Origin of the sequence: Parafannyhessea sp. LCP19S3_B1 (assembly GCF_052121955.1) — a bacterium.
Classification (GTDB): domain Bacteria; phylum Actinomycetota; class Coriobacteriia; order Coriobacteriales; family Atopobiaceae; genus Parafannyhessea.
In genome coordinates, this window is the sequence record NZ_JBQKDH010000002.1 from 1 (window position 1) to 187,195 (window position 187,195).

At 64.3% G+C, this 187,195-nt stretch carries 153 protein-coding genes, 6 tRNA genes and 1 riboswitch; of the genes, 122 read left to right on the top strand and 37 right to left on the bottom strand.

Annotated features, from left to right (window positions below):
• A partial coding sequence (locus ACTQWE_RS00915; protein WP_441921194.1) for an RluA family pseudouridine synthase occupies window positions 1-781 on the top strand: 781 nt, incomplete at its 5' end.
• A gap of 87 nt (window positions 782-868) precedes the next feature.
• Window positions 869-2,491 (top strand): 4Fe-4S dicluster domain-containing protein, encoded by a 1,623-nt coding sequence (locus tag ACTQWE_RS00920; RefSeq protein WP_170103253.1) that lies wholly within the window; start codon window positions 869-871, stop codon window positions 2,489-2,491.
• A gap of 153 nt (window positions 2,492-2,644) precedes the next feature.
• On the opposite strand, the gene ACTQWE_RS00925 is transcribed toward ACTQWE_RS00920, so the two are convergent.
• Window positions 2,645-2,953: a CDP-alcohol phosphatidyltransferase gene (locus ACTQWE_RS00925; protein ID WP_170103254.1), complete on the bottom strand. Its 309-nt coding sequence runs from the start codon at window positions 2,951-2,953 to the stop codon at window positions 2,645-2,647.
• 189 nt (window positions 2,954-3,142) lie between these two features.
• Window positions 3,143-3,793, bottom strand: coding sequence for an HAD family hydrolase (locus tag ACTQWE_RS00930; protein WP_441856125.1), 651 nt, complete (start codon window positions 3,791-3,793; stop codon window positions 3,143-3,145).
• A gap of 479 nt (window positions 3,794-4,272) precedes the next feature.
• Between ACTQWE_RS00930 and aspS the strand changes: the two genes are divergently transcribed.
• Window positions 4,273-6,039, top strand: a complete 1,767-nt coding sequence (aspS, locus tag ACTQWE_RS00935) for an aspartate--tRNA ligase (RefSeq protein WP_170103256.1) — start codon at window positions 4,273-4,275, stop codon at window positions 6,037-6,039.
• Window positions 6,040-6,156: 117 nt separating this feature from the next.
• Here aspS and ACTQWE_RS00940 read toward each other — a convergent pair whose 3' ends face one another.
• Complete coding sequence (locus ACTQWE_RS00940; RefSeq protein WP_441856123.1) at window positions 6,157-7,908, bottom strand: ABC transporter ATP-binding protein; 1,752 nt, start codon at window positions 7,906-7,908, stop codon at window positions 6,157-6,159.
• Between the two features lie 231 nt (window positions 7,909-8,139).
• Between ACTQWE_RS00940 and ACTQWE_RS00945 the strand changes: the two genes are divergently transcribed.
• Window positions 8,140-8,976 (top strand): helix-turn-helix transcriptional regulator, encoded by an 837-nt coding sequence (locus ACTQWE_RS00945; protein ID WP_206109721.1) that lies wholly within the window; start codon window positions 8,140-8,142, stop codon window positions 8,974-8,976.
• A gap of 505 nt (window positions 8,977-9,481) precedes the next feature.
• Here the strand turns inward: ACTQWE_RS00945 and ACTQWE_RS00950 are convergent.
• The 3 genes from ACTQWE_RS00950 to ACTQWE_RS00960 form a co-directional block, all read right to left on the bottom strand.
• Window positions 9,482-10,360: a CPBP family intramembrane glutamic endopeptidase gene (locus ACTQWE_RS00950; RefSeq protein ID WP_170103259.1), complete on the bottom strand. Its 879-nt coding sequence runs from the start codon at window positions 10,358-10,360 to the stop codon at window positions 9,482-9,484.
• Window positions 10,361-10,477: 117 nt separating this feature from the next.
• The gene (locus ACTQWE_RS00955; RefSeq protein WP_170103260.1) at window positions 10,478-10,984 is read right to left on the bottom strand and encodes a MarR family winged helix-turn-helix transcriptional regulator; all 507 of its coding nucleotides are present in this window, start codon (window positions 10,982-10,984) and stop codon (window positions 10,478-10,480) included.
• Between the two features lies 1 nt (window position 10,985).
• Window positions 10,986-11,786 (bottom strand): SDR family NAD(P)-dependent oxidoreductase, encoded by an 801-nt coding sequence (locus ACTQWE_RS00960; RefSeq protein ID WP_441856121.1) that lies wholly within the window; start codon window positions 11,784-11,786, stop codon window positions 10,986-10,988.
• Window positions 11,787-12,058: 272 nt separating this feature from the next.
• Between ACTQWE_RS00960 and ACTQWE_RS00965 the strand changes: the two genes are divergently transcribed.
• Complete coding sequence (locus ACTQWE_RS00965) at window positions 12,059-13,408, top strand: aminopeptidase C (protein ID WP_441921195.1); 1,350 nt, start codon at window positions 12,059-12,061, stop codon at window positions 13,406-13,408.
• Window positions 13,409-13,668: 260 nt separating this feature from the next.
• Here ACTQWE_RS00965 and ACTQWE_RS00970 read toward each other — a convergent pair whose 3' ends face one another.
• The 3 genes from ACTQWE_RS00970 to ACTQWE_RS00980 form a co-directional block, all read right to left on the bottom strand.
• Window positions 13,669-14,451 carry a DUF4230 domain-containing protein gene (locus ACTQWE_RS00970; RefSeq protein ID WP_170103263.1) on the bottom strand — a complete coding sequence of 261 codons (783 nt, stop codon included), beginning with the start codon at window positions 14,449-14,451 and terminating at the stop codon, window positions 13,669-13,671.
• A 160-nt stretch (window positions 14,452-14,611) separates the two neighbouring features.
• Window positions 14,612-15,457 carry a hypothetical protein gene (locus ACTQWE_RS00975; RefSeq protein WP_170104355.1) on the bottom strand — a complete coding sequence of 282 codons (846 nt, stop codon included), beginning with the start codon at window positions 15,455-15,457 and terminating at the stop codon, window positions 14,612-14,614.
• A 42-nt stretch (window positions 15,458-15,499) separates the two neighbouring features.
• Window positions 15,500-16,036: a MerR family transcriptional regulator gene (locus ACTQWE_RS00980; RefSeq protein ID WP_170104356.1), complete on the bottom strand. Its 537-nt coding sequence runs from the start codon at window positions 16,034-16,036 to the stop codon at window positions 15,500-15,502.
• 328 nt (window positions 16,037-16,364) lie between these two features.
• Here ACTQWE_RS00980 and ACTQWE_RS00985 point away from each other — a divergent pair, with 328 nt between their 5' ends.
• A complete protein-coding gene (locus ACTQWE_RS00985; RefSeq protein WP_441921196.1) occupies window positions 16,365-17,630 on the top strand; it encodes a CapA family protein in 1,266 nt (421 codons plus the stop codon).
• A gap of 62 nt (window positions 17,631-17,692) precedes the next feature.
• Here ACTQWE_RS00985 and ACTQWE_RS00990 read toward each other — a convergent pair whose 3' ends face one another.
• From ACTQWE_RS00990 to ACTQWE_RS01010, 5 genes are all read right to left on the bottom strand, one after another.
• Window positions 17,693-18,922 carry a chloride channel protein gene (locus ACTQWE_RS00990; RefSeq protein ID WP_304212437.1) on the bottom strand — a complete coding sequence of 410 codons (1,230 nt, stop codon included), beginning with the start codon at window positions 18,920-18,922 and terminating at the stop codon, window positions 17,693-17,695.
• 85 nt (window positions 18,923-19,007) lie between these two features.
• Window positions 19,008-19,082: riboswitch (Fluoride riboswitch) on the bottom strand.
• A gap of 39 nt (window positions 19,083-19,121) precedes the next feature.
• Window positions 19,122-20,903: a hypothetical protein gene (locus ACTQWE_RS00995; protein WP_441921197.1), complete on the bottom strand. Its 1,782-nt coding sequence runs from the start codon at window positions 20,901-20,903 to the stop codon at window positions 19,122-19,124.
• Entirely contained in the window at window positions 20,893-21,780 is an 888-nt protein-coding gene (locus ACTQWE_RS01000; protein WP_170104360.1) for an ATP-binding cassette domain-containing protein, read from the bottom strand. The genes ACTQWE_RS00995 and ACTQWE_RS01000 overlap by 11 nt, the downstream gene beginning before the upstream one ends.
• Window positions 21,777-22,136 carry a GntR family transcriptional regulator gene (locus tag ACTQWE_RS01005; protein ID WP_170104446.1) on the bottom strand — a complete coding sequence of 120 codons (360 nt, stop codon included), beginning with the start codon at window positions 22,134-22,136 and terminating at the stop codon, window positions 21,777-21,779. The genes ACTQWE_RS01000 and ACTQWE_RS01005 overlap by 4 nt, the downstream gene beginning before the upstream one ends.
• A gap of 166 nt (window positions 22,137-22,302) precedes the next feature.
• The gene (locus tag ACTQWE_RS01010; protein WP_441856114.1) at window positions 22,303-23,760 is read right to left on the bottom strand and encodes a lipopolysaccharide biosynthesis protein; all 1,458 of its coding nucleotides are present in this window, start codon (window positions 23,758-23,760) and stop codon (window positions 22,303-22,305) included.
• Window positions 23,761-24,273: 513 nt separating this feature from the next.
• Here ACTQWE_RS01010 and ACTQWE_RS01015 point away from each other — a divergent pair.
• The 14 genes from ACTQWE_RS01015 (at window position 24,274) to ACTQWE_RS01080 (ending at window position 41,285) form a co-directional block, all read left to right on the top strand.
• Window positions 24,274-26,997 carry a phosphoenolpyruvate carboxylase gene (locus tag ACTQWE_RS01015; RefSeq protein WP_441856143.1) on the top strand — a complete coding sequence of 908 codons (2,724 nt, stop codon included), beginning with the start codon at window positions 24,274-24,276 and terminating at the stop codon, window positions 26,995-26,997.
• A 177-nt stretch (window positions 26,998-27,174) separates the two neighbouring features.
• Window positions 27,175-27,771: a TetR/AcrR family transcriptional regulator gene (locus tag ACTQWE_RS01020; RefSeq protein WP_170104361.1), complete on the top strand. Its 597-nt coding sequence runs from the start codon at window positions 27,175-27,177 to the stop codon at window positions 27,769-27,771.
• Window positions 27,772-28,899: 1,128 nt separating this feature from the next.
• Window positions 28,900-30,186, top strand: coding sequence for a thiolase family protein (locus tag ACTQWE_RS01025; RefSeq protein ID WP_441856113.1), 1,287 nt, complete (start codon window positions 28,900-28,902; stop codon window positions 30,184-30,186).
• Window positions 30,187-30,220: 34 nt separating this feature from the next.
• A complete protein-coding gene (locus ACTQWE_RS01030) occupies window positions 30,221-30,688 on the top strand; it encodes a Zn-ribbon domain-containing OB-fold protein (protein ID WP_441856111.1) in 468 nt (155 codons plus the stop codon).
• 53 nt (window positions 30,689-30,741) lie between these two features.
• A complete protein-coding gene (locus ACTQWE_RS01035) occupies window positions 30,742-30,981 on the top strand; it encodes an acyl carrier protein (RefSeq protein ID WP_170104364.1) in 240 nt (79 codons plus the stop codon).
• Between the two features lie 174 nt (window positions 30,982-31,155).
• Window positions 31,156-32,163, top strand: coding sequence for a phosphate acyltransferase (locus tag ACTQWE_RS01040; RefSeq protein ID WP_441856109.1), 1,008 nt, complete (start codon window positions 31,156-31,158; stop codon window positions 32,161-32,163).
• Between the two features lie 2 nt (window positions 32,164-32,165).
• Window positions 32,166-33,284, top strand: coding sequence for a butyrate kinase (gene buk, locus ACTQWE_RS01045; RefSeq protein ID WP_441856107.1), 1,119 nt, complete (start codon window positions 32,166-32,168; stop codon window positions 33,282-33,284).
• A gap of 79 nt (window positions 33,285-33,363) precedes the next feature.
• On the top strand, window positions 33,364-34,569 hold the full coding sequence (locus ACTQWE_RS01050; RefSeq protein WP_441856105.1) for an MFS transporter: 1,206 nt from the start codon (window positions 33,364-33,366) through the stop codon (window positions 34,567-34,569).
• 125 nt (window positions 34,570-34,694) lie between these two features.
• Window positions 34,695-36,059, top strand: a complete 1,365-nt coding sequence (locus ACTQWE_RS01055) for a PucR family transcriptional regulator (protein WP_441856103.1) — start codon at window positions 34,695-34,697, stop codon at window positions 36,057-36,059.
• Window positions 36,060-36,246: 187 nt separating this feature from the next.
• The gene (locus ACTQWE_RS01060; protein ID WP_441856102.1) at window positions 36,247-37,221 is read left to right on the top strand and encodes a flavodoxin family protein; all 975 of its coding nucleotides are present in this window, start codon (window positions 36,247-36,249) and stop codon (window positions 37,219-37,221) included.
• A gap of 181 nt (window positions 37,222-37,402) precedes the next feature.
• Entirely contained in the window at window positions 37,403-37,651 is a 249-nt protein-coding gene (locus ACTQWE_RS01065) for an acyl carrier protein (protein WP_170104370.1), read from the top strand.
• A gap of 11 nt (window positions 37,652-37,662) precedes the next feature.
• Window positions 37,663-39,582 carry a CocE/NonD family hydrolase gene (locus ACTQWE_RS01070; protein WP_441856099.1) on the top strand — a complete coding sequence of 640 codons (1,920 nt, stop codon included), beginning with the start codon at window positions 37,663-37,665 and terminating at the stop codon, window positions 39,580-39,582.
• Between the two features lie 166 nt (window positions 39,583-39,748).
• Complete coding sequence (locus ACTQWE_RS01075) at window positions 39,749-40,258, top strand: hypothetical protein (RefSeq protein ID WP_170104372.1); 510 nt, start codon at window positions 39,749-39,751, stop codon at window positions 40,256-40,258.
• A 154-nt stretch (window positions 40,259-40,412) separates the two neighbouring features.
• Window positions 40,413-41,285: an MBL fold metallo-hydrolase gene (locus ACTQWE_RS01080; protein ID WP_441856097.1), complete on the top strand. Its 873-nt coding sequence runs from the start codon at window positions 40,413-40,415 to the stop codon at window positions 41,283-41,285.
• 555 nt (window positions 41,286-41,840) lie between these two features.
• Here ACTQWE_RS01080 and ACTQWE_RS01085 read toward each other — a convergent pair.
• Genes ACTQWE_RS01085 through ACTQWE_RS01095 form a run of 3 tightly spaced genes read right to left on the bottom strand, consistent with a single transcriptional unit; the run spans window position 41,841 to window position 45,256 of the window.
• Entirely contained in the window at window positions 41,841-43,109 is a 1,269-nt protein-coding gene (locus ACTQWE_RS01085) for an MFS transporter (RefSeq protein ID WP_441856095.1), read from the bottom strand.
• The gene (gene buk, locus ACTQWE_RS01090; protein WP_441856093.1) at window positions 43,110-44,234 is read right to left on the bottom strand and encodes a butyrate kinase; all 1,125 of its coding nucleotides are present in this window, start codon (window positions 44,232-44,234) and stop codon (window positions 43,110-43,112) included.
• A gap of 20 nt (window positions 44,235-44,254) precedes the next feature.
• The gene (locus tag ACTQWE_RS01095) at window positions 44,255-45,256 is read right to left on the bottom strand and encodes a phosphate acyltransferase (RefSeq protein WP_441856091.1); all 1,002 of its coding nucleotides are present in this window, start codon (window positions 45,254-45,256) and stop codon (window positions 44,255-44,257) included.
• A 166-nt stretch (window positions 45,257-45,422) separates the two neighbouring features.
• Between ACTQWE_RS01095 and ACTQWE_RS01100 the strand changes: the two genes are divergently transcribed.
• The 8 genes from ACTQWE_RS01100 (at window position 45,423) to feoB (ending at window position 58,210) form a co-directional block, all read left to right on the top strand.
• Window positions 45,423-46,994, top strand: a complete 1,572-nt coding sequence (locus tag ACTQWE_RS01100; protein ID WP_441856089.1) for a PucR family transcriptional regulator — start codon at window positions 45,423-45,425, stop codon at window positions 46,992-46,994.
• Between the two features lie 148 nt (window positions 46,995-47,142).
• Window positions 47,143-48,117: a flavodoxin family protein gene (locus tag ACTQWE_RS01105; RefSeq protein WP_441856087.1), complete on the top strand. Its 975-nt coding sequence runs from the start codon at window positions 47,143-47,145 to the stop codon at window positions 48,115-48,117.
• Between the two features lie 225 nt (window positions 48,118-48,342).
• Window positions 48,343-49,866, top strand: coding sequence for an FAD-dependent oxidoreductase (locus tag ACTQWE_RS01110; protein WP_170104379.1), 1,524 nt, complete (start codon window positions 48,343-48,345; stop codon window positions 49,864-49,866).
• 102 nt (window positions 49,867-49,968) lie between these two features.
• Window positions 49,969-52,092, top strand: coding sequence for an FAD-dependent oxidoreductase (locus ACTQWE_RS01115; protein WP_441856085.1), 2,124 nt, complete (start codon window positions 49,969-49,971; stop codon window positions 52,090-52,092).
• A gap of 11 nt (window positions 52,093-52,103) precedes the next feature.
• The gene (locus ACTQWE_RS01120) at window positions 52,104-53,174 is read left to right on the top strand and encodes an NADH-ubiquinone oxidoreductase-F iron-sulfur binding region domain-containing protein (RefSeq protein ID WP_441856083.1); all 1,071 of its coding nucleotides are present in this window, start codon (window positions 52,104-52,106) and stop codon (window positions 53,172-53,174) included.
• A 1,623-nt stretch (window positions 53,175-54,797) separates the two neighbouring features.
• Window positions 54,798-55,073, top strand: a complete 276-nt coding sequence (locus ACTQWE_RS01125; RefSeq protein ID WP_441856081.1) for a FeoA family protein — start codon at window positions 54,798-54,800, stop codon at window positions 55,071-55,073.
• A 123-nt stretch (window positions 55,074-55,196) separates the two neighbouring features.
• A complete protein-coding gene (locus ACTQWE_RS01130; protein WP_170104384.1) occupies window positions 55,197-55,433 on the top strand; it encodes a FeoA family protein in 237 nt (78 codons plus the stop codon).
• A gap of 116 nt (window positions 55,434-55,549) precedes the next feature.
• The gene (gene feoB, locus ACTQWE_RS01135; RefSeq protein ID WP_441856079.1) at window positions 55,550-58,210 is read left to right on the top strand and encodes a ferrous iron transporter B; all 2,661 of its coding nucleotides are present in this window, start codon (window positions 55,550-55,552) and stop codon (window positions 58,208-58,210) included.
• A gap of 250 nt (window positions 58,211-58,460) precedes the next feature.
• Here feoB and ACTQWE_RS01140 read toward each other — a convergent pair whose 3' ends face one another.
• Window positions 58,461-58,856 carry a Fur family transcriptional regulator gene (locus ACTQWE_RS01140; RefSeq protein WP_441856077.1) on the bottom strand — a complete coding sequence of 132 codons (396 nt, stop codon included), beginning with the start codon at window positions 58,854-58,856 and terminating at the stop codon, window positions 58,461-58,463.
• 278 nt (window positions 58,857-59,134) lie between these two features.
• On the opposite strand from ACTQWE_RS01140, the gene ACTQWE_RS01145 reads away from it, so the two are divergent.
• Entirely contained in the window at window positions 59,135-59,860 is a 726-nt protein-coding gene (locus ACTQWE_RS01145; protein WP_441856141.1) for a ZIP family metal transporter, read from the top strand.
• A 110-nt stretch (window positions 59,861-59,970) separates the two neighbouring features.
• Here the strand turns inward: ACTQWE_RS01145 and gpmA are convergent, their stop codons facing one another.
• The 3 genes from gpmA to ACTQWE_RS01160 all read right to left on the bottom strand — a co-directional run bounded on the left by gpmA (window position 59,971) and on the right by ACTQWE_RS01160 (window position 62,784).
• Complete coding sequence (gene gpmA, locus ACTQWE_RS01150; protein WP_170104387.1) at window positions 59,971-60,732, bottom strand: 2,3-diphosphoglycerate-dependent phosphoglycerate mutase; 762 nt, start codon at window positions 60,730-60,732, stop codon at window positions 59,971-59,973.
• A gap of 152 nt (window positions 60,733-60,884) precedes the next feature.
• Window positions 60,885-62,105 (bottom strand): cation diffusion facilitator family transporter, encoded by a 1,221-nt coding sequence (locus ACTQWE_RS01155; protein ID WP_441856075.1) that lies wholly within the window; start codon window positions 62,103-62,105, stop codon window positions 60,885-60,887.
• Window positions 62,106-62,241: 136 nt separating this feature from the next.
• Window positions 62,242-62,784, bottom strand: a complete 543-nt coding sequence (locus tag ACTQWE_RS01160; protein ID WP_441856073.1) for a glutathione peroxidase — start codon at window positions 62,782-62,784, stop codon at window positions 62,242-62,244.
• Between the two features lie 311 nt (window positions 62,785-63,095).
• Here ACTQWE_RS01160 and ACTQWE_RS01165 point away from each other — a divergent pair, with 311 nt between their 5' ends.
• The 10 genes from ACTQWE_RS01165 (at window position 63,096) to ACTQWE_RS01210 (ending at window position 77,039) form a co-directional block, all read left to right on the top strand.
• On the top strand, window positions 63,096-63,302 hold the full coding sequence (locus tag ACTQWE_RS01165) for a FeoB-associated Cys-rich membrane protein (RefSeq protein WP_441856072.1): 207 nt from the start codon (window positions 63,096-63,098) through the stop codon (window positions 63,300-63,302).
• A gap of 276 nt (window positions 63,303-63,578) precedes the next feature.
• The gene (locus tag ACTQWE_RS01170) at window positions 63,579-64,916 is read left to right on the top strand and encodes a glutamine synthetase family protein (RefSeq protein WP_441856070.1); all 1,338 of its coding nucleotides are present in this window, start codon (window positions 63,579-63,581) and stop codon (window positions 64,914-64,916) included.
• A 346-nt stretch (window positions 64,917-65,262) separates the two neighbouring features.
• Window positions 65,263-67,479, top strand: coding sequence for an ABC transporter permease subunit (locus tag ACTQWE_RS01175; RefSeq protein ID WP_441856068.1), 2,217 nt, complete (start codon window positions 65,263-65,265; stop codon window positions 67,477-67,479).
• A gap of 3 nt (window positions 67,480-67,482) precedes the next feature.
• Window positions 67,483-68,346: an amino acid ABC transporter ATP-binding protein gene (locus tag ACTQWE_RS01180; protein ID WP_441856067.1), complete on the top strand. Its 864-nt coding sequence runs from the start codon at window positions 67,483-67,485 to the stop codon at window positions 68,344-68,346.
• 181 nt (window positions 68,347-68,527) lie between these two features.
• A complete protein-coding gene (locus ACTQWE_RS01185; RefSeq protein WP_441856065.1) occupies window positions 68,528-69,202 on the top strand; it encodes a winged helix-turn-helix transcriptional regulator in 675 nt (224 codons plus the stop codon).
• Between the two features lie 205 nt (window positions 69,203-69,407).
• Complete coding sequence (locus ACTQWE_RS01190; protein ID WP_441856063.1) at window positions 69,408-70,868, top strand: S1C family serine protease; 1,461 nt, start codon at window positions 69,408-69,410, stop codon at window positions 70,866-70,868.
• Between the two features lie 195 nt (window positions 70,869-71,063).
• Complete coding sequence (locus ACTQWE_RS01195) at window positions 71,064-71,573, top strand: NUDIX domain-containing protein (RefSeq protein WP_441856061.1); 510 nt, start codon at window positions 71,064-71,066, stop codon at window positions 71,571-71,573.
• A 100-nt stretch (window positions 71,574-71,673) separates the two neighbouring features.
• Window positions 71,674-73,896 carry an NAD-dependent DNA ligase LigA gene (ligA, locus tag ACTQWE_RS01200; RefSeq protein ID WP_441856059.1) on the top strand — a complete coding sequence of 741 codons (2,223 nt, stop codon included), beginning with the start codon at window positions 71,674-71,676 and terminating at the stop codon, window positions 73,894-73,896.
• A 1,323-nt stretch (window positions 73,897-75,219) separates the two neighbouring features.
• Window positions 75,220-75,432: a hypothetical protein gene (locus ACTQWE_RS01205; protein ID WP_441856057.1), complete on the top strand. Its 213-nt coding sequence runs from the start codon at window positions 75,220-75,222 to the stop codon at window positions 75,430-75,432.
• Between the two features lie 155 nt (window positions 75,433-75,587).
• Window positions 75,588-77,039, top strand: coding sequence for a cation:proton antiporter (locus ACTQWE_RS01210; protein WP_441856055.1), 1,452 nt, complete (start codon window positions 75,588-75,590; stop codon window positions 77,037-77,039).
• A gap of 71 nt (window positions 77,040-77,110) precedes the next feature.
• Here ACTQWE_RS01210 and ACTQWE_RS01215 read toward each other — a convergent pair whose 3' ends face one another.
• The gene (locus ACTQWE_RS01215; protein ID WP_441856053.1) at window positions 77,111-78,040 is read right to left on the bottom strand and encodes a zinc dependent phospholipase C family protein; all 930 of its coding nucleotides are present in this window, start codon (window positions 78,038-78,040) and stop codon (window positions 77,111-77,113) included.
• 159 nt (window positions 78,041-78,199) lie between these two features.
• Between ACTQWE_RS01215 and ACTQWE_RS01220 the strand changes: the two genes are divergently transcribed.
• The 4 genes from ACTQWE_RS01220 to ACTQWE_RS01235 all read left to right on the top strand — a co-directional run bounded on the left by ACTQWE_RS01220 (window position 78,200) and on the right by ACTQWE_RS01235 (window position 82,614).
• Window positions 78,200-78,775, top strand: a complete 576-nt coding sequence (locus ACTQWE_RS01220; protein ID WP_170104399.1) for a manganese efflux pump MntP — start codon at window positions 78,200-78,202, stop codon at window positions 78,773-78,775.
• Between the two features lie 136 nt (window positions 78,776-78,911).
• Window positions 78,912-81,623, top strand: coding sequence for a DNA polymerase I (polA, locus tag ACTQWE_RS01225; RefSeq protein ID WP_441921198.1), 2,712 nt, complete (start codon window positions 78,912-78,914; stop codon window positions 81,621-81,623).
• A gap of 65 nt (window positions 81,624-81,688) precedes the next feature.
• Window positions 81,689-82,162, top strand: coding sequence for a ribonuclease HI (gene rnhA / locus ACTQWE_RS01230; protein ID WP_170104452.1), 474 nt, complete (start codon window positions 81,689-81,691; stop codon window positions 82,160-82,162).
• An 80-nt stretch (window positions 82,163-82,242) separates the two neighbouring features.
• Window positions 82,243-82,614, top strand: coding sequence for a heavy-metal-associated domain-containing protein (locus ACTQWE_RS01235; protein WP_441856049.1), 372 nt, complete (start codon window positions 82,243-82,245; stop codon window positions 82,612-82,614).
• A 55-nt stretch (window positions 82,615-82,669) separates the two neighbouring features.
• Here ACTQWE_RS01235 and ACTQWE_RS01240 read toward each other — a convergent pair whose 3' ends face one another.
• Genes ACTQWE_RS01240 through ACTQWE_RS01250 form a run of 3 tightly spaced genes read right to left on the bottom strand, consistent with a single transcriptional unit; the run spans window position 82,670 to window position 85,674 of the window.
• On the bottom strand, window positions 82,670-83,545 hold the full coding sequence (locus ACTQWE_RS01240) for a hypothetical protein (protein ID WP_441921199.1): 876 nt from the start codon (window positions 83,543-83,545) through the stop codon (window positions 82,670-82,672).
• A gap of 34 nt (window positions 83,546-83,579) precedes the next feature.
• Window positions 83,580-84,881: an L-cysteine desulfidase family protein gene (locus tag ACTQWE_RS01245; RefSeq protein ID WP_441856046.1), complete on the bottom strand. Its 1,302-nt coding sequence runs from the start codon at window positions 84,879-84,881 to the stop codon at window positions 83,580-83,582.
• Between the two features lie 49 nt (window positions 84,882-84,930).
• A complete protein-coding gene (locus ACTQWE_RS01250) occupies window positions 84,931-85,674 on the bottom strand; it encodes an HAD family hydrolase (protein ID WP_373577573.1) in 744 nt (247 codons plus the stop codon).
• Between the two features lie 271 nt (window positions 85,675-85,945).
• On the opposite strand from ACTQWE_RS01250, the gene rpsA reads away from it, so the two are divergent.
• From rpsA to uvrB, 5 genes are all read left to right on the top strand, one after another.
• Window positions 85,946-87,112, top strand: a complete 1,167-nt coding sequence (gene rpsA, locus ACTQWE_RS01255) for a 30S ribosomal protein S1 (protein ID WP_090846760.1) — start codon at window positions 85,946-85,948, stop codon at window positions 87,110-87,112.
• A gap of 172 nt (window positions 87,113-87,284) precedes the next feature.
• Window positions 87,285-87,689, top strand: a complete 405-nt coding sequence (locus ACTQWE_RS01260; protein WP_170104405.1) for a hypothetical protein — start codon at window positions 87,285-87,287, stop codon at window positions 87,687-87,689.
• A gap of 196 nt (window positions 87,690-87,885) precedes the next feature.
• On the top strand, window positions 87,886-88,530 hold the full coding sequence (gene coaE, locus ACTQWE_RS01265) for a dephospho-CoA kinase (RefSeq protein ID WP_441856044.1): 645 nt from the start codon (window positions 87,886-87,888) through the stop codon (window positions 88,528-88,530).
• Complete coding sequence (locus ACTQWE_RS01270) at window positions 88,523-89,113, top strand: lytic transglycosylase domain-containing protein (protein WP_441856042.1); 591 nt, start codon at window positions 88,523-88,525, stop codon at window positions 89,111-89,113. Before coaE ends, ACTQWE_RS01270 begins: the two co-directional genes overlap by 8 nt.
• Window positions 89,114-89,342: 229 nt before the next feature.
• A complete protein-coding gene (uvrB, locus tag ACTQWE_RS01275) occupies window positions 89,343-91,520 on the top strand; it encodes an excinuclease ABC subunit UvrB (RefSeq protein ID WP_441856139.1) in 2,178 nt (725 codons plus the stop codon).
• Here uvrB and ACTQWE_RS01280 read toward each other — a convergent pair.
• Window positions 91,517-92,071, bottom strand: a complete 555-nt coding sequence (locus ACTQWE_RS01280; RefSeq protein ID WP_441856040.1) for a hypothetical protein — start codon at window positions 92,069-92,071, stop codon at window positions 91,517-91,519. The genes uvrB and ACTQWE_RS01280 overlap by 4 nt on opposite strands.
• Before the next feature lie 218 nt (window positions 92,072-92,289).
• Between ACTQWE_RS01280 and ACTQWE_RS01285 the strand changes: the two genes are divergently transcribed.
• The 4 genes from ACTQWE_RS01285 (at window position 92,290) to ACTQWE_RS01300 (ending at window position 96,626) form a co-directional block, all read left to right on the top strand.
• Window positions 92,290-93,018, top strand: coding sequence for a GntR family transcriptional regulator (locus ACTQWE_RS01285; RefSeq protein ID WP_441856039.1), 729 nt, complete (start codon window positions 92,290-92,292; stop codon window positions 93,016-93,018).
• Between the two features lie 159 nt (window positions 93,019-93,177).
• Window positions 93,178-94,635, top strand: coding sequence for a YfcC family protein (locus tag ACTQWE_RS01290; RefSeq protein WP_441856038.1), 1,458 nt, complete (start codon window positions 93,178-93,180; stop codon window positions 94,633-94,635).
• Between the two features lie 127 nt (window positions 94,636-94,762).
• A complete protein-coding gene (locus ACTQWE_RS01295; protein ID WP_441856036.1) occupies window positions 94,763-95,731 on the top strand; it encodes an SIS domain-containing protein in 969 nt (322 codons plus the stop codon).
• A gap of 25 nt (window positions 95,732-95,756) precedes the next feature.
• A complete protein-coding gene (locus ACTQWE_RS01300) occupies window positions 95,757-96,626 on the top strand; it encodes a PfkB family carbohydrate kinase (RefSeq protein WP_441856034.1) in 870 nt (289 codons plus the stop codon).
• Between the two features lie 123 nt (window positions 96,627-96,749).
• Here the strand turns inward: ACTQWE_RS01300 and ACTQWE_RS01305 are convergent, their stop codons facing one another.
• On the bottom strand, window positions 96,750-99,809 hold the full coding sequence (locus ACTQWE_RS01305) for an FAD-dependent oxidoreductase (RefSeq protein ID WP_441856032.1): 3,060 nt from the start codon (window positions 99,807-99,809) through the stop codon (window positions 96,750-96,752).
• 479 nt (window positions 99,810-100,288) lie between these two features.
• Here ACTQWE_RS01305 and ACTQWE_RS01310 point away from each other — a divergent pair, with 479 nt between their 5' ends.
• The 3 genes from ACTQWE_RS01310 to ACTQWE_RS01320 all read left to right on the top strand — a co-directional run bounded on the left by ACTQWE_RS01310 (window position 100,289) and on the right by ACTQWE_RS01320 (window position 104,579).
• A complete protein-coding gene (locus tag ACTQWE_RS01310; RefSeq protein WP_441856030.1) occupies window positions 100,289-101,959 on the top strand; it encodes an isopeptide-forming domain-containing fimbrial protein in 1,671 nt (556 codons plus the stop codon).
• Window positions 101,960-101,992: 33 nt separating this feature from the next.
• Window positions 101,993-103,606, top strand: coding sequence for a SpaA isopeptide-forming pilin-related protein (locus ACTQWE_RS01315; protein WP_441856028.1), 1,614 nt, complete (start codon window positions 101,993-101,995; stop codon window positions 103,604-103,606).
• A 64-nt stretch (window positions 103,607-103,670) separates the two neighbouring features.
• Entirely contained in the window at window positions 103,671-104,579 is a 909-nt protein-coding gene (locus ACTQWE_RS01320; protein WP_441921200.1) for a class C sortase, read from the top strand.
• Here the strand turns inward: ACTQWE_RS01320 and ACTQWE_RS01325 are convergent.
• The 3 genes from ACTQWE_RS01325 to ACTQWE_RS01335 all read right to left on the bottom strand — a co-directional run bounded on the left by ACTQWE_RS01325 (window position 104,466) and on the right by ACTQWE_RS01335 (window position 108,336).
• On the bottom strand, window positions 104,466-106,133 hold the full coding sequence (locus ACTQWE_RS01325) for an NAD(P)/FAD-dependent oxidoreductase (protein ID WP_441856026.1): 1,668 nt from the start codon (window positions 106,131-106,133) through the stop codon (window positions 104,466-104,468). The genes ACTQWE_RS01320 and ACTQWE_RS01325 overlap by 114 nt on opposite strands.
• Window positions 106,134-106,197: 64 nt before the next feature.
• Window positions 106,198-107,490, bottom strand: coding sequence for an aminoacetone oxidase family FAD-binding enzyme (locus ACTQWE_RS01330; RefSeq protein ID WP_441856024.1), 1,293 nt, complete (start codon window positions 107,488-107,490; stop codon window positions 106,198-106,200).
• A 3-nt stretch (window positions 107,491-107,493) separates the two neighbouring features.
• A complete protein-coding gene (locus tag ACTQWE_RS01335; protein WP_441856022.1) occupies window positions 107,494-108,336 on the bottom strand; it encodes an Mrp/NBP35 family ATP-binding protein in 843 nt (280 codons plus the stop codon).
• 250 nt (window positions 108,337-108,586) lie between these two features.
• Here ACTQWE_RS01335 and ACTQWE_RS01340 point away from each other — a divergent pair, with 250 nt between their 5' ends.
• Window positions 108,587-109,108 carry a hypothetical protein gene (locus tag ACTQWE_RS01340; RefSeq protein ID WP_090862646.1) on the top strand — a complete coding sequence of 174 codons (522 nt, stop codon included), beginning with the start codon at window positions 108,587-108,589 and terminating at the stop codon, window positions 109,106-109,108.
• A gap of 15 nt (window positions 109,109-109,123) precedes the next feature.
• On the opposite strand, the gene ACTQWE_RS01345 is transcribed toward ACTQWE_RS01340, so the two are convergent.
• Complete coding sequence (locus ACTQWE_RS01345; protein WP_197674331.1) at window positions 109,124-109,381, bottom strand: hypothetical protein; 258 nt, start codon at window positions 109,379-109,381, stop codon at window positions 109,124-109,126.
• Window positions 109,382-109,415: 34 nt separating this feature from the next.
• Window positions 109,416-109,658 carry a hypothetical protein gene (locus ACTQWE_RS01350; RefSeq protein WP_441921201.1) on the bottom strand — a complete coding sequence of 81 codons (243 nt, stop codon included), beginning with the start codon at window positions 109,656-109,658 and terminating at the stop codon, window positions 109,416-109,418.
• A 108-nt stretch (window positions 109,659-109,766) separates the two neighbouring features.
• On the opposite strand from ACTQWE_RS01350, the gene uvrA reads away from it, so the two are divergent.
• From uvrA to ACTQWE_RS01540, 38 genes are all read left to right on the top strand, one after another.
• Window positions 109,767-112,685, top strand: a complete 2,919-nt coding sequence (gene uvrA, locus ACTQWE_RS01355; protein ID WP_441921203.1) for an excinuclease ABC subunit UvrA — start codon at window positions 109,767-109,769, stop codon at window positions 112,683-112,685.
• A gap of 52 nt (window positions 112,686-112,737) precedes the next feature.
• Window positions 112,738-113,244, top strand: a complete 507-nt coding sequence (gene ybaK / locus ACTQWE_RS01360) for a Cys-tRNA(Pro) deacylase (protein ID WP_441856011.1) — start codon at window positions 112,738-112,740, stop codon at window positions 113,242-113,244.
• Window positions 113,245-113,435: 191 nt separating this feature from the next.
• The gene (hisG, locus tag ACTQWE_RS01365; protein WP_441856010.1) at window positions 113,436-115,106 is read left to right on the top strand and encodes an ATP phosphoribosyltransferase; all 1,671 of its coding nucleotides are present in this window, start codon (window positions 113,436-113,438) and stop codon (window positions 115,104-115,106) included.
• 10 nt (window positions 115,107-115,116) lie between these two features.
• Window positions 115,117-116,514 carry a histidinol dehydrogenase gene (hisD, locus tag ACTQWE_RS01370; protein WP_441856008.1) on the top strand — a complete coding sequence of 466 codons (1,398 nt, stop codon included), beginning with the start codon at window positions 115,117-115,119 and terminating at the stop codon, window positions 116,512-116,514.
• Window positions 116,515-116,555: 41 nt separating this feature from the next.
• Window positions 116,556-117,653: a histidinol-phosphate transaminase gene (hisC, locus tag ACTQWE_RS01375; protein ID WP_441856006.1), complete on the top strand. Its 1,098-nt coding sequence runs from the start codon at window positions 116,556-116,558 to the stop codon at window positions 117,651-117,653.
• 1 nt (window position 117,654) lies between these two features.
• Window positions 117,655-118,242 carry an imidazoleglycerol-phosphate dehydratase HisB gene (hisB, locus tag ACTQWE_RS01380; RefSeq protein ID WP_373577544.1) on the top strand — a complete coding sequence of 196 codons (588 nt, stop codon included), beginning with the start codon at window positions 117,655-117,657 and terminating at the stop codon, window positions 118,240-118,242.
• A complete protein-coding gene (gene hisH, locus ACTQWE_RS01385) occupies window positions 118,242-118,901 on the top strand; it encodes an imidazole glycerol phosphate synthase subunit HisH (protein WP_441856005.1) in 660 nt (219 codons plus the stop codon). Before hisB ends, hisH begins: the two co-directional genes overlap by 1 nt.
• A gap of 3 nt (window positions 118,902-118,904) precedes the next feature.
• Window positions 118,905-119,648, top strand: a complete 744-nt coding sequence (locus ACTQWE_RS01390; RefSeq protein WP_441856003.1) for a HisA/HisF-related TIM barrel protein — start codon at window positions 118,905-118,907, stop codon at window positions 119,646-119,648.
• Window positions 119,649-119,662: 14 nt separating this feature from the next.
• Window positions 119,663-120,433 carry an imidazole glycerol phosphate synthase subunit HisF gene (gene hisF / locus ACTQWE_RS01395; RefSeq protein ID WP_441856002.1) on the top strand — a complete coding sequence of 257 codons (771 nt, stop codon included), beginning with the start codon at window positions 119,663-119,665 and terminating at the stop codon, window positions 120,431-120,433.
• Between the two features lie 127 nt (window positions 120,434-120,560).
• On the top strand, window positions 120,561-121,562 hold the full coding sequence (locus tag ACTQWE_RS01400) for a lipid II:glycine glycyltransferase FemX (protein WP_441856000.1): 1,002 nt from the start codon (window positions 120,561-120,563) through the stop codon (window positions 121,560-121,562).
• A gap of 9 nt (window positions 121,563-121,571) precedes the next feature.
• A complete protein-coding gene (gene hisI, locus ACTQWE_RS01405; protein ID WP_441855998.1) occupies window positions 121,572-121,985 on the top strand; it encodes a phosphoribosyl-AMP cyclohydrolase in 414 nt (137 codons plus the stop codon).
• 7 nt (window positions 121,986-121,992) lie between these two features.
• Window positions 121,993-123,786 carry a murein biosynthesis integral membrane protein MurJ gene (gene murJ, locus ACTQWE_RS01410; RefSeq protein WP_441855997.1) on the top strand — a complete coding sequence of 598 codons (1,794 nt, stop codon included), beginning with the start codon at window positions 121,993-121,995 and terminating at the stop codon, window positions 123,784-123,786.
• Between the two features lie 12 nt (window positions 123,787-123,798).
• Window positions 123,799-125,043 (top strand): carboxylate--amine ligase, encoded by a 1,245-nt coding sequence (locus ACTQWE_RS01415; RefSeq protein WP_441855995.1) that lies wholly within the window; start codon window positions 123,799-123,801, stop codon window positions 125,041-125,043.
• 39 nt (window positions 125,044-125,082) lie between these two features.
• Window positions 125,083-127,134: an excinuclease ABC subunit UvrC gene (gene uvrC / locus ACTQWE_RS01420; protein WP_441856135.1), complete on the top strand. Its 2,052-nt coding sequence runs from the start codon at window positions 125,083-125,085 to the stop codon at window positions 127,132-127,134.
• A 141-nt stretch (window positions 127,135-127,275) separates the two neighbouring features.
• Window positions 127,276-128,190, top strand: coding sequence for an RNase adapter RapZ (gene rapZ / locus ACTQWE_RS01425; RefSeq protein ID WP_441921211.1), 915 nt, complete (start codon window positions 127,276-127,278; stop codon window positions 128,188-128,190).
• Window positions 128,191-128,215: 25 nt separating this feature from the next.
• Window positions 128,216-129,160: a DNA-binding protein WhiA gene (gene whiA / locus ACTQWE_RS01430; protein ID WP_170104435.1), complete on the top strand. Its 945-nt coding sequence runs from the start codon at window positions 128,216-128,218 to the stop codon at window positions 129,158-129,160.
• Window positions 129,161-129,400: 240 nt separating this feature from the next.
• Window positions 129,401-130,426: a type I glyceraldehyde-3-phosphate dehydrogenase gene (gene gap / locus ACTQWE_RS01435; RefSeq protein ID WP_090862606.1), complete on the top strand. Its 1,026-nt coding sequence runs from the start codon at window positions 129,401-129,403 to the stop codon at window positions 130,424-130,426.
• Between the two features lie 108 nt (window positions 130,427-130,534).
• Window positions 130,535-131,734 carry a phosphoglycerate kinase gene (locus tag ACTQWE_RS01440; protein ID WP_170104436.1) on the top strand — a complete coding sequence of 400 codons (1,200 nt, stop codon included), beginning with the start codon at window positions 130,535-130,537 and terminating at the stop codon, window positions 131,732-131,734.
• Complete coding sequence (gene tpiA / locus ACTQWE_RS01445) at window positions 131,727-132,491, top strand: triose-phosphate isomerase (RefSeq protein ID WP_441855994.1); 765 nt, start codon at window positions 131,727-131,729, stop codon at window positions 132,489-132,491. The genes ACTQWE_RS01440 and tpiA overlap by 8 nt, the downstream gene beginning before the upstream one ends.
• Window positions 132,492-132,633: 142 nt before the next feature.
• Window positions 132,634-132,885, top strand: coding sequence for a preprotein translocase subunit SecG (gene secG / locus ACTQWE_RS01450; RefSeq protein WP_441855992.1), 252 nt, complete (start codon window positions 132,634-132,636; stop codon window positions 132,883-132,885).
• Window positions 132,886-133,373: 488 nt separating this feature from the next.
• The gene (locus ACTQWE_RS01455; protein WP_441855991.1) at window positions 133,374-135,002 is read left to right on the top strand and encodes a peptide ABC transporter substrate-binding protein; all 1,629 of its coding nucleotides are present in this window, start codon (window positions 133,374-133,376) and stop codon (window positions 135,000-135,002) included.
• A 246-nt stretch (window positions 135,003-135,248) separates the two neighbouring features.
• Window positions 135,249-136,286, top strand: a complete 1,038-nt coding sequence (locus ACTQWE_RS01460; protein ID WP_170104440.1) for an ABC transporter permease — start codon at window positions 135,249-135,251, stop codon at window positions 136,284-136,286.
• A 45-nt stretch (window positions 136,287-136,331) separates the two neighbouring features.
• A complete protein-coding gene (locus ACTQWE_RS01465) occupies window positions 136,332-137,237 on the top strand; it encodes an ABC transporter permease (protein WP_328804359.1) in 906 nt (301 codons plus the stop codon).
• A gap of 3 nt (window positions 137,238-137,240) precedes the next feature.
• The gene (locus tag ACTQWE_RS01470; RefSeq protein WP_441855989.1) at window positions 137,241-138,347 is read left to right on the top strand and encodes an ABC transporter ATP-binding protein; all 1,107 of its coding nucleotides are present in this window, start codon (window positions 137,241-137,243) and stop codon (window positions 138,345-138,347) included.
• Entirely contained in the window at window positions 138,347-139,387 is a 1,041-nt protein-coding gene (locus ACTQWE_RS01475) for an ABC transporter ATP-binding protein (RefSeq protein WP_441855987.1), read from the top strand. The genes ACTQWE_RS01470 and ACTQWE_RS01475 overlap by 1 nt, the downstream gene beginning before the upstream one ends.
• Before the next feature lie 127 nt (window positions 139,388-139,514).
• Window positions 139,515-139,605: transfer RNA gene (locus ACTQWE_RS01480), tRNA-Leu, on the top strand.
• A gap of 156 nt (window positions 139,606-139,761) precedes the next feature.
• On the top strand, window positions 139,762-140,184 hold the full coding sequence (locus tag ACTQWE_RS01485; protein ID WP_441855985.1) for a hypothetical protein: 423 nt from the start codon (window positions 139,762-139,764) through the stop codon (window positions 140,182-140,184).
• A 137-nt stretch (window positions 140,185-140,321) separates the two neighbouring features.
• A complete protein-coding gene (locus ACTQWE_RS01490; protein WP_441855983.1) occupies window positions 140,322-142,547 on the top strand; it encodes a SpoIIE family protein phosphatase in 2,226 nt (741 codons plus the stop codon).
• A gap of 38 nt (window positions 142,548-142,585) precedes the next feature.
• The gene (locus ACTQWE_RS01495) at window positions 142,586-143,305 is read left to right on the top strand and encodes an anti-sigma factor antagonist (RefSeq protein WP_441855981.1); all 720 of its coding nucleotides are present in this window, start codon (window positions 142,586-142,588) and stop codon (window positions 143,303-143,305) included.
• Between the two features lie 156 nt (window positions 143,306-143,461).
• A tRNA-Gly gene (locus tag ACTQWE_RS01500) sits at window positions 143,462-143,537 on the top strand.
• Between the two features lie 40 nt (window positions 143,538-143,577).
• Window positions 143,578-143,651, top strand: a tRNA-Cys gene (locus tag ACTQWE_RS01505).
• A gap of 211 nt (window positions 143,652-143,862) precedes the next feature.
• Window positions 143,863-143,938 (top strand) — tRNA-Gly (locus tag ACTQWE_RS01510).
• A 44-nt stretch (window positions 143,939-143,982) separates the two neighbouring features.
• Window positions 143,983-144,056, top strand: a tRNA-Cys gene (locus ACTQWE_RS01515).
• Between the two features lie 136 nt (window positions 144,057-144,192).
• Window positions 144,193-145,350, top strand: coding sequence for a cysteine desulfurase family protein (locus ACTQWE_RS01520; RefSeq protein ID WP_441856131.1), 1,158 nt, complete (start codon window positions 144,193-144,195; stop codon window positions 145,348-145,350).
• 79 nt (window positions 145,351-145,429) lie between these two features.
• On the top strand, window positions 145,430-146,650 hold the full coding sequence (mnmA, locus tag ACTQWE_RS01525; RefSeq protein WP_441856130.1) for a tRNA 2-thiouridine(34) synthase MnmA: 1,221 nt from the start codon (window positions 145,430-145,432) through the stop codon (window positions 146,648-146,650).
• A gap of 143 nt (window positions 146,651-146,793) precedes the next feature.
• A tRNA-Val gene (locus ACTQWE_RS01530) sits at window positions 146,794-146,868 on the top strand.
• Between the two features lie 298 nt (window positions 146,869-147,166).
• A complete protein-coding gene (locus tag ACTQWE_RS01535; protein WP_441856985.1) occupies window positions 147,167-148,084 on the top strand; it encodes an HD domain-containing protein in 918 nt (305 codons plus the stop codon).
• Between the two features lie 84 nt (window positions 148,085-148,168).
• Window positions 148,169-148,447 (top strand): hypothetical protein, encoded by a 279-nt coding sequence (locus ACTQWE_RS01540; RefSeq protein WP_441856984.1) that lies wholly within the window; start codon window positions 148,169-148,171, stop codon window positions 148,445-148,447.
• A gap of 106 nt (window positions 148,448-148,553) precedes the next feature.
• On the opposite strand, the gene ACTQWE_RS01545 is transcribed toward ACTQWE_RS01540, so the two are convergent.
• Together ACTQWE_RS01545 and ACTQWE_RS01550 are read right to left on the bottom strand one after the other, a co-directional pair.
• On the bottom strand, window positions 148,554-149,759 hold the full coding sequence (locus ACTQWE_RS01545; RefSeq protein WP_441856983.1) for an iron-containing alcohol dehydrogenase: 1,206 nt from the start codon (window positions 149,757-149,759) through the stop codon (window positions 148,554-148,556).
• Window positions 149,760-149,871: 112 nt separating this feature from the next.
• A complete protein-coding gene (locus ACTQWE_RS01550) occupies window positions 149,872-150,330 on the bottom strand; it encodes a MerR family transcriptional regulator (protein WP_441856982.1) in 459 nt (152 codons plus the stop codon).
• A gap of 154 nt (window positions 150,331-150,484) precedes the next feature.
• On the opposite strand from ACTQWE_RS01550, the gene ACTQWE_RS01555 reads away from it, so the two are divergent.
• The 4 genes from ACTQWE_RS01555 (at window position 150,485) to ACTQWE_RS01570 (ending at window position 153,934) form a co-directional block, all read left to right on the top strand.
• Window positions 150,485-151,426, top strand: coding sequence for an aldo/keto reductase (locus tag ACTQWE_RS01555; protein ID WP_441856981.1), 942 nt, complete (start codon window positions 150,485-150,487; stop codon window positions 151,424-151,426).
• 9 nt (window positions 151,427-151,435) lie between these two features.
• Window positions 151,436-151,984, top strand: coding sequence for a flavin reductase family protein (locus tag ACTQWE_RS01560; RefSeq protein ID WP_441856980.1), 549 nt, complete (start codon window positions 151,436-151,438; stop codon window positions 151,982-151,984).
• Between the two features lie 235 nt (window positions 151,985-152,219).
• On the top strand, window positions 152,220-152,699 hold the full coding sequence (locus ACTQWE_RS01565) for a flavodoxin (protein WP_441856979.1): 480 nt from the start codon (window positions 152,220-152,222) through the stop codon (window positions 152,697-152,699).
• Between the two features lie 68 nt (window positions 152,700-152,767).
• Window positions 152,768-153,934 (top strand): iron-containing alcohol dehydrogenase, encoded by a 1,167-nt coding sequence (locus tag ACTQWE_RS01570; RefSeq protein WP_441856978.1) that lies wholly within the window; start codon window positions 152,768-152,770, stop codon window positions 153,932-153,934.
• Window positions 153,935-154,042: 108 nt separating this feature from the next.
• On the opposite strand, the gene ACTQWE_RS01575 is transcribed toward ACTQWE_RS01570, so the two are convergent.
• Together ACTQWE_RS01575 and ACTQWE_RS01580 are read right to left on the bottom strand one after the other, a co-directional pair.
• Window positions 154,043-154,627 carry a DUF5714 domain-containing protein gene (locus ACTQWE_RS01575; RefSeq protein WP_441856977.1) on the bottom strand — a complete coding sequence of 195 codons (585 nt, stop codon included), beginning with the start codon at window positions 154,625-154,627 and terminating at the stop codon, window positions 154,043-154,045.
• Window positions 154,628-154,715: 88 nt separating this feature from the next.
• Entirely contained in the window at window positions 154,716-156,026 is a 1,311-nt protein-coding gene (locus tag ACTQWE_RS01580) for an ATP-binding protein (protein WP_441856976.1), read from the bottom strand.
• A gap of 540 nt (window positions 156,027-156,566) precedes the next feature.
• On the opposite strand from ACTQWE_RS01580, the gene ACTQWE_RS01585 reads away from it, so the two are divergent.
• The 23 genes from ACTQWE_RS01585 to ACTQWE_RS01695 all read left to right on the top strand — a co-directional run bounded on the left by ACTQWE_RS01585 (window position 156,567) and on the right by ACTQWE_RS01695 (window position 180,518).
• Window positions 156,567-156,962, top strand: a complete 396-nt coding sequence (locus ACTQWE_RS01585; protein ID WP_441856975.1) for a hypothetical protein — start codon at window positions 156,567-156,569, stop codon at window positions 156,960-156,962.
• A 255-nt stretch (window positions 156,963-157,217) separates the two neighbouring features.
• A complete protein-coding gene (locus tag ACTQWE_RS01590; protein ID WP_441856974.1) occupies window positions 157,218-159,230 on the top strand; it encodes a glycosyltransferase in 2,013 nt (670 codons plus the stop codon).
• A gap of 205 nt (window positions 159,231-159,435) precedes the next feature.
• The gene (locus ACTQWE_RS01595; protein WP_441856973.1) at window positions 159,436-160,176 is read left to right on the top strand and encodes a hypothetical protein; all 741 of its coding nucleotides are present in this window, start codon (window positions 159,436-159,438) and stop codon (window positions 160,174-160,176) included.
• 10 nt (window positions 160,177-160,186) lie between these two features.
• Entirely contained in the window at window positions 160,187-160,750 is a 564-nt protein-coding gene (locus tag ACTQWE_RS01600) for a TetR/AcrR family transcriptional regulator (RefSeq protein WP_441856972.1), read from the top strand.
• 165 nt (window positions 160,751-160,915) lie between these two features.
• On the top strand, window positions 160,916-161,266 hold the full coding sequence (locus ACTQWE_RS01605; RefSeq protein WP_441856971.1) for a PadR family transcriptional regulator: 351 nt from the start codon (window positions 160,916-160,918) through the stop codon (window positions 161,264-161,266).
• Window positions 161,266-162,372, top strand: a complete 1,107-nt coding sequence (locus ACTQWE_RS01610) for a DUF4097 family beta strand repeat-containing protein (protein ID WP_441856970.1) — start codon at window positions 161,266-161,268, stop codon at window positions 162,370-162,372. Before ACTQWE_RS01605 ends, ACTQWE_RS01610 begins: the two co-directional genes overlap by 1 nt.
• A gap of 266 nt (window positions 162,373-162,638) precedes the next feature.
• Window positions 162,639-163,922, top strand: coding sequence for an LCP family protein (locus tag ACTQWE_RS01615; protein ID WP_441856969.1), 1,284 nt, complete (start codon window positions 162,639-162,641; stop codon window positions 163,920-163,922).
• Between the two features lie 75 nt (window positions 163,923-163,997).
• Complete coding sequence (locus tag ACTQWE_RS01620) at window positions 163,998-164,660, top strand: YveK family protein (RefSeq protein WP_441856968.1); 663 nt, start codon at window positions 163,998-164,000, stop codon at window positions 164,658-164,660.
• Between the two features lie 3 nt (window positions 164,661-164,663).
• Complete coding sequence (locus ACTQWE_RS01625) at window positions 164,664-165,620, top strand: CpsD/CapB family tyrosine-protein kinase (RefSeq protein WP_441856967.1); 957 nt, start codon at window positions 164,664-164,666, stop codon at window positions 165,618-165,620.
• Between the two features lie 52 nt (window positions 165,621-165,672).
• A complete protein-coding gene (locus ACTQWE_RS01630) occupies window positions 165,673-166,326 on the top strand; it encodes a CpsB/CapC family capsule biosynthesis tyrosine phosphatase (RefSeq protein WP_441856966.1) in 654 nt (217 codons plus the stop codon).
• Between the two features lie 230 nt (window positions 166,327-166,556).
• Window positions 166,557-167,435: a sugar transferase gene (locus ACTQWE_RS01635; RefSeq protein ID WP_441856965.1), complete on the top strand. Its 879-nt coding sequence runs from the start codon at window positions 166,557-166,559 to the stop codon at window positions 167,433-167,435.
• 293 nt (window positions 167,436-167,728) lie between these two features.
• Window positions 167,729-169,393, top strand: coding sequence for a phospho-sugar mutase (locus ACTQWE_RS01640; RefSeq protein WP_441856964.1), 1,665 nt, complete (start codon window positions 167,729-167,731; stop codon window positions 169,391-169,393).
• A gap of 2 nt (window positions 169,394-169,395) precedes the next feature.
• On the top strand, window positions 169,396-170,748 hold the full coding sequence (locus tag ACTQWE_RS01645; protein ID WP_441856963.1) for a sugar phosphate nucleotidyltransferase: 1,353 nt from the start codon (window positions 169,396-169,398) through the stop codon (window positions 170,746-170,748).
• Between the two features lie 2 nt (window positions 170,749-170,750).
• Entirely contained in the window at window positions 170,751-171,521 is a 771-nt protein-coding gene (locus tag ACTQWE_RS01650) for a WecB/TagA/CpsF family glycosyltransferase (RefSeq protein ID WP_441856962.1), read from the top strand.
• Window positions 171,518-172,579, top strand: a complete 1,062-nt coding sequence (locus ACTQWE_RS01655) for a glycosyltransferase family 4 protein (RefSeq protein WP_441856961.1) — start codon at window positions 171,518-171,520, stop codon at window positions 172,577-172,579. Before ACTQWE_RS01650 ends, ACTQWE_RS01655 begins: the two co-directional genes overlap by 4 nt.
• Window positions 172,573-173,103: an acyltransferase gene (locus ACTQWE_RS01660; RefSeq protein ID WP_441856960.1), complete on the top strand. Its 531-nt coding sequence runs from the start codon at window positions 172,573-172,575 to the stop codon at window positions 173,101-173,103. The genes ACTQWE_RS01655 and ACTQWE_RS01660 overlap by 7 nt, the downstream gene beginning before the upstream one ends.
• A gap of 26 nt (window positions 173,104-173,129) precedes the next feature.
• Complete coding sequence (locus ACTQWE_RS01665) at window positions 173,130-174,134, top strand: capsular polysaccharide synthesis protein (RefSeq protein ID WP_441856959.1); 1,005 nt, start codon at window positions 173,130-173,132, stop codon at window positions 174,132-174,134.
• Entirely contained in the window at window positions 174,131-175,177 is a 1,047-nt protein-coding gene (locus ACTQWE_RS01670; RefSeq protein ID WP_441856958.1) for a glycosyltransferase, read from the top strand. The genes ACTQWE_RS01665 and ACTQWE_RS01670 overlap by 4 nt, the downstream gene beginning before the upstream one ends.
• Before the next feature lie 53 nt (window positions 175,178-175,230).
• Window positions 175,231-176,523, top strand: coding sequence for a hypothetical protein (locus tag ACTQWE_RS01675; RefSeq protein ID WP_441856957.1), 1,293 nt, complete (start codon window positions 175,231-175,233; stop codon window positions 176,521-176,523).
• Between the two features lie 132 nt (window positions 176,524-176,655).
• On the top strand, window positions 176,656-177,276 hold the full coding sequence (locus ACTQWE_RS01680; protein ID WP_441856956.1) for an acyltransferase: 621 nt from the start codon (window positions 176,656-176,658) through the stop codon (window positions 177,274-177,276).
• Entirely contained in the window at window positions 177,255-178,718 is a 1,464-nt protein-coding gene (locus ACTQWE_RS01685; RefSeq protein WP_441856955.1) for a lipopolysaccharide biosynthesis protein, read from the top strand. The genes ACTQWE_RS01680 and ACTQWE_RS01685 overlap by 22 nt, the downstream gene beginning before the upstream one ends.
• Window positions 178,719-178,879: 161 nt before the next feature.
• Complete coding sequence (locus tag ACTQWE_RS01690) at window positions 178,880-179,425, top strand: hypothetical protein (protein WP_441921205.1); 546 nt, start codon at window positions 178,880-178,882, stop codon at window positions 179,423-179,425.
• Between the two features lie 139 nt (window positions 179,426-179,564).
• A complete protein-coding gene (locus tag ACTQWE_RS01695) occupies window positions 179,565-180,518 on the top strand; it encodes a glycosyltransferase family 2 protein (RefSeq protein WP_441856953.1) in 954 nt (317 codons plus the stop codon).
• 44 nt (window positions 180,519-180,562) lie between these two features.
• Here the strand turns inward: ACTQWE_RS01695 and ACTQWE_RS01700 are convergent, their stop codons facing one another.
• On the bottom strand, window positions 180,563-181,369 hold the full coding sequence (locus tag ACTQWE_RS01700; protein ID WP_441921207.1) for a LicD family protein: 807 nt from the start codon (window positions 181,367-181,369) through the stop codon (window positions 180,563-180,565).
• A 435-nt stretch (window positions 181,370-181,804) separates the two neighbouring features.
• On the opposite strand from ACTQWE_RS01700, the gene ACTQWE_RS01705 reads away from it, so the two are divergent.
• A partial coding sequence (locus tag ACTQWE_RS01705; RefSeq protein ID WP_441921209.1) for a phosphodiester glycosidase family protein occupies window positions 181,805-187,195 on the top strand: 5,391 nt, incomplete at its 3' end.

Genomic DNA, 187,195 nt, shown 5'->3' on the forward strand with positions numbered 1-187,195 from the left:
GGACACGCTTGCGCCGGGCGACGTGGTGACGCTTGCGTTGGTGCCGGCGCCGGCGGACGCGCGGCATGCGCGTGCCGGCCGCGCCGCGGGCGGGCGCGGGGGAAGGGGGCCTCGCGTCCTGTATCGCGACCCGTTCCTGATGGCGGTGGACAAGCCGGCCGGCATCCTGGTGCACGCCGACGGCACGGGCGCGCGCACGCTGACGGACGACGTGGCCGCGCTGCTGGCGCGCGAGGGGGTTCCCGCCGTGCCGCAGGCCGTGCAGAGGCTGGACGTGGACACCACCGGCGTCGTGCTCTTCTCGCTGGCGCCGGAGTTCCAGCCGGCGCTCGACGCGCTGGTGGCGTCGCACGACATGCGCAAGCGCTACCTCGCCGTGGTGGAGGGGTCGTTCCCCGCGGGGGTGCGCCGGCTGGACGCCCCGCTCGGGCGCGACAGGCACGACGCGCGGCGCATGCGCGTGAGCCCGCGCGGCAAGCCGGCGCTCACGCTCGTGACGGTGCTCGCGCGCCGCGGCGGGAGGTCGCTTCTGCTGCTTGAGCTGGGCACTGGGCGGCGCCACCAGATCCGCGTGCACCTTGCGCACGCGGGACATCCCATCGTGGGAGACGCGCTGTACGGCCGCGCGGCGGGCCCGGCCGGCGGCCTCATGCTCCACGCGGTGTGCGAGGAGCTTGCGCACCCCGCGACCGGCGAGGCGCTGCGCCTTGAGGCGGGGTGGCCCGCCCGCTTTGGGAAGTTCTTCTCGTCTTTGGACTATGACGCGGGGGCGCGTTGCTAGATAATGGGTGCGTGGGCCGCGGTGGCCCTCGCGCGGGGCGCGGCGTGCGGCCCGCGGCGGCTTAGGGCACGGACGAGAGGGGACACCATGGCAGATACCATGCGAGGCGTGTACACGAACCTGACCGAGATCAGGCGGAGCGTGTTTCGCGAGGTCGCAAAGATCTGCTACAAGCTCGACGCGCAGGGTGAGTCAACGGACGAGCTCGACAAGGAGTTCGACGAGCTTCCGTACAAGATCCTGCCGGGCGACGTCGCGACGTACAGGGAGAGCGTCTTCTTGGAGCGCGCCATCATCAGCGAGCGCATCAGGCTCGCGATGGGGCTTCCGCTCTCTAGCATGGACAAGCCGGAGCGCGTGAGCGAGGGGTTCGAGAAGGCAGCCAACAGCGACGAGGTGTTCTACGAGCCGCCGCTCATCAACGTGATCAAGTTTGCGTGCAACGCGTGCAAGGACAACGTGTACGAGGTGACGAACGCGTGCCAGGGCTGCCTGGCGCACCCGTGCCGCGAGATCTGCCCGAAGAAGGCCATCAGCTTCAGGGACAAGAAGGCCTACATAGACCAGGACGCGTGCGTGAAGTGCGGCATGTGCTACAAGACGTGCCCGTACCACGCGATCCACCACCACGTGCGCCCGTGCGCGGACGCGTGCGGCATGCACGCGATCGGCTCTGACGAGCACGGTCGCGCGGACATCAACTACGACAAGTGCGTGAGCTGCGGCCAGTGCCTCATCAACTGCCCGTTTGGCGCCATCGCGGACAAGAGCCAGATCGCGCAGGTCATCTGGTCCATCGCGCGCGGCGAGGAGGTCATCGCCGCCGTGGCGCCCGCGTTCGTGGGCCAGTTTGGCGGCAAGGGCAACGTGGGCAAGCTGCGCGAGGCGTTCAAGCTGCTGGGGTTCTCTGGCGTGGAGGAGGTCGCCCTGGGCGCGGACCTCTGCACCTGCCAGGAGGCGGACGACTTCCTGGACGAGGTGCCGGACAAGCTGCCGTTCATGGGAACCTCGTGCTGCCCGGCGTGGTCGGTCATGGCGAAGCGCGAGTTCCCGGAGCACGCGGACTGCATCAGCATGGCGCTTACGCCCATGACGCTGACGGCGCGCATGATCCGCATGCAGCACCCCAACGCGAAGATCGTGTTCGTGGGGCCGTGCTCCGCGAAGAAGCTCGAGGCCATGCGCAAGAGCGTGAGGAGCGAGGTTGACTTCGTGCTCACGTTCGAGGAGATGGCGGGCATGATGGACGCAAAGGGCATCGACTACCTGGCCCTCGAGGACGACAACAAGAGCGACTTCGACGTTGCGTCGACCGATGGCCGCAACTTCGCCGTGGCGGGTGGCGTCGCGACGGCCGTGGTGAACGCCATCCACCGCCGCTACCCGGACCGCGAGGTGAACGTGGTGAACGCGGAGGGCCTGGACGACTGCCGCAAGATGATGAAGGACGCCGTCAAGGGCAAGTACCCCGGCTACCTGATCGAGGGCATGGCCTGCCCGGGCGGCTGCGTGGCCGGTGCCGGCACGCTCGTGGCCATCAACAGGTCCGCGGCGGCGGTGAAGCGCTACGCAAAGCGCTCGCCGCACGTGAACGCGACGGAGAACTCGTACCGCATGCTCATCCCCGTACTGGAGAAGGGCTTCACGAAGCAGGACGAGGACCTCGAGGTGAGCGAGTCCATGGAGGCCACGAAGGGCACGGCGGAGTAGGAGCTCCTACATGCGGGCGGGCCGGACGCGCCGATGCGCCCGGCCCGCATGCGCGTGGCACAAGGACGGGGCGAGAAGAGCATGCTCTTCTCGCCCCGCGGCTTTGCCGTGTTCGAGTCTGTGCCTGGTGCGCCGCTCTGGCGCGCGCCGCCACTACGGCTGCTTCACGCCTGGCGTGGACGCGTAGAACGTTGCGGAGGGGAAGACGTCCTTGATGGTGTGCCCGTTCACGAACGGGAGCGCCAGGAACTCGTCCACCGTGGGGACGAGGTCGCTGCAGTCGACGAAGTGGTTCTTGGAGTTGCGGATGCTGGTGTCCTGGGCGCGCCAGGCCTCGTAGTTGACGTCCGTGAGATAGTAGACGTCATTGCCGACCTTCATGTACACGGAGTGGTTCTTGTGCAGGTAGTCGGCAAGCTCGTCGTAATTTATCTCGAGTGCCTCGGCTGCTTTCTTACCCATATCGCGTCCTTTCTCTAAAAGGAACTGACCTTTGGATGCAAGCATCTTACCGCGACGCCCCCGCCGTTTGGCCGCGCGTCACAAACCGTTAGGCAAGCGTTGCCCATCCCTACGCAGGCGTAAGGATGGGCAACGTGGTGAAAACTTGGAATGGCGAGGGGGTATAAGGGGACAAACCGTGGCGGGGCGCTAGCCAAGCAGCGTGTCGGCAAGCTCCTCCGTGGAGTCCACGATGACCTTGGCGCCGGCGGCCTTGAGCGCGGCGGCGCTGCGGTAGCCCCAGGACACGCAGACGCACGCGGTCTTCGCGTTTGCCGCGGTCTCGACGTCCACCTCGGAGTCACCCACGTACACGCACTCGTCCGGCGTCACGCCTAGCGCGGACATGACCTCGTTCACCGTGTCGGGTGCGGGCTTGCGCCTGACGCCGTCGCGCTCTCCCGCGACCGCGTTGAACATGCCGGGGAAGAACTCCGCCACGAGCTTCTGCACGGCGGCGTCCGGCTTGTTCGAGACTACGGCGCGGTACATGCCCGCCGCGGAAACCGCGTGCAGCATCTGCGTCACGCCCTCGTACGGCGCGGTCTTCTGGCAGAAGTTGCGGGAGTAGTGCGCCTTGAACGTTGCGAGCACCTGCTCGCCCACGTCCTCGGGGGTGCCCGTGGGGAGCGAGCGGTGCACGAGCTGCCGCACGCCGTTGCCCACGTTCGCGGTGGTCTCCGCTATGGTGACCTCCGGGAAGCCGTTGGTGCGGAGGGCGTAGTTTACGGAGGCGTGAAGATCCTCGATGGTGTTGAGGAGGGTCCCGTCCAGGTCGAAGATGGCTGCCTTATAGGTCATGGTTGCCTCGATTCTGAGCGGTCGGGGCGCCGGGGCGGCGCATTGGGGTGGCTGATGCATGGGTGCTCGGTAAGCGCCCAAGGTTTCCGACCGTCGCGGAAACGTTACCAGAGGAATCTGTCGGATGTATGATGGATCGCCCATAAGACAAAACGCTTACAGCATTAAGAAAACTTCTGCATAACGAGGAAACCGCTCTGAAACAGGCGTCTGTGCAGAGGCCCCGTCCTTCTCGCCCGGCGGCTCGCCGCGCCATGGGCGAGAAGGACGTACCGTCGCGGCTTGCGCGTCGTCCCGGCTTGGGGTCAGGTGCGTGTCGGATTCGTTTCGATGCGGGGGAGCTTTGCGTAGATGCAGCCGCGCCGCGCCGAACGCTGCTATCATGTACCCTCGCGCATGCCGGCGCCGTCTACGCCGGCTTGCCGTCATCTGCAAGTCCGTCCGGCACGGCACGGGGCGGAAGAGACGAGAGGAACAAGATGCCATTTAGCATGCACACCCACACCTGCGGAGAGCTGCGAAAGAGCGACATCGGCGCCGAGGTCACCCTGACCGGCTGGGTCTGGCACCGTCGTGACCACGGCGGGCTCATCTTCGTGGACCTGCGCGACCGCGAGGGATCGACCCAGCTTGAGTTCGACCCCGAGGTCTGCGACGAGAAGGCGTTCCACACCGCCGAGACCATCCGCTCCGAGTGGCCCATCAAGGTGACCGGAACCGTGCGCCCGCGCCCGGAGGGCGAGGCGAACGAGAAGCTCGCGACCGGCGAGATAGAGGTCTACGTCACGGACATCGAGGTGCTGAACACCTCGAAGACCCCCGCGTTCCAGATCGAGGACCACGTGGACACCGCCGAAGACGTCCGCCTGCGCTACCGCTACCTCGACCTGCGCCGCCCGAAGATGGCCTCCAACCTCAGGCTGCGCTCCGACTTCACCTTCGCGCTTCGCGAGGCGTTCCACAACCGCGAGTTCCTTGAGGTCGAGACCCCGTCGCTCTTCAAGAGCACGCCGGAGGGCGCCCGCGACTTCCTGGTTCCCAGCCGCATGCAGCCCGGCCACTTCTATGCGCTGCCGCAGTCCCCGCAGCTTCTGAAGGAGCTCCTGATGGTGGGCGGCGTGGAGCGCTACTACCAGGTGGCGAAGTGCTTCCGCGACGAGGACCTGCGCAAGGACCGCCAGCCCGAGTTCACGCAGGTGGACGTCGAGATGAGCTTCGTGACCCAGGACGACGTGATGGGCGCGCTGGAGCAGACCCTCGCGGACGCGTTTGGCCGCATGGGCGTGAAGATGGAGCTGCCGCTGCGCCGCATCGAGTACTGGGACGCCATGGACACCTATGGCATCGACAAGCCCGACACCCGCTTCGGCATGACCCTGCACGACGTTACGTCCATCTTCGGCGACTCCAAGTTCAAGCTCTTCTCGGGCGCCGCGAACACGGAGGGGCAGTACGTCAAGGCCATCAACGCGAAGGGCGCCGGCAAGTGGCCCCGCGCGCAGATCGACAAGCTCGCGAAGGTCGCGGCGGAGTTCGGCGCGAAGGGCCTCGCCTACATCGCCTTCCGCGAGGACGGTTCCGTCACGAGCCCGATCGTCAAGTTCTTCTCGGACGACGAGATGGCCAACCTGCGTGCCGAGATGGACGTGGAGCCCGGCGACCTCGTGATGTTTGCCGTGGGCGCCCGTCTTGAGGCCGACACCATCCTCGGCGGCATGCGCAACCACATGGCCGACGCGCTCGACGTGCCGCGCGAGGGCCACGACTTCCTGTGGGTCGTCAACTTCCCGCTGTTCCACTGGGACGAGGACCGCAAGTGCCTCGACTCCGAGCACCAGCCGTTCACCCAGCCCAACGAGGACGAGCTCGACCTGCTCGACAGCGACCCGCTGGCCATGGGCTCCCACACCTACGACTTCGTGATGGACGGCTACGAGGCCGGCGGTGGCGGCATGCGCATCCACAACGCCGAGCTGCAGGAGAAGATCCTGGAGAAGCTGGGCTTCACCCCGGAGCGCGCGCAGGCGCAGTTTGGCTTCCTGATGGAGGCGCTCAAGTTTGGCGCGCCCCCCATGGGCGGCTTTGCGCTTGGCCTCGACCGCGTGTGCATGCTCCTGGCCGGTGCGGACAACATCCGCGAGGTCATGGCGTTCCCCAAGACGGCAAGCGGCTCCGACCTCATGAGCGCCGCGCCGTCGGAGGTCTCCGGCAAGCAGCTGAAGGAGGTCTCGCTCAGGCTACTGTAGCCCGTACGCCACGTTCGGTCGCCACGGCAGATTCCGCGACGACAGGCTAAAACCATGCGAGAAGAGCCCGGCAGACGGCGTTGGTACCGTCTGCCGGGCTCGTGTCGTTGGCTGTCGCTACGCGCTCACGGTGTAGAGTGCATGGAAGTATCCGCCGGGAATGGATACGAGCTCGTCAAACGTTCCCTGTTCGCAAACGCGACCGTCGCGCAGCACCACGATGCCGTCAAACAGGCGCAACAGGCCTGCGTCCAGGCGGTGCGTCACCATGATGCGCGTGGTTCCGGCGAGCGCCGCCACCGAGCGCGTGATCTGGTCTGCGGTCCGCTGGTCCAAGGCCGAGGTGGCCTCGTCGAGGAGAAGGACCCCCGACCCGTGCAGCAGGCTCCGCGCGATGCACACGCGCTGTCGCTCACCGCCAGAAAGATTGGATCCTCCCTCTCCGCAGGGGTAGTCCATGCCGTGCGTAGCAACGAACTCGCCAAGGCCGGCGCGACGGACGGCAGAGTCCAGTTTGGCGTCGTCGACGTCGGCGAACATGGTGACGTTCTCGCGGAGCGTCGCGTCAAAGAGGAACGTGTCCTGCCGCACCAGCGAGACCGTGGCGTACAGCGACTCTAGGCTTGCGTCGTGCAGCTCGCACCCGTCGAGGTCGATTTGGCCACCGTATTGAGGATGCGCTCCCATAAGCAGCGAGAGGAGCGTGGACTTGCCGCTGCCGGAGGCGCCCACCACGGCGTAGCACCCACCTGCGGCGAACTCCGCATTCAAGCCCGAAAGCACGGGGCGGTCCTTCTCGTATCCAAAGCTCACGTTTGAGAGCGCGATGCCCCGCTCGAGCTTTGCCGGCAGTGCGACGCCGCCCGTCCTCTCGCGGTTCTCGCTGAGCATTCCGGCGAGCTTTTCCACCAGTCCCCTTGACGCCCGGCGTGCGGCAAAAATGGACGGCAGGTCTTGTATGGGTTGGGCAACGCTGTTCATGAGCTGCGTGGCCATGAGGATGCCGCCAACCGTCATCCTGCTGCCCGGGAGGGCGAGCGCCAGCCACGCACCAAAGAACATGACGGAAAGTTGAGAGACGCCCTGTGCCGTCACGGCAAGCGCGCGAATGCCCAGCTCCGTGCGTCGGCGGAGGCGCTTGTCGGCTTCAAGCGCGGCGTTTGCCGCCTCGAAGCGACTGTATGCCGCATACTCTGCGCGGAAGCTCTTTATGAGGGGAAAGCCGCGGACAAGGTCGTGCGCCGTGCTCATGAAGTGCCCCGTCGCGTCGGAGACCATGCGCTGTCGCTGGGCGAGTCTTCTACCGGAAGCAAGGCCAATCACAAGCGGTACCAGCGCAGATGTGATAGCCACGACGCCAAGGGGCACGCTTTGCGCCAGAAGCATGGCGACGGAGCCCACCAGTGACACAACCTCGGTGACCATCGTGAAGATCTTCTCGAGGTAAGTCACCTCAATGGTGTTCACGTCGTTTGTGAGCACGGATTCGTACCGGCTCGATCCACCGCCGTCAAAGGAGCCGATGTCCTTTCGTAGCAGTCGGTCGAAGACGGCACGCCGGTAGTCGCTCGTCGCGCGACGAAGAAACGCCGGCAGCGTCACGCGCAGTGCCAACTCGATCGCGAGCTCCGCTGCCAGCAGCAATGAGACCACCTTCCCCGTCCGGACGAGAAGGACGAGGGACCTTGCGGCAACGGCATCGAACGCCTGCTTGAGGACATATGCAAAGGCGAGCGTGAGAACGGCCTGCGCGAGGTGCAAAGCCGCGTTTGTTGAGAAAAGCAGCCATTTCCCTCGAAACATGCTTGCCCACAGCCCCCGTGCGAGGTCCTTCTCGCCCTGTGATGCGGTCGTGCCCTGCGCTTCCATATGTGCCCTCCGATTTTGGCTCCTGAGAATATGTCGTACGCTGCCTGCAGATGTCATTCGACAGATGTTCATGCAACCCATCGATATCCAAGCTAAAACTTGTCGAATGCCGGAACGTTGCTATGTCCTGACATCCAAAAGCACGACGCCACATACCAGAGAAATTGGCGTACCATGTGGCTGCCAGTGATTATCGGTATCGCCACGTGGCGCGCCATCATGGGAGGGCTCGTGAACGAAGAGAGGCTTAAGCGTGCACTCGACGTCCTGGTTGCCGAGCCGTCGAAGCGCCCAGGGGCGGGGTCGGGTACGATCCTTGTGGCGTATCGGATGCGAGATAGGCCAACGCTTCCCAGCTTGACGCCGTGTCACGTTCTCATGACGGCCTACGATGCCGAGCATCCGATGCGCCTGCTTATCGGCCACAGTCCCAAGCCAGACGACATTATGGTCTACGCCTTCCTGGGCAGACGACGGTTGGACCGCGTGCTCATGGCAATGGCACCATCCTCGTCGAGCTTCTTCCATGTGCTGGCAGACAACCTGTGCCAAGACCAGCCGGATACGGGGGAGGTTACCGAGGCAGGCCAGGTCGATCCGGAAATGCTGCAGGACATTTTCTCGCTCATGGTGGTTGCCTATGCGGAGCGCAGGGGCGAGTGGGAGCTTGTCATAGACGGCTTGGCCTCGTCTTTTATTGCGCTGGCAAGTCCTGCGATTCACGACGGGCCGGGCAGGCGAGGTCCCGACGAGCTTGTGGCATTGCTTCTTACGGAGATAGCCGCGCACCCCGAGAGCGTGACGCTCCACGGACTTGCCGAGCGATTCTCGTACAATCCCACCTACCTCTCGGGATTGCTGCACGAGCAGTGTGGGCAGACCTTCTCCCAGCTCGTTCGCGAGCAGCGCATGCTTCGTGCCCGCCAGCTTCTCAGGGATACGGAGCTTTCCGTGGCGACAATTGCCTCCATGGTGGGGTATGCGGGTACCAGCAACTTCCATAGGCTGTTCCGAGAGCGATTTGGCGAGTCACCCGCACAGGTGCGGGCCAGGCGTGAGGGACTCTGATGTGGCGTTTCGCGGGGAAGGATTCGTGACGGGTCCGACGTGCGGGGAGGAACGGTCGAGTTTGCAAGTCGACCAACGAGTGCATTCCGATGTTTGTCTCTTCAAGGGAAGATGGGTGCTTACGATACATGGTGAATCGTGCTGTCGTGGCAGCAGATAGCGTGTGCGAAAAGCTCGAATTTGTCGAAGGGGCAAGAGGTTCACTCCAAGGCAACAGTGGGCTATGGAACCATAATCGGCAAGTAACCTAAACCATAATCAGTAAGTGGATAAGACCACAATCGATAAGTGAAACTGACCACAATCGATAAGTGAAACTGACCACAATCGGTAAGTGATGGGGCGGAGCCGGGGAATCGTAAATCTGACCGCTACTTCCAGCATCAACAACAATCTGCTTCCACGGGATGTTCCAGGGAAGGTTGATTAAGTCGTCCCCTGTGGGCTGGTACAAGGGCGAGGGCTCAGAACGTATGGGACGGCCTGCGGGCGGAAGACAGGACTTCTAGCGCGCCCGTCCAGTTTCGGCTTGTGCGACCCGACGCCTGTCCTTAGACCTTCTTGCGGCGATTGCAAAGGCCAACGTCAGCGCAACGTTGAGAACCAATACGACAACGCTTCCCTCGATCTTGCAGGAGCCGCCGGAGAGAAGTGTATTTGCGGATGGCGTCATGTTGAAGAGGCTGGGGTAGTCGTCTGCCAGGCTCACTCCGCCAAGAATCACGCCGCCGACTATATTCCATATCGCGTGTGCCATGATCGGCGCCAGCAGCGTTCCCTCCGCCTCGTACAGAGCGGTGGTGAAGAGGCACATGGAGACGACGTTCGCCACCGGCAGCAATCCCGCCTCGAACGCCCCGCCGTGCATCAGCGTGAACAACGCGGTCGAGACAACGACTGCAACAGGCAAGTTGCAATTGGTCTTCAGCAGCTGATAGATGTACCCGCGCGCAAGAAGCTCCTGCATTACGACGTTGACGAAGGCGGAAAGCATCCAGAGCCATGGCATCTGGATCATGTTTGCTCCGACAATCGTCAGCTGATGGGTCGCGAGAAGAACTGCCGCCGCTAGGCCAATCCAGACGGACCCGACGATGAGTCCAACCAGGACTCCCTTACCGGCATGCTCCCTTATCGGAACGGCGACCTTTCGCTTCTCGATGAGGACGAACACCACCGTGAGCAGAACCATTGACAGCATGGGGGTCAGCTCGGCAAAAAAGCGCCAGACTGCAGGGTTCTTTGTCGGAATGGTTATCGCCGTGGTTAGAGCCCACCCCATGAAGAACGCCGCGACTTTAAGGAAGGTGATTGTGTACCTCTTCAATTCGGTGGGACGGTGGGAGGAGAGTGTCTTGTTGTCCAAACGATCGGACTCTGCCATGATCCAGACGTACCTTTCGCCAATACGAATAGTCGGAACAAGAGACGCCAAGGGGCGAGTCTTGCTCCGACATTATATGGCTCCGTCTGACAGTTGGGCATTGCCCGACGTGGTGGCCTACGCCTTCTCCAGCAGGCGTGCGACTGTGAGCATGGCCTGGTCAAGCTCCGTGCGCTCCGCAGCGCTTAGGTGCGAGAAGAGCTCGCGTGCCCGCTTTGACCCTTCCTCAATGTGTCGGCCCACGTAGGCGCGGCCCGCGTCGCTGAGGGCGATGACGTGACTGCGCGCATCGGCGTTATCCGCGCCCTGGCGTACGTAGCCCATCTGCTGCAGTCGGCCGACCATCTTCGACACGTGCTGCTTCGAGGTGCGGAGCTCTTCCGCCGCCTCGCGCTGACGCAGAGGCCCGTGCTGGTACAGCAGCTCCAGCAGCTCCACCTGCGCCTGGCCAAGCTCCCCGCGGTACGTGTCGCGGTACGGCGCCACCACCTTGCGCTCGAACACGACGCGCATGCGGTAGGCGGGGGCCAGGGTCGAGTTGCCCGCGCTCTTCTCGCCCGAGGGCTTTGCCCCCGTTGTGGCGGCCGCGGCCGTGCCCGCGGCTTCCTGCGTAAGATCCGTCACGCTACCAGGTCCTGGAGCCGGCGGAGCGGAACTGCGCCACGGTGGGCGCGTGCGAGTTGAGGCCGCCGTCCACGTTGATGACCTGGCCCGTGACGTAGGCGCTCTCGTCGGAGGCGAAGTACGTGCAGGCATGTGCGATGTCCGCGGGGCTGCCGTAGCGGTTGACCTCGATGTTGCTCAGGAAGACGTCCTTCAGCTGCTGCGGAACGTGTGCCTCGTTCTGCGGCGTCACGATGAGGCCCGGGCGCACGCAGTTGCAGCGGATGTCCTGCTTGCCGTACTGCAGCGCGACGGACGACGTGAGCATGTCCACGCCGGCCTTGCTGCACGCATACGCGGTCGACCCCAGGTCGCCAGATATCGACGCCATGGAGCCGATGTTCACGATCGAGCCGCCGCCGGCCTCGATCATGTATGGAAGCACTGCCTTTATCGCATAGAACGTACCACGCACGCCAGAGGCGAACATCGCGTCCCAGTCCTCGAGCGAAATCTCGTCCACGCGACCGTCCTTCAGCCCCACGCCCGCGGCATTGTTGACCAGGATGTCGATGCGGCCGTGGTCGCGCGCCGTGTCCGCAAAGAGCGCGTCCACCGTGGAGAGGTCCGTCAGGTCCATGCGGTGGAAGCTCGCGCTGCCGCCTTCGGCCACGATCTGCTCCACCACCTCCTGGCCGCGCGCCTCGCGCCTGCCGCACACCACGACGTGCGCGCCCTCCGCCGCGAACTCCCGCGCGATGCCGATTCCGATGCCGCTGGTAGAGCCCGTGACCACCGCGACCTTGCCCTTGAGCCTGTCCATGCTGCCTCCTTCTGTAAAGGTGTTCCGGCGGCGGCGTGGTGCCGCACGCCGTCCGCTGCTGATGGCAAGATACCCACGCCCTAAAGTAATATACGTATGACTAAACCAGGCAAGAAAAGCTACATAACGTGGGCTCCAGCCCTGTCCCGAGCTTGCGATTTCCCGTGTTGCATGCGCCCGAGTGGCTGTCCGCGCCACAAGGCGGCTGCGCTCGCGTGCTATGCTTCGAGTCGTCACATCCTGAACGAACGACCAAGAATCCGGGAGGAAACATGGACGAGATGAGCGGCATCACCCCCGAGGACCTCGCCGCGTCGCGCGAGGGCTTCGCGTCCGAGCGCGTGAACGAGGTTGCGAAGAACGCCGTGACCGCAAGTGGCATCCGCGCCGCCGCGCGACGCCCCGAGGGCGTCGCCGCAAACGCGCTGGGCTTCGACCTCGAGGTCACGCAGGGCGACCGCTGCGACCAGGAGCGCTCCGGCCGCTGCTGGATGTTCGCGAGCCTCAACACCATGCGCTACCGCGTGATCAAGAAGTACAACCTCAAGACCTTCGAGCTCTCTCAGGCTTACCCGCTGTTCTGGGACAAGCTCGAGAAGAGCAACTGGTTCCTGCAGAACATCCTCGACACCCTGGACGAGCCCCTCGACGGCCGCCTCGTGTCCTTCCTGCTTGCGGACCCCATCGGCGACGGCGGCCAGTGGGACATGTTCCGCAGCCTCGTGAAGAAGTACGGCGTGGTGCCGAAGGAGGCCATGCCCGAGACCGCCTGCTCCAGGAACACCCGCGAGCTCGACCGCTACCTCACGCGCTACCTGCGCGGAGCAGCCAAGCGCCTGCGCCAGAGCCACGAGGCCGGCGTGGGTACGGACGACCTGCTTGCCATGAAGAAACAGATGATGGAAGAGGTCTATCGCCTACTGGCAGTGTGCCTGGGCGAGCCGCCCGCGTCCTTCTCCGTGCGCCTTCGTGACAAGGACCAGAAGCTCGCGCTTTCCGGCACGTTCACGCCGCAGGAGTTCTTCAAGACCGCCGTGGACATGGACGTCGACGCGTACGTCTCGCTCATCAGCGCGCCCACGGCGGACAAGCCCTTTGGCCACACGTACACGGTCAGCCGCCTGGGCAACGTGTGGGAGGACCACGGCGTGCGCTACCTCAACCTGCCGCCCGCGGAGCTCAAGCGCGTGGCCATCGCGCAGCTTAAGGACGACCTGCCCGTGTGGTTTGGCTGCGACGTCGCGCAAAGCTATCTGCAAGACGAGGGCATCATGGACACGGCGGCGCTCGACGTGGACGCGCTCTTCGGATTTCCCGTGGAGGGCTGCATGGACAAGGCCGAGCGCCTGGACTACGGCGAGAGCCTCATGACCCACGCCATGGTGCTGGAGGGCGTCCGCCTGGACGAGAAGGGCGAGCCCACGCTCTGGAAGGTGGAGAACTCCTGGGGCAAGGACCATGGTCGCGACGGCTTCGACACGCTGTCCGACGCATGGTTTGACGAGTACGTCTACCAGGTGGTCGTCGACAAGAAGTACCTGACGGAGGAGGAGCGTCACACCTACGATACCGAGGAGCCCACGGTGCTCGCCCCGTGGGACCCGATGGGCTCTCTCGCGTAGGCATGCCGTTGCGTTGCTGTTGGCGCCTGTAACAGGCGCGATAGAAGATGATCGCCAGCCCCAGAAAGCTCTGAGGCTGGCGATCTTGTTGTAATGGCTGGCAGCGTGCCTGCCACGTCAGTTGCCTGCGCTGGCAGCGTTTAGTGAAGCCAAGCCGCGGTGCAGCTGGTTACGTAGGTAATAACAGTAAGTGCGGCGATGATTATTCCTGCGACGGCAGCAATCAATCCAATTAACTTGCTCATGTTTCTCACATCTTTCTATGATCTCCAGTTGATCTTTACCTTGACCTTTGATCCAAAAGTGCCTCTCAGCATCGTCTGAATATTCTGCTGAGCAAACACTTTTGCCTGGTCGATCAGTCCGCCTTTCACGGCGTTTTTGTCGCTTTCCTCTTTGCACGTCTTCTCGAGTTCGACCACGCTCTTTGGGTCTATGGGATTGAATATGTTGTTCTCCTCGTCATAAATATCGGTTTTATCCATGTCAGGCGTGTTCGAGATGATCTTGGGGGCATCGAGCTCCACGACGACGCTCTGCGGCTTACCGCTCTTGTCGACGTCCTTTCGGACGATCGTGGCGGTCTTCAGGTCGACGCCTGCCTGTATGGTGCCAACGTAGCGCAGGTAGTACCTGTTCCTGGTAAAGGGGAGGTTGAACTTATCGAGAAGGTCGCGGTTAGAGGTCTCGACCTTCTGGTAGAGATCGTACTGCTGACTTGCGCATACGAGCGTGTTCTGGGCACGGATCTGCTCGAAGACCGCGTCGACGGTAAAGACTCTCTCGTTCCTCGCTTCGCGGCTGCTTTCCTGCGACTTGCTCGTATTTATCGCTGCGCCGATTCTGTAGCCCACGTTGGCGCCCAAAACAACCAGCACGATGGCAACAACGAGAAAGAGAACCTTGTTGCTGCGTATCGTATTAACGATGTTACGAAACCTCATACGCTTCGCCTTGAGGGTCGAGCGGGCTTCGGAATGCTGTTCAACGTAGTGCTCCCCGGGACTTTCATCAACGGGGAGGTCCTCGGTGTCCTGTTCCATTTCTCTTCCTTCCAAGTGGTATGCGTGACCCGTCGCCATGTTTTCTCACCCTAGTTGAGAGGTCGGGGGGGGGGGGTCAAGGACTTTTCAGTTAGTGCGTGCGGAGCCGGTCTATGGTGCAAGCCGGCTCCGCACGCGGATAGCGGGGTTGCGTCAGTCGCTACTTAGAGATCTTCTCGACGGAAAGCGTGATGGAGCTGATCGACTGGTTGATCGCCAGGTTCGAGTACTCCGTGCCGTCTTCGTCCTTCTCGTGCTCGAACGTGAGCTCGGTGTTGGGCTCCACGCTCTGGGCAGTCACCCTGTACTGGCTGAGGGATTTGCTGTCGGACACGTCCACGTAAGAGCCATCGCTCGCGTTGACGTCTAGCTGAACGTAGCTTCCGCCCACGTAGCCGTCGACAAACTTTCCGGTCAGCGACACGTATCCGCAATCGGCGAGGTTTCGACCCACGTAGTCTCGGATGTATGCCGTGGTGTTGTTGGGCGACGCCTTGATCTTGGTCATGTCGGTCGAATTACCGCTCTTGCCAACCTCGTCCACGGCAAGCACGATCTCGTCGATGCTGTTCCATGTGGTCAGGTTGTCATACTCCGTGCCGTCTTCGTCTTTGTCGAAGGTGGACTTGATCTTGGTGTTTGGCGCGACGTTTTGGTTCGACACCCTATACTTTCTCAGCAGCTTGGACTCGGAGTCGCTGGAGTCTATGTGGGTGCCATCCGGGGTCACGAAGACGATTACGGGGTGAACGCCGTTTCCGTACTCATCGTGCCTTCTGCCGTCCATCGCCATGTAGCCAACGTTGGCGGCGTTCATGCCCACGTAGTTCTTAACGTAGTGGGTGTACTTGTCCGGCGACTTCTTTATCTGCACGGTCTTCGTCTGCTGTGCCGGCGCGCTCGCCGTGGCCTTGCCCTGGCTTCCGGCTGGCGCATTGCCGCAGGCGCACAGCGCCACGAGGACGGCTCCGGTCGCAACCGCCGCCGTCAGTTTCGTCCTAAGCATTCGCTTTCCTTTCGCTCGTCTTCCCGCGTCGAAACGGACCTGCTACAGAAGTCCGCGTATGCCCTCGTAGCTGCCGGGTCCGTACATCAGCTCCACCAGCAGCTCCATCTCGGGGAGGTCCAGCGCGGAGTCCGTCCCGGCGTCCTCCGCAAACGTCAGCTCGAACGCGACGATGTGCCTGAACAGCCGCTCCAGTGCGCGGCGGTCCTTCGCGTGGCCAAGCGCGAGCGCCTTGTGGTACCTGCTCACGCTCTTCTCGATCTCCTCGCGCAGGAGCTCGACCTGCTCGTCCAGAATCGCGTCGACGTCCGAGTGCACCCTCTCGAACTCCCTCTTCACCTGGGGGAGGGTCTTGCCGCGCTCCCTCAGCAGGGACACCGCGTACAGCACCTTCAGGTCCTGCGCCGAGTACACGCGGTATCCCCACTTCGTCTCCTTTGGCGACAGAAGCCCAATGCCGCCTTCGCCCTGGTAGCAGACGCGCTGAATGTCCCTGCGGCTCAGCCCCGTCAGCCTCTCGACCTCAGAGATCTTCCAGCCGGCCTGACCCAGCTTCTTGCGTTGGCGCCTTGACTTCATGCTGCTTTCCCCCTGAGACCAATAAATCTGTTCAAGGGTTGAACAGCAATGCCCATTTGAATCGAATCTGCCCTTGGGGCCCTGTGCGTGGCTCATGCCAGCCTCCTCGCTCTTAGAAGCGACCGAACGCGCTTCTCCTATGAGGGGGCGTGTTTTTTTCGCGAGGTGGCGGACCGCATGGCGCCGCGGCAGACAGGGCAAAGGTGTCGGCTCAAATCCTCAGGTGACATGCGGTTTGCGCCGCCGCCCGAAAGACAGCTGAAAGAGAGCTCCGCTGCGCCGCCCTTCGCCTACCATGTGGAAAAGACTTCTGACACAGGGGGCGCGCATGCGAGAAACGCAGGCCACGTGCACGAGGGCGGGCCATGGGCCCAGGCGCTGCCCAAGCGTGCTGCTGCAGGCGGCCTGCGCCATCGTGCTTGTGGCGGCGCTTGGCGTCGCGTCGATGGCGCTGCACGCGCCGGGTGCGCCGGGCAAGGCCGCCGTCGCGTCCGCGGCGGAGCTTGCGCCGCTGGGCACGGTGAGCGACCGGCCGTACGTGGCCGAGCCCGGCGTGGACGTGGACCTGGTGATGGTGGGGGACGTCCTCATGCACGAGGGCGTGTACCAAAGCGGCGCCACGGCGGATGGCGGCTACGACTTCGACCACGTGTTTGTGCACGTCAAGGGTGATCTTGACGGTGCAGACCTCAAGATCTTGAACCAAGAGACGCCCCTCGGCGGGGACGTCGCGCCCTTCTCGGGCTATCCGCAGTTCAACGGGCCGCAGCAGATGGGCGACGCGGAGGCGAAGGCCGGCTTCAACGTGGTGCTGAAGGCGTCGAACCACGCGATGGACGTGGGGTATCCCGCCATTGGGAGCGAGCTTAGCTTCTGGCACCGGCGCCATCCCGGCGTCGCCGTCGTGGGCATGCGCGACCCGGACGCGCCCGCGACGGACGTGCCAAACGGCGTGTACATATACGAGAAGGACGGCTTCCGCGTGGCGGTGCTCAACTTCACGTTCAGCCTCAACGGGCTTGCGGACCCTAAAGGTGCCGTCTCGATGCTTATGGAGGAGCACGTGCGGGACGCCATGGCGTACGCCCGCGCGCACGCGGACATGCTGGTGGTGTGCCCGCACTGGGGCGCGGAGTACGTGAGCGAACCCACCGCGTCGCAGCGGCAGTGGGCCCAGCTCCTTGCGGACGGCGGGGCGGACGTGATTGTGGGCGGGCACCCGCACGTGATAGGCCCGGTGGAGACGTTCCAAACCGCCCGCGGCGGCACGGGCGTGTGCTTCTGGTCCGTGGGGAACTTCGTGTCCACGCAGCGCGACGACCCCACGATGGTGGGCGGCATGGCCAAGGTCACGCTGCACAAGGACCCGGACGGCGGCTGTCGCGTGGTGCGCTACGCGTTCGAGCCCGTCGTCACGCACAAGGGCCACGGGCACGACATGACCACGTATATGCTCCGCGACTACACGCCTGCCCTCGCGGCGACGTCGGGCAGCCCCGGCTGCACGCCACAGTGGGCTCAGGGCTACGTCGCCTGCGTGCTGGGACAGGGCTACGACCCGCTCACGAGCCGCCTTGCCGCAGAGCTTGGCTAGGCGCGCCCCCGCCGGGGCGCAGGGGCGTCACCACGTGCGTCCCGCCGGTTTGGACAAGGAGGCTACCTGCTGCGGTAGCCAACCTCCTGCAGCGCATAGATCGACTTGTCCATGTTGAACAGGTACGCCACGGCGCACACCACAAAGAAGTGCGGCAGGTAGGCAAAGCCAAACACCTCCGCGCCTATGAACGTGGGCGCAAGCAGCGTGTTCGTGGCAGAGCCAAACACGGCGGCGTATCCCAGCGCCGCCACCAGCGGCACGGGAAGGCCCGTGAGGCCGCCCAGCACCACGCCGAGGCTCGCCCCGATGGAGAAGAGCGGCGTGACCTCGCCCCCCTGGAACCCCGCGGACAGCGTGAGCACCGTGAGCGCGAACTTGAGCGCCCAGTCCCACGGCCGGATGCCGGCGGCACCGTCCACGAAGCTCGCGGAGATGAGGTTGGTGCCAAGCCCGGAGTAGCGACCCTGCCACAGCAGCAGGAACACGACGGAGAGCGCCGCGCCCATGATGGCGATGCGCTTGACGGGATGCTCGATGCGCGCGGCGGCGATCTTCTTGCCCCACTTCAGGCACCAGGCAAACAGGCCTCCCACCACGCCAAAGCACACACCCAGCACGGCGAGAAGGGCGAGCGTCCTTGGATCCAAGGTCGTGCTCACGGCCAGGGGTACCTCGAACTTCTCGAGCCCAAGGGCGCCCGACGTGGCGCTTGCCGCGATGGACGCCGTGAGCGCGGGGAAGAGTGCCTGCAGCTCCAGCCTGCCGGCCACCAGCACCTCGAGAGCAAACAGCGTCGCGGCGAGCGGCGTGCGGAACAGCCCCGCGAAGCCGGCGGCCATGCCCACCAGAAGGAAGGTGTTGCCGGGGTGCCTGAACGGCAGCTTGGAGCCGATCCAGTGCGAGAGCGTCGCACCGATCTGCACGGCGACGCCCTCTCGGCCGGCGCTGCCGCCAAACAGGTGCGTGATCCACGTGCCGCCCATGATGAGCGGGATGAGGCGCAGCGGTATCACGTTCTCGCGCCCGAGGCCCACGTCGAACACCAGGCTCATGCCACGGCCGGTGTTCTTGCCAAAGCGCAGGTAGGACCAGGCAATAAGCGCGCCCGCCGCCGCAAGGAACGGTATGAACCAGAACGGGTGCGCGTCGCGGATAGCTCCAATCGCTATGAGCACGCGGCCGAACACGGCGTCTATGGCGCCCACCGCAATACCGATGGGGATACCCACGGCACCCAGCACGATAACGCCCCCATAGCTTTGCCAAACCCTGCGAAGTCTCTCTTCCATGCACGTTCGCTTTCCGTCGCGGCCGTCCGGCCCGGGCTCGGGCGGCCTTGTCCTCGCGGCAAAAGAAAAGACCTCTGCCGCCGTAACAGTGGCAGAGGTCATCATCCCGAAGGCGGTTTGGGGCTTCTGCCCCACGGAGAACCTCATTCCGCGCGGAACATGGTAGAGCAAAAGGCGCTGGCGTGCGAGTGAGACGCGGCTATTCACGTAAAGCGGGCATCGTGGTTGCATAGCGCTCGCGTAGCCATGCCAAGGTCGACGGGGTAGTTTTCTCACTAAGGACCATGGTGATCGTCAGGTCTCCCTTGGAAGGAGAGGCGTAGCTCATAGAGAGGCTCAGGGCGGACTCATTCGGAACCGAGGTAATGCGAGCGGCACCGTTCTTGTTGATATCGGCGTCGAGCTTTTCCTGAAGGCTGGAGTAATCGGCTGACGAGACCCTGTACGACGTATCGGTGCTGTTGGAGGAGTCTTGGCAGTCCACGGACACCCATACCTCTTCCTTACCGGCGAGCATGCTGGAGACGGTTTGCCTCAGGTTGGCATCGAGGGCGCCCTTGGCTTTGAAGCGGCGCACCGCGATTGCTGCGTCGGTGTCCAGAATGGTTCCGTCTTCGGTGCAGGGCAACGAGTAGCTGCGGATGACACTCGATCCATCCTTCATCTGGTATGCGATATCGAAGGAACTGTAGGCCTTCCACGTTGCGCCGTATGAGGATGTACGGGCCTCATTGAGCTTTGCGTGCAGGTTGCGAAGGGACTTGATGGCGCTCTTGCTGGTGATTGGCATGGAGAGTTCGGACATGGTCGCGCTCTTTATCTCGCTGGCGGGAGGGATGTACGAGGCATTGCTCGTGCCTGCCCAACCCAGCGCGACGCTGGCGACGAGCGCGATGGATGCCGTTGCGGCAAGGACGGGGATGTGTCCGCGTACCGAGCGCACGCTCCTTTTCGCCACCGCCGTGACCGTTGCGTAGGAGAGTGCGGTGAACGCCGTCGTTACCAGACAGATTAGGGGTGCCGGGACGCCCGAGAGCTGCCATTTGGCCGCCCCTATCACCATGAAGAAGAGTACGCATGCGAGGCCTGCCCCCATCGCAAGGCTGAGCAGTGCGACTACCAGCTCCTGTGCCGCCAAGTACACGAAGCCGTCTCCGGCGCGCTCGAGGTCGCGCCGTCCGAACAGCCACGCCGCAACGCCCATGCAGAGCGTGCTCGCAAGGGCGTACATACCAAGGGCGTGCCAAAGCTGCGACATCCATGGAACCTGGCTTTCAGCCGCGCCCGTGATGTGCAGGGAGAGCTGGTGCAGGCGCGCAAGTGGGCTCAGCCAGGTTGCGTTTGCGTGCACGCCCTGGAGAAAGAGCCCGAAGGTAGGGTCGACCAAGAAGTAGAGCGCATGTCCCAGCTGGCGCACGGCCTCGGCATAGATTCCTACCATCATGAAGCAGAGGAACGCAGTCCCCGCGCGTCCGGCGGCTTGCGTGCACAGCACCGAAAGACCGCTGAACGTGACGACGAGAAGAAGCTGCACCCCCAGCCAAGGGACCATCGGGGCGACATTCGGGCCGAATCCAAGAATCGCGCAGGAAACGAGCCATGCCACCAACAGGCCGACAAGGGGAGCCGAGACCGAAGAGAGCAGCAGCGCGAGGAACTGGGTCCTCCTGCGTACGGGTAGCGCCCCGTAGAGATCTGTTGCCTGGCGGTCGAACGTCCACGAGAAGGCCGTCGCGACGCTGTAGAACGAGAGGAGCGCCGTTAGGGGAACGAGTGGGTGTATGGTGGCGCTGAGCGCGGTCTCGAGGTTGGCCATCGAGTCAGGCTTCGTTTCGGACAGCGCCAAGGGAACGAGAAGTACAAGGTAGACGAGCAGACTCCCGAGCATGACGTGTGGCATCCTCAGGCACGTGTCCGCGAAGAGCCCAAGGCCGCATGATGCGTGCGTGCGGCGGATGGTACCCGTGTCCTTAAGCCTCATGATCATCGCCTCCAAGCTCGCAGACGAACCTTTCCTCAAGAGATAGCGGCACGATATCGAGGTACGTTGGGTGGACGGCGTCTAGCTCTTCTCGCACCCCGCCCGCATTGCCGCGCACCAGGAGGGTGAGCAGCCTTCCCTCGGGTCTCGCGTGGACGACCTCGAGTCCTGTGGGCAGTTCGGCACCCTCCGGCAGCATGACCTGAACCTTCACGATATCTGATGCGGGCTCGTTGAGATCAGCCTCGTCCCGCACGACGCCCCTGTCCAGAATCGCAAGGTGGTCGCACACGCCTTCCAGCTCGCGCAGGTTGTGGGTGGCCGCGACGACGGTGAGCCCTCGCGATGAGACCTGGTCCAGCACGACGCTCCACATCCGTTTGCGGGCGATGGGGTCTACGAGGTCCATGGCCTCGTCCAGCAGGAGCAGGTCGGCGGTGCAGGAGAGGGCGAGCAGGAGCGCGGCCTTCGCACGGGCACCGCGACTGAGCTTCCTGAGCGGACGGGTGCGGTCGACCTCGAAGAGCGGTGCGAGCTCCAGGTAGCGGTCCACGTCGAAGATCGGCAGCACGGAGCGGTAGAACCGTGCCATGCCGTCCGCGCTTTCCGGCTTGAGGAAGTAGGGGTTTCCGGACGCGAGGGCGATGCGGCCCTTGACCGCGGGGTCGTCAAGCGGGGGCCTGCCAAAGACGAGGGCCTCTCCCGAGGTTGGGCGTACGACACCGCGCACGATGGACAAAAGCGTCGTCTTTCCAGAGGCATTTGGCCCCACGAGGCCGTACACGGAGCCTGCGGGCACGGTGAGGCTCGCGCCGTCCAACGCTCTGACGTCGCCAAATGCCTTGCGGAGCTCGTGCACCTCGATTGCGTTCGTCATGTCGTGCCTCCCTCAAGTCTCTGGCGGAGCTGCTCGGGCGTGACGCCCAGAGCCTGCAGCTCCTGGACGAGCGAGTCGAACCGCCCGAGGAGCTCCGCCTGGTGCGCCCGAGCGGCGTCCGACGCGTCCGCCACGAAGCTACCCTTGCCCCGAACGGAGTAGACGCAGCCCTCTTGCTCCAGCTCGCGATACGCCCGCTGCACGGTGTTGGGGTTCACCGCAAGCCTTGTTGACAGCTCGCGGACCGAGGGCAGCTGGTCGCCAGGGCGTAGCACGCCCCCCAGGATCTGCCGCCTGAAGCCATCGTGAACCTGCTGGTAGATGGGGCGAGAGTCTTGGTAGTTGACCTGGATCACGTCGTCTCCGATCCGACGTCGTGGCATATGCCAAAGGTAGCCGTGCGTCTCTGCGTCTTAAGTGTACTAGTGAAACTAATACAGTTAAGACAGTATGCGCTTCTCGCCCGCGAACGGGGCCAAGTGGGCGGTGGGAGGCGGGATGGGGGCGCCGCGCCCGGCGCTCCTAGAACTCCTTGGGGTTCAGGCGCACGCGCACGTACTGGAAGACCATGAGGCCCAGCAGCACGATCATGACCACCAGGTACGCCCACACGGCGCCATAGAAGCCCATCGTGCGCACGAGCACGATGGAGAGGACCGTGACCACGGCGAGTGCGATGCCGTAGGCGCTGGTGGCCTTCTCCTGCTGGCGAAGGACCGTCACGATCTGGTACAGGAAGTCGATGGCGGCGGTCATGCCGCCGGCCACGATCATCATGTACTGCGCCGTGCGGTACGGCTCGAAGTCGAGCCCATAGAGGAAGCTGGTTATGGGGATGCCGATCCACGCGGCGAAGCCCAGGTAGACCACGGTAACAAGCGCGGTGAGCGCCAGCACCGCCACGATGATGAGGTCGAAGCGCCTGCGGCGGCTGGGATCCGACCAGATGTTTGCCAGGCGCACGAGCTGCGGCTTGTACACCAGACCGATCACCATGAGGATGCTCTGCGCGGGGAAGTAGATCGCGTTGAAGTACAGCTGGCTCTGGTAGGCGAGCGTGCCCTCCATCACGAACTTGGGGATGGACTCCACCAGCGTGAAGATGAACTGGGCGAGAAACGCCGGGAAGCACTCCTGGAAGATCTCCTTCACCTCCTGCAGCTCCCAGCCGCGAGACTTTGGCGTCTCGAACAGGGCGAGCGGTATGGTGACGACGACGAGCGACGCCAGCGCGACCACGGCGAGCGCGATGGACGCCACGGGGATGGAGCGCGTCACAAACAGCACCACGGCAAAGACCACCACGCCGGCGACGCAGCGCACCGCCTGCGACACGCCCGCAAGGTACAGCTTGTCCATCTGCTGCAGCCTGCCCTCGTACACGTCCGCGAACGCGTCTATCACCCTGAAGGCAAACGTTCCCCAGCAGATGGTGAGCATTTCTCCCGCATAGCCCCTGACCAGGCAGAACAGCCATCCGGCAAGGATCATGAGCACGCATGCGATCACGCGGTGGATCTGGTAGGCCAGAAACGACTCGGTCTCGTCGATGTCGGACACCTGGTAGGTGCGCACGCCGTAGTTGCCGATGAAGATGAGCAGGTTCGCGATCACGAACGCCATGGAGAACATGCCGGCCTGCTCCGCGCCGGCCAGGCGCGACGCCACGATGGTGAGGATGGGGAAGAGCGCGCCCCAGACGCCCATGCCGATGGAGTTCATGACGTAGTCGAGCCGCGAGTCGTGTGCCGCGTAGCGCGCGGTCTGGCTCGAGAGCGAGCCCGAGTACACGGCGCCGATGAGACGGTCCCACCAGTGGTCGACCACGCGGCGAAGGAACCCTGGCTCCTGCGAGCCTGCCTTCGCCTGAGAGGGGGCGGCCGCGCGCGCACGTGCGTCGCGGAGGCGGGTGGAGACGCCGTCCGGCTGGTCGGCCGGCTGCGGGGCGGGGCGTCTGAGGTTGCGGATGGGGTTGGTCATGGGTGGCACCTTCGTGTGGTGGTGGGCTGCTGTTGGCGGCGGGCATCGGCCTGGGGCGTGCGATCTTCTTGCCCGTGCGCCCGCGCCTGTCCGCGTGACACAAGCATAGCGGTTGCGGGGCGCGGCCGCGCGTCATGCGATAGTGGCTGAACTAGCGAGAAGGGCCGCCCATGTTGTCCAGAATTCGGCCAGAGGCGCGGTCTCTGCCTTGGGTGTCGCGTATTTCTCGCCCGATAGGTGAATATTGAGTTTCGCGCGCGTGCCAAAGTGGTGGCGCGGGCCTCGCCGCGGTAATGTGTACTTGCAATATTCCTGCGAGCTAATGCGTTGGCGACTATCGTCGGACGGCAGAGGAGGAACGCAGTGTCAGAAGTCACGGGTGCAGGCGGCCAGGCGGCCGGCTGCGCGGGGGAGAAGGGCGCCGACCTCAAGAGCGCGGCCGAGGACTTTGCCCTGAAGAACCCCAAGACGATCGAGGAGCTTCTTAACTTCAAGCGCGAGGATCGCCCCACCATCTACCCGACGGCGGAGGAGGCGGCCGAGCTCGCGCAGGCGGCCACGATGCTCACCGGCGTGGACGTTCCCGATTCCATCAGGGCGAACATGACGCTGTTCCTGCGTCTGGTGCGCAAGGTGCTGAAGGAGTACGACCCGAGCCTGCGCGACGAGTTCGACCACATCCTGCACGACTCGCTGATCGCGACGCGCAGCGAGACCGAGGGCGACGACGGCCAGGAGGGCAAGGACGCGTTCGACGACTGCGTGAGCACCATCGACGAGATGTCCCTCGAGGACGAGACCCTGATCGTGCGCGCGCTGACCGCCTACTTCCACCTTGCGAACATCTGCGAGGAGAACTACCGCGTGCACGCGCTGCGCGCCCGCGAGGCCAGCGTGGACACGCAGTCCCGCGAGGATCCCGTGAACGAGATCACCGTTGCCTACGACAGGCTGGTTGACGAGTGCGGCCGCGCGAAGGCCCACGCGCTGCTGGAGCGCCTGGAGTTCCATCCCGTGTTCACCGCCCACCCCACCGAGGCGCGCCGCAAGGCGACCGAGGGCAAGATTCGCCGCATCGCGGACCTGCTGGAGCAGCGCCCGTTCCTGGGGCCGACCGAGCGCGCGGAGAACGAGCGCCGCATGCTGCAGGAGATCGAGGCCCTGCTGCGCACCAGCCCCATCGCCATCAAGAAGCCGACGCCGGTCCAGGAGGCCGACACGGTCATCTCGATCTTCGACAACACGCTGTTTGACACCGTGCCCGACGTGTACCGCCGCTTCGACGACTGGGAGCTGGGGGAAAAGGCCGGCACCGTGCCGCCCGTGTGCCCCGCGTTCTTCCACCCCGGCAGCTGGATCGGATCGGACCGCGACGGCAACCCCAACGTCACCGCGAAGGTGAGCCGCGAGGTGTCCGAGAAGTACCGCGTCCACGTGCTGGAGGCGCTGCGTGACCGCACCGCATGGGTGGGCCGCAACCTCACGCTCGACGCGCGCACCACGAAGCCGTCGAAGGAGCTCATGAACCTCTGGAGCCACCAAGTGGAGATGAGCGAGGCGCTGTCTGCCTCCGCGCTGCGCGTGTCCGCGTCCGAGCTGCACCGCGCCGCCATGATCGTGATCTCCAACCGCCTGGACGCGACGATCCAGCGCACGGCCGACATCATGTACCAGACGGCGGAGGACTACATCCGCGACCTCAAGACCGTCCAGGCGTCCCTCGCGAAGGCCGGCGCCGTCCGCACGGCGTACGGCCCGGTCCAGAAGGTCATCTGGCAGGCCGAGACCTTTGGCTTCCACCTGGTCGAGATGGAGTTCCGTCAGCACTCGCTCGTGCACAGCCGCGCGCTCGAGGACATTCGCGAGCACGGCCGCTGGGGCGAGCGCGGCGAGCTGGCGCCCATGACCAAGGAGGTGCTTGACACCTTCCGCGCCATCGGCTCGATCCAGCGCCGCAACGGCGTGAAGGCCGCGCGCCGCTACATCATCAGCTTCACGAAGAGCGCCCAGAACGTGGCCGACGTGTACGAGCTCGCCCGCCTTGCCTTCGCGCACCAGGAGGACGTTCCCGTGCTCGACGTCATCCCCCTGTTCGAGCAGGTGGAGGACCTCGAGAACGCCGTCGACACCCTGAACCAGATGCTTGAGCTCCCCGACGTCCAGCGCCGCCTGTCCCAGACCGGCCGCAAGATGGAGGTCATGCTGGGCTACTCCGACTCCTCTAAGGACGAGGGCCCGACCACCGCGACGTTCGTGCTGCACAAGGCGCAGGCGGCCATCGCGAAGTGGGCAAACGAGAACGACATCGACCTCACGCTGATGCACGGCCGTGGCGGCGCCGTCGGCCGCGGCGGCGGCCCGGCCAACCGTGCGGTCCTGGCGCAGCCCAAGGGCTCCGTGAACTGCCGCTTCAAGCTCACCGAGCAGGGCGAGGTCATCTTCGCGCGCTACGGCAACCAGACGCTGGCCCGTCGCCACATCGAGGAGGTCGCCGGCGCAACGCTGCTGCAGAGCGCGCCCTCGACCGAGCTCACCAACACGGAGTCGACCAAGGAGTACGAGGACGTCTCGGAGGCGCTGAGCGAGGCGAGCCGCGACCGCTACCTCGACCTGCTGAACACGGACGGCTTCGCGGAGTGGTTCAGCACCGTCACGCCGCTCACCGAGGTCGGCCTCATGCCCATCGGCAGCCGTCCCGCGAAGCGTGGCCTGGGCGCGAAGTCCCTGGACGACCTGCGCACCATCCCGTGGATCTTCTCGTGGTCGCAGGCGCGCATCAACCTGGCCGCCTGGTACGGCCTGGGCACGGCGTGCGAGAAGTTCAACAACCTGGAGCGACTGCAGAGCGCCTACCGCGAATGGCCGCTCTTCTCGACGTTCATCGACAACATCGAGATGTCGCTGTCGAAGACGGACGAGCGCATCGGCAAGCTGTACCTGTCGCTGGGAGACCGCGACGACCTGAGTCAGAAGGTCCTGGACGAGATGCGCCTGACGCGCAAGTGGGTGCTCGCGATCGTCGGCGACGACTGGCCGCTGCAGCACCGTCGCGTGCTTGGCCCCGTCATCCGAATGCGCCTGCCGTACGTGAACGCGCTGTCCATCGCGCAGGTCATGTCGCTTGCGCGCATGAGGCTGCGTGGCCAGGTGCTCACCGCGGACGAGAAGGAGCGCCTGATCTACCTCATCCTCTGCACCGTGTCCGGAGTCTCCGCCGGCCTGCAGAACACGGGGTGATGCTCGTGCGCGCACGGTGGCGCACGTTGGCCTGACATGCACGAGGCCCGTCGCGGAATCGACCGCGGCGGGCCTTTGCTTTGGGCGCGCCCGCGGGGTCTAGCGCCTCGTTGGGTGGGATCTTGCGGACGCTCGTCCGATATTGCAATATCCTAGGGTGGAGCGAGAGGGGTGAGCATGCCAGACGACATCGACGAAAAGATTGAGGCGGCGGTCTTCAAGCTGATGGAGACGACCGACATTCCCGACATCCGGGTGGCAGACGTCATTAGGCTGGCCAAGGTCTCGCGGTCTACGTTCTACCGGCACTTTGACTCCGTGGACGACGTCGTGAAGCGCTTCGAGAGCGAGCTTCTGCAGAACATGCGGCGCATAAACAACATGGCGCTCAAGGCACGGTTTGGTATTTCCGAGCTTGACCCCACGATCTCGATGGTGAGTCGCATGGAGCTGCTGCGGGGAAACCGCGACAAGGTCGTGGCGCTGAACGGTCCGCATGGCGACCCCTCGTTCGTGCACAAGGCGACCATTTTCATGCATGACTACTTTCGTGACAGGATAGCCTCGATTGGAGGGGACCCCGTTACGCGAGACCTGTATCTGTCCTTTGTGATTGCGGGTCACAACAACCTCATCCAGTACTGGCTCGAGGTGCATCCCGAGATCGAGCCGCAGAAGATCGCGGCCGTACTGAACAGGCTCTACTATGCCCCGTTCTTCCTTTCCGAGGAGAGCGTACGCCAGACCCCGAAAGCGCCGCAGGGCTGGGACTAGGCCAGCTTTGGCTGGCGGGCTCGAGCTCCATCTGACTTGCGATCAAGTCCACGTTTGGGCCCGGGGCCGCGTGTGCAACTGTGGCTGATGACACCCGTTGACATGCCTGGAGCCTGTGTCTAGAACGTGTGAGGGTGCGCTGCACGTACCTTGGGCGACCTTGCGAACATATGCAAACTGGGGTCGGGTGTGTATCCGCGTCTGGGGCGCTGCCGCACACACCCGGCCTGACCTTGCAAGATGGCGCAAACTCACGGCCGGTGTGTACCTACGGAAGAGGCCGCACCGCACACACCAGGGGCGACCTTGCAAAATCGTGCAAACTCGTGGCGGTTGTGTTGCGCCAGAGGGCGTCCTGTGGCGAAAATCGCGAGGTGTGTACCGGGAGCATAAATTAATTAATATTATCGCTTAGCGTCTAGCTGCGATTATGTTTGATTGAATCAATAGGGCATGTCTCACACCCGGGGGTTTCTCTCATTTTGCGCAACACACCTGAGACTTCTTGACACTGGGGCCTGGTTCTCGCAACACACCGTGGGTGAGTTTACGGTGCTCTGCAAACTGGGCCCGCATGTGTGCGGCGCCCCGTACGCACCTTGGGCGACCTTGCGAAATCGTGCAAGGTGGGCTTGGGTGTGTACCCGCGAGTGGAGTGGCGCCGTACACACCGGGGGCGACTTTGCACAATCTCGCAAACATCTCTCGGGTGAGTGCCCGTGGGGCAAGATGGCTTCGCGCGCGCCTGCCTTGAGCTTGCAAGACCGTTGTCCCGTGGCTCCCTCGGTCCGCTGCGGCGGCTCGTCCCGTGGCGTCCGTTCGTGCGAGGCCGCATGGTCAAGGCAAGGTCGGTCGCATGCGAGGCCGGTGGGACTCTCTGTGGCCACTTCGTTTTGCAACATACCGCTCGCCTTGAATATCCTACCGCTCAGAAATGCTTCTTTTTATATCGACTGCCTGGAAAGCCGCATTGTGTTGAATCGTCTACCTGCAGAGAGAAACAAATTTCTACAGTTTTGTCTCGCAAACTGAAACGCATGTTGCGCCGTTGTTCTTAAGCTCCCGAGGGGCCGTCCATACGATACGTGCTGTCAGGTGAAGGACAGCAAGCGCAAAGGACGTGAGCTAATGGTCAAGCTGGGCAAGCAGGCACGCAGCGTCTCCATCGTTGGTGTGGGCTGCACACCGTTCAAGAACTTCGAGGACCACCCAGAGACGAAGGGCATGAGCGAGGGCGACGCCTTCGGCTACGCCGCGCTCGAGGCCATCAAGGACGCGGGCCTTCAGCCGCGCGACATCCAGTACTTCTACCATGGCGCGGCCAACCCGTTCATGATCGGCGACTCCCTCACGCCCAACATGCAGGTTGCAGATTGGTTCGGCGTCCGCGGCATCGGCTCCGTCCACCACTCCGAGGCGTGCTGCACCGGCTACGTCGCCCTGCAGGAGGCCGTCCAGGCCGTCGCATGCGGAACGTACGACATCGTGCTCTCCGGTGCGGTCGACCTCGCGGCATCGCTTCCCGTCGTGGGCGCTCCCGGCTGCTACCGCCGCGACTTCCCGCTGGAGGAGATGCTTCCCTCCATCCCCATGGTGTACGACCGCGCCTACGGCCGTCCCCTGGATTCCGCCTTCGGCATCAGCTTCGACAACTGGATCAACAAGTACCGCTGGGAGTACGACCTCACGGCCGAGCAGATCGACGCGGCGCTCAACGGCATGTCCAAGAGCCTCCGCAGGAACGCCGTGCTCAACCCGCTCGCGTTCTACGAGTCCGACTTCGACGACGCTGCGAAGGCGAACGGCATGAAGACCGCGGACGAGTTCCTCTCCTCCATGTTCAACCCCAAGGTCACCCAGTACCTGCGCGTGACCGGCTTCGAGACCAAGTGCGACGGCGCCGCCGCGCTCGTCGTCATGCCCACCGACATGGCCGTCGCCCGCGGGCTTGACCACAAGATCATCGACGTCCTTGGCACCGGTGCCGCCGCGTACGAGGGCGCGACCCCGGACAACGAGTACAACGGCACGAAGGACGGCGCCAAGCAGGTGTACGAGTGCACCGGCGTGAAGCCCGACGAGCTCGACCTGCTGTTCGTGAACGACTTCTTCCTGGCTGGCGACATCGTCAGTGCCGAGGAGGTCGGCTACATCCCGCGCGGCGAGGCCTGGCAGTACGCAATCGACGGCCGCTGCGGCTTCGACGGCGACAAGCCCATCAACACCCACGGCGGACGCTGCAACTTTGGCCACGCCCACGGCGCGTCGGGCGTCGCGGACATCTACGAGGCCGTCAAGCAGATGCGCGGCGAGGCGGGCGCGACGCAGATGCCCAAGGTCCCGAGGACCACGTTCCTCCGCGGCTTCGGCGGTGGCCAGAACATCCGCTGCCAGATCCTGCGCACGCACGAGTAACGTCACGAAGACTTCCACGAGGAGGAACCAGACAATGCTTCTTGAAGACATGGAGCCGATCGTTAAGAAGTTCTACGACGGCGTCGCCCAGGGCAAGTACTACGGCCGCAAGTGCGTGGAGTGCGGCGCGATCGAGTTCCCGCCCCACCTGGGATGCAACACTTGCGGCTGCGCCGACACCGAGTGGGTCGAGCTCAGCGGCAAGGGCACCCTCGAGTCCTTCACCATTCCGGGCATCCAGAACGACAAGCCCTACCTCAAGGCCGTCGAGCCCTACGGCTACGGCAAGGTGAAGCTGGACGAGGGTCCGGAGTACACGTTCGTGATCTTCTGCGGCAAGAAGAAGGTCGTGAAGGGGCTGCAGGAGCGCCTGTACAAGAACCACGAGCAGATTCGCGTTCACGCCAAGCCCATCGAGCGCGTGACGCCGCTCAAGCCAGGCTCTGACGAGACCGTTACGTGGAGCGAGCTCTGCTTCGAGCTCGACGAGGTCGAGGCATAGCGCCCGGTCATAAAACAAGCAACTAGACAAGAGTTTGACGGAAAGGAACCACGATGGACAACAAGGAGCTCTTCGACAAGCTTGCGGGGTTCGCAAAGACCGCCTACCAGTACAACGGCGACATCACCGCCGACACCACCTTCGACGAGCTGGGCAAGGAGTCCATGAAGATGATCGCCCTCACCTCCCTCATCGAGGACGAGCTCGACGTCGAGGTCACGATCCACGAGGTCATGAAGATGAAGACCTTCGGCGAGCTCGTCGACCGCGTCGCGGAGGAGTACGAGGAGTAGCCGGCCGAGAAGGACGGCCGTCCGCGGCCCATGCGCGCGCGGACGGCGGGTCCGCCTTGGCCCGCGCACGGGGAATGACCCCGCCCGCACGGACAGACAACGAGAGATCAGACCCAGGGACGGGGCGACCCGCGCGGTCGCCCCGTCCCTTACCGAAGTGAGGGGAGAAAAGGCATGGGCCTTATGGATGACGTGCGCCGCAAGGCGGCGCAGAACCCCCAGCGGGTTGCGTTCTACGAGGGCGAGAACCCAAAGATCCTGGAGGTGGCAGCAGAGCTCACGAAGGGTGGCCTCGCACGGTGCGCCATCGTCGGCGACGCGGAGGCCGTTCGCGCAAAGGCGAAGGAGGTGGGCGTCGACCTCGCCGGGGTCGAGCTCGTGGACATCGCCGACGAGGAAGGCAACGAGTCCTTCTCGAAGCGCTTCGAGGTCATTCCCAACTGCCCGTACAAGTCCAAGGGGGTCCGCCGCCACGCAGCACGCGCCATGGACCGCGCGTTCATGATGCAGCGCATCGGGGACGTGGACGTGAGCTTCGGCGGCATCGACTGCTCCACGGGCGACGTCATCCTCGCCGGCCAGAAGATCATCGGCCTGGCGGACGGCGTCACCACGGTGAGCTCCGCCGGCATCTTCGACATCCCCGGCTGGCAGGGGAGCGAGGGCAACCTGCTGGGGTTCGCGGACTCCGCCGTGTGCGTGAACCCGGACTCGCAGAAGCTCGCGCAGATCGCCGTCACCTCCGCGCGCACCGTTGCCGCGCTCACGGGCTGGGAGCCGCGCGTCGCGATGCTGAGCTACTCCACCGACGGCTCCGGCGAGGGCGAGATGGTCGATAAGGTGCGCGACGCCGTCAAGGCTGCCCACGAGCTTGCGCCCGAGCTCAAGATCGACGGCGAGTTCCAGCTCGACGCGGCCATCCGTCCGGACGTCGCCGCAAAGAAGGTGCACCGTCCCTCCGAGGTCGCGGGCCGCGCGAACGTTATCGTCTGGCCGGACATCAACGTGGGCAACATCGGGGTCAAGCTCGTGCAGAACTTCGGTCACGCGAACGCATACGGCCCGTTCCTCCAGGGCTTCAAGAAGATCGTGTGCGACTGCTCGCGCTCTTCTCCCGTTCCTGAGCTTGTCGGGAACGTCGTGATGAGCTGCGTCCGCGCGCAGGCGCTGAAGGAGGACTAGGCATGGCAGACAACGAGAAGAGGGACTACCGGATCCTCGTGATCAACCCCGGGTCCACCTCGACGAAGGTGGGCGTGTTCGAGGGCGAGCGCCCCCTCATGGAGAGGACCGTGGACCACGACGCCGCGACGCTCGCCGGCTTCGAGGGCGTGAGCGACCAGCTGCCGTACCGCCGCGAGACCATCATGGCGGCGCTCGGCGAGGCGGGCATCGACCCCGCGACGATGGACGCGTTCGTCGGCCGCGGCGGCGGGCTCATGCCCGTCGAGGGCGGCACGTACGAGGTGAACGACGTCCTGCTGGACCACGCCCGCCGCGGCGCGAACGGCGTGCAGCATCCCGCGCAGCTCGGCCCGCAGCTCGCTGCGGCCCTGGCGCATGAGTGCGGAAAGCCCGCGTTCGTGGTGAACCCGCCCGACACCGACGAGCTCTGCGACCTCGCCCGCGTCACGGGCGTGAGGGGCGTCTACCGCCACGTGCACCTGCACGCGCTGAACCTGAAGGAGACGGCCATCCGCCACGCGGCGTCGATGGGGCGTCGCTACGAGGACCTCGACCTCGTGGTCTGCCACGTGGGCGGCGGCATCTCCGTGAGCGCGCACCACCTGGGCCGCATGGTCGACGGCTTCGACATCGTCGGCGGCGAGGGCATGATGGCCCCCACCCGCTGCGGGGCCCTTCCCGTGGCGGAGGTGCTCGACTACCTCGAGGCCGGCCACACCACGGCGGAGGTCCGCCGCCTGTGCATGAAGACGGGCGGCTTCGTGGACCTGCTGGGGACCTCCGACGCGCGCGAGGTCACGGCCCGCGCGAAGGCGGGGGACGCCGCGGCCGCGCGCGCGTGGGACGCGATGCTCTACCAGCTCACCAAGTGCATCTGCGCCATGGCGGGCGTCCTCGGCGGCCACGTGGACGGCATCCTGCTCGGCGGCGGCATGGCCCACAGCGCCGAGCTCGTGGACCACGTGAGGGAGACGTGCGGCTGGGTCGCGCCCGTCACGGCCTACCCCGGCGAGTTCGAGCTCGAGGCCATGGCCGCGGGCGCCCGCCGCGTGCTGTCCGGCCAGGAGCAGGCCAAGGTCTACACGGGCGTCCCCGTGTTCCAGGGCTTCGACGACTAGGTAATCGCTGCCAGCGGTATCAGGACGAGGGCGGGGTCGCACGCCTCTCGTCCGTGCGATGCGAAGAAAGGTGTGAATCATGAACAAGACTCAGGTCAAGTACATCGTAGGCATATACTCCGCCGCGATGTGCATCATGGGGATGCTCGTTCCCGTGCCCATCCTGTCCTCTATCGCGAGGAGCTTTCCAGATGCCAACATCGCGGCGGTCCAGATGTGTATCGGCATCATTCCGCTGTGCATGGCGCTCTCGGCCATGTTCGTGTCGTCCGTGCTCGCGACGCGCGTGCAGAAGCGCCACACCGCGCTCGCGTGCCACGTGCTGATTATGGTCGCGGGTCTCTCCGTCGTGGCGTTCCATGCGGAGCTGTGGCAGGTGCTTGTGGCCTCCGTGTTCATCGGAATCGGCATCGGCGGCATCCAGAACGGGACGGATGCCCTGATCGCCGACTACTTCGAGGGCCAGCAGCGCGGCAGCATCATGGGCGTGTACTCCACGTTCGTCGCGCTGGGCGGCATCCTCTGGACCACGCTCTCTGGCATCCTTGGCGCGCACGAGTGGTACATGGCCTACGCCGCCTATGCCGCTGAGCTGCCGTTCATCATCATCGAGGCGATTTGCCTCCCCATGGGTCACCTTGAGCCAAAGCGCAAGAGCAACGTCTTCAAGAACATGCCCAAGGAGGTCGCGCTCATCACGCTGATCAGCTTCGTCTTCGTGCTGTGCTTCCAGCTCTTCTCGACCAACGTGTCACTGATCGTGTCCGAGCGCGGCTTTGGCGGAACGGGCGAGAGCGCCATGGCGTCCACCATCATGACCGTGGCGGGCATCTTCGCGGGGCTTCTGGTGGGGCCGCTGTTCAAGCGCTTCAAGAACCGCGCGATGCCGCTTGCCTGGTGCGTGACGATCGTCGGTCTCGCGCTCACGCTCGTGGCTCCGTCGCTTGGCGTACTGTGCGCCGCAGGCTTCGTCACCTCGCTCGGCAAGGAGACGTACGTGCCGCTGCAGGGCAACTTCGCGGCTGGCAACAGCGCGAACGAGGGACGTGCGTTCAACCTCGCCATCGGCATGGCCGGGACCAACTTCGGCATGGCGTTGTCACCCTTGTTCTTCGAGGCGGCCACGGCACCGTTCGGTGCGCAGATAGGCCAGAAGTTCGTCCTGGGCATCGTAATCATCGTGGCGCTGGTGGTGTTCGGCATGATTCACTACGCCAAGCTGACGCCCGCCCAGGAGGCGGAGGAGGCCGCTCGGGCTGTCGCACGCGAAGACGCCACAAGGTAGCAGGCGAACCGATGCGGCGCGACGCGCCTGTCGCAGCTGGTATGTTGTTGTAGTACACGCCCGGCGGGAGGGTGCGGGGAGCCCCGCCCCTCTCGCCGGCGCACGTTTGCGAACGGAGGCCACGGATGAACGAGCGCATGCCGGCGCACGAGGACGCGGGCGAGAAGAGCGAGGCCCTTCGGCTGGAGGATGAGTGGTGGCAGGAGGATGCCGGCAAGCTCATAGTCAGGGCGCTCTTCTCGGACATGGGGCTCCAGCACATCGTGGACGTGGCCGCGCGGGTGCTGGGAAACCCCGTCGCCGTGATCGACGCGAACTATCGCTACGTGGCGCGCAAGATGGACGTGGCGCCGGACGACGACTCGGAGTTCGCCCGCGTGATGCGGGACGAGCTGCGCAGCGGCTTCGTGAGCGAGGAGGGCATCGCCTACATCCACGAGCGCGGGCTGGACGAGCGCCTTGCGCAGCGCGTGTGCCCGTGCGTGCACTTCAACGACCGGCTTCAGGCGAACACCCTGGTGGGCGCGGCCATGGTGCACGGCATCTGCATAGCCCACGTGATGCTGGTGGAGCGCGGCCGCGCCATCACGCCCGAGGACGAGGGGTGCTTCGACCTGCTGGTGGGGATCGTGGCGCAGGAGCTGCAGAAGAACCCCGTGTACCTGAGCACGCGCGGGCAGATGGGGTCGTACTTCCTGGCGTCGCTCCTGGAGAACGACCATCCGGACGCCACCTCGCTGGAGCGTCGCGCCGCCGCCATCAACTTCAGGCCGTCCGCGCGCATGCGCGTGGTGGTCTCCGTGCCCAGGAACCCCTTCGCGCAGGTGGGGAACATGCAGAACGTCGCGGGCCAGCTGCAGCCGCTCCTGGCGCACGGCCTGTACACCCTGCACAAGAACCAGCTTGTGATGCTGGTCTGCAAGGGTGAGGGGAAGGACGTGACGGACTTCGAGCTTGGGCGCATGCGCGACGTGGCCGAGCTGAACGACCTCCTGCTTGGCATCTCGAACCGGTTCGACTCGCTCACGGGCGTGCACAGCAGCTACGAGCAGGCGCACGACGCCATACGCTACGGGCAGACGGTGTCGAACGCGCTCGAGGTGGGGCGCATCATGCGCTACGACTACCTGAGCTACGTGAAGCTGCTGGAGCGCACGAACCAGACGGACGACCTGCTGGACATCTGCCCGCCCACGCTGGTGGCGCTCATGGAGCACGACCGCACCCACGACTCGGACCTCATGAACACGCTGTTTGGCTACCTGCAGAACGGCCAGTCCACCGCGCGGGCCTCCGAGCAGCTGAGCCTGCACAAGAACACGCTGCTGTACCGCCTGGGCACCATCCGCAAGATCCTGGGCTGCGACCTGTCCAGCGGGGAGGACGTGTTCCAGCTGCAGGTGGGGTTTCGCGTCCTGATGTACCTGGGGCTGTTCTGCCCGCGCTTTCGCCATACCCGCGAGCAGCTGCGCGAGCACCCGCGCGCGTAGGAGCGCCGCGCCGCCCGTGGCCGTTGTGCGCGCCGCACGCCGTGGGGGATTGGCATTGTGCGCGCACACAAAGCCCCGCCGTGCCTGCGGCCCAGGCTTGTGTGCGCGCAGATGGCGCCGCGTCGGCCAGAGCCCGATGATTTTCTCGACGAAAGGCGCAAGGGGCGCCTGTTGAGAGGAGCGAGCTATGGCAGAAGAGACCGCACGCAAGCACAAGGTCATGGGCATCTGCGCGGGCATGCACAACGGCAACGGCGAGATAGCGCTGAAGGCGGCGCTCGCCCGCCTGCAGGAGAAGGGCGCGGACGTCGAGCTGGTGAACCTCTTCGACTACAACATCCTGCCGTGCACGGGCTGCGAGGGCTGCACCATGCAGATGGGCGCCATCGCGCAGGACCCCACGAAGGAGTACAAGGGCTGCGTCCTGAAGGACAAGGACGACGTGGACAGGCTCGTGGCCGAGATGCACACCTGCAACGGCGTAATCATCGCGGTGCCGAGCTACGACCTGCAGCCCAGCTCGCTGTACACCCGCTTTGCGCAGCGCTTCCTGGCGTACGAGCTCAGCTTCCTGCTGTCCATCGGCGTGGTGAAGGAGAACCCGCACACGGTGGCGGGCCTCATCGCGGTGGGCGGCTCGAAGCACGACTGGCAGACCCTCACGCTCGAGAGCCTGCAGGCCACGATGTTCACCATGTCGCTCACGGTCGTGGACCGCTACATGATAACGCGCTCCGCGCGCCCCGGCTCCGTCCTCACGTTCCCGGATCAGATGGAGCGCGTGGTCAAGATGGCCGACAACGTGTGGCAGGCCATGGAGACGCCGGTGGAGGAGCGCACGTGGCTGGGCGATGCGGACGACGGCGTGTGCCCGAACTGCCACTCCAGCCTGGTGTACCCCGGCGACCCGCACTGGGACGGCGTCGAGTTCCCGTGGGAGTGCGCGGTGTGCGGCGCCGGCGGCGACCTGGTAACCGACGAGAACGGCAAGCCCCGCCTGAAGATCGCCGAGAACGGCCTCATCCGCGACCGCAACGACGACAAGGCGCGCGCCGAGCACCTGAACGAGATCATCAAGACCCGCATCGAGTTCATGCAGAAGCGCGACTCCATCCAGGACGAGTACAAGCGCTACTGCAAGATGGAGTTCCCCACGGTGTAGCCCGGGCGACGCGGCGCGTGGCACGGCGTGCCGAGAAGGGCGGCGGTCCTTCTCGGCACTTGCACTGGTGCACAAACGGGCCCGCGCCCGCGGCTCCAGTTTTGAACCCGATGCCATGGCGGGTGCGGCTCGCATTGGCGAGACTCGTTCATGACGGAACAAACGTTGAAAGGGGTTCGTCATGGACGAGGATCGTCAGGAAGTGTGGGACGCGCTCACCACGCGCGCAAGCCAGCTGTTTGGCAAGGACGCCTCCGAGTTTACGGAGGACACGAAGTTCGTGGACCTGGGAATCAAGAGCGTCCAGGTGTCTCAGCTGACCACCTACCTCGAGGACGAGCTTGACATCGAGGTGCCGTTTATGAAGTTCCGCCGTTGCGAGACGTTTGGCGCCGCGACGGATTTCGTGTGCGAGCTGCTGGACGAGTAGGGGGTGCGAGGATGTTCCTGGAGCCCAAGATTCCGGCCGAGTGGGTGCCGGTAAAGGACAAGAAGCTGCACGACCTGATTCAGATGAGCGGCGAGTGCGCGAGCTTTGACGAGGACGCGTGCCCCATCTACTGGGACCCGGACACGCAGGGCTACATCTTCCTGCACCGCGAGAGCTTTGGCGAGGACGAGGTGATGGCCGCGTACCGCGTGGCGAGGCAGCCGAACGACAACCAGGCCGAGGTTGACCTGAGCGCGTCCGACGACCCGATGGCCCGCATGGGCCAGGGCTTCTGCCCGCCGTTCAACCCGCACACCTACGAGGCGGCCGACGGCGTGATCTGCATGCAGGACCAGGAGGTCGTCCTGCGCGACGGCACGAAGATCTACTGCGACATCTATCGCCCGAAGGACGTGGAGAAGGTCCCGACCATCGTGTCGTGGTCCTGGTTTGGCAAGCGCCCGGGCGACGGCATGAGCGAGTGGCAGATCATGGGCGTGCCGCCGATGACGGTTTCCAAGTGCGCGAAGTTCGAGAGCCCGGACCCGCTGTACTGGTGCTACCAGGGCTACGCCGTCGCCAACGTGGACGTGCGCGGCGCGGGCCACTCCGAGGGCTCCGTGCACATGTTCACGCACCAGGACCGCGAGGACGGCTACGACTTCGTGGAGTGGGTCGCGGCGCAGCCGTGGTCCAACGGCAAGGTGGGCATGAGCGGCAACTCCGGCGTCGCCATGCACCAGTGGGGCATCGCCGCCGAGCAGCCGCCCCACCTGGCGTGCATCGCCCCGTGGGAGTGCACGACGGACCTGTACCGCGAGAGCTTCTTCGAGGGCGGCGTGCCCGCGCTTTCGTTCAACAAGTTCATCGCGGCGCAGGTGACGGGCCCGAACGGCGTGGACGACCAGGTCGCCATGGCTAAGATGTACCCGGACATGAACGCGTACTGGAACGACAAGCGCGCGGACTTCCGCAAGGTGAAGGTGCCCGTGTACCAGACGGGCGGATGGTCCCACTTCCACCTGCCGGGATCGATCAACGCGTGGCGCCGCTGCCGCAGCCACCAGAAGTGGCTGCGCATCCACCGCGACTTCGAGTGGCCTGACACGTACAACCCGTACAACCTGGACGAGCTGCGCCGCTACTACGACCGCTACCTGAAGGGCATCCACAACGGCTGGGAGATGATGCCGCGCGTGCGCCTGGACGTGATGGACGGCTACGACGTCGACTACCAGGAGAAGCGCCCCGAGAAGGCATGGCCCATCAAGCGCACCGTGTACAAGAAGCTGTACCTGGACGCCTCGAGGGAGAAGGACTGCGTGGAGCTTGCGCACCCGGCGAAGTGCTTCGAGCTTAGCGAGGAGGCGCCCGAAAACGAGGCTAAGGCGTCGTACGACCCCGCGACCGAGGAGCTGGACTTCGACCTCACGCTGCCAGAGGACGTCGAGGTGACGGGCTACATGAGCCTGCACCTGTTCGTGAGCTGCGACGGCTACGACGACATGGACCTCTTCGTGAACGTCCAGAAGGCGACCGAGGACGGCACGTGGGTGCCGTGGCTCACGCTCGACGAGCCGCACCCCGGCGCATGGGGCAAGTGCCGCGTTTCTCGCGCGACCGTGGACGCGGGCCTCACGAAGAAGCACACGCCCGTCTACACCATGACGGACACGCACAAGCTGGAGGACGGAGAGGTGCGCGCCGTGGACATCGCCATCGTCCCGACGTCGCGCGTGTACCACAAGGGCGAGAGGTTCCGCGTGCAGGTATCTGGCCGCTACATCCGCGACGGCTGGTTCGAGCCGCTGTCGTGGGACACGGACAACCGCGGCACCCACAACGTCCACACGGGTGGCGAGCACGCCTCCTGGATCGAGATTCCGGTTGTTCCCCCTCGCTACCAGGCGGGGAGCTACATCCACCGATAGCACGTGGCGGGCACATGCCCGCCGGCCCCCAGGGGCCGCGAGGTGCGCGAAGGCTCGCTTGCGCACCTCGCACAACGCGGCTTTGGGCCGCAGAGCAGGCAATATGCTCAGGCCTTGCGTCTGTGCAGGTAAGCGGGAAGCTTAGCATCTAGAGAGAGGAAACATCATGCCCATGAAGACATCCACGAGGTTCGCCAAGGCCGCGATCCTGAACCTCTTTACCGCACTCGTGCAGTGCGTCATGTGCGAGTGGCTGGCGCTGTACGTGTTCCACACGGCGGAGCTGCCTGCTGGTCAGTCTTGGGTCTGGCCGCTGTTCTTCATCAACTTCGTGTTCGCCTGGTGCGTCGCGACGATCATCGGCATGGTTCCCTCCCTCCCGGAGAAGAGCGTGAAGTGGGCCATGAAGCACGCGAAGCCGTCCGACGGCGTGAAGTTTGGCGCGCTTGTTAACGTGCCCATCAACACCGTGTACGCAGTCGTCCTGTGCTACTTGGTGGGGACGCTGGACGCGTGCGTGCTTGGCGGGGCCCCTCTCATCGCGTCCGTGTTTGGCTTCCTGCAGAACATCATCCCGGTGTGGGTGGTGTGCTACATCGTGACGTTCATCCTGCAGGGGCCGATCGAGAACCTCGCGAGGAAGCTGACGAACGACCCGGCGCCCCAGATGGCGTAGGGACCACGGGGACGGCCGCGAGTGTTGCTGGCTGCAGCCTGTTGAAGAGGTGCGCGCCGCGCCGCATGGCGGGCGCGCGGGACGGGGCGACCACGCGTGATGGCGTGGCCGCCCCTTGCATGAACGGCGCACATGGGCGCCGACGGGGAGGGACATGGAAGCAAGGATCGAATCGGCCCAGGTGAGGCCGCATATCTGGAGGCTTGCCGACATCGCGGGAAACCGCTGCTACCTGGTGGTGGGAGACGAGCGCGCGGCACTGGTGGACACGATGGAGGGCGTGGGCGACCTGCGCGCCGAGGTCGAGCGCATCACGAGCCTGCCCGTGACCGTGCTGCTGACGCACCATCACCACGACCACGTGGGCGGCGCGTGCTCGTTCGAGTCGGTCGGCATCAGCGCCGTCGACGACGGCTTCTGGGAGCGCGAGGAAGACGCCGAGGCAAGGATCCGCGAGCAACTGAGGGAGGGCTTTGGGCTTCCCGAGGGCACGTTCTTCTCGACCGTGGAGGGCAGGAGGCCGACGACGTGGCACGTCGACGAGGGCTACGAGCTTGACCTGGGCGGAGAGACGGTGCGCGCGGTTGCGCTTCCGGGCCACACGCGCGGGTCGATGGGCTACGTGGTGTCGGGGGAGCGCGTGCTGCTTTCCGGGGACGCCGTCACGCCGTGCATGACGCTGTTCTACGACGACTCGACGACGGTGGACGAGTGGGTGGCGACGCTGGACAAGATGGCCGCGCTGCCCGTGGACGCCATCATGACCGGTCACTACGACCACGAGTTCGTGCCGGGTGACCTGGCCGGGTGGCGCGAGATGGCGCTGTGGTCCAAGGGCGACCGCGGCATGCGCTGGCAGAACATTAGCCTTCCCGAGCTGCGCGGATGCCTGCACGTGATGAGCGACGACGGGGTCGACCCGGACTCGCCGGAGTTCAGGGCCCTGATCGAGAAGTCGAAGCCGCGCGTGAGGTCTGGCCGCGGCAGGCGCAGGCGCGGGCGGGACGCCGGTCCGGCGGAGGGCTGAGCGCAGGGGTGAGGCCCCGAGGTGGACGCGCGTGCCTGAGGCGGCAGGCGCGCCGCGCGGTCGGCGGGTACGCATGCGTGCCCAGATTGCACGATCTTGAAAGGTCGCGGCGGGTGTGTACCCGCCGCCGTACGCACCAGGGGCGAGTTTGCAGGACTTGGCAAACTCGCCCCTGGTGTGTTGCGATAGGTGGAACCCGCTGCCACGAAGCCGCGGGTGTGTTGCGCGATTTGCAAGAAACCCCCGGGTGTGTGACGTCTCCTTTTGGTTTCATTCCAAATGACCGCAGGTAGATGGGTTGTGGCATAAATCTGAAAACCAAATACGCGGTACGCACCTGGCGGTTCCTGACACGCGGCCCCTCCTGGCGCAACACACCCGACCCGAGCTTGCGCGACTTCGCAAGCTCGCCTTGGGTGTGTGACCCAACCCACGACGGCTCCGTGCCGATCCGTCCGCAAGGACCCGTGCGGGGCCCGTACAAGAGGAAGGCGGCGAGCCCGTTTGGGGCACGCCGCCTTCTGCAATGCATATGTGGCCGGGAGCGCCCTTACGCTATCTCTGCGCCTTGTGCGCGATGGCAAACAGCGCGGACGCCAGGCAGATCGCCATGCAGACGATGCCAAGCACGAACATGAGGGGGAACCCGCCCGCGGAGTCGATCACCAGGCTCCAGAACACCGCGGCGACGGCGCTCATCAGCGAGCCCGCCATCGACACGCGCGAGTAGATGGCGGGGTAGTCCGCCGACCCAAACGCGTAGCGCACCAGAAGCGGGGTCTGCACCACGGTCTGGGCGTACACGATGCCAAACAGGAACGCGCCCAAGAGCAGCAGCGCGAGCGAGGACGGCAACAGCCACATCACGAGCACGCCCGCGACGCCGCAGCCCATGCCCACGAACACGCCGGCGCGCAGCGATCGGTCGTTCACGATGCCCAGAAGGACCTTGCCGATCGCCTGCCCGGCCATCGCGGCAGACGCGACGACGCCGGACGCGGCCGCGATCTGGGGAAGGCTGGACGAGAAGGACTGGGCATAGCTGGGCAGGAACTGGTAGATGGTCTGGTTCAGGGTGATGATGCCGCAGAACACCACGAGCGCCCAGAACGCAGGCATGTGCATGGCCTTCGCGGCGCTCACGCCGTCGGTCGCGGCCGCGGGCTCGGACCCGTCGGCGGCTTCGCCCGCGCCCAGGGGAAGGAGCCCCTTGTCCTCGGGCTTCGAGCGCACCACGAACAGCGTGAACGGTAGCGTTCCCACCAGGGTGATGACGCCGAAGACGGTGTACGCCAGGCGCCAGCCCTCGCTTCCGGACTGGATGAGGGCGGTGCCCACGGGGTTGAAGATGACGCCGCCGATGCCGGTGAACGCCATGCAGAGCCCCATGAAGAATCCGACGCGCTTTGCGCACCACGCGTTTATGAGCGTGGGGACGGCAAGGTAGATGAGCGGTGCCACGCCTACGCCCATGACGGCGCCGCACAGGTAGAACTGCCACAGGGCGCCGCAGCGGCCCATGAGCACAAGGCCCGCGCCCGTCAGCGCGACGCTCGCGGAAAGGACGACCCTCAGGTCGGACCTGCCCATGACCTTGCCGGCGACAGGCAGCGTGAGCATCATCGCGATGTTCAGTATCGAGAAGTACAGGGTGAACTGGGCGCGAGCCACTCCCAGGTACTCGCTCACCGGGGTGAAGAAGATGCCCGCGCAGCTGAGCGCGAGCGCGCACGGCAGGCACGTGATCATGATGCACGAGAGCACGATGAGGTAGGCGTAGTGGAAGCCCCCGGTCCCCCTCCGCTCGCTTGTGGTAGCCGCCATCTACTCCTCCACATCCTTCGGCGCGCCGGAGAGCTTGAACCCGTCCCACGACGGCTCGCCGGTGTAGGTCATGACGGACTCGGTTCCGTCGAGCGCGCGGACGGCGCCTGCGGCGGCTCCCTCCATCTCGAAGTCGCCGGCGTACACGGCTACCGGCGCGATCCACTGCACGCGACGGCGCACGGCGTTCACGAAGATCGGGTCGTGCGAGACGCCGCCCGTGAGCACGATGCCGTCGACCGCGCCCTCGAGCGCGGCCGCGAAGCCGCCGATGGCCTTCGCGGTCTGGTAGGCCATCGCGTCGTACACGACGGTCGCCCATGGGTCGCCGTCCGCAATCATCTGGTCGATCGCGCGGGCGTCGTCCGTGCCCAGAAGCCCCTTCAGGCCACCGGTCTTGCCAATGCGCGCCATGGCCTCCGCCTTGGACTGCGCGCCGTCCGCCACGAGCGCCACGACGGGCTTCAGCGGAACGTCGCCGGATCGGTTCGGTGCGAACGGGCCGGAGCCCTCCAGCACGTCGTTCGTGTCGACCATCCAGCCGTGGCGGTGCGCCGCGACGGAAAGCCCGCCGCCCACGTGGGCCACGATCACGTTCACCTCGTCGTACGCCTTGCCGATGCTCTGGGCAAAGCGGATGGCGCACTCCTTCTGGTTCAGGCAGTGCACGTGGCTCTTGCGATACACGCCGGGGTACCCCGTGATGCGCGCGACGTCGTCCAGCTCGTCGGTGTCCGGCTGGTTCACGGCAAACGCCGGCTTGCCCGTGTCCTGCGCAAACCTGTACAGGATGGGCGCTCCAAGGATGGCGGGGTGGTTCATGCCGCAGTTCAGCACGTGGTCGCACACGGTCTGGTCGATCGCGAAGATGCCGCCGCGCGTGGGGCCCATGCCGCCGCAGTAGCCGCTGAACGCGTCCATGTCGCTGGGCGAGAAGTGCGCCTTGCCAAGCTCGTCGAGCACGGTCCGTACGCGGTAGTCAAGCTGGTCGACGGCCCGGTCGAAGCGGGCGAGCTCCTCCGCCGGATGCGTTACGTTCGCCCTCATGAGGCACTTCTCGCCCTCGAAGACCGCCACCTTCGTGGAGGTCGATCCGGGGGAGAGCGTAAGGATGCGATATGCCATGGTGATTTCTCCTCTCTTCGCTACTCTGCCGCCGCGAGCACGAGCATCGCGATGTCGCCGACCATCTCCTCGACGGACGCGCCGCGCGAGCTGTCCGCCACGGGACGGCGGAAGCCGCTGAGCGTGTGACCGTAGCCCTTGCCTCCCGCAAAGAGCTGGATGGTCTTGATCATGGTGTTCGCGCAGTTGAGGTCGGGCAGCACCAGCACGTTGGCGCGGCCGGCCACGTCGCTTGCGCGGTGGACCTTCTTCGCGGCCACGGCCGGCACGATGGCGGCGTCCAGCTGGAACTCGCCGTCCATGCTCAGGTCCGCGCGGCGTTCGCGCGCGATGTCGACGGCCTTGCGCACGCGCTCGATCGAGGGGCTCTCGCCGGAGCCGTCCGTGGAGTACGAAACGAACGCGGCCCGCGGCTCCCAGCCCATGATCGACCTCACGTTGTCGCACGCGGCGATCGCGATGGAGGCGAGCTCCTCCTCCGTGGGCTCCGGGTTCAGCCCGCAGTCCGTGAGCGCGATGACGTCGCCCTCCGGGCCCTCGAAGCCGGGCACCTGCGCCAGCGCGAGGATGGACGGCACGTCCACGCCCTCGGCGAGGCCGATCATCATCTGCGCGGCCATCAGCACGTCGCCCGTGGTGTTGACGTGGCCGCAGAACGTGCAGTCAACGTCGCCCAGGTCCTCCAGGACCATGGCGTAGTACAGCGGCTTCTTCACCTTGCGGCGCGCGCCCTTCGCAGAGACGAGCCTCTCGCGGCCCGCGTGCATGTAGCGCTCGGCGAGCGCGTCCGCCGCCTCCTCGTCGGAGGTGTCCACGAGCTCCATGCCCGCGATGTCGACGCCGGCCTCCGCAGCCGCGGCGCGCACCTCGTCTGCCGGTCCAACGAGCACGGGGTGCGCGATGCCCTCGTCCAGCACGGTGCGGGCGGCGCGCAGCGTGTCCGCGTCCGTCGCCTCGGGCAGCGCCACGCGGCGCGGCGCCCCCTTCGCCTTTGCGATGAGCTCGTCAATGAGTCGTGCCATGCGAATCTCCTCTCACTCGCAGGGGCGCGATGCGTGGGCGCCCCGTGAAATCCGTAGCAAAGCGTATGTTCGGCTCGCAACAAAACCCATGGCAGCAGCCCCAAAATGTGCGGAGCGCGCGCGTGTTAGACTTGTGCACGCGTACAACGGGAGAAGGACGGGACGCATGAAGCTGAGAACGGTGCTGAGCGAGCTGCCCATACGGGGCTTTGACGTTGCCGACGACGTCCAGCTGGGATGGGACATGGTCGTTTCCCCCGAGTGGGGCGTCGGCGAGCGCGCGGAGGGCGTAATCCGCCTGGGGTCCCGAGCCGACCTGGCCCAGGAGGGTGCCCCGGGCCAGGGAGAGGGCCTTCTCCTTGTGTACGCCCAGGGCGGCGAGGAAGACGCCATGGGCGCGGACGCGCGGGCGCCGCGGGAGCCCGGCGTCGTGTACTGCTGGGGCGACCTCGCGCCCAGCGAGTTCCAGGACGCGTTCCTGGGCCTCGTGCGCCGCAGCGGCGAGCTGGGCGCGCGGCGGAACCAGCTGTTCGACTGCTTCCTGGAGTCCTACGACATGCGGCAGTTTGCCCAGCGGGCGGCCGCGGTGCTCGAGAACCCGGTCATCATCTCGAACACAGAGCACAAGATCCTGGCGACGGCCGGCGCGCTGCCCACCTCGGACGACGTGCGCTCCTCTCTGGAGGCTGGCTACATCACGCCCGAGGTGGAGCGCCGCATGCGCGAGGACGGCGTCATCAGCTCGGTGCGCAACGCGCGCCACTCCGTCCTGTCGGAGCGCGCGGGCGAGAAGGACCGCGCCGTGACCTCGATAATCTACCATCACCGGCTCGAGATGGGCCGCTTCGACGTGTTCGAGGTCACGCACGCCATGACGGGCCTCGACCTGGAGCTCGTCGACTTCGCGAGCGACCTGGCGGGCATCATGATCGACAGGCTCGGCGCGGCGGGCGGGCGCCTTGGCAAGGGCTCGTCCATCCTGAAGGACGTGCTCGAGGGCACGTTCGTGAGCGAGGACGCGCTGCGCGCGCACCTGGACCTCCTGGGCCTTGCCGCGGACGACACCTACGTGCTGCTGTGCGTGCGCGGCCCCGCGGACGCGAACGAGGAGTACTACGCCCGCGCAGGCGCCATCGTTCAGAGGGGCATGCCGGGCGTCGTGTGGTGCGTCTCCGGCGACGCCCTCGTGCTGCTGGTGGCGGTGGGCTCCGCCGGCGAGGTGGGCTTCGACGCGTACGAGCGCTGCGAGCGGCGGCTTTCGCGCGACCGCGGCCTCACGCAGATGCTTGCCAACAACGACATGCGCGCGTTCACGAGCGAGCCGTTTGACGACCTGCTGGACATGAGGCGCGCGCTGCGCGAGTGCCGCGAGCTGTCCGCGGCCGTGCATGCGCGCGGCAGCGCCAGGATCGTGTACCTGTGGCGGCACCGCTTCGAGGTCATCGCGCACAACGCGGAGCTTGCGGGCGTCCACGACATGCTGCTTGACAAGCGCGTCGTGGCGATGGAAGCCTACGACCGCGCCCACGGCACCTCGTACCTGCAGACGGCCGTGGCGTCCGTCCGCTTCCCGGGAAGCCCCGCAGACGCCGCGGAGGCCCTGTCGGTCCATCGCAACACGTATTTCTACCGCGTGAACAAGATCGACGAACTTTTCCACCTCGACCTGAAGGACGGGGACGACCGCCTTGCCGTGAGCTTCGCCTCCGCCGTCATGGAGGGGCTCTCCGGCATGTAGCGGCGCCTTTTGCGCTCTGGTACGTAGCACCAAAGCTCGGTGGTTGCGTCTTTCATCTTTGGTGCTATAGCACAACGCCTGTCAACCTACGCTATCCGCATAGGGTAGGGGCCGCCGGACGCGGCCCCATGTCGTGGGAAGGACCGGCATGGCTAAGGTACTTGGAATCTCGTTTGGCACCAAGAACGGCAACAACGACTCCATCTGCAAGGAGGCGCTCATGGGCGCGGTGGAGGAGGGCTGCGAGGTGGAGTTCATCCGCGCGCAGGACCTCGACATCCGCCACTGCACCGGCTGCATCGCGTGCGTGAAGTCGCTCATGGGCGGCCGCGGCAACCGCTGCATACACAAGGACGACTTCGACTGGCTGTTCTTCAAGATGGCCGAGGCCGATGCCATCGTCATGTGCGACCCCATCTTCGAGACGGGCGCGTCCGGCCTGTTCCACACGATCATGGACCGCTTCGGGCCGCGTATGGACACGGGCAACAACGTGCTCTCCACCAGGATCGCCAAGGGCCTTGCCGCCGAGGGCAAGCCGTCCAAGGAGCCGGACCCGCGCGTGATCTGCCCGGGCAAGCCCGTGAGCTACATCGCGATCGGCGGCTCCGACTGGGGCACGCACGCCCAGTCCGACCACGCGATCCAGTCCATGACGCCCACGTGGAAGGTCATCGACAACGAGTGGGTGCCCTGGAGCAAGCGTGCCCTGATGGACGACGCCGTTGTGTCCCGCGCCCACCAGATCGGCGTTAACCTCGCCCGCGCCGCGAAGGATCCCGAGCACGCCGAGTACCAGGGTGAGAAGGGCGTGTGCCCCCACTGCAACGCCAACGACTTCTATCTGGTTCCCGGCACCGACAAGGCCATCTGCTCCGTGTGCGGCCTCGAGGGTCATGTGCACGTGAACGAAGGCAAGGTCGAGGTGGAGTACCGCGACGAGGAGTGCTACGACGAGCGCGGCCTGTTCCGCGCGCACGACACCGCCGAGGGCAAGCAGATCCACGGCGAGGACATCGCGCGCATGGAGGGCGAGCTCGCAAAGCTGCAGCGTGGCGACGAGTACAAGCAGCGCGTCGCGCGCTACAAGGAGTTCATCCAGCCGACGATGCCCGAGCGCTAGGGGACGAGCGTCTCGCGCGCAAGGCGGACTCGACGGGCGAGAAGGACACGTCCTTCTCGCCCGCGGGCGCGTTCTGACTCCACGCCTGCACAGTGCGGGACGCCGCGGCGGGCCAAAAGTTGTTCGTTTGCACATATGCGAGGCGTTGCCTCGCGAACAGAATGAGATAAGAATCTGACCGCGCCCGAGCGCGGGAAAGCAGGGTTTCGTCCGAGGAGGAGTCCCATGGCACAAGAGCTCGAGACAGACGTCGTCGTAGTGGCCGCAGGCCTTTCCGGTCTGGCGGCATCCATCGCCGCAGCGGAGGGAGGCGCGCGCGTCATCACGCTGGAGAAGGCGTCCAACACCGGCGGCGCGGCCAACATGGGCATGGGTCCCTGCGCGGCGGGCTCGCCCGTCCAGCGCGCCTCGATGATCGAGGTCACGCCCGGCGAGCTGTTCCGCCGCCACATGTTCTACACCCACTACCAGGTCGACCCGCGCCTCGTCCGCGCGTACTACTTCAAGAGCGGCGACACCATCAAGTGGCTGCAGGACATGGGCGTCGTGTTCAACTCCGTGCGCCCGGCGTTCCGCGCCCGCGAGCGCACCCGCGCCTACGCCGACGGCGAGTACACCTGGCACGTGGTGCAGCCGGAGGACGGCTCCGAGCCGGGTCCGCGCGCCGCGACCACGATGATCAAGCGCATGACCGAGCGCGCGAACGACCTGGGCGTCGAGTTCATGTTCGAGTGCCCCGGCAAGAAGCTCCTGGTGAACGATGAGGGCGCCGTGTGCGGCGTCGTCGCTACGAACAAGGACGGCGAGGAGGTCACCATCTCGTGCCAGGAGGTCATCGTGGCCACCGGCGGCTTCGGCAACAACGCGAAGATGATCCACGACAAGATCGGCCTGGACTGGGGCAAAAACCTGTACTCCTTCGCGGTGCCCGGCATGGACGGCGACGGCTACAACATGTGCCACGAGGTCGGTGCCGGCCACACGCCCGTCACCATGGAGATGATGTACCAGCTGCCGGACAACATGAACCACTTCTACGTGGAGGGCGCGTTCCGCCAGCCGTGCTACTGGTGCGACAAGACCGGCGAGCGCTTCATGCCCGAGGACGACATCTTCAACACCACCTTCGTCGGCAACGCCATCAACCACCTGCCCGGCAAGGTCGCGTTCTCGATCTTCGACTCCAAGATGCTGCGCCACTGGAAGAAGGACGGACCCGACATCGTGAGCCACGTCCACCCGCACGACCTGTACCAGGGCTTCGACGAGCAGTGGCAGCGCGACCTCGACACGTACATGGACGGCGCCGGCAACCACGTCATCGCTCAGGCCGACACCCTGGAGGAGCTGGCCGAGAAGATCGGCATCGACCCCGAGGGCCTCGTCCAGAACGTCGAGCAGTACAACGAGATGTGCGCCGAGGGCTACGACGAGCTCTTCGAGAAGGAGCGCGAGTTCATGATGCCGCTCGAGGAGGGGCCGTTCTACGTGTGCCGCCAGTACGTGGGCGCGTACGGAACCCTGGGCGGAGTGCTCATCAACCACAACATGGAGGTCATGACCGACGACTACAAGGTCATCGACGGCCTGTACTGCGTGGGCACGGACGCCTGCACCATCTACGGCGACTCCTACAACTACTCCATCCCCGGCAACACCATGGGCTTCTGCCTGAACTCCGGCCGCATCGCCGGCGAGAACGCCGCCGAGCGCGTCGCGGAGTCCGCGGGTGACGAGGACTGGGACTAGTGCCTAAGCGCTAGAACACTGACTGCCGCGGGGCCCTTCATGCGAGGGTCCCGCGGTCGTATGGATGATGGGCGCGCGTGCGCCCAGGCGAGAGGAACACACGTGAAGCTAACGATTGACGGTACGGAGGTCGAGGCCCGCGAGGGGATGTCGGTGCTTGATGCCGCGCTCGATGCGGGCGTCTTCATCCCGCACATCTGCAAGCACCCCGACCTCGAGGCCGTGGGCGGCTGCAGGCTCTGCTCCATCGTGGTTGACGGCGAGGGCCCCGCGGTCCCTGCGTGCAAGACCCCGGTGCGCGAGGGCATGGTGGTCGACTCCCACGCGAAGGCGGCGGAGGACGTGCGCCGCACGGCCATGGAGCTCATCCTGGCGACGCACCCGTCCGACTGCACGGGCTGCCCGAAGTACGGCGTGTGCGAGCTGCAGAGCATGTACCAGTACCTGGGCGTGTCCCCGGCGCGCTGGCGCTGCCGCGCCCGCACCGTCGCGACGGACGACTCCAACCCGCTCATCACGCACATGTTCACGCGCTGCATCCGCTGCGGCCGCTGCGTGCGCGCGTGCCGCGAGCTGCGCGGCGTGGGCGTCCTGGACTACCAGCGCACGCCGGAGGGCATCCGCATCGGCATCGACGGCGGCGTCTCGCTCGAGGAGGCCGGCTGCCGCTTCTGCGGCGCGTGCGTCGAGGTGTGCCCCACGGGCTCGATCGTCGACACGCTGGGACTGGCGAAGGAGGGCCGCTCGCGCGAGGACAACGTGGTGCCCTGCAGGTCCGGCTGCCCGGCGCACATCGACATCCCGCGCTACCTGCGCCACGTCAAGAACGGAGAGTGGGAGAAAGCCACGGCCGTCGTCCGCGAGCGCGTGCCGTTCCCAGAGACGCTCGGCTCCATCTGCACCCATAACTGCCAGGGCGAGTGCAAGCGCAACCAACTGGAGGGGCCGCTGTCTATCTGCCGCCTGAAGCGCGCGGCAGCCGTGCGCGACACCGGCGAGTGGCGCCAGCGCACGCGCCACGACGCCCCGACCGGCAAGAGGGTAGCCATCCTGGGCGCCGGTCCCGCGGGCCTCACCGCTGCCTACTACCTGGCCGAGAAGGGCCACCACGTCGTCGTGTTCGAGGCGGAGCAGAAGGCCGGCGGCCAGCTGCGCTACGGCATCCCCGCGTACCGACTTCCCGACGAGGCGCTTGACCGCGAGATCCAGACGATCCTGGACGTGACGCAGGGCGACGACGCGGAGCCTCGCGTCGAGATCCGCTGTGGCGAGCGCGTGCGCGACCCGAAGGCGCTCAAGTCCGAGTTCGACGCTGTCCTGGTGTCCGTGGGCACGTTCGACGGCACCGTCCTTCCCACCCCGGGCCACGACCTCGAGGGCGTCATCCGCAACACCGACTTCCTGAAGGCGGCCCGCAAGGGCGAGCCGATGGACGTGCGCGGCCGCGTCGTCGTGCTTGGCGGCGGCAACGTCGCCTACGACTGCGCCCGCACGGCCGTCCGCCTGGGCGCCACGAGCGTCGACGTGTGCTGCCTCGAGGCCGAGGCGGTCATGACCTCCACGCCGGAGGAGCGCGAGGAGGCCGCTGAGGAGGGCGTCACGCTGCACGACGCCTACGCGTTCACCTCCATCGACGAGAGCGCGGACAGGCCCGGCCACGTGGGTGCCATGACCGTGCACAAGATCGCGAAGTTCTACTTCGACGAGCAGCACCGCCCGGTGACGGAGCTCGTCGAGGGCGGCGAGCTCACGATTCCGGCGGACTACGTGATCTTCGCCGTGGGCCAGAAGCCCGAGGACACGCGCGACATGGGCCTGGAGCTCACGCACGGCCCGTACGTGGTGGCGGACGCCGAGCACCGCACGAGCGAGGACGGCGTGTTCGCGGCCGGCGACGCCGTGACGGGCACGAAGTCCGTCATTGGCGCGATCGAGGGCGGACGCGAGTCTGCCGAGGCGATCGACCGCTTCCTGGGCGGCGACGGCGACATCTCCGAGGTTCTTCTCGACGCGGACGCGCCGGTCCAGCGCATCGGCAAGGTGTACGCGGGCTTCTACGACGGACCGACGGAGCCCAAGATGGAGCCCGCGCAGGAGCGCAAGGCGGACTTCCGCCCGTACGAGTGCCCGTTCTCGGAGTCCGAGGCCGAGCACGAGGCGTCGCGCTGCCTGCAGTGCGACCTCAGGCTGACCCTGACGCGCCCGCGCCTGTGGAACGAGTACTAGGAGGGACCCCCATGGCATTGACTATCAACTTCATGCCCGCGTACGCGCAGGCACCCGCGGCGCTCGCGGCCTTGAGGGCCGACGTGGACGCGGCCGTCGCGAAGGCGGCGGCCGAGGGGGCCCGCGTGGTCCTTCCGGCGGGCGAGCCCGAGCTCTGTGACGCGTTCGAGGCGGCGGGCGTCGCCGTTGCGCGCGCCGACGCGTCGTTTGGCTATGTGTACGGCAACGACACCGCCGCCGCCCGCCTGTTTGCGGGCGAGAAGCCCATCCCCTCGGCCGTGACCGGCTCGGCCGCGGACGCGCTGGTGGGCGGCGAGGCGTGGCTTCGCGGCAAGGACGCGCCGAAGCTCGTGTACGTGAACGGCGCGACCGAGCCGGTGGAGCTGCCGGCGAAGGTGAGCGTGGCCGAGCTGGCCAAGGCAGCCGGCGTCGAGGACGCCAAGGCCGTGTACCTGGGATTTCCGCAGGGTGACATGGTCGCGGCCTCTAGCGAGGGGGACGTCCTTCTCGCCAGCGACGTGGTGCGCGTGTTTGGCGCGGACTGCTGCATGGCCGACGAGCTGCTGAGGATCTGCCGCGAGTACCGCCACGAGACGTGCGGGCGCTGCGTGTTTGGCCACGAGGGCTCGTACCAGATGGCCACGATCCTGGAGGACGTCTGCCACAAGCGCGGCAAGTCCGGCGACCTGGAGCTTCTGCAGGACCTTGCCCCGATGATGGAGGAGCAGTCGCTGTGCGAGGTTGGTCGCGTGCTGGCGAAGACGGTGCGCGAGACCTGCGCGCTGTTTGGTGAGGAGATCTCTGCCCACTATGCGCGCAAGGTGTGCCCGGCCGGCGCGTGCGACGCGTACAAGACGTTCCACATCCTGGTGTCCAAGTGCACCGGCTGCGGCGACTGCCTGGACGCGTGCGAGGACGGCGCCATCATGGGCAAGGCGAACTTTGTGCACGTGATCGACCAGCGCAAGTGCACGCAGTGCGGCCGCTGCCTGGACGCGTGCGGCGAGGGCGCCGTCGTGAAGGCCGGCGCGAAGAAGCCGAAGACGCCGCCGCGGCCCATTCCCGTGCGCAGGAAGAAGTAGGCGTGCTTCCGTGTGTGCGTTGCGATCGCGGTAGGCGCCGCGATTGCGGGCGATAGCGATTCGGGTTGAAGACGGGCGAGGGGAGCGGTTCCTCTTGCCCGTCTTTTTTGTGCGGGTACGGACGGCGTGGGTACGGGTGGCGCGGTGGTGTTGTGGCGTGAGCGGTGCCCACCTTGGGCTGCGGGACACGTTAGGAAGGCAGCGGAGAGCTGGACTGTGTGGGCTGGCGGCACACGTCGGCCACGGTTCGCACGATCCTGCAAGGTCGTGGCGGGTGTGTGCAGGGGCGCCGGCGCCTCGGGTACGCGCCCGGCCCCAGTTCGCGGGATTCTGCAATGTCGTGGCGGGTGCGTACCCGCCGCCGCACACACCCGGCCCCAGTTTGCGCGACCCCGCAATCTCGACCCCGGTGCGTTGCGCAAAGAGGGGCCCCGTGCCACGAAGTCGCGGGTGTGCTTCGCGTAATGCGAGAATCCCCCGGGTGTGCTACGCCCGCGCTTGGTTCGATAGCACATGACCGCAGGTAGGCTGCCCGAGCCATGGCTCTCTTAACCATCGCGGGGTCACACACCGCGGGGTTCCCGCCACGGCGGCCCCAGGGGCGCGACGCACCCGGCCCGAGCTCGCACGACTCCGCAATGTCGGCCCGGGTGCGTGCAGGCGCGACCGAGGCCTGGGTACGCACCCGCGCCGAGTTTGCATGGGGGGTCCGTAAACTCGGCCCTCACGAGTACGGGCAAGCGGCGCGCCGGTACACATCGACCACGAGCTTGCAAGGGGTCCGCAAACTCGGGTCTCACGAGTACGGGGAAGCTGCGTGCCGGTACACGTCGGCCGCGAGCTTGCACGGTTGCACGAAACTCGGGGCAGACGAGTACCGGGAGGCGCCTTGGCGGTACACGCCGGCCCCCAGTTTGCAGGGGTCTCGCAAACTGGGGGCAGAAGTGTACCGGGCATGCCTCCCGCCGGTACACGTGGGGCAGAAACGCACGGGGTCCCGCAAACTCGCGGCCGACGTGTGCCATAAATGTTCAAACCATGGCAGGAACTCGCCGATGTGTACCGGAAAATGCAAACTCGGGCCAGACGTGTACCATGAGGAATTAGTCTAATCCCACATAACATGAGGTAGATGAGCTGCGCGATCAAAGTCTTGACGAGCGACCCGGTACACGTCTAACGGTTCCTGACATGGCTCGACTTTCGATGGTACTCGCCTGACCCGAGTTTGCGGGTTCTCGTCAAAAGCGCGCCCATGTGTACCCGCCCCGTACACGTCTGACGCGAGCTTGCGGGGTCCCTGCAAACTGGGCTTCGAAGTGTACCCGGCCCGGTACACGTCTGACGCGAGCTTGCACGGACCCGTGAAACTCGGCCGCGACGTGTACGGGCGTGTCGACTCGGGGCTCACGTGTACCGACGACCGGGGTGTGACGGCAGTCGCAATCGGATGTCGCATGAGTGGGGTGCCGTCTTTCCAGGGCATTGGCCGGTGGGTTGGGCTGGTGGTCCAATTCGCAAAAAGCTAGCAAATTGGGTTTACAAAGTTAACCTGTGTATACTATTCTTCACTAGGTAAGTTCGCTACGGTTAACAATTGGAGATGGAGCTATGGAGGGCGTCATGGGGTACCGACGCGCGGCCGGCGCGAGCTCTGCCGCGTCGAAGTTGAGGTCTGGCTCCCAGCTGCCGCTCGCGATGGTGGGCGAGGGGCAGACGGTGACGGTCGCGCGCGTGCGTGGCGCGCAGGACCTGCGTCAGCACATGTCCGAGATGGGCTTCGTGCAGGGGGCAGAGGTAAAGGTGGTCTCGCGTGTCAACGGCGACGTGGTCGTGAGCGTCAAGGGCGCGACGCTCGCGCTGAACCGCGACATGGCGATGAGGGTCGTGACCTGCTAGGGAAGACCGCGGGAGGCAGCCTGTCAAAGGTGGCGCGCCACCATGACAACGCGACGTCACGTGCACAGACCGAGGGCGCCGGGGCGCGGCGCAACTTGGCAAAACGATACGAAGGAGAAGAGCATGGCAACTTTGAGGGACGTGAAGGTGGGGCAGGAGTGCACCGTCGAGAAGCTCACTGGCGCGGGCGCGGTCAAGCGCCGCATCATGGACATGGGAGTGACGAAGAACACTCGGGTCCTGGTGCACAAGGTGGCGCCGCTGGGAGACCCCATCGAGGTCACGGTCCGCGGGTACGAGCTGACGCTTCGCAAGGACGAGGCGCAGTGCATCGAGGTCGCGGACATCGTCACGGCATAGCTCCATCGCATTTTTTTGCGCAAGAAGTTAAGTAAGGCTAACAATAGCGACGGAGCGGCAAGAAGGCCACACAGGCGGTCACGGCGCGTCCGCGCGAACGACAGCAGGGAAGGCACATGGCAGAAACGACGTACATTGCGCTCGCAGGAAACCCAAACTGCGGCAAGACGACGCTCTTCAATGAGCTGACCGGGTCAAACGGCTACGTGGGCAACTGGCCCGGCGTCACGGTCGAGAAGAAGCAGGCCCCGTGGAAGAAGGACCGGGACGTTGAGCTCGTGGACCTCCCGGGCATCTACTCGCTCTCCCCGTACTCGCCGGAGGAGGTCGTGTCCCGCGACTTTCTCGTGAACGACAGGCCGGACGCCGTGGTCGACCTCATCGACGTCACGAATCTCGAGCGCAACCTCTACCTCACCACGCAGGTGCTGGAGGCCGGTCGCCCCGTGGTCGTCGGCCTCAACATGTGTGACCTGCTGAAGGAGCGCGGCGACGTCATCGACGCGAAGAAGCTCTCCTCCATGCTCGGCGCGCCCGTCGTCGAGGTCTCGGCGCTGCGCAACAGGAACCTTGACAAGCTCATGCAGCAGGCCGTGGACGCGGCCAGGGACGGGGTCGCGACCAAGGGCGTCAGGTGCTTCTCGCCCGAGGTGGAGTCCGCCCTGCAGAAGGTGCAGGCCATCGTGGGTGACACCGCGCCCGCAGACCTTGCCCGCTGGTACGCGATCAAGGTGTTCGAGCGCGACGCGGACGCGATCGAGCCGCTGGGCCTCTCGACGGAGCAGCTCGACGCGGCGGAGGAGGTCATCGCGGCGGTCGAGAAGAGCCGCGACGACGACGCCGAGTCCATCGTCACGGGCGAGCGCTACGACTGGATTGCGACCGTGATGGACGCGTGCGTGAAGAAGGCCCCGAAGCGGTTGACCGCCTCGCAGAAGATCGATCGCGTCGTGACGAACCGCGTGCTTGGCCTTCCCATCTTCGCGGCCGTCATGATTGCCGTGTACTGGGTGGCGCTCGTGGCGGTGGGCACCCCCGCGACTGACTGGGTGAACGACAACCTGTTCTCGGACGGCTTCTTCGTGAACTCTGCCTCGCAGCAGAAGTACGACGCCGACACGGCAGCCTATGAGGACGGACACTACGCGGACAAGATCGACGGCTTCCTGGCGGCGGCGGACGAGAAGGGCATAGATACCTCGGCCGCGAGCAAGGCGCTGGCGGCAGACGATCGCAGCGTCGCGGACGAGCGCGCCATCAAGGCGTTCGAGGCGGAGGCGGCAGGCGTCGTCGCGCGGGACGTGCCGCGGCACGACGGCGACGGCAACCTCACCCACGACGGCGGAAAGGTCGTGACGAAGCTCGACTCCAACGGCAATGCGATCCTCTCGTCCGGGCAGAAGCTCGACGTCGTGAAGACCGTCACCCTGGCAGACTTCAAGAAGGCCGTCAACGCGCAGGAGCCCGACCCGCACGACTACGCCGGCTTCGTGGACTCCGTGCCAAGCGCCGTCACCGGCTGGCTCCAGGGCGCCGGCGCGTCTGACGCGGTGGTGTCGCTCGTGGTCGACGGCGTCATCGGCGGCGTGGGCTCCGTGCTCGGCTTCATCCCGCAGATCTTCGTGCTGTTCGTGCTGCTGTGCTTCCTGGAGGACTGCGGCTACATGAGCCGCGTCGCGTTCGTGATGGACCGCGTGTTCCGTCGCTTCGGGCTCTCCGGCAAGTCGTTCATCCCCATGATCGTCTCCTCCGGCTGCGGCGTCCCCGGCGTGCTCGCCACCAAGACGATCGAGAACGAGCGCGACCGCCGCATGACGGCCATGCTCACCACCATGATTCCGTGCTCCGCCAAGCTGCCGATCATCTCGCTCGTGATGGGTGTCCTCATCGGCGCGGACAACGGCGCGTGGTGGGTCGCCCCCATGTTCTACTTCCTCGGCATCGTCGCCATCGTGGTCTCGGCCGTCATGCTCAAGAAGACCAAGCCGTTCCAGGGCGAGCCCATGCCGTTCGTGATGGAGCTTCCCGACTACCACTTCCCCAGCATCCGCTCGTGGGCGCTGCACGTGTGGGAGCGCGTCGCCTCCTACGTCAGGAAGGCCGGCACCATCATCTTCGCGGCCGCGGTCGCCATCTGGTTCCTCTCTAACTTCGGCATCGCCGGCTGGAAGGGCGGCGACGGATCCTTCGGCTTCCTGCAGGGCATGGCCGGCGCGCCTGACACCTACATGGACTACTCCATCCTCGCCGGCGTCGGCGGCGCGCTGAGCTTCGTCTTCATGCCCCTCGGCTTCGGCAACTGGCAGGCAACCGCCTCCACGATCTCCGCGCTCATCGCAAAGGAGAACCTCGTCTCCACGTTCGGCGTCCTGTACGGCCTCGGCGGCGCAACGGAGAACTCCGTCTCCATGTGGCAGGGCTTCGCGGGCATGTTCACGGTTGCTGGCACGCTCCACGTTGGTGCCATGTGCGCGTTCGTCGCGTTCAACATGCTGTGCGCGCCGTGCTTCGCGGCCATGGGCACCATCCGCAAGCAGATGGACGACCCCAAGTGGTTCTGGTTCGCCATCGGCTACGAGTGCGGCTTCGGCTGGGTCGTGGGACTCCTCATCAACCAGCTGTACGAGCTCTTCGTCTTCGGTAGCTTCGGGTTCTGGACCGTCGTGGCGTTCGCGCTGCTCGCGGCCATCCTCTTCCAGCTCTTCCGTCCCATGCCAAAGTGGGACGAGAAGGACGACCACATCCTCCAGAGCCTCTCGGAGGAGCCGGTCGCATAGCAGGGTTCGACCCCCGCGGCCCACAGGCGGTCTCGCCCCGACCCCCAACGGGGCGGGACCGCAGGGTCGCCCAACGACGGACGCAGGCTCTTCTCATCACGGAAAGGGGTGATGTGCATGGATGTGAGCTCGATGGCCACCGCCGTACTCCTCTCCGCGGCCGTGGTCGGATCCTGCGTCGAGGTGCGGCACGCGTGCAGGGGGAAGTCTTTCTAGCTGCGGCGAAGGTCGCGCTTGCAGAGCCGGGTGGCTACTCGGCCACCTGGCTCTTTTTCTGGCACGAGGGGCAGATGCCGTAAAATATCGTGCTCGCGTGGACGTCGACATAGCCCCACGTGCGCTCCACCTGGCGCTGCGCGTCCTCCACGTCCGGCGCCGGCACGTCCGTCACGCTGCCGCACTCCGTGCACACCAGGTGTGCGTGGCAATCGCTCCTTCGGTCGAAGCGCTCGCCGCCGGACACCTTGACGGATATGATGTCGCCCGACTCCACCAGGACGTGCAGGTTGCGGTACACCGTGCCGCGGCTCACGTGCCCGTCCTTCTCGCGCACGCGAAGGTACACCTCGTCGGCGGTGGGGTGGTCGTCCAGCTCCCGCACCGCGTCGAGCACCAGCTGGCGCTGGCGCGTGTTGCGTCTCTCCATGGGACCTCCCTTCTGCGCCGCCTTTTCGTGCGTCACCCGTCGTGCAATGCGCCGAGTGCGCTCCCATGCAGATTATATCCTATATTATTAGGACAATGTATTGCTAACATCATGTGGCGCAGGGTAGAATCTGTGCTGGCAACCACTCGGCGGGCCCGATGCCCGCTGGCATCGAACTGTATACACAAAAGAGAGGGGAGGTCCCCTTGGACGCATCCGTCACACGCACGATCATAGGCCTCGCGATACCGCTCGCGGGCACCACGGCCGGCGCGGCCATGGTCTTCCTCATGCGCGGCCGGCTCAACCACGCCGTCGACCGCGCGCTCACGGGGTTTGCCGCCGGCGTGATGGTCGCGGCATCCGTCTGGAGCCTCATCGTTCCGGCGATAGAGGAGTCATCCGCCATGGGGCGCCTTGCCTGGGTCCCGGCGTTCGTGGGCTTCTGGCTGGGAATCCTGTTCCTGCTGCTGCTGGACAGCCTGCTGCCCCACCTCCACCTGGGCGAGAAGGACACGCATCCCGAGGGCCTGAGGTCCAACCTCCAGCGCAAGACGCTCATGCTCCTGGCCGTGACCATCCACAACATTCCCGAGGGCATGGCCGTGGGAGTGGTGTATGCGGGCCTGCTCTCCGGCGGCACGGGGCTCACGGCGGCCGGCGCCCTTGCGTTGTCCGTGGGCATCGCGATTCAGAACTTCCCAGAGGGAGCGATCATATCCATGCCGCTTCGCGCGGAGGGGTCAAGCCGCACGCGCGCGTTTCTCGGCGGCTTCCTTTCCGGCGTGGTGGAGCCCGTGGGCGCCGTCCTCACGATCCTGGCCGCGCGCCAGCTGGTGCCGCTCATGCCGTACCTGTTGAGCTTCGCCGCCGGCGCCATGGTCTACGTGGTGGTGGAGGAGCTCATCCCCGAGATGAGCGAGGGGGAGCACTCCAACGTGGGCGTGCTTGCGTTCGCGCTCGGCTTCACGCTCATGATGGCGCTCGACGTGGGCCTGGGCTAGGACTGCCGGCGCGCACGGCATAGGTCCATGCGCATGAAATCGCGGTCGCACAAGAAGGGCCCCGCGCGCACCGGTGTGCGCGGGGCCCCGTCATGCCGTGTGGGGTGTGGCTACTTCTTGGCCTTGCCCTGGTTGGCGACGGCGTTGATCTTCTTCTCGATCGTCTCGGGGTCGCCGATGTAGTGCTTGTCGATGATGTTCCAGTCCTTGTCGAAGGTGTAGGAGCAGGGGACGCCGGTGGGGATGTTGACCTTCAGGATCTCCTCCGGGGTCAGGTGCTCAAGCTGCATCACCAGGGCGCGCAGGCTGTTGCCGTGTGCGGCGATGAGCACGCGCTTGCCGGCCTCCATCTGCGGCTTGATCTCCTTCTCGAAGTACGGCCACGCGCGGGCGATGGTGTCCTTCAGGCACTCGGTGTACGGCAGGTCCTCCTGCGGCACGTCGCGGAACTGGTCCTGGATGTGCGGGTCGCGGGGGTCGCCGGGCTTCAGTGCGGGCGGCTGCACGTCAAAGGAGCGACGCCAGATGAGGACCTGCTCCTCGCCGTGCTCCGCGGCGGCGTCGGCCTTGTTCAGGCCCTGCAGCGCGCCGTAGTGGCGCTCGTTCAGGCGCCACGTCTTGTGGACGGGCAGCCACGCGCGGTCCATCTGGTCCAGAACGATGTTCAGGGTGTGGATGGCGCGCTTCAAAAGCGACGTGTAGCAGACGTCGAAGTCATAGCCCTGCTCCTTGAGGGCCTTGCCGCCCGCGGCGGCCTCCGCGCGGCCGGTGTCCGTCAGGTCGACGTCGGTCCAACCGGTGAAGAGGTTCTTCAGGTTCCACTCGGACTCACCGTGACGGATGATGACGAGCTTCATCGTGTCTTCTGCCATGCCAGTTCCTTTCCGTAGAAACGCCTGCATACCACACAAACAAACTGTCCCTATTCTACGGCAGGTGCGTGCGTCGCATGTGGAGGAACTTGCCCGCGCGCCCACCCGTGCCAACTTGACGGCGAATCGTGGCCAATTCGCGACGAGGCGCATTAATCCGCGGCGTCCACGTCCAGCGTGACGCTCACCTTGTAGTCGGGGTAGGTCGCCTGAACCTCGCCCACGATCTGGCGGTAGGTGGACTCTCGGTCGGGGAGGGCGAAGTCCAGGATTACGTCGAAGTCCAGCAGGCGGTTCTTCTCGTCCACGTGGAAGCCGTGCATCTGGATGACGCCGTCGTGCGCCATGACCATGCGCGTTACCTCGGAGCGCATGCGCATGGCAACGTCGTCGGAGGTGTTGCGCGAGTAGATGCCCACGGCGGCCAGGATGACCCTGCCGTTCGTGCCCGCGTACACGGCGTGCTGGATGCGGCGGGTCATCTCGTCTATGCAGTCCGCTCGCAGGGTGTCCGCGACCTCCGTGTGGACGGAGCCGACGAGCTGCTCGGGGCCATAGGAGTGAAGCACCAGGTCATACGCGCCGTTTGCGTCTGGGTCCGCGCTGACTATGCGGCGCACCTCCTGCGCGAGCTCCGCGTCCGCGCGCTCGCCCAGGATCTGGCTCAGGGTATCGCGCAGCATGTCCAGGCCGCTCTTCACGATCACGACGCTGATGGCGGCGCCCACCCACGCCTCGATGGCAAACCCGGTCGTGATGAACACGGCCGCGGCCGCGAGGGTCGAGGCGGAGAGCACCGCGTCGAACAGGGCGTCCGCGCCGGAGGCCACGAGGGAGTCCGATCCCACGCGCTCGCCCGTCGCCTTCACGTGGCGTCCCAGGACGAGCTTCACGACGACGGCCGCGGCGATGATCACGAGCGACGTGGTCGTGTAGCTGGGCGTCTGCGGGGACACGATGCCCTTTACGGACTCGATGAGCGAAGAGACGCCTGCGTACAGCACGATGATCGATATCACGGTGGCCGAGAGGTACTCCACGCGACCGTAGCCGAGCGGGTGGTTCTTGTCCGGCGCCTTGCCGGCGAGCTTCGTGCCCACGATGGTTATGACGGAGCTCATGGCGTCGGACAGGTTGTTCACGGCGTCCATCGTGACGGCGATGGAGTGGGTCAGCATGCCCACGACCGCCTTGAAGGCGGCGAGAAGGACGTTCGCCCCGATGCCGAGGACGCTCGTCCTCACGATGGTGGCCTCGCGGCTGCGGGCGCCTGGGTCCGCGCCCGCAGCTGCGGCCACCGGGGCCGCGTCCTTCTCGTCCGTGGGCGCCTGCTGGCGCGCCTGCGTCTGATGCTCGTCGTCACGTGTTGACATGATGTCTGATCCCTCTTCCATGCTCTGCGTACCTGCGACAAGGGCGTGCCGGCAGGTGCGGGCTTCCGCGGCCTGCCGGCACGTGCGTATATGCATTGTGGCCCTTCCGGGGCGGCGCCGCAACGCGGCGGCCGGGCTACAGCTGCCGGGCCACGGCCTTCTCGACCTCGGCCATGTCGACCGTCGGCTCGAAGCGCTCCACGAGGTTGCCCTCGCGGTCCACCAGGAACTTGGTGAAGTTCCACATGATGTAAGCCTTGTCGCCGAACTTCTTGTTGTTGGCGTCCGCGAACTTCTTGAGCGCGAGGGCCTTCACCGTGCGGCCGAAGCCCTGGAACGGCTTCTCGGTCGCGAGGTCGGCAAACAGCGGGTCCGCGTTGTCGCCGTTGACGTCGATCTTCTTGAACTGCGGGAACTCGGTGCCAAACTTCATGGTGCAGAAGCTGTGGATATCGTCGTCGGACTCGGGTGCCTGGCCGGCAAACTGGTTGCACGGGAAGTCGAGCACCTCGAAGCCCTGGTCGCGGTACTTCTTGTAGATGGCCTCCAGGTCGTCGTACTGGGGCGTGAATCCGCAGCCGGTTGCGGTGTTCACGATCAGGAGCACCTTGCCGGCGTACTGCCTGAGGTCCGTGGTGCTGCCGTCCCTGTTGGTGACGGTGTAGTCAAAGTAGCTCATGGACTGTCCTTTCCACGTGGTGCGGAGGGGTCCGCGCCTTGCTGTCAAGCAATATAGTAGACAACAAAATAGCGCACGATTAAAAATACACGCGAGAAACACGTCGCGTCCCGGTCGCGGCCCCCTCGGCATGCCGGCGCCGTCGCTTGCGGCGCGCGTCCGGGGGGCGCCCGCGGCGCGTGCCTGGTGGTGCGTCATACTTGGGGGCGAGGAGTGACGTGGGCGTGGTGTGTAGACGCCGCCAGGGTGGGTACGTATTGAGTTAGCCATGGGTTACATTTGTGACGTACGATACGACATGGAGGTTCATCATGCTTGACTTCATCATCGTGGCGGCCGTCGCCGTTGCGTTTGCGCTTTGCGTCCGCAGCCTGCGGAAGGGCTCCGGCGAATGCTCCGGGTGCGCCCAGGAGGCAACGTGCGCCGCCCACGCCACCGGAGCGGGGAAGTGCCCCGTGGCGCAGGACATGGTCGCGAAGGCAAGCGAGGCGCTCGGGGATCCAACAAGCCGCGGATAGCGCGCCCGGCGCACGTGGGAGAGCGCACCGTGCAAGCCGCGCAGCGACCTGTGCGCAGCAACATATATATGTGTGGTGCTGGCGCATGGCGCTGCGCGGCTGCGGCCGATGTATTAGTATTCTAACGGCTTACGACACCCTCGACCGCTTGCGAGCGTAAGGCGGCGACTCGGCGGGCGCACCTGCTTACGAAACACTTGCGTAACCTCGATATGCCACAGTAAGACCGATATGTGCGCAGGTACGCCGCCTTGCATCGCGATGGAAGGATCTGACATGAGTGATAGGAATGTCGACTTTGTCCTAAGGACGGTAGAGAAGCGCGACATCCGCTTCGTGCGTCTTTGGTTCACGGACGTCATGGGCAAGCTCAAGAGCTTCTCGATCTCCTCCGAGGACCTGGAGGAGGCGTTCGAGGAGGGCGTCGGCTTCGACGGCTCGTCCGTGGAGGGCTTCGTCTCGTCCGAGGAGTCGGACATGCTCGCCTTCCCGGACCCCGCAACCTTCCAGATCCTGCCGTGGAGGCCACAGCAGAAGGGCGTCGCGCGCGTGTTCTGCGACATCAAGACGCCCTCGCGCGAGCCGTTCGAGGGCGACTCGCGCTCCTGCCTCGAGCGCGTCTTCCGCGCGGCGGACGCGAAGGGCTACGTCCTGAACGTCGGCCCGCGCATCGAGTACTTCTACTTCGACAACGACCTCAACCCCATCCCGCAGGACCAGGGCGGCTACTTCGAGCTCACGACGTCGGACGTCGCGACGGACCTCCGCCGCTCCACCACGCTCATGCTCGAGCGCATGTCCATTCCCGTCACGTACTCCTTCCACTCCTCGTCCCCGTCGCAGAACGCGGTCGAGCTGCGCTACACGGAGGCTCGCAGCTGTGCGGACAACATCATGACCGCGCGTGTGGTGATAAGGCAGGAGGCGTACCAGAACGGCTTGTTCGCGTCGTTCATGCCAAAGCCCATCAACGGCTGCCTCGGGTCGGGAATGTTCCTGTACGAGTCCCTGTTCGACCACGAGGGCAACAACCTGTTCTGGGCGCCTAAGACCCAGAACGAGGCGCACCTGAGCGAGCTCGCGCAGCACTACATGGCCGGCCTCCTGAAGTACGCGCCGGAGATGTCCCTCGTCTCGAACCCCACGGTGAACTCCTACAAGCGGCTCGTCGAGAACGGCGAGGTCCCCATCTACACCACGTGGGGCCGCAAGAACCGCTCCACGCTCGTCCGCATTCCCACGCACAAGCCCGGCAAGCACCAGTCCACCCGCATCGAGCTGCGCAACCCCGATCCCACGGCGAACCCGTACCTCACGATCGCGCTCACCCTCGCAGCGGGCATCCGCGGCATCGAGGAGGGGCTCACGCTCCCGCCGGAGTCGACGGTCGATCCCGCGACCCTCTCGGATGCGGAGCGCAAGGAAAGCGGCATCGAGCGCCTTCCGCGCAACCTCGGCGAGGCCATCGAGCTCTTCGAGTCGAGCTCGTTCGTGCGCGAGGTGCTTGGCGAGCACATCGCGGACTTCTATGCGAAGGAGAAGCGCAAGGAGTGGGACGAGTACTGCTCTACCGTGACCGACTGGGAGCGTGCGAAGTACTACGCGGGCGTCTAGCAATGACCCGCTTCGGTAATATGGCATAAACGCACCCGTAATATTTATGCTGAATACTGTTCACAGGTACAAGGCGACCGTTCGCGTGATGCGACGGTCGCTTTTGTACGTCTTGCTTCACCAGTTGGGTAAGGTTAATCACGTCTGGCAGATATTTGACAACTTCATTTCCATATTCGAAATTACGATATATAGAACTTTCATATTCACAAATCAACAGTATTATGGTTTGCAATCTCCATGTGGCCGCGACCGACGGGTCCGTGGGGTGGGCGTGTTCGTGCGTTGGGACGACGGCGTGCGCCGCGCCCGTGGACTTCAGCGGAAGCTTGAAGGGGAGATAGGAATGAAGAAGAACAACTGCGTCCGATTGCGTAGGCTGCCGGCCATCCTGGTGGCGTCCATCGTGCTCGTGCTGGCGCTCGGCATCTCCGGATGCGGCACGTCGGCGAGCGGAGGCTCTGCCAAGAAGGCCGAGTCCCAGAAGATGACCCTCGTGCACAAGGGCAAGCTCACGGTCGTTTCCGACCTTGCGAACCCGCCGTTCGACTACATGGAGGGCCAGACGAAGAAGGGCTTCGAGGTCGAGCTCATGCAGGAGCTCGCCAAGAAGATGGGGCTGGAGTGCGAGTACCTCAACCCCATGAAGTTCGACTCCATCATCCCCACCATCAAGCAGGGCGGCAAGGCCGACGTTGGCGCCTCCAACTTCACCATCACGGAGGAGCGCCAGAAGGAGATCGACTTCACCAACGCGTACATCGACTCCAACCAGGGGCTCGTCACCGCGAAGGGCGCGGCCGACCAGGTTGGCGCCGACACCAAGACGCTCGACAACGCCAGCTCAACGATCGCGGTCCAGGCGGGCACCACGGGCGAGTCCTGGGTGAAGGAGAACCTGCCCAACGCCACGGTCGTCGCGCTCGACGACCCGATCGCCGCGCTGTCCGGCGTGTCGACGGGCCTGTACAAGGCCGCCGTCGCAGACCTGCCCGTCATGCAGTACGAGTGCAAGAACTCCTACACGGACCTCGCGGTCGCGAAGGAGATTCCCACCGGCGAGCAGTACGGCATCGTCGTGAGCAAGGAGAATCCCGCGCTCACGAAGGCCCTGAACAAGGCGCTGAAGCAGTGCCGCAAGGATGGCACGCTCTCGAAGCTCGAGCTGAAGTGGTTCGGCGTCGACTACGAGGAGAAGAGCGCGACCGCCTCGACCGCAAGCGCGTCCTCGCTCTCCGGCGACGCCGGCTCCGTGAGCGTGAGCAAGGCGACCGCGCGTCCTAACGAGGACGGCGGCGACAAGGTCATCGGCGGCATCAACACCCGCCTCACCTGGGAGGCGACCACCAAAGTGAAGGACGGCGTCTCGTCCGTCACCCTGAAGCTCCCCAAGGGCGCGAGCTTTGACGGCTCCACGACGAAGGTCACCGTGCTCGAGGGCCTCAAGCGCATCAGCATCGACGGCTCCGCGAAGGCGAGCGGCAACACCATCACCGTCAAGTTCGAGACCCCGATTCCCACGGGCTCGCTCCTCCGCCTCGAGATCACGGACATGAAGTTCCCCAGCGAGGGCGGCAAGAACAAGGTCACCGGCAGCTACACCACCGCGGCCGGCGTCAAGGGCAACCTGCCCGCGTCGCCGTCCATCAAGACCAGCGCCAACACCCCCGTGCAGCAGATCGTCATGTGGCTCGACGGCCAGGCATGGGTGAGCGCATGGAACTCCGTGCCGTTCCTCAACATGTTCTTCAAGCCGCAGCTCCTCGTGACCTCGTTCGTCTCGCTGTTCGGCGGCTGGCTTCTCTGCCTGCTCATCGTGGTCGTCGCGTACCCGTTCGCCATCGTGCTCGGCTTGCTGTTCGCCATGATGAGGATCTCCAAGTTCAGGGTGCTTCGGGGCATCGCCTCGGTCTACATCAACATCCTGCGCGGCACGCCGCTCTTCCTGCAGATCTACATCATGTTCTTCGGCCTGCCCATGGTCGGCATCAACATCGACAACAACATCCTGGGCATCATCGTGATGGCCATCAACTCCTCCGCCTACCAGGCCGAGATCTACCGCGCCGGCATCCAGTCCATCCCGAGGGGCCAGTACGAGGCCGCATCCTCCCTCGGCATGAACGGCAGGCAGACCATGTTCACGGTCATCCTGCCCCAGATGGTCCGCCGCGTCATCCCCACCGTCACGAGCGACTTCATCACCTCCTACAAGGACACCTCGCTCCTGTCCTCCGTCGGCGTCATGGAGCTCATGATGTTCTCGAAGAACCTCACCACCGTCTCCGGCAACATCACCCCGTACATGGCCGCGGCCATCTACTACCTCATCGTCACGCTGCCGCTCATCAAGGTCGTCGGCATCGTCGAGGCGCGCCTCGCCGACGCGGAGAACGGCGGAGGCCCCAGGCCTGGCGGCAAGAGGGCCGCGAAGTCCGCGGAGGGCGCCGAGGAAGGCGAGAAGAACTTCTCGGCCGACGGCAAGGCATCCGCTGGCAAGAGCTTCAGCGCGCTTGACGCGCTTGCCGCCCCGTTCAGGTCCCACGCAGGTCAGGAGGCATAGCCGATGTTTGGAAAGAACGGACACAGGATCGACGCCGTCGAGGTGCCTCCCGCGATGGACGCACAGGAGGCTGCCCGCATTGCCTACGAGCGCGACAAGAACCTGACGAGGCACCACTTCGAGGAGGGCGAGCACCCGATCGTCCGCATCGAGCACCTGAACAAGACGTTCACGGACACGCCGGTCCTGCGCGACGTGAACCTGGACGTGTGGAACGGCGAGATCGTCGTGGTGCTGGGACCGTCCGGCTCTGGCAAGTCCACGATGCTGCGCTGCATCAACCTGCTCGAGACGCCGACCGCCGGCCACATCCTCATCGCGGACAAGGAGATCACCGGCACGAAGAAGACCGACGTGAACATGCTGCGCCGCGACCTTGGCATGGTCTTCCAGGGCTTCAACCTCTTCCCGCACATGACCGCGCTCGAGAACGTGATGGTGGGCCAGGTGAAGGTCCTGAAGAAGCCTAAGGAGGAGGCTCGCGTCGAGGCCATGAAGCAGCTGGAGGCCGTGGGGCTCGCGGACCGCGCGGACTACAAGCCGCCCCAGCTTTCCGGCGGCCAGCAGCAGCGCGTCGCCATCGCGCGCGCCGTCGCCATGCACCCGAAGGTCATCCTCTTCGACGAGCCGACCTCCGCGCTCGACCCCGAGCTGGTGCGCGACGTCCTGAACGTCATGAGGGACCTCGCGCTGCACAGCGGCATGACCATGATCGTGGTCACGCACGAGATGGGCTTCGCCCGCGACGTCGCGGACCGCGTCGTGTTCATGGAGGGCGGCGTCGTGGTCGAGCAGGGCCTGCCCGAGGAGGTGTTCGACCACCCGAAGACGCAGCGCACGAAGGAGTTCCTGGGCAACATCCGTTAGGCGTACGTGCCTGATAGGTTCTCGTAGCTTCTGTCGGGCGTTACGTACGTGAAAATGCAGATTTTTGCTTCAGCGCACGAGAGTTTACATTGCAACTTGTAATGTATGATAATGTAAGCCGAGAGCACCTTAGGGTGCCCTCGGTTTTTGCGTGGCGAGCACTGTGGGTTGGGGGCCGTGGATGCACCACAAGAACATCCTGTTAGTCGCAAAGACCTCTCGCTACATCGAGCGTATGCGAGAGCTAAAGCATGCCCTGGACGTGTCGATCCTACCGACGACGCCCGAGACCTTCGCGCAGGCGATTTCCTCTGGGCACGACTTCGACCTGGTGGTGCTTGACTCCAACGGGCTCGAGCAGGACACGCTCAACGCCGTCGACTCCTACGTCACTGACAACGGGTTCATCCCCACGCTCGTCATCCAGGACGAGTCGAAGCTCGGCTCGCTCCACCTTCCCGCGCAGGGCAGGAACGACTTCATCACCTCCACGGCGAGCGAGGCGGAGTTCGAGGTGCGCTGCGCGCTGCTCTTGTGGCCCGGCGAGGAGAGCGCCCCGGCGGACATCGTCACCGTGGACAACATGACCATCAACCTCGCGACCTACCAGGTCTACATCGACGAGAAGCCCGTCGACCTGACGCTGATGGAGTACTCGCTCCTCTCGTTTCTGGCGACGCACCCCTCGCGCGCGTACTCGCGCGAGACGCTGCTGCACCGCGTGTGGGGCTTCGAGTACTGTGGCGGCACCCGCACGGTCGACGTGCACATCAGGCGCGTCCGCTCGAAGGTGGGCCCGCAGGTGGCGTCGCACATCGTGACGGTGCGCGGCGTTGGCTACCTGTTCAAGATCTAGGCGACATCGTCAGGCCGCACGCCAGATTGCAAACCGAGCCCTCGCGGCTCGGTTTTTTGTTACCCAGACTTTCAGCTAACCAAAAGCGTTGTTCTGGTGACGTGTCAAGGGCGAGAAGAGCGTCTGTCGCGACATGCGACGGGTACAGTGAGGGTGTACACAGAGGTCGGACGGGTGCGAGGCGCCCGACGGAAGAGGGGTCATCATGAGCGAGAACGACAACGGCCGTCCACCCATTCCGGGCGTGGACCAGACGGTTGCGCAGCCCACGGTCAGCGTGAGCCCGGCGCAGCCTGGCGCGCAGGGCGCGCAGGATCAGACGGGCGCGAACGGCGCAGGTGCGCCGGATGCGGGCAAGGGGCCGGACGGCGGCAAGCGCCACGGCGGCCATACGCTCAGGAACGCGCTGGTGGGGCTGTGCGGCGGCATCGTCGGTGCGCTGCTCGTGACGCTCGCGCTGTTTGGCACGGGCTACCTGGGAGGCGCGGCCGCGTCGTCCTCCGCCACCACCTCGCAGTCGACCGCCGGAAAGACCATCAAGATCGACAACACCGACGAGGCGACGACGGCCCAGGCCGCCGCGGCTAAGTCGCTTCCGTCCGTCGTGGTGGTGAACGTCACGACGAGCGAAGGCTCTGGCCTGGGCTCCGGCGTCGTGTACGACAAGAAGGGCGACATCATCACGAACTACCACGTGATCGACGGCGCGACCTCCATCTCCGTCACCATCAACAACAAGAGTTACGACGCGAAGGTCGTGGGCTCGGACGCGTCGAGCGACATCGCCGTCATCAAGGCGGACATCGGCGACGACGAGGTGACCCCGATCGAGGTGGGCAACTCCGACAAGCTCGTCGTGGGCGACTGGGTCATGTCCGTGGGCAGCCCGTTTGGCCTGGACCAGTCCGTCTCGGCCGGCATCGTGAGCTCGCTTGCGCGCAACCAGACGATGCAGTCGTCCTCCGGCGAGACGATCTACACGAACCTCATCCAGACGGACGCGGCCATCAACCCGGGCAACTCCGGTGGCGCCCTCGTGAACTCGAAGGGCCAGCTCGTTGGCATCTGCACGCTCTTCTCGTCTGACACGGAGTCCTTCGCGGGCATAGGATTTGCGATTCCGGGCAACTACGCAACGAAGATCGCGGACACCATCATCGCGGGCAAGACGGTGACGCACGCCTACATAGGCCTGACGATGCAGACGGTGAACGCCCAGAACGCCACGGCGAACGGGCTTTCCGTGAAGCAGGGCGCGTATGTGGCCGACGTCACGAGCGGCAGCCCCGCCGACAAGGCCGGCATCAAGAAGGGCGACATCATCGTGGCGGTCGACGGCGACGAGATCACGTCTGCGGACGGCATGATTCTGGCGGTGCGCTCGCACGACATTGGCGACACGGTCAAGGTGACGTTCATGCGCGGCGACTCGAAGAAGACCGTCGAGGTGACGCTGGGCGACGATGCGGAGCTCCAGAAGCAGCTGAAGGAGCAGAGCCAGCAGCAGAACACGCAGCAAAACAACGGCCTGGGCGACGGATACGGTAACGGGTCTGGCAGCGGCTCGTCCCAGGAGGACCTGATGCAGGAGATCTACAACTACCTCAACCAGAACCACGGCGGCTCGTACTCGGACGGGACGTCCGGAAGCTCGAACCAGAGCTAGGGACCGCGGGGCCGCATGGCGCGGCGCCCGCGTGAGGGATACAATCCAGAGCCAGGCACTTCTCGCCCGCGTCGGCCTCACGGCTTGGCGCGGGCGAGCGCGCACGGGCGCACCGCGAGAGCGCGCGGCGCCCTGCGCGGCCTGGGCTTTGGTTCGAAGGCCTATGTGCGCCGATGGTGCGGGAGGGATGCGCGCATGGAATACGCAAGCGACCCGGCGTTCTGCCACGTGTGCGGGACGAGGCTCGTGCTGAGGGAGCAGCCGGAGGACGGACCGGAGCCGTGGTGCCCGACCTGCGGGGCGTGGCGCTACCCCGGCTTCAGCGTGGGGTGCAGCATGATCGTGTACCACCCGGACGGCACGCGCATCCTGACGATCGACCAGTATGGCAAGCGCGGGATCCTGGTGGCGGGCTACGTCGCGCGCGGGGAGGACCTGGAGTCGACCGCGCGGCGCGAGGTGCGCGAGGAGACGGGGCTCGAGCTGGATTCCGTGGCGTTCAACGCGAGCAGGTTCTATGGGCCCTCGAACACGCTGATGGCGAACTTCGTGTGCCACGCCACGGGGGAGGAGGCCCGCGCGAGACCCGGTGAGGTGGACCGGCTGAGGTGGGTGAGCGTTGGGGACGTGCTGGGACGGATGCCGGAGGGGTCCCTTGCGCAGTGGTTCGTGCGGCACCACCTGGAGTCCGTGGGGCTGGCATAGCGCCGGCGGTGCGGGGGCGTGCCTCTTTTGCGGCTTTCCGCCCCGGCCGCGCGCGCCGTGAGATAATCTCTTGTCTTGTGGCGACGTAGGGAGGAAGCGCATGGCAGACCGGGACGCAAGGCAGACGGCGGCGACAGGCACGCAGTTCTCGCTGTTTGGGCGGGACCAGGCTCCGGAGGTGCCGGGGGGCGGCGCCGGCGCGTCCACGCCGGCCGAGCGCGCGGCCGAGCTGAACCGCATCCTTTCGCACGCGGCATACGCGTACTACGCGCTGGACGACCCCGAGATGACGGACGCGCAGTTTGACCGCTACCTGGTGGAGCTGCAGCAGATCGAGGCCGCGCACCCCGAGCTGGTGACGCCGGACTCCTACACCCAGCGCGTGGGCGGCTACGTGAGCGAGCAGTTTGCGCCCGTGCGCCACGCGCGCCGCATGTACTCCATAGACGACGCGATGGACCTGGATGAGCTGGACGAGTGGCTCGCCCGCACCGAGGAGGCGCTTGCCGCCGCGGGGGAGGGGCCCGTCGCCTACACCTGCGAGCTGAAGATCGACGGCCTTGGCATCGCGCTGACGTATCGCGACGGGCGTCTGGTGCGCGCGGCGACGCGCGGCGACGGCACGACGGGCGAGGACGTGACGCATAACGCGCTCACGATAAAGGACATCCCCACGACGCTGGGGAAGGCCGGCCTTGCGCGCGTGGCCGACGGCGGCTTTGGACACTCCGTCGAGGTTCGCGGCGAGGTGTACATGCCGAAGCATTCCTTCGTGCGGCTGAACGAGGAGAATGACGCGGCCGGCAGGGCGCCGTTCGCGAACCCGCGCAACGCCGCCGCCGGGTCGCTGCGCCAGAAGGACCCGAAGGTGACGGCCGCGCGAGACCTGGAGACGTTCATATACGCCGTGGCCGACGAGGACCCCCTGGACGTTGCGACCCAGAGCGACTTTCTGGACTGGCTGCGCGACTGCGGCTTTAGCGTGAACCCGCACGCCCGCCGCGTGGCGACCGCCGCCGAGGTGCACGCGTACTGCGCGGACGCGCTCGCGCACCGCGAGGACCTGGACTACGACATCGACGGCGTGGTGGTGAAGGTGGACTCGTTCGCCTCGCAGGCGAGCCTTGGCTTCACGGCGCGCGCGCCGCGCTGGTCCATTGCGTTCAAGTTTCCCCCGGAGGAGAAGAGCACCATCTTGCGCCAGATCCGCGTGCAGGTGGGGCGCACCGGCGTGCTGACGCCGGTGGCGGAGTTCGACCCCGTGGTGGTGGCGGGCTCCACGATCGCGCGCGCGACGCTGCACAACATAGACGAGGTGCGTCGCAAGGACGTGCGTGTGGGCGACACCATCGTGGTGCACAAGGCGGGCGACGTCATCCCGGAGGTGGTGGGGCCCCTCGACCGCGAGGACGAGGAGCACCTTGTCCGTCCGCTGTGGGAGATGCCCGCGACGTGCCCCAGCTGCGGCAGCCCCGTCGTGCGCGAGGAGGGCGAGGTGGCGTACCGCTGCGTGTCCATCGACTGCCCCGCGCAGGCGACGGAGCGCCTGATCCACTGGGGCAGCCGCAACGCCATGGACATAGACGGCCTTGGCGACGAGATCGTGGGCCGCATGGTCGAGCAGGGGCTGCTGCTGGACGTGGCCGACTTCTACACGCTCACGGCGGACGAGCTTGCGGCCGTCGACACGGGCAGGGTGTACGAGACGAGCACGAAGGACCACCTCGAGGGCGACGGCATCGTGGTGGGGCCGACCATCGCGGGGAAGATCATGGGGCAGATAGAGGAGTCCAAGGGCCGCGGGCTTGCGCGCGTGCTGTTTGGCCTGGGCATCCGCCACGTGGGTGCGAACGTGGCCGCGCTGCTTGCGAACTCATTCGGGTCGATGGAGCGCCTCATGCTCGCAAAGGAGGCCGACATATCCGCGATCGACGGCATTGGGCCGAAGATTGCGGCAAGCGTGCGCGAGTTCTTCTCGATAAAGAAGAACGTCGCCGTCATCGAGCGCCTGCGCGAGAGCGGGGTGAGCCTGGAGCAGGAGGGCTTTGGCGAGGAGCCGGAGAAGCCGCAGACGCTTGCGGGGCTCACGTTCGTGCTGACGGGGACGCTCAAGGGGCACACCCGCACCGAGGCGGGTAACCTGCTGAAGGCGATGGGCGCGAAGGTGTCCGGCTCCGTATCGAAGCGCACTAGCTACGTCGTTGCGGGTGAGGCGGCGGGTTCGAAGCTGACGAAGGCGCAGCAGCTTGGGGTGCCCGTGCTGGACGAGGCGGCTCTGGACGAGATCCTTGCGACGGGCGTGGTGCCTGCGGTCGAGGGATAGCGAGCTGCGGGCGCCTCGCGCCATGCGGGCTGGCGGCACACGTCGGCCGCGAGTTTACAAGATCTTGCAAGGTCACCCCTGGTGTGTGCAGGGGCGACTGGGGCGCGGGCACACACCCGACCCCAGTTCGCACGACCCTGCAAGGTCGTGGCGGGCGCGTACCCGCCGCCGCACACGTCGGCCGCGAGTTTACAAGATCTTGCAAGGTCGCCCCCGGTGCGTTGCGTAAATAGGGGCCCCGTGCCACGAAGTCGCGGGTGTGCTTCGCGTAATGTGAGAATCCCCCGGGTGTGATACGTGAGCGTTTGGTTCGACAACACATGATCGCAGGTAGGTTGGCCGTACCATAACTCGTTTAACCATCACCGCGTCACACACCCCGGGATTCCTGCCACGGCGGCCCCAGAGGTGCAACACACCCGGCCCGAGCTCGCACGATTCCGCAAGGTCGGTCCGAGTGCGTGCAGGCGGAGCCGGGCCCCGGGTACACACCCGCGCCGAGTTTGCAGCGGGTCCGTAAACTCGGGCCAGACGAGTACGCTTGCGATAGGCGCCGGTACACTCCTGCCGCGAGTTTGCAGGGCCGGCGTAAACTCGCCCCTCATGTGTGCGGGAGGCACGTCCCGCCGGTACACGTGGGGCAGAAACGCGCGGGATCCCGCAAACTCGCGGCCGACGTGTGCCATAAGAATTCTAACCATGTCAGGAACTCGCCCATGTGTACCGGAAAATGCAAACTCGGGTCAGACGTGTACCATGAGGAATTAGTCTAATCCCACATAGCATGAGATAGACGAGCTGAGCGATCAAATCCTTAACGAACGACCCGGTACACGTCTGACAGTTCCTGACATGGTTCAACTTTCGATGGTACTCGTCTGACCCGAGTTTGCGGCTTCTTGCCAAAAGCGCGCCCATGTGTACCCGCCCCGTACACATGGGCGCCCAGTTTGCAGGGACCCTGCAAACTGGGCTTCGAAGTGTACCCGGCCCGGTACACGTCGACCGCGAGCTTGCACCGACCCTGCAAACTGGGCCGCGACGTGTACCGGTGCCGCATGGCGACCATGATCGCAAGTGCGTAAGGTCATGTGGTGCGAAGGGTGGCTTGGCTTTGCCTTGCGTGATGAGGCCGGGCGAAGGTCGGCCTGCGGTCAAATGGCTCCCAGAATTGCAATTAGTACTGTGTCAAATGCATAAAATTACGTCTTTGCTACAAAATCGCATCAATTCAGTTCACAGTTCATGCACGACGGCCCTGAGCTGCGCCGGCATCCCTAGAATCGTGGCGTACGCAGTCAAGAATGCAAGGGGTGATTCGCTATGGAGGAATCCGAGAAGCGTTTCGGTCGCGTCTTGGCATGGCTGGACGACGACGAGAAGACCGTTGAGTTCAAGCGCGAGAGGCCGCACACGTGGCTCGAGGAGCTCGGCGAGCTGAACGAGGAGGGCAAGCTCGAGTCCGTTTCCAGGACCCTGAGGTTCCCACGTTCGAAGGAGGAGGAGTACGAGAGCGACGACGTCACCTGGCTATAGGGCGAAAGCTCGTCAGGTTTCCGTTCGGATGCCGCGGTCTGTGGGTTTGCAAGAGTTTCGCCGCGACGTCCTTCTCGGCGCTATCCTTCCAGAATGAATTGGAACCATGGCCCCTTGCACCAGTTGCGAGGGGCCTTCCTGTGGGGAGTCCCGTCGTGGCGGAAATCTACTACTCTCTCGTGACCATCCTTCTGGTGACCGTGGTGTCGCCGTTCGTGGCGAGCCTCATTCCGGGCCGCGCGGTGCCCGAGGTCGTGTTTCTCGTGTTCGGAGGCGCCATCTGCGGAAAGTTCGGGCTAGCAGGTATAAACCCCGACCTCGAGCCGGTCAAGCTCCTCGCCGACCTTGGCATGGGCTTCCTCTTCCTGAAGGCCGGCTACGAGATCGACACCCGCGACCTTCTGGGACGCACGGGCGCCTATGCCGCCGGCTCGTGGCTGGTGTCTCTTGGGCTGGGGTTCGCCGTCGTGGCGCTCGTCTTCTCGAGGCTCGGCTTCAACCAGTCGTCGTGGGTGGCGCTCGCCATCTGCATGACGACCACCGCGTACGGCACGCTTGCGCCCATCATGCACGACCGTCGCCTGCAGGGCACGCGCGTGGGCAAGGCCGTCGACGTATACGGCTCGCTCGGCGAGATCCTGCCCGTCCTCGCGATGGCGTTCCTCCTGTCCTCGCGCTCGCTCGCGCGCACCGGGGCGCTGCTGCTGGCGTTCGTGCTCGTGTGCCTCGCCGTCTACCTGCTGTCCTCGAAGGTGCGCGACGGAGGCCGTCGCTTCCGTCGCTTCCTCGTGGAGAACGCCGGAGGCTCCAGCCAGCCCCTCATGAGGCTCGTCATCCTCCTTCTGGTGTTCCTGCTGTTTGCGACCACGATGTTCGAGTTCGATGCGGCGCTCGGCGCGTTCGCGGCCGGCTTCATCCTGAGGGCGCTCTTCCCCAGCGGCAGCGAGCCCCTGGAGCAGAAGATCGACGTCATATCCAACAGCTTCTTCCAGCCGGTGTTCTTCGTCGTGTCCGGCGCGAGCCTCGACCTCGCCGCCGCCACGCGCGACCTGCCGCTCCTTTTGGGCTTCATCCTCGCACTCGTCGTCGTCCGCGGGTTCGTGGTCGCGGCGTCGCTCAAGGCGGACCCGTCCACCCGCGACATGGACTGGCACGAGGTCTTCTCCACGTCCGCGTACTGCACCATGGCGCTTCCGCTCGTCGTGGCGATCACGTCGCTCGCGCGCGACGGCGGCCTGCTGTCCGCCACGGCCGCGTCCGTGCTCGTCACGTCCGCGGCGCTCACCGTGCTCATCGTTCCCACGGTCACGTCGTTCGTCCGCGTGGTCGAGGAGGTGGCGCCCGCGAGCGCCGCGCACCAGATCGCGCGCCACGAGGCGCCGCTCGAGCAGGTCCTGCACGACCACCTCGACGCGTTCCACGAGCGCCAGCAGGCGTTCCACGACGTCAGGCGGAGCGTCCACCGCGAGGGCCGGCGCTTCTCGTCCGCCGAGTACTTCGCCCACCCGCACGAGAACGGGCTCCAGCACGTCCACGGGGGGCACCATCCCCACGCCACGGGTGCGGGCGAGAGGGACGCGGCAAGCCGGCACGAGGCTCGGTCCTAGGTCCGCCGCGGGCGTGCACCGGACGTGTCCCAGATGCGGCCGGACACGGCAAGGACCTTGCGCGGCCCCGGCTAGTCCTCGGCCGGCATGCCGTTGTAGTTGCGGCTGCCCATCGCGGCGCGCAGCAGCCGCTCGTCGCCGCGCACGTAGGTCTGCGCGACGTCCGCCCACTGGTCCAGGGCGCCAAAGAACAGGTCGGGGAAGCTCTCGTCGCGGACCTCGCCGGTCGCCGGGTCGCTCCACGGGTGATGCTGCAGGTTGGCGGCCGCGCAGTCGTCAGAGGTGCTCACGCGGTGCGCCATGGACTCCGCCATGCCGTACGAGCTGAACAGGTGCTCGATCGCGACGACGGCTGCGCTCTTCCGGGAGCCCACGGGCTCGATGGCGCGGTACAGCGTCGCGTAGTCGCGCGTGGCGCCGGCGTACTGCTCCGGGTTGAGCTTGATGTCGAACGTCTGCAGCGCAAGCTGCGAGAAGAGCGCCCCTGCCACGCGGTCGATCCGCTCGGTGCGCGTCAGGAGGCTTGCCGTGGGGGTGTCGCGCACCGTCTGGTGGCGCATGCTCCACAGCATCCACGTGTCGAGGTCGCTCTCGATGATCGCGTGGACCTCGCTGCCCCTGTGCTCAAGCCCCACGCCCGCGCCGCAGATCGCGTACTGCTGGGCGTATATGAACGGGTGCGTCGTGCTGTCGAGCACGTAGTGGCCAAGCAGGCCCAGCGTGAAGCTGCGGCCGATGCCCTTGTCGGCCTCGGGCAGGTGGGCCACGCCGTCGCGCAGCGCCATGAGCGCGGGTATGACCTTGCGCTCGTGCATGAGGTGCGCCAGGCGGTGGCAGGCCGAGGCGTTCTCGGGCGTGGTCGAGAAGCGCGTGAAGAACGGGTCCGGGCCCTGGTTGCCAAGGATGAAGGCCAGGAGCTCCTCCTGGTTGCGGATGATGCCCTCGGGCAGGAGGGCCGCGGCCTTCTCGCCAAAGAGGTGATGGGTTATCAGAGCAGGCATGGGCGCTCCCGAAAACGCGGATCTTGCAGTCAACGTGTTTAGATTACACGATTTTGACGCCTTCGGCACGAATTTGGCCACACGCGCGCCGAGGTTGTGTACAGTAGACGTTTTGCAGACGAACTGGCCAACCGCGTTCCACACGCCAGGAGGTTGCCCGTGAGCCCCATAGAAGTCGTGATAATTGGCCTTGCGCTCTCCGCCGACGCATTTGCCGTCACCATATCGAACACCTTTGTCTATTGCGACGAGAGGCGCTCGCGCCTGTTGCTGCAGCCGCTGTTCTTTGGCGCGTTCCAGGGCCTGATGCCGCTTCTGGGCTACTTCCTGGGAGGTCTTGCCGCCAGCCTGATAGAGGCGTACGCCGGCATCGTCACCCTCGTGATCCTGGGCGTGATCGGCGGCAACATGGTGCGCGAGGGCGCGGTCGCGCTCAGGCACCCGGACGAGGTGGAGGAGCACGACGCATGCGTCAGGGGCAAGCGCCTCACGCTGGCACAGCTGCTGTTTCAGTCCGTCGCCACGGCGATCGACGCGTTCGCCGTCGGCGTGAGCCTTCGTGCGCACGCCGTGAACCTCGCGTTTGCGGCGGGGACGATCGCCGTCACGACCGCGCTCTGCTGCCTGGTGGCGCTCGCCATAGGCCGTAGGCTCGGCCACCTCTTGGGCGACCGCGCGGAGGTCGCCGGCGGCCTCGTGCTCATCGCGATCGGCGTGAAGGCGCTTCTGGGCTAGCGGCGGCGCCGGGCGCGGGCTGGCGCGCCATGGCCGGGCCCGCGTGTCGGGGCTTCGTGCGGTCGCGCCCCCGGCGGCATTGGCGTCCGGTCGTGCGGCTACAATCGATGGGAACCACAACCGGCAAGGAGACCCCATGGCAGAGACTCTGTCCGCAACGCAGGACCATCCCAGAAGGACCATCGCCGTCATCGACGGCAACTCGCTCATGCACCGCGCGTTCCACGCGATCCGCCAGCCCATGACGGCGCCGGACGGACGGGCCACGAACGCGCTCTTCGGCTTCTTCAACATGTTCATCAAGATGGTCGAGTCCTTCTCGCCCGATGGCGTGATCTGTGCGTTCGACAAGGGAAAGCCCCAGGTCAGGATTGACATGCTGCCGCAGTACAAAGCGCAGCGCCCGCCGATGGACGAGTCCCTGCACGAGCAGTTCCCCATGGTGAAGGACCTTCTGCGCGCGCTGGACGTGCCCGTGGTGGAGCTCCAGGGCTGGGAGGGCGACGACATCCTGGGCACGCTCGCGCGCCGCGGCGAGGCCGAGGGCTACGACATGCTGCTCTTCACGGGCGACCGCGACATGTACCAGCTCGCGACGGACCACGTGAGGATCGTCGCCACGAAGAAGGGCGTGTCCGACGTGTCGATCATGACGCCGGAGTCCGTGGACGACCTCTACCACGGCGTCACGCCCGAGCTGGTGCCGGACTTCTACGGCCTGAAGGGCGACACGTCGGACAACATCCCCGGCGTGCCCGGCATCGGCCCGAAGAAGGCGGCGGCCCTCATCGTGCAGTACGGGAGCCTCGACAACGTGATTGCGCACGCGGACGAGGTAAAGGGCAAGATGGGCGAGAGCCTGCGCGCCCACATAGACGACGCGCTGCTGAGCCGCAAGGTCGCGACCATCCGCACGGACGCGCCGCTCGACGTGAGCCTTTCGGACGCGAAGTTCCCCACGTTCGACCCCGCCGAGGTGACGAGGGCGTTTTCCGCGCTCGGCTTCACGGGGATGACGCAGCGCCTGGTGCGCCTGGGCGGCTACGACGTGCCGCAGGAGCAGGCGGCTCCCTCGCTCGCGCTTCCGGAGCCGCTTTCCGGTGACGCCGCCGAGAAGCGCCTGGACGCCGCGGTTGCGGCCGGCTCGTGGGTCGCGGCGGCGCTCGAGAGCCCGGACGCGAAGAGGGGCCAGCAGACGGCGCTGTTTGACGAGGCACCGAAGGTGCTGTGGGCGGCGACGGCGGACGACCTCCTGAGGTTCGAGGGAGCCTCCGCGACGTCCGCGCTCGCGAGGCTCGCCCGCGAGGGGCGCCTGGTCGCGGGCGATGCGAAGGCCCTTCTCCACGAGGTGTGTCCCATGGACTCCGCGGAGGAGGCTCTCGTCGCGCCGGAGGAGATGGACGCGGCGAGGCTGTTTGACTGCGGCGTTGCCGGATACCTGCTCGACTCGGACAGCGGGCACTTCTCGGTCGGGGAGCTGTACCAGAACCCGAAGGTGCTGGGCGGCACGCTGCCGGAGCCCACGGACGACGCGCCCGCGGCCGCAATCGAGGCGGCGGCGGCACTTGCGCTGATGCCGCGCCTGTCGGAGCTCTTGGAGAAGGACGGCTCTGACGGGCTGTTCCGCAAGGTGGAGATGCCGCTGCTTCTGGTACTGCTGCAGATGGAGCGCACGGGCCTGCACGCGGACCCGGAGTGCCTGCGCGAGCAGTCCGAGGGCCTTGGCGCGGAGATCGACCGCATGGTGGCGGAGATCCACGAGGCGGCGGGGGAGGACTTCAACATCGACTCGCCGCAGCAGCTGAGCCACGTGCTGTTTGACGTGTGGGGCCTGCCGACGCAGGGCCTGAAGAAGACGCGCAAGGGGTTCTACTCCACTAACGCGAAGGTGATCGAGGGCTTCGCGGACGGCGGCTACGAGGCGAGCAGGTACGTGCGCGAGGTGCTGGACTACCGCGAGCGCGCGAAGATCAAGAACACGTACCTGGACGCTCTGCCGCAGCTCATCCGCAGGGACGGGCGCATCCACACCACGCTGAACCAGACCGTCGCCGCGACGGGAAGGCTCTCGAGCTCAGACCCGAACCTGCAGAACATCCCGACGAGGTCCGAGCTGGGGCACCGCGTGAGGACGGCGTTCACCGTGCCGGAGGGCTGCGTGTTTCTGGCATGCGACTACTCGCAGATCGAGCTGAGGCTGCTTGCGCACCTTTCGGGCGACGAGCACCTGGTCGCGGCGTTCAACGAGGGCGTGGACTTCCACCGTGCCACCGCGGCGCGCGTGTTTGGCGTACCGGTGGACGAGGTGACGCCGCAGCTGAGGAGCCGCGCGAAGGCCGTGAACTTTGGCATCGTGTACGGGCAGCAGGCGTACGGCCTGGCCACGTCGCTCAAGATCGGCCGCGCGGAGGCGCAGGAGATGATCGACCGCTACTTCGAGGCGTACCCCGGGGTCCGCGCGTACCTTGACCAGAGCATCGCGTTTGCGCGCAAGAACGGCTACGCCGTGACGATGTACGGCCGCAAGCGCCACATACGCGACATCAAGAGCCGCAACTTCCAGCTGCGCTCGTTCGCGGAGCGCACCGCGATGAACCACCCCATGCAGGGCACGGCGGCCGACATCATCAAGATCGCGATGACCCGCGTCCCGTCTCGCCTGCGCGAGGAGGGGCTGAGGAGCAGGCTCGTGCTGCAGATCCACGACGAGCTGGACTTCGAGGTGCCGAACGACGAGATCGAGCCCCTTTCCGAGCTGGTGCGCGACACCATGCAGGGCGTGGCGGAGCTGAGGGTCCCGCTTCTGGCGGACGTGAGCTATGGCAAGAACTGGGCGGAGGCGAAGTAGTGGCGAGCTTTGACGACTTCGTGAGGCAGAACCCGGGCGCCGTGAGGAAGGCGCCGGCGAGGCAGATGCGGGTTGTGGTGTGGACGGATGGCTCCTCCAGGGGAAACCCCGGCCCGGGAGGCTACGGGGCCGTGCTTCTGTACACGGACCCCGCGGGCGCGGAGCACAGGCTCGAGCTGAGCCAGGGATACCGCAAGACCACGAACAACCGCATGGAGCTCATGGGCGTGATCGCGGCGCTCGAGGCGCTCAGGCGCCCGTGCGCCGTGGAGGTGCACTCTGACTCGCAGTACGTGGTGAACGCGTTCAACAAGAACTGGGTGGCCGGCTGGCAGAAGCGCGGCTGGAAGAACGCCTCGAAGCAGCCCGTGAAGAACCCGGACCTGTGGAAGCGCCTGCTGAGGGCGATCGAGCCGCACGACGTCACGTTCGTGTGGGTGAAGGGCCACGCCGGCACCGAGCTGAACGAGCGCTGCGACGAGCTCGCGACGACCGCGGCGGACGATCGCGCGCACCTGATAGAGGACGAGGGCTTCTAGCGACTTGTGTCCCCGCACTTGCGCCATCGCGTCGGGACGCTATAGTTAGTGATGGTTAACTTAGGCGTCTGGAGGACGAGATGGCAAACGTCGTGATAGTGGTAGTAGTGGCAGTGGGCTTTGTGCTCGCGGCGCGTCATGCCCTGCAGGTGTTCACGGGCAGGCGGGACTGCTGCGGGGGCGGCGCATGCGAGAAGGGCGCCCGTCCGCGGCCCGCGCGCGTTGCGGACACGGACGAGTCCCATTACCCGTACCGCATGGACCTGCGGATAGCCGGCATGCACTGCGAGGGGTGCCGCCGCAGCGTCGAGGGTGCGCTGGACTCCGTCCCGGGCACGTGGGCAAGGGTCGACCTGATGAAGGGGACCGCGCGCGTGCTGAGCAAGGCGCCCGCGGACGCGGACGCGTACGCGCGGGCGGTGCGCGAGGCGGGCTACAGGGTCGTGGGGTAGGCTCGTGGGGCAGGCCCGCACGGTAGCCCGGCGCGAGCGGGCGCGGGGGTGCGGGCTACGGCCTCCTGAGCCTGCGGCGCCTGCCGGCGGCGATGCTGTCCAGGCACTTCTCGCTCTTCTCGTACTGGTCCTCTGACAGGGGCGTCACGTGGAGCCCGGCGGCCCAGTTGCCGCTCTCGCCGCGCCTGAGGCTGAGGTAGCCGACGACGGAGAACGCGAGCGCGCCGACGAAGTTGACGAGAAGGTCCTTCATGGTGTCGATGAGGCCGATGTCGAGGTAGCCGGAGAACGTGGTCGTGGCCCCGCCGGCCGTCGTGACCGTCGTGCGCGCGATGTCGCGTATGGCGACGCGTCTGCCCTGGTTCGTGGGGTCGAGCGCGACCGACGATATCGCCGTGACGAAGCTGTCCTTCTGCATGTCGAGCCCGAAGAAGGTGTCGAAGCCGAACTCGACGAACTCCCACAGGACGCCGATGGTCATCGAGAAGCAGAACGCGACGATCGCGACGTAGAGCGGGGAGAGGCTGATGGGCTTGTCCGAGCGGTTGAGCAGGTCGACGAGGGAGAAGCCGATCGCGGCGCGCAGGAAGCCGTTCATGGTGTGCAGCACCGTGTCCCACCCGGGGACGAGCACGTAGTAGTGGTCGATCTCTCCCAGGATCTCTGCGGCGAAGATGAACGCGTAGATGATGGCCTGGAAGAGGCCGGGTATCTGGACGCGGGCGAGGTCCTCCACGAAGGCGGGTATGAGGAACAGCACGAGCGAGAGCACGCAGAGCGCTACGTCCTCCCACCTGCCCGTCATCACGCAGCGGACGAGGACCACGAGCACGAGCGCCCGGAGCACCGAGTAGAGGGCGAACGTGTGCCGGTTGAGCGCGATGCGGTCCTTCAGGCGTCGCACGAACGCCCCCGGTCTGATGGCGGGCATGGGTGCCGCCTCCCTTCCTCGGCGCGGCCGCCCGCTAGGCGTCCACGTCCGTCTTTCCGATCATGATGTTGAGTATCTCGACGTCCGTGGGGTGCATGCCCACGCGGCCGACGTAGCCCATGGAGCGGATGGTCTCCTCCGCGTTCTGGCCGACGAGGCCGTCGCCCGCGAGGAAGTTGTCGTCCGAGAGCGCCATGTCGCAGCCCAGGATGGCTGCGTCCACGGCGGCGCAGATCTTGGCGGCGCAGCTGGGCTTCGCCCCGTCGCACACGATGCCACCCACGTTGGCGAGGGTGTTGACGATGGTCGCCTCGAACTGGGCGAACGAGCCGCCGCGCAGCATGCAGATGCCGGCTCCGGCGCCGCAGCTTGCGGACACGGCGCCGCAGAACGCCGACAGCTCGCCGATGAAGTACTTGACGTGGACGGCCGTGAGGTCCGAGAGCACGACGGCGCGCACGAGCTCCTCGTGCGTGCTCCACAGGTCGTGCGCGTACTCCAGCACGGGCTGCGAGCAGGTGATTCCCTGGTTGCCGCTGCCGCAGTTAATCACGACGGGCATGGCGCAGCCGCTCATGCGCGCGTCCGATCCGGCCGCGGCCGCGGCGCGCGCCTTGCAGCTGATGTCGTTGGGGCGGCTGCGCAGGAGGGTGCGACCGATGTTCGCGCCCCAGCGGTTCGTGAGGCCCTCGCGCGAGATGGCCTGGTTCGTACGTATCTGACGCGAGACGAGCTCGTCCACGTCCTCGAGCCGCGCCTCGTGGGCGAAGTCCCAGATCGACTGGAGCGTGAGGGCCGAGCGGTCCGCACCGCCCGCGACGTCCGCGTCCTTCTCGCCCGTGCCGGCCCTTCCCGCGACCGTCGTGGGCCTGCCGTCGAGCGTGAGCTCGCACACGTTGGTGTGGCGCTCCTCGATGCAGGCGACGGCGACGTGCCCCGCGCCCGTCGCCGTGACGCGCACGTAGAGGTTCGGGACGTCTTCGGCGAGCTCGACGTCGCAGAAGCCCGCGGAGACGAGCGACTTCGTGCGCTCGATGTCCTCGGGGCGGACGGACTGGAGCACCTCGAGGTCGCGCGAGGGGTCGCCGCCGATGGCGCCGAGCGTGGCCGCGGCCTCGATGCCGCGCATGCCGCCGGAGTTGGGCACGGTGACGCTCTTGACGTTCTTGATGATGTTTCCGCTGCATGCGACGGTTAGGTGCTCCGGGCGCGTCCGGAGCGCGCCGCTGGCGAGCGCGGATGCGAGCGCGACGGCGATGGGCTCCGTGCACCCCAGCGCGCAGACGAGCTCCTCCTTCAGTATTGCGACGTGGTTTGCGTAGGCGTTCTGGTCCATGGGTTCCTCCTGCGGGGGATCGTTTGCGATGGGCGTGCCGTGGCCTGCGTCAGCGCAGGTCCTGACGGGAGTTGAGGAGGTCCACGATCTCGGGGAGACGGGCGCCCAGGGCCTCTATGGGACCGCGAAAGACGGCCTTCCTCGGCCAGCCGTGGCCGACGTACGCGGTGCTCATGCCTATGTCCGGCCGCGGGAAGTCCCGCGCCGCGTCGTTGCCCACCATGAGGCACTCCTGCGGCGCCAGGCCGAGCTGCGCGGCGAACTCCTGGTAGTAGCGGGCGCACGGCTTCGTGCGCGTTGAGTTCGCGATGTGGCTCACCAGCGCGAAGTCGATGTCGTCCACGCCCGCCCAGCGCATGCGCACGCGGTCGACGTCCATGGTGAGGGTGGGGTTGGTGGCAAGGGCGACCGTCAGCCCCATCGACAGGGCCTTCTCGACCGTCTGGCGCGCGCCCCTCTGCGGCGCCGCCATCACGATGCCGCCCTTGAGGGGCTCGAGGCACTCGCGCTCGTAGAAGCCGATGGCGTCCGCGATGGCCGGGTCGTCCAGGGGAATGGAGGTGAGCGAGAAGAACGTCTCGTTCAGGAGCTGCTCGTTCGTCAGCTGGTCGTCGCGGGTCTGGTCGTTCACGCGCATGTAGCTGCGCGCGAGCCGCTCCATCACGATGGGGTAGGGAATGCCGGAGACCTTCGCGAGTATCCGGGCCTTGCCCGAGGCCCAGCGTGCCACGAACGCCGTGAGGTTTATGTCAAGCAGGGTATCGTCAAGATCGAAAAGCACTGCCCTGATCACGACACGTCCTCTCATAGGTATGAACAACAGAAACATTACTCTTGTGCCCGATAGTTTTGCACGCAAAATGAAATTCCAGAAATCCACAGGTAGTGCTTGAAATCTTGGGTCGATTAAAGGTACTCTATCCCACGCATGGGTAAATTGCCCATGCAAACGTATCTGTAGGCCCCCGAGAGCATGTAAGTTTCCATCTGCGCAAACGCACCTTCGCTGAGCGCCCGGCAGCGATCATGTTGATCGGGGCCCCGTTTTCGAAAGGGGTCCACCTTTGAGTGAGATTCAGAACTCGTCCATCTTCTCCCTGGATGACATGTCCGACGAGGAGATGAACAGCCTCATCGACGGTACGATTACCGACTTTGATGAGGGCGATCTTGTGACGGGCACCGTCGTCAAGATTGAGCACGATGAGGTTCTGCTGGACATCGGCTTCAAGTCCGAGGGCGTCATCCCCGCCCGCGAGCTCTCCATCCGCAAGGATGTCAACCCCGAGGACGTCGTCTCCCTGGGCGACACCATCGAGGCCCTCGTTCTCCAGAAGGAGGACAAGGAGGGTCGCCTGATCCTCTCCAAGAAGCGCGCGGAGTACGAGCGTGCCTGGAACCGCGTCGAGGAGAAGTTCAACGCCGGCGAGAACGTCGAGGGCGAGGTCATCGAGGTCGTCAAGGGCGGTCTTATCCTCGACATCGGCCTGCGCGGCTTCCTGCCCGCCTCCCTCGTCGACCTTCGTCGCGTCAAGGACCTCAACGCCTACCTCGGCACCCGCATCGAGGCCCGCGTCATCGAGATGGACCGCAACCGCAACAACGTCGTCCTCTCCCGCCGCGTCGTCCTCGAGGAGGCCCGCAAGGCCGAGCGCTCGGAGATCCTCTCCAAGCTCAAGCCTGGCATGCGCCTTCGCGGCACCGTGTCCTCGATCGTCGACTTCGGCGCGTTCGTCGACCTCGGCGGCATCGACGGCCTCATCCACATCTCCGAGCTCTCCTGGAACCACGTCAACCACCCCTCCGAGGTCGTCAAGGTCGGCCAGGAGGTCGAGGTTCAGGTTCTCGACGTGGACCTCAACCGCGAGCGCATCTCCCTTGGCCTGAAGCAGACCACCGAGGATCCCTGGAGGACCCTGGTCAAGAAGTACCCCGTCGGCGCCATCGTCGAGGGTACCGTCACCAAGCTCGTCACCTTCGGCGTCTTCGTCGACCTCGGTGACGGCGTCGAGGGCCTCGTGCACATCTCCGAGATGGCCAAGCAGCACGTGGACCAGCCGTCCCAGGTCTGCTCCGTGGGCGACAAGGTCCAGGTCAAGGTCATGGAGATCGACCTCGATCGTCGTCGCATCTCCCTGTCCATGAAGGCCGCTGCCGAGACGCTGGGCGTCGAGGTCGAGGTCAAGCCTCTGGACAAGCCCGAGGAGGACGAGAAGCCCGTCGAGGAGTAGCCTCGAGCCACGCCTTTAGGTGCATCTTCGCGAGGGGTCGCTACGGCGGCCCCTCGTTCTTCTCTGCTGGGTCCGTGCCTTTGCCCGCGGACTAGAAACTGCCATAATGGGCACCATGCAATGTAGGTAGATTCGGGCGCGCCTGGGCGCACGGGAACGAGGGGTCTGGTCAATGGCTGACTTCAAGAACAAGGTCGAGGACTTCATGCGGGGACGCAACGGTGCCGACGAGCTGGGAATCGCGACGCTCGAGCTTGCGGTCATCCTTGCAATCGTAAACATCTTCGCGAACAACACCGTCATCTACGTGCTGATTCTGCTACTTATTGCGTATGCCGTGTTCAGGATGGTGTCGACGGACGTCAACCGCCGCCGCAAGGAGAGCATGGCGTTCGCATCGAAGCTGGGCCCCGCGCGCCCGTGGATCACGAACCCGGCAGCCGCGCTGCAGAACGCCCGCACGTACAAGCACGCGACGTGCCCCAACTGCCACCAGCGCGTCCGCGTCCCCAGGGGCAAGGGCCACATCCGCATCACGTGCCCGCGCTGCAAGCAGAAGTTCGACATCCACTCGTAGGCGCCGCAAGGCAACACGGGGGTGGAGAGGGGACGGTCGTGCCTTGCGCGCGGCCGTCCCCATGCGTTAGGCACGTGCCTTGGCCGTCGGTTGCGCTCCGTCTGTTGGTTTTTGGGATGGGCGCATGGCACATCCCCGGCGTGAGATGATAGTGTGCCGCAGCGCGTCTTGCGCGGAAGAGCGAAGGGTGGGCAGCATGTACATCGTGTTCCTTGCGGGTGGCATCGCGTCTGGCAAGTCGACCGTGGCTCGCGAGCTCGAGCGCCTGGGCGCGTGGCGCATAGACCTGGACCGCATATCGCGCGACGTGCTCGAGCCCGGGGGCGAGTGCACGCTCGCGATAGCGGACGCGTTTGGGCAGGACGTGCTCGACCCCAACACGGGGGCGCTGCGCAGGGGCCTACTCGCAAAGCGCGCCTTCGCGCGTGAGGATGCGGCGCGCCTGCTAGAGAGCATCGAGCTTCCCTACATAAGGCAGAGGCTCGAGCAGGCGCTCTCGCAGGACGCATGCGCCTCGGCGGAGCCGCCGTGCGCCGTGGTGGAGGTGCCGCTGCTCGACCGCATGGAGGACTCGCTCGGCATGGCCGACGAGGTCGTGTGCGTGACCTGCCCCGTGGCGGTGCGTCGCGAGCGCGCCATCGGCCACGGGATGTCCAAGGAGGACTTCGACGCGCGGGCGGCGCGCCAGCCAAGCGACGACTACCTGCGCTCGAAGAGCGACGTCGAGATCGTGAACGACGGGGACGAGAAGGACCTTGCGTCCAAGGTTCGCGCGTGGTGGGAAGCCCACGAGCGAGCCGGTTGGAAGGCGGGCGGCGAGAGGGACGTGATGCATGGCTGACACCAGATTCTGGCGATGGTTCAGGACCATACCGATCGTGTGCATGCTGGCGGTGTGCGTCGCCTGCGCGGGGGCGAGCCTCCTTCCCACGCAGATCGTGAGGCGCGTGTTCTATCCCGTGGAGCACGCGGACGTGATCGAGCGGGCCTCCCAGCGCTACGGCGTGGACGAGTACCTGATCTGCGCGGTCATCAAGTGCGAGTCGAACTGGGACGAGCAGGCGCAATCCTCGGCGGGCGCCGTCGGGCTCATGCAGCTCATGCCGTCGACGTCCGAGGCCGTGGCGAAGATGGGTCTGGTGGACCCGTCCGCGTACCCGCCCGACAACCTCACCGATGCGGAGACGAACATCATGTACGGCACGGCGTACCTCTCGTACCTGCAGAAGAACCTCTCCTCGCGCGACCAGGTCATCGCGGCGTACAACGCGGGGCTCGGCTCGGTGTCGAAGTGGCTCGCAAACGGGGACGACATCTCGTCACAGATACAGTACTCCGAGACGGCGTCCTACCTCGTGAGGGTGAACGAGGCGTACGACCGCTACAAGCAGTTCTACCCGGACGGAATCCAGTCCCAGGGGTAGACTTTCCCGCGCATTGTTGGGTACACTTGTTCTAGTTCGTTTCTCTCGCTTTGGAGGGTGCATGGGTCAGGTGGCATCGGATGGCGCGCGTGATATCCCGCGGGGAGACTCGCCCGCCGCGGAAGAGCGCTCGTTCGTGGACGAGAAGGGCGAGCGCATCGAGTACGAGCCCCTTGCCGGGACGCGCGAGGCGAAGGAGCGCTACGGCGCGGAGCTCAAGCGCTTTGGCATGGAGCATGGGGACGAGCGGCTCGAGGTCGTCTCTCCCTACCAGCCTGCCGGCGACCAGCCGAAGGCCATCGCAAGCCTGGCGAAGGGCGTGAGGGACGGCCTCCGCTACCAGACGCTTTTGGGCGTCACGGGGAGCGGCAAGACCTTCTCGATGGCAAAGACCATCGAGGCGGTGCAGAAGCCCACGCTCATCATGGAGCCCAACAAGACGCTCGCGGCGCAGGTCGCGAGCGAGATGCGCGAGCTCTTCCCCAACAACGCCGTCGTGTACTTCGTGAGCTACTACGACTACTACCAGCCCGAGGCCTACGTTCCGCAGACGGACACGTACATAGAGAAGGACGCCTCCATCAACGAGGAGGTCGAGAAGCTCCGCCACCAGGCCACGTCGAGCCTCCTCAGCAGGCGCGACGTCATCGTGGTCGCGTCAGTCAGCTGCATCTACGGCATCGGCAGCCCCCAGGATTACGCGGGTCTTGCGCCGAACGTGGACAAGAGCGTGCCGCTGGAGCGTGACGACCTCGTGCACGAGCTCATCGACATCCAGTACGACCGCAACGACTACGACCTGCAGCGTGGCATGTTCCGCGTGCGCGGCGACACCGTGGACGTGTTCCCGCCCTACGCGGAGAACCCGCTGCGCATAAGCTTCTTCGGCGACGAGGTGGAGCTCATCGCGGAGATAGACGGCGTCACGGGCGAGGTCGTCCGCGAGTACGACGCGATCCCCATCTGGCCGGCGTCCCACTACGTCACGGCGCGGCCAAAGATCAACCACGCCATCAAGACGATAGAGGAGGAGCTCGAGCACCGCGTCAAGGAGCTGAAGGACAACGACATGATCCTCGAGGCGCAGCGCCTGAGCCAGAGGACCGGCTACGACATAGAGATGCTCGAGACCATGGGCTACTGCTCCGGCATCGAGAACTACTCGAGGCACATGGACGGCCGCAGGCCGGGCGAGCCGCCGTACACGCTGATCGACTACTTCCCGAGCGACATGCTCTGCATCATCGACGAGTCGCACGTGACGGTGCCGCAGATCCGGGGCATGTACGAGGGCGACCGCTCTCGCAAGGTCACGCTCGTGGACCACGGCTTCCGCCTTCCGTCCGCGCTCGACAACAGGCCGCTGCGCTTCGACGAGTTCGAGCAGCGCATTCCCCAGTTCATCTACGTGTCCGCGACCCCCGGAGACTACGAGGAGCACGTGAGCCAGAACGAGGTGGAGCAGGTCATCAGGCCGACGGGCCTGCTCGACCCAGAGGTGGAGCTCAGGCCGGTGCGCGGTCAGATAGACGACCTCCTGGACGAGATAAAGGTCCGCGTCGCCCGCAAGGAGCGCGTGCTCGTGACCACGCTCACGAAGCGCATGGCGGAGGACCTGACGGACCACCTCCTGGACGAGGGCATCCGCGTGAACTACATGCACTCGGACACGGCGACCCTCGACCGCATCGACATCATCCGCGACCTGAGGCTCGGCAGGATAGACGTGCTCGTGGGCATCAACCTGCTGCGCGAGGGCCTGGACATCCCCGAGGTATCGCTCGTCGCGATACTCGACGCGGACAAGGAGGGCTTCCTCCGAAACCGTCGCTCGCTCATCCAGACCATGGGCCGCGCCGCGCGAAACGCCCAGGGCAAGGTCATCATGTACGCCGACAGCGTGACGGACTCGATGCGCGAGGCCATGGACGAGACGGCGCGCCGCCGGCGCATCCAGATCGCGTTCAACGAGGAGCACGGCATCGTCCCGAAGACCATCAAGAAGTCGATCACGGACGTCACGAGCTTCATCGCCGAGGCGGACGAGACCCTTGGCTCCAAGTCGCGCGTGGACGGCAAGTTCTTCACCGCGGCCGGCGGCGAGGGCGAGCTCCAGGGGGATGCCGAGGAGGAGCACGAGAGAACGGTCCAGTCCGTGGCGGACGAGCTTCTTGCCCTGCCGAAGCAGGAGGTCGCCCAGGTCATGGGCTCGCTTCAGGACGAGATGCTCCAGGCGTCCGCGGACATGGATTTCGAGCGCGCCGCACGCCTCCGCGACCAGATCGTTGAGCTGCAGGCGCGTCTGGAGGGAACGAGCGAGAAGGACGTGATGGACCGCCTGAAGGCCGGTGCGCGCAAGGGGTCGGCCCACGCCACCCGCAGGCACTACAAGCGGAAGAAGCACTAGACGGATGCGTCGGTCCCTCCGCCGGCGCGCCCGCACTCCCTGAGCGTGCGGACGAGGAGCCCCGAGCTCGCGGCGTCGTCTCGCACGATCCTGGCCAGCGCCCTGCTCGCCCGCTCCTCCCTGGTGTCGTCGCGCGCCCACTCTGGCATCCGACTGCGGACGTCCTCCGTCGCATGCCGCCACGCAAGGGCGAGCGCGCGCCGGATGAGCCCCGCGATGCCGGCGGCCGCCACGAGCGCGCCGCCGATGCCGAGCGCGGACACGCCGTGCGAGAAGAGCGGCACCCAGCAAACCTGGAGGGCGAGGCATACGAGCACCTGGAACGGCCCGTCGTCCAGCCGCTCGTCGACGCACTTGTCGCAGAGCGCGCGGCTGTACGGCCTCCACTCGACGTCCCCGTCCTCACCGGACCTGCGACCCAGGTACACGGTGGCCATGCCCTCGGCGTGCCTTCCGCAGAGGATGCAGTCCTTCTCGCCTGCGGTCTTCTTGCCTTGGGGCGCCATGCCGTCGATTTCCCGGGAGTCCCTCTTGGGGTGGAGCCGTGCCATGGTGAGCCTTTCGACATCGAGAATAAAACGTAATAGAACGTTATCACATTCCTGGGGATCGGCGCCGGTCATGGCAGCCGGGCGCCTAAACGTCGCAATTGGGCACGCTCGTCCATGGGATGGGTGCGAAATACGTGGCCTACCCTTATATTTAGATAAAGAGTTGTTATGGCCGGGGGGAAAGTTTCCCCTTGGCGCTGGCGTTTGGAGGGCTTGGCATGAAGCTTGAGGAAGGCGGTCTGACCCCGCTTTACCAGCAGGTGATGGAGGACCTCAAGGACGACATCGAGCGTGGAAAGTACCCAGCGGGCTGCCGCATCCCCTCCGAGGCGGAACTCTCGCAGATGTATTCCGTGAGTAGGATCACCGTGAGGAGGGCCGTCTCGGAGCTCGCTGCCGAGGGCTACCTCAGCAAGAAGCAGGGCAAGGGCACCTTCGTGAACCGCCGCAAGCTCATTCGCAAGATTTGCCAGAAGAGCGAGATCCAGAGCTTCACGGAGACCTGCGCGGAGGACGGTCGCGTCGCGGGCGCGAAGGTGCTGGGCGTCGAGGTCGTGAAGGCGCGCGAGGCCGAGAGGGAGTTCCTGGGCCTTGGGGAGGGAGCCGAGCTCGTCCACGTGAAGCGCCTGCGCACGGCGGACGGCGTGCCCATCATGCTCGAGAACAACTTCTATCCGCTCGAGGGCTTCGAGTTCCTGCTCGAGGCGGACCTTCAGGACGCGTCGATCTTCGACTACGTGAAGAGGCGGACCGGACGCGTCCCCCGCGGCGACGACCTCTGCACGCTCGAGGTGGTCCGCGCGAGCCCCGAGGAGGCGTCGGCCCTGAAGGTGTCGGTTGGGGAGCCCCTGTTCTACGAGAAGATCGACTTCACGGACCAGGACGGACGCCCGTTCCTGATAGGCAAACAGTACATCGTGTGCAGCCTGTACGTCTTCAACATCTGACACGATCCATGGCCCGCGCCGCCCGCGGGCCATATTGTTGCGCTTAGGAAAACGCTCGAGGCGGAGCTGCCGCCCGGGATTGCATTACGTACTATAACGTTATATAACAAGATATAACGTGCGAAGGTACGTGTCAGCAGTCTATACGGGAGGTGCCGCATGTCAGGGGAGAGCTCGAGTCGCAAGCGCAGGTCGTTCAGCCTGCCGCACGTGTACACCATCGTCTTCTTGCTGATGGTGGTGTTCGCAGTGCTCACGTGGATCGTTCCGTCAGGCTCGTACGAGCGCAAGACCATCCAGACCGCCGCGGGCGAGAAGGAAGTCGCCGTGGCGGGAACCTACAAGCCGCAGGACAAGGTCTACACCGACTCCAAGACGGGCGAGAAGGTCGACCTCCGCTGCAGCGTGATGCAGCTGCTCGAGGCACCGACCCAGGGCATCCAGGCCGCCGCCGACGTCGTGGCGTTCGTCCTTCTCATCGGGGGGTCGTTCGCCATCATCACGAAGACGAACGCGATAAACGCGGGGCTCAGCCACGTCATCGGAAGGTTCAAGGACCGCGACATCCTCATCATCCCCATCGTGATGGTCCTTCTCTCCATCTGCGGAACGACGTTTGGCATGTCGGAGGAGGCGCTCCCGTTCTACGCCATCTTCATCCCGATCATGATGGCTCTGGGATACGACTCCATGACGGCGTTCCTCATCTGCTTCATGGGACCGAACATCGGCTACATCGCCTCGACCGTGAACCCGTTCAACGTCCTCATCGCGCAGGGCATCGTCGGCATCGAGGGCAACCCCCAGCTGTGGCTGCGCGCCATCGTCTGGGTCGTGTTCACCGCGCTCGCAATCGTCTGGGTCATGCGCTACGCCCACAAGGTGAAGAGGGACCCGCAGAGCTCCATCACCTACAAGGACGACATCCAGAAGCGCGTGGAGTTCTCCGTACAGGACGACGCCATCGCGCAGCCGTTCTCCGGGCGCCAGAAGGGCGTGCTCGTGGTGTTTGCGGTCGGCATGGGCATCATCATCTGGGGCCTCGTCACCCAGCACTGGTACATGGACGAGATCAGCGCCGTGTTCTTTGGCATGGGCGTGCTGTCCGGCATCGTCGCTGGCATGAGCGAGCGCGAGATCGCGGAGGAGTTCGTCCACGGCATCGCGGACTTCGCCTACGCAGCCATCATCATCGGCCTCGCCCGCTCCATCCTCGTGATCGCCGAGAACGGTATGATCATCGACACGATCCTGAACGCCATGGCCACGGCCCTTGCCGGCGTGCCCGCGCCCGTGTACACCACGCTCCTCTACGTCGTGCTTGGCCTCCTGTCGCTGCTCGTGCCGAGCTCCTCTGGCCTCGCCGCGCTCACGATGCCGATCCTGGGGCCGCTCACGCAGCTCATGGGCGTGAACCCGGAGGCCGCGGTGACCGCGCTCTGCCTCGCGAACCAGACCATCAACTCCATCAGCCCCACGGCGGGCATGACGGTCGCGGGACTTTCCGTCTCTAAGATCAGCTTTGGCCAGTGGTGGAAGACGTGCTGGAAGTTCATCCTGCTCATCGCGGTACTTGGCGTGGTCGTGACTGCAATTTCCGGCCTTCTGCCCGCATAGCGGCCGCAGCGAGCTGCGCATGCTGAACGTGTGGGGCGTGAACGCGGCCCTCGCGGTGAGTGACGGACGCGTCGTGTACGACGAGCTTGGATAGTCTTATTGACAAAGGGAAGGACAGGAGAAGGACATGGACGCAAAGGACTTTGCAAGGCAGGCGCTGGGCGAGAAGGGCACCGTCTCGCAGGTGTACTGGGTGGCGTGCGGCGGATCGGTCATCGACCTGTACCCCGCGCACTGCCTGATTAACGCAACAAGCAAGAGCATCGTGAGTGGCATCTATACGGCCGCCGAGTTCAACGCGTTTGCGCCTGCGCAGCTTGGGCCATCGAGTGTCGTCGTTACGTGCAGCCACAGCGGCGGCACGCCCGAGACCATAACCGCGACGCGCCTTGCGAAGGAGCGCGGCGCCTACGTCCTCACCATGACCAACCGCGCCGGATCGAGGATCGACAACGGTGAGTGGCCGTGTTGGGTATACGAGTGGGAGGACGACACGCCGCAGGCGGCTCGCCCGGCCGGGTTCTCGCTCGCGTTCGCGGCGGAGCTCATGGCGGCGCAGGACGGCTACGATGGCCGCGAGGCGCTTGCCCGGGGCCTTGCCCAGCTCGACCCCATCATCGCGGCCGCAAAGCCGCGCGTGGCCGCGGACCTTGGCCCCCGCTTCGTGGGGCTGTGCCAGAAGCATGACTTTCTCTACGTCCTGGGCTCCGGTCCCACGTTCTGCCAGACCTACGGCTTCGCCATCTGCTCGCTCATGGAGATGCAGTGGCAGAACTGCTCGTACGTCAACTCCGCGGAGTACTTCCACGGGCCGTTCGAGTGCACGGAGGACGGCGTGTTCTACTTCCTGCAGAAGGGCGCCGGCGCCAACCGCGCCATCGACGAGCGTGCGGAGCGCTTCCTGAAGACGCATACGGATGACCTCGTGGTGCTGGACTCCGCGGCGTACGGCATGGCGGACGTGGACGAGTCCGTGCGCACCTACCTGGATCCCATCTTCTTCTACGAGATGAACGTCACGCTGCGCGGCGAGCGTGGCAAGGCGTTCGACCACGATCCGGACGTGCGCCGCTACATGGGCGTCGTCGAGTACTAGGCGGAACGGACCGGGGGGAGGACACATGCAGAGGCAGGACCTGGATGTCGCCGTGTGCGGCTTCGGAGACAACGTCGTGGACGTGTACGAGCACACGAGGACCATGTATCCCGGCGGTAACTGCGTCAACTTTGCCGTGTACGCACTCAAGGCGGGCGCACGGCGCGCGGCGTACATGGGCTACTTCGGAAGCGACGATCGTGCGGAGCACGTCATACGCAGCCTCCACGAGGAGGGCGTCGAGACCGTCAAGTGCAGGCAGCTGCTGGGCGAGAACGGCTACAGCTGCGTCTCCATCGCACCGGACGGCGACCGCATCTGGGGCGACTACAACCAAGGCGGCATAAGGGGCGAGACGAGCTACGTCCTCGACCGCTTCGACATCGAGTACCTGCGCCAGTTCGACGTGGTGCACTCCGGCAACTACTGCTACACCGAGCGCCAGCTTCACAAGATCCACGACGCCGGAATCGCGCTCTCGTTCGACTTCTCGGACGACTCCACTTGGGAGTACTTCCAGGAGGTGGCCCCCAACGTGACCTACGCGTTCTTCTCGGCCTCCGACCTGACCGTGGACGAGACGCGCGAGCGCCTGCGCAAGGTGCACGAGCTTGGACCGCGCTGGGTCAGTGCCACGCGCGGGGCGGACGGCTGCTACGCGTTCGACGGCGAGCGCTTCTATCGCCAGGAGTCGAAGCCCGTGGAGCACATGCGCGACGCCATGGGAGCGGGCGACTCGTTCCTCACGTCGTTTTTGGTGAAGGCGCTCGACGGGCTCAAGCGCGGCGCGTCGCGTGAGGAGGCGTACTCGGCGGGGCTCGCGTTCGCGGCGGAGTTCGCGTCAGACGTGTGCTGCGCGCAGGACGGTAGCTGGGGCCACGGGCTCAGGTACTAGGCGAACGATAGTTTGGGGGCTCCGCTTTGCCGGAGCCCCTGGCGTAAAGCAGGGACCCCGGGACTCGCGCGGCACGTTGCCGCGGGTCCCGGGGTCCCTGGTCTCAAGGGAGTGTTGCGGTCCCTATGCCTTGCTCTTCTCGCCCGCGAGCTTGGTGCGCACGATCTTGAACGAGCGCTTGGCCTGGTAGGGCAGGATGGCCTTCATCTTGTCCTCGGCCGTGTACATGTCGGACGCCTCCGGCACGTCGCGCGTGAGGTGGATCGCGTCGAACTCGCAGCGTGTGGTGCACAGTCCGCAGCCAATGCACTTGTTCGTGTCGACGATGCTGGCGCCGCACTTCAGGCAGCGAGCGGTTTCCTTGCGGATCTGCTCCTCCGTGAACTGGCGGCGCGGGTCGTGCCAGTTGTGGTCGATGGAGGTAACCTTCTGGCATGCGGGGACCTGACGGCCGGCGTGGTCGTAGTCGCCGGGCGCGAGCACCACGTCGTCCTTGTTGAGCTCGACGTAGTGGCGCTGGTTCCTGCCCAGCGTGAGCGAGGAGCCGGTCTGCACGAAGCGGTGCAGGCTGATCGCGGCCTCGTGGCCCGCGGCGATCGCGTCGATCACGAAGCTGGGACCGGTGTAGACGTCACCGCCCACGAAGATGTCCGGCTCGTCGGTCTGATAGGTCTTGGGGTCCGCGACGGCGCCCTGCCCACGGCCGAGCTTGACCTTGCTGCCCGCGAGCAGGTCGCCCCACTCGATGGACTGGCCGATGGAGAGGACCACGTTCTTGCACGGCACGAACGTGGTGTCGGACTCGTCGTAGGTGGGCGAGAAGTGCTTGGCCTCGTCGAAGACGCGCGTGCAGCGCTTGAAGGTGACGCCGCGGACGCGACCCGCCTCATCGAGCTCGATGCGCGCGGGGCCCCAGCCGTTGTGGACCGTGACGCCGTCGTCCTTGGCCTCCTGCACCTCGAGCGGGAGGGCCGGCATCTCGTCCGGCTGCTCCAGGCACCACATGCTCACGTCGTCAGAGCCGCAGCGCTTGGACACGCGCGCGGAGTCGATGGCCACGTTGCCGCCGCCGATGACGACGGTCGCGCCGTGGACCTCGTGCGACGGGTCGTCAAGCGCGCAGCGCAGGAAGTCAACGGCCGTGCTGACGCCCGCGGCGTCCTCGCCGTCCACGCCGGCCTTGCGGCCGCCCTGGCAGCCGATCGCAACGTAGAACGCCTTGAAGCCCTGCTCGCGCAGCTGCTGGAGCGTGACGTCGCGTCCGACCTCCACGCCGCAGCGGATCTCGACGCCCATCTGGCGCAGGATGTCGATCTCTGCGCCCACGACGTCCTTCTCGAGCTTGTAGCTGGGGATGCCGTAGACCATCATGCCGCCGGGCAGTGGGTTCTTCTCGAACACGACTGGGTTGTAGCCCATGTTCGCCAGGTAGTATGCGCAGCTGAGGCCAGCGGGTCCCGCGCCCACGACGGCGATCTTCTCGAGGTGACGGCCGCGGTTGGAGGATATCACCGGCTCCGGCACGTAGCGGTGCTCCGCCTCCATGTCCTTGGCCGCGATGAACGCCTTCACGTCGTCGATGGCCACGGCCTCGTCCACCAGCCCGCGCGTGCAGGCGGCCTCGCAGCGCTTGTTGCAGATGCGGCCGCACACCGCGGGGAACGGGTTCTCCTTCTTGATGAGCGCCAGCGCGTCACGGTAGCGTCCCTGCGCGGCCATGCGCAGGTAGCCCTGGATCGCGATGTGCGCGGGGCATGCGACCTTGCACGGCGAGGTGCCGGACTCATGGCACTCGATGCGGTTGTTGTTCTTGTAGTTGGGGTCCCAGTCCTTCTCGCTCCAGGCGTGGTCGTCGGGAAGCGGCTGCTTGGGGTAGGAGACGCGGCCGTTCTTGGTGAGGAGCTTCTGGCCAAGCTGCACGGCGCCTGCGGGGCAGACCTCGACGCAGCCTCCGCACGCCACGCACTTCTCCTCGTCCACGTGCGCGCGATAGGCGCTTGCGCTCATGTTGGGCGTGTTGAACAGCTGCGAGGTGCGCAGCGCGTAGCACACGTTCACGTCGCAGTTGCAGATGCCAAATATCTTGCGCTCGCCATCGATGTTCGTGATCTGGTGCACGTAGCCGTTCTTCTCGGCGTTCAGCAGGATGTCGATGACCTCGTCATAGGTGATGTAGTGGCCCTTGCCGGTCTCGACGCTGTAGTCCGCCAGGTCGCCCACGCCTATGCACCAGTTCTGCGGGTCGCGCCCGGCGTTGTTGGTGCGTGCGCGCTCCGCGAGCGTGCACGAGCACGCACCAACGGAGAAGTGGTCGTACTTCTTCAGCCAGTGCGAGAGGTGCTCCACGTCCGCGGACTGGTTCTCGTGCTTGATGGCGTGCTCCACGGGGATGACGTGCATGCCGACGCCGGCGCCTCCGGGCGGGACCATCTTGGTGGCCATGGTGAGCGGCAGGTAGGTCATGCGCTCGAAGAACGTCCCGAGCTCGGGGTGGTCGTTCAGCTGCTGCTGGTTCATGACCGTGAACTCCGCGGCGCCGGGGACGAACATGGGCAGGACGTAGCGCTTCTCGCCCTTGGGGTTCTTCCCGTCGAGGTTCTCCCAGTTGTACTCGATGCAGCCCTTGATGGACATGGAGTCGAGAAGTTCCTGGGCCTTTTCCTTCGACACGCCCGCGCCTGCGGCAACCTGCTCCAGGGTCTCGGGCACGCGGCGCTTCATGTGGCGCGTGAGCGCCGCCTCCTCCTCCGTCATGACTGACGCGAGGCCCCAGTAGTCGGGGTCGTCGTAGTTGGTCTTGTGGAGCATGCGGTCCGTCATCTTTGCGGCCTCGCGCAGGACGCCCGGCTTTGGCGCCTCGGACGACGCCGGGCCGGGCGCATCCACGGACGACGGCACGTAGTGCTTTGCGTCGTCGTTCTCCACGAAGGTCTCGCGCGCGTTGATGACCCTGAGCTCGCGACCCTGCGGGTTCATGCGGGGTATGCCGTCCTCGTCGAGCTTGGGCCTGCGGTTGCGGACGGCGATGTCCTCGTCCGTCATGCCGCGACGCATCGCCTCCGCGCGCTCCTCGACGCTCGCCCCACCGTAGTCCTCTGTCGGACGGCCCGTCTTGGCGCCCTCCTCATAGTTGGCGGTTCCTATGCGGATGACCGTGCTCTTCTCGTCCGCGTCTTCAACCATGTTGGTCTCCCATCAGGCCAGGTGCATTCCAACGTCTTCTTCACAATGTCACCAATTCTAGCAGCGTGAGGCAACCATTTGCAGGGCACGGCGCATTTTGCCGAAACTGCCCCGGTGCGCTTCGAGCCGCGTAGCGGCGCGCACCCCGCCACGCTCCACGTCCGGTTGTGTAGATGCTGTGGGCCGCGTTTCGGGCGCTGGGCGCACGTTGCGTCGAAGGCAAGAAAACGACCACCTCTAGCTGCGGCGATACAAAAAATGGAACGGCCGCAAGACAGCGGCAAGACGCGTGGGAGGTAGCTGCAAGCGCCGTGGTGCACCCTCTTCATCCATCCCCGAGCGCGCGGAGAGAACTAACGGGGTCCGGCGAGCCAAGACAGTCGCCCGCGGACAAGCCACGGGACCATGGCGGTCCAAGAGATGGAGGACGCATGAGTGGGAATGCGAGGCAGGCGCGGTTTGTAGGACTTGGAAGGACCATGGGGCGAGTGGCCCTCGTGGGCGGCGTTGCGGCTTCGTTGGCGCTGGGGCAGCTGGCGCCCGTAGCGGCGCTGGCGGAGGGCGAGGCCCAGGACGCGACCAAGGGCTCGATCACCATCAACTCAAACAACTACAGGAAGGGCGAGCTTTCCTACCTTGGCTACCAGGTGTTCAAGGCGGCCGTGGGAAAGGACGGGTCGGTCTCTGACGTGCAGTGGGCAAACGACGACGTGAAGGCCGCCGTCGAGGGGGTCATCAGAGCGGAGGACGCCTCGTACAGGGGCACGACTGCCCAGGATGCGGCCGTGTGGATTCGCGCGCACGTGCAGAAGGACGCCTATTGGCTCAAGGCGACCGATCCCGTCGGCAAGATCGCAAAGGCGGTCTCCGGCAAGACGAGCACCGTCACGGCGAAGCCGGGTGTCGCCGCAAGCGTGGACCAGGGGTACTGGCTCTTCGTGACCGATCCCGCCTCGACGAACGGCAAGGTCTACCTTGGCGGCACGTCGCCGCTGTTCGTGCTGGTGGGCACGGAGCCCGTGGACGTGACCGAGAAGACCGACCTTCCCCACGTGGGGAAGACCGTAACGGACGACGCGGGAAGGCGAAGCATCGCCGCGGACTCGCAGATGGGCCAGGAGCTCTCGTACAGGCTGGAGGGCTCCCTGCCGATGAACTTCGACAGCTACGACAAGTACTATTACCAGTTCGAGGACACGCTGTCGAAAGGCCTGACGCTTGGCAGCGACGTCAAGGTCGAGGTGGATTGCACGGACGAGAAGGGCGGCCCCGTCACTCGAGACGCCACCGGCAAGTTCAAGGTGGAGCGCGTGTCAAACGCCGATGGGACCACGACGCTCAGGCTCACCTGCGACGACGTCAAGACCATCGACGGTCTGGACGCCTCCTCCACGATCAGGGTCACCTACAAGGCGAAGATCAACGAGAAGGCCGTCATGGGCGGCAAGGGCAACAGGAACGACGCGAAGATAACGTACTCCAACAACCCGAACACGGACAGCAAGGGAACGTCCCACGGCGGAGGTACGACGAACTACACGTTCAGACTCGACATCTGCAAGGTCGATGCCGCGACGAAGCGACCGCTTGCGGGTGCCAAGTTCACGATTCAGGCGACCGACCCGGACGACGAGGGATCGAAGAACAAGTACGTCCAGGAGGACGGCTCCCTGGGAAGCACGCCGTTCGTGTTTACGACGGACGAGAAGGGCATGATCGACGCACCGAGAATCGACTCGGGCACCTACACCATCCATGAGACGGAGGCGCCCAAGACGGACGACGGAACCTATGACAAGGTGCCTGACTTCGGCGTGGAGATCAGCCCATCATACGTGCTGCCAAACTCCCTTGGCACGGATGACGGTGGCGCCTACAGGCTTACGGTACGGACGCTGGGCGGTGACGGCTATGTCACGGGCGGCATCGACGCGAACGGCGACGGCGTCATCGACGAAAAGGACTCCAAGGAGAAGATCGCGGACGCCGCGGCGGGAACCGCGCGCGTGACCGTGGGCGACCGCCTGCAGACGAGCCTGCCGGTCACCGGTCGAAGCGGCATCGCCATGGCCGTGGGAACGGGGCTCGTCATCGTGACGGTGTCGGTCATCGCAATCAATCGCAGGCGCGGGGACGGCCAGGTGGACTAGGAAGCTGAAGTAGGAGGGAGACGCTCGATGCGAGTGGGTGACGTTCTCGAGGCAGGCATGGGTCCCATGGGGAAGAGGCAGGCGCGCGGCGTGCCCGCCCGCATCTGCGTCGCACTTGTGGCGGCGATGGCGGCGCTTGCCCTGCTCGTGGGCCACGCGTTGGCCGCTGAGCCGGCGGAGCAAGGCGGTGCCGTCACCGTCGTCGCTGCCGGAAAGGCGCGTACGTACGAGGCATACAGGCTCTTCTCCGCCCGCGTCGGCAAAGGGGGGAAGGTGTCGGGCGCGTCGTGGCACGGCTGCATGGGCGCCGAATTCTACCGCGGGCTGGGCACATTCGCGAACGCGCAGGATGCGCTGGTCGCGGTCGTGCGGGGCGCCCGCGGTGACGATGCCGCGAGCTACCTGGAAAGGCTTGCGGCCCTTGCCGTGGACGACGGGGAGTCAAGGCCCGTCAAGAGCGTCCGCTCGGGAAGGGCGACGCGGCTTGGGGAAGGCGTCTGGCTCCTCGTCTGCAAGGATTCGCAGCCGATTCTCCTTACGCTTGGGGGTGACGACGTGGTCGTGAACGAGAAGGGCGTCCGTCCGGGCGTGAAGAAGGAGATCCTGGTGCGCGGAGCCGACGGGACGGGACTTCGTGCGAAGGAGGCGAGCGCGTCCGCGGGAGACGTCGTGAGGTTCGTGCTGACGGGGACGCTTCCAAGCGACTATGGCGCGTACCGTGCGTACAGGTACGCGTTCGAGGACCGCGCGAGCGCCGCGATCAGGCCGGACGCCGACTCCGTTCGCGTTGCCGTGGTGCGGGCTGACGGTTCGAGGAAGGCCGTTGACGACGGATTCGAGGTGCACGTGACCGGGAGCGTGCTCACGGTCGAGTTCGCAGACCTGAAGAAGTCGTGCCCCAAGCTTGCGTTCGGGGATAGGCTGGAGGTCTCGTACGAGGCGCGCCTTCGCGCGGCCGAGGCAGACATCGGCTTCGACGTTGGGAACGTGAACGAGGCAGTGGTCAAGTTTTCCGATTCCGCGGCCACGGGAGGGGTGGGCGAGAGCGCCCCGGACAGCGCGACCGTATATTCCTTCGCCGTCAGGGCGGTGAAGGTGGACGAGGACGGAAAGAGGGTTCCCGGAGCGGCGTTTACGCTGCAGCGGGAGGATGGCAGGTACCTATCGCCAGAAGGCGAATGGGTGGACGACGCGGCCTCGGCGGCTCTCGATTGCGACGAGGACGGGACGGTCGTGTTCCGTGCGCTCGATGCGGGCTCGTACCGGCTTCGCGAGGTGAGGGCGCCGAGGGGATTCCTCGGCCTTGCGAAGGACGTGACCATCGATGTCAGGGCCGACCTGGGTCAAAAGAGGCTTGGGGCGACGTGCGAGGGCGATGGGGTGCGCCTTTCGACGGTCAACGCAGGGTCCGGAACGGTCGATGTGACGGTGAGGAACGCCCGGGAAGCCAAGGCGGGCGTCACCAGTCCAGGCGTGCCGAAAACCGGTGACGACGGGCAGGGGCGCCTCGTAGCGGCTTCCGCGTTGGCGGCCGCGATGATGGCCTTGGGGCTTGCGGGGAAGCTGGCTTCTGACGACAGGATCCTTGGGACGGGGGAAGTACGAGGGCGGGAGGCGACTCGCGTTGCGGACCATGCATCCTCGTAGGTCACGGTCCCGGAGTCGCGGGGGGAGAAGACGTCTCCGTAGGGCCCTTCCCGCACTCGGGATGATGATCGGCATCGCGCTTCTAGCGGCGCCCCTGGCAATGGACGTGGTCACGTCGGCATTGGCGGGACGCCAGGTGACGTCCATGAGCGACCGCTCTGACGGGATTGATCCGGGGGAGAGGAGGAGGCTGCTGTTGCAGGCGCGCTCTTACAATCGCGTGCTCGCGGGAGAGCGCACCGAGATTCCGACGAGCGAGATCTGGGACTACGAGCGGCAGCTGAATGGCGAGGACGGCAGGGTCGTGTCGGGCATAGAGGTGCCAAGCATCGGAGTCCGCCTACCCGTCCGCCTGGGGACTGGCGACGACGTCCTTTCCTCCGGCGTCGGCCACCTTGAGGGAAGCTCGTTACCCGTGGGAGGAAGATCGACCCATGCGGTGCTGATGGGACACTCTGGCCTCTACGGGAGCAGGATGTTCGACGACATCAGGAAGCTGAGGAAAGGAGACCACTTCAGGCTCCGCACGCTTGGGAGGACCCTCGAATACGCGGTGGTGGAAACGAGGGTGGTCAAGCCTGAGGGAGTGCGGGGTCTGAAGGTCTCCGTGGGCGAGGACCTGTGCACGCTCGTCACCTGCACGCCGTATGGCGTGAACGACCACAGGCTGCTGGTGACGGGGAGGAGGACAAGAGTGAGCGCGATGGGTAAGGAGCGGGCCTCGGATGGTGCGGCGAACCCTCGGGTGATACCGCTTGCCGCAGGGATGACGACGGCCGCGTTCGGCTGTTTGGTGAACCGGATTCGGAAGGGGCGTAGCGAGAGGAGACACGTTGTGTCGTCTCCTCGTCACATGGCCTCAGGAAAGGGAGTCGACAAGCGCCTGGGCGACACGGAGGCCATCGGTTGCGGCGCTCATGATTCCTCCGGCATATCCAGCCCCCTCGCCGCATGGCCAAAGACCGGCGGTTGAGACGGACCTGCAGTCCTTGCCGCGTGTCACGCGTATGGGCGAGCTCGACCGCGTCTCCACGCCGGTAAGAACCGCGTCCGCCGTCTCGAAGCCATGCAGCTGTCGGTTCATCTTCGGGATCGAGCCGCGCAGCGTCTCGGTGATGTAGGAGGGGAGGCACGTCGTGACGTCACCCCAGCACACGCCTCGTGGGTATGTAGGCACGATGTTTCCCCCGGCGGTTGACGGCGTTCCCTGGAGGAAGTCTGCGACGAGCTGCGCGGGCGCGACGTAAGAGCCGCCACCGGCCTCGAAAGCGAGGCGCTCGCAGCGGCGCTGTAGCTCGACGCCGGCAAGAACGTCGTCTCCGGGGAGGTCCGTCGGGAACACATTGGCGAGAAAGCCGGAGTTGGCATTCGTCCCGGCACGGTCGGAGAGACTCATTCCGTTCGTTACGACGCCGCCCGGCTCACTGGCGGCGGCAACGACGTAGCCGCCCGGGCACATGCAAAACGAGAACGCGCTGCGGTCGTTGTCGAGGTGGGCGACGAGCTTGTAGGGAGCGGCGCCCAAGGCCGGGTGTCCCGCAAAGGGTCCGTATTGGGATCGGTCGATCATGGACTGGAGGTGCTCTATGCGAACGCCTATCGCGAACGTCTTCCGCTCGAGCGTGACGTCACGGTCTCGTAGCAGCTCGAATACGTCGCGGGCGGAATGTCCGCACGCGATCACGAGGTTGTCAACGGGAACCCTTTCCTCGACGAGAAGCCCCGATTCGTCGTGGTGCTCCAGCGTGACCGATGTGACGTGCGGCGTAGGGGAGTGCGATATCCCCATGTCGGTCATGTGGCACCCGAGCCTCACCTCACCGCCGAGGGATTCGATACTCTGCAGGATGTGCGTCACGACCGTTGGCAGGACGTCGCTACCCACGTGCGGCTTGGCATCCCAGAGTATCTCCTGCGAGGCGCCCGCGTCGACGAGCGTCTGCAGTATGAACCTGTGCGCCGGGCTTTTCGTGCCGGTCGAAAGCTTGCCGTCAGAGAAGGTCCCCGCACCTCCGAGACCGAATTGGATGTTTGACTCTGGGTCGAGCTCACCTGTCTCGTTGAAGTGCTCAATGGCCTTCGTCCTGCGCGTCGCGTCCTGGCCACGCTCTACGAGAAGTGGCCTCAGCCCTGCGTTCGCGAGCGAGAGCGCACAGAAGAGGCCGGCACATCCCGCCCCGATTACGACTGGTCTGCTTGCCGCGGTCGTGCCGAAGTGGGCTGGAAGCCCAAACGCCTTGTCCGCGGAAGGACGCACGCCCTTCTCGGCGTGACGTGCCCGAAGCTTTGCGAGAAGCGCCCTCTCGGCGTTGGCACCTCCCCTCAGGGAAACGCGCACCGAATACGTGAAGTGGACGTCGCTCTTCTTGCGAGCGTCTATGGAGCGCTTGCGGGGATCTACGGACAACAGGTCGTCAGGCGCAATGCGGAGCCTATGCAGGACCGCCTTGCGGAGCGAAAGCTCCTCAGTTCGGAGGGTGCCGTCGAGCTGGTCGACGGGAATCCGTATGGCAGAGATGTCGAGCACGTTTTCTCCAGTCTATGCAGACTCGCCCCCTCCCTGACGACCGATGGCCTGGGAGGGGACGCGACTATCTGGTTGCGGCGGCCGCGCCTGCGACCATTCCGCTCTTCCAAGCCCACGAGAGGTTGAACCCTCCGCATTCCCCATCGACGTCGAGCGCCTCGCCCGTGGCGAAGAGTCCTGGTACGGAGGTGCACTCGAGCGTCTTGGTTGAGAACTGGTTCGTGCGAAGCCCGCCGCGCAGCACCTGGGCCTGCTCGTGCCCGGTCGTCCCCGTTGCCCTCAGCGGATAGCTCTTCGCAAGGGCCATGAGCGCCTCCGAGTCGCTTGCGGGTTTGTCCCGTCCGGCGTCTTCGAGCGTCCAGCGGCTGCGCGCAAGTCCCTCGAGCACCGAGGCGATGTCTGGGTCGAGCACCCCGTCGAGGCAGCCTTCCTCGAACGAGCCGTGAGCGAACGGGTCAACCATCTGCTGCAGCTCGCTCTTGGTGAGATCTGGAAGGAGGTCAAGCTCGACAAGGTCGCCCGGAACGACCTGACGGGACATGTTGAACACGACGATGCCGGAAAGGCCGTAGCTCCTGAGAAGGACCTCGCCGCGCTCGCTCCACACGGGGAAGGCGGTGTGCGTGAGCTGCGCGCGTACATGCAGCCTCCGGCCGTCCAGCTCGAGGATGGGGTTGGGCTCGCAGCCGACGGGACAGAGGACGGGCTTTGCAGGCTTGGACTCGAGGCCGAACGAGCCTGCGACGTCGAAGTCATGTGTGCTTTGCGTGCCCCCGGTCGAGACGACGAGGCTCCTAGCCTGGACCGTGCGCTCTGCCTCGCCGGCAAACTCCTCGCGGTACGTGATAGCAAAGCCCCCGTCCGTCCGGGATGCCCCCACGACGCTTCTTGCGCATGCGATGGTCACGCCGGCGGAAGCGGCGCGTCGCAGGAGGACGTTCCTTACCGACGTCGCGCGCCGCGAGAGGGGGTAGAGCCTCTCCTCCTCCAGGCACCAGCGCATGTTGCACTGGCGGAAGAAGGCGAGGATGTCCCCGAGCGGGTCGTCGCCGAAGACGGCCTGTACGAACGCGGGGTCGTTGTAGTACTTCGGCGCGAGGCCGACGTTGCTGAAGTTGCACCGTCCGTTGCCTGTGGCGAGTATGGGCCGCCCGCATTCGGGAGAGGACTCCAGGAGCAGGACGTTCGCGCCCTTCTCGCCCGCGCAGATTGCGGCGACGAGGCCGGATGCCCCGCCGCCGACCACGACGACGTCGTATGAGGTGGCGACGTCTACCGCCGCCGCTGCCTGGAGCCTGCGCTCCTGCAGCTTTGCGCGGGAGACGCGCCTCCGCCTGCCAGTGCCGTCCTGTGACATGCGCTATGCCTCCACCGCGGAGACCGCCTCGGGGATGAGACCCTCGGGGAGCTCGGACTCGAACGTGCCGGCATCGCAGCTTGCAGCGACCTTGGGGTCGATGGGGATGCGACCGAGGTCGGCGACCTTGAACTCGTCCACGATTTCTTGCAGGTGCGAGGGGCCGAAGGGCTCGAGCCTGTGGCCGCACTCCGGGCACTCCATGTAACTCATGTTCTCGACCACGCCGAGGACGGGGACGTTCATCATGGCCGCCATCTTCACGGCCTTGCCGACGATGACCTGGACCAGGTCCTGCGGGGAGCTTACGATCACGACGCCCTCGATTGGCAGCGACTGGAAGACGGTGAGCGCGACGTCGCCGGTTCCCGGGGGCATGTCGACGAGCAGGTAGTCGATGTCGCCCCAGAGCGTGTCCTCGTAGAACTGCTTGAGCGCCCCCATGAGCATGGGGCCGCGCCAGAGCACGGGGTCGTTCTCGTTTTCGAGGACGAGGTTGGTGCTCATGATCTTGATGCCACCCTTGGACTGGGCGGGGATGATCTTGTCGCCCTGCCCGAAGACGTGCAGGCCGGAAAGGCCGAACATCTTGGGGATGGACGGGCCGGTGATGTCGGCGTCCAGGATGCCGACCTTGTGGCCCTTGCGTGCGAGCTCGGTCGCGAGGATGCCGGTCACGAGCGACTTGCCGACGCCGCCCTTTCCGGAGATCACGCCAATCACGTGCTTGATGCTGGACTGGTCGTTCACCTGGTACAGCTCGGGCCCCTCGTGCTTGGGACGGTTGCCGAAGATCTGGTCGACCTCGTCCTTGATGGCATCCCTGTCGATGTCGTTCTCTGCCATGTGTCACCTCTCCTGTGTGAATTTCGACGGCCGCGCACGGGCGCCGTCGGGACTGGTTTCAGTTTAGAGCTTGCCCAACATGTACGGGAAATTATAGGCGCAGGTCGTCCGCCACCCAATATCCACCGCTCGGGGAGCGAGCCTATGGTGTGTTCGCGAGGGATGATGGCGGGGCCTCTCCGCAGGTAGAATGTACGTATCAGGTTTCCGTCCGGCATTGCGATTCCCGCTGGTGCGGGGGGGTAGTGACATGAGAGGAAATGCTTCGGTCCAAAAGGCGACCGCAAGGAAAGATGGCGCAAGGTCGCGGAGCATCGCCGCGCTCGTGCTTGGGGCGCTGGTCGTCGTGCTCGCGAGGGCGAACCTGTACGGCGAGTTCGGAATGGGCTACGAGCTCTACGCGACCCTGACGTCCGCTGCGAGCGGGAGTGCGCTTGCGGCGGCGTTCTGGGTTGCGGTGGCGACGGTCGGGGCGACCTATGCCGTGGCGGGTGCGGTTGGCATTTTGGCGACGCTCGTGCGCGGCCACAGGGAGGATGCCGCTACCTTGTCGCCCGTGCCGCGGGGGCTGCGCGTTGCGGCGGCCGTGCTTGCGGCGGCGCCCATGGGCATGTTCGTGCTGTCGTTGCCGCCGGTCGAGGGTCTGAGGCAGACGTTCCTGCCCGCCCTGCTTTGCATGTACCAGACGGCCGCGCTCGCAGGCGTCGTGCCTCTGTACGCGCTTGTGGCCGGCGTCGTGCTTGGGGTGGCGCTCCTGTACGACGCCCGCTGAGCGCGGCCTGCCCGCCTACAGCGAGAGGAACAGTCGGTGCATCCTCGGGTCGACGTCGAGCTCCGGATGGAACGCGACGACGAGCCGGGCGCCCTGCCGCATGACCACGGGGCTTTGGACCACGCGGGCGAGAATATTGACCCCCTTGCCCACACGCGTGATCTTTGGCGCGTGGATGAACGTCATCGGCACGTCGCCGCCGACGCCGGCCACCTCTCCCGTAGTGTGGAAGCTCCCGAGCTGGCGCCCGTACGAGTTGCTCTCCACCGTCATGTCCAGCGTCTCGAGGCGCGGGGTGTGCCTGTCGTCATGCGCCTCGAGGCGTTTTTGCGAGCAGGATGAGCCCCGCGCACGTGCCCAGCACGGGCATGCCGTCGCGTATGCGCTCGCGGATGGGGTCGAGCATCCCCAGCTCGCAAAGGAGCTTGCCCTGCACGGTCGACTCGCCGCCCGGGAGCACCAGCCGGTCGAACGACCTCAGGAGGTCGTCCGCGTCCCTGAGCTCGAAGCTCTTCTCGCCCGGCGAACGCGCCCGAACGAATGCAAACATTTGTTCTATGAAATTGGTGCCAAGGCGTCTAGAGCCGTCCCCTATGGGGTAGGCTTGGCTACACTAATGAGCGAGAAGAACGTAACGGATGCGGTCGAAGAGGTTTCCATGGCATCAGACTCCATCGTCATCAAGGGCGCCCGCGAGCATAACCTGCGCGACATAGACGTGAACATCCCGCGTGACAAGCTGGTGGTCATCACGGGACTCTCGGGCTCCGGCAAGTCGAGCCTCGCCTTCGACACCATCTACGCGGAGGGCCAGCGCCGCTACGTCGAGTCCCTCAGCAGCTACGCGCGCATGTTCCTGGGACAGATGGACAAGCCGGACCTCGACTCCATCGACGGCCTGTCGCCCGCGGTCTCAATCGACCAGAAGACGACGAGCCGCAACCCGCGCTCCACGGTGGGCACGGTGACGGAGATATACGACTACCTGCGTCTTCTGTATGCGCGCATCGGCGTCCCGCACTGCCCGGAGTGCGGTAGGCCCATCAGCCGCCAGACGACTGACCAGATTGCGGACAAGGTGCTCGAGGCGGGCCAGGGCAGGCGCGCGTACGTGCTCGCGCCGGTCGTGCTCGGCCGCAAGGGCGAGTACCAGAAGCTGTTCGAGGACCTGCGCCACGAGGGCTTCAGCCGCGTGCGCGTCGACGGCGAGGTCCGCGAGCTGGACGAGGACATCAAGCTCGACAAGAAGTACAAGCACTCCATCGAGGTCGTGGTCGACCGCATCGTCATCCGCGAGAACTCGCTCGGCCGCATCGCGGAGGGCGTGGAGCAGGCGACGAAGCTCGCCTCCGGCCGCGTGAGCTTCTACCTGCTGCCTGGCCGTGACGAGCCCGAAGGCGCGGAGGGCGAGCTGCTGCAGTACTCGCTCGCGCTCGCATGCCCCGAGCACGGCCACTCCATCGACGACCTCCAACCCCGCGACTTCAGCTTCAACGCGCCGTATGGCGCCTGTCCGGACTGTGACGGCCTTGGCACAAGGCGCATCGTGGACGCGGAGGATCTCATCGAGGACCCGACGGTGCCGGTGGGCGAGGGCGTCTTCGGCGACCTGTTTGGCCGCTCCAACTACTATCCGCAGATCTTCGAGGCCGTGCTCAAGCACCTGGGCGAGGACCCCAAGACCCCGTGGCAGGACCTCAAGAAGAAGACGCGCACGGCCATCCTCGACGGACTTGGCTCCACGAAGATCCGCGTGGACTACCACACACGGGACGGCCGCGACACCTTCTGGTTCACGAAGTTCTCCGGCGTGCGGTCGATCCTGTTCGAGAAGTACCAGGAGACCACGTCCGAGACCACGCGCAACCACCTCGACAAGTACATCCGCGAGGTCCCGTGCCCCACGTGCCACGGCGCGAGGCTCAAGCCAGAGTACCTTGCGGTTACGGTGGGCGAGAAGAACATCCAGCAGGTCTGCGACATGTCCTGTCGTGAGTGCCTCTCGTTTTTCGAGGGCCTGCAGCTGACGGAGCGTCAGCACCTCATCGGAGCGCCCATCGTCAAGGAGATCGTTGCGCGCCTGAGGTTCATGGTGAACGTCGGCCTGGACTACCTCACGCTCAGCCGTGCCGCGGCGACGCTCTCCGGTGGCGAGGCGCAGCGCATCCGCCTTGCGACGCAGATTGGCGCGGGTCTCATGGGTGTGCTGTACATCCTGGACGAGCCGTCCATCGGTCTGCACCAGCGCGACAACGACCGTCTGATCGCGACGCTCAAGAGCCTGCGCGACATGGGCAACACGGTGATCGTGGTCGAGCACGACGAGGACACCATCCGTGCGGCGGATTACGTGATCGACATGGGCCCAGGCGCGGGCGAGCTGGGCGGAGACGTGGTTGCCGCCGGTACCCCGGCGGAGATCATGGCGAACCCCGATTCGCTCACGGGGGCGTACCTTACCGGAAGGCGCATGATCGAGCTGCCGGAAAAGCGCAGGAACCCCCGTCGCGGTGCCTTCAAGATCTTCGGCTGCACGGCAAACAATCTCAAGAGCGTGTCCGCAAAGGTGGAGTACGGTACGCTCACGGTGGTGACGGGCGTCTCGGGCTCGGGCAAGTCCTCGCTTGTGACGGACACCATCGCACCGGTGCTCGCGAACCAGATCATGCACGCGAAGCGCGTGTGCGGCCCCTACAAGCGCATCGACGGCCTCCTGGACGAGGACGGCAAGCCGCTCGTCGACAAGGTGATCGACATCGACCAGAGCCCCATCGGTCGTACGCCGCGCTCGAACCCCGCGACGTACATCGGCCTTTGGGACGACCTGCGCGCGCTCTTCGCATCCACGCCCGAATCCAGAGCTCGCGGATACTCCGCAGGGCGCTTCAGCTTCAACGTGCCCGGCGGTCGCTGCGAGGCGTGCAAGGGCGACGGCCAGATAAAGATCGAGATGAACTTCCTGCCAGACATCTACGTGCCGTGCGAGGTCTGCCACGGCAAGCGCTACAACAGGGAGACCCTCGAGGTCACGTACCACGGCAAGACGATTGCGGACGTTCTCGACATGACGGTGACCGAGGCGCTGGCATTCTTCACCAACATCCCGCGCATCAAGCGAAAGCTCCAGACGCTCTACGACGTGGGCCTGGGATACATACACCTGGGACAGTCCGCGACGACGCTCTCCGGTGGCGAGGCCCAGCGCGTCAAGCTGGCAAAGGAGCTGCACCGCCAGCAGACGGGCAAGACGTTCTACATCCTGGACGAGCCGACCACCGGCCTCCACTTCGAGGACGTCCGCATGCTGATCGAGGTGCTCCAGAAGCTGGTCGACGCAGGCAACACCGTTCTCGTTATCGAGCACAACCTCGATGTGATCAAGGTTGCGGACCGTCTGATCGACCTTGGGCCCGAAGGCGGCTCGGGTGGCGGCACCATCGTCTGCTACGGCACGCCCGAGAAGGTCTGTGCGTGCGAGGAGTCGTACACCGGTCGCTACCTCAAGCCGATCGTGGAAAGGGACAGGGAACGGATGGCTCTCCGTGACAAGAGGGCGGCTCGCTCTGCGGCAAAGTAGCAACGACACCCCGGGCCGACGGGTGCGGGGAATCTCACGGGGGGCTGATTCGATGTCCAAGAAGGAGAAGGTCCAGAAGACGAACGCGATGCGCGAGCTCGAGAGGGGCGGGGTCGCATACGAGTGGCACGAGCAGGAGGAGGACGACATCTCCCGCGGGCTCGGCCTTCGCATGGCGCAGGAGGCGGGGGAGGATCCCGACAGCCAGTTCAAGACCCTTGTGTGCGTGGCCCCCTCGGGCGACCACGTCGTATGCTGCATTCCTGTCGCGGAGGAGCTGGACTTCAAGAAGGCCGCGGCCGTAGCGGGGGAGAAGTCCCTCGCCCTGATCGCCATCAAGGACCTCGAGCCCCTTACGGGCTACGTCAGGGGCGGATGCACGCCCGTCGGCATGAAGAAGCAGTTCCCGACGCTCATCGACGAGACCGCGCAGCTCTTCGACGAAATCGGCATCTCCGGTGGACGCAGGGGCCTGTCGCTCACCCTCAACCCGGTGAGCCTCGCGGAGTTCCTGGGAGCAACGTTCGCGGACATCACCCGAGTCCCGGCGAAGGCATAGCCGGCCTCTCAAGCACCTCGCAGGTTATTGGGGCTTTCGACGGGATACGTTTCGCGGGCGTTACCGTTTTCTTGGGCATCACCTAGGTTCACTTTAGTGTGATAAAGTACTCGCACTTCAAGTCAGGCATTCTATTTCAGCCGTGCGGCAAAAGCGTAGAGCTGGGCCGTGCGGGCGAGAGGAACGGGACGATGTCGGCAGTGACCCCACGTGGCTTCAGGGACATTCTACCTACGGAGGCGCTCGCGCGAGAGCGCATTACGGGCACGGTGCGCGAGTGCTTCTCTCGACATGGGTATCTGCCGGTCGAGACGCCCCTCATAGAGGATAGGAATCTGCTCTCTCTTGGAGGGAAGCTTCAGGACTCGCCGTTTCAGCTCTTCGACGGCGACGGCAGCCTCCTCATGGTGAGGCCCGACCTGACGCTTCCCATAGCGCGCATGGTTTCCGCCAGGACGAGTGCGGGCGACCTTCCGCTTCGCCTGCGCTACGCCGCTCCGGTCGTGCGCGAGGAGTCGATGCTCAAGGGCCAGCCGCGTCAGTTCACGCAGCTTGGCGTCGAGTACTTCGGTGCGGATGGCATCGATGACACCCTTCCCGAGACAGAGGTCGTCTCGCTTCTTGCCGAGACGCTCGACGCGCTCGAGGCGCCGGCATGGCGCATCGTCTGCGGATCCGTCTCGCCCCTGAAGGCACTGCTCGACCGTCGCTCCCCGTCGAGCCAGTTCGAGGAAAGGGCGCTCGGGCTTGCTCACGAGTCCGACCTCGTGAGCCTGGACGAGCTTGTCGACTCGACCGAGCTCGACCAGCCCGTGCGTGAGGCGCTGAGGAGAATTCCCCGCCTTGCCGGCGACGCAAGCGCGATCGAGGAGGCCGACGCGCTTCTCGACGCCGCTGGCATCCCGGAGGCCGAGAGGGGGACGAGCGAGCTTCGCGCGCTCGTCTCGTCGCTTGCGGACCTCGCCGAGGAGGGGCGGCTCACCTTCGACTTCTCGATCGCTAACTCCTTCGACTACTATACGGGCATCATCTTCAAGGGCTACGCCGAGGGAATAACCGCCTCGATAGCTTCGGGTGGCCGCTATGACGCCGTGCTCGCGAACTTCGGTAGGCCGAACGTCGCGTCCTGCGGATTCGCCCTCTCCCTGGAGCGACTGCAGGAGATACTGGGAGAGCAGGGCGAAAGCGGCGTCGTGAGTTCGGACGTGCGCCTCTCGGAGAGACCACTGAGGATCGCCGTGCCGAAGGGCTCACTCTTCAAGGATGCGGTGAGGGTGCTAGAGTCGGCCGGCCTGCCCACGGACAGCCTTCGCGACCTGGGACGCAAGCTCATCGTTCGCGACGGTGACTACGAGTACGTCATAGTGCGCGCGCAGGATGCGCCCGCGTTCGTGGCGCATGGCGGTGCCGACTGCGGCATCTGCGGATACGACTCCATATTCGAGGCGAACCACGACCTCATCCAGCTCGTGGACCTGCGCTTCGGCGGCTGCCGCTTCGTCGTGGCGGAGCCGAGGTCGAAGGCCGGCGCCGCCGAGGACGCGTACAGCTGGCGCGGTACGGTCCGCGTGGCAACGAAGTATCCCAGGATCACCCAGAGCTACTACGACCGCATCGGTCAGCAGGTCGACATCGTGCAGCTGCACGGCAACATTGAGCTTGGTCCCATCGTCGGCATGACCGACCGAATCGTGGACATTACGGCGACGGGAACCACTCTCGCCGAGAACGACCTCGTCATAGTGGACGAGGTGATGAACTGCACGGCGCGGTTCTTCTCGGGACCGGCAGCGTATCGCTATGACACCCGCATCCGCGACCTCGCGGCAAGGCTCGCCCAGGCCGTCGAGGCAAACCAGTAAGGAGAATGCCATGAGGAACGTAACGCTTTCCGGCGAGCAGAGGCTTCAGCAGAAGGACCTCATGCGTCAGGGCGCACTGCCAAAGGAGATCATGGACTCCGCGCAGCAGATCGTGGACGCCGTCAGGGAGGGAAGGGACGCCGCGGTTCGCGACTTCTGCCTGAAGTTCGATGGGGCCTGCCCCAAGAGCTTCCGCGTCCCCGACGAGGTCGTCAAGGGGGCGCTCGACATGGTCGACCCCGAGTTCCTCGAGTCCCTCCGTCGCGCCTACCGTCAGATCCGCGACTTCCACGAGCGCGAGCGAGAGCAATCGTGGTTTACGACGAGGGAGGACGGCACCATCCTCGGCGTGAAGGTCACGCCGGTTCCCTCCGTCGCGGTGTACGTTCCCGGTGGGCGCGCGCAGTACCCATCCACGGTGCTCATGGACACCGTGCCGGCAAAGGTCGCGGGCGTCCCGCGCGTGATCATGGTCACCCCGCCCCAGAGAGACGGCTCGCTTTCGGCGTACACGCTCGCGGCTGCGGCAGTCGCCGGCGTCGACGAGGTGTACGCCGTGGGCGGCGCGCAGGCGATCGGTGCGGTTGCCTACGGGACGGAGTCCATCCCGAAGGTCGCGAAGATCGTGGGACCTGGCAACGCCTACGTCGCGGCGGCGAAGCGCTACGTTTCCGGAGACGTGGGAATCGACATGGTCGCAGGCCCGTCGGAGGTCTGCGTGCTCGCGGACGCGACGGCGGACCCCGCCGTCGTCGCCGCTGACCTCATGGCGCAGGCGGAGCACGATCCCCTTGCCACGTGCTACCTGGTTACCGACGCTCCCTCGCTTGCGAAGGAGGTCGAGGCGGCCATTGACATCCTGACAAGTCAGAGCCCGCGCGAGAAGATCACGCGCTCCTCGCTCGAGCACGGCCTCGTCGTCAGCACCGACAGCCTCGACGCGGCAGTCGATGCAGTGAACCTCATTGCGCCGGAGCACCTGGAGCTCCACTGCGCGCAGGCGTTCGACCTCCTCGGCCGAATCCAGAACGCAGGCGCGATATTCGTGGGGCCCTGGTCCTCGGAGCCCCTGGGAGACTATGTCGCCGGGCCAAACCACACACTGCCGACCGGCGGAACCGCGGTCTTCTCGAATCCCCTTGGCGTCTACGACTTCCAGAAGCGCTCTAGCGTGATCTCCTACACGCCCCAGGGACTTGCGGCGGATGGCCCGGCGGTTCAGGCGCTCGCCCAGGCGGAGGGCCTGTGGGCGCATGCCCTTTCCGTCGGAATGCGCCGCAAGCTGCTTGAAGAGAAAACGGAGCGTTTCTCTGACGTTACCGCCGCGTGTGCGGATGCGATGGCGACCGCGTGGCCGCGTAAGCTTGAGGAGCCGGGAGTTCCCAATCTTGACGGCGGCAGGGGCTAGGCTCCGCGACGGCAGAAACGTGGGACGTGAGGAGGAGCATCGTGCCCCAGGGTATCTCAGACAGGATTCGTGCCGCCATGCGGCCGTCGGCCGCGGTGCTCGAGCCGTATGACCCGGCGTTCTCGCAGGTGAGGATAAACCTCTCGGCGAACGAGAACACCTATGGAATGCCGTCGGATGTCAAGGCGGCCGTCGACAAGGGACTGTGCGACGCGGTGACGAACCGCTACCCGCAGCCGCTCTCGAACGAGCTCAGGTCCGAGCTCGCCCGTTGGCATGGCGTCGGGGAAGACCACGTGATCGTTGGAAACGGTGGCGACGAGCTGCTGTTCAACCTCTTCCTCGCATTTGGCGGCCGTGACCACGTCCTCGTGAGCTGCGAGCCCACGTTCTCGGTGTACCGGCTGTACGCGGAGCTGGTCGAGACGACGGTCGTGAACGTCCCACGTGACCCCGAGACGTTCGAGTGCGATGCGGACGCGTTGGTGGAGGCAGCCGCCCGCGCGAGCATCGTGGTTGTGACGTCCCCAAACAACCCGACGGGAAACCTCTTTCCGGTAGAGCAGACGCGCAGGCTCTGCGAGGCGTGTCCAGGGATAGTCCTGTTGGACGAGGCGTACATGGAGTTCGCGCCTGACGGCTCCTCTGCGGAACCGCTCCTTGCGGAATATGGCAACCTGGCGGTTCTGCACACGCTGTCGAAGGCGTTCTGCCTTGCGGGCGGGCGCATAGGCTACGTGCTGGCGAGCCCATCCGTCGTGAACGCCCTCGCGGCCGTGCGGCAGCCGTATTCCGTGAACGTGTTCTCTCAGGCCGCGGGGCTTGCCGCGGTGAGGAGCCGGGGGGCGTTTGGGCCGACGATCGCAAGCATCGCGTCGGAGCGCGAGCGCCTGTTGGACGAGCTTGCCGGCATGGGGGGCCTTGGCGTGACGGCATGGCCGAGCGCGGGAAACTTCCTGCTGGTCAGGATGCCTGACGCCCATGTCGTGCGCAACCGCCTGCGCGACGAGTTCTCGATTCTCGTGCGCGACTTCTCGTCTACCCCGGGGCTAAGGGACTGCCTGCGCGTCACCGTGGGGATGCCGGATGAGAACGACGCTCTTCTCGACGCGCTGCGAAGACTTCTGAAGGGGGAATAGCATGGCAAGATCGGCCACCGTCACCCGCAAGACGGGTGAGACGGACATAACGGTGACGCTCGACCTGGACGGAACGGGTGCGTGCGACATCTCCACGGGCGTGGGCTTCTTCGACCACATGCTGAGCGCCCTCGGGAGACACTCGCTCTGCGACCTCACGGTCCACGCGACCGGCGACACGTGGGTCGACGACCATCACACGGTTGAGGACGTGGGCATCGTGCTAGGCCAGGCCCTCGCCCAGGCGCTGGGCGACAAGAGCGGCATCACGCGCTTCTCGGACGTGACGGTCCCCATGGACGAGGCGCTGGTGCTCGCGGCGATAGACGTGAGCGGCCGCGGCGAGCTGTACTGGGACGTTCCCATAGCCGCGCAGAAGGTCGGCACGTTCGACACCGAGCTCGGCCACGAGTTCTTCCAGGGGTTCGCGCGCGATGCGGGCATCACCCTCCACGTGAGGGAGATTGCGGGGGAGAACGCGCACCACATCCTCGAGTGCGCGTTCAAGGCCGTCGCGCGAGCCGTCCGCGCCGCCGTCGAGATCGACCCGCGGGTGCACGGCGTTCCGTCTACGAAGGGGAGCCTGTGATGATCAGGGGAGACATAGTCGTCGTCGACTACCACAAGGGAAACCTCCAGAGCGTCGTCAGGGGGCTCGGTGCCGCGGGTGGGTCCGCGTACGTCTCCGACGACCCGTCGGACATCCGCAGGTCTCGTGGCATCATCCTGCCGGGCGTGGGCAGCTTCGAGGACGCGCTCGCGTACATGAGGGGTACGGGCCAGGCCGACGCGGTCGTCGCGGCGATAGGTGACGGGGTCCCGTTCCTTGGCATCTGCCTGGGCCTCCAGCTCCTGTTCGAGCGTGGTACGGAGCATGCACAGAACTCGTCCTTTGGCGGCGAGTGGGTTCCGGGCCTCGGGGTGCTCGAGGGTTCGGTCACGCGCCTCGAGTCCGCGAAGCTGAAGGTCCCGCACGTGGGATGGGATCAGGCGTACCTCACCCAGAGCGGTCGGGTCTGTCCGCTTCTGGTGGACGTCCCGGAGGGGGCCAACTTCTACTTCACTCATTCCTACGCGCTCGCGGACGACGTGGACGAGAAGGACGTCATCATGCGGACGCACTACACGCGCTCCTTTGCGTCGGCGATCTGGAGGGACAACGTGTTCGGCGTCCAGTTCCACCCCGAGAAGTCCTCGCGCGCCGGCCTCAAGGTCCTGCAGAACTTCGTCGACATCGTCAGGGGCTAGCGCATGATTCTCTTTCCTGCCATAGACCTCGTTGCGGGACAGGTCGTCCGCCTGCGGCGCGGCGACCGCTCGCAGATGGACGTGTACTCGACCGACCCGGTCGCGGTCGCGAGGGACTTTGCGGCGCGCGGGGCCAGGTGGGTGCACGTCGTGGACCTCTCCTCGGCGTTCCGCGAGGACGCGGAGGCGGTCGAGAAGAACCACAGGGCCATCGCGGCGATCTGCTCCCTGGGCGTGATAGACGTCGACACGGGCGGCGGCGTTCGCGACATGGACACCGTGCGCAAGCTGGTGGACGCCGGCGCGAAGCGCATAGCCATCGGCACGGCGCTCGTGCGCGACCCGGGGTTCGCGGAGGAGGCGGCGCGCCTTTTCCCCGGGCACGTGGTCGCGGACGTCGCGGCTCGCGACGGCGAGGTCCGCGTGGACGGTTGGCGCGACGGGGAGGGAATCGCCGCGGACACGCTCGTCGCCCACCTCGCGGACCTGGGATACAGGCACCTCGTCTTCACGGATATCTCGCGAGACGGCATGCAGACGGGGGTCGACGCGGACGCCTACAGGCACATCGCCAAGGTGGCGGGATTTCCCGTCGTCGCGTCGGGCGGCATCGCCACGCTGGATGACATTCGCTCCCTTGCGGCCCTTGGCCCCGGCGTGATAGAGGGCGCCATCACGGGTCGCGCACTGTACGAGGGAAGCTTCACGCTCGAAGATGCGCTCGCCGCCGCTGGGCGTCGAGCCTGAGAGGAGATTCGCACATGCTTACCAAGCGCGTCATCCCATGTCTGGACGTGAAGGACGGCCGCGTCGTCAAGGGCGTCAACTTCGTGGGCCTGCGCGACGCGGGGGACCCGGTCGAGCTCGCGAGCACCTACGACCTGGAGGGTGCGGACGAGGTCGTGTTCCTGGACATCACGGCTACGTCGGACGACAGGTCAACCACCGTCGAGCTTGCGTCCCGCGCCGCCGAGCAGCTCCGCATACCGTACACGGTCGGCGGCGGCTTCCGCGACGTCGCGGGAATGAGGACGATGATCTCCGCCGGTGCGGACAAGGTTTCCGTGAACTCTGCCGCGGTGAGGGATCCTGGGCTCATCACGGCCGCGGCATCCGCGTTCGGGAGCCAGGCGGTCGTCGTGGCGGTAGACGCCCGCCACGTCGAGGGCAAGGGCGACAAATGGGAGGTGTACACCGCCGGGGGCCGCAAGCCCACGGGAATCGACGCCGTCGCGTGGGCGGAGGAGGCTGCGCGTCGCGGTGCCGGAGAGATCCTCCTCACGAGCATGGACCGCGACGGGACCAAGGACGGGTTCGACATCCCCCTCACGCGCGCCGTGGCGCGTGCGGTGCCCATTCCCGTGATCGCGTCCGGAGGCGTCGGCAAGCTCGAGCACTTCGCCGAGGGCATCATCGACGGCGAGGCGGACGCCGTGCTGGCGGCGAGCGTGTTCCACTTCGGCACCTACACCATCCGTCAGGTGAAGGAGTACATGGCAAGCCAGGGCATCCCCGTGCGCCTGGACTTTTAGGCCCGACGCCCCGCTCGCATCGCACGGCATCACTTATGAAGCTACGGCGCATTTGCCGACCCGCCGCCTGCCGCATCTTAAAATGGCTTGATGCAATAAGTTTGGGCTGTAAGCGGCTGGAGAGTGCATGCAAGCTAAGGAACTCACGTTTGACCAGCTCGTAGCCGAGGCAGACCGCCTTGGCCTCGAGCTTCCCATTGAGCAGACCCCGGAGTGGGCCAGCTACGAGGAGACCGTCCCGGGCCGCACGTTCTGGGGCTGCGTCGCCATACAGGACGACGGGGGAGAAACGCTGGGCGTCGCGGCCTTCACCGACTACGAGACGCACGGCTACCACTACCTCCGCTCGCACCACGGGCCCGTCTGGACGCGCGAGTTGACGGAGGACGAGGAGCGCGAGGCCATGGTCGTCCTGCGCGAATTCGTGTCCGAGCGCGACCGCAAGGTCGTGTTCGTGCGCCTCGCCATCGAGCACGAGCTCGACGTGAGCCACCCCACGCTCTCCATGAAGCCGTACGACACGACCGTCGTGATCGACATCACGGGGTCCGACGAGGACATCCTCGCGCGCATGAAGGGCCGCGGACGGCGCGACGTTCGCAAGGCGCTGCGCGAGACGCCCGCCACCTACGCGGACGAGACCGAGCTCGCCGCGAAGTCCTTCTCGGAGTACTACGGCGTCATGGTCGAGACCAGCGCGCGCGACGGCTTCGCCCCCGCCCCGATCGACGACTACGAGAACACGATCCGCTGCCTTGGTCCCGAGCACTGCCGCGTCTTCGCGGGCAGGGTGGACGGCCGCGTCATCACGTGGACCATGGCCACCATATCCGGCCGCCACGCCGTGCGCTACTACGGCGCCAGCCGCTCTGGCAAGGAGCGCGCGCTCGCGACGGACGGCCTCATCTTCTTCGAGTGCTGCACGCTCGGCAAGATGGGCTGCGTCGACTACGACCAGATGGGCATAGGCTCGGAGGAGTTCCCCGACCTCATGACCCTCAACACCTTCAAGACCAAGTTCAGCAAGGAGGTCAGGCACGTCTCGCCCGACCGCGACCTGCCCGTCAGGGCCACGTTCTACAAGTCGCTCCTCGCTGGCAAGAAGATACTCGACAAGGTTCGCGGCTAGGGAGGCTCCATGTCCGCATCGCAGGAAGGCAACTGCCAGCACACGTACGCAGGCGAGAAGAGCGTGCTCGTACCGCTCGGCGACGTCGCCGTGCACTTCGACGAGCGCGGCCTCATACCCGCCGTCGTGCAGCAGCACGACACGGGCGAGGTCCTCATGGTCGCGTGGATGAGCGAGGAGTCGCTTGCCCTCACGCTGAAGACCGGGACGACGTGGTTCTGGTCGCGCAGTCGCCAGGAGCTGTGGAACAAGGGTGCGACCAGTGGAAACGTGCAGCAGGTGAAGCGGGTGCTCGTCGACTGCGACGCGGACACCCTGCTCGTCGAGGTTGACTCGCCGGGACCCGCCTGCCACACGGGCCACAGGAGCTGCTTCTTCCGCGAGCTCGCCCCCGCAAGGGACGCGGCAGAGTCCGATAGGTAGGTCCCGCATGGCTAAGCACCTACGCACCAGCCAGGGCGACCCGCACGTGAGCGTGGACGGCCTCGCGGAGCCCGCCCGCCACATGCGTGGGGGCTCCGCCGCCGTCACGACGCGACTCGAGCGCATCTCCGCCGCGGACCCGGTGGTCGCGGCGGACTCCGTCGTGACCGTGGGGGATTCGGACGAGCCTGCCGCCGCGACCACGGAGGACGAAGCCGCGACGCAGGCCGCCGTCGGGCGCAGCGCCGCGCTCATGAGCGTGCTCGTGATCATCAGCCGCATAACGGGCTTCTTCCGCACGTGGGGCCAGGCGTACGCGCTGGGCGTCACGGCGCTCGCGAGCTGCTACACCGTGGCCAACAACCTGCCGAACCAGCTGTACGAGCTCGTCATGGGCGGCATGATCATGACGGCGTTCCTGCCGGTGTACATGTCCGTCAAGAAGCGGCTCGGCAGGCGCGGCGCGGACGAGTACGCATCGAACCTCATATCGATCGTCACGGTCATCCTGCTCGTGGTCACGGTGTTGTCGTGGATATTCGCGGGCTTCATCATCTGGACGCAGTCCTTCTCGGCAAATGCCGACTTCGACGCGGACCTCTCCGCGTACCTGTTCAGGTTCTTCGTGGTCGAGGTCGTGCTGTACGCGCTCGACTCGCTGATTTCCGGCGTGCTGAACGCGGAGCGCGACTACCTGTGGTCCAACGCGGCGCCCATCTTCAACAACATCGTGTGCACGGCGTCGTTTCTGATCTACGCGCTGCTCGTGCCCACCAACAAGTCGCTCGCCGTGCTCGCGCTCGCCATCGGCAACCCGCTGGGCGTGCTCGTGCAGGTGCTGGTGCAGCTGCCATCCATCAGGCGACACGACATTCACCTGCACTTCCACATAGACCTGCACGACCCCGCCCTGAAGGAGACGCTCTCCATCGGCGTGCCCACGCTCGTGCTCACCGTGGTGTCGTTCCCGACGGTTGCCGTGCAGACGTCCTCCGCGCTGCAGATAACGGCGGCCGGCGCCTCCATCGCGTACTACGCGCGCCTGTGGTACATGCTCCCGTACTCCGTGTTCGCCATCCCCATCACCATCGCGCTGTTCACGGAGCTTTCCGACTACGTGGCCGGCGGCGATATGGACTCGTTCAAGAGCGCCGTGCGCTTTGGCACGGAGCGCATCGTGTTCATGCTGGTGCCGTTCGCCATGTTCCTCGTGGTGTTCGCGCCCGGCCTCATCACGATCCTCGCGGCCGGCAAGTTCGACTCCGCGGGCCTGAAGGACACGATCTTGTACCTCAGATGGCTCGCCACGGCGCTGCCGTTCTACGGCATCAGCACGTACCTGCAGAAGATCTGCTCCTCGCTGCGCAAGATGATCTTCCTTACCATCGCGTCCATCGTGGCCGCGGTGGTGCAGATCGCGTTCTGCTTCGCGTTCACGGGCGTGCTGGGGCTTGCGGGCGTGGCCTTCTCGTCCACGCTGTTCTTCATCGCGATCGACGTGGTGTGCTACCTCAACCTGCGCCGCACGCTCGGCCCGCTCGGGCTTCGCTCCATGCTCGCGTCGTTCGTGCGCTCCGTCGTCTTTGGGCTTGCGGGCTCGGCCGTGGCCGTGGTCCTTCTCGCCCTGCTGAACCGCGTCATGGGCCCGTGGCTTGGCTCCATGTCGCGCAGCGTCCTGTATTGCGTCGTCGCGGGCGTGCCCGCCGTGCTCGTGACGTATGGCCTCGCCGTCGCGCTGAAGGCGCCGGAGGCCGCCGCCGTCAACACCATCCTTGCGCGCTTTGGGCGCAAGCGTAAGTAGCTGGAGGATCCTATGCAGACTGGCGTAAAGGCAACCCGCAACGACATCGTTCCCGTCGTCATCGGCGGCGACATCGGCGCTTACGCGCTCTGCCGCGAGTTCCACCAGGCGTTTGGCGTGTGCGCCATCGCGCTCAACACCGGATTCATCGGCGCGATCGAGCACTCGCGCATCGTGGAGCCGCGCACCGTGGCGAGCCTCACGCCAAAGGACGTGGTGCCCGCGGTGAGCTCCATCGCGCAGGAAAACGCCGGCAGGCGCGTGCTCCTGGTGGGCAACACCGACCAGCTCATCGAGCTGCTGGAGGACATCGCGCCCCGGCTTCCCGAAAACGTGACGTGCCTGTGCCCGCCGCGCGACGCGTTCGAGGCCGTGTGCGACAAGGCCACGTTCTCGCGGCTCTGCCGCGAGCACGGGTTGGACGTGCCGGCCATGGACGTCGTGCACCTGGCGGGGACGGAGCCCATCGCGCCCACGCGGATAGGCTTCCCCGTGGTGGCGAAGCCGGCGGTTTCGGCCGACTACTACCACCTCATCGTGCAGGGCTTCAAGAAGGTCTACTACATGACGGAGCAGTCGCAGCTCGACGCGCTGTGGGCGGAGCTCCGCGCCGCAGGCTTCGCGGGCGACTTCCTGGTGCAGGAGCTCATTGGCGGCGACGACACGTACATGGACTCGCTCACCATCTACATCGGCCGCGACGGGCGCCCGCTCATGCTCGGCGGCGCGCAGGTGCTGCTTGAGGACCACGCGCCCGCGATGCTGGGCAACCCCGTCGCCATGATCACGCGCCAGAACCCCGAGCAGTGGCGCAGGGCCGCCGCGATGCTTTCTGACGCGGGGTACCGCGGCTTTGCGAACTTCGACATCAAGCGCGACCCCAAGACCGGCCGCGAGCTGTTTCTGGACTGCAACCCCAGGATCGGCCGCAACTCGTTCTACAACCTCGCCGGCGGCGTGAACCCCATGGAGGTCGCGGTGCTGGACCTTGTGGACGGGAAGGGAGAAGAGCCGCGCGTCGTGGCCGACACCATCCTGTACACGCTGGTCCCCATATCGCTTCTGCGTCGCTACGTGCGCGACGAGGCGCTGCTTGCCGAGGTGAACTCCCTCGTGGCAGCCGGCAAGGTGTTCGACCCGCAGCGCTACGACGCGGACTGGGGCCTGCGCCGCCGCCTGGACGTCGAGCTTACCGAGAAGAACCAGATCCGCAAGTTCGCGAGGTACTATCCCGAGCCCACGGACACCTCGTTCTAGCGGGGCGCGCCCATGTCTGTGAAGGACCCTGCCCCGCACATGCCAGACCTTGGGGGAGCGTCCCCGCGTCCCGAGGCGCTGGGGCTTCCCTCCATAGCGGAGCAGGTGAGCCAGGTGCCCACGAGCCCGGGATGCTACCTGTGGAAGGACGGCAAGGGCGAGGTCATCTACGTCGGCAAGGCCAAGAACCTGCGCAGCCGCATGTTCCAGTACGTCAACCTGACGGACGACCGCGCGAAGATCCCCCTCATGATGCAGGTGGTGCGCAGCTTTGACTACGTGGTAGTGGGCTCGGAGCACGAGGCGCTCGTGCTGGAGCGCAACCTCATCGAGCAGTACCACCCGTACTTCAACGTCGACTTCAAGGACGACAAGAGCTACCCGTACATCGCGATCACGGAGTCGGACGCGTTTCCGGCCATCAAGTACACGCGCGAGCGCCACCGCAAGGGCACGCGCTACTTTGGCCCGTACACCGACGCCCGCGCCGCGCGCGAGACCATAGACACGCTGCGCAAGGCGGTACCCATCTGCATATCCACGTGCGCGGAGTGGAAGCGCTGCCGCCGCTACCTGCAGAGCCATCCGGACGATGTGGCCGTGGCAAACATGGTGCTCGCGAAGCGCGGCCGCCCGTGCTTCGACTACCACGTGGGACGCGGCCCCGGCGTGTGCTGCGGCGCCATCGACACGGTGGAGTACGCCTCGCACGTGCGGCAGGTCGAGAACTTCCTCGCGGGCCGGCGCAGCCAGATCGTGGAGGAGCTGGAAGGCCAGATGCGCGAGGCCGCCGCGAACCTGGAGTTCGAGCGCGCCGGCCGCCTGAAGCACCGCCTGGAGGTCATAAACGGCCTGGACGACCGCCAGCAGGTGACGTTCCCCTCCAGCGTGAGCCTGGACCTGATAGGGTTCTTCCGCGAGGAGACCATCAGCTGCGCCTGCGTGTTCGTGGTGCGGGAGGGACGCACCATCCGCACGAGCGAGTTCGTCCTGAACAAGGGGATGGACGTGGACGAGGTGGAGCTCGAGGCCGGCTTCCTGAAGCGCTACTACGACGAGACGTCCGACATCCCCGCGGAGGTGGACCTCGCCGTCGACCTGCCGGACGCAGAGCTTCTGGGCGAGTGGCTCACGCAGAAGCGCGGGCGCGTCTGCCGCATACACCGCCCCCAGCGAGGCGAGAAGAGCCGCCTTCTGGACATGGCGGCCAAGAACGCCCATCACGCCCTCAACCGGTACATGGTGAGGACGGGATACGCGGACGACCGCACGAACCAGGCACTTCTCCAGCTGGAGAGCGCCCTTGCCCTGGACGCGCCCCCCATGCGCATAGAGTGCTTCGACATTTCGACGCTGCACGGCACGTTCACGGTGGCGTCCATGGTCGTGTTCACGAACGGCCGGCCGGACAAGTCCCAGTACCGTCGCTTCAAGATCCGCGCGGACCTGGACGAAGCGAACGACTTCGTGAGCATGCAGGAGGTCCTGGGCCGCCGCTACAGCCCGGAGCGCATGGCGGACGCGCGCTTTGCGGCCGCCGCGCCGGACCTCTTGGTGGTCGACGGCGGTAAGCCGCAGCTCACGGCCGCGATGACGCAGCTTGAGGAGCTGGGGCTCGACATCCCGGTCTGCGGTCTCGCGAAGTCGGACGAGGAGGTCTTCGTCCCGTGGGACGACACGCCGGTGGTGCTGCCGTCCGGGTCCGCGTCGCTCTACCTAATCAAGCAGGTGCGCGACGAGTCCCACCGCTTCGCGATCACGTTCCACCGCGAGCTGCGCACCAAGGCGCAGTCCGTGTCGATCCTGGACGAGGTCGAGGGCGTGGGTCCCAAGCGCCGCCGCGCCATCATGCGCCACTTCGGCTCCATGAAGCGCCTGCGCGCGGCCTCGGTCGAGGACATCGCCGCCGTGAAGGGCGTGCCGGAGTCCGTCGCGCGCGACATATGGCGGACGCTCCGCGCGTGGGAGGATGACGCGGCGCGCACGCAGGACGCGAGCAACGTGCAGGATGCGGGTGCGGCACGGGACGCGGGTGCGGCACGAGACGCGGGCGAAGGCCCCGCCGTGCACGATGTCCAGTCCGAGGGGTAAGCTCTTGGTAGCGGCGCCGCCCAGGCGCCGCATACGGGCGAGAAGCGCCTGCGGCCATGGCCGCGCGTTCTTCTCGCCGGCAGACGGCGCGCCGGCCGGCGCGCGGGGAGGGGTCGTAACGTGACGGATAGCTCGCAGAGCATGAGGCAGGCCGCGCGGCTGGACCGCGTGCCCGACATCGTGGTCATCACCGGCATGTCCGGATCGGGCCGCACGCAGGCGATGCACGCGTTCGAGGACATGGGGTACTACTGCATCGACAACCTGCCGCCGCGGCTGATATTGGACATCGCGAACGTCGTGGGCATCAACTCCGGCGTCGGCAGGCACCTGGCGGTCACGTGCGACCTGCGCAGCCAGGGGTTGTTCGACGAGATGTTCGACGCGCTGCGCCAGCTGGGGGAGCACGAGCTCACCGTGAAGCTGCTGTTTCTGGACTGCTCGGACGAGGTGCTCATTCGCCGCTACAAGGAGACGCGCCGCCGCCACCCCATAGCGCTGCCCGGCGAGTCGCTGGAGAGCGCCATCGGCCGCGAGCGCGAGCAGCTCTCCGTGGTGCGCGACCGCGCCGACCTGGTGATCGACACGTCGCGCATGCGCCCCGCCACGCTGCGCGGCAGGATCCGCCGCGCGTTCTCGGAGCTGACGGACCAGCAGCTGCTGGACGTGAGCGTGTACTCGTTCGGCTTCAAGCACGGCATGCCGGTGGAGGCGGACCTCATGATCGACGTGCGCTTCCTGCCGAACCCGTTCTACGACCCCACCATGCGCACCCTCACGGGAAACGACGACCCCGTGCGCGAGTTCGTGCTGGGAAACGACGTCACGAAGCGCTTCCTCGCCGCATGGGAGGGCCTGCTCGACGTGGTGATGCCGGGCTACATCGCCGAGGGCAAGGCCCAGCTGTCCATCGCCATCGGCTGCACCGGAGGCCAGCACCGCAGCGTCGTGATCGCAAACACCACGGCAAACTACCTGCAGAGGCAGGGCTACCACGTCACGCTGTCACACAGGGACCTCGCGCTGGCCGAGAAGGGCGCGGCGCCGCGCCCGTAGCCGCGCCACGGGGGATGGGAAAGAGATGTCGTTTACCGCGCAGGTCAAGGACGAGCTGTCGCGCGTGGAGGGGGAGTGCCCCCGCTGCGCGTACGCCCAGCTGTCCGCCATAACCCGCGTGTGCGGGACGCTGTCGTTTCGAGGCAGCGGACGCTACTCCATACGCGTCGCGACGGAGACCGGCGCCGTGGCGCGCACGATGATCAAGCTCACGCACGAGCTGTTCGAGCTCGAGACGCCGCTCACCGTGCGCCACTCCAACCTGCACAAGACCAGAAACTACCTGATAGAGATCCCGGAGCAGGACGAGCTCGAGGATGACCTGGTGCAGCTGGGAATCCTGGAGCGGGGCCACGGCCTCACCTCCGGCGTGCCCGCGCGCCTTGTGGAGCGCGACTGCTGCAAGCGGGCGTACGTGCGTGGCGCGTTCATGGCGGGAGGCTTCATAGCGGACCCGCGCGGTGACTTCCACCTGGAGATAGCGGTGACGGGCGAGGAGTTCGCGCGTCAGCTCATGGGCATCATGGCGGACCTGGGAGTCGAGGCGCGCCTGAACAGGCGCCGGGGGAGCTACGCCATCTACCTCAAGAGCTTCGACGAGATAGAGACGCTCCTGAGCGCCATGGGCGCCACGCGCACCGCGCAGGCGATAAACAACGTGCGGCGCGTGAAGTCGCTGAAGAACGACGTGAACCGGCGCGTGAACGCCGAGATCGCGAACCAGGCCCGCTCGACGGGCGCCGCGGCGGAGCAGCTGGAGCTCATCGCGCGGGCCGAGCGGCTGATAGGGCTGCGGGCGCTTCCGCCCGCGCTGAGGGAGTTCTGCCTGCTCAGGAAGGAGAACCCGGAGGTGTCGCTCGCCGCACTCGGCAAGAGGTGCAACCCCGTCTCCTCGAAGTCGGCCATGTATCATCGGGTGCTTCGTCTGCAACGTCTGGTAGAGGAGGCCGAGGGTACGGATGACCAATAATCAGGAGTCATTCGCCCCGGCCGAGGTTGCCCGCTCTTCTCGCCCATCTGGGCTTTTGGTGCCGTTCGCCGAAAAAATGCCCACAAATACATGGACAACCCAGTTTGTTACCGACATTTTTCGCCGATGAGTGTCTTTGCGAATTTGTTACGGACAAAAGTGGGTAAAATGCAAGGCAGTGCAAGTTCTTGCTGGTCGGCTCGGGGAAGGGCCTCGGGCGGCCTCGCGAAAGGAGTAAGCATGGCAGTTAAGGTTGCAATCAACGGCTTTGGCCGCATCGGTCGTCTGGCCTTCCGTCAGATGTTCGGTCACGAGGGCTCCGAGATCGTCGCAATCAACGACCTCACCTCCCCGGAGATGCTCGCATACCTGCTGAAGTATGACTCTACGCAGGGCAACTACTCTCGCGACCACGAGGTTACCGCCGGTGAGGACTCCATTACCGTCGACGGCAAGACCATTAAGATTTACAAGGAGGCTGACGCCAACAACCTGCCTTGGGGCGAGCTCGGCGTCGACGTCGTCCTCGAGTGCACCGGCTTCTACACCTCCAAGGCCAAGTCCCAGGCTCACCTGAACGCTGGCGCCAAGAAGGTTGTCATCTCCGCTCCCGCGGGCAACGACCTCAAGACCATCGTCTACAACGTCAACCACGAGACGCTGACCGCCGACGACGACATCATCTCCGCCGCCTCCTGCACCACCAACTGCCTCGCCCCGATGGCCAAGGGCCTGAACGACTTCGCGCCGATCGTCTCCGGCATCATGACGACCATTCACGCCTACACCGGCGACCAGATGATTCTTGACGGCCCGCAGCGCAAGGGCAACTTCCGTCGCAGCCGTGCCGGCGCGGAGAACATCGTCCCGAACACCACCGGTGCCGCCAAGGCTATCGGCCTGGTTCTCCCCGAGCTCAACGGCAAGCTCATCGGTGCCGCCCAGCGCGTCCCGACGCCGACCGGATCGCTCACCAACCTCTACGCCGTCGTCGACAAGGAGGTCACCGTCGAGGGCGTCAACGCCGCGATGAAGGCCTACTCCGAGAAGATCCCCGAGACCTTCGGTTACAACGAGGACCAGATCGTCTCTCGCGACATCGTCGGCATGACCTATGGCTCGCTGTTCGACGCCACCCAGACCATGGTCAACCCGCTTGGCAACGGCCAGAGCCTCGTCCAGGTCACCTCTTGGTACGACAACGAGAACTCCTTCACTTCCCAGATGGTCCGCACCATCAAGTACTTCGAGAAGTTCGTCGCCTAGTGACGCGCTCGCTCTAGGTAATCAAAGGGGTGCGGTCGCAGGTCCAAGGGCCGCGGCCGCGCCCCTTTTGTCTTGCAGGCAGTCCAATTTCGTAAGGAGTGTGCAAGTATGGCCTTTACCAAGAAGACCGTCCGCGACGTCGACGTCGACGGCAAGCGCATCATCATGCGCGTTGACTTCAACGTCCCCCTGAAGGACGGCGTCGTCACCGATGACACCCGCATTAAGGCGGCCATCCCCACCATCAAGTACCTCAAGGAGCACAACGCAGGCATCGTGCTCATGAGCCACCTCGGTCGTCCCAAGGGCGACGGTCCCGAGCCCGAGCTCTCCCTGAAGCCTGCCGCCGAGAAGCTGGCCGAGCTCACCGGCTACGACGTCAAGTTCGTGGACGACACCTATGGCGAGAAGGCCGAGAAGGCCGTCGCCGCTGTCAAGCCCGGCGACATCCTCGTCCTCGAGAACGTCCGCTTCGACAAGCGCGAGAAGAAGAACGACCCGGAGATCGCGAAGAAGCTCGCGTCCTACGGCGACATCTTCGTCCTCGACGCCTTCGGCACCGCGCACCGTGCGCAGGGCTCCGTCGTCGGCCCGGCCGCCTACATCCCGGCCGTTGCGGGCTTCCTGCTCGAGAAGGAGGTCGACACCCTGACCTCGATCTTCGCCGACCCCGAGCGCCCGTTCGTCGCAATCGTCGGTGGCTCCAAGGTCTCCAGCAAGATCGGCGTTCTCGACCACCTGATCGACTCCGCCGACACCCTGATCATCGGCGGCGGCATGGCATACACCTTCTTCCTGGCCAAGGGCTACACGGTCGGCACCTCCCTCAAGGAGGAGGACTGGGTCGAGCGCGCCGGCGAGATGCTGAAGAAGGCAGAGGAGAAGGGCGTCAAAATCCTGCTCCCCGTCGACAACGTCGTCGCAGACCACTTCGGCGAGGATGCCGAGGGCGAGGTCGTCGACTCCGACAAGATTCCCGACGACCGCATGGGCATGGACATCGGCCCCAAGACCCGCGAGCTCTACGCCGAGGCCATCAAGGGCGCGAAGACCGTCTTCTGGAACGGCCCCATGGGCGTGTTCGAGATGGACCAGTTCGCCGTTGGCACCAAGGCCGTCGCCGAGGCAGTTGCCGAGGTGAAGAGCAATGGCGGCACCTCCATCATCGGTGGTGGAGACTCCGTCGCGGCAATCAACAAGTTCGACCTTGCCGACAAGATGAGCTGGATCTCCACCGGTGGTGGCGCTTCCATGGAGCTCGTCGAGGGCAAGGCCCTTCCTGGAGTGGAGGCGCTTCTCGATGCGTAACCGTATGATCGCAGGCAACTGGAAGATGAACGAGACCTACACCGAGGGCGTCGTCCTCGCGCAGGGTCTTGCGAAGGAGCTCGCTGACGGCACCGGCGACGTCGACGTCGTCGTCTGCCCGCCCGCCGTCGACCTCAAGGGCGTCGCCGAGGTCATCGAGCAGGAGAACGCCCCCTTCGCGCTCGGCGCCCAGAACGTCTACTGGGAGGAGTCCGGCGCCTACACCGGCGAGACCGCTCCGAACATGCTGACGAACATCGGCGCAACGTACTGCATCATCGGTCACTCCGAGCGCCGCGGCTACTTCGGCGAGACCGACGAGGACATCAACAAGAAGGCCAAGGCCCTGATGGCTCACGGCATCGTTCCCATCAGCTGCTGCGGCGAGCCCCTCGAGGTCCGCGAGGCCGGCAAGCACGTCGAGTTCGTCGTCGACCAGATCAAGAAGGACACCGAGGGCCTCGAGATCACCGACCCCTCGAAGTACGTCGTCGCCTACGAGCCCATCTGGGCCATCGGCACCGGCAAGACCGCCACTGCCGACGACGCTCAGGAGGTCTGCGGCGCCATCCGCAAGACCCTCGCCGACATCTTCGGCAAGGAGACCGCCGACGGCATCCGCGTCCTCTACGGCGGCTCTGCGAAGCCCAACAACGTCGCTGGCTTCCTCGAGAAGGAGGACGTCGACGGTGCCCTCGTGGGCGGCGCGTCCCTCAAGGCGGATTCCTTCGCCGCTATGGTGAAGGCTGCCATGTAGCCTTCGCTCTGCGAAGAAGCAGGGGAGAAGAGCAAGTCACGGGGTTATAGCCCCACTGCCTGTGTTATTCTCTTCTGTCGTGTGAAGCAAGTTAGGCTGGCGTCGCACATGCGATGCCAGCCTTTTTCTAAAGGAGAACCACGTGGGCGCACTCAATGTATTCCTTCTGATCGTTCTTGCCGTGTCTGCCGTGCTTACGATCATCCTCATCCTCATGCACTCGGGCAAGGGCACGGGCGTCTCGGACATGATCGCGTCGTCCATGTACAACTCTGCCGCCGGCTCGGGCATCTGGGAGAAGAACCTCGATCGCCTGACGGTCTTCACCACCATCGTCTTTGGCGTCACCATCTGCATCCTTGCGCTCACCTTCCCTGTCGGGACTATCGGCTAGGATTCAGAGCATCTCAAAGGGCATGGGGCGTCCGCTTGTGCGGGCGCCCCTTTAGTTATGCGGCTGCGCTGCCAAGGTCTAGGTAACGCAATGCTCATGTACGCCATGCCACTTTCACGCGAGCCCTTCTCGTGCGATGCGCTTGCGACAAGCGATTCGTCCGTGGAAAACGGCTTGCGCGAACATGGTAAACGATGTGTTTCTCAACCATCGGAGACTTGTTTCCTACCGTTTCTAATATTTCACACATGTAAACTTTGCCCGTCGCTAATCATTTGAAATCCAGCTGTTCGATTTGTAAAACAGCAGCGTACGGCCATGATTAGGTCAATATTTCCTTCGTCATGATAAGACCGACCAGATATTATCGTTTGCATTGGCATGCATATTGAACGAAAATCAAAAAAGTCGGATAGGGGTCTTCGACCCACGCCGGCAAGGGCGGCCAGGCGTTGCCACTGGTCGTGAATCGGAAATAGGAGGATAGTATGGCAGACAAGCTCATGATGGGCCGTCGCTCCTTCGTGAAGGGCGGCCTGGCCGCAAGCGCACTCACTGCGCTCGCAGCCTGTGGCAAGAAGAGCGATTCCGGTGCGTCCGGTTCGAACGACGGCAGCATGAAGTTCTACATCAACGACCCCGTCGCTATCGACCCCTATAACACCCAGGAGTCCGAGGGCATGCAGGTCGAGCACATCCTCTTCGACTCGCTTTGCGACTATGACTGGGACAAGGAGGAGGTCGTTCCGAAGGCCGCCGAGTCCTGGGAGGTCAACGACGACGCCACCGAGTTCACCTTCCACCTGGTGAAGGGCGCGAAGTTCCACAACGGCGACAAGGTCACCGCGGCGGACTTCAAGCGCGGCTGGGAGCGCATCTGCGACCCCAAGATGCCGACTCCGTCCGAGATCAACTACCACCTCGCTCCGGTCGTCGGCTACGACGAGATGCAGAAGGGAACCGCCAAGGAGCTGTCTGGCGTCACCTGCCCCGATGACAACACCCTCGTCGTGAAGCTGAGCGCCCCGATGGCAGACTTCCCGTACATCTGCTGCCACCCCGCTCTTGCCCCGGTCCCCAAGGCCGCGACTGACGACCCCAAGAAGTTCCTGACCAAGCCCATCGGCAACGGCCCCTTCATGATGGTCGGCAAGTGGGAGTCTGGCCAGTACATCAACGTCAAGCGCTTTGAGGACTACTATGGCAAGAAGCCTTCGCTGAAGAAGATCTACTTCTCCATCCAGAAGGACCCGCAGACCGCCTTCAACGAGTTCGAGGCGGGCAACATGGACTTCACGTCCATTCCGACCGGCCGCATCAAGGACACGCAAAAGAAGTACGGCAAGTCCAAGGACGGCTATACCTGCACCCCTAAGCACCAGGTCATCACCGGTGCCGAGACGTCGATCTACTACCTGACGCTCAACCTGAACGACGAGACCATGAAGGACCTGAACGTCCGCAAGGCCATGTCGCTCGCCATTGACCGTCAGAAGATCATCGACAAGCTGTTCGAGGGCACCCGTAAGCCTGCAACGAGCTTCGTGCCGCCCATCATCGACGACAACGAGAAGGACCTCTGGGAGTTCTCGAAGTACGACAAGGATGCCGCGAAGAAGATCGTCGACGAGAACAACCTCGCCGGCAAGGAGATCACCCTCTCCTACAACTCCGGTGGTGGCCACGAGGACATCATGTCCGTCATCCAGGACAACCTGGAGGCCGTCGGCTTCAAGGTGAAGCAGTCCTCCATGGAGTGGGCAAGCTATCTGACCGCGCTTTCTGGCGGCAAGTATCAGGTCGGTCGTCTGGGCTGGATCGCAGACTATCCCACCATGGACAACTTCATCTACCCCAACTTCTACAGCACCGCTGACAACAACTACGCCAAGTACGTCAACACCGACGTGGACAAGGCTATTGATGCTGCGCGCCAGGTCACGGACGACGACGAGCGTAGGGAGAAGTACCGCGAGATCAACCAGATGATCGCCAAGGACCTTCCGGTCATCCCCATCATGTTCTACTCGCACAATCACGTCGCATCCGACAAGCTTGCGAGCTTCTACTATGACCCGCAGGGCAAGGCGGACTTCGCGAACGCAAAGCTTGCGTAGCAGGGCGTCGGCCTAATGTCGTAGTTCCTTAGACCTTTTTGCGTGGGGCATCGGAGACCCGGTGTCCCACGCTACTTTTTTCGAAACGCGTTTTATAGCAATATGGCCATTTGAATAACGCATGCCCACATTGGAATTTCAAGAATTGTCACTTGGCTATACTGACTATTGTTTGAATCTTGTCGGAAGGGGTTGCGCCGAGGGATTCAATGCGCATCTGTTGGACAAAACAAGGGGATTCCTAGTATGGGAAAATACATTCTCAAACGAGTTCTCCAGTTCATACCCGTGTTCCTGGGTGTGACGCTCATTCTCTTTGCGTTGGAGAACATCGTGCCAGGCGATCCGGTCAAGCTCATGGCGGGTGAGAAGAAGCTCGATCCCCAGACCGAGCTCAACCTTCGCGTCACGTACCACCTCGTCGAGACCGACGCCAACGGCAAGCCAATCCGCGACAGCAAGGGCAACACGGTGCCCACGCCGCTGTGGAAGCGCTACGGCCTGTACGTCAACGGTCTTCTCCACGGAGACCTCGGCACGTCGTACCAGCGCAAGGGACAGTCGGTCGCCTCCATCCTTGCGGCGAAGTACCCGTACACCATCAGGCTCTCGATAGTGGCCATCATCATAGAGACCGTCGTGGGCATTGGCGCGGGCATGGTCTCCGCACTGAAGAGATACTCGTTCTGGGACATCCTCGTGACGCTCGTAACGTCGATCATGGTGGCGATGCCCGCGTTCTGGCTCGGCATGCTGTTGCAGCTGTTCTTCGGAATCTTCCTGAAGGACTCGACGGGCGGAGGGTTCTACCTGCCGATCTCCGGTGCGGGCGGCCCCGCGGCCGAGTTCGATGACTGGGTGTACTATATCCTCCCCGCCATCACGCTCGCGGCCGTCTCCACGGCGTATACCGCGCGCATCATGCGCTCGCAGCTGCTCGAGGTCATGAACCAGGACTACATCAGGACCGCCCGCGCAAAGGGCCTCTCCCGCAGGGACGTCATCTGGCACCACGCGCTCAAGAACGCACTCATCCCCGTCGTCACCTACATCGGCATCGACTTCGGCGGCATGATGGCGGGCGCCATCCTCACCGAGACGGTCTTCAACTGGCCTGGCGTCGGCTTCGAGACCTACCGTGCCATCACGCAGCGCGACTGGCCCATCGTCATGGGATCCGTGACGGTCATCGTCGTGGTCGTCATGGTCATCAACCTCATCGTCGACATCTCGTACGCGTTCCTTGATCCTCGAATCAGGTACGGCGCCGGGAAGAACGAGTAGGGGGTGAGCGAAGTGGCAAAGGACAACAAGAAGGACGAGAAGGTCGTGGAGGCGCAGGCTGAGGCCTCCGGCCAGAACGAGGGGGATGCGTCCGCCCCCACCAGGACCCTGTGGGGTGACGCGTGGAAGCGCCTCCGCAGAAACAAGCTCGCCATCATCGCGGTCGTGTGGATCATCTTCATGGTCATCCTCGCGCTGAGCGCGGACCTTTGGGTGCCGCAGACGCTCGGCAAGCCGAACGCCCAGCTGTTCGACGTGCGCATGCCCATGAGTGCCAGGCACCCGTTCGGCACGGACCAGCTCGGGCGAGACGTGCTCTCTCGCGTCATCTACGGCGCGCGCATCTCGCTCGCGGTCGGCGTGCTCGCGACGGCGATCTCGACGGCCATCGGCCTCGTGATGGGCGCCATCGCGGCCTACTACGGCGGCATCTGGGACACGATCATCATGCGTCTCGCAGACATCTTCCTCGCGTTCCCGTACACGCTGTTCGTCATCGCGATGCTCGCCGTCATCGGCCCCGGCATCCAGAACGTGTTCATCGCCATCGGCATCCTCGGCTGGCCGTCCATTGCCCGCGTGTTCCGCTCCGCGATCCTCACCGTCAAGGAGAACGACTACGTCGACGCCGCGCGCTCCATGGGCGCGTCGGACCTCCGCATCATCGCGCGCCACATCTTCCCGAACTCCGTCGCGTCGATCGTCGTCTACGCGACCATGAACATCGGCGGCGCCATCCTCACCGAGTCGGCTCTTTCCTACCTGGGCATGGGCGTCGTTCCGCCCGATCCCTCCTGGGGAAGCCTCATCCAGTCTGGCCAGACCTACCTGAGCACTGAGCCGTGGCTCATGATCATGCCGGGCCTCGCCATCCTCACTACGGTGCTCGCCTTCACGCTCCTTGGTGACGGCCTGCGCGACGCACTCGATGTCAAGATGAAGGACGCATAAGACATGGCACGAAAGAAGAAGCAGGACAACTGGGTGGAGCTCAAGAGCCAGCCCGTTCCGGAGGGCTCGCACCTCCTCGAGGTCGACGACCTCAAGATGTACTTCCATACGCAGGACGGCGTCGTCAAGGCAGTCGACGGCGTGTCCTACACCCTCGACCGCGGCGAGACCCTCGGCGTCGTCGGCGAGTCCGGCTCGGGCAAGTCGGTTACCTCGCTCACCATCATGGGCCTCATCGACATGCCGCCGGGAAGGATCGAGGGCGGCGACGTCCGCTACCGCGGCAAGTCGCTGCTCAAGATGTCCGAGGCCGAGATGCAGCACATCCGCGGCAACGACATCGCCATGATCTTCCAGGACCCGATGACGTCGCTGAACCCGGTCTACACCATCGGCCGCCAGCTGAGCGAGGGCATGCGCCTGCACCTCGGCTACAGCAAGGACCAGGCCATGAAGCGCTCCATCGAGCTCCTCTCCATGGTCGGCATCCCCAACGCGGAGCAGCGCGTGAAGGACTACCCGCACGAGTTCTCCGGCGGCATGCGACAGCGCGTCATGATCGCCATGGCGCTCGCGTGCGACCCCGACATCCTGATCGCCGACGAGCCGACCACGGCCCTCGACGTCACGATCCAGGCGCAGATCATCGAGCTGATGCAGCAGATGCAGGAGAAGAACGGCAACGCCATCATCATGATCACCCATGACCTCGGCGTCGTCGCGGACGTGGCCGACAAGATCATGGTCATGTACGCCGGCTCCCCAGTGGAGTTCGGCACCGCCGAGGAGATCTTCTACGGCTCCATGCACCCGTACACCTGGGGCCTCATCCGCTCGATCCCCAAGCAGATCGAGGACAAGAAGCAGCCCCTCACGCCGATCAAGGGCAACCCGCCCTCGCTCGTGAACGCCCCGAAGGGCTGTCCCTTCTCGCCCAGGTGCCCCTACGCAAAGGACATCTGCCACCAGAAGAAGCCCGAGCCCTTCTACACGAGCACGGGCCACTACACCAAGTGCCACTTCGCCAACGACCCCGAGTTCGTCAAGGCCAACGCGCCCGAGACCTCCCGCTCCGTGGCTGCGAGGGCATCGAAGGGAGGCGAGGCGTAATGGCAGACGAGAAGAGCAGCGAGCCTCTGCTGCGCGTCGAGCACCTCACGAAGGAGTTCCCGGTCGAGTCCGGCGTCTTCGGACGCCGTGCCGGCGCGAAGAGGGTGCACGCCGTCGAGGACATCTCGTTCGACATCTACCCGGGCGAGACCTTCGGCCTCGTCGGCGAGTCCGGCTGCGGCAAGTCCACGACCGGCCGCACCATCATGCGTCTGAACAACCCCACCTCCGGCAGGGTCATCTTCGACGGCAAGGACGTCGCGAAGATGAAGAAGAGGGAGCTCAAGGAGATGCGCCGCAACATGCAGTACATCTTCCAGGACCCCTACGCCTCGCTCAACCCGCGCATGACCATCGGCGAGATCGTCTCGGAGCCGCTTGTCATCCACAACGTGATGCCCAACGCGAAGGAGCGCATGGACTACGTGCGGAGCCTTTTGGACATCGTCGGGCTGAACCCGGAGCACATCAACCGCTACCCGCACGAGTTCTCGGGCGGTCAGCGCCAGCGCGTTGGCATCGCCCGCGCGTTCGCCCTGCGTCCCAAGCTCATCATCTGCGACGAGCCCGTCTCCGCGCTCGACGTCTCCATCCAGGCCCAGGTGCTGAACCTCCTTTCCGACCTGCAGAAGCAGTTCGGGACGGCGTACCTCTTCATCGCGCACGACCTCTCCGTCGTGCAGCACATCAGCGACCGCGTGGCCGTCATGTACCTCGGCCACCTCATGGAGTACTCGGACTGGAAGTCGCTCTACGACGAGCCGTACCACCCGTACTCGCAGTCGCTGCTCTCCGCGGTGCCCATCCCGGACCCGGACGTCCAGCACAGCCGCAAGCGCATCATCCTGAAGGGCGATCCCCCCTCGCCGATCGACCCACCTTCGGGCTGTCCGTTCCACACCCGCTGCCCGATCGCGAAGGACGTGTGCTCCAAGGAAGTTCCGAAGCTGCGCGAGGTCGCGAGCGGACACTTCTGCGCGTGCCACTTCGCGGAGCCGCACCCCATCAAGGGCTCCGCGGTCGACCTGGGCACGGAGTAGGGCAGTCGCGTCACGTGCGGCGGTCGCGTGCGGGGAGCCGTCCCGCCAGGGTGCGGCAAAAGTTTTTGGAAATAGTTGTTGCACCAAAAGAATCGGCCGTGCTAATATAGCTCTCGCACAAACTCACGTCGGAGTGGCGGAATTGGCAGACGCGCTAGCTTGAGGTGCTAGTGACTGACTAAAAGGTCGTGCGGGTTCAAGTCCCGCCTCCGACACCACGTGAACAAGGGTCCCCATCGGTTCTGGCCGGTGGGGACTTTCCTTTTAGCATGCGCCCACCGAAGGAAACTCCCAGGCAAACAACCCGAAACGCATGGCTCCTAGCATGGGGGCAAAAGCCGGCGGATGCCGGCAGACGCGATAGGGGGCGCCCCATGATCAAGCAGGTGACCGTCTTCCTTCCCAACAGGCCCGGGACACTCGAGCAGATGAGCCAGACGCTCGGCGAGGCGAACATCCAGGTGATGGGCCTCATGGTGGCGGACTCGAGCGACTTCAGCTGCGTCCGCCTCATCTGCGACCAACCCTCGAGGGCGGCTGGCCTCCTGGGCGAGAAGGGCTTCCATGCGGAGCTGACGAACGTCGTGGCGACGGAGGTCCCCGACGTGCCCGGAGGCCTTGCGACGGTGCTGCACCGCCTCGTGAGCGCGGACCTCAACGTGGCGTACGCCTACTGCTGCAGCTTTGGCGGGCGCGTCGTCGACATCGTGTGCGTGCAGGGCGAGCCCGTCAACATCAAGCTGGCCCAGGTGGGCTTCACGGGCCTCACGGCGCTGGAGCTGGGTATCGCGGACTAGGCCCCTCCTCGGGCCAAGGCACCCGTGGCGGGCCGGGCCGCCTGCGCACGTTCGCTTACAAACGTCGCCCCGTCGGGGCGCCGCTCTGGGTATGCTAAGGACGTTGGCGTCCGCAGGCGGCGATTCGGGGGAGCGCGATGGCAGGCACGGGCCTTGGTTTCAGGCGGGTCGAGGGCATAGGCGAAAGGAGCGTCTCCGGCACGCTCGCGGGGCTCCTCTCGCTCACGAGCGACGCCGTGCTGGCGTTCGACGGCTTCGGGCGCATCCTCATGTCGAACGAGGCGGCGGAGCGCCTGTTCGGCCGCAAGGACCTCGTGGGCTCGGACGTGCGCGCGCTGTTTCCGCCGGCCGCCGGCGTGGTCCCGGAAGACGCCTTCGACGCGTGCGCCCTGCCCTTCTCGACGGACGGAAGCACGTCGTCGCTCGTGGTGGTGGGCGCCGCGGGCGCGGAGACGGGCATATCCGTGCGCTGCGACCGCGTGAGCGCGCCCGGCGAGACGTACCTCCTGGTGGCGTACGAGGACGACTCGCGCCAGGCGGAGGAGCGCGAGCACGACCGGCTGGTGCAGGAGCTCTCGCGCGCGAACCACCGGCTGTCCGGCACGCTGAGCATCGTGCTCGAGACGCTGGACTCGCGCGACGTGCAGACGCTGTTCAGCCGCGTGCTGGAGGAGATCACGGACACGATGGACGCGACGGGCACCGTGTTCTACGTGGCGGAGTCGGACGGCTACCACCTGCGCGGGACCAGCAGCTCGCTCGGCGAGGCGCGCGTGCCCAGGTTCATGTCGTTCGGGCGCACGATCGAGCGGCTCGCCTCGCAGGCGGGCCACGCGCTGAGGCTGCGCGTGATGGCGCCGGAGGGCGCGGACCTCAGGCGCGGTCGGCTGACGCGGCGCAACGTGGTGAACGAGGAGACGCGCGAGATCTACCACGTGATGTCGTCCGTGCTGCCCCCGTTCGCGAGCTTCATCGCGGTGCCCGTCTGGTTTGGCCGCCACCTGCTGGCGCTGATCGAGGTGGGCTGGGACCACGTGCACCCCATGCGCCGCGAGGACTCCGAGCTGCTGGACGCCGTGGCGCAGTACCTGTCCGTGCAGCTGGCGGGCGCGTTCTCGGCGATGCGCGCCCAGCGCGAGGCCGACCTGCGCGAGGCGGCCTCCGGCATCCGCGAGACCATGATGAGCGCGGGCCCGGTGGACGAGAAGAGCGTGGCCGATGCGCTGGAGGCGGCCTCGGGGGTGCTGGACGCGTCGTGCGTGCGGCTGGCAGAGGACGAGGACGAGCCCGGGCACATGCGCGCGACGCTTCCGGACGGCCGTACGTGCAGCCTGGCGGCGGACCTGGGCGCCGCGGAGGGCGACCAGGCGGGAAACGAGATTGTGGTGCAGCCGGTGCGCGAGGGATCCGCGCTGGCGTCCGCGCTGGTGCGGGAGGGCGAGCCGGCCGTGGGCGCCCTGGTGGACGCCGGCATGGTGGACGGCACGCGCTGCTTCTGCCTGGTGCTGCGCGAGGCGGACGCGGAGCCCCTGGACGACCTCGAGCTGAAGTTTCTGGAGCGCGTGGCGACGGACGCGTCCGGCCTTGCGCACGGCGACGAGGTGCGCCGCCAGGACAAGCACATCGCGCAGGCGCTGCAGACCGGCATGCGCAACGAGTTGCAGCGCGTGCCCGGCATATCTGCAGACGGCATCTACTCGTCCGCGACGCAGGCGGCCGTCATAGGCGGCGACTTCTACGACCTGATACGCCTTCCCAACGACCGCGCCTGCGTGATCATGGGCGACGTGTCCGGCAAGGGGGTGGAGGCCGCCTCGGTGAGCGCCGCCGTCAAGACGGCGCTCGGCGCGTACAGCTGGCAGGGCCTTGCCCCGGCGCACATGGTGAGGCTCTTGAACGAGTTCCTCCTGGGCTTTTCTCGGCTCGAGACGTTCGCGACGCTTTTTGTGGGCATGGTGGACCTGCGCGGCGGCAGGCTCACGTACTGCAGCGCCGGGCATCCGCCCGCGTTTCTGGTACGGGCGTCCACGGGCGCGATCGAGGCTCTGGACGTGCAGTCGGGCGTGGTGGGCGCGTTCCACGAGATGACGTACCGCAACGGGCGCGTGAGCCTGGGCACGGGGGACGTGCTGCTGCTGTACACGGACGGAACCACGGAGGCCCGCGCCACGGACGGTGCGTTCTTTGGCGAGGACGGCCTGCGCGACGCCGTGATGCGCGAGGCGCCGCGCGGCTTCGACGGGCTGCTGGGCCGGCTCCTGGACGCGCTGGACCGCTTTACGAGCCGCCACCTGGAGGACGATGTCGCCATGGTGGCGCTGCGCTTTGACCAAGTTGGCAAACGGCAGCAGCCGCGTGCTTAGCCGCGCCCGCGATGGGGAACAAGCAGGGTATGGAGACCATGCCCAACATAGCTCTGGTGCCCGTGGAGGGCGACCTGGACGTGACGACCGTGCCGCGCGTGCGGGACACGGTGGACTCGCTCATCGCGTCCGGCTGTCGCAGGGTCATCCTTAACATGGCGGGCGTGCAGTACGTGGACTCCGCGGGCATGGCGCTGCTGTTTAGGGAGATCCGCAGCATGCGGCAGGCGGGGGGCCTGCTTTCGCTCATCAACGTGGGCGACCGCGTGCTGCGCACGCTGAGGATCGCGCGAGTGGTGGACTTCGCGCCGATATCCGGCACGAACGCCCGGCCGGAGGTACCGGAGCTCGACCCCACCGTCATGCCCACGTGGCGGACGGCGCTTCGCGTGAACGCCGCGGACCTGCAGGAGACGCGTGGCAAGGTGGAGGCCCTGCTGAGGCGGATGCCCTTCTCGGATGACCAGGTGTTCGACATCACGCTGGCCATAGGCGAGGCCATGGGCAACGCCATCGACCATACGGACGGGCGGGACGCGCTGGTCACGGTGTCCGCCTATCCGGACCGCGCCGTGATCGACGTGACGGACCGCGGCTGTGGCATAAGCGTGCGACGGGGGCAGCTGCCCGCGCAGGAGCGCCCGAACGAGGAGCGCGGCCGCGGCATCAAGCTGATGCGGCTCCTGGCGGACTCCGTCACCATTCGCAAGCGCTCCGGCGGGTGTGGCACGCTGGTGCGCATCGTGAAGCTGGTGTAGGGCGGCGCCGGAGCCCGACATGCACAACACACCTTGGTCCCAAAAATATTACGGTCTGTACCTGCGGTTTTGCGTCCGCCGCGGGGTTCTTGCAAACAAATTTGAAATTCACGCTTGCATCGGACCGCCGCGTCACGTATATTATTCCTCGCGTTCGCGGGCTTAGCGCAGTTGGTAGCGCGCCACCTTGCCAAGGTGGAGGTCGCGGGTTCGATCCCCGTAGCCCGCTCCATGCATTCATCGGAGCCGGTTCACATCGGCTCTTTTCATATGGCGAGATGGCCAAGTGGTAAGGCAGAGGCCTGCAAAGCCTTTATCCCCGGTTCGAATCCGGGTCTCGCCTCCAACGAACGTGAAGGGCACCCTACGGGGTGCCCTTTTGTTATACGGTGGCACGGGCGTTGCGCGTGGGCGAGAAGGGCGTGCATGCCAGCCGGCGACACGAGCGGCATGCGTGCGGCCCCAGCCCCAAACGTGGAGAACCTATGTGCACGGACGTCGGCAAAAATTCCCCCTTGCGCGGGGTGGGGGAGTCGCGTATATTAATCCCTGCGCTTGCGGGCTTAGCGCAGTTGGTAGCGCGCCACCTTGCCAAGGTGGAGGTCGCGGGTTCGATCCCCGTAGCCCGCTCCATAGGAGCTTATGGCCGGTTTCGACCGGCCTTTTTCATATCTCAGGGCGAGATGGCCAAGTGGTAAGGCAGAGGCCTGCAAAGCCTTTATCCCCGGTTCGAATCCGGGTCTCGCCTCCAACGCACGCACAGGGCATCTGCCACGGCAGGTGCCCTTTTCGTTACGCATCGTCGCAAGGAGGCGGTCACAACGCAAACGCCCACGCCCCTCTCGCCCAAGGCGCCCGGCGCCGCCACGCCGCGGCGCGACGTCTACCTGGACTACGCCGCGGCCACGCCCATGGCGCCCGAGGCCGTCGACGCCATGCTGCCGTACCTAACCGAGCGCTTCCAGAACCCGTCCGCCCCGTACGCCTCCTCGCGCGCGGTCGCGGCGGAGCTCGAGGGCGCCCGGGCCCGCCTGGCGCACGTTCTGGGCGCGCGGCCCGCAAATATAACGCTCACCGCCGGCGCCACGGAGGCGAACAACCTCGCCCTCGCGGCGGTCGCGGGCCAGGTGCTCGTGGCGGCGACGGAGCACCAGAGCGTGCTCGAGGTGGCCGCCGCGCGCGACCACGTGCTCGTTCCCGTGGGGCCGGACGGCCGTGTGGACCCGGCGGACGTGGCCCGTGCCATCGGGCCCACGACGGGGCTCGTTTCCGTGTCGCTCGCCAACGGCGAGGTGGGCGCCATCCAGCCCATCCGCAAGATCGCGGCCGTCGTGGCGGCGGAGCGCGCGCGGCGCCTCGCCGGGCGAGAAGAACGTCCCATCCTGCTCCACACGGACGCCTCGCAGGCGGCCGGCTACTGCTCCGTGAACGTGTCGTCGCTGGGGGCGGACCTCGTGACGGTGTCCGCGGCCAAGGTGTACGGCCCGAAGCAGGTGGGCCTCTTGTACGCGGCCGACGGCGTGCGGCTGAGGCCCCTCGTGCGCGGCGGCGGACAGGAGGGCGGCGTGCGCTCCGGCACGCAGAACGTGGCTGGGGTGATGGCGTTCGCATGCGCGCTCGAGCTCGCGGAGCGCCTTCGCCCCCAGGAGTGCCGGCGGCTCGCGGCGCTGCGCAACGGCCTGCAGGCGCGTCTGGTGCAAGAGTTCCCGTGGTGCGTGGTCGCGGGCCCGCGCAAGGACGCAAACCGCCTGCCGGGCCTTCTGCACGTGAGCTTTCCCGGGCTCGAGGCGCGCCGCCTGGTGATCCTGCTGGAGCGCGAGGGCGTGAGCGTGGGCACGGGCTCCGCGTGCGCGGCCAGCAAGATGCGCGTAAGCCACGTGCTGGCCGCCATGGGCGTTCCGGAGCGCGTGGCGGCGGGCTCGCTCAGGATCACGCTCGGCAGGCCCACCACGGCAGAGGACGTGGACTATGCGGCGGACGCCATCTGCCGCGTCGTCCGCGCGGAGGCGGCCCGACTGGGCCTGGGGGAGGTTCGCGATGCCTGAGAGTACGTACAACGCGGCGCCGGCCGCACGCTCTGCGCACGCGGCGCCGGCCGGCAGTGGCCAGACCGTCTACCTCGGCATGAGCGGCGGCGTGGACTCCGCGCTCGCCGCGGCGCTCCTGCTTGAGCAGGGCTATCGCGTGCATGCCGTCTACATGCGCAACTGGTCGCGCGACCTGCCCGGATTCAAGTGCACCTGGGCGGACGACCTCGCGGACGCGGAGCGCGTCGCCGTCACGCTGGGGATCGACCTCGACGTGTGGGACTGCGAGGCGGAGTACAAGTCCACCGTGGTCGACTACCTAGTGGACGCCTACGCGCACGGCCTCACGCCCAACCCGGACGTCATGTGCAACCAGACCGTCAAGTTCGGCACGTTCGCGCGCCGCGCGTTCGCGGAGGGCGCGGACTTCGTCGCGACGGGCCACTACGCGCGCGTCTCGCGCGAGCCTGCCACCGCCCCCGGCGCGCCCGCCCGCACGCACCTGCTTCGCGCCGCGGACGAGCACAAGGACCAGACGTACTTCCTGTGGCGCGTGCCAGAGGCGACGCTTTCGCGCACGCTGTTTCCCATAGGCGACATCCCCACAAAGGCGCAGGTTCGCTGCATGTGCGCGGAGCGCGGCCTCGGCGTTGAGGCCAAGCCAGACTCCGACGGCATCTGCTTCATCGGCCCCGTCGGCATCCGCACGTTCCTGCTCGACACGCTGGAGCGCCGCGCCGGCGACATCGTGGAGTGGGAGACCGGCCGCGTCATCGGCCACCACGACGGCGCCTTCCTGTTCACGGTCGGCCAGCGCAAGGGCCTCGGCATCGGCGGCGGCCCCAAGCGCTACGTCGTGGCCACGGACGTCGTCACCAACACGGTCTTTGCCACGGCCGACCCCGCCTGCCCTGCGCTCTGGACGCGTCGCATCCTGCTTACGGACGTCCGCTGGGTTCACGGCGAGCCCCCGGCGCCCGGCGACTACCTCGTGCGCAGCCGCCACACCGGAGACCTCCGCCCCGCGCACGTCACGCCCTTCTCGCCCGCGCCGTCCCGGCAGGCCCCCGCGGGCAATGAAGGCAAGACGGGAAACGTAGGCGAGACGGGCCACGCAGGCGAGAAGATCGGCGCAGGCGAGAAGTGCGGCACCTCGGTCTTGTTGGAGTATGCGGAGCCCGTCCGCACCGTCGCCCCGGGGCAGAGCGCCGTCATCTACGACGGGCTCGAGTGCCTGGGCGGGGGCATCATCGCGCGTCCGGAGCTTTGCCCGCCGAGCGCAGGCGCGCCGGGCAGGGTCGACTGGTCGCCACGCTAGCGATGCCGCGGTGGGCGCGGCTCCCGCGTCGCGATGGCCGCAACGCAATTTCAAGATTTCTCAAATTGGTGGTTGCGTCGGCGGTTACGTTCCTTTATAGTTACTAACGCACTGAGCAACCCCAGCCGGTGCGCAACACGTTCGGGCGTTTAGCTCAGGGGGAGAGCGCTTCCCTGACACGGAAGAGGTCAGAAGTTCAAATCTTCTAACGCCCACCATAAATTCGCAGCTCAGAGGCCATGTCTCTGGGCTGTTTTCTTTTGGTCCACGTTTGGCATCCGGCGCGGGCTCTACAAGAGGAGCAAGTCCACCTACCTGCTTCCCGACGCGGCGGAGTGATCAGGGGCGGCCGCGCAAGCGCGTTGCGACCGATGGCGGGCTGGGACCTCATGAAGTTGCAGGCCAGGGGGATGTTCCTTTGGCAAGGGGTGGTGCTGGCGGGCCTGGTGCGCGCGGACCTGTTTTTAGAGCGCGGCAGGCTGGACGCCGTGCCGCACGGACACTAGGGGGGAACCGATGCTGTACACGCCGACCACGAAGCGGGCGCTGCGGTTTTGCATGGAGGCGCACGCGGGCCAGCGGGACAAGGCCGGCCTGCCGTACGCAAACCACCCGCTGCACCTTGCGGAGCAGATGTCGACCGAGGACGAGACCTGCGCCGCGCTCTTGCACGACGTGATGGAGGACTGCGGCGCGACCGCGGAGGACCTGCTTGCGCTGGGCGTGTCTTCTGCCGCGGTGCGGGCGGTGGAGCTGCTGACGCACCGGGACGGCGTGCCGTATTTGGACTACGTGCGGGCGCTGCGCGCGAACCCCATCGCGCGCAGGGTGAAGGCCGCGGACCTGCGACACAACTGCGACCTTACGCGCTTGGACCACGTGACGGACGCGGACGTGGCTCGGCTGCGCAGGTACCTGCAAGCTCGCGTGGCACTGGGCGACATGGCGACGGAGCTGCGGACGCCGCTGGGCGCCGTGCGCATGGAGGCGCGCGGCGAGCCGTTTGCGTTTGAGCTGCGTGACGAGTCGTGGGATGGCGCCGCATACGCGCGCGTGGACGATGCCTATGGCAAGGCGGACGGCGCGTTCCTGCTGAAGGCGGACGTTCTGCCGCTTGCGGTGGGCGAGAGCGTCGCGGTGCGCTACGACTTTGGCCGCGCGGTGGACTGTGGCAGCGGCGAACGCGTCTGCTGGCGCGTGTACCAGCGGGAAGGCGTCACGGTAGGCGTGGGTTTCGAGGACGATGCAGATGCCGATGGCACGCCCGCCGGCTGCACGTGGCGCTACGACCACTCCGCAGGCGCCTACAACATGGTGCAAGACCCCGTGGCGCAGCGCTACCGGCCCCATTGCAACGGGTTCTGCGTGCGCGTGGCATGGCGCAACGGCACGAGCAACCGGGACGCGCGCATCGTTGCGGAGGTCGTGGGATGACGCTGGGCGTTCGCGTGGAGCGGTCGACGTCCACCCGCGCTGCTACACTGTGAGGCGACGGCATCGGCAGAAACGGGGGGCGCCATGAGCATCTTTGGGTGGATGGACGCAAACGACGACGGCATTCCCGACAACATGCTGTACTACGACCTCTGCACGGGCGGCAAGGCCGCGAAGGCCGCGGCGGCGCGCAAGAAGGGTGCCGCGTCTGGCGGCTCCGCGGGCCGCACGAGTGGCGGCCACGCAGGAGGCCGGCTCAACCTCGGCAAGGTCCGCAAGATCCAGTCCGGCCACGTGCCCGAGAGCCTGAGGCACCCGTCCGATGCCCCGGGCAAGGGGCGCAGTTCTTCTCGCCCGCGCTAGCCGTGGTGCCGCGTCCGGCGGCGCCGGCGGAGTTGCGGGGACTGGCGCGCCACACGCGTCAGGCGCCCACGGGCGAGAAGGGCCGCCTTCGGGCGAGAAGTACCGCCTAGAACGCCGAGAGGTATATGGCGCGCGCGTCCTCCATGGTGAGCGGCATGAGCTCGCCGAAGCGCTCGCCCTTGTTCTGGCGCAGCGTCTGGAGCCAGCCGTCCACCTCCGCGGGCGCAAGGTCGAGGTCTGCCAGCGTGCGCGGCATGCCGAGGCTCACGAAGAAGCGCTGCAGCTCGTCGATCGCATAGGTGATCGCGTCCTGGATGGCCTCGTCCGTCTGGTCCACGGGCTCCACGTCGAACACGCCCTTCGCGAACGCCAGGAAGCGCTCGCGGTTTGCGCGCCACACGTAGCGCATCCACGCAGGCAGGATCACGGCCAGGCCGGCGCCGTGCGTTACCTCTGGCCGGTGCGCGGAGATCTCGTGCTCGAGGCCGTGGCTCTCCCAGCCGCCGGCGCGCTTGGTGGGCGCCGCGGCGCGGCCGCAGCCGCAGAGGTCGTTGTGGGCGAGCGTGCCGGACCACATGATGGTGGCGCGGGCGTCGTAGTCGTCCGGCGTGGCGGTAACGGTGGTCGCCGCGTCGATCACGGCGCGGATGATGCCGCACGCGATGTTGTCCGTGACGGGCACGGCTCCGGTGCCGCTGAAGAAGCGCTCGCATATGTGGCAGATGATGTCCACCGCGCCGGCGGCTGTCTGGTACTGCGGCAGCGTGAACGTGACCTCCGGGTCGAGCACCGCCACGCGCGGGCGGAACACGTCGCCGTTCACGCCCTTCTTCAGGTTGAGCGCGTCGTTGCTGATGACGCACGAGGCGGAGGCTTCAGATCCCGCGGCGGGGATGGTCAGCACGCAGGCAACCGGAAGGCACGTGCCGATCTGCGCCTTGTGGCTGAAGAAATCCCACACGTCGCCCTGGTAGGGCACGCCAAATGCGATCGCCTTTGAGCAGTCGATCACGGACCCGCCGCCGACGGCGAGCACAAGGTCCACGCTCTTCTCGCGCGCGAGCTCTATGCCCGTGCGCACGAGGCCCACCTCGGGGTTGGGCCGTACGCCGGGAAGCTCCACGTGCTCAACGCCGGCGGCCTCGAGCGACGCCGTCACGCGGGCAAGGAGGCCGGTGCGCACGACGGAGCCGCCGCCGTACACCAGAAGGACGCGCTTTGCCCCAAGCGCGGCGACCTCGCCCCCGATCCTGTCCGCGTAGCCGCGGCCAAACACAAAGCGGGTGGGGGATTGGAACACGAAGTCGTTCATGGTGGACTGCCTTCCGTTGGGGCCGTGGGCCCGGGTTGTTGTGTGGGTTCATTCTAGCGGTTGGCGCGGGCGTGGCATGCCTTGCGCCAACCTGCCGTCCGCCCACATCTTTCTAGTAGCGGTTTATACGGCACTCCGCCTTGATGCGACGGATGTCTTCCGGAAGCTCCTCGACCGGCATGTTCTTGGGCGTGTCGCAGGTGCCGGACTCTGCCGCTACATCGTAGTACCAGCACTTATAGGTGATGAAGTCGAGCGAGAGCCTAAGGTCCTCCATCTGCCTTAGGATGGCCTCGCGCCGCTCGTTCACGATGCGCCGGCGCTCCTCGATGGTGGAGTCCCCCTTGCGATAGAGGTCGATGTAGTGCTTGATCTCGCGTATGGGCATGCCCGAGACCTTGAGCCGCTCGATGAAGCGCGCCCACTCCAGGTCGTCCTCGGTAAACACGCGGATGCCGCCCTGGCTTCGCGTCATGTCCGGAAACAGTCCGTTCTTGTCGTAGTAGCGTATCGTCGACGCCGGCATTCCCAGTGCGGATGCCGCCTCGCCAATGGTGTAGACCTTCTCCAAAACGCCCTCCTTCATCGTTGCGTGGTGAACCTGCTGCCGATTTGTGAAGTCACTTTCATACATTAGAGAAAGTATATTGACTTAAACTATGGTTTAAGTTCGAGAATCGTGCCAACGAGTTGAGAAAGCGCAACTGGGACGATTGGAGAACGGCATGAGTGACGAGAAGAGCCCAAAGGTCGTGCTTGGAGCCTGGGCCTGGGGAAACGATGGGACTTTTGGTAGCGGGCTTACGGAAGACGAGCTCCGCCCCGTGTTCGATGCGGCCATGGATGCGGGCCTCAACCTGTGGGATACCGCATACGTCTATGGCATGGGGGAGTCCGAGAGGGTGCTTGCGGGCTTCCTTAACGGCCGGCCGCGTGAAAGCTATCGCGTCTCCGACAAGCTCACCCCGCAGTGCATGGACGCTTCGTCGAAGACCGCCGTGGCCGATATGTACGAGGCGCAGCTCCGCACCATGGGGATCGATCACTTCGACGTGTACTGGGTGCACAACACGGTGGGTGCCCCGCGCTGGATCGGGGAACTCGCGGCGTACTTCGAGGGTAGGGACGATGCCCCTGTGATCGGCGTGTCCAACCACAATCTCGCGGAGGTCGAGCAGGCAGATGCGATCCTACGCGAGCATGGCCTTCGTCTGGGTGCGGTGCAGAACCACTTCAGCCTTATAAACCGCTCATCCGAGGACTCAGGCATCCTGGACTGGTGCCGCCAGAACGACGTCGAGTTCTGGTCGTACATGGTGCTCGAGCAGGGTGCCCTGTCCGGCAAGTACGACACCGCCCACCCCATGCCAGAGGGCTCTGCCCGCGCCCAAAAGTACAACCCCGTGCTTGGCAGGCTCGAGACCCTCAACGCAGAGCTCGCCAAGGTCGCGGAGGCGCACGATGTGGAGCCGGCGCAGATTCCCGTCGCCTGGGCGATTGCGAAGGGGACGCGTCCCATCGTGGGCGTCACGAGGGAGCGCCATGTGACGGATGCCGCAAAGGCAGGCTCTATCGTGCTTTCCACTGACGAGGTGCGCGAGCTCGAAAAGGCCGCGGACTCGCTCGGCATCAACGCGGTCCGCGCCTGGGAAAAGAAGATGGACTAGGGAGAGACAATGGGAAAGAAGAACCTTGGGTCAAAGCTCGCGCTGTACCCCACGCCCGTGACGGTTGTGGGCGCCATGACGCACAATGGCCCCAACTGGTTGCTCGTGGCGCACGTAGGCATCATCGGGCACGACAGGGTGACCATCAGCTGCGCCAAGCAGCACTACACCAACCAGTGGATCCGCAAGAGCGGCACCTGCTCGATCAATCTGGTCGACGAGGGCCTCCTCCGCGCTGCAGACCATGTGGGAAGTGTGAGCGGGGCGAAGGCGGACAAGTCCGACGTTTTCGCGTGGAGCGCTGCCGAGGACGGTGCGCCTCTCATCAGGGAGTCGCCCCTCTCGCTTGCGTGCTCGGTCGTGGACGTGTACCAGACCGAAGGCTTCGACACGTTCGTGCTCGCGATCGACGGAACGTACGTGGACGAGGCATGCCTGGACGAGAAGGGAAAGATAGACTACGGCAAGGTGGCGCCGGTCCTCTTCGAGTTCCCCACGTACTCGTACTGGAGCCTCGGCGAGCGTGTCGGCGGATGCCTGCGCCTCGACAAGGATTAGCGCATAGACCAAAGTGGCGTCAACGGGCGTCTGTCTAAGCGAGGGGGTCGCGACATGCAGGTAAAAGAGAAGCGGGTTGAACCGATAGAGCTCTTCTACGACCTCACCAACTACGTAAACCGCTATGGCATTGTAATTATGCCGCTTGACCTAAACCTGACTTTAGGTTCGAAAATAGTACCCGAGGACGGGCATCGTCCTCCCAACCTTTTGTCCAACAGAAGGGACATGCAAGATGAACAAGGCAATCGTTACATACTTCAGTGCCACGGGCACAACGGAGAGGGCGGCAAAGTCCCTCGCCAAGGCCGCTGGTGCAGACCTTTACCGCATTACGCCTGCGGTGCCCTATTCCAGCCGGGACCTCAACTGGAACAACTCCTCGAGCAGGTCGTCTGTCGAGATGGGCGATGATTCCTCGCGTCCCGCCCTTGCCCAGGCCGCACCGGATCTCTCCTCGTACGACGTGGTCTTTGTGGGCTTCCCCATCTGGTGGTATGTGGAGCCCCGCATCGTTGACACGTTTCTGGAGGCCTGCGACCTTGGAGGGAAGACCGTGGTTCCCTTTGCGACAAGCGGAAGCAGTGGCATCTCTCGTGCGGTCAGTCGCATGCGCGGTCTTGTGCCCCACGTGCGCGTGGTCGACGGCCGCATGATGAACGGCAACCCCTCCACAAGCGAGCTCAAAGCCTGGGCTCAGGGCCTTGGTCTCTAAGGTCCCGCGCCGCAAGCGCATTCCGGCCGCTACCAGCCTAGGCGAAACAAAAGACGAGAGGAGCTATCATGCTCGGTAACTTTACGTACGAGAACCCCTGCCGCGTCCACTTTGGCCCCGACGCCCTGGACGAGCTGCCCGGCGAGCTGGCGAAGTTTGGCCCCAAGGTCCTGCTCACCTATGGCGGCGGCTCGATCAAGCGCAGCGGCCTGTACGACAAGGTGATCGCGGCGCTCGAGGCCGCCGGAAAGACCGTGGTGGAGGTGCCGGGCGTCATGTCCAACCCCACGGCAGACAAGCTGCGCGAGGGCGCCAGGGTCGCGCGGGATAACGACGTCGACCTGATCCTGGCCGTGGGCGGCGGCTCTACCATCGACTACGCCAAGGGCGTCTCGGTCTCCGCCTGGACGGAGGGCGACCCCTGGGAGCACCTGTACCTCAACATGGAGCAGCCCACCGGCAAGATCATCCCCGTGGGCGACGTCCTCACCATGAGCGGCACCGGCTCCGAGATGAACGCCGGCTCCGTCATCACCAACCACGAGGAGGGCCTCAAGATCGGCCACGTGTTTGGCCCCAACGTGATCCCGCGCTTCGCCATCGTGAACCCCGAGCTCACGTTCACCGTGCCCGACTACCAGATGCGCGCCGGCATCTTCGACGCGTTCAACCACATCCAGGAGCAGTACTTCTCGGGCACCGACGACAACACGAGCGACTACATCGCTGAGGGCCTCATGCGCAGCCTCGTGCACGCCAGCCGCATCGCCGTGAAGGACCCCACCAACTACGAGGCGCGCTCCAACATCAGCTGGGTGTGCGCGTGGGCGCTCAACACGCTCATCGCGTGCGGCAAGTCCACGGACTGGGAGGTCCACATGCTGGGCCAGGCCATCGGCGCTGTCACGGACGCCACGCACGGCATGACGTTGTCCGCCGTGGCGCTGCCGTACTACCGCCTGGTCATGCCGTACGGCGTGAAGAAGTTCGCGCGCTTCGCCACGAGCGTGTTCGACGTTCCCGCGGGCGAAAAGACGGACGAGCAGCTCGCCGAGGCCGGCCTTTCCGCCATGAGCGAGTGGATGGACCAGATCGGCGTCGTGCGCCACGCGAGCGAGCTCGGCCTCACCGAGGAGAACATCCCCGCCGCGGTCAAGGCCACGATCATCCTGGACGGCGGCTACCACAAGCTTTCGACCGAAGAGGTCGAGAAGATCTTCCGCCAGAGCCTGTAGCATGGCGCTCACAAGGAGGGCGCTTCTGCGGTGCGGCCTCTTGGGGGCGCTCTCCCTGCTGCCCGCATGATGCGGGCGCGCAGGAGGTCGGGATATAGCACGCGCGCTCTATTGCGCACCCGAGCCCGTCGCAGGGAAGAATGGGCACTTCTCGCCCAGGCATTGGGCGTTCTGCGGATAGAAGCCGCAGCGTATGTCATCCTTCTGCAAGCGGACGCCAAAGCGGTCGCGCACGTAGTCCACGGCCACCTGAAGCGACACGTACGCGTCGCGCTTGCAGCAGCGCGGCCCGCCAATGCGCGAAAGGCCCTCGAGCGCGCGCGACGTGTATTGCATGTGGCTGCCCCACGAGTCGTCGCTGGTAAGGGGCCCCGTTCCCTCTAGGATGCTGAGCGCCGCACCCACGGACGCCGTGGCCCCGCACACGCCCCAGCGCCCGCACATGGCGCCGGGCATCTGCAGGCCGCGCGCCATGAGCTCGGCCAGCGCTGCGGAAAGGTCCACGTTGCCGCCGGCGTTGCGGTACGCGGTCAGCAGCGCCGCGCCGTCCAGCACGTGGTGCTCCGGCCCGTGCATGCGCACGAAGTCCTGTCGTGCAACGCTTTTGAACACCTGGTAGGGACTGGTGCTGGTCTGTTCCAGGCACGTCTGCACGATCAGGTTGGCACGCTCCTCAAGGGTGAGCTCGTCCATGTTGTCCCGCCTCCGCATCTTGCACTTATCTTGCTCTTCTCTTTGCGCAACGCCCATGGTAGCGCCGCGGCGCCTGCGACGCACGGGCTCAGAAGCCGGGCTCGAGGCACATAGTCATGTACGTTGGCAGATAGCTGATGGCCCCGTCCCTCTCCACGTTTCCCTCGTGCAGCACTATGGCTCGCTCGATCCCATAGTTGCTTGTCCGCAGCGCCTTGGTGAGCGCGGTGTGGCGCTTGTAGCCCTTGCCTGACTTCACCTCTATCGGCACGACGCGGCTTCCCGTCTGCACCACGAAGTCGAGCTCCCCGATGCTGCGGTTCTTGAAGTACCACAGCCCAAGCCCGTGGCACGCAAGCTCCTGCGCGACGGCGTTCTCGTACAGCGCGCCAAAGTTGATGTCCTCGCGGCTGCTCAGCACGTCGCGCACCACGTCCATCCCGCACTGGTACGTGAGGATGCCCACGTCGGACGAGAAGAGCTTGAACTTGCTGGACTCGAGGTTCGTCGCAAGCGGGTAGCGCGGCTCCGTCACGTTGTATGCGGGCAGCGCCACGTTTGCATCGGTCAGCCACATGAAGTCGTTGTCGTAGCGGTCGAAGTGAGAGTCGCCCTCCACGTCGCGCACCACGAAGCGCTTGGCCTGGCGGCTGATCTCGCTCGGCATCAGGTCGAAGATGCGCCTTACCACGCGCGCCCGGTTGCCCGCGTACTTCGAGATGTCGTAGCGATACTGCCCTACGATTGCCTCCTGCAGCACGCGCACCTGGCTCACGTTGTCGGACGCGGCGAACGCCTGGACGGGGTCGGGCATGCCCCCGCAGATCAGGTAGCGGTGGAACAGCCCGGTCAGCCTCCGGTGGATGAACTCGTCGACGGGCCTCCCGTCCGCAAAGCAGCTCCGCACCTCGTCAAGTATGTCCTGGGAAACGCCATTTGCCCAGGCAAACTCCTCAAAGTCAAGCGGATACATCTTGACCGTGGAAAGATAGCCAACGGGCGCCGACGTCAGCCCCTTGAGCTCGACCCCAAGCATGGAGCCCGAGAGTACGTAGTCAAAGTCCTGGCGCTCCATCAGGAACTTGATCGCCGTGACGGCTTCCTTGCACTGCTGCACCTCGTCCAGGAAGACGACGGTCTTCCCGGGAACCATGGGGGCGTCCGCAAAGGCGGTCAGCCGCATGAACAGCTCGCGCGAGTTACCCGCGGTGGAAAGCGCCTCCGCCGCCGCGGGGTTCTCGTACAGGTTGATCTCGACGACGTTTTCCCAGTGGGTACGCGCAAACTCTCGCACGAGGTAGGTCTTCCCAACCTGGCGCGCACCCGTCACCAGGAGGGCCTGCTTCGTGCGATAGCGGTACCAATCCTCAAACTGGCCAAGCGCCTTCCTTCTGAGCATGTGTTCCTCCATGTGGTCTGACGGAGCAAATCTTACATTTATCGATTGTACCTGCGGTTTGTCAATTTGTGAGCTAAAAGTCTGGCTCGTTTTGTCAATCTGCAAACAAAAATTAAGGCGCGTATTGTCAATTTGCAAACTAAATAGCAGCTTCATTTTGTCAATCTGCAACACCTTGCAAGCTTTCAGCAAGGTGGGCCGCCCGTGGGCAACGGGCGCGCGCGGCGGTTTCGCATAACGCGTTATGCGAAGCACCCTCCGCGAACCTCGTAGGCTCTCTACCTGCGCAAACACGAAATCGCCCCTCATCGCATAACGCGTTATGCGATGCTGCGGCCGCGGCAAAAGCCCCCGCGTCTGCCTCCGCGGGGGCAGTGCCGCGCGAGCTTTCGGCAAGGTGGGCCGCCCGTGGGTAACAGTCCCGCCTGGCCGCGTTGGCGCATGCGACCGCTCGCGCGGGGTTAGAATGCTTGCGCGCGACTTGGGCACGACGCGCGATGGCTTTGGCGATGGTTTCGGTCGTCTGCAGGGAGGCATTTGGTGGCACAGGGGAAGCGCACGGGCGAGAAGAGCCGGCGACGCGGCGGCAACGGCGCCGGGGACGCAAGGCAGCTGACCGCCGGCAGGGCGTCCGCGCTCGCGGCGCTGGAGCTTGCGCTTGGCCTTGCGTGCCCCGCGCTTGGCTGGGCGTACCTGCGCGTGGTGAGCGCGGCGGGCGGAGCCCCCACCGCCGGCGACACCCCCGCCTACGAGCTCCTGCTGCTCGGGTGGCTTGCGTGCGCCGTCGTCGGCTCCGTGCTGGGCGTCACCCTGCGGGGCGCCATGCGCCGCAACGTGGCATGGCGCATAGGGCGTGCGGTATGCGTCGCGTTCCTGGTGCTGTTTGTGGCCATGGTCGTGGTCGTTCTCGTCTTCTTCACCACGTTCGCGGGGTAGCCCCGTACGGCGCCCTCGGACGCGCCATCGCGTCACGCCCTCAGTCACACCATCGCGCCGCGCCCCCAACCGCGCCATCGCGCCGCACGGCGTCGCGCGCGTTCCGCCCCGTACAGATACCTGCAAAAGTGTCGGAGCGGGTTTGCTGGGGTTTACTTTGGCCTGCTCGGGGAACAAGACTCACCGTCTTGGCAAAGTCTTGCGCTTGTCTGCACGCGGTCTCGCGTGCCTGCGCGCCGCAGAGGGGGAGTGGTGATGAGGATCCTGTTTGTGGTGGACCAGTACCTGCACTCCAACAACGGGACCACCATCACGGCGCGGCGGTTCGCGCGAGAGCTCATCGCGCGCGGTCACGAGGTGCGCGTGGCGTGCCAGGCGGACGCACCCGCGCCGAGTGATGCGCCCGCGCCGGGTGACGCACCCGCGCCGGGCAGCGCGGCGCCAGCCGACGCTGCCCCGGACGCGGACCCAACAGCCGCGGGCTGCGTGCGCGCGGACGACGGCGTCCTGGTGTACCCCCAGCCCGAGCTGCGCATTCCCGTGTTCCAGGGCCTCGTGGACCGGCAGGGCATGACGCTCGCGAGGGCGGACCGCGCGTCCATGGCCCGCGCGCTGGCGTGGTGCGACGTCGTCCACTTCTTCATGCCCTTCTCGCTCGAGCATACCGGCGTCCTCATGGCGCGGCAGCTGGGCGTACCCGCGACGGCGGCGTTTCACGTGCAGCCGCAGAACCTGTCGAGCTCCGTGGGCCTGGGGCGCTCGCGCCGCTTCAATGACATGCTGTTCCGCGCGTTCGACTGGTCGCTCTACCGGCACGTGGATCACGTGCACTGCCCCAGCGACATGATCGCAAGCCAGCTGCGCGCGCACGGCTACGCCAACACGCTGCACGTCATCAGCAACGGGATCGAGGACTCGTTCGCCTACCGTCGCGAGCCAAAGCCCGCGCGGCTGGCGGGCAGGGTGGTCGTCACCATGGTCGGGCGCTACTCGCGCGAGAAGCGCCAGGACGTGGTGATCCGCGGTGTGGCTGCCTCGCGCCACCGCGAGAAGATCGTGCTGGTGCTTGCCGGACAGGGCCCCACGGAGCGCGAGCTCAGGCGGCTGGCGGCGCGGCTGGGCGTGGACGCGCGCTTTGGCTTCATGCCGCAGCCGCGGCTGCGCGACGTGCTTGCGCAGACGGACGTGTACGTGCACGCGTCTGACATGGAGGCCGAGGCCATGAGCTGCATGGAGGCCTTCGCGACGGGGCTCGTGCCCATAATCGCAAACTCGCCGCTGTCTGCCACGCCGCAGTTTGCGCTGGACGACCGCTCGCTGTTTGCCGCCGGCGACCCGCAGGACCTCGCGCGCCACCTGGACTGGTGGATAGAGCACCCGCGGGAGCGCGAGCGCATGGGCCACGCGTACGCGCGGGAGGCGGAAGGCTACCGCATCGGCGTGTGCGTGGGGCGCTTCGAGCGCATGCTGCGGCGGGCCGTCGCCAACGCGCCCGCGCCGCGCGGCACGCTGCCGCCGGATTCCTCCCACGTGAGCGACGAGCGGCCCACGCACGTGGTCCGCATGCGCCACTGGGGAAGCTTCACCACGCCAGACGGGTATGACTACCTGCGTCTTGGCAGGGTGGCGACCGCCGGCTACTGGGCGTTTCGCGTGGTGCTGGACATCGCGGCGTGGCTCGTGACCGGGGTGGTCCTGGGCGTGCGCGTCCGCGGCCGCAAGAACCTCAAGGCCGTGCGCGGCGGCTTCGTGAGCGTGTCCAACCACGTGCAGACGCTCGACTGCGGCATGGCGCTGCGGGCGCTCCGCGGGCGCCGCGCGTACTTCGTGAGCCTGGAAGAGAACTTCGCGCTCGCGTGGGTGGGCGGCATCGTGCGGCTGGCGGGTGCCGTGCCCGTGCCGCGCCGCCCGCGGCAGTTTGTGCAGCAGGTCCGCGCGCTCACGCAGGCGCTGGGGCAAGGCAGCGTCGTGCACGTCTACCCGGAGGGCGCGCTGCTTCCGTACGCGGACTGCCTGCGTCCCTTTGCGACGGGCGCGTTCCACCTGGCCGTGCGCGCCGGCGCGCCCGTGGTGCCCATGGTCATCCGGCAAGCCCCGCGCTGCGGCCCGGGCAGGCTGCTCCACCGCCACCCGCGCCTCACACTCACGGTGCTTCCGCCGCTGTGGGCAGACCCAAGCCTGCCCCGCGCCCAGGCCGTGCCGGAGCTTGCGGACCGCTGCTGGCGCGTGATGGACCGCGCGCTGCGCCAGGGCGGAGACGGGCTCTAGCGCCGCCGCTGCCGCCGGTGCCGCTGCCGCCCGCACCCCCGTCGCACTCCCCGCCGCAAGTTTGTGCGCCACGTGTCGTTTCGCGTTTCTCTTTCGCATGCCTTGCGGACGCGGTGCCGTGCGCCCAATATGAACACCGTTCACATATAACGCGACATGCCCGCGCGGGCGAGAAGAGCCTGCGCGACGGATGGGGGAGTCCACCATGAGTGATGCAAAGACCGCGGCCGCGGCCGCGGCCGCGTCCGCGAGCGCAGCGGAGCCGGCGCGCGATGCCATGCCCAGGCCCATGCGCATCGCGGAGAGCGCGTTCGACATCTGCTACCTGCTGTTCGATCTTGCGGCGGCGGTGACGTTCTTCTCGCTCGCGCACGGCCGCACCGTGTTCGTGCTGTACGGCGTGCTCGCGCTGGTGCTTGGCGGCGGGGATGCGTTCCACCTGGTGCCACGCGTGCAGATGCACGTGCGCGGCGTGCGCCCCAACACCACCGCCAGGCTCGGGCTGGGCACGGCGGTGGCATCGGTCACCATGACCGTGTTCTACGTCCTTCTCTACTTCATCTGGCGTCAGCTGTTCCCGGGCGTGGGCGTCTCGCCCGTGGTGGCGCCGCTCATCTTCGCCACGGCCGCGCTGCGCATCGCGCTCTGCCTCATGCCGCAGAACCAATGGCTGTCCGGCCAAGAGAACCTGCGCTGGTCCCTGTACCGCAACGTGCCGTTTGCCGTCACGGGCGTGCTGGTCATCGTGCTGTTTGCGACGTCTGGCAACGCCGGCGGCCTGGGCATGTGGCGCATGTGCATTGCCATCGCGCTCAGCTTTGGCTTCTACCTTCCGGTTGCCTTCCTGGCAAAGCGCGTGCCCGCGGTCGGTGCGCTCATGCTGCCCAAGACCGTCACGTACATGTGGATGATCTGCATGGGCCTGCAGCTGCTGCACCGTCTGTAGGGGGCGCGCCATGAAGCCGCAGGCAACCTCAAGGGAGGCCATCCTGGCAGAGTGCCGCGCCATCGTGCGGCGACAGGGCCTCTCTGGCATCAGCGTGCGTGGCGTGGCCGCGGCGGCGGGTGTGGCCACGGGCACGCTGTACCACTACTTTCCGGACAAGGGCGCGCTGCTCACGGCAGTCGTTGCAGATGTCTGGCGCGACGTGTTCAGCCAGGACGCCGCCCCGCGCGGCGCCGCAGACTTCTGCCGGTACGTGGACGCCCTCTATCGCGGCGCGCGCGAGCGCCTTGCCGCCTATCCCGGCTTCGCTCAGGGCCACGGCCTGGAGCTTGTTGCCATGACCGGCCGGGAGGACGAGGGTCGTGCGCGCATGCAGGCGTTTCTGGACGGCGTGGGCAGCCAGCTGCAAGAGGCGCTTCGTCGCGACCCCCATGTGCGGCAGGGCGCGCTTGCGGGCGGCCTCACGCCGCAGGGGCTTTCGCACCTCGTAACGCAGAGCTTGCTGGCCGGCCTCGTGCTGGGCCAGCCCACCTGCGATGACCTGCTCGCCGTGCTGCGCGCCGCCCTCTACTGACGCCTGCCGGACGCTCGCCGGGCCATACGCGCCTCTTGCGCCACAAAGCGCGTCACGGCGCACACAAGCATGTTGCACGTACTACGTCAGGCGTAGTATCCTACCCACAGATGGATACTACGTCTGACGTATCATGTCACATACGAGGAGCCAGGCGGCCAGCCCATGCCAACGGAGAACCTGGACATAAGCAGCGACGTGATCAGGGGCTACATCGACCCCATGATCCTGCGCATCCTGCTGGACGGCCCCTCGTACGGCTACCAGATCTCCAAGCGAGTCTTGCAGATGTCTGGCGGCCTGTACGCCGTAAAGCAGACCACGCTGTACTCCGCGTTCGCGCGCATGGAAAGAAACGGCCTGGTCCAATCGTTTCCGCAGGTCGCGCAAAACGGTAAGCGCCGCACCTACTATCGCATAACCGCCGCGGGCATGACCCACTACCGGCAAAAGTGCTGCGAGTGGCAGCTCACCAAGGACGTCGTCGGCAGATTTCTGGAAGGCAGTGTCGAGTGATGGAAGACATCAGCAAGTACCTGGATAACCTGTTTGCGCAGCTGCCCAACACGCCGGAGGCCCACCACGCGCGCGAGGAGCTGGGCCAGATGATGGAGGACCGCTACGCCGAGCTCTGCGCAAAGGGCATGGGCGAGAAGGACGCGGCCTCCGCGGCGATAGCAGAGTTCGGGAGCCTGGAGGAGGTTCGCGAGTCGCTGGGCCTAGGCGCACGGCCCGCCGCTGCACAACCCGCTAACTCGCAGCCCGCTGATGCGCAGCCCGCAGCTGCACAGCCCGCGGATGCGCAGCCCGCAGCTGCACAGCCCGCGTGCCAGCGTCCTGCCGTGGCGAGCGCCCCGGCGGCGCAGGCGGCTCCGCCCCGTCCGCAGGGCACGTCGGGCCCGGTTCCGCCCCACGTGGAGCAGCCGCCGCAGCCAGTCGCCGCCAGCCCAGAAAAGCATCACAACCGCGGACGCCGCGCTCTTCTCGTTACGTGCATCGTTGTCGCAGCAGTCGTTGTCGTGGCCGTCGCGTGGAACGGAGTCTCCGCCGGCATCCGCGGCGCGTTTGGGGATGGCGCACCCATCGGCCAGAGCGCGTCGTCGGGCGCGTCGGGCAAGGTGGAGAAGGACGTGGACGCAAGCTTCGACTCCGTGGACGTGGACGTAGATATGGCCGACGTCGTGGTACGTGCGGGGGATTCTGCGCACGTGAGCTGCACGGGTACGAAGGAGTTCTCGTATGCCTCCGACGTGAAGGGCGGCGTCCTGACCGTGAACCAGGAGGCAAGGCACGAGCACGTTCGCGGCACGGGCGGCAAGGTCGTCGTGACTGTGCCGCGCGGAGCGTCCCTCAGGCGCGTGACGGCGGAGTCCGAGATGGGCGACGTGACCATAAGCGGCGTTCGTGCCACCACGACGGACCTCGAGGCAGAGATGGGCGACATCACGGTGGCCAATTGCGACCTTGCGGACGCGAGCCTTGACCTTAGCTGCGAGATGGGCGACGTGACGCTCAACGGCAAGAACATGGGGTCAAGCTATGCCACCCACGGCAGCGGCAACTCCGGCAGCCGGACCCTCAAAGCCACGTCGGAGATGGGCGACATCACCGTCGGCAACTAGGCATCAAGGACCTGCGGACGACTCCGACGGTGTCTGAACGCGCCAGGTTGCGCCCTCCTTCCGCATGCGAACGATTCATGAAATGTCAGCTTGCGTTGACGTGACGCATCTGCAAGCAATAAACTAAAGAATTGTGAAATTTAGCCTACGTTTAGCGTCTCGTGCGCGCGGGCACATCTTTCGTTCCGCGTGCGGCGTCTGATGGGGTTTCGTCGCGTTCGCAAGGCAAAAGCTCATCGCGGGTCCGCCCGAAGGGAAGCGCAACATTGACTGAGTACGGCAACAGTACGGAGGGCACGTCCGGCCGCCCAAGGCACGCGCGCCACGCAAGGCAGCCGCAAGACGCCACTCCCGCGCAGTCGCCGGCCGGCCGCCCCTCGCAAGATGCTCCCGCGAGTGCAGAGGTGGCGTCTCGCGCCACGGCCTCGCCGCTGCCGGCGGATTCTCCCAGCGCGCACCATCCCAGCCGGGAAGAGGTCCGCACCCTCACGCATCGCGACCATCCCAGGCGCCGCCTTCCCATGGTGGCGCGTATCCTTCTCGTCGTCGTGGCGATCGTTGCCGTGGCGGGCGTCGCGGCGGCCGCATGGGTGGGCCACCTCAACTCGTCCATGTCCGTGGGCGGAAGCGAGGGCCAGAAGCTGTCCCGTGTGCTCAAGCAGCCGGCGTCCAGCAAGAAGGACGCCCCGTTCTACATGGTCATCATCGGGTCGGACAACCGTGCCGGCGTCGCGGGTTCGCGCTCGGACGTCACCATGCTCGCGCGCGTGGACATCGCGCACAGCACGGTCACCCTCGTCTCCATCCCGCGTGACACCATGGTGCAGGCCTCAAACGGCTCGGTCCAGAAGATCAACGCAGAGTACAACAACGGGCCCGCCGCGACGGTGGAGGCGGTCTCCAAGTTCGCCGGCGTGCCCATCACGCACTACATGGCCATGTCGTTCGACGACCTTGCCGGCGTGATCGACCGCCTCGGCGGCGTCACGGTCAACGTGCCGGAGGCGTTCACCTCGCGCGATGGCTACCGCTTCACCAAGGGCGACCAGAACATCAGCGGTGCGGAGGCCTTCAGCTACGTGCGAGACCGCTATAACGAGTCCGGCGGCGACTTCGGTCGCGCACAGGCCCAGCGCCAGGTGGTCGAGGCCATCGCGCGCAAGGCCCTCGAAAGCCCGGTGACGGAGCTCCCCGGCGTGGTCGAGTCCCTCGCAGGTTCCGTCAGCACGGACCTCTCCGCCACGGACCTCGTGTCGTGGGCCACCACGGTCAAGGGCTCCGGCATCCGCCTCAAGGTGTACTCCGCCGTCGTGCCCAGCTACTCGCTCAGTCAGGATGGCGTCTCCTACGTCGGCACCATGTACAATGAGTGGCGTGCCATGATGCAGCGCGTGGACGCCGGCATGGATCCCAACGATGCCAATGCCCGGGTGCCAAAGGCGCAGGCGAGAAACGCCGCCCTCGGGGCCGCGGAAAACGCCGCGTCTCCCAGGGACTACCAGCAGCTCGCGGCAAACGCGGGCCTCACCACGAACGACGTCGCCCACTAGGCGGCTTGCGGCGCCCGCGTTGCCGTACAATCCGCAAGGCGCCATAGGAATCTGAAAGACCAGAAGGGAACGCGTATGACCCTGCTCGAACTCCTACAGTTGCTCAGGAAGCACCTCAGGTTGGTGGTGCTCCTGCCTATCGTGTGCGCCGTCGCGGTGGCAGCGTATTCCGTGCTGTTCATGCGCAATACCTATACTGCAAGCACGAGCATGTACGTGCTGGCGCAAAACAACGCAAGCACGGACGCGTCCAACCTCTCGCAGGACCTCAATGCCTCCCAGATGCTCACGAACGACGTCGCGAAGCTGCTTCAGAGTGACCGCATCCTCGTCAAGACTGGCAAGCAGGTGGGCGTCCCGCAGCTCAGGGGCTACAAGGTGAACGTTGCGAGCGAGACCACGTCACGCGTCATCACGCTGTCCGTTACGGGCCCTGATCCACGGCTTGCCGCGACGGCCGCCAACGATATGGTGGAGAACGTGTCCGATGTCGCGAAGAAGATTATGAGCGTAGAGGCCGTCAACTCCATCGACCGCGCCACCGCGCCATCGGCCCCAAGCGGTCCCAAGCGTGCGCTCTACGTCGCGGTTGCGGCGTTGGCGGGGCTCTTCGCGGCAATCGTGATTGTCGTCGTTTCTGACATGCTCAACACAAAGATTCGCGGTCAGCATGACCTCGAGCAGGTCGTGCCCGTGCCTGTTATTGGCCGCATTCCTGTAACCAAGGAGGGGAGGTAAGCCATGCCCAGAAAGAGGACAGCCGACGCCCAAGCCCTGCAGAACGCCGTCAAGACGCTGGCAGCAAACATCCGCTTTGCGTCCGTCGACGATCCCGTGAGGACCATCTGCATTACTTCGTCCATTCCCTCGGAGGGGAAGACCACCACGTCCGTTGCACTCTCGAACGCGTTCGCGGAGGGCGGGTCTCGAGTGATACTGCTGGAGTGTGACATGCGTCGTCGCTCGCTCGCCACGGCGCTCGGTCACCACGGCAGGTACGGTCTGTACTCAGTGCTTGCAGGAGAGCACTCTGTGCAAGAGGCGGCAATCCCCGTCGGCACGTCAAAGCGCCTTTTCTTCCTGGATGCGGAGCCGGGCATCCCCAATCCCGCGGACGTTCTGCAGTCAAAGCGCTTCCACACGCTGCTTGCCCAACTCTCCGGCCAGTTCGACTACGTTATCGTCGACACGCCGCCCGTCACGACATTTGTGGATGCCGCCGTGGCCGCCTCCGTCACGGATGCCACGATACTGGTGGTGCGTCAGGACTACACGCACCGCGATGACGTTGTCGCAGCGTACGAGCAGCTGGTCCAGGCCGGTGCCAACGTCATCGGCACGGTGCTCAACTGCTGCGATGCTGCTACGTCAGGCCACTACTATGGCTACTACAAGGAGCGGAGAAACGATTCCTACGATGTCGTCGCCCCATCGGCGGACGTGGCCCAACCTTTGGGTGCGGCCCCTGCCTCCGCTTCGGTCGCACCTGTGCGACCGGCATCCAATCGTGTCTCGTCACCCGTTTCCGATGCACGGTCTCCGCGCCCAATACCGGCAGGGGGCGTGGCTGCGCGCGTAAAGCCCGTGAACTCTTCGGTACGCTCACAGCGAGCTGCGGGACAGAATGGTCTTGACCAGACGTCCGCCTTCCTCAAGCAAGCCGGCTATGCCCCTCGCATTCCACATGAGGAGGAGTAATGCGAGGCACCCGCTTCTCTCTTAACCAATACCTGTTCGCGGGGGCATAAGTATGAGGGACATCCACTGCCACATTCTTCCGGGGGTGGACGATGGTTCCCCGGACCTGGAGTACAGCCTTGCGATGCTTTCGGCTGCCTGTGCGGCGGGCGTCACCAGCATCGTGTGCACGCCGCATTGCCGCGACCCCTATTTCGACTACGATCGCATGCTTGCTGCGTTTGATGCGCTGCATGCTGCTGCACCAGACTTCCCGCTCTACATGGGCTTCGAGGTCAACCACGCCAAGCTCATGCAGCTTGGCGTGGAGGAATGGGCCCCGCGTTTGGGGTGTCGTCGTACTGGCCAGTTCCTGCTCGAGCTCGACACTCACTGCACGACCGATTCCATGGGGGAGTACGAGAGAACCATATACGAGCTTCAGGGAATGGGCTGGCGTGTCGTTATAGCACATCCGGAGCGCTACGACGCCATTCGCAAGGACCCGGAGCTGGCACGGCGTTTTCCGCAGCTTGACTGCGACCTGCAGGCTTCGGCAGACTTTATCCGTGGCGGAAGGCTTGGAAACAGCGGCAAAACGGCAAAGCGCCTATTCCAGCTGGGACTGTATCGCTACATTGCGAGCGATGCACATACTGTGGAGCACTACTCCCTTTTATGTCGGGCTTGTGAGGAATATCGCGTCCGTCCGGCGCACATGCTTTAACAAGGGGCTTCCGTTCCCTCACCTCTGCTTAGGAATCTACACTAAGTTGGTTTCTGAGCAGATACTGAAAAATGGTGTAACATACTTAAGGTTAGTAGACTGGTTGAAGTTGTTCCCGTTAAAATGGCATATCCAGTTACAACGATGCAATTATTTGAATTGGCATTCAAGTATCAGGGTAATATGCTGGGCGTGTCGTCCTAGCTTTTAACGGGGGGAGACAAGTATCGATGCAAGACTCGTACAGGATATCTGCATTTAGAGATATTGATACGGACTGTTGCGAGGCTGGCTCCTCTCTTGCATTGCAAGCAAATGGGCTTGTTCGTGCAAATCGTAACGGTGCAGATCGGCTGATCTCCAAGAGCGCATGCATAGATAGTCCAAAGTTCAGCGTAACCACAGCGGATGACATTGCGACTGATTCGGAAGGTCGCGTTACGGGTGTTGGATATCAAAGCGATGAGGGGACACTCGCTTCGGCATCAAGGCTCAAACGTCGCTACGGCTATCGCTTTGCTAAGCGTGCCTTCGACATTGCGTTCAGTCTGCTGGTTTTTGCTCTGTTCTGGTGGCTTTATGTCATAGTAGCCATTGCAATAAAACTCGATGACCCCAACGGTTCTGTTCTCTTTGTCCAAGAGCGTATGGGCAAGGATGAGAAGCCCTTCAGGATGTACAAGTTCCGCTCTATGTACGCAGATGCCGAGGAGCGCCTGGCCGAGCTAAGGGACCTCAACGAGAAGGATGGTCCGGTCTTCAAGATCAAGGATGACCCACGCATCACCAAGGTGGGCCGATTCATCAGGAAGACGAGCATCGACGAGCTGCCACAGTTCTTCAATGTGCTTCTTGGTAACATGAGCATTGTGGGTCCGCGTCCTGCACTGAAGAGGGAGACTGAGCTCTACACGCCGCACCAGCGTGAGCGTCTTCTCGTCAAGCCGGGTATTACGTGCTACTGGCAGACGAGAATGAATCGTGATGAGATAGGCTTTGACGAGTGGGTTGACCTGGATTTGCTTTACATCAACCAGTGCAGCGCCTGGGCTGATTTCAAGCTTGTGATACAGACCGTTGGGTGCGTCCTTACGGCGCAGGGGAGCTAGAAATGTGTAGCTGTGCTTGTGCCTTTCTCCTGTCTTGCGAATCCGCATCATCTCTTTGCCTGAAGGAGAGGCAAATAAACTGTCTGGGTCGGTTGATAGTACTTCAACCATACTGTTGAAGATATTGAAATCGTATTTTGTAGAATCCTTTAATTCTCTGTGATACGTATGAACGCTCCTATGAACGCTTCGCGTTCGCGGTGGGAAAGGGTATTGACCTTCCAGTGGTTGAATCGGTTAGAGGCATTCGTCAAGAGTACAAACGCTGGCTAGAGAGAGCGGACGCTTCGCTAATGCCCGAACTTGAAGCGTTCGCAAGCAATCCGCAAGCGTTGGAGGATGCATTCTGGCGTGACTTGTCCTTTGGAACGGGTGGCCTGCGAGGCACGATGGGGGCAGGCACAAATCGCATGAATGTGCACACGGTTGCACAAGCAACGCAGGGGCTCGCCGAGTATCTCAATGCCCGTTATAGTGATCCAAAAGTGGCGATTGCGCATGACAGCCGCCACAACGGAGTGGAGTTCTCTCGGGTGACAGCTGAGGTTCTTGCGGGGAACGGTATCCATGTCGATCTGTATCCTAGACTTGAACCGACGCCGGCACTCTCCTTTGCGGTGCGGTACCTGAAGTGCTCGGCTGGAGTGTGCGTAACGGCTTCTCACAACCCTCGCGAGTACAATGGCTACAAGGTCTACGATAAGGATGGCTGCCAGATTACGAATGAGGCGGCCAGGGGCATGCAGGCAGCGATAGATGCCGTGGATGTCTTCGATGACGTTAAGCGTGTCGATTTTGACGAAGCCGTGGAAAAGGGTCTCGTCTCTTGGATTAGCGAAGATTGTTTGGACTCCTTCGTAGACGCCGTGGCGCTCCAGTCCTGCGATTTGGCTCCAGACGTGCCTCTCAAGGTGGTCTATACGCCCTTGAACGGTACTGGCCTCGAGCTTGTGTCGCGCACTTTCGAACGCATTGGCAACGTGGACGTGAGGGTGGTACCGGAGCAGATGGTTCCCGACGGGGACTTTCCGACGTGCCCATATCCCAATCCTGAGATAAAGAAGGCCCTGAAGAAGGGTCTTGAACTCTGTGAGACGGAGCAGCCTGATCTCCTGCTTGCTACGGATCCCGATGCGGATCGTTGCGGTATTGCCGTTAAGCATGATGGACTGTACCGTCTCCTTACCGGCAATCAGATTGGTGTGCTGCTTACGGACTACCTCGTCAGCGCCTATCAGGCGGAGGGAAAGAATCTCGAGGATGCCGTTGTGGTCACGACCGTGGCTTCGAGTGCCATGGCAGACGCTCTTGCAGAGGAGTATGGCTTCGAGCTCCGTCGCACCCTTACGGGCTTCAAGTTCATCGGTGAGCAGATTGGTCTCCTGGAGAAGGCACGACGAGTAGATCGCTTTATGTTTGGTTTCGAGGAATCCTACGGCTATCTCCGCGGCTCTTATGTTCGTGACAAGGATGCTGTCGTCGCGAGTATGCTTATCTGCCAGATGGCTCGCTACCACAAGTCCTTCGGCCGTGACTTGGTGGAAGTCTTGGAGAACCTTTACCAGAAGTTTGGTTACTACAGGAGCAGACTTATTAGCGTTGCTTTTCCCGGTGAGTCTGGGGTGCGTGACATACAGACCCTCATGGGTACGCTGCGCAAGACTTCGCCCATTGAGATAGCTGGTCTGAGGGTTTTGAATGTGAAGGATTACAGTTTGGGCCTAGCTATGCCTGCGGTGAACTCTAGTGGGGACGAGCTACAGATGCTTCCGAAGTCTAATGTGCTTGAGTTCGATCTCGAGGGCGGCTCTAAACTGATAGTGCGCCCCTCTGGTACCGAACCTAAGTGCAAGGCGTACCTGAGCGTGCGTGGCGAGACGGCTAGTGAGGCAGACTCACTTATGGAGCGGCTGGATGATGCTGCTCGAAGGATTCTTGACTCAAAGGGAGGCGAGTAGCCATGGTCCATATTGTGTTGCTCTCCGGAGGATCGGGGACTCGGCTCTGGCCGCTCTCCAACGCTAGCCGTTCGAAACAATTCCTAAAGGTACTTCGCGATGACGATGGTAATCATGTTTCCATGGTGCAGAGGGTCTTCGACCAGATCGGGAAGGTGGACATTCAGAAGGATGTGACCATAGCTACCTCCGAGTCCCAGCGCGACGCCATCACGGCGCAGGTTCCCAAGGGCTCAAAACTCGTCTTCGAACCTGAGCGCAGGGACACTGCGCCCGCCATCATACTGGCATGCGAGAACCTGGCACTCGAACAACATGCTGACGAAGGCGATACGGTTATTGTGATGCCCATTGACACCTGGGCTGACCAAACCTACTACGATTCAGTTACCGCCCTCGACGCTGCTGTCCAGTCAGGTGTTTCCGACCTCGTTTTGCTGGGTGTGAAGCCAACCTATCCATCCGAGAAGTACGGGTACATTGTGCCGGCATCTACCGAAGATCCAACGCCCTGGCCGGTCTCTCGCTTTACCGAAAAGCCAGATGAGGAGATGGCAGAGTTGCTTATCTCTCAAGGCGCGCTCTGGAACTGCGGCGTATTTGCTTTTCGCCTGAGCTGGCTCCTGAGGCTCGCCAGAGGTTATCTTGACGAGCCTACCTTCGCGGATTACCGCGAAAACTACGCGAAGCTCCCCAAGAACAGCTTTGACTATGAGGTTGTCGAGAAGGCAGAATCCATTACGGTTATCCCGTACTCCGGGGCATGGAAGGACCTTGGTACCTGGAATACGCTTACTGACGAGATGGCGGAGCCGTACTCTGGCCAGGCCATCGTGGACGAGAAGTCCGTTGTAAACGTTCATGTGATTAACGAGACACGCCTGCCACTTGTCGTGGCCGGCATCAGCAACGCAGTGGTTGTAGCTACTCCCGATGGTATCCTCGTGACAGGTAAGGAGGCGTCGGCTCACATTAAGGATGAGGTCAAGAAGGCCGCTGAGGGTCGGCCGATGTACGAGCGGAGGCGCTGGGGTGAGTATCGAGTGCTCGACTCCGAAAGATACCCGGATGGGAGCAGCTCGCTCACGAAAGAACTTGTCGTTGCCGCGGGAAGACAGCTCTCCTACCAACGACACGCCCACCGCTCCGAGATTTGGACTGTGACGTCCGGCGAGGGCGAGATAGCCATTAACGGCGAGGTGAGGCATGTCACTGCCGGTGATGTTGTAAACATCACACGCGGTACGATGCACGCCTGCCGTGGTATCACTGGCCTTCACATCATCGAGGTGCAGCTCGGAAATCCTCTCATCGAGGAGGATACGGAGCGGTTCGGGAACTTCTGGGAGTTCTAGATATGATTGACGCAAAACACCCCTATAGGGTCGAGTTCCTTAACGCCGCCTTTGATAACGTTGACTTCACTCAGGTGCGCGGGGTTGTGACGCAGCATGTCCGTTCTCGCGAACCTGGCTATATGGTTTCGCTTAACACCGACATCGACATCAGGCTTGAGAGGGACCCCTCTTTCAAGCGGGCTCACGAGGACGCGACACTCGTCCTGATGGACTCGCAGCCACTTTTCGACCTCGCGAGGAAGTGGGGTATCCCCACCAGGGAGAAGATTGCCGGCTCCGATCTCATAGGGCCAGCGTGTGGCTGGGCGGCAGAGGAGGGGTGGAGCATTTTCATCCTTGGTGGTAAGCCGGGGGTGCCCGAGAGGGCGGCCGAGAACCTGGTTGCAGAACATCGTGGTCTGAGGGTCTCCGGCGTGCTCTCGCCGGACTTTGGCTTTGAGAGGGATCCCGATAAGCTCGAAGAGGTCATGTCGGTTGTTCGCGATGCCTCGCCGGACCTTCTTTTCGTCTGCCTTGGCGCACCAAAGTCAGAGGTACTCGTCCACGAACATTTGTTAGAGTGGGGCGCTTCATTCTCATTCTGCGTGGGGGCAGCTGTCGACTTTGCTGCCGGAAATGTGGAGCGTGCGCCAAGATGGATGTCCGACCATGGGCTCGAGTGGTTCTACCGCTTCACCCGAGAGCCAAAGAGACTGTTCAAGCGTTATTTCGTTGATAGCTGGGCTTTACTCGGAATTATCCGGAAATACGGAAAAGGCGATGTGCGATGAGCAATGAGAAGCGCGTCCTCATGTGCGGGTCCTCGCTCGACTATCAGGGTGGTATGGTCTCCGTCGTGAAGAACTACCTCTCATGGAGAGACTGGGACGAGTTCTCTATTGACTATGTGCCCACGCACGTGCCTGGCGGGAAGGTCAGGGTCGCTATCCACTTCGCCGCAATTCTTCCGAAGATTTCGAGAATGCTCAGGAGCCATGAGGTGGATCTCGTGCACCTGCACGTAGCCGAACGTGGCAGTTTCTTCCGCAAGGCTATCATTGCCCGGAAGGCAAAACGAGCGGGCATCCCCGTCGTTCTGCATCACCATGCGGCGGAGTTCGAGGAGTTCTATTCCGCTCTCGACAGCAGGGGAAAGGACTATGTGCGAGAAACGCTGAAAAGCGTGGATGTAAATTTGGTCCTTAGTGAGTCAGTGCGCGAGGCGACGTTTGAGCATTTCCCGGGCGCGCGATTCCAGGTTCTGTACAACGCCGTTCCCTCCCAGCCGATCAATGCGTATGACCCATGCTCTTCAGACGTTGTTTTCATGGGGCGCATCGGGCACCGCAAGGGTACCTATGACCTCTTGCGCGCCTTCGCTCGGACGCTGCCTGCGTTGCCTGGGAACTGTCGCCTTGTCCTTTGCGGTGACGGTGAGGTTGAGAAGGCTTATGCCCTTATTGGCGAGCTAGGGCTGCGGGGAAGGGCGGAGTGCAGGGGTTGGGTTGGACCCACGGAACGAGCTGATGCATTCCGACATGCCTGCCTATACGTGCTGCCCTCATATAACGAGGGACTTCCCATGAGCATCCTAGAGGCCATGTCCTATGGAGTGCCTGTGATTAGCACGAATATTGCTGCAATTCCCGAGGTCGTACGTCCGGGCAATACCGGGTCCTTAGTCGAGCCGGGCGACACTGAGGCCCTTGCATCTGAGATTGAGAGGCTAGTGGGGGATGCAACCTTGCGGAGTGAGATGAGCGAGAACGCCTACGACCTCGTGTCCCAGTCTTTTTCGCTCGGTCCACATACCAAACGACTCAAGGATGTCTGGAGGACGCTGTGCTAGGAATACTCCGTGGGATATATCGCTCAGTTTACCTGGGGCGTCTCAAGAAGCATGGTCTCAGGGTTGGTGACAACTTCCAGATGGAAAAGGGCTGCAATATCGACGCCAACTTCCCGTGGCTCATTGATATTGGCGACAACGTTACGCTTGCCTCTCATGTCGCAATCATTGCTCACGACGGGAGCACGAAGAAACTCGTTGGCTTCTCAAAGGTTGGCAGGGTGAGGATTGGTAACGACGTGTTCATCGGCTTCGGTAGTATAGTTCTGCCGAACGTGAGGATAGGCGACGGAGCGGTTATCGGTGCAAATTCCGTGGTTACCCATGATGTGCCCGCAGGTACCGTTGCTGTGGGGTCACCGGCAAAGGTTGTATCGACAACGGACAAGCTTGCCGAGAGTTCCCGCTTTCGCTCTCAAGGGAGAGGGCCTTACGGTGAGGAATATCTGAGGGGATCGATTACGCCAGAGCGCATACAGCAGATGCGTGTCGAGCTCGAAGACGGAATGGGCCTTGTTCTATAAACAAGCCTCCGGATAAGGAATTCATTTTGGGTATTAGCCATTACATATGCAGAGGGGCTGAGGAGCTGGAAGCAACCGCGCAAATTGCGCAGATCGTGGGCCTTCCTGATGCCTTGGCAACCCTTAAGGGAAAGATTGAGATTCAGCGCATGTGCCGGGATGGCTATCGAGAGCCACCGGCACGTTACAGAGCACTTGTGCGAAAGCATGAGGTCATGCTGCGCTACTATCATGAGCGCTATCGTGAATATTTCGACTCGTACGACTTCTCTGCTCCTGTTCCCAAAAGCGATGACACACTTCGTGGCAAGGTGTGGGTCTGCTGGTGGCAAGGCCTTGATGACGCACCCGAAATTGTACGGGCCTGCGTTGACTCAATACGTCGAGCGGCTTGCAGCCACGATGTCATCGTTCTTGACGAGTCAAACTACCGCAACTATGCAGACATGCCGGACTGGCTAGTTGAGAAGTTTAAGAAGGGCATAATATCCCGCACCCAGTTCTCCGACTGCCTCCGATTCACGCTGCTCGCGCAGCATGGCGGAATATGGCTTGATGCAACGGTGTTCTGCTCTGCACCCCTCCCGACAGATGCTTTCGATCGTGAGCTCTTTACCATCTCTCGCCCGAATTGCGATCACATGTCTCCCGCAGCAGGGTATTTCAGCGATTTCTGCTTGGGATGCAATGATACGGGGCGGCGCGAGTTCGCGTCGATACGCGACGCATGTTATTTGTACTGGAGTACAAATAACATGCTTATTGATTACCTGACGAATGACTACATGATAGTTCTCCTCCAACTACTTGACTCGGAGCACGTTGGCAGAGCTTTTGCCTCTATAGAGCCGAGTGATCCGCATATGGCAGACCTGCTCATTCATCTGAATCATCAGTATGACGCGGAGCTGTGGAAAGAGATTAAAGCAGATACGTCAATTTTCAAGTTGAGCTGGAAGGTGCCCGTTGCGCGGAAAGTGGACGGGCGTGAGACCTTCTATGGCAAGTTAATACTGGGGGAGCTCTCATGAATGGGTTGACGCCGAAGGTGAGCGTCGTCGTGCCCATGTACAAAGTGGAGCACTATGTGCGGCAGTGTGTGGACAGCCTACTGGCGCAGACGCTAGACGACATCGAGATTATTCTGGTCGACGACGGGTCGCCGGACTCGTGTGGAAAGATTGCGGATGAGTACGCTGTCCGATACGGAAACGTGAAGTCGGTGCATCGTGAGAACGGTGGTTTGGGTCCTGCGCGCAACACGGGCATCGCTATTGCCTCTGGAGAGTACGTCGGATTTGTAGATTCGGATGACTGGGTGAGCTTTGAGATGTTCGAGCGGCTCTATGGGGTTGCCAAGCAGAACGATGCCGACATTGCTATGGGGGGCTATGAGGAGTGGACCGATGGAACGGCTTCGGCCAAATGCCCGCATCCTCTGGCAGGTAAGACGCTTGACGGCGCAGCGGAGATTGGACACTACCGCAAGCTGCTGTACGGCAGGCTTCCACATGATAAGGAGACTACTCCGTTTCCCGTGTCAGTGTGTATGGGTATTTATCGCCGTAGTCTAATTGAGAGGGCGGATTTGCGCTTCCAGGAGATTCTCTCTGAGGATGTCTTCTTCAATCTCAGGGCTTGGGGCGCCGCGAGTCGGATGATCTTTGTAGAAGACTCTCTGTACCGCTACCGTAAGGATGGACAAGCCTCTATCACAAGGTCTTTCTCGCGAGAGAAAGCCAAGCGTTATGCTAGTTTTTTCGAACTACTTGCCGCATGCGCAGAGAGCGAAGGAGACTCTAAGGAATGTCTGCTGCGAGCAAGTCGTAAAATGGTTGATTACTCACGCTCCTATGTGTTCATGGTCGAGAAGAGTGGACTTAGGGTCTCCGAGAAGGTTGCGTCTGTCGCTGCCCTAACAGGCTCTGAGGCTTTTCGTTGCTATTGTGCTAGTTACCCTCCGAGCGGCTTGCCTCGCTTTCAGGCACTCTTTCATAGCCTTCTCATCAACGGACACTCTGGAATGGCTCTAGCGCTTACGCGTGCTCGGATGATTTCGAGGGGTGAACAGTGATGTGGGCCACTGAAGGTCTGAGCGCTGCCCCAATGACTTTGGGCGAGCGTTTCATGAACATGAAAATATCGCGAAAGACGCTCATCTATTTTCAGGTGGTCTACGTTCTCATCATCTTGTGGATAAACGACCTCCTTGGAATCCCAAGCTCTACTCTTTACATCACTGACATCGTGACCGTTGCTGCGCTTTTATCTTGTCCGAAGGGGACTTGGTCTAGGTTTCGTAAGCTTGGGACGAGTGCAATCGTATGGACGTTCATCACGTTCTGTACTGTGCTTTTTATTGGAGATGTTGCACATATCGTAAAGCCAACTCTAGTTCTCTGGGGAATCCGTAATACTTTCCGGTTCTTCGCTTTCGGCTATGCATGTGCATCGACTCTCAATCGTGAGGACATTGATGGATTCTTCCATATATTCTTTTGGTTTCAGGTGCTTAATATCTGTATCTCCATCGTCCAATACGCGATGGGTTTTGATGGAGACCATTTGGGCGGAATATTTGGCACAGTGACCGGGTGTAATGGCTACACAAACGTGTTCTTCTGCATCTTGCTCGCTTACTATTCGCTTGCTTTCGTAGATGGCCGTGAGGGGTTCTGGAAGTTTGTGTTCGTCGCTTTATCCACCCTCGTCATTGCTGCCCTTGCCGAGCTCAAGCTCTTCTATATTGAGGCGGCCGCAATCGTTATCTTCGCCGTGCTGTGCCGTGCAAACAAGCCAAGGTCATTCCTGCTATTGCTGGTCACACTCATAGCCTTCATCGTCGCCCTTCAGATTTTTTCGGCGGCCTTTCCAAGCGCGTATGAAATGCTCACTAACTTCGATGAACTTATGACCTACTCAACCGACAACACTGGAGCTGTCGAAGGCTACAACATCAGCAGGATTAATGCATTCAATGATATCAATCAGTTCATATTCCACGGCAATCTGTCACTCAATCTGTTCGGGGTAGGGTTTGGCAATGCCGGGTTCTCACAGTTCTCTATTTTTACGAGTGCTTTCTATGGAGCCTACGGATACCTGAACTACCAGTTCTTCACCACGCAGACATGGTTCATTGAGACGGGTTACGTTGGATTTGGTCTTTTGATTGTTCAGTTTGTTGTACTCTGCTGTTATTGCGGGGGATGGGCGAAAAAGCTGCCAGAGGACTCGTTTTACTTTCAGCTGGTTCAGATTGTGGCAATCATGACTACGCTGTGCTTCTGGTACAACCAGACACTGCGTGTGGAAGCGGCCTATTTGACCTTTCTAGTCCTCTCGATTCCTTTTGTTGTTGTAAAAGATTCAAAGTTTGGGAAGGGCGGATTCGTCCATGGCCTTAAGAGAGCTCGTTAGGCGTCTTGTTTATGGTCCAAAGCCTCGCCCAAGACCTACGTCGAGCATCTTCGCTCGTTGGGCATGGTCATCGGCGGTGATGCCGTGATCTATTCACCGACGGGCTGCTTTATTGATGAAACTCGACCTTGGATGATTGAAATTGGGTGCAACGTTTCCGTCACCGAGAGTGTAACCATCCTCGCGCACGGCTACGACTGGTCAGTCTTCAAGGGGAAGTATGGTGACGTGCTGGGCAGCGCCGGACACGTACGCATCGAGGACAATGTCTTCATTGGCATGAACTCGACCATCCTGAAGGGCGTGGAGATCGGTGACAACGTGGTCATCGGTGCGGGAAGCGTCGTGACCAAGAGTATCCCTCCTGATAGCGTCACCGTGGGTGATTCCTGCTGCGTCATAGCTGACATCGACTCCTATCTGGAGAAGCGCCGGGCGGCACAGATGGACGAGGCAGCCGATCTCTACGACTGCTGGTGCCGCAACTCGCCCGAGGCTCGTCGTGGGGGGTGCCTCCAAGAGAGATATTTGCGGAGTTTTTCTGGCTGTTCGAGCCGAGAGGAAAGGATGTCTTCTCGGACCCGTCCTTCGAAGCGACGCAGAGGCTGTGCGGGTCGTTCGACCAAAGCCAGGCCCTTTTCGAGTGCACGGAACCTCGCTTTGCCAGTTACGAGGAGTTTCTGTCGGAACTCGAGAAGCGTTGCCGACATTAAGGCTAGCTGCATGGGGATATGGATACTGACTACACAATGAAAATGTTGCTAAACGAGATGTGGAATCGCTACAGATCGCTTTCTAAGGTCAAGCGCGCAACGCTGTGGATCACCCTCAGCGGGTTCATCCTTCGCGGAATATCGTTCATCACGGTGCCTATCTTCACGCGCCTGCTTACGACCTCGGAGTACGGCTCCTTCAGCGTGTACCAGAGCTGGGAGAGCGTCTTCGTGTACATGGTGACTCTCGGCGTGGCTTATGGCGGTTTCAACAACGGCATGGTGCGCTACCCTGAGGACAAAGAGGGCTACACGAGCTCCGTTACAGGACTAATTATTATTATGGGGGCTGTGTGGTTCGTCCTCGCGTCGGTTTTCCAGGATCAAGCCTCCGCGCTCACCGGCATGCCAAACTCCTATGTCCTTCTTATGCTCGTGGATGTCGTGGCGTCGGAGATTTATGACATATGGGCTTGCCGCGCGCGTTATGACTTCGATTATCGCAAGGTTGTTGTGGCGGCAATCATCCTTGCCGCCGGTGTCCCTGCTCTGGGAATACCGTTCGTGATTCTCGCGCAGGACAAGGTGCTCGCGCGCATCCTCTCCTTCGTTCTAGTCGAGGTGGCGATGGCGATTGTGCTTGGTAACGGCATGATGCGCAGGGGCAGAAAGTTCTTCTGTGCCGACTATTGGAAGTTTACGCTCGCTTTCAACATACCGCTCCTTCCTCACTATCTCTCTCAAGTGATGCTCGGTTCTTCCGACCGAATCATGATCAGGCAAATGTGCAGCACGGCCGACGCAGGTGTTTACAGCATTGCCTATTCTGCCGGCATGATCATGACGGTGCTCACCAGCTCGTTGAACAATACGGTCATGCCTTGGCTCTATCGAAGGCTCGAAGCCAAGGAGTACGGGGGCGTCGGCAAAGTGGCGCTAGAGATTCTTGGCACGTTGGCCGTTCTCATCCTTCTCATGGATGCCTTGGCACCTGAGATTGTGGCAATACTTGCCCCCTCCAAGTACGGAGAGGCGTTGGGACTCGTGCCAGTCATTGCTGCCAGCGTATTTTTTATATTTCTGTACTCGTTCTGCTCCAACATCGAGTTCTTCTGGGAGAAAACGCGTGTCGCTACCGTTGCCTCGGTGATCGCAGCCATCCTTAATGTTGCTCTAAATGCTATCTTCATACCGCTCATCGGGTACCGTGCAGCCGGCTACACCACGCTCGCCTGCTACGTGGTGCTTGGCGTCGCGCACTACACATTCGCCCAACAGGTTGCAAAGCAGCGGACAGGTGCCAGCCTGATTGACGGCAGGGCTGTCTGGGGCATGGCAGCGGTGCTTGTGGTGGCCTCCGTTGCCTTCGCTGGGCTCTATCCCTATCCCCTTGTGCGGTACGCGCTACTTGCGGTTGCTGCCATCATCTGTGCATCAAGGAGGAAGATAATCGCCGAAAAGATTAGGGGGATCCGCTCGTGACGTCACAAACCATATATATCTCTACCATCATCGACACGTTCAACTACGGAACGGTCGTGTAGGCTGTTGCCACAAGGAATGTCCTCTCGGCCTATGGCAGGCCCATTTTCATCGACTACTACCGTCCCCAGTGGACATCTGAGGGCCACAAGGCAATGTGTTTGGAGAGGCCTGGAAATCCTCTGGCGAATAGGCTCCGCTACTTCATCACGGCGTCCAACTGGAGCCGGCAGCGGAGAATGTTTCGGGAGTTCCTCGAGTGCGAGCTCGAACTCTGCGACGCTAGACCCTATCTTGAGGGTGGGGAGTTCGATCACGATGCCGTCTACTGCGCCGGTAGCGACCAAACCTGGAACTTCATTGATAACAAGGGTCTCGACCCGGTCTATTTCCTCGCTAACGTTCCGGATGAGCGCAAGAAAATCGCCCTGTCGGCGAGCTTCGGGCGGACCTCGCTAGGCTATCGTGTCGGCGTAGCTGTGGCCGAATCTGATGAAGGTCTCGATTGCGATCCTTCGCTGTTCGGTTCTGAACATACGGCTTCCTTCCTGCCCCGTTTTGGTCCAAGATTCCCACCGCAGAGTCCCTACTGTTCACTTCTGCTTGACAAAACACAGACGCCGGAGAGGCTCGGCGAGTGGCGCCTGGTGGCAGAGAGGGCGATCGACGCCAGCCTTGAGTTTGCGGACGAGATGGAGACGGCGTAGGATAGGCACAGATTGACGATTCAAGGTGATGGCCGAGAACCTGTGGAGAGGCCTTTACACCAACTTTTCCGACACTACCCATCGTGACGCTGCGGCAGTCGTTTCGACGGGTGTACACAATCCTTTTTTGGGGGTACCAATGGCTGAGAGTCGATTGCTTGTGAGCGTCATTGTCCCGATTTACAATGCCGAACGATGGCTTCCTGACAGCTTTCATTCATGGGCGTCACAAACGTACGCAAATATTGAGTGGGTTTTGGTTGACGATGGCTCCTCAGATAAGAGTGCAGAACTGTGCCAAGCCTGGTGTGCTGAGGACACTACTTGTAGACATCTCTTTAGGAAGAAGAATGGCGGTGCTTCTTCGGCGAGGAACTATGGGCTCAAACAAGCGGTAGGACAATATGTAGCATTTTGGGATGCTGACGATACACAGGATCCAGAAATGGTGGAAGCAATGGTTGCTTCAATAACCTCCGAGAATGCAGATGTAGTCATATGCGCACTTCGTCGTCTTGAGGTCAATGGCAGAGAGCACCATTTGTATGGATGTATACCTCATTCTTCGTCTTCCGAGAGCGCTCTTGAAGAATGGCTTGGCGGGAAATGCTCTACTGGCCCATACTCGAAGCTAATCGCAAGAAGATTACTAGTGGAAAATGGCATAGAATTCGAAGAGGGTGTTATCAATGAGGATGTTCTCTGGACGGCAGAAGTCATTGGCGCATCTTCATCAATCTATTTTTTAGGAGTTCCTCTTTACACTTATACTGCTAGGCCAGGATCCATTACGGCTAGTTTTGGACCTCAAGTCCTTGATGTTTTGTCTAACTGTAAAAAATTAACATCATACGTCAATGATGTTTTCCCTTACTGCAACAGAGTCTGCAAGGCTTATTGCGCTCAGGAGTGCTGGGGGATTGCCCTTGCCTCAGCGCGTGGCAACAACAGAAGAAGATACCCGGCCATCTATAGTATCTTCCGCCAGGAATTGAAGCGACAGAAAAATGTATTGCCACCTGCTACAGGTCTGAAAGAGCAATTGTTGAGAATTCTTTATTGGACGGGTTTATATCAAATAATTAAAAAATGAAAAAGTGTGCAGGGGAAGTAAAATCAGAACAGCTACTGTTTGGATTAACAGGATATTTCGACGGGCAGACTAAGTTCGCCTGTTTGATATAGTTTATAGGAATGTTGGAGATCGACGAATCCCTTCTTACTATGTGTCTGCCTTTTGTCTAGGGGCGGCAGTTTCATGTAATCACGGTACTGAAGAGATAGATACTCGTCGTACCCTACGGGAACATGCATCATAACGTCCTCAAAAGGCATTTCAATACACTTAGCAAAGCATTTTGCTGGGATAACCATACGCGAGGGATTTTCTGGGCTCCAGAGGGCAGCGTGAGAAAATGGTTCCTTGACAGGGAAGCCCATTAAAAAATAGAACCAACTTTCCAATGGATCAGCTCTAAGTGTAGCAACCTTGGGCTGTTGAAGAATCCACATGATTTTAGATTTTAGCGTAGTCATTTCGGTTATGGAGAACTTAGAGGCAGCCGTATGTCTGCTATACAGCTTGTTTTTTCTTGAAAAAACAAGCTGTTGATGATGGGAGTCGGGATAAGATGATAGAGGAGTGATATCTAACCAGACCCCCTTATATCGCTGCGGATAAGAGATTTCGGTGGGCTCTATGAACGTGGTCGTTGCATCGATTACCTTAATAAAGATATGAGCGTAACTGGGAACTGTACCAAAATAATGTAGCTCTAGGTTGTCAGGCAGAGATGATGGAGCTATCTCTAGAAATACCATCAGGTCCTCTATCGGCATAGCTAAATCCATGTCATCATCCCAGGGGATGAACCCGCCATGCCGAACCGCTCCCAAACAGGTACCGTTAATCGCAAAGTATCTTAAGCCATTCTTGTCACACACCTTTGCGACATTTTTGTAAATAGAAAGTATACGAGACTGTATTTCATTCATAAACTCAGTTCGCACCCCTTCTGATCTCGACAAATAGCTCCACAATGTATTGCACGTTAAATGATGTCTACAGTGCATTAAATCATGCGAGTCAAGCTTGCTTGTAAAAAAATTCATAAAATTACAACATAAAGCTGATTTCCATTGTGCTCTCCCTTGGAAGTCTTAAAATTTTTTGACTACCACTCGGTAGATTCGGTTTCTCAAAATCATCACATAGCTTATCCTTACATAAAACTACGGGAGGTAGATTGAGGGAGGTTCAGTGCCTTAGTAGCAGCAATGAATTGATTTGGGAAGACAGCCTTGTTTGATGTTGTCAGAGTACGAAGATCAAACAGCCAGGAGTGCCTTACAGACTTTTTTGATGGGGGGGTACCAGGTATGAAACGCGACAGGATTGTGCAATGTGGGGTGGCGGCATTATTTGCAGCGTGTATTGCTTCGGCTTCAGGGTTGTGTTCTGCGGCTGCGCTCGCGGAGGACATGAATAACGTCTACGCTGGTCAAGTGCAAGATATATCAAAAGGCTCCTCAATTGACGGTACGGACTATTCAGTAACTTCGACAAAAGCATATGCGATTGCGCCAGATATAACCGAGCGGACGATTGTTACCAATAATGCTGCAGGCACCTCGCAGACTGTTGCCAATGTGATGGAGATCAACACCGCGAATGGCAATGCGAAGCTTGCCGCAAGCTACGGCAATGTCGATCCGGCTAAAGATGGCTGGAAGATGTCGACCCTTACGGATCAGACGCATCTGTACGAGAAGACTTACAACGAGAATGTTGTAGGCGGCATCAATGCATCGCTCTTCAATATAACTACAGGAGAGCCGGTGGGTTATCTTCGCATGAGGGGCACGACATATAAGGACGATGCGAGGGTTCCATTCATTGCAGTTTTTAGTGACGGATCAGTAGGAATATATCCTGCAGGTACGACACTTGATCAAGCGGCTGCCGATCAAAGCAAGAAGGTCGGTTCTGCAGTTTCAGTTACGGACGCTGTAGGTGGCTGGTGCATACTTGTAGATGGCGATACTGTGGTTCCGCAGGGTTCCAACGGCAGACACGTTTCACCACCCAACGGCGGGCACTATTCACGTAGTGCCATCGGTTTGAAAGCGGATGGTACCGTTGTGATGCTTCAGGCTGACGGCACCATGCCTCCGCGTTCCCTTGGGTACACTCTTGAGGAAATGGGCCGCATGATGCAGAGCCTGGGGTGCACCTATGCCCTGGAGCTCGATGAAGGCGGATCATCCGAGTTCGTGTCCCAGCGCGAAGGCAAGTCTGACATTGCAATGCGCAATACGCCCGCAGGCGGTGGCGAGCGAGTAATCTCTACCTCCCTTCTCGCGGTTTCAACGGCAGCGCCGTCTGGCGAATTTGACCATGCGGGCATTACCCCCAACGACAATATTTTCACACCCAATACGACAGTTGCTCTCACTGCAACAGGCATGGACTACTCTGGTGCAGCAGCCAAGAGCATACCCTCAGGTGTGTCATGGTCTCTGACGGATGACAGCAAGAGTCTTGGCGAACTAAAGGCCGGGGATGTTTCTGGAGACACCGCTTCTGCAACGTTCGTCTCTAACGGAACCTGTGGAACGGCGTCCGTACAGCTTATGTATCAGGGCAAGGTTGTCGGGAAGACGAGCATCCGTATCCAGAATCCAGATACCCTCTCGTTCACTTCGGACGAAGTCAACCTCAACTATGAGGAGAAGAGCGACCTGGGTCTTACCGCCCTCTATCAGCAAGAGCCGGTCATCCTCAAAGATGGAGATATCACTTGGGCCATCGATGACACGAAGGCGGGCTCTTTTAAGGGTAATACCTTTGTGACCACGAGTGATGTTACAGTGTCGACGAGCCCCAAAGTCACCGCCAAGTATGGAAGCCTCACGGCTACCACGACCGTGAATGTAGGCAAGCAGCCGACCATCGTTCTCGACGGTGGCGACGATGACGGCCATGATTACAGCACGATTGGCACAACGGTACACAGCTTTGATGGAATGAGTGCCAGTGCAGTGGCTACCTATAGCTATTCTGGCCGTGGCGGTAAAGTTACCGGCTCGGTCGTGTCGGATACCGATTCGGACTTTGCAGACATCATTCGCTTCGGGCATAAGGCAGTGAAGCTCGACTTCGATTGGACTGGGATTACAGGTACAGATGGCGCTTGCCTTGGCCTGGGAAGCGCCATCGATGTTCCTGGTACTCCGACGGCACTCGGCGCTTGGGTCTACATACCGGAGGGTACTCCGGTTCCTTGGCTGCGTGCGCAGATTGCAACGTCCAAAGATGGCTCGACTTATACGAATGCTTTTATCAACTTTACTGATCAAAACTCGAACGGTAAAGATGCTAAAGCGGGATGGAATTATTTCGAAGCTGACATGACACAGTATGCTGGCCAGAAGATTCGCGTCAACAGTGGCATGCTGTTCCGCGCTATGGTCACCCAGAGCGGCATCGGCTGGTATACGACTGATGGCACCAAGCTCTCCAAAGATCAGCTTAAGGGCTACATCTTGGTTGACAACATCTCCTTTGTCTATGGTGCCAATAATCAGGACGTGACGGCACCTACAGTGAAGTCTCTCCAGATTATCAATGATGACGGTACGAAGTCTGATTTGGCGGATGGGGCCAAGCTCAAGACGAATGCCCCTGCGTTCTATGCCACTTACGACGACAATGAGGATACGGACAAATTCGCAACTGGCGTTGAGTCTGCATACTTCTATCTTGATGGCACCTACTATGGAGCTGGCGACAAGGACAATCTGGGTTCGACGCTGAAGGGCGTCCAGATTCCCAATGGCGAGCACTCTCTTACGTTCTATCTCAAGGATGGATTTGGCAATATCACTCGAGAAACCCGTCATTTCACTGTCAATGGTTCCAATGCCGTCACGATAGACGGCAAGGAGACACAGCTCACTGGCGTTAGCTTTACCACCGACGGCAAGCCGATTGTCGGCAAGGACTGGAAGCTGCATCTCACGACCAATAATATTTCCGACATTGTGAAGATGACAGCTACCGTGCAGCTGAGCCGTGGCTACAAGCCGACGGTCCAATTCTCCAGCGGAGTTACCGGAACTTATGAATACGCTGACAATACGGGTAAGCTCACTGTCAGCGTCACAAAGGTGGAGAATGCATCGGGCAGCAAGATTGCTACGATTACCGTTCCTGTCTCCGAGGCCTCTGCTGAGGGCTCGGAAATCAGCGTCCAGGTAGTTTCGGGTACCTACAAGGTCAACTCCGTGACGTCTGATAGCAATTCCTACTGGATGGGCTTCAGCACGCCGTCTGAGACCCACAAGATTACTGCTGCCTACACGCTTTCTACTGAAGCCATGGTTGTCGGCCTTCCGACTACGATCACGGTGAAGAATTCCGATGGCGATGCTGCTGCCGATGTCGATGTGTATGCCGACGATTCAACTGACCTGGGCAAGACGGACTCCGATGGCCGCTTGACTACTTCGGTGCTCACAAAGGCCGAAGGCACGCATACGCTGTATGCGAAGGATTCTAAGGGCAACAGGTCTTACGCGTATTCCTGCACTGCATACAAGTCGACGGAAGACGATACCGGTAAGGAAGGCTTGCCTCAGTACGTTCACTTCAATGTATCCAAGGATTCGACCACGCAGAAGAACATTGCATGGTATAGCAGCCCGTCCGCTTCTGCCGCTACGGCGCAGGTGAAGGTCGCAGCATCTAAGGACATGTCTGACGCAACGGTTGTGGATGGAACTTCACAGCTTGGCTCCTATACGCAGAGCGGTGTTGTGAGCCGAATCAACTATGCAAACCTTACTGGCCTTAAAGCAGGCAAGACCTATTACTTCCAGGTTGGCGATGGCCAGAAATGGTCTGATGTCAGTTCGTTCACCACTGCTGTGCACAAGAACAGCGAGAAGTTTTTCCTGACTGCAGATATTCAGGAAGACGACGCCCTTACTGGCTTCGGTCGCATCGCGTCTCACATCAAAGACGGCGGATATGATCTTGGAATCCAGCTGGGCGACGCTGTTGATAACGTTCGCTACTACAACCAGTGGACCGATGCACTCAAGCTATTTACGCTTGATGGCATTGCCGACAAGGACATGCTGCATGTCGTAGGAAACCATGAGGCGGATGACGACGGCAATGGCGCAGCTCTTGCAAAGGAGACCTTCAACCTTGCCGGCAATTGGTACTCAGTCGAATATGGCGATGTCTATATCGCCGTGCTCAACTATACGAGCAGCCAGGACCAGCTTGAACAGTTCAAGGATTGGCTGGTGAAGGACGCAGCTGCATCCAACTGCAACTGGAAGATCCTGGTTACGCATATTCCGGTCTATTACACCAACCCGACTGGCGGCGGCGAGGAGTATCTTGCCGAGCTGCCTGATGCTGTCGAAAAGGCAGGCATCGACTTCTACTTTGCTGGCAACGACCACAGCTATGCGCGTACGGAGCCTCTGACACAGGGCAAGGTGGATAAGGACAATGGCGTTGTCTACTACATCTGCGGCACTACGGGCGGTAAGTCCTACAGCGTCGTGAACAATCCTGATTTCCACTTCGATATTGCGACGCTTGATTTCAACAGTATCTATGTCTCCTTCGAGACCAGTGGAGACAAGGCTACGGTTACGGCATACAACGTCGATACCAACGGCAACCAGAGTGTTCTGGATACCTATACCAAGTCAAAGACTTGTGCCAACGATGAGCACAACTATGTCTATGACAAGGACTCTAAGAAGCTGGTATGCGCAAAATGTGGCCATGAGATTGATCCCGCTGCTGAAAAGTACAGTGGTTTTGTCACAGAGAAAAGCACAGGTAAAACCATGTATTTCGCTGGTGGCATAGTAGTTACTGGCGCTATGCCTTATGGAGACAAATTCTATTTTGCCGATGATGATGGGTATGCATACGATGGCGAGTATACGATTGATGGCAAGGTATGCACATTTGTTGGGGGATTCTTCAGGTCTTCGAGTGATGAGGGCGTTGCTTTTGCAGGACGCGCTGGCACTAACGTTGATTTCATAATCAGTAGCGCGGGGACTCTTAAACTTGTGGGATCTGGAGATTTGTACTCGTTTGCGGGGGGTAGTGATGTCCCCTGGAACCAGTACCGGAGCTCCATCAAGGAGCTCGACGTGGCGGCCGGCGTGACGAGCCTCTCCGACTGGTCCATGCGCCACTGCTTCAACCTCAAGAAGGTCGTCTTCGCCGAGGGCAGCAAGCTCTCCTCCGTGGGCATGAACGCGTTCCTCAGCGACGGCAGCCTCTCGTCGGTAAGGCTGCCCGACAGCGTCACCCGCATCAGCTGGGGCGCCTTCTCGTACTGCTCCGGCCTGAAGGACGTCTACGTCCCCGACGGCGTCTCCTGGATCGGCGGCGGCTCCAACCACGCCTTCGCCCACAGCGACGGCGTGACGCTCTCCGTGGCCCGCGGCAGCTACGCCGCGGACTGGGCGAAGGGCCACGGCGTCAAGTACACCGTGCGCGAGCCGCGGGCGATTGCGTCCGGCACCTGCGGCGACGGCCTCACGTGGAAGCTCGCCGGCGACGGCGTCCTCTCCGTCGAGGGCACCGGCGACATGCAGGCCTACTCCGGAGGGGAGCAGGTCCCCTGGAACCAGTACCGGAGCTCCATCAAGGAGCTCGACGTGGCGGCCGGCGTGACGAGCCTCTCCGACTGGTCCATGCGCCACTGCTTCAACCTCAAGAAGGTCGTC

What these genes read in the sequence shown, in the direction of transcription:
- ACTQWE_RS01295 (WP_441856036.1), top strand. Translation starts at nt 94,763, where the DNA reads ATGGACGCAAAGGACTTTGCAAGGCAGGCGCTGGGCGAGAAGGGCACC.
- ACTQWE_RS00930 (WP_441856125.1), bottom strand. Translation starts at nt 3,793, where the DNA reads ATGACCTATAAGGCAGCCATCTTCGACCTGGACGGGACCCTCCTCAAC.
- uvrC (WP_441856135.1), top strand. Translation starts at nt 125,083, where the DNA reads ATGCCAGACCTTGGGGGAGCGTCCCCGCGTCCCGAGGCGCTGGGGCTT.
- ACTQWE_RS00990 (WP_304212437.1), bottom strand. Translation starts at nt 18,922, where the DNA reads ATGGAAGAGAGACTTCGCAGGGTTTGGCAAAGCTATGGGGGCGTTATC.
- ACTQWE_RS01130 (WP_170104384.1), top strand. Translation starts at nt 55,197, where the DNA reads ATGGCAACTTTGAGGGACGTGAAGGTGGGGCAGGAGTGCACCGTCGAG.
- ACTQWE_RS01330 (WP_441856024.1), bottom strand. Translation starts at nt 107,490, where the DNA reads ATGTCACAGGACGGCACTGGCAGGCGGAGGCGCGTCTCCCGCGCAAAG.
- ACTQWE_RS01025 (WP_441856113.1), top strand. Translation starts at nt 28,900, where the DNA reads ATGGTCAAGCTGGGCAAGCAGGCACGCAGCGTCTCCATCGTTGGTGTG.
- ACTQWE_RS01305 (WP_441856032.1), bottom strand. Translation starts at nt 99,809, where the DNA reads ATGGTTGAAGACGCGGACGAGAAGAGCACGGTCATCCGCATAGGAACC.
- ACTQWE_RS01040 (WP_441856109.1), top strand. Translation starts at nt 31,156, where the DNA reads ATGGGCCTTATGGATGACGTGCGCCGCAAGGCGGCGCAGAACCCCCAG.
- ACTQWE_RS01575 (WP_441856977.1), bottom strand. Translation starts at nt 154,627, where the DNA reads ATGGACGAGCTCACCCTTGAGGAGCGTGCCAACCTGATCGTGCAGACG.
- ACTQWE_RS01630 (WP_441856966.1), top strand. Translation starts at nt 165,673, where the DNA reads ATGAGGGACATCCACTGCCACATTCTTCCGGGGGTGGACGATGGTTCC.
- ACTQWE_RS01545 (WP_441856983.1), bottom strand. Translation starts at nt 149,759, where the DNA reads ATGAACGACTTCGTGTTCCAATCCCCCACCCGCTTTGTGTTTGGCCGC.
- ACTQWE_RS01010 (WP_441856114.1), bottom strand. Translation starts at nt 23,760, where the DNA reads ATGACCAACCCCATCCGCAACCTCAGACGCCCCGCCCCGCAGCCGGCC.
- ACTQWE_RS01590 (WP_441856974.1), top strand. Translation starts at nt 157,218, where the DNA reads ATGAGGATCCTGTTTGTGGTGGACCAGTACCTGCACTCCAACAACGGG.
- ACTQWE_RS00970 (WP_170103263.1), bottom strand. Translation starts at nt 14,451, where the DNA reads ATGGAACAGGACACCGAGGACCTCCCCGTTGATGAAAGTCCCGGGGAG.
- ACTQWE_RS00950 (WP_170103259.1), bottom strand. Translation starts at nt 10,360, where the DNA reads ATGGCAGAGTCCGATCGTTTGGACAACAAGACACTCTCCTCCCACCGT.
- ACTQWE_RS01055 (WP_441856103.1), top strand. Translation starts at nt 34,695, where the DNA reads ATGAACGAGCGCATGCCGGCGCACGAGGACGCGGGCGAGAAGAGCGAG.
- ACTQWE_RS01215 (WP_441856053.1), bottom strand. Translation starts at nt 78,040, where the DNA reads ATGCCTGCTCTGATAACCCATCACCTCTTTGGCGAGAAGGCCGCGGCC.
- ACTQWE_RS01335 (WP_441856022.1), bottom strand. Translation starts at nt 108,336, where the DNA reads ATGGCAGAGAACGACATCGACAGGGATGCCATCAAGGACGAGGTCGAC.
- ACTQWE_RS01175 (WP_441856068.1), top strand. Translation starts at nt 65,263, where the DNA reads ATGAAGAAGAACAACTGCGTCCGATTGCGTAGGCTGCCGGCCATCCTG.
- ACTQWE_RS01120 (WP_441856083.1), top strand. Translation starts at nt 52,104, where the DNA reads ATGGCATTGACTATCAACTTCATGCCCGCGTACGCGCAGGCACCCGCG.
- ACTQWE_RS01640 (WP_441856964.1), top strand. Translation starts at nt 167,729, where the DNA reads ATGCCCGAACTTGAAGCGTTCGCAAGCAATCCGCAAGCGTTGGAGGAT.
- buk (WP_441856093.1), bottom strand. Translation starts at nt 44,234, where the DNA reads ATGGCATATCGCATCCTTACGCTCTCCCCCGGATCGACCTCCACGAAG.
- ACTQWE_RS01350 (WP_441921201.1), bottom strand. Translation starts at nt 109,658, where the DNA reads ATGTTTGCATTCGTTCGGGCGCGTTCGCCGGGCGAGAAGAGCTTCGAG.
- gap (WP_090862606.1), top strand. Translation starts at nt 129,401, where the DNA reads ATGGCAGTTAAGGTTGCAATCAACGGCTTTGGCCGCATCGGTCGTCTG.
- ACTQWE_RS01470 (WP_441855989.1), top strand. Translation starts at nt 137,241, where the DNA reads ATGGCACGAAAGAAGAAGCAGGACAACTGGGTGGAGCTCAAGAGCCAG.
- ACTQWE_RS01185 (WP_441856065.1), top strand. Translation starts at nt 68,528, where the DNA reads ATGCACCACAAGAACATCCTGTTAGTCGCAAAGACCTCTCGCTACATC.
- ACTQWE_RS01140 (WP_441856077.1), bottom strand. Translation starts at nt 58,856, where the DNA reads ATGGAGAGACGCAACACGCGCCAGCGCCAGCTGGTGCTCGACGCGGTG.
- ACTQWE_RS01645 (WP_441856963.1), top strand. Translation starts at nt 169,396, where the DNA reads ATGGTCCATATTGTGTTGCTCTCCGGAGGATCGGGGACTCGGCTCTGG.
- ACTQWE_RS01270 (WP_441856042.1), top strand. Translation starts at nt 88,523, where the DNA reads ATGGCTGACACCAGATTCTGGCGATGGTTCAGGACCATACCGATCGTG.
- ACTQWE_RS01155 (WP_441856075.1), bottom strand. Translation starts at nt 62,105, where the DNA reads ATGTCAACACGTGACGACGAGCATCAGACGCAGGCGCGCCAGCAGGCG.
- ACTQWE_RS01125 (WP_441856081.1), top strand. Translation starts at nt 54,798, where the DNA reads ATGGGGTACCGACGCGCGGCCGGCGCGAGCTCTGCCGCGTCGAAGTTG.
- mnmA (WP_441856130.1), top strand. Translation starts at nt 145,430, where the DNA reads ATGAGCGGCGGCGTGGACTCCGCGCTCGCCGCGGCGCTCCTGCTTGAG.
- ACTQWE_RS01310 (WP_441856030.1), top strand. Translation starts at nt 100,289, where the DNA reads ATGGGGCGAGTGGCCCTCGTGGGCGGCGTTGCGGCTTCGTTGGCGCTG.
- ACTQWE_RS01290 (WP_441856038.1), top strand. Translation starts at nt 93,178, where the DNA reads ATGTCAGGGGAGAGCTCGAGTCGCAAGCGCAGGTCGTTCAGCCTGCCG.
- ACTQWE_RS01065 (WP_170104370.1), top strand. Translation starts at nt 37,403, where the DNA reads ATGGACGAGGATCGTCAGGAAGTGTGGGACGCGCTCACCACGCGCGCA.
- ACTQWE_RS01675 (WP_441856957.1), top strand. Translation starts at nt 175,231, where the DNA reads ATGAACATGAAAATATCGCGAAAGACGCTCATCTATTTTCAGGTGGTC.
- ACTQWE_RS01095 (WP_441856091.1), bottom strand. Translation starts at nt 45,256, where the DNA reads ATGGCACGACTCATTGACGAGCTCATCGCAAAGGCGAAGGGGGCGCCG.
- ACTQWE_RS01625 (WP_441856967.1), top strand. Translation starts at nt 164,664, where the DNA reads ATGCCCAGAAAGAGGACAGCCGACGCCCAAGCCCTGCAGAACGCCGTC.
- ACTQWE_RS01285 (WP_441856039.1), top strand. Translation starts at nt 92,290, where the DNA reads ATGAAGCTTGAGGAAGGCGGTCTGACCCCGCTTTACCAGCAGGTGATG.
- ACTQWE_RS01635 (WP_441856965.1), top strand. Translation starts at nt 166,557, where the DNA reads ATGCAAGACTCGTACAGGATATCTGCATTTAGAGATATTGATACGGAC.
- ACTQWE_RS01190 (WP_441856063.1), top strand. Translation starts at nt 69,408, where the DNA reads ATGAGCGAGAACGACAACGGCCGTCCACCCATTCCGGGCGTGGACCAG.
- ACTQWE_RS01205 (WP_441856057.1), top strand. Translation starts at nt 75,220, where the DNA reads ATGGAGGAATCCGAGAAGCGTTTCGGTCGCGTCTTGGCATGGCTGGAC.
- ACTQWE_RS00975 (WP_170104355.1), bottom strand. Translation starts at nt 15,457, where the DNA reads ATGCTTAGGACGAAACTGACGGCGGCGGTTGCGACCGGAGCCGTCCTC.
- ACTQWE_RS01075 (WP_170104372.1), top strand. Translation starts at nt 39,749, where the DNA reads ATGCCCATGAAGACATCCACGAGGTTCGCCAAGGCCGCGATCCTGAAC.
- uvrB (WP_441856139.1), top strand. Translation starts at nt 89,343, where the DNA reads ATGGAGCATGGGGACGAGCGGCTCGAGGTCGTCTCTCCCTACCAGCCT.
- ACTQWE_RS01655 (WP_441856961.1), top strand. Translation starts at nt 171,518, where the DNA reads ATGAGCAATGAGAAGCGCGTCCTCATGTGCGGGTCCTCGCTCGACTAT.
- ACTQWE_RS01320 (WP_441921200.1), top strand. Translation starts at nt 103,671, where the DNA reads ATGATCGGCATCGCGCTTCTAGCGGCGCCCCTGGCAATGGACGTGGTC.
- ACTQWE_RS01105 (WP_441856087.1), top strand. Translation starts at nt 47,143, where the DNA reads ATGGCTAAGGTACTTGGAATCTCGTTTGGCACCAAGAACGGCAACAAC.
- ACTQWE_RS01145 (WP_441856141.1), top strand. Translation starts at nt 59,135, where the DNA reads ATGGTCTTCCTCATGCGCGGCCGGCTCAACCACGCCGTCGACCGCGCG.
- ACTQWE_RS01440 (WP_170104436.1), top strand. Translation starts at nt 130,535, where the DNA reads ATGGCCTTTACCAAGAAGACCGTCCGCGACGTCGACGTCGACGGCAAG.
- ACTQWE_RS01100 (WP_441856089.1), top strand. Translation starts at nt 45,423, where the DNA reads ATGAAGCTGAGAACGGTGCTGAGCGAGCTGCCCATACGGGGCTTTGAC.
- ACTQWE_RS01170 (WP_441856070.1), top strand. Translation starts at nt 63,579, where the DNA reads ATGAGTGATAGGAATGTCGACTTTGTCCTAAGGACGGTAGAGAAGCGC.
- ACTQWE_RS01390 (WP_441856003.1), top strand. Translation starts at nt 118,905, where the DNA reads ATGATTCTCTTTCCTGCCATAGACCTCGTTGCGGGACAGGTCGTCCGC.
- ACTQWE_RS01260 (WP_170104405.1), top strand. Translation starts at nt 87,285, where the DNA reads ATGGCTGACTTCAAGAACAAGGTCGAGGACTTCATGCGGGGACGCAAC.
- rapZ (WP_441921211.1), top strand. Translation starts at nt 127,276, where the DNA reads ATGAGGCAGGCCGCGCGGCTGGACCGCGTGCCCGACATCGTGGTCATC.
- ACTQWE_RS01460 (WP_170104440.1), top strand. Translation starts at nt 135,249, where the DNA reads ATGGGAAAATACATTCTCAAACGAGTTCTCCAGTTCATACCCGTGTTC.
- ACTQWE_RS01620 (WP_441856968.1), top strand. Translation starts at nt 163,998, where the DNA reads ATGACCCTGCTCGAACTCCTACAGTTGCTCAGGAAGCACCTCAGGTTG.
- ybaK (WP_441856011.1), top strand. Translation starts at nt 112,738, where the DNA reads ATGTCCAAGAAGGAGAAGGTCCAGAAGACGAACGCGATGCGCGAGCTC.
- murJ (WP_441855997.1), top strand. Translation starts at nt 121,993, where the DNA reads ATGGCTAAGCACCTACGCACCAGCCAGGGCGACCCGCACGTGAGCGTG.
- buk (WP_441856107.1), top strand. Translation starts at nt 32,166, where the DNA reads ATGGCAGACAACGAGAAGAGGGACTACCGGATCCTCGTGATCAACCCC.
- ACTQWE_RS01650 (WP_441856962.1), top strand. Translation starts at nt 170,751, where the DNA reads ATGATTGACGCAAAACACCCCTATAGGGTCGAGTTCCTTAACGCCGCC.
- ACTQWE_RS01085 (WP_441856095.1), bottom strand. Translation starts at nt 43,109, where the DNA reads ATGGCGGCTACCACAAGCGAGCGGAGGGGGACCGGGGGCTTCCACTAC.
- gpmA (WP_170104387.1), bottom strand. Translation starts at nt 60,732, where the DNA reads ATGGCAGAAGACACGATGAAGCTCGTCATCATCCGTCACGGTGAGTCC.
- ACTQWE_RS01475 (WP_441855987.1), top strand. Translation starts at nt 138,347, where the DNA reads ATGGCAGACGAGAAGAGCAGCGAGCCTCTGCTGCGCGTCGAGCACCTC.
- ACTQWE_RS01490 (WP_441855983.1), top strand. Translation starts at nt 140,322, where the DNA reads ATGGCAGGCACGGGCCTTGGTTTCAGGCGGGTCGAGGGCATAGGCGAA.
- ACTQWE_RS01565 (WP_441856979.1), top strand. Translation starts at nt 152,220, where the DNA reads ATGAACAAGGCAATCGTTACATACTTCAGTGCCACGGGCACAACGGAG.
- ACTQWE_RS01195 (WP_441856061.1), top strand. Translation starts at nt 71,064, where the DNA reads ATGGAATACGCAAGCGACCCGGCGTTCTGCCACGTGTGCGGGACGAGG.
- ACTQWE_RS01345 (WP_197674331.1), bottom strand. Translation starts at nt 109,381, where the DNA reads ATGACGGTGGAGAGCAACTCGTACGGGCGCCAGCTCGGGAGCTTCCAC.
- uvrA (WP_441921203.1), top strand. Translation starts at nt 109,767, where the DNA reads ATGGCATCAGACTCCATCGTCATCAAGGGCGCCCGCGAGCATAACCTG.
- ACTQWE_RS01685 (WP_441856955.1), top strand. Translation starts at nt 177,255, where the DNA reads ATGGATACTGACTACACAATGAAAATGTTGCTAAACGAGATGTGGAAT.
- ACTQWE_RS00995 (WP_441921197.1), bottom strand. Translation starts at nt 20,903, where the DNA reads ATGAGGCTTAAGGACACGGGTACCATCCGCCGCACGCACGCATCATGC.
- ACTQWE_RS00980 (WP_170104356.1), bottom strand. Translation starts at nt 16,036, where the DNA reads ATGAAGTCAAGGCGCCAACGCAAGAAGCTGGGTCAGGCCGGCTGGAAG.
- ACTQWE_RS01070 (WP_441856099.1), top strand. Translation starts at nt 37,663, where the DNA reads ATGTTCCTGGAGCCCAAGATTCCGGCCGAGTGGGTGCCGGTAAAGGAC.
- ACTQWE_RS00985 (WP_441921196.1), top strand. Translation starts at nt 16,365, where the DNA reads ATGCGAGAAACGCAGGCCACGTGCACGAGGGCGGGCCATGGGCCCAGG.
- ACTQWE_RS01695 (WP_441856953.1), top strand. Translation starts at nt 179,565, where the DNA reads ATGGCTGAGAGTCGATTGCTTGTGAGCGTCATTGTCCCGATTTACAAT.
- ACTQWE_RS01455 (WP_441855991.1), top strand. Translation starts at nt 133,374, where the DNA reads ATGGCAGACAAGCTCATGATGGGCCGTCGCTCCTTCGTGAAGGGCGGC.
- ACTQWE_RS01580 (WP_441856976.1), bottom strand. Translation starts at nt 156,026, where the DNA reads ATGCTCAGAAGGAAGGCGCTTGGCCAGTTTGAGGATTGGTACCGCTAT.
- ACTQWE_RS01060 (WP_441856102.1), top strand. Translation starts at nt 36,247, where the DNA reads ATGGCAGAAGAGACCGCACGCAAGCACAAGGTCATGGGCATCTGCGCG.
- ACTQWE_RS01595 (WP_441856973.1), top strand. Translation starts at nt 159,436, where the DNA reads ATGAGTGATGCAAAGACCGCGGCCGCGGCCGCGGCCGCGTCCGCGAGC.
- ACTQWE_RS01600 (WP_441856972.1), top strand. Translation starts at nt 160,187, where the DNA reads ATGAAGCCGCAGGCAACCTCAAGGGAGGCCATCCTGGCAGAGTGCCGC.
- ACTQWE_RS01485 (WP_441855985.1), top strand. Translation starts at nt 139,762, where the DNA reads ATGATCAAGCAGGTGACCGTCTTCCTTCCCAACAGGCCCGGGACACTC.
- ACTQWE_RS01610 (WP_441856970.1), top strand. Translation starts at nt 161,266, where the DNA reads ATGGAAGACATCAGCAAGTACCTGGATAACCTGTTTGCGCAGCTGCCC.
- ACTQWE_RS01495 (WP_441855981.1), top strand. Translation starts at nt 142,586, where the DNA reads ATGCCCAACATAGCTCTGGTGCCCGTGGAGGGCGACCTGGACGTGACG.
- ACTQWE_RS01540 (WP_441856984.1), top strand. Translation starts at nt 148,169, where the DNA reads ATGAGCATCTTTGGGTGGATGGACGCAAACGACGACGGCATTCCCGAC.
- ACTQWE_RS01020 (WP_170104361.1), top strand. Translation starts at nt 27,175, where the DNA reads ATGCCAGACGACATCGACGAAAAGATTGAGGCGGCGGTCTTCAAGCTG.
- ACTQWE_RS01555 (WP_441856981.1), top strand. Translation starts at nt 150,485, where the DNA reads ATGAGTGACGAGAAGAGCCCAAAGGTCGTGCTTGGAGCCTGGGCCTGG.
- coaE (WP_441856044.1), top strand. Translation starts at nt 87,886, where the DNA reads ATGTACATCGTGTTCCTTGCGGGTGGCATCGCGTCTGGCAAGTCGACC.
- ACTQWE_RS01240 (WP_441921199.1), bottom strand. Translation starts at nt 83,545, where the DNA reads ATGCCCGCCATCAGACCGGGGGCGTTCGTGCGACGCCTGAAGGACCGC.
- ligA (WP_441856059.1), top strand. Translation starts at nt 71,674, where the DNA reads ATGGCAGACCGGGACGCAAGGCAGACGGCGGCGACAGGCACGCAGTTC.
- ACTQWE_RS00960 (WP_441856121.1), bottom strand. Translation starts at nt 11,786, where the DNA reads ATGGACAGGCTCAAGGGCAAGGTCGCGGTGGTCACGGGCTCTACCAGC.
- hisB (WP_373577544.1), top strand. Translation starts at nt 117,655, where the DNA reads ATGGCAAGATCGGCCACCGTCACCCGCAAGACGGGTGAGACGGACATA.
- ACTQWE_RS01535 (WP_441856985.1), top strand. Translation starts at nt 147,167, where the DNA reads ATGCTGTACACGCCGACCACGAAGCGGGCGCTGCGGTTTTGCATGGAG.
- whiA (WP_170104435.1), top strand. Translation starts at nt 128,216, where the DNA reads ATGTCGTTTACCGCGCAGGTCAAGGACGAGCTGTCGCGCGTGGAGGGG.
- ACTQWE_RS01300 (WP_441856034.1), top strand. Translation starts at nt 95,757, where the DNA reads ATGCAGAGGCAGGACCTGGATGTCGCCGTGTGCGGCTTCGGAGACAAC.
- polA (WP_441921198.1), top strand. Translation starts at nt 78,912, where the DNA reads ATGGCAGAGACTCTGTCCGCAACGCAGGACCATCCCAGAAGGACCATC.
- aspS (WP_170103256.1), top strand. Translation starts at nt 4,273, where the DNA reads ATGCCATTTAGCATGCACACCCACACCTGCGGAGAGCTGCGAAAGAGC.
- ACTQWE_RS00925 (WP_170103254.1), bottom strand. Translation starts at nt 2,953, where the DNA reads ATGGGTAAGAAAGCAGCCGAGGCACTCGAGATAAATTACGACGAGCTT.
- hisG (WP_441856010.1), top strand. Translation starts at nt 113,436, where the DNA reads ATGTCGGCAGTGACCCCACGTGGCTTCAGGGACATTCTACCTACGGAG.
- ACTQWE_RS01160 (WP_441856073.1), bottom strand. Translation starts at nt 62,784, where the DNA reads ATGAGCTACTTTGACTACACCGTCACCAACAGGGACGGCAGCACCACG.
- ACTQWE_RS01670 (WP_441856958.1), top strand. Translation starts at nt 174,131, where the DNA reads ATGAATGGGTTGACGCCGAAGGTGAGCGTCGTCGTGCCCATGTACAAA.
- ACTQWE_RS01080 (WP_441856097.1), top strand. Translation starts at nt 40,413, where the DNA reads ATGGAAGCAAGGATCGAATCGGCCCAGGTGAGGCCGCATATCTGGAGG.
- ACTQWE_RS01110 (WP_170104379.1), top strand. Translation starts at nt 48,343, where the DNA reads ATGGCACAAGAGCTCGAGACAGACGTCGTCGTAGTGGCCGCAGGCCTT.
- ACTQWE_RS01400 (WP_441856000.1), top strand. Translation starts at nt 120,561, where the DNA reads ATGCAAGCTAAGGAACTCACGTTTGACCAGCTCGTAGCCGAGGCAGAC.
- ACTQWE_RS00940 (WP_441856123.1), bottom strand. Translation starts at nt 7,908, where the DNA reads ATGGAAGCGCAGGGCACGACCGCATCACAGGGCGAGAAGGACCTCGCA.
- ACTQWE_RS01180 (WP_441856067.1), top strand. Translation starts at nt 67,483, where the DNA reads ATGTTTGGAAAGAACGGACACAGGATCGACGCCGTCGAGGTGCCTCCC.
- ACTQWE_RS01165 (WP_441856072.1), top strand. Translation starts at nt 63,096, where the DNA reads ATGCTTGACTTCATCATCGTGGCGGCCGTCGCCGTTGCGTTTGCGCTT.
- ACTQWE_RS01000 (WP_170104360.1), bottom strand. Translation starts at nt 21,780, where the DNA reads ATGACGAACGCAATCGAGGTGCACGAGCTCCGCAAGGCATTTGGCGAC.
- ACTQWE_RS01245 (WP_441856046.1), bottom strand. Translation starts at nt 84,881, where the DNA reads ATGGACCAGAACGCCTACGCAAACCACGTCGCAATACTGAAGGAGGAG.
- ACTQWE_RS01560 (WP_441856980.1), top strand. Translation starts at nt 151,436, where the DNA reads ATGGGAAAGAAGAACCTTGGGTCAAAGCTCGCGCTGTACCCCACGCCC.
- ACTQWE_RS00965 (WP_441921195.1), top strand. Translation starts at nt 12,059, where the DNA reads ATGGACGAGATGAGCGGCATCACCCCCGAGGACCTCGCCGCGTCGCGC.
- ACTQWE_RS00920 (WP_170103253.1), top strand. Translation starts at nt 869, where the DNA reads ATGGCAGATACCATGCGAGGCGTGTACACGAACCTGACCGAGATCAGG.
- ACTQWE_RS01570 (WP_441856978.1), top strand. Translation starts at nt 152,768, where the DNA reads ATGCTCGGTAACTTTACGTACGAGAACCCCTGCCGCGTCCACTTTGGC.
- ACTQWE_RS01030 (WP_441856111.1), top strand. Translation starts at nt 30,221, where the DNA reads ATGCTTCTTGAAGACATGGAGCCGATCGTTAAGAAGTTCTACGACGGC.
- ACTQWE_RS01035 (WP_170104364.1), top strand. Translation starts at nt 30,742, where the DNA reads ATGGACAACAAGGAGCTCTTCGACAAGCTTGCGGGGTTCGCAAAGACC.
- hisD (WP_441856008.1), top strand. Translation starts at nt 115,117, where the DNA reads ATGAGGAACGTAACGCTTTCCGGCGAGCAGAGGCTTCAGCAGAAGGAC.
- tpiA (WP_441855994.1), top strand. Translation starts at nt 131,727, where the DNA reads ATGCGTAACCGTATGATCGCAGGCAACTGGAAGATGAACGAGACCTAC.
- rnhA (WP_170104452.1), top strand. Translation starts at nt 81,689, where the DNA reads ATGCGGGTTGTGGTGTGGACGGATGGCTCCTCCAGGGGAAACCCCGGC.
- ACTQWE_RS01050 (WP_441856105.1), top strand. Translation starts at nt 33,364, where the DNA reads ATGAACAAGACTCAGGTCAAGTACATCGTAGGCATATACTCCGCCGCG.
- ACTQWE_RS01340 (WP_090862646.1), top strand. Translation starts at nt 108,587, where the DNA reads ATGAGAGGAAATGCTTCGGTCCAAAAGGCGACCGCAAGGAAAGATGGC.
- hisF (WP_441856002.1), top strand. Translation starts at nt 119,663, where the DNA reads ATGCTTACCAAGCGCGTCATCCCATGTCTGGACGTGAAGGACGGCCGC.
- ACTQWE_RS01235 (WP_441856049.1), top strand. Translation starts at nt 82,243, where the DNA reads ATGGCAAACGTCGTGATAGTGGTAGTAGTGGCAGTGGGCTTTGTGCTC.
- hisI (WP_441855998.1), top strand. Translation starts at nt 121,572, where the DNA reads ATGTCCGCATCGCAGGAAGGCAACTGCCAGCACACGTACGCAGGCGAG.
- hisH (WP_441856005.1), top strand. Translation starts at nt 118,242, where the DNA reads ATGATCAGGGGAGACATAGTCGTCGTCGACTACCACAAGGGAAACCTC.
- ACTQWE_RS01680 (WP_441856956.1), top strand. Translation starts at nt 176,656, where the DNA reads ATGATTGAAATTGGGTGCAACGTTTCCGTCACCGAGAGTGTAACCATC.
- ACTQWE_RS01280 (WP_441856040.1), bottom strand. Translation starts at nt 92,071, where the DNA reads ATGGCACGGCTCCACCCCAAGAGGGACTCCCGGGAAATCGACGGCATG.
- ACTQWE_RS01415 (WP_441855995.1), top strand. Translation starts at nt 123,799, where the DNA reads ATGCAGACTGGCGTAAAGGCAACCCGCAACGACATCGTTCCCGTCGTC.
- ACTQWE_RS01605 (WP_441856971.1), top strand. Translation starts at nt 160,916, where the DNA reads ATGCCAACGGAGAACCTGGACATAAGCAGCGACGTGATCAGGGGCTAC.
- feoB (WP_441856079.1), top strand. Translation starts at nt 55,550, where the DNA reads ATGGCAGAAACGACGTACATTGCGCTCGCAGGAAACCCAAACTGCGGC.